Source organism: Undibacterium sp. Rencai35W, from assembly GCF_049340185.1.
In the GTDB taxonomy this organism is placed as follows: domain Bacteria; phylum Pseudomonadota; class Gammaproteobacteria; order Burkholderiales; family Burkholderiaceae_D; genus Undibacterium.
In genome coordinates this window covers 461,372-692,057 of sequence record NZ_JBMPPC010000001.1, presented here as the reverse complement: position 1 = coordinate 692,057, position 230,686 = coordinate 461,372, and the positions used below count along the sequence as shown (strand labels likewise).

204 protein-coding genes and 3 pseudogenes (1 of these 207 only partly in view) are annotated in these 230,686 nt (G+C 46.5%); 82 read left to right on the top strand and 125 right to left on the bottom strand.

Annotation, left to right across the window (positions count from 1 at the left end):
• The 4 genes in view from ACO0K3_RS03115 to fumC are tightly spaced (at most 43 nt apart) and all read left to right on the top strand, a layout consistent with a single transcriptional unit that may run on beyond the window.
• Nucleotides 1–697, top strand: the 3' portion of a protein-coding gene (locus ACO0K3_RS03115; RefSeq protein ID WP_422981787.1) for a DUF2855 family protein. It extends 428 nt beyond the left edge of the window; 697 of the gene's 1,125 nt are visible here — the last part of the coding sequence; the start codon falls outside the window, past its left edge; its stop codon occupies nucleotides 695–697.
• Between the two features lie 2 nt (nucleotides 698–699).
• Nucleotides 700–960, top strand: coding sequence for a GIY-YIG nuclease family protein (locus ACO0K3_RS03110; RefSeq protein ID WP_422981785.1), 261 nt, complete (start codon nucleotides 700–702; stop codon nucleotides 958–960).
• Nucleotides 957–1,550, top strand: coding sequence for a DUF938 domain-containing protein (locus ACO0K3_RS03105; RefSeq protein ID WP_422981783.1), 594 nt, complete (start codon nucleotides 957–959; stop codon nucleotides 1,548–1,550). Before ACO0K3_RS03110 ends, ACO0K3_RS03105 begins: the two co-directional genes overlap by 4 nt.
• A gap of 43 nt (nucleotides 1,551–1,593) precedes the next feature.
• A complete protein-coding gene (gene fumC, locus ACO0K3_RS03100) occupies nucleotides 1,594–2,979 on the top strand; it encodes a class II fumarate hydratase (protein ID WP_422981781.1) in 1,386 nt (461 codons plus the stop codon).
• 32 nt (nucleotides 2,980–3,011) lie between these two features.
• On the opposite strand, the gene ACO0K3_RS03095 is transcribed toward fumC, so the two are convergent.
• The 3 genes from ACO0K3_RS03095 to ACO0K3_RS03085 form a co-directional block, all read right to left on the bottom strand.
• Nucleotides 3,012–3,203: a hypothetical protein gene (locus tag ACO0K3_RS03095; protein ID WP_422981779.1), complete on the bottom strand. Its 192-nt coding sequence runs from the start codon at nucleotides 3,201–3,203 to the stop codon at nucleotides 3,012–3,014.
• 90 nt (nucleotides 3,204–3,293) lie between these two features.
• On the bottom strand, nucleotides 3,294–3,836 hold the full coding sequence (locus ACO0K3_RS03090; protein WP_422981777.1) for a sterol desaturase family protein: 543 nt from the start codon (nucleotides 3,834–3,836) through the stop codon (nucleotides 3,294–3,296).
• 294 nt (nucleotides 3,837–4,130) lie between these two features.
• On the bottom strand, nucleotides 4,131–5,255 hold the full coding sequence (locus ACO0K3_RS03085) for an ABC transporter substrate-binding protein (RefSeq protein WP_422981775.1): 1,125 nt from the start codon (nucleotides 5,253–5,255) through the stop codon (nucleotides 4,131–4,133).
• 553 nt (nucleotides 5,256–5,808) lie between these two features.
• Here ACO0K3_RS03085 and ACO0K3_RS03080 point away from each other — a divergent pair.
• Entirely contained in the window at nucleotides 5,809–7,890 is a 2,082-nt protein-coding gene (locus ACO0K3_RS03080; protein ID WP_422981773.1) for a bifunctional 2',3'-cyclic-nucleotide 2'-phosphodiesterase/3'-nucleotidase, read from the top strand.
• An 85-nt stretch (nucleotides 7,891–7,975) separates the two neighbouring features.
• On the top strand, nucleotides 7,976–8,716 hold the full coding sequence (locus tag ACO0K3_RS03075) for a tetratricopeptide repeat protein (RefSeq protein WP_422981771.1): 741 nt from the start codon (nucleotides 7,976–7,978) through the stop codon (nucleotides 8,714–8,716).
• Between the two features lie 82 nt (nucleotides 8,717–8,798).
• Here the strand turns inward: ACO0K3_RS03075 and ACO0K3_RS03070 are convergent, their stop codons facing one another.
• From ACO0K3_RS03070 to ACO0K3_RS03060, 3 genes are all read right to left on the bottom strand, one after another.
• A complete protein-coding gene (locus tag ACO0K3_RS03070) occupies nucleotides 8,799–10,805 on the bottom strand; it encodes a methyl-accepting chemotaxis protein (RefSeq protein WP_422981769.1) in 2,007 nt (668 codons plus the stop codon).
• Nucleotides 10,806–10,956: 151 nt separating this feature from the next.
• Nucleotides 10,957–11,172 (bottom strand): hypothetical protein, encoded by a 216-nt coding sequence (locus ACO0K3_RS03065; protein ID WP_422981767.1) that lies wholly within the window; start codon nucleotides 11,170–11,172, stop codon nucleotides 10,957–10,959.
• 970 nt (nucleotides 11,173–12,142) lie between these two features.
• Entirely contained in the window at nucleotides 12,143–13,189 is a 1,047-nt protein-coding gene (locus ACO0K3_RS03060; protein ID WP_422981765.1) for a DNA-binding protein, read from the bottom strand.
• Nucleotides 13,190–13,330: 141 nt separating this feature from the next.
• Between ACO0K3_RS03060 and ACO0K3_RS03055 the strand changes: the two genes are divergently transcribed.
• Both ACO0K3_RS03055 and ACO0K3_RS03050 read left to right on the top strand, forming a co-directional pair.
• Complete coding sequence (locus ACO0K3_RS03055; RefSeq protein ID WP_422981763.1) at nucleotides 13,331–14,527, top strand: tyrosine-type recombinase/integrase; 1,197 nt, start codon at nucleotides 13,331–13,333, stop codon at nucleotides 14,525–14,527.
• A 346-nt stretch (nucleotides 14,528–14,873) separates the two neighbouring features.
• Nucleotides 14,874–15,200 (top strand): hypothetical protein, encoded by a 327-nt coding sequence (locus ACO0K3_RS03050; RefSeq protein ID WP_422981761.1) that lies wholly within the window; start codon nucleotides 14,874–14,876, stop codon nucleotides 15,198–15,200.
• Between the two features lie 382 nt (nucleotides 15,201–15,582).
• Here the strand turns inward: ACO0K3_RS03050 and ACO0K3_RS03045 are convergent, their stop codons facing one another.
• The 10 genes from ACO0K3_RS03045 to ACO0K3_RS03000 all read right to left on the bottom strand — a co-directional run bounded on the left by ACO0K3_RS03045 (nucleotide 15,583) and on the right by ACO0K3_RS03000 (nucleotide 30,271).
• A complete protein-coding gene (locus ACO0K3_RS03045) occupies nucleotides 15,583–18,726 on the bottom strand; it encodes an efflux RND transporter permease subunit (RefSeq protein ID WP_422981759.1) in 3,144 nt (1,047 codons plus the stop codon).
• On the bottom strand, nucleotides 18,723–20,264 hold the full coding sequence (locus ACO0K3_RS03040; RefSeq protein ID WP_422981757.1) for an efflux RND transporter periplasmic adaptor subunit: 1,542 nt from the start codon (nucleotides 20,262–20,264) through the stop codon (nucleotides 18,723–18,725). Before ACO0K3_RS03040 ends, ACO0K3_RS03045 begins: the two co-directional genes overlap by 4 nt.
• Nucleotides 20,261–21,589 (bottom strand): TolC family protein, encoded by a 1,329-nt coding sequence (locus ACO0K3_RS03035; protein ID WP_422981755.1) that lies wholly within the window; start codon nucleotides 21,587–21,589, stop codon nucleotides 20,261–20,263. Before ACO0K3_RS03035 ends, ACO0K3_RS03040 begins: the two co-directional genes overlap by 4 nt.
• 74 nt (nucleotides 21,590–21,663) lie before the next feature.
• The gene (locus tag ACO0K3_RS03030) at nucleotides 21,664–22,119 is read right to left on the bottom strand and encodes a hypothetical protein (protein ID WP_422981753.1); all 456 of its coding nucleotides are present in this window, start codon (nucleotides 22,117–22,119) and stop codon (nucleotides 21,664–21,666) included.
• Between the two features lie 77 nt (nucleotides 22,120–22,196).
• Nucleotides 22,197–25,346 carry an efflux RND transporter permease subunit gene (locus ACO0K3_RS03025; protein ID WP_422981751.1) on the bottom strand — a complete coding sequence of 1,050 codons (3,150 nt, stop codon included), beginning with the start codon at nucleotides 25,344–25,346 and terminating at the stop codon, nucleotides 22,197–22,199.
• Nucleotides 25,347–25,356: 10 nt separating this feature from the next.
• Nucleotides 25,357–26,901, bottom strand: coding sequence for an efflux RND transporter periplasmic adaptor subunit (locus tag ACO0K3_RS03020; RefSeq protein ID WP_422981749.1), 1,545 nt, complete (start codon nucleotides 26,899–26,901; stop codon nucleotides 25,357–25,359).
• Between the two features lie 9 nt (nucleotides 26,902–26,910).
• Nucleotides 26,911–28,206 (bottom strand): TolC family protein, encoded by a 1,296-nt coding sequence (locus tag ACO0K3_RS03015; RefSeq protein WP_422981747.1) that lies wholly within the window; start codon nucleotides 28,204–28,206, stop codon nucleotides 26,911–26,913.
• 157 nt (nucleotides 28,207–28,363) lie between these two features.
• Nucleotides 28,364–28,720, bottom strand: a complete 357-nt coding sequence (locus tag ACO0K3_RS03010; protein WP_422981745.1) for a hypothetical protein — start codon at nucleotides 28,718–28,720, stop codon at nucleotides 28,364–28,366.
• A gap of 191 nt (nucleotides 28,721–28,911) precedes the next feature.
• A complete protein-coding gene (locus tag ACO0K3_RS03005; RefSeq protein ID WP_422981743.1) occupies nucleotides 28,912–29,277 on the bottom strand; it encodes a hypothetical protein in 366 nt (121 codons plus the stop codon).
• An 88-nt stretch (nucleotides 29,278–29,365) separates the two neighbouring features.
• Nucleotides 29,366–30,271: a hypothetical protein gene (locus ACO0K3_RS03000; RefSeq protein ID WP_422981741.1), complete on the bottom strand. Its 906-nt coding sequence runs from the start codon at nucleotides 30,269–30,271 to the stop codon at nucleotides 29,366–29,368.
• A 177-nt stretch (nucleotides 30,272–30,448) separates the two neighbouring features.
• On the opposite strand from ACO0K3_RS03000, the gene ACO0K3_RS02995 reads away from it, so the two are divergent.
• From ACO0K3_RS02995 to ACO0K3_RS02985, 3 genes and pseudogenes are all read left to right on the top strand, one after another.
• A complete protein-coding gene (locus ACO0K3_RS02995; protein WP_422981739.1) occupies nucleotides 30,449–32,272 on the top strand; it encodes an ATP-binding protein in 1,824 nt (607 codons plus the stop codon).
• A gap of 469 nt (nucleotides 32,273–32,741) precedes the next feature.
• The gene (locus ACO0K3_RS02990) at nucleotides 32,742–32,864 is read left to right on the top strand and encodes a hypothetical protein (RefSeq protein WP_422981737.1); all 123 of its coding nucleotides are present in this window, start codon (nucleotides 32,742–32,744) and stop codon (nucleotides 32,862–32,864) included.
• A 72-nt stretch (nucleotides 32,865–32,936) separates the two neighbouring features.
• A pseudogene (locus ACO0K3_RS02985) lies at nucleotides 32,937–33,122 on the top strand (hypothetical protein); the annotation flags it as partial.
• A gap of 413 nt (nucleotides 33,123–33,535) precedes the next feature.
• On the opposite strand, the gene ACO0K3_RS02980 reads toward ACO0K3_RS02985, so the two are convergent.
• The 5 genes from ACO0K3_RS02980 to ACO0K3_RS02960 all read right to left on the bottom strand — a co-directional run bounded on the left by ACO0K3_RS02980 (nucleotide 33,536) and on the right by ACO0K3_RS02960 (nucleotide 38,970).
• Entirely contained in the window at nucleotides 33,536–34,654 is a 1,119-nt protein-coding gene (locus ACO0K3_RS02980) for an ABC transporter substrate-binding protein (RefSeq protein WP_422981735.1), read from the bottom strand.
• A gap of 125 nt (nucleotides 34,655–34,779) precedes the next feature.
• Nucleotides 34,780–35,649: an ABC transporter permease gene (locus ACO0K3_RS02975; RefSeq protein WP_422981733.1), complete on the bottom strand. Its 870-nt coding sequence runs from the start codon at nucleotides 35,647–35,649 to the stop codon at nucleotides 34,780–34,782.
• A gap of 16 nt (nucleotides 35,650–35,665) precedes the next feature.
• Complete coding sequence (locus ACO0K3_RS02970) at nucleotides 35,666–36,442, bottom strand: ABC transporter ATP-binding protein (protein WP_422981731.1); 777 nt, start codon at nucleotides 36,440–36,442, stop codon at nucleotides 35,666–35,668.
• Nucleotides 36,442–37,437 (bottom strand): ABC transporter substrate-binding protein, encoded by a 996-nt coding sequence (locus tag ACO0K3_RS02965; protein ID WP_422981729.1) that lies wholly within the window; start codon nucleotides 37,435–37,437, stop codon nucleotides 36,442–36,444. Before ACO0K3_RS02965 ends, ACO0K3_RS02970 begins: the two co-directional genes overlap by 1 nt.
• A 216-nt stretch (nucleotides 37,438–37,653) precedes the next feature.
• Nucleotides 37,654–38,970 carry a porin gene (locus tag ACO0K3_RS02960; RefSeq protein WP_422981727.1) on the bottom strand — a complete coding sequence of 439 codons (1,317 nt, stop codon included), beginning with the start codon at nucleotides 38,968–38,970 and terminating at the stop codon, nucleotides 37,654–37,656.
• 184 nt (nucleotides 38,971–39,154) lie between these two features.
• Between ACO0K3_RS02960 and ACO0K3_RS02955 the strand changes: the two genes are divergently transcribed.
• The 3 genes and pseudogenes from ACO0K3_RS02955 to ACO0K3_RS02945 form a co-directional block, all read left to right on the top strand.
• The gene (locus ACO0K3_RS02955; protein WP_422981725.1) at nucleotides 39,155–39,829 is read left to right on the top strand and encodes a response regulator; all 675 of its coding nucleotides are present in this window, start codon (nucleotides 39,155–39,157) and stop codon (nucleotides 39,827–39,829) included.
• Nucleotides 39,813–41,201, top strand: coding sequence for a sensor histidine kinase (locus tag ACO0K3_RS02950; RefSeq protein WP_422981723.1), 1,389 nt, complete (start codon nucleotides 39,813–39,815; stop codon nucleotides 41,199–41,201). The genes ACO0K3_RS02955 and ACO0K3_RS02950 overlap by 17 nt, the downstream gene beginning before the upstream one ends.
• A 28-nt stretch (nucleotides 41,202–41,229) precedes the next feature.
• A pseudogene (locus ACO0K3_RS02945) lies at nucleotides 41,230–41,337 on the top strand (LuxR C-terminal-related transcriptional regulator); the annotation flags it as partial.
• 158 nt (nucleotides 41,338–41,495) lie between these two features.
• Here ACO0K3_RS02945 and ACO0K3_RS02940 read toward each other — a convergent pair.
• Nucleotides 41,496–41,852 carry a hypothetical protein gene (locus tag ACO0K3_RS02940; RefSeq protein WP_422981721.1) on the bottom strand — a complete coding sequence of 119 codons (357 nt, stop codon included), beginning with the start codon at nucleotides 41,850–41,852 and terminating at the stop codon, nucleotides 41,496–41,498.
• 56 nt (nucleotides 41,853–41,908) lie between these two features.
• A complete protein-coding gene (locus ACO0K3_RS02935; protein WP_422981719.1) occupies nucleotides 41,909–42,157 on the bottom strand; it encodes a GlsB/YeaQ/YmgE family stress response membrane protein in 249 nt (82 codons plus the stop codon).
• A gap of 224 nt (nucleotides 42,158–42,381) precedes the next feature.
• On the opposite strand from ACO0K3_RS02935, the gene ACO0K3_RS02930 reads away from it, so the two are divergent.
• The 9 genes from ACO0K3_RS02930 (at nucleotide 42,382) to ACO0K3_RS02890 (ending at nucleotide 49,038) form a co-directional block, all read left to right on the top strand.
• On the top strand, nucleotides 42,382–42,552 hold the full coding sequence (locus ACO0K3_RS02930; RefSeq protein WP_422981717.1) for a hypothetical protein: 171 nt from the start codon (nucleotides 42,382–42,384) through the stop codon (nucleotides 42,550–42,552).
• A 163-nt stretch (nucleotides 42,553–42,715) separates the two neighbouring features.
• Nucleotides 42,716–43,054: a PepSY domain-containing protein gene (locus ACO0K3_RS02925; protein ID WP_422981715.1), complete on the top strand. Its 339-nt coding sequence runs from the start codon at nucleotides 42,716–42,718 to the stop codon at nucleotides 43,052–43,054.
• Nucleotides 43,055–43,107: 53 nt separating this feature from the next.
• Complete coding sequence (locus ACO0K3_RS02920) at nucleotides 43,108–43,695, top strand: undecaprenyl-diphosphatase (protein ID WP_422981713.1); 588 nt, start codon at nucleotides 43,108–43,110, stop codon at nucleotides 43,693–43,695.
• A gap of 94 nt (nucleotides 43,696–43,789) precedes the next feature.
• Nucleotides 43,790–44,572, top strand: a complete 783-nt coding sequence (locus ACO0K3_RS02915) for a hypothetical protein (protein WP_422981711.1) — start codon at nucleotides 43,790–43,792, stop codon at nucleotides 44,570–44,572.
• Nucleotides 44,573–44,602: 30 nt separating this feature from the next.
• A complete protein-coding gene (locus ACO0K3_RS02910; RefSeq protein WP_422981709.1) occupies nucleotides 44,603–45,064 on the top strand; it encodes a hypothetical protein in 462 nt (153 codons plus the stop codon).
• 172 nt (nucleotides 45,065–45,236) lie between these two features.
• Nucleotides 45,237–45,899, top strand: coding sequence for a response regulator transcription factor (locus ACO0K3_RS02905; protein ID WP_422981707.1), 663 nt, complete (start codon nucleotides 45,237–45,239; stop codon nucleotides 45,897–45,899).
• Complete coding sequence (locus ACO0K3_RS02900) at nucleotides 45,875–47,233, top strand: ATP-binding protein (protein WP_422981705.1); 1,359 nt, start codon at nucleotides 45,875–45,877, stop codon at nucleotides 47,231–47,233. Before ACO0K3_RS02905 ends, ACO0K3_RS02900 begins: the two co-directional genes overlap by 25 nt.
• A gap of 275 nt (nucleotides 47,234–47,508) precedes the next feature.
• The gene (locus ACO0K3_RS02895; protein ID WP_422981703.1) at nucleotides 47,509–47,706 is read left to right on the top strand and encodes a hypothetical protein; all 198 of its coding nucleotides are present in this window, start codon (nucleotides 47,509–47,511) and stop codon (nucleotides 47,704–47,706) included.
• Between the two features lie 129 nt (nucleotides 47,707–47,835).
• Nucleotides 47,836–49,038 (top strand): DUF2252 domain-containing protein, encoded by a 1,203-nt coding sequence (locus ACO0K3_RS02890; RefSeq protein ID WP_422981701.1) that lies wholly within the window; start codon nucleotides 47,836–47,838, stop codon nucleotides 49,036–49,038.
• 28 nt (nucleotides 49,039–49,066) lie between these two features.
• On the opposite strand, the gene ACO0K3_RS02885 is transcribed toward ACO0K3_RS02890, so the two are convergent.
• A complete protein-coding gene (locus ACO0K3_RS02885; protein WP_422981699.1) occupies nucleotides 49,067–49,369 on the bottom strand; it encodes a hypothetical protein in 303 nt (100 codons plus the stop codon).
• A gap of 3 nt (nucleotides 49,370–49,372) precedes the next feature.
• Nucleotides 49,373–51,055, bottom strand: coding sequence for a SulP family inorganic anion transporter (locus ACO0K3_RS02880; protein ID WP_422981697.1), 1,683 nt, complete (start codon nucleotides 51,053–51,055; stop codon nucleotides 49,373–49,375).
• Between the two features lie 165 nt (nucleotides 51,056–51,220).
• Here ACO0K3_RS02880 and ACO0K3_RS02875 point away from each other — a divergent pair, with 165 nt between their 5' ends.
• Nucleotides 51,221–51,628, top strand: coding sequence for a hypothetical protein (locus tag ACO0K3_RS02875; protein WP_422981695.1), 408 nt, complete (start codon nucleotides 51,221–51,223; stop codon nucleotides 51,626–51,628).
• A gap of 40 nt (nucleotides 51,629–51,668) precedes the next feature.
• On the opposite strand, the gene ACO0K3_RS02870 is transcribed toward ACO0K3_RS02875, so the two are convergent.
• The 4 genes from ACO0K3_RS02870 to ACO0K3_RS02855 all read right to left on the bottom strand — a co-directional run bounded on the left by ACO0K3_RS02870 (nucleotide 51,669) and on the right by ACO0K3_RS02855 (nucleotide 57,339).
• Nucleotides 51,669–52,985 (bottom strand): ATP-binding protein, encoded by a 1,317-nt coding sequence (locus ACO0K3_RS02870; RefSeq protein WP_422981693.1) that lies wholly within the window; start codon nucleotides 52,983–52,985, stop codon nucleotides 51,669–51,671.
• On the bottom strand, nucleotides 52,982–53,644 hold the full coding sequence (locus ACO0K3_RS02865; protein ID WP_422981691.1) for a response regulator: 663 nt from the start codon (nucleotides 53,642–53,644) through the stop codon (nucleotides 52,982–52,984). The genes ACO0K3_RS02870 and ACO0K3_RS02865 overlap by 4 nt, the downstream gene beginning before the upstream one ends.
• 86 nt (nucleotides 53,645–53,730) lie before the next feature.
• Nucleotides 53,731–54,726, bottom strand: coding sequence for a hypothetical protein (locus ACO0K3_RS02860; RefSeq protein WP_422981689.1), 996 nt, complete (start codon nucleotides 54,724–54,726; stop codon nucleotides 53,731–53,733).
• A gap of 15 nt (nucleotides 54,727–54,741) precedes the next feature.
• Complete coding sequence (locus ACO0K3_RS02855; protein ID WP_422981687.1) at nucleotides 54,742–57,339, bottom strand: TonB-dependent receptor; 2,598 nt, start codon at nucleotides 57,337–57,339, stop codon at nucleotides 54,742–54,744.
• A 697-nt stretch (nucleotides 57,340–58,036) separates the two neighbouring features.
• On the opposite strand from ACO0K3_RS02855, the pseudogene ACO0K3_RS02850 reads away from it, so the two are divergent.
• Nucleotides 58,037–58,953, top strand: a pseudogene (locus ACO0K3_RS02850) (polysaccharide deacetylase family protein).
• Between the two features lie 588 nt (nucleotides 58,954–59,541).
• Here the strand turns inward: ACO0K3_RS02850 and ACO0K3_RS02845 are convergent.
• From ACO0K3_RS02845 to ACO0K3_RS02780, 14 genes are all read right to left on the bottom strand, one after another.
• The gene (locus ACO0K3_RS02845) at nucleotides 59,542–59,919 is read right to left on the bottom strand and encodes a YXWGXW repeat-containing protein (RefSeq protein WP_422981685.1); all 378 of its coding nucleotides are present in this window, start codon (nucleotides 59,917–59,919) and stop codon (nucleotides 59,542–59,544) included.
• 85 nt (nucleotides 59,920–60,004) lie between these two features.
• On the bottom strand, nucleotides 60,005–60,343 hold the full coding sequence (locus ACO0K3_RS02840) for a hypothetical protein (RefSeq protein ID WP_422981683.1): 339 nt from the start codon (nucleotides 60,341–60,343) through the stop codon (nucleotides 60,005–60,007).
• Between the two features lie 185 nt (nucleotides 60,344–60,528).
• Nucleotides 60,529–62,331, bottom strand: a complete 1,803-nt coding sequence (locus ACO0K3_RS02835) for a GGDEF domain-containing protein (protein ID WP_422981681.1) — start codon at nucleotides 62,329–62,331, stop codon at nucleotides 60,529–60,531.
• Nucleotides 62,332–62,604: 273 nt separating this feature from the next.
• Complete coding sequence (locus ACO0K3_RS02830; RefSeq protein WP_422981679.1) at nucleotides 62,605–63,516, bottom strand: hypothetical protein; 912 nt, start codon at nucleotides 63,514–63,516, stop codon at nucleotides 62,605–62,607.
• Nucleotides 63,517–63,641: 125 nt separating this feature from the next.
• Nucleotides 63,642–64,121: a hypothetical protein gene (locus ACO0K3_RS02825; protein WP_422981677.1), complete on the bottom strand. Its 480-nt coding sequence runs from the start codon at nucleotides 64,119–64,121 to the stop codon at nucleotides 63,642–63,644.
• 323 nt (nucleotides 64,122–64,444) lie between these two features.
• On the bottom strand, nucleotides 64,445–64,873 hold the full coding sequence (locus ACO0K3_RS02820; RefSeq protein ID WP_422981675.1) for a hypothetical protein: 429 nt from the start codon (nucleotides 64,871–64,873) through the stop codon (nucleotides 64,445–64,447).
• Nucleotides 64,874–65,112: 239 nt separating this feature from the next.
• The gene (locus tag ACO0K3_RS02815; protein WP_422981673.1) at nucleotides 65,113–65,475 is read right to left on the bottom strand and encodes a hypothetical protein; all 363 of its coding nucleotides are present in this window, start codon (nucleotides 65,473–65,475) and stop codon (nucleotides 65,113–65,115) included.
• 74 nt (nucleotides 65,476–65,549) lie between these two features.
• Nucleotides 65,550–66,077 carry a DUF2846 domain-containing protein gene (locus tag ACO0K3_RS02810; RefSeq protein ID WP_422981671.1) on the bottom strand — a complete coding sequence of 176 codons (528 nt, stop codon included), beginning with the start codon at nucleotides 66,075–66,077 and terminating at the stop codon, nucleotides 65,550–65,552.
• Between the two features lies 1 nt (nucleotide 66,078).
• Nucleotides 66,079–69,162 (bottom strand): efflux RND transporter permease subunit, encoded by a 3,084-nt coding sequence (locus ACO0K3_RS02805; RefSeq protein WP_422981669.1) that lies wholly within the window; start codon nucleotides 69,160–69,162, stop codon nucleotides 66,079–66,081.
• Nucleotides 69,152–70,303 (bottom strand): efflux RND transporter periplasmic adaptor subunit, encoded by a 1,152-nt coding sequence (locus ACO0K3_RS02800; protein WP_422981667.1) that lies wholly within the window; start codon nucleotides 70,301–70,303, stop codon nucleotides 69,152–69,154. The genes ACO0K3_RS02805 and ACO0K3_RS02800 overlap by 11 nt, the downstream gene beginning before the upstream one ends.
• Before the next feature lie 7 nt (nucleotides 70,304–70,310).
• Nucleotides 70,311–71,684: a TolC family protein gene (locus ACO0K3_RS02795; RefSeq protein ID WP_422981665.1), complete on the bottom strand. Its 1,374-nt coding sequence runs from the start codon at nucleotides 71,682–71,684 to the stop codon at nucleotides 70,311–70,313.
• Between the two features lie 111 nt (nucleotides 71,685–71,795).
• Nucleotides 71,796–73,193 (bottom strand): sensor histidine kinase, encoded by a 1,398-nt coding sequence (locus ACO0K3_RS02790; RefSeq protein ID WP_422982105.1) that lies wholly within the window; start codon nucleotides 73,191–73,193, stop codon nucleotides 71,796–71,798.
• On the bottom strand, nucleotides 73,193–73,861 hold the full coding sequence (locus tag ACO0K3_RS02785; protein ID WP_422981663.1) for a response regulator transcription factor: 669 nt from the start codon (nucleotides 73,859–73,861) through the stop codon (nucleotides 73,193–73,195). The genes ACO0K3_RS02790 and ACO0K3_RS02785 overlap by 1 nt, the downstream gene beginning before the upstream one ends.
• A gap of 209 nt (nucleotides 73,862–74,070) precedes the next feature.
• Nucleotides 74,071–75,108 (bottom strand): DUF535 family protein, encoded by a 1,038-nt coding sequence (locus ACO0K3_RS02780; protein WP_422981661.1) that lies wholly within the window; start codon nucleotides 75,106–75,108, stop codon nucleotides 74,071–74,073.
• 361 nt (nucleotides 75,109–75,469) lie between these two features.
• On the opposite strand from ACO0K3_RS02780, the gene ACO0K3_RS02775 reads away from it, so the two are divergent.
• Both ACO0K3_RS02775 and ACO0K3_RS02770 read left to right on the top strand, forming a co-directional pair.
• Nucleotides 75,470–75,949 carry a hypothetical protein gene (locus ACO0K3_RS02775; protein ID WP_422981659.1) on the top strand — a complete coding sequence of 160 codons (480 nt, stop codon included), beginning with the start codon at nucleotides 75,470–75,472 and terminating at the stop codon, nucleotides 75,947–75,949.
• Between the two features lie 157 nt (nucleotides 75,950–76,106).
• Nucleotides 76,107–77,006 carry a hypothetical protein gene (locus tag ACO0K3_RS02770; protein ID WP_422981657.1) on the top strand — a complete coding sequence of 300 codons (900 nt, stop codon included), beginning with the start codon at nucleotides 76,107–76,109 and terminating at the stop codon, nucleotides 77,004–77,006.
• Between the two features lie 633 nt (nucleotides 77,007–77,639).
• On the opposite strand, the gene ACO0K3_RS02765 is transcribed toward ACO0K3_RS02770, so the two are convergent.
• From ACO0K3_RS02765 to ACO0K3_RS02755, 3 genes are all read right to left on the bottom strand, one after another.
• Nucleotides 77,640–78,080: a hypothetical protein gene (locus ACO0K3_RS02765; RefSeq protein WP_422981655.1), complete on the bottom strand. Its 441-nt coding sequence runs from the start codon at nucleotides 78,078–78,080 to the stop codon at nucleotides 77,640–77,642.
• A gap of 162 nt (nucleotides 78,081–78,242) precedes the next feature.
• A complete protein-coding gene (locus tag ACO0K3_RS02760) occupies nucleotides 78,243–78,641 on the bottom strand; it encodes a hypothetical protein (RefSeq protein ID WP_422981653.1) in 399 nt (132 codons plus the stop codon).
• 250 nt (nucleotides 78,642–78,891) lie between these two features.
• The gene (locus ACO0K3_RS02755; RefSeq protein WP_422981651.1) at nucleotides 78,892–79,146 is read right to left on the bottom strand and encodes a hypothetical protein; all 255 of its coding nucleotides are present in this window, start codon (nucleotides 79,144–79,146) and stop codon (nucleotides 78,892–78,894) included.
• Nucleotides 79,147–79,444: 298 nt separating this feature from the next.
• Between ACO0K3_RS02755 and ACO0K3_RS02750 the strand changes: the two genes are divergently transcribed.
• The 3 genes from ACO0K3_RS02750 (at nucleotide 79,445) to ACO0K3_RS02740 (ending at nucleotide 80,958) form a co-directional block, all read left to right on the top strand.
• On the top strand, nucleotides 79,445–79,786 hold the full coding sequence (locus ACO0K3_RS02750) for a helix-turn-helix domain-containing protein (RefSeq protein ID WP_422981649.1): 342 nt from the start codon (nucleotides 79,445–79,447) through the stop codon (nucleotides 79,784–79,786).
• A 28-nt stretch (nucleotides 79,787–79,814) separates the two neighbouring features.
• Nucleotides 79,815–80,198: a methyl-accepting chemotaxis protein gene (locus ACO0K3_RS02745; protein WP_422982103.1), complete on the top strand. Its 384-nt coding sequence runs from the start codon at nucleotides 79,815–79,817 to the stop codon at nucleotides 80,196–80,198.
• A gap of 526 nt (nucleotides 80,199–80,724) precedes the next feature.
• On the top strand, nucleotides 80,725–80,958 hold the full coding sequence (locus tag ACO0K3_RS02740) for a hypothetical protein (RefSeq protein WP_422981647.1): 234 nt from the start codon (nucleotides 80,725–80,727) through the stop codon (nucleotides 80,956–80,958).
• A 759-nt stretch (nucleotides 80,959–81,717) separates the two neighbouring features.
• On the opposite strand, the gene ACO0K3_RS02735 is transcribed toward ACO0K3_RS02740, so the two are convergent.
• The 13 genes from ACO0K3_RS02735 to ACO0K3_RS02675 all read right to left on the bottom strand — a co-directional run bounded on the left by ACO0K3_RS02735 (nucleotide 81,718) and on the right by ACO0K3_RS02675 (nucleotide 93,153).
• Nucleotides 81,718–83,550 (bottom strand): hypothetical protein, encoded by a 1,833-nt coding sequence (locus tag ACO0K3_RS02735; RefSeq protein WP_422981645.1) that lies wholly within the window; start codon nucleotides 83,548–83,550, stop codon nucleotides 81,718–81,720.
• A 2-nt stretch (nucleotides 83,551–83,552) separates the two neighbouring features.
• Nucleotides 83,553–84,518, bottom strand: a complete 966-nt coding sequence (locus tag ACO0K3_RS02730; RefSeq protein WP_422981643.1) for an ATP-binding protein — start codon at nucleotides 84,516–84,518, stop codon at nucleotides 83,553–83,555.
• A 9-nt stretch (nucleotides 84,519–84,527) separates the two neighbouring features.
• Entirely contained in the window at nucleotides 84,528–86,546 is a 2,019-nt protein-coding gene (locus ACO0K3_RS02725; RefSeq protein ID WP_422981641.1) for a hypothetical protein, read from the bottom strand.
• A gap of 625 nt (nucleotides 86,547–87,171) precedes the next feature.
• Nucleotides 87,172–87,636, bottom strand: a complete 465-nt coding sequence (locus ACO0K3_RS02720; RefSeq protein ID WP_422981639.1) for a hypothetical protein — start codon at nucleotides 87,634–87,636, stop codon at nucleotides 87,172–87,174.
• Nucleotides 87,633–88,757, bottom strand: coding sequence for a zonular occludens toxin domain-containing protein (locus ACO0K3_RS02715; protein ID WP_422981637.1), 1,125 nt, complete (start codon nucleotides 88,755–88,757; stop codon nucleotides 87,633–87,635). Before ACO0K3_RS02715 ends, ACO0K3_RS02720 begins: the two co-directional genes overlap by 4 nt.
• Nucleotides 88,754–89,050: a DUF2523 family protein gene (locus tag ACO0K3_RS02710; protein ID WP_422981635.1), complete on the bottom strand. Its 297-nt coding sequence runs from the start codon at nucleotides 89,048–89,050 to the stop codon at nucleotides 88,754–88,756. Before ACO0K3_RS02710 ends, ACO0K3_RS02715 begins: the two co-directional genes overlap by 4 nt.
• 3 nt (nucleotides 89,051–89,053) lie before the next feature.
• A complete protein-coding gene (locus ACO0K3_RS02705; RefSeq protein ID WP_422981633.1) occupies nucleotides 89,054–89,389 on the bottom strand; it encodes a virulence factor TspB C-terminal domain-related protein in 336 nt (111 codons plus the stop codon).
• Between the two features lie 77 nt (nucleotides 89,390–89,466).
• Complete coding sequence (locus ACO0K3_RS02700; RefSeq protein WP_422981631.1) at nucleotides 89,467–90,045, bottom strand: hypothetical protein; 579 nt, start codon at nucleotides 90,043–90,045, stop codon at nucleotides 89,467–89,469.
• A 105-nt stretch (nucleotides 90,046–90,150) separates the two neighbouring features.
• On the bottom strand, nucleotides 90,151–90,336 hold the full coding sequence (locus ACO0K3_RS02695) for a hypothetical protein (protein ID WP_422981629.1): 186 nt from the start codon (nucleotides 90,334–90,336) through the stop codon (nucleotides 90,151–90,153).
• Nucleotides 90,337–90,594: 258 nt separating this feature from the next.
• Complete coding sequence (locus tag ACO0K3_RS02690) at nucleotides 90,595–90,798, bottom strand: major capsid protein (RefSeq protein ID WP_422981627.1); 204 nt, start codon at nucleotides 90,796–90,798, stop codon at nucleotides 90,595–90,597.
• Nucleotides 90,799–91,166: 368 nt separating this feature from the next.
• Complete coding sequence (locus tag ACO0K3_RS02685) at nucleotides 91,167–91,499, bottom strand: single-stranded DNA-binding protein (protein ID WP_422981625.1); 333 nt, start codon at nucleotides 91,497–91,499, stop codon at nucleotides 91,167–91,169.
• A 9-nt stretch (nucleotides 91,500–91,508) separates the two neighbouring features.
• Nucleotides 91,509–92,699, bottom strand: coding sequence for a phage/plasmid replication protein, II/X family (locus ACO0K3_RS02680; RefSeq protein ID WP_422981623.1), 1,191 nt, complete (start codon nucleotides 92,697–92,699; stop codon nucleotides 91,509–91,511).
• A gap of 4 nt (nucleotides 92,700–92,703) precedes the next feature.
• Nucleotides 92,704–93,153, bottom strand: coding sequence for a hypothetical protein (locus ACO0K3_RS02675; RefSeq protein ID WP_422981621.1), 450 nt, complete (start codon nucleotides 93,151–93,153; stop codon nucleotides 92,704–92,706).
• A gap of 265 nt (nucleotides 93,154–93,418) precedes the next feature.
• Here ACO0K3_RS02675 and ACO0K3_RS02670 point away from each other — a divergent pair, with 265 nt between their 5' ends.
• The 5 genes from ACO0K3_RS02670 to ACO0K3_RS02650 all read left to right on the top strand — a co-directional run bounded on the left by ACO0K3_RS02670 (nucleotide 93,419) and on the right by ACO0K3_RS02650 (nucleotide 97,388).
• Nucleotides 93,419–93,802: a hypothetical protein gene (locus tag ACO0K3_RS02670; RefSeq protein WP_422981619.1), complete on the top strand. Its 384-nt coding sequence runs from the start codon at nucleotides 93,419–93,421 to the stop codon at nucleotides 93,800–93,802.
• A gap of 407 nt (nucleotides 93,803–94,209) precedes the next feature.
• Nucleotides 94,210–94,500 (top strand): FeoA family protein, encoded by a 291-nt coding sequence (locus ACO0K3_RS02665; protein WP_422961693.1) that lies wholly within the window; start codon nucleotides 94,210–94,212, stop codon nucleotides 94,498–94,500.
• Nucleotides 94,500–96,389: a ferrous iron transporter B gene (gene feoB, locus ACO0K3_RS02660; protein ID WP_422981617.1), complete on the top strand. Its 1,890-nt coding sequence runs from the start codon at nucleotides 94,500–94,502 to the stop codon at nucleotides 96,387–96,389. Before ACO0K3_RS02665 ends, feoB begins: the two co-directional genes overlap by 1 nt.
• Nucleotide 96,390: 1 nt before the next feature.
• Nucleotides 96,391–96,669, top strand: a complete 279-nt coding sequence (locus ACO0K3_RS02655; RefSeq protein WP_422981615.1) for a hypothetical protein — start codon at nucleotides 96,391–96,393, stop codon at nucleotides 96,667–96,669.
• A 137-nt stretch (nucleotides 96,670–96,806) separates the two neighbouring features.
• Nucleotides 96,807–97,388, top strand: coding sequence for a hypothetical protein (locus tag ACO0K3_RS02650; RefSeq protein WP_422981613.1), 582 nt, complete (start codon nucleotides 96,807–96,809; stop codon nucleotides 97,386–97,388).
• Nucleotides 97,389–97,523: 135 nt separating this feature from the next.
• On the opposite strand, the gene ACO0K3_RS02645 is transcribed toward ACO0K3_RS02650, so the two are convergent.
• The 14 genes from ACO0K3_RS02645 to mltG all read right to left on the bottom strand — a co-directional run bounded on the left by ACO0K3_RS02645 (nucleotide 97,524) and on the right by mltG (nucleotide 113,812).
• Nucleotides 97,524–99,125, bottom strand: coding sequence for an ABC-F family ATPase (locus tag ACO0K3_RS02645; RefSeq protein ID WP_422981611.1), 1,602 nt, complete (start codon nucleotides 99,123–99,125; stop codon nucleotides 97,524–97,526).
• A 176-nt stretch (nucleotides 99,126–99,301) separates the two neighbouring features.
• Nucleotides 99,302–101,383, bottom strand: coding sequence for a 3-hydroxyacyl-CoA dehydrogenase NAD-binding domain-containing protein (locus tag ACO0K3_RS02640; protein WP_422981609.1), 2,082 nt, complete (start codon nucleotides 101,381–101,383; stop codon nucleotides 99,302–99,304).
• 298 nt (nucleotides 101,384–101,681) lie between these two features.
• The gene (locus ACO0K3_RS02635) at nucleotides 101,682–102,383 is read right to left on the bottom strand and encodes an ABC transporter ATP-binding protein (RefSeq protein WP_422981607.1); all 702 of its coding nucleotides are present in this window, start codon (nucleotides 102,381–102,383) and stop codon (nucleotides 101,682–101,684) included.
• A complete protein-coding gene (locus tag ACO0K3_RS02630) occupies nucleotides 102,380–103,156 on the bottom strand; it encodes an ABC transporter ATP-binding protein (protein ID WP_422956795.1) in 777 nt (258 codons plus the stop codon). Before ACO0K3_RS02630 ends, ACO0K3_RS02635 begins: the two co-directional genes overlap by 4 nt.
• On the bottom strand, nucleotides 103,153–104,439 hold the full coding sequence (locus tag ACO0K3_RS02625) for a branched-chain amino acid ABC transporter permease (protein WP_422981605.1): 1,287 nt from the start codon (nucleotides 104,437–104,439) through the stop codon (nucleotides 103,153–103,155). The genes ACO0K3_RS02630 and ACO0K3_RS02625 overlap by 4 nt, the downstream gene beginning before the upstream one ends.
• 3 nt (nucleotides 104,440–104,442) lie before the next feature.
• Nucleotides 104,443–105,390: a branched-chain amino acid ABC transporter permease gene (locus ACO0K3_RS02620; RefSeq protein WP_422956797.1), complete on the bottom strand. Its 948-nt coding sequence runs from the start codon at nucleotides 105,388–105,390 to the stop codon at nucleotides 104,443–104,445.
• 95 nt (nucleotides 105,391–105,485) lie between these two features.
• A complete protein-coding gene (locus ACO0K3_RS02615) occupies nucleotides 105,486–106,721 on the bottom strand; it encodes a branched-chain amino acid ABC transporter substrate-binding protein (RefSeq protein ID WP_422961702.1) in 1,236 nt (411 codons plus the stop codon).
• Nucleotides 106,722–106,838: 117 nt separating this feature from the next.
• On the bottom strand, nucleotides 106,839–108,491 hold the full coding sequence (locus tag ACO0K3_RS02610) for a 3-(methylthio)propionyl-CoA ligase (RefSeq protein ID WP_422981603.1): 1,653 nt from the start codon (nucleotides 108,489–108,491) through the stop codon (nucleotides 106,839–106,841).
• 400 nt (nucleotides 108,492–108,891) lie between these two features.
• Nucleotides 108,892–109,806, bottom strand: a complete 915-nt coding sequence (locus tag ACO0K3_RS02605; RefSeq protein ID WP_422981601.1) for a 23S rRNA (adenine(2030)-N(6))-methyltransferase RlmJ — start codon at nucleotides 109,804–109,806, stop codon at nucleotides 108,892–108,894.
• 197 nt (nucleotides 109,807–110,003) lie between these two features.
• Nucleotides 110,004–110,510, bottom strand: a complete 507-nt coding sequence (locus ACO0K3_RS02600; protein ID WP_422981599.1) for a GNAT family N-acetyltransferase — start codon at nucleotides 110,508–110,510, stop codon at nucleotides 110,004–110,006.
• Nucleotides 110,511–110,613: 103 nt separating this feature from the next.
• On the bottom strand, nucleotides 110,614–111,003 hold the full coding sequence (locus ACO0K3_RS02595) for a PilZ domain-containing protein (RefSeq protein ID WP_422961706.1): 390 nt from the start codon (nucleotides 111,001–111,003) through the stop codon (nucleotides 110,614–110,616).
• A 10-nt stretch (nucleotides 111,004–111,013) separates the two neighbouring features.
• The gene (locus ACO0K3_RS02590) at nucleotides 111,014–112,048 is read right to left on the bottom strand and encodes a DNA polymerase III subunit delta' (RefSeq protein WP_422981597.1); all 1,035 of its coding nucleotides are present in this window, start codon (nucleotides 112,046–112,048) and stop codon (nucleotides 111,014–111,016) included.
• The gene (tmk, locus tag ACO0K3_RS02585) at nucleotides 112,045–112,680 is read right to left on the bottom strand and encodes a dTMP kinase (RefSeq protein ID WP_422982101.1); all 636 of its coding nucleotides are present in this window, start codon (nucleotides 112,678–112,680) and stop codon (nucleotides 112,045–112,047) included. Before tmk ends, ACO0K3_RS02590 begins: the two co-directional genes overlap by 4 nt.
• Before the next feature lie 145 nt (nucleotides 112,681–112,825).
• Complete coding sequence (gene mltG / locus ACO0K3_RS02580) at nucleotides 112,826–113,812, bottom strand: endolytic transglycosylase MltG (RefSeq protein WP_422981595.1); 987 nt, start codon at nucleotides 113,810–113,812, stop codon at nucleotides 112,826–112,828.
• 86 nt (nucleotides 113,813–113,898) lie between these two features.
• Between mltG and ACO0K3_RS02575 the strand changes: the two genes are divergently transcribed.
• From ACO0K3_RS02575 to ACO0K3_RS02565, 3 genes are all read left to right on the top strand, one after another.
• Nucleotides 113,899–114,954: a YgfZ/GcvT domain-containing protein gene (locus ACO0K3_RS02575; protein ID WP_422981593.1), complete on the top strand. Its 1,056-nt coding sequence runs from the start codon at nucleotides 113,899–113,901 to the stop codon at nucleotides 114,952–114,954.
• Nucleotides 114,955–115,126: 172 nt separating this feature from the next.
• Nucleotides 115,127–115,414: a DUF4936 family protein gene (locus ACO0K3_RS02570; RefSeq protein WP_422981591.1), complete on the top strand. Its 288-nt coding sequence runs from the start codon at nucleotides 115,127–115,129 to the stop codon at nucleotides 115,412–115,414.
• A complete protein-coding gene (locus ACO0K3_RS02565; protein ID WP_422981589.1) occupies nucleotides 115,405–116,190 on the top strand; it encodes an NRDE family protein in 786 nt (261 codons plus the stop codon). The genes ACO0K3_RS02570 and ACO0K3_RS02565 overlap by 10 nt, the downstream gene beginning before the upstream one ends.
• A gap of 57 nt (nucleotides 116,191–116,247) precedes the next feature.
• Here the strand turns inward: ACO0K3_RS02565 and ACO0K3_RS02560 are convergent, their stop codons facing one another.
• From ACO0K3_RS02560 to ACO0K3_RS02545, 4 genes are all read right to left on the bottom strand, one after another.
• Nucleotides 116,248–117,540 carry an MFS transporter gene (locus tag ACO0K3_RS02560; protein ID WP_422981587.1) on the bottom strand — a complete coding sequence of 431 codons (1,293 nt, stop codon included), beginning with the start codon at nucleotides 117,538–117,540 and terminating at the stop codon, nucleotides 116,248–116,250.
• 77 nt (nucleotides 117,541–117,617) lie between these two features.
• A complete protein-coding gene (locus ACO0K3_RS02555) occupies nucleotides 117,618–118,328 on the bottom strand; it encodes a queuosine precursor transporter (protein ID WP_422981585.1) in 711 nt (236 codons plus the stop codon).
• A gap of 304 nt (nucleotides 118,329–118,632) precedes the next feature.
• A complete protein-coding gene (locus ACO0K3_RS02550; protein WP_422981583.1) occupies nucleotides 118,633–119,943 on the bottom strand; it encodes a homoserine dehydrogenase in 1,311 nt (436 codons plus the stop codon).
• Nucleotides 119,944–120,086: 143 nt separating this feature from the next.
• Entirely contained in the window at nucleotides 120,087–121,316 is a 1,230-nt protein-coding gene (locus ACO0K3_RS02545) for a pyridoxal phosphate-dependent aminotransferase (protein WP_422981581.1), read from the bottom strand.
• A gap of 374 nt (nucleotides 121,317–121,690) precedes the next feature.
• On the opposite strand from ACO0K3_RS02545, the gene ACO0K3_RS02540 reads away from it, so the two are divergent.
• The 16 genes from ACO0K3_RS02540 (at nucleotide 121,691) to ACO0K3_RS02465 (ending at nucleotide 139,505) form a co-directional block, all read left to right on the top strand.
• Nucleotides 121,691–122,068, top strand: a complete 378-nt coding sequence (locus ACO0K3_RS02540) for an Mth938-like domain-containing protein (protein ID WP_422981579.1) — start codon at nucleotides 121,691–121,693, stop codon at nucleotides 122,066–122,068.
• Nucleotides 122,065–123,837 (top strand): glycosyltransferase family 39 protein, encoded by a 1,773-nt coding sequence (locus ACO0K3_RS02535; RefSeq protein ID WP_422981577.1) that lies wholly within the window; start codon nucleotides 122,065–122,067, stop codon nucleotides 123,835–123,837. The genes ACO0K3_RS02540 and ACO0K3_RS02535 overlap by 4 nt, the downstream gene beginning before the upstream one ends.
• Nucleotide 123,838: 1 nt before the next feature.
• A complete protein-coding gene (locus ACO0K3_RS02530; protein WP_422981575.1) occupies nucleotides 123,839–124,210 on the top strand; it encodes an EamA family transporter in 372 nt (123 codons plus the stop codon).
• A gap of 144 nt (nucleotides 124,211–124,354) precedes the next feature.
• On the top strand, nucleotides 124,355–125,482 hold the full coding sequence (locus ACO0K3_RS02525; RefSeq protein ID WP_422981573.1) for a DegT/DnrJ/EryC1/StrS family aminotransferase: 1,128 nt from the start codon (nucleotides 124,355–124,357) through the stop codon (nucleotides 125,480–125,482).
• Nucleotides 125,483–125,497: 15 nt separating this feature from the next.
• Nucleotides 125,498–126,463, top strand: a complete 966-nt coding sequence (locus ACO0K3_RS02520) for a glycosyltransferase (RefSeq protein ID WP_422981571.1) — start codon at nucleotides 125,498–125,500, stop codon at nucleotides 126,461–126,463.
• Between the two features lies 1 nt (nucleotide 126,464).
• Nucleotides 126,465–127,400 (top strand): formyltransferase, encoded by a 936-nt coding sequence (locus ACO0K3_RS02515; RefSeq protein ID WP_422981569.1) that lies wholly within the window; start codon nucleotides 126,465–126,467, stop codon nucleotides 127,398–127,400.
• 109 nt (nucleotides 127,401–127,509) lie between these two features.
• The gene (locus ACO0K3_RS02510; protein WP_422956817.1) at nucleotides 127,510–128,550 is read left to right on the top strand and encodes a bifunctional UDP-4-keto-pentose/UDP-xylose synthase; all 1,041 of its coding nucleotides are present in this window, start codon (nucleotides 127,510–127,512) and stop codon (nucleotides 128,548–128,550) included.
• A 9-nt stretch (nucleotides 128,551–128,559) separates the two neighbouring features.
• On the top strand, nucleotides 128,560–129,501 hold the full coding sequence (locus tag ACO0K3_RS02505) for a polysaccharide deacetylase family protein (protein ID WP_422981567.1): 942 nt from the start codon (nucleotides 128,560–128,562) through the stop codon (nucleotides 129,499–129,501).
• 69 nt (nucleotides 129,502–129,570) lie between these two features.
• Entirely contained in the window at nucleotides 129,571–130,047 is a 477-nt protein-coding gene (locus tag ACO0K3_RS02500; protein ID WP_422981565.1) for a peroxiredoxin, read from the top strand.
• 118 nt (nucleotides 130,048–130,165) lie between these two features.
• Nucleotides 130,166–131,881: a PhoH family protein gene (locus ACO0K3_RS02495; RefSeq protein ID WP_422981563.1), complete on the top strand. Its 1,716-nt coding sequence runs from the start codon at nucleotides 130,166–130,168 to the stop codon at nucleotides 131,879–131,881.
• A gap of 174 nt (nucleotides 131,882–132,055) precedes the next feature.
• Entirely contained in the window at nucleotides 132,056–132,535 is a 480-nt protein-coding gene (locus tag ACO0K3_RS02490; protein WP_422981561.1) for a MarR family winged helix-turn-helix transcriptional regulator, read from the top strand.
• A 46-nt stretch (nucleotides 132,536–132,581) separates the two neighbouring features.
• The gene (locus tag ACO0K3_RS02485; RefSeq protein ID WP_422981559.1) at nucleotides 132,582–134,105 is read left to right on the top strand and encodes an efflux transporter outer membrane subunit; all 1,524 of its coding nucleotides are present in this window, start codon (nucleotides 132,582–132,584) and stop codon (nucleotides 134,103–134,105) included.
• Entirely contained in the window at nucleotides 134,105–135,307 is a 1,203-nt protein-coding gene (locus tag ACO0K3_RS02480; protein WP_422981557.1) for an HlyD family efflux transporter periplasmic adaptor subunit, read from the top strand. Before ACO0K3_RS02485 ends, ACO0K3_RS02480 begins: the two co-directional genes overlap by 1 nt.
• Complete coding sequence (locus tag ACO0K3_RS02475; RefSeq protein WP_422981555.1) at nucleotides 135,307–136,875, top strand: DHA2 family efflux MFS transporter permease subunit; 1,569 nt, start codon at nucleotides 135,307–135,309, stop codon at nucleotides 136,873–136,875. Before ACO0K3_RS02480 ends, ACO0K3_RS02475 begins: the two co-directional genes overlap by 1 nt.
• A gap of 216 nt (nucleotides 136,876–137,091) precedes the next feature.
• Nucleotides 137,092–138,663: a sensor histidine kinase gene (locus ACO0K3_RS02470; protein WP_422981553.1), complete on the top strand. Its 1,572-nt coding sequence runs from the start codon at nucleotides 137,092–137,094 to the stop codon at nucleotides 138,661–138,663.
• A gap of 71 nt (nucleotides 138,664–138,734) precedes the next feature.
• Nucleotides 138,735–139,505: a substrate-binding periplasmic protein gene (locus tag ACO0K3_RS02465; RefSeq protein ID WP_422981551.1), complete on the top strand. Its 771-nt coding sequence runs from the start codon at nucleotides 138,735–138,737 to the stop codon at nucleotides 139,503–139,505.
• A gap of 62 nt (nucleotides 139,506–139,567) precedes the next feature.
• Here ACO0K3_RS02465 and pbpC read toward each other — a convergent pair whose 3' ends face one another.
• The 7 genes from pbpC to ACO0K3_RS02430 form a co-directional block, all read right to left on the bottom strand.
• Nucleotides 139,568–141,784: a penicillin-binding protein 1C gene (pbpC, locus tag ACO0K3_RS02460; RefSeq protein WP_422981549.1), complete on the bottom strand. Its 2,217-nt coding sequence runs from the start codon at nucleotides 141,782–141,784 to the stop codon at nucleotides 139,568–139,570.
• Nucleotides 141,784–147,678, bottom strand: coding sequence for an alpha-2-macroglobulin family protein (locus ACO0K3_RS02455; RefSeq protein ID WP_422981547.1), 5,895 nt, complete (start codon nucleotides 147,676–147,678; stop codon nucleotides 141,784–141,786). Before ACO0K3_RS02455 ends, pbpC begins: the two co-directional genes overlap by 1 nt.
• Entirely contained in the window at nucleotides 147,678–149,588 is a 1,911-nt protein-coding gene (locus ACO0K3_RS02450) for an MFS transporter (RefSeq protein ID WP_422981545.1), read from the bottom strand. Before ACO0K3_RS02450 ends, ACO0K3_RS02455 begins: the two co-directional genes overlap by 1 nt.
• Nucleotides 149,589–149,761: 173 nt before the next feature.
• Nucleotides 149,762–150,493 (bottom strand): polysaccharide deacetylase family protein, encoded by a 732-nt coding sequence (locus tag ACO0K3_RS02445; protein WP_422981543.1) that lies wholly within the window; start codon nucleotides 150,491–150,493, stop codon nucleotides 149,762–149,764.
• 25 nt (nucleotides 150,494–150,518) lie between these two features.
• Nucleotides 150,519–151,826, bottom strand: coding sequence for a hypothetical protein (locus ACO0K3_RS02440; RefSeq protein ID WP_422981541.1), 1,308 nt, complete (start codon nucleotides 151,824–151,826; stop codon nucleotides 150,519–150,521).
• 135 nt (nucleotides 151,827–151,961) lie between these two features.
• Nucleotides 151,962–152,690, bottom strand: a complete 729-nt coding sequence (lolD, locus tag ACO0K3_RS02435) for a lipoprotein-releasing ABC transporter ATP-binding protein LolD (protein ID WP_422981539.1) — start codon at nucleotides 152,688–152,690, stop codon at nucleotides 151,962–151,964.
• Nucleotides 152,683–153,939, bottom strand: coding sequence for a lipoprotein-releasing ABC transporter permease subunit (locus tag ACO0K3_RS02430; protein WP_422981537.1), 1,257 nt, complete (start codon nucleotides 153,937–153,939; stop codon nucleotides 152,683–152,685). The genes lolD and ACO0K3_RS02430 overlap by 8 nt, the downstream gene beginning before the upstream one ends.
• A gap of 172 nt (nucleotides 153,940–154,111) precedes the next feature.
• Between ACO0K3_RS02430 and ACO0K3_RS02425 the strand changes: the two genes are divergently transcribed.
• Together ACO0K3_RS02425 and recJ are read left to right on the top strand one after the other, a co-directional pair.
• Nucleotides 154,112–155,179, top strand: coding sequence for a hypothetical protein (locus ACO0K3_RS02425; protein WP_422981535.1), 1,068 nt, complete (start codon nucleotides 154,112–154,114; stop codon nucleotides 155,177–155,179).
• The gene (recJ, locus tag ACO0K3_RS02420; protein WP_422981533.1) at nucleotides 155,176–156,864 is read left to right on the top strand and encodes a single-stranded-DNA-specific exonuclease RecJ; all 1,689 of its coding nucleotides are present in this window, start codon (nucleotides 155,176–155,178) and stop codon (nucleotides 156,862–156,864) included. The genes ACO0K3_RS02425 and recJ overlap by 4 nt, the downstream gene beginning before the upstream one ends.
• Before the next feature lie 25 nt (nucleotides 156,865–156,889).
• Here recJ and ACO0K3_RS02415 read toward each other — a convergent pair whose 3' ends face one another.
• Nucleotides 156,890–157,795: a LysR family transcriptional regulator gene (locus tag ACO0K3_RS02415; protein ID WP_422981531.1), complete on the bottom strand. Its 906-nt coding sequence runs from the start codon at nucleotides 157,793–157,795 to the stop codon at nucleotides 156,890–156,892.
• A 136-nt stretch (nucleotides 157,796–157,931) separates the two neighbouring features.
• Between ACO0K3_RS02415 and ACO0K3_RS02410 the strand changes: the two genes are divergently transcribed.
• From ACO0K3_RS02410 to ACO0K3_RS02395, 4 genes are all read left to right on the top strand, one after another.
• Entirely contained in the window at nucleotides 157,932–158,474 is a 543-nt protein-coding gene (locus ACO0K3_RS02410; protein ID WP_422981529.1) for a carboxymuconolactone decarboxylase family protein, read from the top strand.
• A gap of 98 nt (nucleotides 158,475–158,572) precedes the next feature.
• The gene (locus tag ACO0K3_RS02405; protein ID WP_422981527.1) at nucleotides 158,573–159,037 is read left to right on the top strand and encodes a DUF1348 family protein; all 465 of its coding nucleotides are present in this window, start codon (nucleotides 158,573–158,575) and stop codon (nucleotides 159,035–159,037) included.
• 2 nt (nucleotides 159,038–159,039) lie between these two features.
• Nucleotides 159,040–159,654, top strand: a complete 615-nt coding sequence (locus tag ACO0K3_RS02400) for a pyridoxamine 5'-phosphate oxidase family protein (RefSeq protein WP_422981525.1) — start codon at nucleotides 159,040–159,042, stop codon at nucleotides 159,652–159,654.
• Between the two features lie 383 nt (nucleotides 159,655–160,037).
• Complete coding sequence (locus tag ACO0K3_RS02395; protein WP_422982099.1) at nucleotides 160,038–162,257, top strand: YgiQ family radical SAM protein; 2,220 nt, start codon at nucleotides 160,038–160,040, stop codon at nucleotides 162,255–162,257.
• A gap of 51 nt (nucleotides 162,258–162,308) precedes the next feature.
• Here ACO0K3_RS02395 and ACO0K3_RS02390 read toward each other — a convergent pair whose 3' ends face one another.
• Nucleotides 162,309–162,944 (bottom strand): DUF4124 domain-containing protein, encoded by a 636-nt coding sequence (locus tag ACO0K3_RS02390; RefSeq protein ID WP_422981523.1) that lies wholly within the window; start codon nucleotides 162,942–162,944, stop codon nucleotides 162,309–162,311.
• 280 nt (nucleotides 162,945–163,224) lie between these two features.
• Here ACO0K3_RS02390 and ACO0K3_RS02385 point away from each other — a divergent pair, with 280 nt between their 5' ends.
• The 5 genes from ACO0K3_RS02385 to ACO0K3_RS02365 all read left to right on the top strand — a co-directional run bounded on the left by ACO0K3_RS02385 (nucleotide 163,225) and on the right by ACO0K3_RS02365 (nucleotide 168,922).
• Nucleotides 163,225–163,515, top strand: coding sequence for a hypothetical protein (locus tag ACO0K3_RS02385; protein ID WP_422961811.1), 291 nt, complete (start codon nucleotides 163,225–163,227; stop codon nucleotides 163,513–163,515).
• Nucleotides 163,516–163,677: 162 nt separating this feature from the next.
• A protein-coding gene (prfB, locus tag ACO0K3_RS02380) for a peptide chain release factor 2 (protein WP_422981521.1) occupies nucleotides 163,678–164,782 on the top strand; the annotation gives its coding sequence in 2 pieces (ribosomal slippage) (nucleotides 163,678–163,758 and nucleotides 163,760–164,782; 1,104 coding nt in all).
• A gap of 92 nt (nucleotides 164,783–164,874) precedes the next feature.
• A complete protein-coding gene (lysS, locus tag ACO0K3_RS02375) occupies nucleotides 164,875–166,410 on the top strand; it encodes a lysine--tRNA ligase (protein ID WP_422981519.1) in 1,536 nt (511 codons plus the stop codon).
• Between the two features lie 158 nt (nucleotides 166,411–166,568).
• Nucleotides 166,569–168,362, top strand: a complete 1,794-nt coding sequence (locus ACO0K3_RS02370; RefSeq protein ID WP_422981517.1) for an ABC transporter ATP-binding protein — start codon at nucleotides 166,569–166,571, stop codon at nucleotides 168,360–168,362.
• A gap of 83 nt (nucleotides 168,363–168,445) precedes the next feature.
• Nucleotides 168,446–168,922 (top strand): cupin domain-containing protein, encoded by a 477-nt coding sequence (locus tag ACO0K3_RS02365; protein ID WP_422981515.1) that lies wholly within the window; start codon nucleotides 168,446–168,448, stop codon nucleotides 168,920–168,922.
• A gap of 164 nt (nucleotides 168,923–169,086) precedes the next feature.
• Here the strand turns inward: ACO0K3_RS02365 and ACO0K3_RS02360 are convergent, their stop codons facing one another.
• Entirely contained in the window at nucleotides 169,087–170,091 is a 1,005-nt protein-coding gene (locus tag ACO0K3_RS02360) for an NAD(P)/FAD-dependent oxidoreductase (protein WP_422981513.1), read from the bottom strand.
• Between the two features lie 248 nt (nucleotides 170,092–170,339).
• The gene (locus ACO0K3_RS02355) at nucleotides 170,340–170,789 is read right to left on the bottom strand and encodes a CBS domain-containing protein (protein WP_422956842.1); all 450 of its coding nucleotides are present in this window, start codon (nucleotides 170,787–170,789) and stop codon (nucleotides 170,340–170,342) included.
• A 368-nt stretch (nucleotides 170,790–171,157) separates the two neighbouring features.
• Between ACO0K3_RS02355 and ACO0K3_RS02350 the strand changes: the two genes are divergently transcribed.
• The 5 genes from ACO0K3_RS02350 to ACO0K3_RS02330 all read left to right on the top strand — a co-directional run bounded on the left by ACO0K3_RS02350 (nucleotide 171,158) and on the right by ACO0K3_RS02330 (nucleotide 175,051).
• Nucleotides 171,158–172,468: an O-acetylhomoserine aminocarboxypropyltransferase gene (locus tag ACO0K3_RS02350; protein ID WP_422981511.1), complete on the top strand. Its 1,311-nt coding sequence runs from the start codon at nucleotides 171,158–171,160 to the stop codon at nucleotides 172,466–172,468.
• A 1-nt stretch (nucleotide 172,469) separates the two neighbouring features.
• Nucleotides 172,470–173,276 (top strand): alpha/beta fold hydrolase, encoded by an 807-nt coding sequence (locus tag ACO0K3_RS02345; protein WP_422981509.1) that lies wholly within the window; start codon nucleotides 172,470–172,472, stop codon nucleotides 173,274–173,276.
• 307 nt (nucleotides 173,277–173,583) lie between these two features.
• Nucleotides 173,584–174,195 (top strand): LysE family translocator, encoded by a 612-nt coding sequence (locus tag ACO0K3_RS02340; RefSeq protein WP_422981507.1) that lies wholly within the window; start codon nucleotides 173,584–173,586, stop codon nucleotides 174,193–174,195.
• A 65-nt stretch (nucleotides 174,196–174,260) separates the two neighbouring features.
• Nucleotides 174,261–174,584, top strand: a complete 324-nt coding sequence (locus ACO0K3_RS02335; protein WP_422981505.1) for an Mpo1-like protein — start codon at nucleotides 174,261–174,263, stop codon at nucleotides 174,582–174,584.
• Between the two features lie 101 nt (nucleotides 174,585–174,685).
• Nucleotides 174,686–175,051, top strand: a complete 366-nt coding sequence (locus ACO0K3_RS02330; protein WP_422981503.1) for a VOC family protein — start codon at nucleotides 174,686–174,688, stop codon at nucleotides 175,049–175,051.
• Between the two features lie 33 nt (nucleotides 175,052–175,084).
• On the opposite strand, the gene ACO0K3_RS02325 is transcribed toward ACO0K3_RS02330, so the two are convergent.
• The 11 genes from ACO0K3_RS02325 to ACO0K3_RS02275 form a co-directional block, all read right to left on the bottom strand.
• Complete coding sequence (locus ACO0K3_RS02325; RefSeq protein WP_422981501.1) at nucleotides 175,085–175,564, bottom strand: GNAT family N-acetyltransferase; 480 nt, start codon at nucleotides 175,562–175,564, stop codon at nucleotides 175,085–175,087.
• Nucleotides 175,565–175,571: 7 nt separating this feature from the next.
• Nucleotides 175,572–176,006, bottom strand: coding sequence for an acyl-CoA thioesterase (locus ACO0K3_RS02320; RefSeq protein ID WP_422981499.1), 435 nt, complete (start codon nucleotides 176,004–176,006; stop codon nucleotides 175,572–175,574).
• A gap of 1 nt (nucleotide 176,007) precedes the next feature.
• Nucleotides 176,008–176,904 carry an alpha/beta fold hydrolase gene (locus tag ACO0K3_RS02315; RefSeq protein ID WP_422981497.1) on the bottom strand — a complete coding sequence of 299 codons (897 nt, stop codon included), beginning with the start codon at nucleotides 176,902–176,904 and terminating at the stop codon, nucleotides 176,008–176,010.
• A gap of 305 nt (nucleotides 176,905–177,209) precedes the next feature.
• Nucleotides 177,210–178,112, bottom strand: a complete 903-nt coding sequence (locus ACO0K3_RS02310; RefSeq protein ID WP_422981495.1) for an SDR family oxidoreductase — start codon at nucleotides 178,110–178,112, stop codon at nucleotides 177,210–177,212.
• 98 nt (nucleotides 178,113–178,210) lie between these two features.
• Nucleotides 178,211–179,140: a glutathione S-transferase family protein gene (locus ACO0K3_RS02305; RefSeq protein ID WP_422981493.1), complete on the bottom strand. Its 930-nt coding sequence runs from the start codon at nucleotides 179,138–179,140 to the stop codon at nucleotides 178,211–178,213.
• A gap of 100 nt (nucleotides 179,141–179,240) precedes the next feature.
• Nucleotides 179,241–180,251 carry an NADP-dependent oxidoreductase gene (locus ACO0K3_RS02300; protein WP_422981491.1) on the bottom strand — a complete coding sequence of 337 codons (1,011 nt, stop codon included), beginning with the start codon at nucleotides 180,249–180,251 and terminating at the stop codon, nucleotides 179,241–179,243.
• Between the two features lie 7 nt (nucleotides 180,252–180,258).
• Entirely contained in the window at nucleotides 180,259–181,521 is a 1,263-nt protein-coding gene (locus ACO0K3_RS02295; protein ID WP_422982097.1) for a serine hydrolase domain-containing protein, read from the bottom strand.
• 154 nt (nucleotides 181,522–181,675) lie between these two features.
• On the bottom strand, nucleotides 181,676–182,122 hold the full coding sequence (locus tag ACO0K3_RS02290) for a PaaI family thioesterase (RefSeq protein ID WP_422958392.1): 447 nt from the start codon (nucleotides 182,120–182,122) through the stop codon (nucleotides 181,676–181,678).
• Between the two features lie 151 nt (nucleotides 182,123–182,273).
• A complete protein-coding gene (locus ACO0K3_RS02285; RefSeq protein WP_422981489.1) occupies nucleotides 182,274–183,068 on the bottom strand; it encodes an SDR family oxidoreductase in 795 nt (264 codons plus the stop codon).
• Between the two features lie 69 nt (nucleotides 183,069–183,137).
• Nucleotides 183,138–184,955 carry an acyl-CoA dehydrogenase gene (locus tag ACO0K3_RS02280; protein ID WP_422981487.1) on the bottom strand — a complete coding sequence of 606 codons (1,818 nt, stop codon included), beginning with the start codon at nucleotides 184,953–184,955 and terminating at the stop codon, nucleotides 183,138–183,140.
• Between the two features lie 150 nt (nucleotides 184,956–185,105).
• Entirely contained in the window at nucleotides 185,106–186,284 is a 1,179-nt protein-coding gene (locus ACO0K3_RS02275; RefSeq protein ID WP_422981485.1) for an acetyl-CoA C-acyltransferase, read from the bottom strand.
• A 357-nt stretch (nucleotides 186,285–186,641) separates the two neighbouring features.
• Between ACO0K3_RS02275 and ACO0K3_RS02270 the strand changes: the two genes are divergently transcribed.
• Entirely contained in the window at nucleotides 186,642–188,303 is a 1,662-nt protein-coding gene (locus ACO0K3_RS02270) for an MFS transporter (protein WP_422958396.1), read from the top strand.
• 77 nt (nucleotides 188,304–188,380) lie between these two features.
• Here ACO0K3_RS02270 and ACO0K3_RS02265 read toward each other — a convergent pair whose 3' ends face one another.
• The 7 genes from ACO0K3_RS02265 to guaB form a co-directional block, all read right to left on the bottom strand.
• Nucleotides 188,381–189,310 carry an LD-carboxypeptidase gene (locus ACO0K3_RS02265; RefSeq protein ID WP_422981483.1) on the bottom strand — a complete coding sequence of 310 codons (930 nt, stop codon included), beginning with the start codon at nucleotides 189,308–189,310 and terminating at the stop codon, nucleotides 188,381–188,383.
• Nucleotides 189,311–189,393: 83 nt separating this feature from the next.
• Nucleotides 189,394–189,876, bottom strand: coding sequence for a tRNA adenosine(34) deaminase TadA (tadA, locus tag ACO0K3_RS02260; RefSeq protein ID WP_422981481.1), 483 nt, complete (start codon nucleotides 189,874–189,876; stop codon nucleotides 189,394–189,396).
• Nucleotides 189,877–189,931: 55 nt separating this feature from the next.
• Nucleotides 189,932–190,375 (bottom strand): 6-carboxytetrahydropterin synthase QueD, encoded by a 444-nt coding sequence (gene queD, locus ACO0K3_RS02255; protein WP_422956861.1) that lies wholly within the window; start codon nucleotides 190,373–190,375, stop codon nucleotides 189,932–189,934.
• A gap of 27 nt (nucleotides 190,376–190,402) precedes the next feature.
• Complete coding sequence (queE, locus tag ACO0K3_RS02250; RefSeq protein WP_422981479.1) at nucleotides 190,403–191,038, bottom strand: 7-carboxy-7-deazaguanine synthase; 636 nt, start codon at nucleotides 191,036–191,038, stop codon at nucleotides 190,403–190,405.
• A 26-nt stretch (nucleotides 191,039–191,064) separates the two neighbouring features.
• Nucleotides 191,065–192,660, bottom strand: a complete 1,596-nt coding sequence (guaA, locus tag ACO0K3_RS02245; protein WP_422981477.1) for a glutamine-hydrolyzing GMP synthase — start codon at nucleotides 192,658–192,660, stop codon at nucleotides 191,065–191,067.
• Between the two features lie 17 nt (nucleotides 192,661–192,677).
• Entirely contained in the window at nucleotides 192,678–193,727 is a 1,050-nt protein-coding gene (locus ACO0K3_RS02240) for a GGDEF domain-containing protein (RefSeq protein WP_422981475.1), read from the bottom strand.
• A gap of 67 nt (nucleotides 193,728–193,794) precedes the next feature.
• Nucleotides 193,795–195,255: an IMP dehydrogenase gene (guaB, locus tag ACO0K3_RS02235; protein ID WP_422958402.1), complete on the bottom strand. Its 1,461-nt coding sequence runs from the start codon at nucleotides 195,253–195,255 to the stop codon at nucleotides 193,795–193,797.
• A gap of 158 nt (nucleotides 195,256–195,413) precedes the next feature.
• On the opposite strand from guaB, the gene ACO0K3_RS02230 reads away from it, so the two are divergent.
• Entirely contained in the window at nucleotides 195,414–195,890 is a 477-nt protein-coding gene (locus tag ACO0K3_RS02230; protein ID WP_422981473.1) for a DUF4124 domain-containing protein, read from the top strand.
• Between the two features lie 13 nt (nucleotides 195,891–195,903).
• On the opposite strand, the gene ACO0K3_RS02225 is transcribed toward ACO0K3_RS02230, so the two are convergent.
• Together ACO0K3_RS02225 and ACO0K3_RS02220 are read right to left on the bottom strand one after the other, a co-directional pair.
• A complete protein-coding gene (locus tag ACO0K3_RS02225; RefSeq protein WP_422981471.1) occupies nucleotides 195,904–196,197 on the bottom strand; it encodes an RnfH family protein in 294 nt (97 codons plus the stop codon).
• Entirely contained in the window at nucleotides 196,190–196,621 is a 432-nt protein-coding gene (locus tag ACO0K3_RS02220) for a type II toxin-antitoxin system RatA family toxin (RefSeq protein WP_422958405.1), read from the bottom strand. Before ACO0K3_RS02220 ends, ACO0K3_RS02225 begins: the two co-directional genes overlap by 8 nt.
• Before the next feature lie 125 nt (nucleotides 196,622–196,746).
• Between ACO0K3_RS02220 and smpB the strand changes: the two genes are divergently transcribed.
• Nucleotides 196,747–197,196 (top strand): SsrA-binding protein SmpB, encoded by a 450-nt coding sequence (gene smpB, locus ACO0K3_RS02215; RefSeq protein WP_422956869.1) that lies wholly within the window; start codon nucleotides 196,747–196,749, stop codon nucleotides 197,194–197,196.
• Between the two features lie 80 nt (nucleotides 197,197–197,276).
• On the opposite strand, the gene ACO0K3_RS02210 is transcribed toward smpB, so the two are convergent.
• Complete coding sequence (locus ACO0K3_RS02210; protein WP_422981469.1) at nucleotides 197,277–197,633, bottom strand: hypothetical protein; 357 nt, start codon at nucleotides 197,631–197,633, stop codon at nucleotides 197,277–197,279.
• Nucleotides 197,634–197,878: 245 nt separating this feature from the next.
• Here ACO0K3_RS02210 and ompR point away from each other — a divergent pair, with 245 nt between their 5' ends.
• Together ompR and ACO0K3_RS02200 are read left to right on the top strand one after the other, a co-directional pair.
• A complete protein-coding gene (ompR, locus tag ACO0K3_RS02205) occupies nucleotides 197,879–198,640 on the top strand; it encodes a two-component system response regulator OmpR (RefSeq protein WP_422956871.1) in 762 nt (253 codons plus the stop codon).
• Between the two features lie 116 nt (nucleotides 198,641–198,756).
• Nucleotides 198,757–200,109 (top strand): ATP-binding protein, encoded by a 1,353-nt coding sequence (locus tag ACO0K3_RS02200; RefSeq protein WP_422981467.1) that lies wholly within the window; start codon nucleotides 198,757–198,759, stop codon nucleotides 200,107–200,109.
• 198 nt (nucleotides 200,110–200,307) lie between these two features.
• Here ACO0K3_RS02200 and ACO0K3_RS02195 read toward each other — a convergent pair whose 3' ends face one another.
• Nucleotides 200,308–205,644: a hypothetical protein gene (locus tag ACO0K3_RS02195; protein WP_422981465.1), complete on the bottom strand. Its 5,337-nt coding sequence runs from the start codon at nucleotides 205,642–205,644 to the stop codon at nucleotides 200,308–200,310.
• Nucleotides 205,645–205,953: 309 nt separating this feature from the next.
• Between ACO0K3_RS02195 and upp the strand changes: the two genes are divergently transcribed.
• Together upp and ACO0K3_RS02185 are read left to right on the top strand one after the other, a co-directional pair.
• Nucleotides 205,954–206,589: a uracil phosphoribosyltransferase gene (gene upp / locus ACO0K3_RS02190; RefSeq protein ID WP_422982095.1), complete on the top strand. Its 636-nt coding sequence runs from the start codon at nucleotides 205,954–205,956 to the stop codon at nucleotides 206,587–206,589.
• 75 nt (nucleotides 206,590–206,664) lie between these two features.
• Entirely contained in the window at nucleotides 206,665–207,846 is a 1,182-nt protein-coding gene (locus ACO0K3_RS02185) for a pyridoxal phosphate-dependent aminotransferase (RefSeq protein ID WP_422981463.1), read from the top strand.
• 86 nt (nucleotides 207,847–207,932) lie between these two features.
• Here the strand turns inward: ACO0K3_RS02185 and ACO0K3_RS02180 are convergent, their stop codons facing one another.
• From ACO0K3_RS02180 to ACO0K3_RS02120, 13 genes are all read right to left on the bottom strand, one after another.
• On the bottom strand, nucleotides 207,933–208,397 hold the full coding sequence (locus ACO0K3_RS02180) for a hypothetical protein (protein ID WP_422981461.1): 465 nt from the start codon (nucleotides 208,395–208,397) through the stop codon (nucleotides 207,933–207,935).
• A 52-nt stretch (nucleotides 208,398–208,449) separates the two neighbouring features.
• Entirely contained in the window at nucleotides 208,450–209,547 is a 1,098-nt protein-coding gene (zapE, locus tag ACO0K3_RS02175; RefSeq protein ID WP_422981459.1) for a cell division protein ZapE, read from the bottom strand.
• A gap of 135 nt (nucleotides 209,548–209,682) precedes the next feature.
• Nucleotides 209,683–211,110: a dihydrolipoyl dehydrogenase gene (gene lpdA / locus ACO0K3_RS02170; RefSeq protein WP_422981457.1), complete on the bottom strand. Its 1,428-nt coding sequence runs from the start codon at nucleotides 211,108–211,110 to the stop codon at nucleotides 209,683–209,685.
• A gap of 79 nt (nucleotides 211,111–211,189) precedes the next feature.
• Nucleotides 211,190–211,564 (bottom strand): PspC domain-containing protein, encoded by a 375-nt coding sequence (locus ACO0K3_RS02165; protein ID WP_422981455.1) that lies wholly within the window; start codon nucleotides 211,562–211,564, stop codon nucleotides 211,190–211,192.
• Between the two features lies 1 nt (nucleotide 211,565).
• A complete protein-coding gene (gene odhB, locus ACO0K3_RS02160) occupies nucleotides 211,566–212,828 on the bottom strand; it encodes a 2-oxoglutarate dehydrogenase complex dihydrolipoyllysine-residue succinyltransferase (protein ID WP_422981453.1) in 1,263 nt (420 codons plus the stop codon).
• Between the two features lie 68 nt (nucleotides 212,829–212,896).
• Entirely contained in the window at nucleotides 212,897–215,752 is a 2,856-nt protein-coding gene (locus ACO0K3_RS02155) for a 2-oxoglutarate dehydrogenase E1 component (protein WP_422981451.1), read from the bottom strand.
• A gap of 285 nt (nucleotides 215,753–216,037) precedes the next feature.
• Nucleotides 216,038–217,345 (bottom strand): citrate synthase, encoded by a 1,308-nt coding sequence (gene gltA, locus ACO0K3_RS02150; protein WP_422981449.1) that lies wholly within the window; start codon nucleotides 217,343–217,345, stop codon nucleotides 216,038–216,040.
• A gap of 67 nt (nucleotides 217,346–217,412) precedes the next feature.
• A complete protein-coding gene (locus ACO0K3_RS02145) occupies nucleotides 217,413–217,694 on the bottom strand; it encodes a succinate dehydrogenase assembly factor 2 (RefSeq protein WP_422981447.1) in 282 nt (93 codons plus the stop codon).
• 131 nt (nucleotides 217,695–217,825) lie between these two features.
• Nucleotides 217,826–218,536 (bottom strand): succinate dehydrogenase iron-sulfur subunit, encoded by a 711-nt coding sequence (locus ACO0K3_RS02140; RefSeq protein ID WP_422958417.1) that lies wholly within the window; start codon nucleotides 218,534–218,536, stop codon nucleotides 217,826–217,828.
• Between the two features lie 12 nt (nucleotides 218,537–218,548).
• Nucleotides 218,549–220,324, bottom strand: a complete 1,776-nt coding sequence (gene sdhA / locus ACO0K3_RS02135; RefSeq protein ID WP_422981445.1) for a succinate dehydrogenase flavoprotein subunit — start codon at nucleotides 220,322–220,324, stop codon at nucleotides 218,549–218,551.
• Between the two features lie 2 nt (nucleotides 220,325–220,326).
• Nucleotides 220,327–220,695 (bottom strand): succinate dehydrogenase, hydrophobic membrane anchor protein, encoded by a 369-nt coding sequence (sdhD, locus tag ACO0K3_RS02130; RefSeq protein WP_422981443.1) that lies wholly within the window; start codon nucleotides 220,693–220,695, stop codon nucleotides 220,327–220,329.
• Nucleotides 220,696–221,103 (bottom strand): succinate dehydrogenase, cytochrome b556 subunit, encoded by a 408-nt coding sequence (gene sdhC / locus ACO0K3_RS02125; protein ID WP_422981441.1) that lies wholly within the window; start codon nucleotides 221,101–221,103, stop codon nucleotides 220,696–220,698. It abuts the gene before it with no gap.
• Nucleotides 221,104–221,280: 177 nt separating this feature from the next.
• Nucleotides 221,281–222,084: a GntR family transcriptional regulator gene (locus tag ACO0K3_RS02120; RefSeq protein WP_422981439.1), complete on the bottom strand. Its 804-nt coding sequence runs from the start codon at nucleotides 222,082–222,084 to the stop codon at nucleotides 221,281–221,283.
• Nucleotides 222,085–222,559: 475 nt separating this feature from the next.
• Here ACO0K3_RS02120 and ACO0K3_RS02115 point away from each other — a divergent pair, with 475 nt between their 5' ends.
• From ACO0K3_RS02115 to ACO0K3_RS02095, 5 genes are all read left to right on the top strand, one after another.
• Nucleotides 222,560–223,549, top strand: coding sequence for a malate dehydrogenase (locus tag ACO0K3_RS02115; protein ID WP_422981437.1), 990 nt, complete (start codon nucleotides 222,560–222,562; stop codon nucleotides 223,547–223,549).
• A 64-nt stretch (nucleotides 223,550–223,613) separates the two neighbouring features.
• On the top strand, nucleotides 223,614–224,585 hold the full coding sequence (locus ACO0K3_RS02110; protein ID WP_422981435.1) for an HpcH/HpaI aldolase/citrate lyase family protein: 972 nt from the start codon (nucleotides 223,614–223,616) through the stop codon (nucleotides 224,583–224,585).
• A gap of 37 nt (nucleotides 224,586–224,622) precedes the next feature.
• A complete protein-coding gene (locus ACO0K3_RS02105) occupies nucleotides 224,623–225,114 on the top strand; it encodes a hypothetical protein (RefSeq protein WP_422981433.1) in 492 nt (163 codons plus the stop codon).
• Between the two features lie 99 nt (nucleotides 225,115–225,213).
• Nucleotides 225,214–227,949 (top strand): aconitate hydratase AcnA, encoded by a 2,736-nt coding sequence (gene acnA, locus ACO0K3_RS02100; protein WP_422981431.1) that lies wholly within the window; start codon nucleotides 225,214–225,216, stop codon nucleotides 227,947–227,949.
• Nucleotides 227,950–228,233: 284 nt separating this feature from the next.
• The gene (locus tag ACO0K3_RS02095; protein ID WP_422981429.1) at nucleotides 228,234–228,488 is read left to right on the top strand and encodes a hypothetical protein; all 255 of its coding nucleotides are present in this window, start codon (nucleotides 228,234–228,236) and stop codon (nucleotides 228,486–228,488) included.
• A 289-nt stretch (nucleotides 228,489–228,777) separates the two neighbouring features.
• On the opposite strand, the gene ACO0K3_RS02090 is transcribed toward ACO0K3_RS02095, so the two are convergent.
• Nucleotides 228,778–229,269 (bottom strand): energy transducer TonB, encoded by a 492-nt coding sequence (locus tag ACO0K3_RS02090; RefSeq protein WP_422981427.1) that lies wholly within the window; start codon nucleotides 229,267–229,269, stop codon nucleotides 228,778–228,780.
• 55 nt (nucleotides 229,270–229,324) lie between these two features.
• Nucleotides 229,325–230,503 (bottom strand): cystathionine beta-lyase, encoded by a 1,179-nt coding sequence (locus tag ACO0K3_RS02085; protein ID WP_422981425.1) that lies wholly within the window; start codon nucleotides 230,501–230,503, stop codon nucleotides 229,325–229,327.
• Nucleotides 230,504–230,686 lie beyond the last annotated feature (183 nt).

Here is a 230,686-nt window from a genome sequence, read left to right as displayed (position 1 = left end):
TCTGGCCACTGCGCATGATCCCGGCTATGTAGCCGCACGCGAACACGAGATTGCACTGTTACGACCATTGTTCATGACCTCTTTTATGATTGACGATTTTTTAGAGGACAATCAATTCTTCGGCGCCCGTACGGTTATTTTATCAAGCGCTTCTAGTAAAACTGCCTATGGATTAGCTTTTTTATTGGCTCAGCGGAGAGCGGAACAATGCGAAGTCATTGGTTTAACATCCCCTGGCAATATCAAGTTTACTGAAAGTCTGGGCTGTTATCACCGTGTGATTTCTTACGATCAGATTGACTCCTTATCAGCAGTGCTACCTGTGGTCTACGTCGATATGTCTGGCAATGCCAAAGTGCGTAGTACATTGCATCATCATTTCCAAGATAATTTAACGTACTCTTGTGCCGTAGGCGGTACTCACTGGGATCAGCGTGAAGGCGAGGGTAGATTGCCAGGTGCCAGACCGACATTGTTCTTTGCTCCTGCACAGATCAAGAAGCGTGCGGCGGAATGGGGAATGGCCGGAGTCATGTCGCGCTACACCGCTGCCTGGACAAAATTCCTTACTCCGTTGGCTGGCTGGATGAACATTACCCACCGTCGTGGACATCGTGCAGTTAAGCAGGTCTATCTTGATATGCTGGAGGGGCGCAGCCGTCCGGATCAAGGACATATCTTATCGGTATCGGAATAAAGATGTCATGGTTTGTCTATTTGCTGGAATGCAATGACGGTAGTATTTATACTGGTATTGCCACTGATGTAGAAAAACGCTATGCAGCGCACTGCATGGGTAAAGGCGCCCGCTATACAAAATCACATCCGCCAACACAGATACTGGCGGTGTTCGAACACGAGAATCGTTCTGCTGCATCCAAGGCAGAGTACGCGATCAAGCAACTCACGGCTCAGAAAAAACGTGCATTGTGTCAACAGGAAATGACAGAACAGCTATGACGAAATTGTTTTCACCGGCATGTGAGCGGAATGCGGCGCCCATCTTGAATGTATTGAAACCCTTGCTGACGCAAAGTAAAAACCTGCTTGAGATCGGCAGTGGAACGGGGCAGCATGCCGTGTACTTCGGTGCGCAAATGCCGCATCTCATATGGCAGTGTAGCGATCGTGTTGACTATCACCCTAGTATCCTGGCCTGGCAGGCTGAGACTGAGTTAGGTAATGTGAAACCTCCTTACACTCTCGATGTCGCAACGTCGAAATGGCCGGAACAGACCTTTGATGCCGTGTTTACCGCAAACACTTGCCATATTATGGCTTGGCAAGAAGTCGAGATGATGTTTGCCGGCGTATCCCAGTTATTGAACCCGGGTGGCTTGTTTTGTATCTACGGTCCGTTCAATTATGAGGGACGCTTTACCAGCGAGAGTAATCAACAATTTGATGCTTCTCTCAGATCACAAGCCGACCATATGGGAATACGCGACAGTGAAAAAATTGACGCTCTGGCGAATCAATATGGATTAGATCGTCGGCATGATTATGTGATGCCTGCGAATAACCGTTTATTGGTTTTCGAGTTACAGTGAAGTCATCCATTTCTGACACCGATTATCAAAAAAAGGACCTGCCATGACTGATCTTTACAGAATTGAGCATGATTCTTTTGGTGATATTCAGGTTCCGGAAAAAGCATTGTGGGGCGCGCAAACTCAACGATCCTTATTGTATTTTGCGATTTCAACTGAGCGCATGCCACATCCCTTGTTAATGGCACTGGCGCTAGTCAAGCGCTCCTGTGCTTTAGCTAATCATGATTTAGGTTTCCTCAATGTCGACATGATGAAGGCGATAGTGCAAGCTGCGGACGAGATAATAAGTGGAGCCTATCCCGAGGCCTTTCCTTTGTCTGTGTGGCAGACCGGTTCCGGCACCCAGACTAATATGAACATGAATGAAGTGCTGGCGAACCGTGCTTCCGAGTTGTTAGGTGGAGTCAGAGGGATTAAGCGTTTAGTGCATCCGAACGATCATGTGAATCTGGGCCAGTCATCGAACGATATTTTTCCCACAGCGATGCATGTTGCTGCCTGTAGTCAAATTGTGGCGTTACTGTTGCCATCTCTTCGTCGATTGCGTGCGACCCTTGATATCAAAGCAAAAGCCTTTGCCGATATTATCAAGATCGGACGCACCCATTTGCAAGATGCAACGCCGCTAAGTCTGGGACAGGAAATTTCTGGTTGGTGTGCTCAACTGCAGCAGGCAGAAGCTATGATTCAATCAAGTTTGTCGGCACTTTGCGAGCTGGCAGTAGGTGGTACAGCGGTTGGAACTGGACTCAATACTCATCCAGAGTTCGGAGCGCGTGTTGCTGCCGAATTAAAACGGGTAACACAACTAGATTTTGTTGTAGCAAAAAATAGGTTTGCTGCACTGGCATCGCATGACGCCCTGGTCAACACACATGGCACATTAAAAACCTTAGCAGTTGCGTTAATGAAAATTGCAAATGATGTACGCTGGCTGGCATCCGGGCCGCGTAGCGGGTTAGGAGAGTTGAGTATTCCCGAGAATGAGCCAGGTAGTTCTATCATGCCAGGCAAAGTTAATCCGACGCAATGTGAAGCGATGACAATGGTATGTTGTCAGGTGATGGGTAATGATGTGGCATTGAGCATCGGCGGTTCAATGGGGAATTTTGAGCTGAATGTGTTTAAGCCGCTGATCATCCATAATGCCTTGCAAAGCGTTCGCCTGCTGACCGATATCATGACAAGTTTTGACCTGCACTGCGCTCAGGGTATCGAACCTAATACGGCGCGCATCAAAAGTTTATTAACAGATTCCTTGATGCTGGTGACAGCGTTGAATCCACATATTGGCTATGATCGCTCAGCAGAGATCGCTAAATATGCACATCACCACGGCACAACACTGAAAGTAGCAGCAGTTGCTCTTGGATATGTCAGTGCAGAGCAATTTGATGAATGGGTACGTCCTGAAGACATGATTTAATAAGTTATCTAGTTGCAAGTAAGTTTATCAATTCAGATGATCACTCGTGGTGGACGGATCATTAGCTCACTATATTCAATGATGGTATAAATCCGGTTCAGTGTTGTGCCATCGGCTAGTTCAAACCGAACTTCAACATCATCGGCTGACATTTTTTCGAGTACATAAATGCGATTTACAGCGACTAATTCAAAATGTTCGAGATAAGGTTTTTTATAGAACATGGGTGAGTACTCCGAATTAATTTTTAAAGATGTAATCGCGTTAAGTTATTCATATAAATTTCAAAAGCAAATAATGGCTGTCTGGACTATCTATTTGGTACGAAAAACCTGATCCCAAAAAGAGCTGGTAACGCCAAAATTGCCACGATGTGTTTGTCGGCTGTGATGTATCGCATGGAAATAAATTCGATATTCAAGCCATGAGCCACGGACATGCCAGTGATGAATAGCATGATGGGTAATGGTATAGACAAGGTAACCGGTGAGCAGGCCAAATGTTAGTGCACAAGCGCTCCATATGTCGCTTAAAACGAGCATCGGTAAAAAAACTAATCCAATAATAAGTGCTGCGCTAATGATCGTTGGCGTACAGATCAATGCATCTGGATGTCGATGATGTTCTGCATGCCATTGGCTAAACGGCTTGAGGCCATGTAATACAAAGCGATGTAATACATACTCAATTAAAGTCCAGCTGACGATCCCCGATAGCACATAGCATGTCATTGATAACGTTTGGTCTTGTGGCCCAAACGTTATAAGACAAATTGCCAGAATCGCTGACGCGATCAGGTAAAGCGCAAAATCAGCGCGATAGGCTATCTTGCTGTGCTCGAAACTAAAAATCCGCATGAGTATCCTTGTGGTAATCACTCGCCTGCCGGAGTGATCTTATTCATACCGATCAGAATAAGCAGTCGCCAAATTTGCGTCTGTACGATAGCGAACACTATATTAATTCAAGGCTACGTAACGACAGGAACGTTCATCAAATTGATGAAAATGATGCGGAATTACCTGAGGTAAATGCTGGTCTCTTCATCAAGTTGTCATAAATCAACGCTACCATTTGCCCAGACATGTGAACGTCTCCTTAGTAAATTTTCAGCAGCCTTCGGGCTGCTTTTTTTTGCACTCAATTCAGCCCTAAAAAGTTAGTCCCCCACCTTTTTTGAATAAAGCCATATCGACAAAACTGGACATATGGTGGGACGCATCAGAGGGTGTGATATTGATTCCGCCTAAATCGATATTGCCCTTCTGGCTGCTTAATATCTGTAATCCGTCGCGATTAGTTTTGGATACCTGGATCGCTTTAGCCAAGGTCTTTGCGACGATGAATCCTTCGAGAGTTAATGCAGACAGATCCTCGTCGCGGAATTTTTTCATCATTTTGCTATGGTCGATTTGAATGATCGACTTGTTGCCCGTCGGACTTGGCACGACCTGAGAAAATACACTCCATTCCAAGGCTTTTTGTCCAGCCAGTTCAGAGAGCGTTTCCAGATTAGTCAGCGACATACCGGCAACGAAGGTTTTCGGTGAGATTTTGCGGAATTCTCTTAAAAATAAGCCCGTGCTTAAGGTGTCAGCAATAGCGATTACGATATGCGGTGAATTTTTACTCATAGCGATCGCATCTTTTTCTATATCAGTAGAAGAGCCTGTGATTTTCACGACGCCAGATAATTTCATATTTCTCTTACGGACTTCCTCGACAACATATTGGTACATATTTTGATTTAAAGGAGCATCCTGATACGCGATACCGATATTTTTAATTCCTAACTTATCAAAGTAAGAAAAAATATATTGCATCTCTTGTTCTGGACTAGGACGCCAGGACAATACGCGGGGACCGTAATTCTTTACCGCGCCAATTAATGGGGCAAAGAGAATTTGACCGCTATCTTTAAAGCTAGGATTCGCGACTACCGCATCGGTGACATCAACACCGATCCCGCCCAGTAAATATTGCACTTTATCTTTGTCGAGAAGTTCGGCTACGGCTTTTGCCGATGCGGATGGATTGCCTTGGTCATCGCGGGCAATATATTTGATGCGGCGACCATTAATGCCTCCGGCGACATTCAGGCTGTCAAAATACGTCGTAATGCCAGCGACATAGTCGCGACCTATACTGCCGTTGGGGCCGGACAAATCAATCGCCTGGCCTATCACGATGGCACTCTCTCCGGCAAAAACCTGTGCTGAGAACATTACTGTTGTTACTGCGATGATGACGGAAATCTTTTTGAAAAATGAAAACATACTTGCTTGCCTTTGATTATTGCGATGTGGCAAGTTTGGCATGGGATTATGACGTTGCAGTGACGCAATGCAGATACTTATCAGGCTATTTTTTTGCCTTTGGTGCAGGTCATCTTGTTGTCACGAAGAAGCTTTACTATGAACACATCTGCTATACATACAACCGATATGTGTGATGGCAGAGAGGTATGCGCTAGTCGTCCATGAGATCGAAAAGCGCATACCGACCAACCCACTCAATACATCTTTATCTTCAGTGCCATCAGACACTACGATGGCAGCTTTTCAGATAAGCCCACGGTACTCCATGCGATGTGATTAATATCCGGCGACAAACTAGGTTGTTTGCAGACAGTTGATTTAAATAAGCTAGTTTTTTATTCGACGTAATGAGCTTATGTTCATGCCAGAGTCTGCATCAACGTCATTGTCCCGACATAATTCATGATGATACTTGCATCGCACTCAAGTTTTCCTTAAATAAGCAATCGATTGCGCAGGACGATTTGATACTAAAAATAGTCTCCATCCATTTTCACCGACGAAAGAATGTATGCATAAACTCCTTTGTTTAACGCCATTGGTCGCGATTGCGATTGCCGGATGTGGCGATAGTACGCCAGGCCTTGATCCTAACGCCGTTCCGGAAGGCACCGTACTCAAAGTGGCTCTGTTAGAGACCACAGATATCCATCAAAATATTTTGAGCTATGACTATTACGGACTGAAGGCAGATACCAGTCTTGGACTGGAAAGAACAGCATCCTTGATCAATGCAGCCCGCACAGAAAATCCGAATAATGTCTTGCTCGATGATGGTGACGTGATCCAGGGAACGCTACTCGGCGACTATCAGGCAGTTGCATCACCTGTTCCTTGCAGTGGTACTTTGGCGGTCCACAAGGTGATGAACGCATTGAAATATGATGGTGCCGGTATTGGCAACCATGAATTTAATTACGGGCTGAATTTTCTGAGCCAGATTATGAATACGGATTTTGCGGTGCCGGATGTCCAGAAGGGGGCTAATTGTGGTGCGCCAGGCTTCCCGATTGTCTTGTCGAATGTTGTCGGTGTTAGTAGCCAGAAGCCGATTTTTAATCCTTATTCGATTATTCCGAAACAATTTACAGCGACCAAGCCGGATGGCACGACAATGAGCGTCAAGTTAAATGTCGGTATTATGGGATTCGTACCTCCTCAGATCATGGACTGGGATCAAAAATACCTTGCAGGTAAAGTCATGGTCAACGGTGTGCAAGAATCTGCGAATAAATATGTTCCGGAGTTGCGCAGTAAGGGCGCAGATCTGGTGGTCGCCTTGTCACACGGCGGTCTGGATGCCTCACCTTATAGTCCAAAAATGGAAAATGGTAGTTTGCATTTATCGACTACGGGAATTGATGCGCTGATGCTCGGACATTCCCATCTGATTTTTCCTAAAGCAAAAGAAGTCGGCGCGCCAGCAATCGATGCATCACTAGCTGCTTTACCCGCAACACAAGTCGATACGGTCAAGGGAACCATCAATGGTGTTCCGGCTGTGATGGCTCAAAGCTGGGGACGTCGTCTCGGCATCATTCAGATGGTACTGAAATATCAGAGCGGCAAGTGGGTCGTTCAAAAAGATCTGACGAATGTCGAGGCTCGCGGATTTAAGTACAAAGATGGCACTACGATTGTCGATGCCGATCCATCAATTGCACCACTAGTCGATACGGAACATAAAGCGACACTGAGCTATGCGACTCAACCGTTAGGTACGACGACGGATTTTGAAATGTCGGCATATTTCTCCCTGGTTGGTGACGTGACAGCGATTCAGATTGTCAATCAAGCCCAGATTGATTATGTAAAAACCTTCATCACCAATTCAACCGATGCGACGATCGCCAGTTATAAATCGATTCCCGTGATTTCATGCAGCGCGCCATTTAAAGCAGGGCGTAATGGTCCGACTGATTTTACTGATGTTGCTCCATCCGCGACTGCTACTGCGCCTTTTGGCCTGCAAGTACGCAATCCCGGTGATCTGTATTTATACGGCAATAATAATTTGCAAGCCGTAAAAATTAAAGGATCGGATCTGAAAAATTGGCTGGAAACAGCGGCAAAACAATTTGCCAAAATTGATCCTTCCAATGCTGCAGAACAGGATCTGGTGCCATCATATTCAACGATCTATAACTATGATGTGTTCTACGCAGACAACAATGCCTTGAAATACCAGATTGATGTGACACAGACTGCCGGTAGTCGTATCGTTAATTTAACTTATGCTGGCAAACCGGTTGCTGATAGTGATGATTTTATTGTCGCTACGAATGATTATCGCGCTGGTGGTGGCGGGAATTTTCCTGGTATTGATGGCAGTAAAACGATTATCAAATCGCCGGATGCAAACCAGGCCGTCGTGAGTAATTATCTGAAAAAGCAAGGCAAAATTACTTCCGCTGCAAACGGTCTCGGACAAAGCTGGAGTTTCGTAAAAGTCACAACACAAGGTCCGGTTATTTTGAGATCAGCACCTGGAAAATTCGCAGTTGCACAGACATTGGGACTCAGCCGGGTGAAATCAGAAGGGACCTTAGATGCTAGTGGATTCGCAAAGTATGCGATCGATTTGAGTAAGTAATTTTGGCATGACCTGACGTAGTTGGAATCATCGTAGTTACGACAATCACTCCCGGATGCGGGAGTGATTTCTACAAGGTATAAAAATGCAAATGACGAAGCTGGCTGCTTTCATCGTAACGGCGCTTATCGTGCTGCCATCCTGCAGCCAAAAAATAGCGATCACACCCACCATTGCGGAGATTGAATCTGTAGGACTCACTGCTTTGCACGGGCAAGATACCGCCTCTGTCCAACAGTTATTGAAATGGGCAGAGCACGGGAATAGCGTTGCTGAGCGCGAACTGGGGCTTGTATATGCAACGGTTCCCCAAAAGCAGGCTGAAGCAGCGTATTGGCTGGAGCAGGGGGCAAAAGCCGGAGATAACGAGGCTGAATTCGCTTTTGCTGAGGTCTTATATAAGGGGCGTCTATCTCTGAAGGCTGACCCTCAGCGAGCCTGGTATTGGTATGAGCTATCGGCAAATAAAGGACATGCTAAAGCAAGCTTTATGCTGGCGAGGATGGCAAAGTATGGCGAAGGCGTGCCTAAGAATCTTTCACTGTCTGTTGAATGGCTACAAAAAGCAAGCGATCAAGGAAGTGCTCAGGCGATGTTCTTATTATCCAATGCCTATGCGTCTGGCGAAGGTGTCGGTGCCGATCAAATAAAATCTCACGAGTGGTTAGAACGTGCGGCTGAGGCCGATTATCCAGTGGCAATTCAGGCACTCGCCATGGAGTTAGATCAAGGTGGACAGCATCATGGCGATGACGCACTGCGATCAAGACATCTGATTAAAGAGGCCTCCGACGAACGGCTTTTGCGGTGGAATAAATACCAGTAAATGAGAGTAAATGCCAGTCGCACAAATAATTATCAGCATTAGTAATCAGTATTATAAAAAATGAAAAAACCGCATGATTTACTTATGCGGCTTCCAATAATGTCTGATCATGCATTGAATTGATGGGCCTTACCTGTTGCAGCGAACTGTCAATGGCCGCAATTTTGAATACGGCAACCGCTTGTGCCAGCCTCAACGCTTGTCCATGCATGCTCTCTGCTGCTGCAGCAGCCTGTTCTACCAAGGCAGCATTTTGTTGCGTCATCGTATCCATCTGAGTTAGGGCCGTATTGACTTGACCTATGCCTTGCCTTTGCTGAGCACTTGCTTCAGTAATCTCACGCATCGTATCGGTCACGGCTTGAATTGAACTGACGATTTCTTGCATGGTTTCACCTGCGGCATGTACTTGTTTGCTGCCAGTGCCTACTTGCTCAACTGAGGCGGTGATCAGGGTTTTAATTTCTTTCGCAGCACTCGCTGAGCGTTGCGCGAGATTCCTTACTTCTGTAGCAACGACAGCAAAGCCCCGTCCTTGCTCACCGGCACGTGCAGCTTCGACTGCCGCGTTCAGGGCCAGAATATTTGTTTGAAATGCGATGCCATCAATCACGCCAATAATGTCGTTGATTTTTTTTGACGAATGCTGAATCGCCCCCATCGTTGCGATGACAGCAGCTACTGCTGTACCGCCGTTTCTTGCAATTGATGTGGCTACCAGCGCATTGTTATTGGCATTCAGTGCACTGTCCGCATTTTGTTTGACAGTACTGATCAATTCCTCCATCGAGGCAGAAGTTTCTTCTAGTGAACTTGCCTGTTGCTCTGTACGCGAAGACAGATCTGTATTGCCGTGAGCAATGTCTCTGGAGGCATGGGCAATAGACTCTGTTCCTGAGCGGATATCGACGACTAGTCTAGCAAGACCCGCTCTCATTTTATCAAAGGAGTTGAGTAGTAAAGCGATTTCATCTGATCCATGCGAGATTACTGACAGACTCAGATCGCCGGCAGTAATACGGCATACGGCATCGTCCAGTTTTTTGAGTTCGGCTGAGAACGACAGATAAAATCCCGCCAGTAAATAAGCAGCAAAAATCAGGATTGAGCAGATTATGAGGATCATTAGGTTTCTGTGAAACAGATCTATGTTTAAGCGCTCCGCTAACGTCGTATCAAGTAAATCACTTGCCGATCTGGCATAGGAAAATAAAGCGTCAGCAACTACATTTCCAGTATTTAAAAACTCCGTTCCGCTAGTTTGATTCACGGTATTCAATACTTCATTTTTTGCGCGCTCTAAAAATTCGAGATTTTTTGTAATCACACCTTGTTTAGAAAGTAGTTTATTTTTGAATCCAGGGTTTGCTCGATACATTGCCTCAAGTTGTGCTGGAATACGTCCAAGATCACGCTTAGCTAGCATCACGTCAGCACTGATTAGCAGATCTTCATTGGCTTCCAATAAAGCTGTATCAATGTAGGCAGCGCCACGACCGGATATATCGGAAATGCCCTCCGCAATTTCTGGCAGTGTTTTTGCAAACATGCTGATCAGATAATAGGTATCCACTTTGGGATCAAGTGTAAGATTAGAGCGATCAGCAATTTGTGCGTTGAGCTGGTAGATCTGGTTAATTAGCGCAGTATGTTCTGCATAATTTTCTTTTGCTTTGTTAATGACCAATCGTTGAGTTAACGCAAACCAGCGCTGCTTGATCGTTTCTACCGTACTCGTTATGCCAAGTTCTGGTTGACGCTCTAGTGCTTTGGTGAAGCTATCGAGTTTCCTTGAAATTTCTTGCTGCTTTTTCTGTGCTGCGTCTTTTGACGGTAAATTACCTGCCGAAGCAAAATGATAGATGGCTCTATGCTGCTGAACTAGCTGCAATAAATCTTGAGATTCGCGCATCTGCTGTACACCAATGCGCTCAAGCTGAGTGATCGAGATGGATTTATTCAGTTCATTGACGAGCAAGGATGCAAGCAGCAGGGCGGGTATTGAAAATAAAGCCGCAACGATGAGGAATTTTGGAACCAGTTGCAGGCGCTGCATCGCATAAATAGCTGGTGAGAAAATGGCTTTCATTTGAGCTCCCATGAGGAATGTTTTGCATGACAGCAGAAACATGTTATTGCGTCGCAGCAATAATGCTCTTTTTAGATGACAGCTTAATGAATTCTCTTACTGGAAATTGCTCGTTGCCAAAATGCTAAAGAAATTAGTGAGATACAGGTAACTACGTTCGGCGTTGATTCGCATCCGACAGAACGCGCTTACTGACTGTCGGCGATACACCTTCCGCTTGCAAATATTCCAGCGCACAAAGTGTACCGAACGTGGTTTGCAGAGAGATCCCCTGATTGACGATACCCTCAGTGACCCTATCTTTGCGTAAAATGCCAAATCTTAGTTCAGTGCGGTTTTGCTGGTGAGGATATTGCATCATGGACATGAAATCTCTCCTTGTAAAACAGGGCTAGAAAATCTGATTTGGATGCCATTATGGCGCATTACCAGATTTTTTTCTTTTTTAAAAATGAGTGTATTGTTTCTACATCCTCGACTCAAAGAGCTAATAACAGACTGGAAGCCTGCAAGGAAATCTTGAGACAGTCACGCAAAGTCGAGATTCTAGTCATGAGGAACTAGAGACCTTGCAAATAAGAATCAAGGAGCTCTAGGTATAGTTGATTTTTGTGAAATTGGAATCCGACTGACGGTTGCAGCAATTATCTGAATCGCTCGTTAGATTTAGATCAAAAGTTATTACCAAAGATATTGCGAAGGAAAGCATCAAAAATCAATTTACGCATCAATAAGTTATTGATCCAAAGTTGGTTTTTTGACTCATCGAATGCATGAATAGGTAAATATTGAACTTAGTTTTAGGTAAAAGCGCTAAGGCATGTGGCTAGCAGGCGTTCCAAAAAGAGAGATTTTAGATTTCTTATCTTGTTGTCGATTGAAGTGCGGCAGGACCAAAGAGTGTCAATTTTGCGCCGGATATTATCGCCCGATATTTCGATCTTATACGCTTTAAAATTGACATCATCAATTTCGCATAATTTATATTATGTCAAATCGTGTTAGCTAAGTAAAACTACTGAACCGTCGATATTACTAAAGTTGTTCCCATCCTTTTACTATAGTTGTTCTTATACTTAATTACGTTTTATCACTTACAAAATAGCATAAAAATTTTGGAAAACTAGTTATTTAACATTGCTCTAGCGCTATTACCTAAAACTAAGTTCAATATTTACCAATTTATGCGATTGATGAGTCAAACAACCACCTCTGGCTCGATCAGCGTATTGATACGTAAACTTACTTTTGATATTTTCCTTCGCAATACCTATAGGCAGGAACTATTGATCTAAATTTAACGATCAAGTCAATCTCTACCGGTCATTCAACTTTGTCTAACTAGCCAGGTCTGATTTTCTATTTTTCCGAGTTGGCTTTGTAGCGACCGTTTTTTCACTGTTACGTATTTCAGATAATTGCTGAAGCCGTCCGTCGGATTCCGATTTAACAAAAGCCAAGGATGCCTGAAGCTCCTCCATTCTTATGCGCAAGGCCTCTAGTTCCTTGTAACTAGAATCTCTACTTTGCGTGATTGCCTCAAGACTTCCTTGCAGGCTTCCAATCTGTTGCCGATATTCGCCCATACTTAACTGTAAGCGACGCAACTCGTCCTGGTGTCGGTTATTTGACTCGGATGATGACAACCTTGCTTGTTCGATTTCTTTTTGCAATTTGGCTGACTGGACGCGCTCTCGGTCAATTTCCAATAAGGCACGCGTTTCTGATATCCGGAACCGTTCCTCAGCCAATTGCAATGCATGACGCTGTTTTTCCAATTCCTGGGTAAAGTCTTGTGTTAGCTCTTTGAGTCGCACTTGTTGTGAACTAGCGTTAACCTTTACATCGAGAATTTGCAACTCTAAGCCGGACTTTATAGTATTTGCAGCCGTCAATTGTTGTTGCAGGTTGAGATTGAGTTCCAGCGCACGGCTTAACTCTTCAGATAAATGTTGCTTATCTAACTCAGCAATTTCTAACGATTTAACTACACTATCTTGGGCTGTTTGTGCGGCTAAAACGGCTTCGTCGGACACGACTCGGTACGACGCTAGTGAGCCGTGCGCTTCTTCTTGGGCTGTGTTCCATATTGTTGCTACCAAGTCTGCCGTTGCAATTTTTAAGGGTTCAGGAAGATCAGGATGCTCAATGCGCACTCTACTTTTGTCTCTTAAATTACTCCAGAACTTAGAAAGTGCATCGGCTGGCGCCGACATACTTCCCTTACGAACTAGCTGATACAGCTTATTAGCTGTCGGTGTAATGCCGTAGCGGAAAAATAATAGCGTACAGACTTCACGATATAAATCCTGCGTCTCGGGGAACTGAGTGCGCAACTGATCAATTTCAGCGATAAGTTTGTTTTCGTTTATAAAATCTTCCATGAAACCTCCTAAAGCAATAATATCAATCAGTAATATAACGTATTACGTTGTATATCGTGTTTTAATTCTATAAAATATGACATTAGCTTTATAATGTCGATTAAAATAAGACATCCCTATGCTTTGCGCGTGGCTCCCAAAATGAACGACCAAAACGCTCTACAGTCGGCATCTGGCCGACCCGCTCCACTGGAAAATGTGGCGTTATCTTTGGATTTGGATGGCAGCCTCGGATCTAACCGCGCGTCCGGCAACCATCCTCAAATCGCCGCTAATAACGACATCGACGCCATCAAGGCCTGGCTCGCGCGCTTTCATGATACGAAAACGACCTTTGATAACTATCGTAAGGAAGCCGAGCGTCTGCTGTTATGGTCGACGCTCCAATTAGGCAAAGCACTATCGTCCCTGACTCACGAAGATTTGTTGATGTACCAAATTTTCCTAGAAAACCCGCAGCCGGCGGTCCGCTGGATCATGCGAGACGGCCGGAAATTCGCGCGTGCGCATCCCGAGTGGCGACCATTCGCAGGACCGCTCTCCCCCGCCAGCCGGCGTCAGGCGTTCATCATTTTGAATACTTTATTCTCTTGGCTGGTCAATGCCGGCTATTTGGCAGGTAACCCACTATCGCTCTCGCGCCAGAGAAGCAAAAAGAGTAAACATCGTGTCACCAGGTTTCTCGAAGACAGATTGTGGAGTGAGGTAAAGCTGACCATTGAACAAATGCCTAAAGATACGGATAGACACCGTGAACACTATTTTCGTTTGCGCTGGTTGTTTTCGCTGATGTATCTCTGTGGCTTACGTATCAGTGAGATCGTTGAGAACTCGATGGGAAGCTTTTTGCGGCGCCGAGGCAAGGACGGGGATGATCAGTGGTGGCTAGAAGTTCTGGGTAAAGGTGACGTGCTCAGGATTGTGCCGGCGACTAGCGAATTGTTAGTCGAACTCGCGCGCTATCGGCGCGAAAAGGGTTTGAGTGCAGTGCCAGTTCCAGGCGAGAACATCCCTCTTCTGCTCCCGATTGGCGATCAGCGGCGCCATCTCACCCGTGGCGGGCTGCATGCAATTATCAAAAAAGCGTTTGAGCAAACGGCGGCACGGCTGCGCACGAAGGGAGAGGATTTTGAGGCGGATGCCGAACGGATTATGGCTGCCTCGGCGCATTGGTTGCGGCATACAGCGGCGACCGCTATGGCCAATGGTGATGTTGATCTGCTGTTCGTTCGCGATAATTTGGGTCATTCATCAATAAGCACCACTGACATTTATTTGCATGCTCTAGACGATGAACGTCATGCAGCCACAGAGAAAAATCACAAGGTTAACTGGTGAAATTGGCGACATTAATCTACGGAACCGTTTTCTCCATCCAAGCGCTTCGGCGCAATGCGGCAAGCCGGTAATTTAAATCGAACTGCTTATAAAGGCTGCCAAAAGTGCGCCCCCTCTTTCGAGATCAAGTACACAATACCTGTTGTTGCAATGGAGGTTTTTGAGAGCCGTACTGGTGAACGACAATTAAAACCTGTTGTGACTTTTTCAGACATTAAAAGGTGTTGCAATGAAGTTCTTTGAGAGCAGTAGTCAAAATTGCTGACGTACTGCCTCACTCAATGTATGACTACGAATGATGTCGGGTTTAACATCGCTACTCGCCGTGTCTTTCGGAGCACTTCGTTTGACATTCAATAACAAACGCAAAGGCAGGCATAGCACTAGTTGTACAACGCCGTATAAAATATACGTGTTACGCCAGCCGATCATCATCAACACCATTTTATCCAGTTATGCCAAGAAGGTCGGCTTGGGTTGTGTGCCAGAATTAAGCAGTCATAGTCTGTGCCGTGACATAGCCACCAGCACCTATCGTGCGGCGCCGATTTCAAAGACATTAAACGGCAAGGTGGCTGGCGTCATGATGGCACTATTCAAGTGCTATATCGAAGAGGCTGGGCAGTTTGAAGAAAATGCTGAGGGGACGCTATTACGACGCAAACAATCCTGATGTTGTCGCTTAGATTTGGCGCTTCAGTTTCTGTTGATGGAATATCGTTTTATATCAATGTGTTAAGTGATTTTTTGGCGAAAATTTCCAGATTCCCGGCCAACACTCTATTCCGGCATTCTAAGGATGAAGGATTTGGCCCGATCAATCCTTTCACAAAGTTGCCACTACTACCTGGTGGCACCAAATAAACGCCAGCAGGAAGTAATGGCACAGATCAGTCACCCCGCCTTTCGCGGTGATGCGGTCGATCTGTATTTGGGTTACTTACCGTTTGATATTCTTAGACAACATTGCGATGCACTATACATGTTGGGTGAGAATCATTCTGTCCTCAAAAAGATTGCCCAATTCAGCGCGCAAATAACACCAGGAAGTGTGATTAACTTTCCACTCCTTCGCGACGCAATTGTCTTCGGTGCAACAGCAAATACACGACTGGCACCACAAACATCGACAACAATGGTGCAGTGATCATGCCGCCTACCATCGGTGCAGCGATGCGCTTCATGACTTCCGAACCGGTACCAGTACCAAGCATGATAGGAACCAGACCTGCGATGATGACAGCGACCGTCATTGCCTTTGGCCGGACACGCAGCACGGCGCCCTCACGAATAGCATCCAGTAAATCTTGCTCACTGGCTTTTCCCGTCTTCAGCCTGGCGTCCCAGGCATGCTTCAGGTACAACAGCATGATCACGCCAAATTCGGCCGAAACACCCGCTAGAGCAATGAACCCAACCCCACTGGCGACCGACAGATTATGCCCTAGTGCCCACAGTATCCAGATGCCACCAGCCAAGGCAAATGGCAAAGTCGCCATGATCAGCGCCGCCTCATCAACACGCTTGAAGGTCATGTACAAAAGCAAAAAGATGATCAATAAGGTCGCTGGTACGACGATTTTAAGCTTGGCGGTAGCGCGTTCGAGATATTCAAACTGGCCGGACCAGGTAATCGAATAACCAGCAGGTAATTTCACTTCCCTGGTAACGACCTCTTGCATTTCATGTACCGCTGAACTTAGGTCGCGATCACGGATATCGACATACACCCAACCAGACAAGCGTGCATTCTCGCTTTTCAACATGGGTGGCCCATCATTGATGCGAATCTCTGCTACATCTCCCAGGTGGATTTGTGCACCACGTTCGGTCAGCACCGGCAATTGCCGCAGTTTTTCAACTGAGTCGCGTATTTCTCGCGGATATCGCACATTGATAGGGAAGCGTTGTAAGCCCTCAATGGTTTCGCCGATATTGTCACCACCAATCGCTGCAGATACGATGCTCTGCACATCCGAAATATTAAGACCGTAACGTGCGGCGGCATCCCTATTGATATCAACATCGATATAGCGCCCGCCGTTCAGTCTTTCTGCCAAGGCCGACGATACCCCAGGGACGTTTTTGATGACACGCTCAATATCGCCTGTAATCCGGTCTATTTCTTTGAGATCGATTCCTGCCACCTTCACCCCCACTGGGCTCTTGATACCGGTCGCCAGCATATCGATACGATTTCGGATAGGTGGTACCCAGATATTGGATAGTCCAGGGACTTTGACTATGCGATCCAACTCTCCTACCAGTTTATCGGTAGTCATGCCGGGACGCCATTGATCTCGCGGCTTGAATTGTATAGTCGTTTCGAACATCTCCAAGGGGGCTGGATCAGTCGCGCTTTCAGCCCGTCCAGCTTTGCCAAACACACTTTCCACCTCAGGGACGGTCTTGATCATTCGATCTGTCTGCTGGAGTAATTCTGAAACTTTACCCGCGCCTATGCCCGGGAGTGCAGATGGCATATATAGCAAGTCGCCTTCATCCAGCGGCGGCATGAACTCACCACCGAGACGGGCCAAAGGCCAGATTGTGAGGGTTGCTACTATCGCAGCAAGCACTAAGGTCAGTTTCGGAAAGCGCAATACGACATCAAGCAAGGGTCGATACAAGGCAATCAAAAGACGATTCAGCGGATTCTTTTGTTCATCTGGTATCTTGCCGCGGATCAGGTAACCCATGAGTACTGGGATTAATGTCACTGCCAATCCTGCGGCGGCGGCCATGGCATAGGTCTTGGTAAACGCAAGTGGAGAAAACAAGCGTCCTTCCTGTGCTTCTAGGGTAAAGACCGGGACAAAGGACAAGACAATGATCAGCAATGAGAAGAACAATGCTGGCCCGACTTCTGCTGCTGCGTCACCTATTACCTGCCAGTGGGTTTCTCCAGTCAGCTTTTCTCCCGGATGGGCATGGTTCCATGCTTCGATGTGCTTGTGAGCATTCTCTATCATCACCACTGCGGCATCGACCATCGCCCCCACTGCGATGGCAATCCCGCCAAGCGACATGATATTGGCGTTCACTCCTTGGTAAAACATGACAGTAAAGGCAATCAAAATACCAACCGGTAAGGTGATAATGGCAACCAAGGCCGAGCGCAAATGGAATAGGAAGGCCGCACAGACAATAGCGACGACAATGAATTCCTCAATTAATTTCTCTTGCAGGTTTGTGACGGCACGCTTAATCAAGTGAGAGCGATCATAGGTTGTCACGATCTCCACACCGGGAGGAAGACTAGCTTTTAGTTGATCGAGTTTTGCTTTGACTGCGTCAATGGTTGCCAAGGCGTTTTTTCCAGAGCGCATGATGATCACACCTCCGGCGACTTCGCCCTCACCGTTGAGGTCAGCAATGCCACGCCTCATTTCCGGTCCGATCTGGATACGTGCGACATCACCTAGTTTGACCGACACACCTCCTTCTGTCGTCGTCAAAGGAATTTTTCGAAAATCGTCAAGAGAGGATAGATAGCCCGAAGCACGTACCATGTATTCAGCCTCGCCGAGTTCCAATACCGAGCCACCGGTTTCCTGATTTGCTTTCTGAACTGCATCAATCACTTTGCCATGCGTGATGTTGTAGGCGCGCAGCTTGTCAGGATCAAGTTGAATCTGGTATTGGCGCACCATGCCACCAATACTTGCTACCTCAGAGACGTTTGCTACCGATTTCAATTCATATTTTAGGAACCAGTCCTGGAAGGCACGCAGTTGCGACAAATCCATCTTGCCGCTGCGATCGACTAATGCATATTCATAAACCCAACCCACACCCGTGGCGTCGGGACCGAGTGAGGTTTTCGCCTGAGGCGGCAAGCGTGACTGCACCTGATTGAGGTACTCTAAAACACGTGAACGTGCCCAGTACAGATCCGTCCCATCTTCAAACAGGACATACACAAATGAATCACCGAAAAAAGAATATCCCCTTACGGTTTTAGCTCCCGGTACCGAGAGCATGGTGGTCGTCAGCGGATAAGTAATCTGATTTTCAACAATCTGCGGCGCTTGTCCGGGATAGCTAGTACGGATGATGACTTGTGTATCGGATAAATCAGGAATCGCATCAAGTGGTGTGCGTGACAACGACCAGATACCCCATAGCGTCATCATCAAGGTGGCCAGCAGTACTAAAAACCGGTTGCTGATCGACCAGCGAATGAATTTGGCGATCATTTTTTCATCCCTGATGATGGCATCGTATCTTTGGCCTCTGGCGCCATAGGTGAGATCGTAACGATCTGATAAGCGCCCAACTTGGCCGCACGAATATCGAAATTCACGCTATCTCCCACGTCGATATTACGCGGTAAGCCAGCAGCGGGCAGCAGAAAATCCATCGTCATGGCACTCCACTGTAAGCTCAAGATGGGACCGTGCGACAGTGTAATCACATCTTTGCTGATTTTTTCTACCTTGCCATTGCCATGATGGATGGTCGCTGGTACTTTCGTCTCCATGGCAGGTATCGCGTTTGACGGTACGTCCTCCATGCGCGTTACTACTCCCTTCAGACTGGCTTCTGAGTCAATCAGGAATTGACCGGAGACCACTATCTTTTGACCAAGCTCCAATCCATTGCGAATTTCGGTCTGACCATGAGCTTCTTGTCCCGCTTCAATCGTAACAGGCAGATAGTGGCCTTCACTTTGCATCACCATAACGACAGAGCGTGTCCCTGTCTGGATAATCGCCTCGGTCGGTACCTGCAGAACCTCTTTGCCAGAGCCAGTACTGAAGCTTATCGTGGCAAACATCCCCGGCACTAATTGACCGCCAGGATTCGTCAATTCAACCCGGGCTTTGAATGTCCGTGTAGTCATATCTACCTGAGGCAGGATGGCGCTGAGTTTGCCTTTAAAGACCGTACCCGGTAAAGACGGCGTGCGCGCCTCGACGGCAACACCTGTGTGCACCTGGGCGCTGAGGCTTTCCGGGATATCGGCATTGACCCAGATACTGCTCAGACCATTGATGCGAAACAGCGGTGCGCCCGTCATTACCGTCGAGCCTTCGCGTGCAGAAAGTTCTGCGATGACACCACTGATCGGTGCGGTGATAGCGATACGCGGGTGCAGCTTGCCACTGGCTTCTATGAGTTGGATCTGCTCGTCACTCATACCAGCAAGACGCATGCGTTGTTTTGCGCCATCTAGCAATCCATTGATGACGGCGGATGGCATTCGCTTCACGGTGAGAAATTCTTCTTGGGCAGCAACCCAGTCTGGTACATAAAGCTCAGCCAGAACCTGTCCCTTTTTGACCGGGTCCAGTGGCGCACGGACATACAGTTTTTCGATAAAGCCATTGCTACGAGCCTGCACCAGAGCGATGTCGCGTTCGTTGTAGGCCACGCTACCTACTGCCGCTATCGCTGAGGACAAAGAGCCTTGGGTGACGACAGCGGTGCGAACACCTAAATTCTGTTGAATACGGGGACTGATAGTAACCGCGCTGTCATCGTCTCCACTGGTATAGACAGGCACTAATTGCATGTCCATAAAAGGTGATTTGCCTGGCTTATCGAATTTTTGCCCTGGTACCATAGGGTCATGCCAGTACAACACTTTTTTGTCGCCAGTGCCGCTGCTGGTACCGGCGGGCGCAGAGGAAGCTTGCATTCCCTGCCTCGTTCCAAGCCGATAGAGTCCATAACCGCTGCTGGCCAACACACCTGCAGCAATGAGAACCAGGAGGATATGCTTGTGCTTCATGGTTGTTCCTTGTTCACGGATGAGGGTATATCGTTGGTTTGCACGCCCACAGGAAAGAGAAAATTAAGTTGTGCCCACAAGCGTGCCGTATCCGCCTGTAGTTGCAGAAGTTGAAGCCGGATATCGACTTCAGCGCGGCGGGCAGCCAGTAGTTCCGTTAAGCTGGATTTGCCGCCACGATAGGCGGCAACAAGTGCTTGCGTGCGCTCTTGTGCTAAGGGAATCAATTCTTTTTCATAGCGGATTGCACGTTCACGATTGGTTTCCCATTCATCGAGCATCGCTCTAGTTTCTGCAACGTGGGCGCGTAGCTGTTCATCGTGCTCAGCTTTAGTTTGCTCGGCCATGGCAAGTTTGGCGGATAACTCCCGGTCTTGGCGGTTCTTCTGATCCCATTGAAAAGGGAGTGATAAGCCAATAGAGATCATGTTCGAATACGCAGAACCACGCTGCTGGAATGCGACTTCGACAGACCAATCAGACTTCTTATTGGCTTCAGCGAGTTTCACCTCAGCGTCGGCGATATCGATTTGCTTGCTCAGCATAGCGATCTGAGGATGGTGCGCTAACGTTGTCTCCAGTGACGCCAAATCAAGACGGATAGTGTCGATGGCTGGTATGCCATCTAAGACAACATCAGAGGGCAACCCGACCCAGCGAGATAACATCGTCTTCGCATTACGTAGCTTGCGCTGGATTTCGCTGGCGCGATCGTCCAATAGACTTAATGTACTACGGGCGACAAAGATATCCGCCTGACTGCCGTGACCTGCGCGATAGCTGCCTTCAGCCGCCTCGACTTCAATCCTGGCTTGCACGCCTTGTTCGGCGACCAGATCCATGATGCGTTCCGTATAGTATCTGTCGAGCCAGGCAATGGCGGTATCGCGCTGAATAGCCGCAATGAGGGTATTTTTTTCTGCGATAGATTTATCGGCAGCTCGCTCGAAACGCGCGGCGCGCAATTGTCGTTTATCACTGCCAGTGAGCTCTTGCATGACCCCAACACGGCGCATCGTCATGAAGTCACTGGTCAGACTGCCACGATCAGGGCCGTTAACAGGCAGATTGTCGATGCCGACCTTGAGCACCGGATCGGCAAGTTGTCCTGCCGCTACCGCCATCTCACGTGAAGCGATAATTGCCTGATTTTGCGCCACGATTTGTCGGGAACGGGCAACAGCGAGTTGCTGTGCTTGGCTTAAACCTAATGGAGGCTCTGTTGCCAGGACAGAGAACGACGATAGAACGAGCAGTCCTGTCACCACAGCTCTACGAACAAGGAAAGGCCGCACACCATGCGGTGCGGCGAGGGGAACTAACATGAAACCTCCAGACAACAGTCAATAACAGCATGCGTCAACGTAATGTGACGGCGGTAGATGAGCGGGTCTGGAAATTAAATACGGAAACAGCAGTGACGAATCGTGATGGGCGGCGCCGTGCTACGGCAGAGAAAACCAAGAGAGGTCGAAGCGTTGAGCGAGCTGGAAGGCACGATTGCCTCATCCGCAAAATTTACCAATATGATGATGCCGCTGCTGAAGAAAGACGGAACATCTGGCAACTGCGGTTGATCGAGAGATTGCTTACTCAAGGGATCCTGAGCATGGGTATGACACAGAGCTGGCTGGTCCTTATCCATCCCCGTGCAACCCGTCATCTCAATACTGTTCATCGCCGCTGATCCAGGACATGTATAAGCGGCTAAAGACAGCTGCATAAACAGCAGGCTCCATAGCATGATACATGCAGCAATGATCCGGGATGGACGAGACATTTTCATAAAATGGAAATAGTTGTTCAGTTCAATCGTAACGACTTCTTGTTTAGTATAGTCGTAGTTATTGATCAATCATTACATTGGATGCGATATTTAATGCTGATTAGGTGAATTTTATTTCATCTGATCAGCGTTAGATTCACTTTAGATTAGTGCCCCGCTAGGGTGATCCCTTCCTCATCGCCTCCATGTATGACACGATAGAGCAATGGTAATACTAACAAGGTGAGTAGCGTAGACGATAAAATACCGCCAATCACGACCGTTGCTAATGGGCGCTGTACTTCAGCGCCAGTCCCTATTGCAATCGCCATTGGAATAAAGCCTAGCGAAGCGACTAATGCAGTCATTAAGACAGGTCTTAAACGAGTTAAGGCACCCTCCTGAATTGCCGCGTCCAAATGCATGCCGTTGTCCCGCAAACTACGAATAAAGGCAATCATCACCAAACCGTTGAGGACGGCTACTCCAGACAAAGCAATGAAACCCACGCCTGCGGAGATCGAGAATGGAATGTCACGCAGCCAAAGTGCAGCTATGCCCCCAGTTAATGCGAATGGTACGCCGGTAAATACCAGCAAACCATCTTTAACATTATTGAACATAGTAAATAGCAATATAAAAACCAGCAATAGGGAAACGGGCACCACAATTTGTAGGCGTTTCGACGCAGATTGTAATTGCTCAAAAGTACCACCCCATGTGGTCCAATAGCCGGCTGGCATGGTTACTTTATCCTGAAGCTGTTGCTGAGCGTCTCCAATGAAGGAGCCAATATCCCGCCCACGTATATTGGCGGTCACAACGACATTGCGCTTACCATTTTCTCGGCTGACCTGATTAGGGCCGGGTGCTAAATCAAAGCTGGCAATATCCGCCAACTGTAGATATGCAGGTCGATTTTCCTTCTCTGGCGTTGGTAAGCGAATTGGCAGGCGCTTCATTGCATCGATATTACTGCGCATTTGTTCAGGCAAGCGTACTACTAGATCAAAACGTCGGTCACCTTGAAATATCGTCCCAGCCTCTTTACCTCCGATTGCTGTTCTGATGATTTCCTGTACATCGGCTATGTTGACCCCCATTCTCGCCGTCTTTTCACGATCAATCTGAATCGTCAGCACAGGTAATCCAGTAGTCTGTTCAACTTTGACATCCTCCGCTCCAGGGATTTTTCTCAACACACTAGCAATGCTGTTAGCCGTGCTATTCATGATGTTCATGTCGTCACCAAATACTTTGACTGCCACATCACTACGCACACCGGAAATCAATTCATTAAAGCGCATCTGAATCGGCTGGGTGAACTCATAGTTATTCCCAGGTACTTGCTCCACTGCGACCTGCATTGCTTTAATCAAATCGTCTTTACTGCGACCTGGATCGGGCCATGCCGACAGAGGTTTCAAGATGATGAAGGTGTCGGCCACACTGGGTGGCATAGGGTCTGTGGCAATTTCTGCTGTTCCTAATTTGCCAAATACTTTGTCTACCTCGGGAAACTGTTTGATTGTACGTTCCAATTCCATTTGCATCGCAATGGCTTGCGACAGGCTGGTGCCCGGAATTCTTAGCGCATGCAATGCAATGTCGCCTTCATTCAAGCTCGGGACAAATTCACTCCCCATGCGGCTTGCAAGTAAACCGCTGAGTAAAATCACAGTACCCGCAATTGTCAGAACTAATGTTTTGTTCATCATGGTAAATATCAGCATAGGCTGATAACCGCGTTTAGCCCAGGTCATTATTTTGCTTTCTTTCTCGCTGACCTTATCACCGATCAATAAAGCAACTGCAGCCGGAATAAACGTAATAGATAGAACCATCGCACCAATTAATGCCGTTACGACAGTAAAGGCCATGGGGTGGAACATTTTGCCTTCCACGCCAGTCAGTGCAAAAATGGGTAAATACACTACCATAATGATTAACTGACCGAAGAGTAACGGCCTGCGCGCTTCTTTGGCTGCAGCAAAGACTTCATGGTAACGCTCATTTAGAGTGAGTGAGCGTCCATTCACTGTTTGAGCATGAGCCAGCCGACGCACACAATTCTCTACAATCACGACAGCACCATCAATGATGATGCCGAAATCCAGGGCACCTAAGCTCATCAAATTAGCGCTTACCTTGTTACCAACCATACCGGTAAAGGTAAATAGCATAGCCAGAGGGATTACCAATGCTGTGATCAATGCAGCTCGGATATTCCCTAAAAATAAAAACAAAATTGCGACGACCAGTAACGCACCTTCAAGTAAATTTTTCTTTACTGTATCAATGGCTTTATCAACTAATACCGTCCGGTCATAGACTGTTTTGGCGACCACACCTTTCGGCAAACTACGATTGATCTCGTCGAGTTTTTTATCTACAGCTCGGGATACGGTACGACTGTTTTCACCGATCAGCATGAATACCGTACCAAGTACAACTTCATGTCCGTTCTCGGTTGCCGCTCCGGTACGTAACTCTTGACCTATACCCACGTCAGCGACGTCTTTGATACGAACCATACCAAATTGCTGATTTCCCAAGATAATATTACCGATATCGTTAAGCGAACTTACTTGACCAGGGGCACGTATCAAATACTGTTCACCACGCTTTTCAATATAGCCTGCACCGACATTGGCATTGTTGCGCTCTAACGCCGTGATGACGTCATCTAATGTCAATCCATGTGCCACGAGTTTTTCAGGATAAGGCGCTACTTGAAATTCTTTCGCGTAGCCACCAATCGTATTAATCTCCGTAACACCAGGTACATTGCGCAATTGCGGTTTGATGATCCAGTCTTGAATCTCACGTAAATCACTTGGTGTATATGGCGTACCATCAACCTTGACCGCGCCGTCAATGGTTTCAACCGTCCACATATATATTTCACCCAACCCGGTAGAAATCGGCCCCATACCAGGCGCTATACCGGTAGGTAATTGCCCTTTGGCTTCTTGTATGCGCTCATTCACTAATTGCCTGGCAAAATAAATGTCCGTACCTTCTTTGAAAATGATAGTGACCTGCGATAAACCATAACGAGATAATGATCTGGTTTGCTCAAGACGCGGTAAACCTGCCATCGCTGTCTCGATCGGAAACGTAATACGCTGTTCAGTCTCTAGCGGCGAGTATCCTGGTGCCGCGGTATTGACTTGTACCTGCACGTTGGTGATATCAGGAACAGCGTCAATCGGCAATTTTTGATAACTGAATATTCCCAACAGAGCCATTGCCAGTGTCAACATGAGTACTATCCAGCGCTGTACAATGGAGAACTGTATGATTTTTTCAAACATGCTGTTCTCCTTAATGGTCGTGGCTTGCGCCGGATTTGCCAATGTCAGCTTTAATTAAAAAACTGTTTTTAGAGGCATAGCGTTCACCTGCATGTAATCCCTTTATGATTTCTACGAATTTGCCGTCACTGCGTCCAAGTTTTACCGGACGCGCCTCAAAATTTTCCCCGTAGCGCCCGAAAACAGTACTGCTATCTTTCAGGCTTTGGATTGCCTCTACCGTCACAGCGACGGGCACTTCGGTTTCTTCTGATACCAAGTTGACACTCACTGGTAAACCAGGACGCCATAGTCCTTTGGTATTTACGAGGACGATATGGCCTATGGCTGCACGAGATTGGTCGCCAACTAACGATCCCACGTAAGACAGACTGCCGCTGGCCTCGATGTCCAATGCGGTTGCCATGATCTTGGCCTGTTGTCCGGTTTTAACGAGATTCAGATCTTTAGCAGGTATCTTTATCTCAACCCAGACACTGCTTAAATCAGCAACGATAAAAATCGGCGTATCGTCTTTCAGTGACTGCCCCATCGCAATGTGTTTCTCAGTCACCGTACCGGTGATCGGGGAACGAATTTCATAGCGGGTCAAATTACCATTGATATTTGCAGTAGCGCCTAACGAGCTAAGTTTTTGCTGAGCGCCTTGCAATATGATTTCTGTCTCTTGCATAGCATTGCGTGCTTGCAAATAATCTTGTTCTGCGGAGATTTTTTCTTCCCATAATTTTTTCTCACGCTCAAAAGTAGCGCGTGCCAAGCTGTAGCGCTTTTGCGCTGCGAGCAAATCGCTACGCTGATCTGCGAGTGTCTGGCTAGAAATTACGGCAAGTACCTGACCCTTTTGTACTTTGTCACCAGCATTCACTAAAACTGTTTCTACCAACCCGGTAAGCCGTGGCACGATTTGTACAATACGATCCTCATTAAAACGAACTTCTCCGACCAAACTAAGTGTGCTCTGTATTTTTTTAGGCCCCGCAACTGCCAGATCAACACCATTTTGTTTAAGCTGCATATCCGTCATATTGACCCTCGCCTCAACTTGCTCATAACCGAAGTGATAAGACTTACCGTCATATTGGGATGCAATACTGACCTTGAATGAATGGGGTTCCTCTACAACCGCATTACCCTTTATATAGTCTTTTTCGGGAGTGAAGCTGAACACTTGTGGCGTGCGTCCTAAACGCTCCAAGGTGAGCGTGACTGTACTGATGGCAGGTGGTAGTGCCTTCTCATTTTTATAGGCATAAAGCCGAAACTCAGGCTCTACGTTAGTTTCAAAAATAGCGACTTCAAGGCCGTATTCTCCTTGAGTAAATAATTTGCCGCCATGCGGTCCTTTTGCAATATTTTTTTGTTCTTCAGTAGTAGAGCGATTTTCTTTATCTGCATGTTCTTTACCTTCTGGGTGTTGCTGAGCGCCATGTTCAGCAATACTGCCGCTAGTTTTGTTTTTCATCAGAATCAAGCCGGCAAGAAGGACGCCGATTGCCAATACTATGGCAATCGCTATACGCTGTTTTTTGTTAAGTTGTATCGTCGGGTTCATGTGAGTTGCCTAGAATTTGGTTGAAGGACTTGCTTGCGATGTAGGGAGAGACATGCTTTGTGACACTGGTCGATTTGAAGTCAACGTAATATCACCTGTGAGACGCACAATCTCGGCTGCGGCACGATGTGTTTCGGACAAAGCTCTCAGATATTGAGATTTCGTTTGAAGTAAAGTGCGTTGAGCGTCTAAGACATCAAGGAAACTGAACTTGCCGAACTCATACCCTTTTAATACAGCTTCGTATGTACTCTGTGTACCCGGTATTAGCTCATTTTTTATTAATATGGTTTCTTCACGTGCAACACTTAAGCGCTGATATGCTTGCAACACCTCGCTATTGACTCTCCCTTCGGTAAGCGTCAATTCGTCACGGGCTTTGTCGGTTCTGCTCAATGCTTCTTGCAGATTGCCTTGGTTGCGGTCAAATAAAGGAATAGGTATTGCGATACCCAAAATCGCTTGATGGCGACCGAGTTGTTCATCACGTTTCGTACCAACACTCAGGGTCAGGTCGGGTAAACGACGCGTTCTTTCGATCTGAGATAACGCAAGGCGCCGCTCTATTTCCAGGCGAGCGCGCAACAAAACCGGGGCACGCCCTATGCTTGCTAATAATTCGGGCATTTCCGGTAGTGCTGGCAACTCAGATAGTTGACCGTTTATATACTCAACATCAGATAAGGATCCACCTAGGAGCGTGGCTAACCTCTGGCGCGCGTTGATCAGCTCGCTACTCGCTTGTACATATTCAAGTTGGATAGTAGATTCGGCTATGCGTGCCTTGGTCTCCTCCAAAGCAGCAACTTTTCCGAGAGTGACTTTTTTGACTACCGCTTGGGTCGCGGTTTGAGCCAGAACGGTAGAGCTGAATGCCAAACGCTGTCGTTCTTGTGTGATGACAACATCATAAAAATTAACCAATACTGCGGCAGATATTTCACTACGTTTGATGCTCAACTCAATTACTGAGGCGTCATGTTGCAGTTCTGCAGCAATCATGCGGGCAACGCGTTTCCCCCCTAGCTCTATTGGCTGATTTAGTTGCAAAGTAGTCGTTCTAGTCGCCTTTTTCGTATCCTCAACTAATGCTACGAGTTCTGGATTGACTAAGATGCCAGCTTGCCTTACAGCACCCACTTGAGCTTGCACCTCACGCATAGCCATGGCGATATCTGGATTGTTTTTTGTAGCTTTATCAAGCGCGGCGGCTAAACTGAGGCCACTAATTGGCTGATTCGTCTGTGAAAATGCAGGCGACAACACGCTACCCGCTAAAGCTAGCGATAAAAAAATATTTTGCATAGGATGATCCTGATAAGCAGAAAGAATCTGGAAAATTCCAGAAATTTTCAAATAATCGATAGGAAAAATCCAGCGCAGTCCTGTCTGGACTGTGCACCTAGCATGAACTAAGCGGCATAACTACTGAGAAGATAAAAAAGACAGGCTATCGCTGGAACTAAGCAGCGATCATCCATTTGGGGCGCAATGGTTTACCTAGATAAGGCGTATTTAGTTCTGAGGTCGTAGAGGGATGTTGATGGCTTACGAGCAAAGGATTAACCAGTTCGTTTTGCCAAGTGTAAGCCGCCAATGGACTATGAGTACAAGAAGCACAATCTGGGTGCGACGCTACTTTTTTTGTATCTGTATTTTTTTGATCATCTGTATTGTGGCTTGCCTCATGCTGATGGGGATGGTGACCAAAATGCTGTGATGTTTTGCCTGTCTCATGCATGCAATAAGCACTCGCCACCGTCCAGCTAAGCTGGAGAGTGAACGCAACAATGAGCATGAGAACAAATTTTTTAACCATACTCATTATTATAAACGAACTTTGATCTCACTCTATTTTGTAATAACAGTAGAGGCATTGCTGTGAGGTTCCAAATGGCGTTTGATATAGTTCAATGGTATTTTTTAACAGTTTAAATCTTGTTCCGAATTGTTCATGTAAAACATCTACATTCATACGGACTCTTCCGTCGACTAAAACACTTGTTAATTCTAATGACGATGCCCATGATGCAGATCAGGTGTATGAGGGTGCCGGTGCACTAATGATTCGTGTCTATGTCGATGGCTATGTACCCCTTGTGGCATGACTTCATGCGTGTGCGTATGGTGGCCGTCATCATGAGTATGAGCATGTTCATGGTCTATATTGTCGTGCTCATGGTCATGCTCGTGTTCTTCCAACAGATGTAAAGCGACACCTGCGATCATCAATAGGACTCCGCCAATCAGTAACGCACTGGTTTGCCTTTCGCCTAGTCCAAATGCGATGGCTGCGCCAATGAACGGTGCGCCGATCAGGAACAGGCCTACTCCGGCGTATAATGCCTTGGTAGCACGATTTGCAGATCCGGACATTTGGAATAAGGCACTTCAAGAGGTAGGAGAGCCGCCTTTAAGCTAATTTTACTTTTTTGGCGCGTTGGGCAAAAATAGCCAATATCATTCAAAACATTAATCGCATTTCAGAATTGGACCATTGAATCATTGCCAAGCGCATCTGCTCTTGCGGCGTAGAGCCAAAGCCAATCATTATTTTTAAATTTTCCGCTGTATAAAATCTTAGCGCATTAGCCAAAACGTCTTCTACTTCCTCGAATGTGCCCTCAATTCCATTTGCCCAGTCCACCCATTCCTTGCGTATGCGCGGTGACAGCGTTTTCGCATCAATATTGTCCAGTGCATATAATTTGTCCTTGAGTGTCGTTAAGATTCGCATCGGATCATGATTAAGCAGATCCAGTCCGGTAAGGTTACCAACCTTCTCAGCAACAGATTGTAATGGTCGCGCAGATGGGTTAGCAACGCGATGTCGGTCTCGCTCTTCTTGAGAGGCCTCCCGTGTCACTTCAACGAGATTGTCTCCACGCCGCGCCTTTTCGCGTAATACCTTAAAAACGCTTTGGCCTAAGGCATCCTTGAACGAGCGCAACGTAGCTTCCGACCATTTCACTCCTGTGGGGCGATTAAGTTGCTCGGCGATACGTGCTAGCAATGTCACTTTATTATCACGCACATGCTTCAATATATCGAGCTGATGCTTCAGGTGAGCTCTCTTTTCCTGCAGATTTGCCTTGATCGTAAAAGAGTCACCAAAAATCTTACGTCCGCAAATTCCACCAACGTTTGTCTCCTTCCCATCGACTGTGACAACAAGGTATCCCGATTGGTGTGGTGTTCTGCAACTGGATAAGCCGCAGGGATAAGGTTCGCCAAAGTGATAAGGTGCCAGAACCTCGGCTAACTCGGACTGTTTGGGGTCAAGCTGAGGACAGTATTGAGGCCGCTGCCTTAAATCTTCCGACGATTTAAGGGTGACCAACTGAGAAAAATCATCGAGTAGACCAGTCATCCACAATCCCAAGAGGCTGTATGAATGCACAGTATATCGTGTTTTTAATTGCGTAACCATCTAGAAGCACGGAAACAGACAAGCACCTGAAGCCCATCATTCCTTGACTATCAGTGTTAGAATAATAACTATTGTCTGATTTGCATTGTTCGGTCAAATTAATTTGCGGGGAACTACATGAAATTAATATCAGTATCCATCAAAAATTTCCGTTGCTATCGTGAAGAAATCACGGTCTCCATGGCAGACATGACGACCTTCGTTGGAAAGAACGATATAGGAAAGTCTTCAATTCTAGAGGCGCTGGAAATCTTCTTCAATAACGATACAGTCAAGATTGAGCAGAATGACGCAAATATTTATAGCGGTGAAAATTCAGTCGCGATTACATGTGAATTTTCCGACCTTCCTTCGAAGTTAAGTCTTGATGCTGGCGCGGAAACCAGTCTTGCGGCAGAATATCTTCTTTCCCCGACAGGCACGCTGAAAATCTTAAAGCTATTTGACTGCAGCAAAAAAACGCCGACTGCTGAGGTTTTTATACTCGCCAACCATCCAACTGCCACCGGAGTGGCAGACCTTCTCGATTTAAAAGAAAAAGAGCTGCAAAAGCTTATCAAAGACCACAACCTAGATGCGGCGCTTAAGGGGAATCCGGGTATGCGGCAGGCTCTTTGGGCTGCGGCAGCTGACTTGGAACTGAAGGAGGTCGCGATCTCAGTTACAAAACCGAAGGAAGACAGTAAACGTATTTGGGATCAGCTCGAAAACTACCTGCCGATGTACGCGCTGTTTCAAAGTGACCGTAGTAGCCGTGATTCTGACGGAGAAGTGCAAAATCCGATGAAGGCTGCTGTGGCCGCCGCTATTGCAGAAGTACAGGAGGATATCAATCGCATTCAGGAAAAGGTCAAAGAGAAGGCCGAATTGATCGCCAAAAGCACGCACGAAGCTTTAAAAACAATTGACCCCAATCTTGCCAAAGAACTGACCCCGCAATTTACACCGCCGACCGCAGCTAAATGGATAGGGCTATTTTCTGTTGGCATGGATACTGATGATGGCATTCCCTTAAATAAGCGTGGCAGCGGCGTCCGCCGTCTTGTTTTAGTTAGCTTTTTCAAGGCGGAAGCGGAGCGTCGCTTGAGGATTGGAACAAAACGAAGCATCATATATGCAATCGAAGAGCCAGAAACCGCCCAGCATCCGAACAACCAACGTATTCTCATAGAGTCATTCAAGGCGCTGTCTTCGGAGCAAGGATGTCAGGTACTGCTAACGACACACAGTCCTGGTTTTGCCTCCGATCTGCCAACTGATAGCATCAGATTTGTAACGCGCAATGATACGCTTCAGCCTGTTGTCAAAGATGGGGTTGACGTCTTTGGGCAGGTGGCTGAAACACTCGGCGTTGTACCTGACAGCCGCGTCAAAGTTCTTCTTTGCGTTGAGGGACCGACTGACGTGGCAGCGTTCAAATCTCTTAGCCGAGCGCTACACGCTGCTGATCAAAGTGTGCCGAACCTAGCTACAGACGAGCGAGTCGCATTTGTGTTACTCGGCGGATCGACGCTCAAACATTGGGTTGCACAACACTATCTGCGATCGCTGAATCGCCCGGAGGTTCACATTTATGATAGAGATGTTCCAGAATATGCTCAATCTGTCGCCAAGGTGAATCTGCGGACCGATGGTTCTTGGGCCGTGCAAACTAATAAACACGAGATTGAATGTTATTTGCATGCTGACGCTATCAAAGATGCCTTTGGCGTCGATATTGTGATTATTGACCGGCCTGGCGCCGATGGAAAAGCCGTTCCGAAGTTATTTGCCGAAGCATATTCAGTACAGCAACAATTTGATGGCACTATGGGGGACAGCAAAGCAAAGCTGTGTCTTGCGGAGAAAGCATTTCCGTTAATGACAGCTGAACGGTTGGCGGCAAGAGATGCTGAAGGTGAAGTGGAAGGTTGGTTCCGGAGGATTGGGCGAATGCTTTAATCAGCCGTCAGCAAGTTTATACAAGGGTTAGCACAATAAAATTAAGTACTCATCTAACTTTTTGGCGAAAATTTCTTGAGTCTCCCACCTTTGGAACAAATTTATGCAAACCAACAAAGCAAAAAAATTTCTTGATTCCTGTTTTAAATCATTGACTTAACGTCATTTTGACGAAAAAATAAGAATCCCAGCCGGACCTCAACTCGTTGACGAGTGACCTAAAGGTCTGGCCATAACCGCCTCGGCAATATCCATCGTTTCCCTGTTCGCCGTTTTGCTGATCGTCATCCCGCGTGAATCGCTCAAGCAAATTTTTGGGGGGACATGCCCGCTATGCCAAAGGTAATAGGGCGATTTCGTTCTACCGCTGCGTCGCGGAGAATTATCCCAAGGGCGAAGAGAATAGGTATATTAGTGACGTCGAGGGCATGGAAATCGTCGTGCTATGCCGGCAGAAATTGGAACAGCAATGCACGATCAGTCATTGCCTGTCGATAAAGTCACTGTGGGTCACGCGCGCGCCGGTTGGCTGCTGATGTTTGCCTCAGGCTTTACCGCTCTGGCGCTGGCCGCTAAATCTTTTTTTGACTAAAGAGAGGCGCGATGGGGCTCAAGGAATGACTTGTATGTCTACATAAAAGACATATTTGACAAAAACTGGACGCCGCCAGCACTTAGTAAAATTCGTCATTTGCATATGCCTGTAGGCGCTTCACATCTGATCAGAATGGATGAAATTAGCGCCATCAGTATTAAAGACTTACGTGCGTTGATGGGGGATCGTCGGAGTAAATTTCGAATAAGCCCTTTACACAAAATTCAGGACATCCTCGCCGAAACAAGTATCTGATAACCATATTCTCTTTGCGCTTGAATTTGCGGTGCTATACCGAACACGATACGTTCAACAATAGAGACTTCATCAAATAAGCGCCAGATAAATTATCTTAAATTCAGATTGATCACTTAGATATAGCTTTCTACACGTCACGTCTCTAGCTGGTGTTGATGAAGAAATATGAATAGACTAATCCGATAGACTCCTCCAAAAACATGCAGTTTAAAAATATCTCTGATCATGACATTGAACAGACCATGCTCAGCATGAATCATCATGCCTCAGCTTCAAATCAGCATACGAGGTAATTTCGAAGTAACTACAATCATGCCAACATCGTATTGCACTTAGAAATTGAATTCGCCGAATGAGATAAGACCTAGGAACACGAGTAGTTTTTCTACCGATACAGGATAGCGATGCACTTACCGTTGAATCACACCATTTTTTCCCACAACGGTTAACTCCACAAATTTTGATCCCTCGTGTGAACTTGGCGTATATGTCACTTTCACTCCCCCAAGATCAAAGTTACGCATGCTATTGAATGCCGCAATCAATTTTTCTTTGTTGACGGATGGCCCAGCGCGTCGCAAGCCCTCTGTCAATAATTTTGCCGCGACAAAACCCTCTAACGTCGCGTAGGAAAGCGGCGGTGGATTATCCATTCCTTTTAAGACATGCTGGAATTCTCTGACGACTAGTACACCAATATCCTTCGGATAAGGCATAACCTGCATAATGCCGACACCCCGACCATCATCGCCAAGTGACTTAAAAAAACTATCGGAACTAACGTTAGATAACATTAAAAATCTAGGATAGAAATTTCTCGTGTGAATTTGCTTCACAAAGTCCGCACATACTGATGGGGTACATGCCATTAGTACGGCTTGTGGATTCGCAGAGGCAATCAAATTCACCGCGCCGTCTATTTTTAAGTCCTTTCTGTCGTAACTTGCTTCAACTAAGGCTTTAACACGATTTAAAGCTAAACTCTGTTTGAAGCCAACCAGTCCATCTTTTCCGAACGAATCGTCCTGATACAAAATAGCAATCCGGTTTATCCCCAAAGGCATCAAAGTTTCCACCATTTTTTTAGTTTCGTCCTGATAACTGGCACGCAAATGAAAGAGGTAAGGATTGAGGGGTTGATGTAATACCTGAGCGCCAGAAAACGGTGCAATCATGGGAATTTTTTCAGATATAAGTAATGGTAGTGCAGCCTCTACCGTGGGTGTACTACGGTAACCAAACAAAGCTAATGCGTGGTCTTCTTTAATTAATTTTTCTGTATTTGCTCTTGTAAGATCTGGTTTTCGCTTGTCATCGTATGTTTTTAGTTCGATTTGACGTCCATAAACGCCTCCTTGAGAATTGATCCATTTAAAATAGGCTTGAGCACCTTCCCTATTTTCTTTTCCTGTTGCCTCTCCTGATAATTCGACAGACTGACCAATCACAATTTTTTCTAGGGTTGTTTTATCAGCGGCTTGTGCGGAGTTGAAAAAAACAGCTAAAGCAAGAACGAATATTGTTTTCATTATTATTGTCTCCTGATATTTATAGGTTAATTTTTTACTAGTTTGCATCGTCAAAATGAAACGAATGTGTACAAAAAAATGCCCGCGAAAGCGGGCAAAAGACAAGTCTATAATTTCATAAAAAATCACATACCTTGTTCGACAAATTGCGCTGGGCGCCATTTCAATAATTTATTTTCTATCGCAGTCAGCAAATATTCGGCAGCGAGTGCCACAATAGCCAGGACGATCATTGCGGCAAACACGCCCGCAGCATTAAACGTACCTTGGGCAGTTGCAATTAATAAACCAATACCATGCCTGGCGCCAAGAAATTCACCGACAACTGCACCGACTAAAGCAAAACCAAAACTAACGTGTAAGCTCGCCAAAATCCAAGTCAATGCCGACGGAAATACGACGGAGAACGTTACCTGTCTCTTACTCGCGCCAAGAATGTAAGCGTTGGCAATAAGATTTTTATCTGCTTCACGAACACCTTGAAACGCGTTACCGAAGACAACAAAAAAAACCATGACTACGGCAAGTGCCACTTTGGATCCCATTCCCAATCCAAACATAATGATAAATATTGATCCCAAGACGACCCTCGGAATTGCATTCGCGACTTTGATGTAAATACTAAATACATCGGCTGCCAGTTTGTTACGGCCAAGTGCAATACCAAAAAATATTCCGAGTAAACTTCCAATTAAAAATCCCAGAACCGTCTCTTCCATTGTCACCATTAACTCACGCCATAAAGGTCCCTGAGCCGTTCCTTCAGTAAGCCAAATTACTAATTGTTCGTAAATTGCTGATGGTTTTGAAAAGAAAAAGACATCCATTAATCCCCAATTAACTGCCAATTCCCATCCGGTCAACGTAGCAACAGCTAAAGCAATCCGCAAAAATATGACTAGCCGCTTATGATTAGTTGCTCGAGCAATAGCTTTTCTTTCCTCGTCGCCGCTGGCGGACTGATTCAAAGTTTGTTTTATAGTTGAAGTGTTCATAGTCATTAATTCCATTTTAGATTTGCACTTCATCTTTTAAATCAGACCAAATCTGCTTGGAGAGATGAATAAATTCATTGGTATAGCGAGCTTCAGAAACATCTCGCGGACGTGCTAACGGAATTTCATAACTACTCTTCACGGATCCAGGGCCCTTAGACAGAACAATCACACGATCTGCCAGTGCAATCGCCTCTTCTATATCATGAGTCACAAACACAACCGATGCTTTTTTCTCAGACCAAAGCCCAAGTAACTCCTCCTGCATCAATGCGCGCGTCTGCACATCCAATGCTGAAAAAGGCTCGTCCATCAACAATATTTTGGGTTCATTAATAAACGTTTGAGCCAGCGCAACACGCTTTCGCATACCACCGGATAGTTGATGTGGATAATGATGCTCAAATCCAGACAACCCGACTCGACGAACCCATTCTGCCGCCATACCTTGAGCCGTTTGCTTATCGACACCACGATAAATAGGGCCAATTGCTACGTTATCGATCACGTTTTTCCATGGAAACACAGCATCTGCCTGAAAAACAAATCCGATGTTTGGATCGATACCCATAACAGGTTTACCAAAGACCCTGACGCTCCCAGATGAAGGCGGGTTAAGACCAGTAATCATGCCTAGCGTCGTTGATTTTCCGCATCCGGTTGGGCCAACAATGGCGCAAAAATCTCCCTCGTTGACAGTCAAACTAAAATCTTTTAAAGCCAGCGTTACTTTTCCAGACGGACTGATAAATTTTCTACTGACATTGGTCAACTCAATTGCAACGTTTTTCATTATTTTGCAGCTTTCACAAAATCAGAAGTAAAAGTATTCGCCAGATTGATCGACTTTCCTTGCACTGCCTTATCGAAACCGTTTAGTACTTTCAAAACGGTTGCGGGGCCATTTTCTGGCATCACGCCATCAGATGTAAACATCAGTTTGCTAGCCTCTAATGCATCGATATACATTTGTTTATTGGAGGCGTAATAATCAGCGGGCATTTTTTCCGCAATTTCTTTTGCCGTATGCGTTTTGATGTACTTTAAGGTTTTAACGAACGCATTTACAATTTTCTGGACTTGGTCTTTATGCGTACTCACCCAAGCAGTTGGCATATATAAACATGCTGCAGGATAGGTTCCGCCTAACGCTGCCTCGGTTTCTTTGACCGTACGAAGATCAACCAAAATAGTTGCTGCTCCTGTCGATACCAGGCGAGATATAGTCGGTTCAGTCGTCATACCTGCGTCAATTTTGTTTTGTGCCATTGCAGCGATAAACGTAGATCCGGCACCGACAGGCAAAGTAGTGAATTCGCTGTTTTTAATACCTGCTTTAGCCGCAAGATATTGCGTCAAGAAATTTGTAGAGGATCCTAAGCCTGTAACGCCTAAGGTCTTTCCTTTAAAATCAGCAGGAGATTTAATATCCTTAGCCGCAGCTTTAGACACTAATATGACTTCGCCTGGAGCTTGACTGAACTGCACAACTGATTGCACCAATTTCCCACGTGCTTGCAAATCAATGGTGTGATCATAAAATCCGACTACCCCTTGAGCCGCACCGGATAACATTTCTGTCTCTGCATTCACTCCCGCAGGCTCGCTCAGGAGTTCGATATCAAGACCGGTTTCCTTAAGATAGCCAAGTTGCTCTGCCAGTTTGGCCGGAAGATATATTTGTTTTTCTATACCGCCTACCATTATGGTGATTTTTTCTGCGGCAATTGAGTTCAGACTGGCGGTTAGCAAAATTGCTAACGCCACAGGCTTCAATAATAATTTCATGGTTGTCTCCGTTTTTATATTTGACTGCTACTTTATTGTGGCTTATTGATTCCTTCATTTAGCTTTCACTAAATAATAATTCTGTATAGGGACGATGAATGACTTACGCTAACTCGACTTATTTTGAATATCGCTATTAGAATTTAATTAGCTAAAAATAGAGGGCGCCCTAAATAGCCCTCTACTGATGTCAATTCGATTGATTAATAAAGCAGATTAAAATTTGAACCGCATACCAACGGCATATTCATTTTGGGAATTAAATCCATTAGCTTGAGAGGCTAAATAAGTACCGTCAGTGTTCAGACGATCTAAAGCAAAGTAAAGCTCTGTGCGCTTGTCAAAATGATAGAACGCTGAACCATACCAAGTCTTACGCTTCCCTGTTGCAGTCTTCGTTGCATTGCCTGTATTCGCATAGGCATTCAGGACATAACCACTACCATTGACAGCGGCGTTCTCTGCATTCATTGTTTGCCAGCCTAATTCATAGTCGAAGTTGCCAGCAGGTGTGAATTTAGCGGACAGCGTATACGCTTTGTCGCTACGATTGCCAATAGCTAGTGGTTGATCTGCTTTATAACTGATATAGCCAGCATTGAGGCGCATCATGCCGAATTGGTAGTTTCCGCCAATGGAATAAGATGAATGCGTATAGCCATTGACGTTAGCTGAGTTATAGAATCCTGAAACATTGACGTCGCCACCGTTATAAGCCAATCCCAAAGATTTGGTTGTCCCAGTTGTTGTGTCTCCAGGAATACCGCCAACCTGATAACCCACACCGGCAACTATATTACCGAACTCTTTTTTCCAAACAATACCTTTATCGTAACGGGTACCCGTAGCACTACCGGAATAGAAAATTAATTGCTTGAAATCATTATTATTAGAATACCCGCCCTCATCTAAAGTGACTGCTGCCGTTCCATATGGATCACCATAAATTTTTGAGAATTCACGTGCGAGTGTATTCTGACGACCAAAAGTCAGCTTGCCCAGGCTATCACTTTGCACACCAAGCCAAGCATCTCGATTAAACAAAACACCAGGGGTATCCATGCTCCCGGTAGGCAACTCATACTCGCTTTCCAGTTTAAAAATAGCTTTTAACCCGTCAGTATCTTTTAAAGCATGTTCACCTTCAATGCCCCAACGATTGCCACTAAACCAAGCGACAGACATATCCTTCTGGCTATTGCCGGCTTTATCTGCGTTACTCTTACTACTGAGACTTAAATCAATCAAGCCATACAAGCGAACCGTATCGCCACCACTTTTATAAACGAGTCCCTCTCCTGCGGGCTGGCTGACGGTTGCGGACTTCTTGCTTACCTCCACTGCCTCTTTAGCAGCAACCGTAGCTTGCTGAATTTGTGCTAAGGCATCTTGCGCCTGTTGAGCTGCTTTTTGTGCATCAGCGGCCGCTTTTTGTGCTTGAGCCAATGCTTGCTGTAAATCCTGAACTGATTGCGCTTGAACTGAGCCCGCTAGTACACCTAAAATGGCCATAGCCATTAACTTTTTTTTCATTTGAATGTCTCCTGATTAATGAAGTCGTATCTCACATACCTATTAGTTGGTTGCGTGAGCCTACGGGGACCAATGTAGTTGGATGAAGCCTTCTATCAGCCTTCAATAGACATCGTGTGGATAAAATGAAACGGGGAAGAAGGTTTCATTTATTGAGACATCAAAATGATTTAGTCTAGTTACTATGAAATTACTCTTAGTCGATGACAATCGTGAGCTATCGTCGTGGCTCACACGTCTGCTAACTCAATCAGGTTATGCAGTTGAACAAGCTTTTACTGGCGAAGAAGCATTGCATTTCTTAATAACGCAAAATTTTGATGCAATTCTTTTAGATTTAACACTTCCGGGACTTAAGGGGCAGACTGTACTAAGAGATCTCAGAAATAAAAATAATGATGTTCCTGTCTTGATCATTAGTGCACTGGATTCTTTAGGTGACATCATCGAAAATTTAAACTTAGGCGCTGACGATTATCTAGCAAAACCTTTCGATATTCAGGAGTTAGAAGCGCGCCTACGATCCTTGTTGAGAAGGTCGAGTGGGAAAGCAAATCCAATAATTCAATGTGGATCTTTAACCTATAACAGCAATACTAAGATTTTCAGTAATACAGGAGAAAATATCAATTTGACGCCAAGAGAGCATGCTGTGCTGGAGGCATTAGTTCGCAAATGTGGGAAGACCGTCTCAAAAAAGGAATTGGCTGATGGTTTATTTACGTTAAATGACACGGTTTCACCGAAGGCGCTAGAGATCTACATCGTACGATTGAGAAAAAAAATAGAAAATTCTGGCGCGCAAATCATTACCTTGCGTGGTTTAGGATACATGTTGACCTATGTTGCTACCGCTTAGAAGTTTAAAAAGCAGATTGGCCTTGTGGGTATTTTTGCCCACACTACTTATCTCTACGATCGACTTATTTGTCACGTACAAAAGTACCGATAATATTGCCACTTTGGTTCAAGAGCAGTTATTAAAAGGCTCTGCGAAAATCATTTCTGAGCAACTCAATACAATCGATGGAGGATATGAAATAAGTATTCCCCCAGCGGCATTTGAACTATTCGCGAGTAAATACCAAGATCGTGTTTTCTATTCTGTGCGTAGTAAAAAAGGTCATTTGATTTCAGGAGATGAGGAGCTAAGTACTTATTCAAGCGACTTGCAGATCGAACAGGAGAAGTATTTTCTGACCCATATTCGCGGAGAACTGGTACGAGTCATTGCGTATGCTCATGCACTTCCCAGTACATCCAGCAATGACTATGCAGTCACTCAAATAGCACAGACATTGCGAAGTCATGACGCCTTCAAAAAAGAACTTTTTTTACTAACGATGAGAGAGCATTTCATTCTCTTATCCTTAGTTTTATTTGGACTTGTTATTGCATTCCGATGGACCTTAAGTCCATTAATTCTCTTTGGTGAAAAATTATTGCAGCGTCAACCAGGATCATTAGAAAAACTAGATGAAGATAATGCACCTGACGAGTTAAAACCAGTCATCTTTGCTATGAATGATTACGTTGCTCGATTAGATAAAACACTGACGTCCTATGAACAATTTGTCGCTAATACTGCACATCAATTAAGGACGTCATTTGCAATTGTCACCTCTCAAATTAATTTTGGAAATAGAAATAATGATTTAGATCAATCACAAAAAGATATTTTTAGTGCGATTCAAAAAACGATAGTGAACGGCACTAAGGTCATTAATCAATTACTCGTTCTTGCATCGATAGAGCAAAATCGTCACAACAAAAATACACAAATTGTCACCCAGTTTTCTGAAGTCGTACAATCCGTTATAGAAGAACTTGCTCCTCTGGCGCAACAAAAAAATATCGATCTAGGGATAGATACACTTGATGAAAATTGCATGGTAAATGCTTCGAAGCATTTGTTACGTGAATTAGTTTCCAATTTAGTTGAAAATGCTATCCAACACCTGCACACAGAAAGCATGGTGACGGTATCTCTTAAGAATTTAGGCCATTCGATCTTATTCAAAGTTTCTGACAACGGACCTGGTATTCCAGTTGAGCAGCGTAGTAAAGTATTCGAGCGCTTTTATCGCTTAAACGAAGACAAACCAAATAGTTCAGGATTAGGGTTATCTATCGTCAAAGAAATATGCGATATGCTAAATGCGACCATCCAGCTCACATCTCCAGATAACGAAACAGGATTAATTGTTTCAATCAATTTCAATATTTTATGAAAATGGAATTTAAAAAAATAACTATATGATTAGTATTCGTGCAGTAGAAGTGCATCGATCTCATATTTTTTATAAAATGAACGTCAAATCACTCGTTGAATTAGCGTTAATTCAAGGTCGTACTGAGATGAAATGAAATTATTTCAGTGTCTGAAAATTCGGTTAATTGCACATCAAAACAAGCCAATCCTTACCCTTATTCAAATTAATTTGCGCCATTACTTGCCGCGACTCAAATAAAAAAGGTGGAGACAGTGGAGCTGTCTCCACCTTTTTGCTTCTTTAATTTAACGCTTACTTAGTACAAGCCTTACCATGATCCGCGTGCGCGCCTTTTGTTTTTGCATCGGCCTCACTCATATATTCACCTACTTTTGTTTTGCCATAGGATTTGGTACCAAAGCAATGGTATACATTTGACTTGGTATTCAACCAAACCTTGTCTGATGCGCCACCAGCAGCAGCTACTTTTGTTTTAGCTGATGTTGTCGTTGTTGACGACGATGTCATTGCAGAAGAAGACGCAGCGACAGTGGTATTCGGTTTAGCGGCATTTGCTGTGTTAGATGCACTTTGTGCTGTTTGCGCAAAACCACCTGTAGCACTGAGTAAACCTGTTATCAATACGAATGATGTTGTGAGTGATTTCATTGCTGTACTTTCAAGATTAAATTTAAAAAATTAAACGCTCTCTATTTTAAGAGCGATTAACTATTTTTAGTTGCCAAGTGATAAATCCCTAGCAACAACATTGCGCCTACAACTGCACCAATAAAACCGGCTGATTCTCCTGCGTGGTACCAACCAATAAAATGTCCCAAATAGGTTGCGGCGACGGAGCCTGCGATACCCAACAATACCGTCATAATAAAACCGCCAGGATTTTTCCCGGGAAGAATCATTTTAGCGATAGCACCAGCAACCAAACCAATCAAGATCGTCCAAATAATGTGCACAAGGTTCTCCTATATAGACTTAGAACTTAAAAAGGATACATGATTTGTTTTTTGCCAACTGTTTAGTATTGTTAATTCATTAGGCAGTTGGTTTAACACACCTTACCAAAGGCAGCGCGTCCTATTTAGGTACTGCACAATATCTGCCACATACTATGCCTGAGCTAAGTATCTCAGAGTAGGCTCAAATAGCACAATTTTGTGCTGTCTATGAGGGAGTAAATATGAACATCAGTAATGTTGCTCATTCGCCAGTAGTTCAACAATTGGCACAACCAATAACAAAACAGAATCTGGACGTACAAAAAACAAGTCCGAGTGAAGAGGCAAAGGAGTCTCCGCAAGTACGCGCTCAGGAAGCTAACAAAGGGACCTCTATTAATACCTTCGCATGATAATTGATGACAAAGAAAGTCCAAAAAGCCAGCGTAAATCAATCGCTGGCTTTTTTATTACTGTGGACCTCCAATTTATAGAAAGTCCTCAGTGTTAGCTAAGTTTGAGACGTTATTCTTTTTAGTACGCAAATATCTGCGGATTTCTTCAAGGAGATTCATCATGTTTCGTTTCACTAAAATTGCAATCGCAGTCACGGTTTTGACGACAGTTAGTTTAGGTACGTTTGCCTATGCAAACAAAGGAATGGAGAATGACGCACTAGCAGTAGCGAATGCGAAGGTGACGATGATACAGGCTGTGACGGCTGCAGAACAGCATGCCAATGGCAAAGCATCTCGTGCTGAATACGAACAAAGTAAAGCTGGCTGGGTATATGACGTTGAGGTTGTTAGTGGAGTGAAAGTCTTTGATGTCAGGGTAGATGCTGAAAAAGGTACCATCATTTCTTCTATTGAAGACAAAGCGGATCGCGACGATGATCACGACAAACCAGACTAATCTACGATTAATAAATTGCCTCCAGATTTTGGAGGTAATTCTTCATTTAACCTATGGAACAGCTAAACCAAAACCTATTCCTTTGGCTTAATTACTCAGCACATCCAAGCCAGATTATCGTCAATTTAGCTATTTTTTTTGCCGAATATAGTATTTTTTTGATTCCGATCTTCCTGATTACTACCTGGCTGCGCGGTGATGAATCCACACGAAAATTACTATTAGAAGCCGTTTGTGCTGGACTAGTTGGATTGCTAATCAACCAGATCATCAGCGCACTTTGGCAGCATCCCAGACCATTCATGATGGGGTTAGGTCGAACCTTGATTCCTCATGTAGCAGATTCATCTTTTCCAAGCGATCATTTAACCTTGCTCTGGTGCGTATCGTTTAGCCTTTTAAGGTATCAACCTTTTCGGTCAATAGGTGCTGTATTTAGTTTACTTGGTTTACCTATGGCCTGGGCACGGATTTATCTAGGTGTTCATTTTCCATTCGACATAGTTGGTGCGATCTTGATTGCCATAGTAAGTGCTTGGTTAAGCTACGTTCAGTCAGGCTTGTATTTACCTTTCACCTACAAAATCGCTATTAACATACATCACATTCTTTTAAAAAATTCATCTAAATCAGATGAGTAGAAAAATGACAGATAGTTTGATCTCCTATGGATAGCCTAAGTTTAAAGTCTCAAACTAGTACCAAGATTAACCAATCATAGCTAAGAATCAACTCATGAATATGTCAACAACACCCGCTACGTCGCAGTGGATCAATAAGGTACCCGAAGTAACGCTCTCTTTTTGGATTATTAAAATCATGTCTACCACAGTGGGAGAGACCGGGGCCGACTTTCTGGCGGTCAACGCTGGTTTCGGCCAAGGAATAACGCGTGCAGTCATGGGGGCGCTATTAGTCATTGCTCTATTAATCCAATTACGTACGCGCCGCTATACACCTTGGATTTATTGGCTTACGGTGGTTCTTGTCAGTGTAGTAGGCACCTTGATTACTGATTTCCTCACTGATGGGTTAGGTGTGAGCCTGTATATCAGTACGTCAGTATTTGCCTTGGTATTAGGATACATTTTTTTGATCTGGTATTGGGCGGAGCGTAGCTTATCTATTCACCAAATTTTCACACGTAGCCGTGAATCATTTTATTGGTCAGCGATTCTCTGCACCTTTGCTTTGGGTACCGCAGCCGGTGATCTAGCTACAGAAGCAATCGGACTTGGTTTTATATGGGGCGCACTATTATTCGGCACGCTGATCGTTATTATTTATGTTGCATGGCGACTCGGTGGAAATGCCGTACTTACCTTCTGGATAGCCTACATCTTGACACGCCCATTTGGTGCAGCGATAGGCGATATGCTCACACAGGCCAAAACCTATGGCGGACTTGGCATAGGTGCTATGTGGACAAGTGCCCTCTTCTTATCGGTGATCATCATCCTAGTGGTCGTCGCTCAGTGCAGTGCGAACCGTCATAAGCACGCACAACTCACCAAATAACATCAAATCACCATCAATTAAGGAAATATCGTGACTCACCTAAATTCACTTATTCGCATCCTTGCTACGATTTCAATAGCAACTTCTTTGGTCTTTTTGGCTGGATGCTCAAAGCCTGAGACTGGCACCGCCGCAGCCGCCAATACATCGGCAACGAGTGGAAGCGCCCACACGGCAGCTCTATTACCCAATAAGGTCGCATCTAAATTAGGTGACTTATCAATATTTCGAATGATAGCAGCTGACGTTTCTACCATCGTGGACAAGGGTAATCTTTTAGCCGCTAAAACTAGAATCAAGGATTTAGAAATCGCATGGGACGCCGCAGAAGCAGGCTTAAAACCTCGTTCTGCCAGTGATTGGCATACATTAGACAAGGCTATTGATCATGCCCTTAATGCGCTTCTTGCAGACACAGCGAATCAAGTTAACTGTAAAGCTGCTATGTCTGAATTATTAAAAACCTTTGATACTCTTCAGGCGCCTACTTGAGAATACGATATGCCTATAAAAATTCCAATATGAATTTCAGGGTGCATTTAACATTCGAAATTTTTTGTTCTATATTCCTTGTTTCATTTAAGCGCAATTTTCGCTTGGTATTAAATCGATTATGTTCAATTACAAAGTTAATCGATATTCGTGAAACCGTTAGGGCAAAAAAATGAGAATATTTCTTATTGAAGATGATCAGATGATTGGAGATGCTATCCAAGATGCGCTAAAAGACGCTGCATTTGCCGTTGATTGGGTTCGTCACGGGCAAGATGCTCTGTCTACGCTTCAAACACAACAATATGATCTCGTATTACTAGATTTAGGCCTACCAAAAAAAGATGGTTTTGACGTTCTGAGATCGATCCGAGAAGACAATAATCCTATTCCCTTAATCGTCATTACGGCCAGAGATTCCCTAGATGACCGCCTGCGAGGCCTGGATAACGGCGCTGATGACTATTTAGTAAAACCATTTGAAATGGCAGAGTTGTTTGCACGTATGCGCGCTGTGATTCGACGAAAAGGAGGAATAGCCGCTCCGCTAATGAGTAACGGTGAGTTAACTCTAGATCCAGCCACACATGAAGCAAGTTTTGGAGACGTACGTGTTCGCCTCTCAGCAAGAGAATTTGCGCTGCTTCAAGCGCTGTTGATACGCCCTGGCGCTATTTTATCTCGCACAGACCTTGAGGATCGTATCTATGGCTGGAATCAAGAGGTAGAAAGTAATGCGGTTGAATTTTTAATTCATTCAATTCGTAAAAAATTAGGCAATACTGCAATAAAAAATGTCCGGGGGGTTGGATGGATGGTTTCAAAAGGAAATTGAAGCATTCATTACAGTTTAAATTATCTGTATGGTTGTGCGTGTCGATTATTATGGTCGCCATTGCAGCTGGCATTTTCTCATTTGCTTCTGGATTTCAAGAGGCAAATGAACTACAGGATGATCAACTAAAGCAAATAGCGTCAATGTTAAGTCGCTATCGGCTTTCTACAGCGCAAACTAACAGCCAGGACAGCCTTACCAACGTTGATCCCGACTCACGTGTAATAATCCAAGTATTATCAAATGACCCAAACGAACTATCAACCGATTTAGACCATGGACTTGTTTTATCGGACAAGCTACCTGTAGGTATACAGACGATCATCATTAACGGTGAGTCGTGGCGATTTTTTATCAAATTACTATCATCTGGTTCACGAATTGCTGTTGGTCAGCAGACTGCGGTTCGCGATGAGGTCGCTCGTGACAGTGCGTTTAGAACCTTGATGCCATTCTTAGTATTGATTCCACTTCTCTTGGTATTAATTCGAAATTTGATTCGCCAAATGTTTAGACCGTTAAAACAATTGGCGTCTGATTTACTCGTTCGCTCTGAACATGATTTAAATGAAGTCAGTGGCGATCATGTACCCCATGAAATTATTCCTTTTATTACATCAATCAATCATTTGCTATCTCGTGTCAAACACTCTATTACACTACAAAAACGGTTTGTTACCGACGCTGCGCATGAGCTTAGGTCTCCTTTAACGGCTTTATCCTTGCAAGCAGAAAGGTTGTCCAGTGCGGAGATGTCAGTTCAGGCAAGAGAGCGTCTAGTCACACTACAAAAGGGATTAAATCGTTCGCGATTATTATTAGATCAATTGCTGATGCTAGCCCGGATGCAGGAGCCCTCAAAAGGCAACCTAATAGAAATTTCCATTGGATTGGTGTTGCGCCGTCTTTTAGAAGATCTAATGCCGCTAGCAGAACAAAAAAATATTGATGTGGGCGTTGTCAGCGGAACAGATATTCACATATCAACATATGAATTTGATCTAACAATTTTACTCAAGAATATCGTAGAAAATGCAATTCGCTACACCCCAAAGGGAGGGCGTGTTGATATCTCGACTCAATCGAATGAATCCATCATAGTTATCCAAATTGATGACTCAGGTCCTGGAATTCCAGACAATGAGTTGCAAAGAGTATTTGATCCTTTCTATCGAGTGTTAGGTAGTGACGAAATTGGTTCTGGGCTTGGACTGTCTATTGTGCAATCCGTTGCTTTACGAATTGGTGCTGAGATTCAAATAGAAAATATCCGGTCAGAAGAGGAATTCGCAGGGCTAAGTGTAAAAGTGATATTTAACTTAAAAGCCCATTGATCTAGTTGATTGAGACGCATTGTCATGCTGCAAAGAAAAGCCAAAATGACTGTTTTTATGACGAAATTACTTGAGCCGGCACGTCAAAATTCAAAAAATACCCGGAAGTTGATTTAACCAATTTCAACTGCCAATGACACCTAGATTGTTTCTCTATTTTTAGTGAATTGTTAATCAAGGGAATTTTCAAAAATTACCAAATTTAATCAGAAAAAGCATTAGTATTCATGTTCGTTTCAAATCTTAAACTTATTTTTTACAAGAAGGTTCTATCAATGCGTTATCAATTAATTTGCCAAAATGAAGCACAAGAAATTACAAAAACAGTAGAAGCTGGTGATGATTTTTTGCATTCATTTAACAAAGCTGCCGTCCTTCGTCATGAGCTAAATGCTCCATATCAAATAGATGTTGTTTCTGTGAGCCATGATGGCCAAGAACATAAACTAGCTCAGCTTGGTGGATTTTCTTAATTCATTTCACGATGTAAATTTTCAGACATTACTCTCGCTGAGCATATTTTTTGAATATCTTTTTATGGGCTGATGTTTACCCATAAAAAGATTTTTCAATAATGCTATTTATTGAAAACTCAAATTGATATGACTGACGCCAACGAACTTATTAAAAATTTCAATACAGGTCGAGAACAAGAACGACTGGAGTTGAAATACAAAAAAATGCGGAGCAATGCCTTCGTATTTTTACGGGGCACATGTCATGTATTTTATGACCGTCTTCCAAAAGAAAACATCTTTATTGACGCACCTCTAGTTTGGTGTTGCGGCGATTTACACTTAGAAAATTTTGGAAGTTACAAGGGCAATAATCGCCTCACCTATTTCGATATCAACGACTTTGATGAAGCAGCACTTGCTCCCTTAACTTGGGATTTAGTGAGACTTCTTACGAGTATTTTGGTGGGCTCGATCAGTCTAGGAATTAAAAAGAAAGATGCGCAGCTATTAGGAAATGTTTTTTTAACTTCCTACCGATCAACACTCTCCATGGGGAAAAGTTATTGGATCGAGAGAGAAACTGCTGATGGGAGAATCCGCCGATTACTTGATAACCTCAGAGAACGTAAACGATCAACATTCTTAAATAAAAGAACGGATACACTAAAAGGCAAACGTCAATTAAAAATTGATGGGCAAAGAGCACTCCCAGCATCATCACACCAATTCGATGTAATTGCTGAATTCATGGAAAAGTACGCAAAAACTCAAGCGGATCCCAATTTCTTTCATCCAATTGATATTGCTAGACGGGTTGCAGGCACCGGTAGTCTAGGGTTAGACCGTTATATTATTTTGATCAATGGTAAGGGACATCTGGATGGTAACTATTTGTTAGATCTCAAAGCCTCTTCACCCTCGTCTTTGGTCTCTCATTTAAAAGTAAAGCAACCAAAATGGCAAACTGAATCACATAGAACACTTGAGTTACAGTCTCGTATGCAAGCAGTTTCTATGTCTTTTTTAGAATCCGTCAATATACAAAAAAAAGATTACCTGTTAAGGGCGCTTCAACCTGCTGAGGACAGAATTGTTTTTGATCGCTCTATTAACTCAATCGATGAGCTAGAAAATATACTTCACGCGATGGGCAAAATCGTAGCATCAGCACATATTCGCGGTACGGGAAGAGATGGCTCTGCAATCACTGACGAACTCATCAAATATTGTCAAAAAAATCAATGGCATACACAAATATTAGCCTACGCTGACAATTGTGCTAAGCAAACTAATGAAGACTGGAAATCTTATATTTGTGCATTTGATGACGGTTTTTTTAATAGTTAAATAAATCTACTGTTTGACGTTGTCGGTTCTAATCACTACTGATGTAGTAGCTACACATTGTTAATAACCCACTGAGGCTACTTGCATCGGACCTTGCCATCAATATGGCTCGAACTTCGGCTATTTGTGTCTTACTCGGAATTAGCTCAGTCGGGCTATGACACATCCAGTCCACAAGAAGCTTTTTTATAATATCAATATCTGCATTTGCAACTTGGTCACGTGTCGGAACATAACAGCAGTAATTCGCATTTTTTTGATTTTTCTTTGCTTTTTGCGCCGCATCTAAATTCTGTTTTGGGATACCAAAACGTTTGTAATTTTCTGACATTTTTCAAAAACCCGATGAACTAGAAATAAGTTCTGGATGGGCGTCTTCTAAAAGAATGTTCTCGGCCAATCTGACCATATCATCAACACTTAAATCACTGATCTTAACCCAGCTGTTTTTTTGAATTTCGGCCTCTATCAAAACTTCTTGAACTGGAAATTTCAAACGTGAGAAAAAAATATATTTACGGATAGCCGACATTTCATCGCAAAAATTGATGATCGCTTCTACACTGGAACTATCAAGATCAGGCGACTCTTCTAAACTTATAACAGTAATCTTTGCGTCTTCTTCAGCCAAAGAAATATAAGTTTTTGCCAAACTAAAAATTCTCTCAGCGTTCGCAAAAAAAAGACCTGACTCTGGCCTTAGAATCAAGATACCCGCAGTCGATTGTGCGTTTGGATATATCGCTTTGCTGACAAAGTCATGTCCATCATTTAATCGTCCTAGAATAGATAAAGTAGACTCAGATAAGCGCTTTAACAGCATTATCAGACTGACTCCAATTGCGACCAGTAACCCGTCTAATACGCCCAAGAATAGTACTGAAATCACTGCCGCGACGACGACAAATCGATCTCGTCGTAATTTAAAGTAAGGATAAAAAATTGACGGTCGCAATGTATGACTTACCGCATGAATTACTATAGCGGCCAGAACAGGCTCTGGTGTCAATGCAATGAAAGGCAGCAAAGTCAATACGATCACGAAGAGCGTCATCAAAGCACTTAGTCCAGCGATACGAGATGTTGCTCCATTCGCTTCATTAGCAGATGTTGCAGAAAATCCAGCGCCCACTGGCATTCCATGAAACAAACTAGAAACGATGTTTGAGAGACCGATAGCTACCAAGTCGCGGTTTGGTGAGACTTGATCGCCATGTTTCATTGCGAAATTCCGAATAGAACTGTAGGACTCTGCATATAAGATCATCAACATAGCAATGCTCATCTCACCTATTCGTAACCATTCCAGATAAGACATCGTTGGCAAAGAGGGCGATTCTAGGCGAAGATCGATATCTCCAACGTATCGGATATCGTAATGAGATAGATCAAACCATTTACCTAGGAGAATGCCGAGAAGAATAACGATTAAGCCCCCCGGCAGTTTAGGTACTTTAGAAAATATAAACAGTGAAATTAGTGAAAAGACTCCGACAACACCCGAAATCAAATTCCAAGAATGTATTTGCCCGAATAGATCATTAGAAATGCGAATAATATCCGTGTGATGTAAGTGAATTTGAAGGATATTCGCAGCTTGCTTAATGATGATGACGAGAGCAAGTCCGAACGCAAATCCACGCAAGACAGGTTTCGCAATAAAATCAGAAATACTTCCTAATTTACAAACTCCCGCCAAAATAAAAAAAACTCCTGTTAACAATACAAGTCCCACGGCAATATCGAGACGCATTGCACTATTTCCGTTAGACATTGCTGCGGATGCAGAAGCAAGTACTGCGGCCGATGACGAAGTTGCAGCGACAATTGCAAATCGACTATTACCTACCAGTCCATAGCAAATGAGCCCGGCAAACAATGCAACGATACCCGCCTGAGCAGGAAGATTCGCGATACTTGAATACGCAACTGCCTCCGGAAGTAATAATCCTGCGAGCGAAATGCCCGCAATAATATTAATCCCCCAACTATTATTTTTCATATTCGTATTTGACATTCAGTAGACACTATTTTTTAACAGTCCTACTATTAACCGTCACCCATTGAATGACTTACAGTTTGTTTCAACTTGGTGCAACTATTCCGTCATCGAATTTAACATGAGTATCGTTAATGTGGACAAGACATTCAACGTCTTAATCTATTTAAAAAGGGAAACATAATGAAGACGAAACTCATTTTTACTACATTGATGACAGTACTTTCTATGTCCGCATTCGCTCAATCAACGACATCTAATGTCGTAGACCAAGTCAAACAAGATAACAAAGAAATACATCAAGATAATAAAGATATTCACCAAGATAAGCGTGCCATCAGTAAAGATAAAAAGGAGTTATCTGAGGATCGTCAGAAACGCAATATGGATCAACGCGCGGAAGATAAAGATATTAAAAACGGTAATTTGGCAGATGCTGAAAAAATGGAAAAACGCCGTGAACATGAGCAACATGAAATCAATCACGAGAAGCATGATCTAAAAAAAGATAAAAAAGAACTTCATAACGACCGTAAAGAGCGAAGTGAGGATGTAAGTCAGCGGAATAAGGACGCTGCACAAATCAAGTAACTAATGCAGAACCATCATTTTTTAAAATGCTTGCGATTCATCAGCTCAGCGGTAGTAGTAGAGGAAACGATACTATTACCGTTAGTCCCTTATCATCAGACGTAGGTTGTAGCTGAATAGATGCCAGATGTCTGTCTGCAATATTTTTAGCAATAGATAGCCCCAATCCACTCCCCCAGGCTTCCGTGTGTTCGCAACGATAAAATCGACGAAAAACTCGAGAATATTCGAAAGAGGGTATCCCCGGACCATTGTCTGAAACACGAAAAATAATTCTCTTATTTGCATTGATTAATGCCAATTCGATCACTCCACTTATTGACGTATATCGAATCGCATTACTTAATAGATTAGACATTAAAACTCTTACATCGTCAGCATTTCCTAAAATATCGAAAGATACTCCTTCCCAAGAAAAGCTTAGGTCAATTTTTTTTGCTGCCGCTAACGGATAATTATCGATCACAGTTTGTTCGGCTACAGATTTCAAACTAACTGAGACTTGTGGCCTATCGTTGGATCCGGGCTCGTTACGTGCGAGTGTCAACAGTTGGTGCACTAAGTTAGTTGATCGATCGAGTCGTTCATGAACTTTTAAAAATGCTACCTCTCTTTGAGCGCTATCAGTGGCCATCTCAACTAGCTGAATCTGGAGTTTTAATGCGGTCAAAGGAGATCGTAGTTCATGTGCAGCATCTGCGATAAACTCTTTTTGCAAAGATGTAGAATAATTTAACCTTTTCAACAAATCGTTAAGCGATTCACATAGAGGTACTAATTCAGGAGATATTCCGGCAGTTGATACTGGATGTAAATCGTCTGGTGAGCGAGTTCTGACAGTGTTTGCTAGCATATTCAGCGGCATCAAGCATTTACTAACTGCCCCCCATATCAAAACGACTAACAACGGCATCAAAATAACAAACGGAATCAAGCAGCGAAAGGCCATTTCACCGACTAATATATCGCGCTCGTATACGGGTTGTGCCGTCTGCACGATATAGTCTTGAGTACATCGTATAAAAATACGCCAGGCTATTTTATTAAATTCGACTGTTTGAAATCCAGTGATTTGATGTACCGGTATTTGAACAGAATGATTAGATGTGTAAACCAATTTACCATCTAAATTCCATACCTGAAGTACGAAATTTTCATGAAATTTACTAATATCTCCAACTGCCGGTATCGACATCATTGACATGGGAATCGACTGAGCAATTTGCATAAGCTGATCGTCGTAGAGTTCGTTTGCCTCCGTACTAATTTTATTAAATAACAGCGTACCGCCGACAAGAGCATATAAAAGGGTTCCACCTAAAAGCCAAAATAATAATTTTTGACGAATTGTCTTCATAACTGCAATGGAATAACGTACCCGACACCACGAACATTTTTAATAAAGCCAATACCGAATTTCTTTCTTAAATGATGGATATAGACTTCAATCGTATTACTTTCTATCTCATCCTTCCAGCTATAAAGCTTTTCTTCAAGTTGAGATTTAGATACGACCTGACCGGCAGGATCCATTAAGGCATAAAGTAATCCGAATTCACGTGCGGACAAGCTGATCAGGTCCCCATGCAATTTCACCTCATGACTTGCGGGATCCAAGAATACGCCATGACAAGACAGAATCGGCTGTGCCCTACCTAACTTTCGACGCATGACCGCTCTTATCCTGGCAAACAATTCAATTAGATCAAAGGGTTTAACCAAATAGTCGTCTGCGCCACCATCTAGTCCCAGCACTCGATCATCTGTCGTATCTCTTGCGGTAAGAATAATGACAGGTGAGTTTCCGTCGTTGCGACGATATTCCTCGAGTACTTTTAATCCGGATTTTTTTGGTAATCCCAAGTCTAATAACACAAAATCATATACGTTAGACGATAACGCCAAGGAGGCACTAATCCCGTCCTTAACCCAATCAACAGCATAAAACTGACTTTGCAGTCCCTCCTCAATACTGTCACCGATCATCGGATCATCTTCAACAAGTAAAATTCGCATAGCAATGCACTCACAATATATTCAGGCCGCAAAAATGAAAAGAGTCGTTACAACTGCAAACGACTCTCATTTTTTAAATGACCATCCTATTTTTTTGCGAACGTCATAATCGTGAATGTATTATTCAGAATCGCGGGTAAGTATATTTTCTTTGACTTCATATCCATCGCCATGGTTTTTGCACCTTGCGCAGTTTTGATGTTTTCAACAAGTTCATAGTTATTGACATCTCGTTGATGAATCACTGATAGCGATCCTCCAGCATCACCATTTGAAGAAAAAATAGTTGATGTTTCTTGATCGAATATGACTGCATCTGGATGCTCGCCTATATCAACTGTCGCGACTTTTTTACCGGTGTTAGCGTCAGTAACAATCATTTTCTTATTTTGACATACTGAAAATAATCGCTCTCCGTTTACATCAATAGCTAATCCAGTCGGCTCCTCACACCCATCTAAGTGCCACTTTGAAATCAATTTGTTTGTGGCGATATCAATTACATGTAATTCATTTTTATCCTCAACGTTGAAATATATTTTACCGGACTGATTACTGACAGAAAATTCTGGGCGTCCTGTTGTTGCAATGGTAGATATTACTTTCAAGGTTTTTGCGTCTATTACTGTTACGTCTGCAGATTTTCCATTAAAAACAAAGAGCTTTTGACTGGCAGGCTCATAAAGCAAGGCATCAGGATTGAGTCCACTAATTTTTATTTCTTGCTTTACCATTAAAGAGTCGAGATCAAAAACAGTCACTGAATTACTTTTGCCGTTTGAAGTGAAGCCAATTTTCAAGTTCTCCGCAAATGCAACACCATGAACACCTAGGGTATTTTGAATTTCACCAATTTGCTTACCCGAGTTCACGTCAAGTACTTGGACGTGGTCGGACTTAGTTAAAAATAGACGCTGACGAACTGGGTCTATGTCTAAATAATCCCATTTTGATATTTTCCCAACAGACCACTGTTGAACTAAGTTGTATCCAGATTCCGATGCGCTTACAAAGGGGCTGACGAAAAGAGCCCCAAGAAATAAAGTTGCTATTGATGAAGATGTGATAATTGTGAGGTTCATTTTATTCTCGCGTAATTAATAATTGATATTGAGACCTACTTGATAGGTAGCACCATAAAATTCACGTTGAATCGTCCTATTTGATGCACCTTCTGAAAATTGAAGAGGTGTATTAGTCAAATTCTTAGCGTTAAAATAAATAGATGTGAAATCGTTCATCGCATATGAGCTACCAAAATCAACTGACGTACGTGCTTCAGAAAAATTATCAGTAGCACTACTACCACCAATTGCCCATAAGTTGCGTGAGACATAATATGCGCCAAGCCGTAAACTTAGACCATTTCGATCATAAGAAAGATTAGCATTTGCTGTTTGTTTTGATGTTGACGGCATTGAGGCAAATTCACCTGGTCGGATTTCGAAACGAGAATTGACGTACGTGTAGTTAGCGCCAAAACCAAGTCCGCTCCACATATCAGGAAGCGTTTTGAACTTCTGTTCATAATTGAATTCAATACCAGTAGCGCGGGATTTACCAACGTTAGTGTATGAGTACACGTGTGCGACACCAACGAACCCAGCAAATAGTCCATTATTAGGAAAAGTCTGATTGGTTAAATTGTTTGCGATATAGTTACTTATCTCTTTGTCAAAAATACCAATAGAAAGGATACCTGAGTTAGATAAATATTTTTCAACAGAGATATCAAACGAATTCGCCGTCACAGGTTTTAAATCTGGATTTCCTCTAGAAACTGTATTAGCACTTGGGTCGACATTGAGCGAAGCATTTACTTGATTAAAACCTGGTCGCGCAATAGTTGAAGAATAAGCTCCACGGAAGATAAAACCTTTTTCTAACTCATACCGAGCCTGCAAACTAGGGAAAAAATTTGTATATGACTTTCCCTGACTGACTGGCGTAATGAACGCGTTGCCGTTCATGTCAACCCCCTTTCCATTGGCATCATACGTGCCGCGTGTGCGTTCAATCCTGAGACCCGTCACAACACCAAGCTTGCCGACACTCATCTGATATTGACCATAGGTTGCATAAACATCTTCCTTATCCTTCTGGTATTGGAGAGCGGCATTTACGTTGTTATTAGTGCTAATCGTTTGGTAACCAGACAAAAGTCTCTGAAGCACATCAGGGCTTAATTGCGGACCATTTTTGTACGCTCCATCATAAAAGGTCACACTAGGTCCATAAGAGGCATCTGTCATTGAAAGTGCAGGGACTCCAGGATAAGAATAGGGTTGCCCATTAACCTCTCTTGTACGCAGTCTCGTACTAATACCAAGCTTTAAATTTTCAGAATCAAATTTACCCCAATATACTGGAAACTTAACGTTGATAGCGGTTGACCACTCTTTGTCAGAAATATTTTGAGTACTGTTTTGGAATTTAACCAAAGAATAATTTGACGGATTCAAATAGTCTGCCCCACTAGTAACGAATGCAGGGGTATTACCTGAACCAAGGTTGTTGTAGACGATAGTGGCAGTTCCACTTGGCGTGTAATTAAAATCTGAGTTGTAATCGTATTTTTTATCAAAGGATCCTTTAGTCATTCCTAACCGATAATCAATTACTTTGTCGTCAAATTGATTTTTTCCACCGATAACGAATACTTGATTGTTAATAGTCTCCTTTTCTTGACGTAATGTTTTATCAAATCCATTTGCCCCCAAGCCATCACTTAATCCACCAGCGATTGATAAAGGATTGCCGTCAGGGGTAATTGTGAGACGTTGACGCAAAACGGTTTCGGTGTAACCCGCATCGAATGCACGTATGTAGTAACTATTTTTTGTATCAGCTTGGTAGCCAAGATCAATCCCGACACCGTGACGTTTTCGATTATATTGATACCAACGCTGGTCCCAGCCAGCGTAAGCAAGTGACGAGTTAATGCCATCGTCAATAAATGCAGGTTCGACATCGTCTATACCACGCTTATCTTCATAATATGCGCCAGTAATTACAATAGAAAATGGGTTGTCGGAATAAGCTGTTGCTATCGATTTGGTAGCACCGTCCCCGCCAAAACGTCCTCCTGCAGAAAAAGAAAGATCCGTAATACTGGTACGACGAAGTTGCTCTCGCCCAGTTCCAATACGCCCCTCGAAAAAGGGTTTCCCATTAAGCGGAGCAGTTTTAGGGGTGATCTCAATTGTGCCACCTAATGCTTCCGAATCCTGCTCAGGAAGATTCGTTTTTGTAACAGTAATTGCACCAACCAATCCAGTTGGAATAGCATCCAATGCGACGGCTCGTCCACCTGAAAATGGTGTCGCATTATTCGATGGAGGGAGACGCAAACCTCCAAAGGTTGTGCTATTTAAGTCAGCATCTAGCCCCCTAATATTAATAAAGCGCCCTTCCCCTGTATCGGTTTCAAGCGAGATACCAGGAATTCGACGCACTGATTCCGCGATATTCACATCCGGCAGCTTCCTCATCTCAGTCGCCGTCAATAAATTAATCAGGTTTGGCGCCTCCTCCTGTGCCTTACGAGCAACTCCATTTGACGTTCGTTGAGCTTCAATAATTACAGTTTCGATAGCTGAATTGTTCATATCGCCTTCAACAGCAAAGGCCGATGCCATAAAAATTTGTGAAATCAACAATGAGATCAACGATTTTTTCGTATCTAATTTTCGCATGATATTTTTCAATAAAAATTAATAAGTACCACGTAAAAAATACGAGTCCGATGAAATACAAATTCAAAGTTTCGCATCATAAATACGAGGTCTACATCTGGCGACTATTTGCCAGTAGAAAATACCGCCCCCAAAAACGATGTTTCTGTCGCTACTCAGACAGGATCGAATAGTGACGGCTAGTTTTGTGAAGATATTTGTGAGCGAAGCTTAGGGAGTATTTATGACGAGAAAACTACATGTAATATATGAAAGAATAGTCGTTGTATTTACTTAAAATTAAGGAATTTTTAAGTATTAAGAGAGGATAATTTTTCTTTTTTTATTTGTAGAAGCAATTAAAAACTAATTCTATTTTTTAAGACTGATGAACTTCCAAATATTTTTGTCGCATATTTCTCAACGACAAAGGATAAAATGAAATACCGTATTTGGTTAGGCGGACCGTACCATTTTTAGTTTCAATACTCATTGCAATGTACGAAATACCTTCTTTTTAAACGGACAAAGTCCAATATCGCCGTAATGAGCTGCGAAGAAATATATTGAGGCTACCGCTGCCTGAGCTTTTACTTTCTCTTAGTTTTAACCAAGTGCCTCGGTTAATTTGCTTTTTTTTAGCAGGACATATTGAATGCGATACTCTAGCTAATCTCTCTAGATAACGAAGCAAGAATAGTTGTTTCGATCAAGCTCAATGTTTTATCACGATAGAATTTCAGAAAAATACCATATGCAATCTTTATTCAATTCAGGCTTTTTCAGTTATTTGAAATTTATTTATTTAATTTTTTTTACTCTCGTACCAATCCTTGCAAATGCAGATGAACCAACAAATACACTACAGATTCATTCTATAAGTGAAGAGACGACATCAATAAAAAAGCATCGCCTAAAAAAATTGATTGAGCATATGAATTCAGATCAAGAAATCTTAAAACGTCAATGTCGTTTTGAATCTGAAATTAGTATCTCTCCAACTCGAAAAAAAATATACCTTACTTTTGATGATGGTCCTGAACCAGGTCAAACAGAACATATTCTTGAAGTACTCAACAAGTATCATGTTCCAGCAACTTTTTTATGATCGGTGAAAAAGCAGAATTACATCCTACGTTAGTAAAATTAGTGCAGCAGTCACCGTTAGCCTCAATAGGAAACCATTCTTGGTCGCACCCAAATTTTCATGACATTCGGGAAGAAAAACAAGCACTGGAAATAGAAAAAAGTTCGACCTTGTTTTCTAACATTACAGATCAGCTTTTATTTCGGTATCCGTACGGTAACTCCTCGTGTGAATCGAATCAGTTGTTAAAATCAAGAAATTATAAAATTATCGGATGGCATATCGATTCTTGTGACTGGGCATTTGATCACAAAGGATCAGTCGATCTTAAGGAGGCTTTAAGCTGTGGTGTTTTGCCACAAAATCGAAATAATTTTTTTCAACATGTTATTTCTAGCGTCCAAATGCACAACGGTGGGATTATCCTAATGCATGAAATTCATCCAAACACATTAAGCCAATTAGAAAAATTAGTTCAAAAACTACTTGATGATGGATTCTCGTTTGGTGCTCTTGGCGAGGATGAGTCCAAAGCTTTTTTTGATTAAAAAATAGTACTGTTTTATTTAGCTAATTACTTAGCTAAATAAATATAGCACTTTGCCACAAGTAGCATGGCATTAACAAAACCCATACGAACTATGGCTTTTGCGTTCATACAGTGCTTATGTCTAGTGATAGTAAAGCCGAAAACTACGCAAATTTTTGTAGAGTTCCACACACTTGTTCGAACAAGTGTGCAAGCGTATTCCGAATGTCTATGCAGCACTTAAATTGTGTCTAGCTCAATTCGTCTACTTTCAAAGTATCCTAACAGTAGACTATTGAAATAGCGTTGACAACGCTGCGAGCGCTTTCTTAAAATGTGACTATACGTTTAAATATGAAGTACTAGCGAAATAATCGAACGCTAAAATTTATTTGCGAAGAAATGAAAAAGATCTCTTTGCTATCTTTTCCTGAAATCGCACTAGATGCGCATCCGAGACATGATTAGTCAGAGGTAGTAGAACCGATTACTACCCGATATACATCCATAAATACGAAAAATTGACTTCGATTAACGAAAAAGATATTCGAATTGAGGTAATAGTAAGTCCTGCCAGCACGGCAGATTGGTGCTGGCAGTCAAGCACTTATATATTCCAACGCCCTCTCACCCACTCCCATTCGTTACCATGCCATTTCCAGTGCCCTGGTATCCAATAATGGTTGGGACTTGGTGCTATCGTAATTTGCTCTACAAGCATCGCAGGCATAGGGCGTACGCTGCCTTGATACCAATGTCCGGCTTGCCATTCCCATTCATTGTGATGCCAGAACCAATGACCAGGAACCCACGCATAGCCAGAAGCTGGCTGAACTGTAATCACTTCCTGCACAGGTGCAGGAACTTGCCGGATCACGACTCTTGGCTGCTCCCGCACGACAACTCGCTGACTGGGAGGTGCAGCGCACCCGACTGCTGACAATACAAGGCTTGTCGCAATTATCCTTCGTATTACGTAGTTCATTTCTGTCCTTTTGACTGACTGATTTTACAAATATCTAATAAAAAACACCTGCTAACGCAGGCGTTTTAGTCTAGACCGATTTGTATTATCCATGAATCTTCTTACTGATCGCATTTTCTTGCTGATTCAATGTTTTTTGCTCTTGCCTTGTGATGTGTCCACCATTTTGGCTTGCCATATCACGTTCTTCCTGGCGCACTTGTCTGTCTTGCTGATGAAGGTGCGCCGCTTTGGCTTTACTCATGTCACCTTCTTTTACTTCATCTTTGATACGAGCATCTTGTCTCGCCAATCGAGTATTTACCTGTTCGCGACGCGGATGATTTTTTTGCCACGTAGTGTCTGCTGCAAAAGCGCTGCTCGTGGCAGAAGCAATAACACCAAGAATACCTAATAGTGCGACTGTTTGACGAATAGTGATCATATTGATTCTCCAGGTGATGTAAAAAGGGATGCAATTGTGATGCCCCTATTCAACGTGAAGATATCCGTTTGAGATTACAAAGAATTTGTATCGGAGGTAACAACATGTTTCTAAGATTCCTGAGAGCGATGTTTGCCTCTTCATGAATTGAAAAATAAATCTAAATCAGTTTAGTTTTTTTTGCATTACGCAGCCGAAGCAGTTTGAATTTGATCCGAATACATTGGTGCACATGGACCAGCTCGTCGGTCTATAAATAAACTATTTCCTGATATACGCTTAGCTTGTTTTTTCGCTTCTGCTGCTGCGGTAGCGATTTGATAATGAGATAAAAAATGACCGGGCTCTACCTTGACAACGCCGAGAGAGATTGTCAGCAAAGGGTTAAATACAGATTGACCTCGGCGGTCTTCGCTCATGTAGCCACCTTGCTCTACATCCTTTTTGCTAAACTGATGTCTGATTTCAGTTGTAAATCCATCGATCATCGCCTGGAAACGCTCCTCGTAATTTTCGCTTTGTAATAGAACTAAAAAATCATCTCCTCCAATATGTCCTACGAAATCTCTAGCAGGGTCACAATGAGCCTCCAGAATTTTTCCAGTCATCTGGATAACGTCATCACCTTTTCTATAACCATATACGTCGTTAAACGGTTTGAAAAAATCTAAATCAACGTAGCATGCACTGAATCGCCCGCCATTCTCGATGAGTCGATCAATATGTTCGTTAATAGGTACATTGCCTGGCAACAAAGTCAATGGATTGGCGTAACGCGCTGCATTGATTTGCATTTCTGTGATTTCACGCATTAAGTCATGACCCGTACCCATTCCCAGATATTGATCTTGGTCAGTAATAATGAAGCCATTAAATAAATGATGACGTTCTTTTTCTACTACCAATCTACTTAATTCAGGCAACTTGATATGTTTATCAACAATGAGAGGAGCGCGATCCATAAACATATCGCAGTGCTTTTTCCCATGTAATTCTCTGATAAATTGCACTGCAAAGCGATCAACCAAGTTACGGCGAGTGATTAGACCAACGGCGACGCCATGGTCTACTACGGGAATCACCTCAAGATCTGGGTTCCGGACAAAAATATCCAGAACTTCGTTGTTAGAGACTTGAGGCGAGACAGGTTGTACTACACGTAGTAACCGCAACGCAGTAGTTGATGTCTGAAAATGAGTGCGCTCTTGAGGATAAATTGCGATGCCTCGATTACTCAAGGATTTTGCAATTTGTGGTGAAGTAAACGTGGGCGGATCGCTTAGAGGGCGTCCAATGTGATAACCCTGGCCACATGCAATACCCAGATCACGAATCAATAGTAATTCTGCTTGCGTTTCTATCCCTTCAGCAATAACCAATGTACCTGAAGTTTCTGCTATTTGTTGAATTGACCGAACAAATTGCAATTTCACCTTATCAAGGTTAATACCTTGAATGAAATGCATATCAATTTTTACGTAAGCGGGTCTTAATTCTGACCAAAGTCTCAGACTAGAAAATCCTTCTCCTAAGTCATCAATCGCAATTTGAAATCCCATGTGGCTGTAATGAGCCAACGCATTACCTAATAATTCGTAGTCATATGTCGGCTGACTTTCCGTCAACTCAATGATAACGCGCTCTGGACTAATGCCGAATTGATGAATATAGTCGAGAGTTTCCCCATCTCTCATATTCGGGTAAAGCAAGCATTCCGGACTGACATTGAGAAAAAGTTTACCCGGCAAATTCAGTAAAGCAAATCGCTCCAGTACAACCTTACGACATAAATGTTCAACCTCAACACTTAAATTAGCAGCGGCAGCCACTTTGAACAAATTTAATGGAGAGTGTAGCGGGCTATCTGAGGGCCCTCGAATAAGCCCTTCATAACCAATAGTTTCTCCCGATTGCATGTGAATAATCGGTTGAAAAAGAGCACTAAGTTCTTGTCGGTCAATAACTTGCTGTAACCGTGCTTGCAACATGATGTACCTATAAGATTCGATGGACGTGCGATTTGCCAACTACTTGATTCACAATCATGCACTAAGACTAAGCAATTATTGAGTTCGTTTGATGGGAGTATATTGACTGATCATCTTCAAAAGATTAGAGACTATTTATTACGGTGTCATGAAGAAATCAGATTGACGTTTTTTAGCTTGTCATTGCTGTCGCGCTATGGTTGATTCGCTCTTTTTTGTGAGTTGATCCATCACAAATAACTCAATGGGTCGTTAAGAGTAAAATATTTCAAGTTATTTTTTACAACATTCTTGCGCTAATTTTTTACCCATTTGCATGGCAGCATCAAAATCCTCATCAGACATTTGTGAACCGAATTTCCGCCTTAACTGAAGTTCTGACAAAGTCGTATTTCTTACCTCAGCCTCTGCTACTTTGTAAGCAAGCGATTGTTTGGCGTCCCTTGGCACGATTTCACCCACATCATAACTTTGAGAAAGCAGCGCGAACGCAAATGGCTCCCCCATGACCGCCGCAGCTTTTAAACCAGTTACTGCTTCACTCTTCCACGTTTGTACCAACGGATCATCTCGACTCTCTTTTAAATCAATTGGACGGCCATATGGCCCCTCCATGAAATAATCAATTTGAGCATCGACTTTGCCTGCATGTGCCGCTAAACTTAAGAAACTCAAGCGCTCTTGAATTTGTGCTGGTGTTACGCCTGCACATAAAGTAATGAGGCGTTTATGCTCGGCTACAGATTGCTCTCGATCGGCTTCACGATTGAACTCGGTCAATGGTTCAGCAACATTAGAACACACTGATTCCGCTTGATAAACGTTGTACGCAGCATCAATATCCCCTGCTCTTGCTAATCCTACCCATTTAGAAATATATGCCACTACAGGAAGCCCACCAAAATCGACCGAACGTCCGTTTCGTCCATAAATAGGTGTAGGATTGCCGTCAGCGATGGCACCATCTTCAGTTGTTATAAGTGCGCGCCCAAAACTGAATGGAGAACTTGAACCATTCCAATCACGTGAAGATCGTAGTTTTGGATCAGTTTCAGAACGACCTTCTTGTGATTCGGTCGCGAATTCGTCTGCATTTCGTAACCACACAAGCAGGCCCAAGCAAAGACCCGCTGAAATAAGTACCGCTACATAACGAAATGATGATTTCACAATGATGATCTGCATCGTAGATCTCTTAGTTAGAAAAATAAATCTCGAGGAGTTCTCGGTTGAGTAATCAGCTACTTTTGACACGTATGAAGTTGATATATTGTGCATATCAACTTCATGTAACAAACATTAAATGGCCATTAATTCCACAAGTAGCAATAAGCCTGGCTGGACTCCAAATTGCCACCTTCAACATTGCCCACTAATTTTTTAATGAATCCATCAGGATGTGCACTATCTGGAGTGACATTACAATTATCGTGAACCCAGTGAATTCCATATCCACTTGAATATAACTGACCACACATCTCTACTTTATCACCTAGTTTAATCGCTGCCAGTGACTTGGGAATGGATTTGGAGTTTTTGACGTAGTCAGTCGCATATACATTGTCCATTGCAACGTCATAGATCTGTCCATCCTGATCTGTTTGAACGCGAATATGTGTATGAGAAAGTCCTACCCCTTTGAGCGTTTGGGTAGCACTGGCAAATTTAGGTGCACTCACCACCGTTCCCGTACGATAGCTGCCAGCAGCAACATTACAATCCGCTTTCCCATCTGCAAAAGCAACAATGGCATGGCTCAATAAAAAAAAAGAAATCAACAAATTTTTCAATTAAATTCTCCCTAAGGTTAAAAGTCTTAATGAACATGAGATCAATAAGATTTATCTACAAAAATAGAGGACTGAGATTTGAGAACAAATGCAATACCATCAACTACATTGCTCAGAATTGCCAAACATAATCAGTCTATTTTTGGTAAAGGGATTCAGATGTATGAGCCTAAATACCCAGAAAATTTATTGAGCAAACCAAATATATTCTTTTTGGCAAGATGTCACATTAACACTTATATATTACAAATTGGTGAATTTATATTTCTTTAAAAAATAAATATGGATGGAGAAATTTGTATTGAGCGATATGTTTTTACTATTTAGCCAAGTGCGAAAGTATCGGGATTCAACGGCACAAGCAGCACTAGATTGCGCGCCGAGTTGTACCAAGGCTCAGCTACCTTTTCGATAAAATCAACAATGCCTCTGGCACACGCCACCACCGAATTCTCATCTTCACCGTATTGAAATAAGTTAGTCTGTTCATGACCTAAAGCAGAGTGATATCGCTCGTAAGGCGCGTCGTTTAGCCCAATGGCATTCCATGAATCGTCCACAACGCGCATTCCCATCGTGATACGAAACGATGCATCAGATGTGGTGTGGCGGAGTTGAACAAATTCAAGATAAGGAAGTGATATGCGAATGAAATACATCGACTTGCCTCGGCAAAATCCTCTTGGCTGAAGAAGTCCCTCCAACCGACGTAATACTTTTTCCTTGTTATTGCGAGAAAGGTTCTTATCCATGGAGCTCTTTAATAAAGCACGTTCACGAAAAATACATCGGTATGATGCTCAATGAAGGTCGTTATATCAACAATGACTCTTAACTATCCGCTCATCACATAATTTTTATATATTGGGTTACATCTAAATATTGTTGTGTATATCAAAAGCGAAAAATCTAATTTCTCATGCGTCCATTTCCGATTAGGTGTGCAAGTGCTCCTTGATATCGTGTCTTCAGGGAAAAGAGCTTATGTCAGTCAATGCTTTGCTGAAAGCACCTTAACGACGCGTGCAAATTTTCCTGCGTCGCAATTCCCAGGAAAAACTTCAACTTCATCATCAATATTTAGTTGCATACCCTCTGGAATTTCAGCAATCGTTGTTTGCCCACGCTTCACATGCTGATAGTGAATTTTAGCGAAATGCTTATTTTCACGTTCCACCACCGGTAATTTCTCTACACATTCAGGCAATTCTTTCACTGTAGTTTTTGGATCGTAAACTTTCATTATCCAGCCACGCTTTGCGCCCGCCTCCCACGCAATATCGCTAGCAAAAGCATTATTCAGACTGAGCAAAAGTGCAAAAATGATGCTGCCGCTAAGTACTTTTTTATTCATTGTTTTCTCCTGTACACGTTGTATCAAAAATACCTATCTCATTCTTCGATTTATCTAAAAAGTCATATCGACAATTAAGGTGCTGTCGCTGTTGGCATTAACTTCACCAGGCTAGTTTTCTCCATTTTTGCACGAGCATCGAGCTCGTCGGTAAGCCGAAGATGTTCGATGTTCTTCCAAAAAAACATTTCAAGATCAAGATGAATGAAGTAGGCTTTTCCGTCTTCTACATTAAGCGTTAGTTCTGCGCTATCCAGTGTCTGTGCCAGAAGCAAATGCCTTCCGGGCCGCAAACTGATTACCAAGTAGGTATTCGGGGCCAGAGCTGCAATCTCACTAGCGTCCAAAAAAACATTGGTCTTACTTCGCTGACTAACCATCCCTGACCGGAAAAGATAAATTTTTGCGAAACCAGGCACTGGTTTTAGAAATTGTTTTTGCTCTTCGTCATGCTCTTTGGACTCCATATCAACGGCAGCACATTCACGCCATTGCCCGTGGGTCTGACATGGAACAAGTTGAGTATGACAGTACCCCAAACATGAAAAAAATAATCCAGAGCTGAGCACTATTATTCGACGTAACGATGCCAACTTAATCATGCTATTCCTCCTTTGCTTTATCTTTAAATAGCGAATAACTTAAAGGAAGCAACAGTAACGTGAAGAAGGTTGCAGAGATAATTCCACCTACGATCACAACAGCGAAGGGGCGCTGTGTTTCGGAGCCGATACCGTGTGAAAGCGCAGCTGGAAGTAAGCCCAGTCCAGCCATTAATGCTGTCATTAGAATGGGGCGAAGACGAGCTACAGCACCTTCAATCGCAATAGAAAAATCACTTGCTTGCGTTTTTTCAAAAGCTAGTATTTGTTCTAACATGATGACGCCGTTTTGTACTGAGATGCCTGCTACGGCAATGAAGCCAACAGCAGCCGATACAGAAAAATGTAACCCTGCAAGAGCAAGTCCAGCTACGCCACCTATCATGGTGAACGGCACCATGACCAAAATCAACGTCGCCATTTTTACCGAACGAAATGCCCAAAAAAGAAACGAAAATATAAGAAAAATAGTAATTGGAACGATGACCTGTAGTCGCTTCACTGCGCGCTGTTGGTTCTCAAACTGTCCGCCCCAAGTAATGTAATAACCTGCTGGCAAACGTATTTGCTCACTCACCTTCTGCTGCGCTTCAGCCACAAAACTACCTTGGTCGCGCCCGAGCAAATTGGCTTTAACCGAGGCGTTACGGCCTCCCGCCTCGCGACTGATCCGACCCGCACCTTGTTTGATTTCGATACGAGCTATATCAGCTAAATCAACAGTGCCTGCGCCATTTGGTAAATTAATCTGTAAGTTACCGATACGATCAATAGAATCACGATTGGCTGCTTTTAGCCTTAGCGTGATATCAAACCGTTGATCCCCTTCATAAAATGCAGAAACCGGATTGTCTGCTAACGCGGATTGAATCGTATTATTAACATCCATGACATTGATACCGAGTCGAGCAATTTTTTCCCGATCAATAACAATATTCAGCTCACTTTGCCCGCCGATTTTGACACTATCAACGTCGGCGGCGCCTTGAATTCCTTTTAAAATTGTCGCGATCTGTTCACTTTTTTGCGTCAGAATATCAAGGTCTGGACCAAACACTTTGACAGCTATTTCGCCCTTGACACCGGACAAAGATTCTTCAACACTGTCTTGGATAACCTGAGAAAAATTGGTTGGCACACCTGGTAATGCGTTAATTTTAGTAGTCATGCTCTCGATCAAACTCTCTTTGTCTGAGAATTTCCATTGATCACGCGATTTCAAATCTGCCAATATCTCCATACTATTTGGCCCCTTCGGATCGGTGCCGTCATCAGGTCGTCCGACATGTGACACTACGGTTTTTACTTCGGGATAACTAAGTAAAATTGCCCTGACCTGGCGCTCAATATCTTTTGTTTTTTCCAGTGCTGTTGAAGGAGGCAGGCTTATCGCAAGCCAGATATTACCTTCATCAAGTTTAGGTAAAAATTCACTGCCTAAACTTGGTGCCAATACTAAGGTAATTGCGAGCACAACAGATGAAGCAATCATCACGCCCCGTTTTTTGTGATCTGCTTTATACAATATTTGTCGATACCATTCCTGCAAACGATGCATCAAGCGACTATGTCGCTCGGCCAAACTGTGCCGCTTCATAGTCAATGTAAGCAAGGTCGGGATCAATGTCATCGTTAGAATCAACGCCCCCAACATAGCAAAACTCAGCGTCAATGCAACAGGAGAAAAAATCTTGCCCTCAACCCGCTGAAAGGTAAAGATGGGGATAAATGCCAGAATGATGATCGCTTTAGCAAACAAGATGGGGTGACCCATCTCCACCACCGTATCTTTGAGTACGTGTTTGCGCCACAAAAATAGACTTTCATGTCCTTCATGTTGTTTAACTGCCAGCCGCACCATTAAGGCTTCGACCAGAACGACCGCGCTGTCGATGATAATGCCGAAATCCACCGCACCTAAAGAAATCAAATTGGCGGGAATACCTTTAATGTCAAGCATGATGAATGCACACATCAATGACAGCGGAATTACCGTCACAACGATCAGTGCAGCACGCCAGTTTCTTAGAAAAAGGATGAGAATCGTCATCACTAATACAGCACCAACGATCAAATTTTCTACCACGGTCAGCACCGTGTGATGTAGCAGTTCTGTTCTATCGTAAATTTGACGTAATTTGACACCTTTCGGCAATTTAGCGTTGACGACATCTATTCTTTTTTTCAGTTCATCAATCACTTTCGCGGCGTTTCCGCCTTTACTCATCTGCACAATACCTAAGACATAGCTGTCACCCTGATTGTAAGAGACGATTCCGGAGCGAGGTCTATTGCTAATCTCGATATCGGCCACATCTGATATCAAAATTGTCTTACCATTTTTTGCGTTAACAACGACTCGGCCAATATCTTCTTTACTGTGAAACAGGCCAACTCCACGCACGACTAGAGCTTCGTCACCACGCCTTATCGTGCCTCCGCCGACATTTGCATTATTGTTTGCCAGCGCCTGATTGATCTGATCCAGTGTGATGCCGTAACGTTTGAGTAAATTGGGATCGACTTGTACCTGATACTCTTTAACCGTACCGCCAAAGCTAACGACGTCAGCGACTCCGGGGACAATACGCAATTCTGGTCTGACAACCCAATCCTGTAAGGCGCGAATATCGTTTTCCGACATACTCGTTGGAGCCTCGATGATGTAGCGATAGATTTCACCAACAGCCGTTGTTAGCGGTGCGATGCTCGCCTGGATACCCATCGGCAATGTTACGCCTTGTAGCTTTTCGAGTACTTGTTGACGAGCAAAATAATCGTCGGTACCGTCTTTAAAGGTAATAGTAACGACGGACAAGCCCGTAATAGAAACTGACCGGACTTGTGTTTGCCCCGGTACACCACTCATTTCACGCTCAATAGGCAAAGTAACCGCTCGCTCGACTTCCTCAGCAGCCTGACCAGGAAATTGCGTCACAATCTGTACCTGTACATCCTGCACATCGGGGAACGCCTCGATCGGCAAGTTGGTTAAAGCGCGATAGCCAAAGATCATTAAGGCCACCGTCAATACCAACACGAATACTCGCTGCGTCAATACAAAATCGACAAACTTATTGAGCATGAGCGGCAACCTCCGAGTTGAGCAATAAAGCACCCTCAGTCACGATGCGCTGACCGCTATTGACCCCAGTATCAACAAAACTATCGTCTTTACCCTTGCGTACAATATTGACTCTTTGCTTTTGAAACTCCCCGCTCTTCTTTTCAATGAATACGAAACTGTATAAGCCCTCAGAGATAAGACTGGTGTTCGGAATTTTGATGGCCTTCTTATCGCTATCTGTTAAAAACGAGACTCGTGCAAACATCTCTGGACGAAGTTTTTTATCTTTATTTATCAATACTGCTCTTACCTGAATGCGGCGCGTATTGGGATCAAGTGCCAAACCAACCCGGTCTATTTTTGCTTCAAAAAATTGATCCGGATAAGCATCAAGCTCTAGGCTAATTTTTTGCCCTGGCTGTATGGTCGCAAGATATCTTTCGGGCACATCAATCAACACCCATAACCTGCTCAAGTCAGTGATAACAAATAGAGGATTTGGGGCATCAGGGCGCACTTCCATGCCAGGGTTGATTTGCTTGTCAGCGATCATCCCGGCAATAGGCGCCTTAAGTGCGAATCTGCCATTCTCGTTGCCAATCGCATTTAAATTCCTCATACGTAAACTACTGCGTCGAGTCTCTGCCTTAGCTTGCATATAATCAGCTTCTGCTGATTCCAGATCCTTGCGCGCGACAACCTCATGTTCGAACAAAGCTTTGGCTCGATCAAATGCAAGTTTTTTCCGGAATTCATCTGCTTTAGCTTTTGCCCAATCGGCATCGGCAGCAGCCAAGTCGGGGGAGTCAAGCTCTGCAAGTGATTTATTTTGGGTAACAACATCGCCGACTTCTACTTTGGAAGAAAGTACGCGACCTAGTACCGGTGAACTGATTCGTGCCGTAACGTTCTCGTCATAGGCGAGCTTGCCATTCATTGCGTCCGCAATAGGAAGATTAACTTCTGACACAGTTGCTACTTTGATCGAAGACAATTGTGGTGCATTATTTGGATAACTTATCTTGCCAAGCTCATGATTGAGATTGGCTGCGATTTCAGATTTTTTCTCGTTGGCAGTCACTGAGCTTGCTGCATAAATAACAGATGCTGAAAGTACTGCGACGCTTATGCCAATGGTAATTTTTTGTAGTGATTTCATTGATAGTCTATTCTTGGGTACTGATACGTAACGCAGCAAGAGCCTTAGAAAACTCGGCATGGGCATTAATCGCATCTATTTCTGTCACTCGATAAGTACGTCTGGCGTCTAATACATCCATTACGCCAGTAGCACCATTTTTGAATGCGAATTCAGCAGCATCAGCGGAGTACCGTGCCGCTTTGAGTAAATCTGTTTGAAAACGCTGCAGCAGTTCTTGTGCGGTGCGCGCCGTCTCGACAATTAGCGCTATGTCGTTACTAGCAGCGTCTTTCGTTTTTTCTAACATCTCGCCTGCACTATCGACATTAGCTTCAGCTATGCGAATTTCGCCTTGAAACTCATAACGAGTAAATAAGGGAATTTGTATCGAGATCCCTAAACTATTGCCTGAGCCAAGTTGATTAGTTTGATTGACAGGATAATGTTCTACTTGCAGGCCAACAGAAACGTCACGAGATTTCGCCGCGAGTGCCAACTTACGTGCAGCAAGCGCGGCGTCGAATTTCGCCTGGGCGGACATAACATCCGGACGTTTTAAGATGATCTCCTCCATCTCTGTCGTTGAAGACAGCAAATTTATCGCCGTGGTACTTGTCCACTCATCAACCGCGATGACACGGGCAGGATCTATTCGCAAACCAAATAAGATAATTAGGTTAGCTTGTGCATGCAATAAATCTGCCGCAGCCTGACGTGAATCATTTTCAGCACGTAACGCATCAACACGAATACGCGCAGTATCAGCACCGGCAATATCACCAGATTTTTTCCGCTTCTCAGCAGCAGCAAGAGTCACCTGAAATAAATCACGGACCTCGTTGGCAATACGCAGCTTATGCTGAGAGGCCATCAAGTCAAAGTAAGCGAAACTCGTCGCTAATTTAATTTGCCTGATCTGATCCTTGTTATCGAATTTAGCTGAACGCTCCAGATGAGAGGCGTTCAGTAGACGCAATTCCCGTTTGCCGCCACGTTCAATGAGCTGATCCAGACGTAATGTCGTGTCAACCGCCTTATCACGCAGCGTGCCAGTACCAATACCTAACTTTGGATTGATTCCTATAGTCTGTAGCGTGAGCATAGGGTTAGGAGTCGCACCTGCCGCCGTTTTCACAGCAGCGGCATTGTCTATCGCAATACGACTGAGTTTAATGTCGCGATTGTTATTTAATGCGAGTTGTAGTGCTTGTGCTAAGGTCAACTGCCCAAAGGTTGGTGGGATATCAATGTTGTTAGCATTTGATGAAACAGCGCTGGAGTCGAACGGCGATGAGAGCGGCGTCCCGGCGTCCGCACAGGCAGCACTTGCAACAATAAGTGCCGCAAGACCAACGACAAAAGAGCAGCCATAGTTTGCCTGCGGTATAAAAAGCGTCATGATTTTCCTGCAAAGAGACGGAGATGGCAACGTCTGAAGTATGCAGAGGCAAGCTGTCAGTTACATGACAGATAGCTGACAAAACGCTGACAAACAGCGGTGGACAGGAGATTATTGTGGGATAGAAGGAAATAACACGGAAAAAATAGTGCCGCCGCCCTCGGCATCACTTAATTCAATGCGGGCGTCGTGATCTTTAGCGATATCAGAAACAATCGATAAGCCGAGACCATTTCCGCTATTTTTATTTTGCGTAGCAGAAGCCCCCCCCTCATTGATACGATAACGACGGTGGAAAATCAGCTCGCGCTCCGCTTTTGGAATGCCTGGACCAGTATCTTCTACAGAGAAAATGCCAACACCGTTAATGTGGCAGCATCCAACAGTGACGACACCATGTTCCGGCGTATAACTAATCGCATTATCAATAATATTTTCGATCAAATCTCGCAATAGAAATGCGTCCCCCATAATTTGTACTGGTAGCAAATCAAATCCTAAATCAATCTGCTTACGATCTGCTGCAGAGACAAATGCATGGATGCTCTCAGTAATAATTTTATCCAACTCTAATGGTTCGAGCCTCTTTCGTTCAAATTTACTAGGTTCCGCACGAGCTAAAGCCAACAATTGATTTGTTTGGCGTATCATTCTTTCTGTTGATAACATCATGAGTGACGCTGATCGCGCTGTTTCCAGATCAGCTATGTGCCGCCCCTGCAGCCATTCAATTTGCGCCTTAAGTCCTGCCAACGGTGTTCGCAATTGGTGGGCAATGTTCGCCAAGAATTCTTGCTGTGCTGAGGCACCAATTTCAATTTTTTGCAAAAGACGATTAATGGCATTCACGACTGCACCGAGTTCCAGTGCGTTTTGTCCCTCAGGAATGGGCGATAGTTCGTCATAATTACGTCGATTTAAATCTTGTTGCAATATCTTCAAAGGCTCCAGTCCGCGCGTTACCGCAGTCCAGACCACGGCAATCAAGAGCAAAGTTAAAATACTTTCAAGTGCAAGCAAGGTAAGCAAGATGTGGGATTGAATCGCATTTCGTTTGCTCAGTGTCTCTGCAGCATAAATTACGACGGGATCGCCACCAACCAAAAACTTGATGCCGACAATCCGTATTTCCTCACCACGCATTCGTCCGTCTTGCAAAACAGGATCATCAAATTTTGACGGCAACTGGATTACAGGAAAATCTTTATCGCCTGCTAGCGTGCGTCCATCTTGGTTACGGATAGCGAAATAAACGATATTAAAATGATCTACGCGTAGCACTTGCTCTACCGACAAAGGTAAATCGACACTAATTTCATTCGATACTTTTTTGAGTCGAGTGCTTAATGCCCAACAAGTATCTGCCAAGCTTTGGTCAAACGCCGTTTGAGCTGGAGCCCATGCCAGCCAATATACGAGTCCTGCACCAATCATGTTCACGATGAGTAACGGAGCGATTAACCATGTCAATAAGCTGCGCCGTACACTTAATTGTCGGTTACGGATCATCAAGCTTTCTGCTCCTCAAGCATGTAACCAAAACCTCGTATCGTGCGAATGATAATGCTGGCATCAGTTAATTTAAGGCGCAGACGGGAAACATATACTTCAATCGCGTTAATCGTAATATCTTCACCATAGGGGAGAATCGCATCAATAATCTGCTGCTTTGAGACCACCCGGGATTCATGCTGAAGTAGATACTCCAATATATTCCACTCTCTGACAGAGAGATCGACTGCGTGATCTTGTACGCTCACACGCTTAGTCTGCGGATCTAACACAAGCTTCCCGAGTCGAATTTCATCAGAGCGCGAAGAACTTCGCCTGACTAATGCCTTTAAACGCGCGACAAGTTCTAATGTCGAAAAAGGTTTGACCAGGTAGTCATCAGCACCCAGATCGAAACCACGTACCCGATCAGAAATCCCATCACGTGCAGTAAGCAGCAAAACGGGAAGTAAATTGGCACCACTACGCAGACGACGCAAAACTTCTAAACCGTCGATATCGGGTAGCCCTATATCAAGAACTAATGCGGAGAATTTTTGATGTTGAATTATATATTCTGCGTCATTACCGGTATGTGCGATATCAACGAGCATACCTTGTCCACGCAGCATTTGCGACACGCCTTCCGCCAACACTTTGTCGTCTTCTACTAACAGGATATGCATAGGGATTTATTTTGTGAGAGCACGTCAACAATCTGACGAAGATTTGCTATTTTACCCAAGGACCTGGATAAATTAGTGCACAAATGACAGCTATCATTACGCGTTTTTAAGGGAAAAAGCCGTTAGCTGTATTTTATATTGACAGAATAGCGTCACCGAATTTATTGCTACATCCAGGTGGATAACATCATTGGTGCTTATTCGCCAACTCAGTTAGCTGGCAACCGTTTAGAAATTTCATTGCGCATTGCTTGGATAATCTTGTCTCTAGCGCGGTATTCGCTACGCTTGTTTGCAGGTCTTGATGACAAAGGTTTTTCCGCGAGGGAAAGCGGCAGCATAAAATTACCGTTTACATGTTGTGTGCTGCCAGCGGCGAGCCATAACTGATCATACTCCGCCTTGATATTTTTACTGAATTTATAACGTAACGCTTGGTAGATGTGATTTTTTTTGGCAACGCACTCTATTGAAATGCAGTTAAATTCTCTTGCTAAACATCGCAAAGCTTCTATCAACAATAGCCGTGGCTGGATACCATATAAAGCTTTTGTTGATGTACGAATTAAATTCTGGGACTCTTGATTGTTAGCCTGAATACCGCCAACCTTAATGGCAATTTGATTCTTACAAAGATCAAAAGAAAATGTCAGACACTGCAATAAGGTATCTTCAAGAAACAATCCTACAGTCAGACCACCCTCTCTTTTATAGGCGCATCCCCAGAACAAAGCTAATCGAAATTGTGCGCCGTTTTTTCCGGTAATTTGAGCGATCTCTCGTGCTTTTCCCGCAAGAATCTCACTCGCAGCGACTTTTCCGAAAAACACCTCACAAAGATGGAAGTGGTTTTGCATGAGAGTCAGACGTTTATCCAGAGGAACTAGGCGATCAAAAAATGGCCTATGTATAGCATCGAGTAAAGAAGTATTTGCTTGTACTGCATTGCGCAAATAGCTCTGATGTAAGAAAGAATACCAACCCAGGCTGATTTTTGGATGGAGACAGGTGCGGATTAAAAACAGAAGCTTAGCTTTTAGGCCAATATTGTTATCTGCATAACGCGTTCGAATCGTCCAAAGATAATATTTTAGCGAACTCAACAAGCCAAATAGATTCTTATTTCCTATGTTGCCAAAATAGTGATTGGCATTACGGACTTCTTTCCAGTTCAATATATTCACAAAAACACCATTTGTTTCACAATGCGCCAGAGTGTAACTTAATGTATTAGGCAAAATTGTCATGTTTTTGTACTAGATTTGATTTTACTGAAAGTTAAACGCTGGCAACCACGCATAACTTCTTGAGTAGTTTTTCCTAAAAATATTAATTGTGTCAAAAATGCAAATTCACCAATTTGTAATAAATAAATGCTACCGTGACATCTTGCCAAAAAGAATATCTTTGGTTTGCTCAATAAATTTACGAATATTTAGGTTCTCATCCCTAATTTCTCCTGCCAAAAAATAGCCTGATTATGTTTGGCAACTTCGAGCAATGTATGTGTTGGTCTTCTATTTGTTCCCAAATCTCAGTCGTCTTTTTTGCAGATAAATCTTATTGATTGCATTTTTAGTAAGATATTTAACCTTAGGGAGAATTTAATTGAAAAATTTGTTGATTTCCTTTTTGTTGTTGAGTCATGCCGCTTTTGCTTTTGCCGATGGAAAGGCGGATTGCAAAGCAGCTGCCGGAAGTTTTCGTACAGGAACAGTTGTGAGCGCACCTAAATTTGCGAGTGCAACTCAAACGCTCAAAGGCGTAGGTCTCTCACATACGCATATTCGTGTTCAAACTGATCAAGACGGTCAGGTCTACGACGTTGCCATGGATAACGTGTATGCGAATGATTACGTCAAAAACTCTAAGTCCATTCCTAAATCACTTGCTGCTATCAAACTGGGCGACAAAGTAGAGATGTGTGGTCAATTGTATTCAAGTGGGTATGGAATCCACTGGGTTCACGATAATTGTAATGTCACCCCTGACAGCGCTCATCCTGATGGCTTTATCAAAAAGCTTGCCGGTAATGTTGAGGGCGGTAATTTGGAGTCAAGCCAAGCATATTGCTACTTATGGAATTAACGTCTCTTTAACGTTTGCCAGCTGACTCTATGGTGTTGATATGCAAAAATATCAACACCAATTGCACCCAGCTATTTGAAGTTTGTAAAACGAGAACCTACCCGCAATTTTCAATATAACAAAGATTCAACCATATCTTCTAAATCGAATATTCATTGTGAAACCATCATTTCGTTTTATAGCGCTGCTTATTACGACTGGCATTTGTGCTGGCGTTTTTGTTTCGCTGCGAAATGGAGAAGAATGGTCTATCAAATCCACTGACAATAACGCTCCATTTGACTCAAAAGAAAAATCCTCACCTGGTGGGAATGAATCAAGTTCGTCGTTCGGTTTTGGCCGTGCACTCATTGTCCCTGGAGATGGTGGCAACGCGGAAACGAATCCGCTTCCTGTCACCTATGGGCGAAATGGCCGTGCGGTCGATTTTGGTGGATTACGTGCAATTGACTACATTTCTAAATGGACGGGATTAGCCAGAGCGGGAAATATTGACGCAGCTTATAACGTCTATCAAGCGGAATCCGTTTGTGCCAACGGCGGTGCTCCCTTAGCCGACTACAATAGCGAAGCCGACCGCGAGCAATCAATCGCTGAACAAAAGAGGCTCATGTCCCTATGTGTAGGTGTAACGCCTGCACAAGTTCAAGAACGTCTAAATTTTTTAGGCTTAGCTGCACGCGCGGGCAAAGTAGCTGCTCAAATTGATTATTTCATGGAAGGCCCGTATGGCCGCCCTATCGATTTGAAAGAAAGTCAGGACGATCCTATCGTACAGAAATGGAAGGACGACGCTATCACGGGGCTAAAAGCTGCCGCTAGCCTAGGAGAGCCATTTGCGTTAGCCTTACTTGCTCAAAGTTACGATGTGGGTGAAATTGTGCCACGCGATGCAAAACTCTCGATTGCCTACAAAGCAGCGGAAGCTGAAGTCAGAAACACACCCTTATCAGAAGTCCAGTTACGTCGGAAATTTGGTTCGCAAATGTCCGACGAAGATTTTGACGCAGCTCTACAATTAGGTAAAAAATTGGTGCAAGATTGCTGTAAAAAATAGCTTCAAAACACTTTTTTCAGTCCTAGGATTTCTACAAAAAGAGTGTTGATTTATCACGATGGTATTAATGTATAAGCTAATGCATGAAGCGCTTGGCGAGCGCCACTTCTATATTTCCGAGATAATCGCCTAACGATTAGTGAAATAGGAATGCTTGACCGTTACCGCCAATTGACCTCGCCGATATGGGTCATACTTGGGAAAAATCAGTCCAAGTTTTACTACCCCTCCAGCTGGTCAATATTCGGTGTGCGTCAACAACCCTAAAAAAAAGCAAATATAGCGAATGATATTTTCTGTTAACTGCCACGTAGCGCTCAGAATCACAACGTGAAAAATTCGTACACCTGCCGTTACTTGTTTGTAGCCAAATTGCCGTAAAGCTAGGCAAACTATTTTTTAGTCGGCCCCGCCAGCACACCACCAGTCTGCTCACCATGCGACCGTTTCTCGCCTAACAACCATCTCTCTGCAAACGCTTTGTGCGTGGATTGCAAATAAGCCATAGCTCGTGCACGCCTCACACTTCGCTCAGCGTCATTCTGTATAAGTTGCACCGATTTGTCGGGACGCGTGTATGTTCGTTGCCGATATTTCCCTGCTCTGGATACTTTCAACTCAGACCTCTTGTAATCAAGCAGTAACCCTTAACAACGTGTATTCCACGTCGAAGTTCTTCAGATCTGCACGGGTTTTGTGATTAAACAATTGCTTCCCATCCGTGGTTGTAAATAAATATGAGGATTTAGCACTTGATCGCAGTTTGACTAGATCGATCTTGGCTAAATTAAACATCTGCCATCCTGAACTTCTTGACAGGCGCTCTGGGCAGATCATCGCCACTTGCCTTAGGGTGGTTAGTGGATGTTGGGCAATCTCATCACACAAGCGGATGACATCTCCCACCTCCCACATCAGTTTGGTGTATCCCGCTAGTACAGGTTCTTCTTGTGCCTCATAGCTAATTAAGAAATAAGGCACGGAGAGCGCAAAATCCACCGTTGACCAGAATGTTTGACCGGGTGCCGCGAAACTCGATTGGGAATGTCGATCAATAAGATGCGTAGCCAGCATGAATAATCAATACAGTCGTGTCAGAATGAAGTTTCATGAATGAGAGAAATCTTCAGGGTTAATCAATGTTGTTGTAGCGTCGCTATGCGACACCGTGGCTGTGACACCGTTATGTGCCTAGTTGCCATGACGGTAGGTGTTCTGAACGCCTACCGTGGTGCTTTACTCTACCTTGATCGGTGTCCAGCCAGTAGCTACCGCAACCCTCTGAAAGATCCATCGACATTCGGCTGGTGTCACCCATTTCGTTTTGAGCAGACGATCGTAGTAATGCTGGAGAATCTCGTTTTCAGTCATATGGGCGCGTTTGCCGGTCTTCGATTGCAACGACTTGTCGGTAAAGGCCTGTACCAGCTCTTCACAATAAACCCAGCGATCATACCGGGCTGGCGGTGTATCGCCGGCCACATAGTATTTCCCTTGATAGAGCTCCGCCATGAGCTTGGTTTGCGCACCGGGTACGGTACTCATCGGTGACAATCTTGGGAAATCCCCAGGAATGTTCTCAAAAGGAGGCGTCTCTTCAACGCGGGTAGTTGTCTGTTGTTCGTTAGTCGTCATTACATGGCTCTACTGATTCGTCCAAGGGAGTGTCTTGCTTTTCTTGGCATTGCGCGCTCGACGGTACGGAGTCCATCGCCCATAACCTCTCAAAGTCCGGACTGCCAAACTCTCTACCGACCGGTCGAAGAGCAAACCATTCTCTGTCTGTCTGACTGCTGCCATCCTGGCTTGATGCGACTTTGTAGCGCAAGGATCCGGTGTTTATTCTTGCGGCTATTCATTCTTATTCATTATTCAAACTGTGCAGTTATCGGAGTTTGCTGCGTACAAATCTCACGATCTTGTAGATGCCATAGCCACCGAACCATAAAATGACGGCTTTAAAAAAAGGCGTCACAAGCCCGCTGGATGCCCAATCCGCATTGGGAACCAACAACTGCAGGGCAAGCCGTCCAAGTAGATAGGCAACGAATGCCAGGAATACCCATCCTAGAATGCGTATCTGACCACCGGTCTCATACATGACAGCGCCACAAAACCGGCAGATATGTTGGGTTTTCATATACCGAAAGGTTCTCAGCATAAACGGCTGGTAATGCCAGATATTGGGCGTGCCTTGTTTGTGGCAGTGTGGGCATTCGATGTGATCCAAAAACATTCTCCTGTCAGTAAGCAGTGCATAAGGCTCGGTTAAGCGATAAACCAATGATGACGAATCTTCAAGATACCATCGACGGTAATGCGGCATCACTAGCTTATAGATAAAAATTGTCTATTTTAAAATCGACAGATTACATCCTTCTTAACGCAACGTAAAGAGAAGACCATATTTGTTGACTTAACTATCGACAAATTTAGTCGTGAATAAACGAAAACCCTCAAAACTGATTTCCCGAATCGGTAAAAACGTGGCGTCTAAACGCAAAGCATTAGGCTTGACTCAAGAGCAGTTGAGTGCGCAAGTTCAAGTGGAAGTCGAGACAATTTCCCGCATGGAACGAGGGCTTCACTCGCCTTCTCTTGCTATGCTTGAGTTGGTGTCGGATGTCTTGCACATTTCCATATCCGATCTTTTAGATGAACAAGCTCCGGCCAAATTGACGGAAACTGAAGTTGTGGCAACATATTTGAGCCAAATGAAGCCGAGGGATCGCTTGTTTATTACGGATTTTGTGAAACTGTATTTTCAGAGGACACACTAAGTTTCTAATCCATTGAAGGTGAACCAATATTCTTGCGCTTAACGCAGCGGTTGAACCTGTACGGGCAAGAGAACAAGGACGCGGCTTTGCGATAGTCGCCACTGAGGTGCGTAATGTTGCGCAGCGCAGCGCGAGTGCAGCCAAAGAAATTGACGACTTGATTCGAGATTCGATCGAGGATATAGAAACAAGCGCGCGTTACGTCAACGAGACTGGCAGTACCATGAAAAAAATTATCGAATCGGTACAAATTGTGAACACCATCATGGATGAAATTATGCGTGGTTCCAACGAGCAATCCAATGAAATTAATCAGATGACTGAGGCTTTGCGTGAGGTAGACGCAAGCACCCAGCAAAATGCTGCAATGGTGAAAGAAATTTCTGCTGCTGTCGTGTCGCTAGAAAAGTGAGCAAAATTCATTGCCAAATCTGTAAAAACTTTTAAATTGGGTGGTACTAGAACGATCAGTATCATTGGTTACTAATTACAGATTACCTTTTTGGATGTGATACTGGCGCTGCAGGACAGACGGCCATGCGATTTCAGTGAGCCCACTTCCATAGCCGCCGGCAACGCATTCGTAATCTGTAAAAGACGTGACCCACCGTGCACTACCAATTGTGGCAACTAGATTGGCAAATTTTTATCTTGTACAGTTGCCAACTGGGGCAATTTGTCTCGGATTAAGGCAATTGCTTTGTAGTAGTATCCCTCAGGTCGTGGAGCCACACTATACTCGCATGGCAATCATTGACGTATTTCCCTTTTCCGTCTGCATTCGGTAAGTCACTCAGTTGAATGCCACGATTATTTTGTGGTTAGGTGCTATTAGGATGCGCTAGGGCATACTTTTAACAACAAAGTTGCTAAAGATGCGTTTGAAAATAGTGCTCCTCACGATAGGTCGTATCAATTAAACCCAGGAAATTATCAAAATGATGGATTGGATACCTATAGTCTTAGTTACCTTCAAGGTTCTTGTTCTCGGCACGGGCATGTTCTTCGCTATCAAGTGGCATTACGATCAAGGGCCGAATGAAAAGGAGAGGCGTACGTTGCTGCACGCGGGAGCCAAGGTGGCCGCAGTCTTCGTGATATCGCTTCTGAGCCTAGGACTCTTTACTTTCGTTCTTGCTAGGAAGCTTGGTTTGGATTTGACCTTCCCATGAAGTTAAAGGATGGTTGCATGAAATCAAGTGATACGGCAACACTCCTACTTTTAATTTTCACGGCCTTAGATTAATTGCAGGCGCCACCTCAATTGCAGTTAGAAGTGTTGATGAAGTAGTCTTATCGATCTATTTCAATGCAATTATATGGCAGGTTTGCGATGCAAATTGGTGCACTTTTGGTTGAAAAGCCGAACATCTGTGAATGGAAAATCAATGGCTATTGTGATGGAAATTCTCAGTCGACCTCATCGGAAAAAAATCAATACCGCTAAGTAGAAAACTTTTGCAGAGATAAAGGAAACGAGAGATGTCCGAAATTAATGTGGCAAATAGCGAACTAAATCCAATGTTCATTGCAAGACTTCGCACGTTCTTTAATATTTCAAGCCTTTGAAAATTAACAGCGATCCAAAAGACAGTGCTACTTGGACTTCCCAATCACGAAATCCTAACCGATCTTCGTGATGCTACCTAGTCGGGTCATACCGATGAACAAACAATAAAACGTGTCAGTCATGTGTTGGAGATCTATAAACAACTCAACACCTTTTTTTCTAATTCGGCGCAGGCGGATAGATGGCTTAGGCGACCAAATTCAGAGACCATCTTTGATGGCACTAGCACTATAGAATTTCTGCTTGCAAATCCGGAAAAGCATATGCCAAAACTCACAGCTTATTTAAAGAATGTTATCTAGGTCTATTGCGAGGGATATTCATTAAATATTAATTTGTACTCAATTGTGAATACTTTGAATTACTTTATTCTTTTATAAAAAATAACGGAATCTCTAAGCTGATTGATCGCTTCTTTTGAGGACAATCCACGAGATTCAATAGGTAAATCAATACACCTTGCAACATAACCATATTGATCTGGAAAAAGAAAGTAATTAACCGTTTCAATTCCCGATGGCAAAAACAGCTTTCTTCGCTTCAGCCAACAATTTTTTAGTTCCAAAGAAGGACTTTCTCCTGGAACAGTCACCCACACACCATTAACATCTCTTGTTAAACAAGGGACGCTGAAAGTCACCATTTTCTGTGCTGATATTTTTTCCTGCAATAATTTATACCTAATACATCTTTCAAATTTTTCGACTCTAGGTTGCGGGCGTATATCAGGAAAAATAAGACGTTCAATACGAAATCTAAGTCGCTCATCAGAGCCATACCCTGCGGACCATTGAACAATTCCAATTTCATCTATTACTTGATCGCCCCACATGAGAATTTTCAATGTAGTCATCTCATAAACTTTTGAAAGGCAAGATTTCCATGTCGACCATAGTATTTCAGATATGGCGTGAGATATAACCCAGTCAACGTGGTGTCTCTCAGTAAATTTCATAGTCTTAACAAGATCCTCTCTGTCAAGCTTTAAGCGTAAGTCAAATCCGTTCAGCGATTGCTCCTTTCTGTCCCATCTAAATCCAATTCGAAGACTTACTCTTTCCTCAACGTGCATCCAAAAAAGCATTAAGGCAAAGGATTTAGCAGCAATATCATTTTTTCGGATCTTTGAGTCTATATAATCTGCATCAGCGTAACTGGAGAATAGAAAGATCCATTTTCTTACATTACCTAGAATATGCTTCAAAATATATCGGGAAATTGACTTGTAAACACTTTTGTTATTTTGAGGTCTCTTTTCAAGTAACTTTAAACCATAATTTGAAGGCAGTTTTTTAATTGAAGACAGTCTTTTTTTTTCGGTTTTAGACGGGTTCAAAGGGTGAGTTTCAATTCGAACAATTGTTGATACGTAAACTATACTTTCTGTTTTTTTAAGCAAGAAGGGTTGATGGATCAGTGGACTTAAGATCTTCGGAATAGCGATTTGTGCAATTTCTGACCAATAGCATATATTTCTCCACATGTCTGCATTAGTTTTTACACCCAAACGTGCTACTGGCTTAGCAATAAATACTCTATGCTTACATTTCGCCAGCCAATAAGATATTTGATCAAACACTTCAACTTCTTCATTTTTGATTGTTGGAGATCGTGCATTTGAAACCGCTAGTAACTGCATTTTTCCACATTCACATGCACCAGGTGAGCTAATAAATTTTCCTGCAAGTCGGTCTAAAAATGGTTTTCCACACAGGCACTTATCAACGAATTCCTCATTATGTATTGGGCATTTATCTAAAGCTTTAAGCGAATGAAAAACGGTGTGATATCCAGCATCTAAACACAACATGCAATGGCGTAATTGAGGATAAAAAAAGGGATCTTGCCAATGGCTAAAAAAGCTTAAATGACTAAACAATAATTGATTGAACTTTACCCCAAGAAGTTGTCCCATTTTCTTTTTATCTACAGAAGTAATCAACTTTCCCTTATTGTTGGTACTAAACCAGTCCAATGAAATAAAGTTTGATGCTATAGACTCATTACAAAAATCTTTGACGAAATCTTTTTTAGTTGGCCTGTTTAAAAGTATTAACTGATGCATTGTTAGCCACATAGATTGGTAGTCATGAACCGTCCAATCTCCCCACGCATAGTTCACCCGCTCATTAGGCTCTTCTATTGGGGTAGAGAGTGAAATAATACATCTTTGACCTTCATTTTTTATTGTCATTATCAACGTGACAAATTAGAACTTATCAATCTCAAATAATCAGAAATCCCGGTTTCTCTTATTGCGTCACGCCAGCTTTCTTCTGATGTACATTCACTCCACTCCGCTCCTTTTGATATTCTCTTTAAGACACTCTCAACGGCACGAGCCAAATGTAACATCGGTAACTCATATTTAAGTGGAAACTTATTTGGAAAAAATTCTAAGAATATCTTCCAAATAATCTCAGCGGAATCAGATAACCTTCGGTTTCGGCTAAAGTCAGCGTTCGCAAAAGCGGATGTGTAGGAAATCCCACTGTCAACGGGCCACTCAGAATCTTCGTCATAACCAAGAAGCACATATCTCACTTCTTCTGAATTTATTAATCCAACAAAGCGGGCACTATCAATAAAAAACCTAGCGCTCACATGGGCATTACCTGATAACGCTTGAATTTTGTGTTCATAGCCGAGTTGGTGTGAGCCTATAGATATGACTGAAAGTCTATATCCACTGCTGTCAAACAGATTTTGTAGTGATATCAACCACACCCACTCTTTAAGTGTCATTGTTTGAGCCTCATCAATAAGCAATATTGCGTAATTTATCCCTGCGTTTTTTGCCATTGCAATTAATAGCTCAAGTGCCATGTTTTGTTTTTCTATAGGGCTTTTTTTTGAGTTCCAGTATGGTTGGTTGGAGGCAAGGAGTATGTCCGAATAAAAGGGTCCTGGACTGCTATGAACCATTTTTCTGATTAGTATTACTAATGGAACATTTGCTCCAAATCTTTCAATTAACATTTCCCTCAGAAAATATTGAACGGCTCTCGATTTTCCAAATCGAGATGGTCCATATATGTAAGCACCGGTTTTTTGCTGTTCTATCCACAAGCCGATCTGTTCAATCAGTCTATTAATAGCTGGTGTGAAAATAGCGTATTGTTGTGTATGTATAGGATGGTTCTTTGGTGGAATTTCATACATAACTTGTCCCTATTTTTGGATTGCCTTGCGGCGGCTAGGTAGAGCATCTTGTACTTTGGGCGTAAATATTTTTTTTTGAGTATCTAGTGACTTTGATGTTGGGATATGTTCGTTTTTTATTTCGTCGGAAATATTAAACTGGCCGGAATCGAATTGACTGGGAATTGACTGAGCCTGGCGTTGAAAGATTGCTCTTAATTCTAAATAAGCAGGATGTATCGGAAATTTCTTATTTGATTGTGATTCCACGTAGGTACACAACTCCGCAATAACGTCTGTGTTTGCAGAGAAATGAATTAATTTTTTACTGATCAGCGAATTAATAGCGCGGCGAACTCGTAGACTATGAGGTGATTGATGCCACGGGGGGTGTGCATGCAAAATCCCAAGAATTACTCCATCCCTGTTGGAAATTCTGATTAAGCGAGCGTCGTCTTCCAAAAAATTATTTGCCCAAAGTTTTTGTCCAACTAATTGCTGTTGATTGTCGAGCCAATCTGCTGAATAAGTAGCGCCAAAAAAATTAACGTATGGCCTCCTCCCAGTTGAAAAACCGCCTTTTAGAGTAACGAGTTTTCGAGTGTTTAAGAGGTTTTGAATTTCGCCTGGATCTGCGTAGCGAATCGGTACTTTGTTATTGCTTGTTATAAAGTCCAAATATGCAAGTGGAGATCTAGAGCCAAGCATTCCGTGGGGAGCTACGTTATAGTTAGCAATTAATGTATCTATAAGATCTTCAGCATATTCAATCTGAAACTGACTTGTTAAGGCAATTTTCACCGGGTCATACCCGTTTTTATCAGATGGCTTTCCCCCTGTCGTGTTGTTCAAACGTTGCAATCCGTTTTTGCCTACAGTACGAAAAAAAGTTTCAATGAATGGTCTATCATCCTTAGTACGTCGTACTGAATAACTATTGTCCGGATCTAATATTTTTGCCTTAACAACCCGAGCTATTTGATCCGCAACCGAATTGCAAGTATTAGCTAGGGCCCCGTCGACACTGAATTCATTCCAACAAGCTCCTAGGAAACGTACATTGTGCGAAGAAGGGAAACCAGCGCCTGGGTGATAAGAACATTCGCTAAAGGTTACTTTTCTAGGCGACCATTTGGTAAGCGCGGATTTTATAGCTTTCAATACGTCCTCTTTATTGACTTCTTTTCCCATCGAGAACTGATAACCTAAAACTGCGCGTGAGACGACTTCTAAGATAACCACCACCCATAATCGGTGAACAATTTTAGGTTCATAGTCGCCATCCAATTGGGGGATCATTACGCAAAACCGCCCATCCAATTTATGGGCATCAACTTCTACGCGGTCGAAAGCAATAAGATTTGGACGGTTTGTGCCGTCTGAAGCCGCTAATTTTTTTACTAAATCCTTACCTCCGATGGCTTTTGCCGCAAGGTAAGGATTGCCCATTAAAATACTATCGATATATTTTCTAATTGACCCATAACCCAAGCGCGCGGTATTAAATGGCCACTCCCCTTTGACCTCTAATCCCTCTTCTCGAAATTTATCAATTAACCATTTCCAGTTGGCTTTTCGAGGACGACGCACTTCCGACAAAGTCGTTTCAGAGGCGGCACTGAGAACTCTTTTTTCGAACTTAACTCTCAATTCTGGAAAGTTTTCCATTGTGCTTTTTAGTGCGCCGACTGCACCTCCACCCCAATTATTAACTGTAATTTTTTTCTTTCTATGTGGAGCATTAATACGGAGATGCTTAATTAATCCTCTCCATCCATAAACTCGACCATCAGGATGGGTTTGGATACATCGCTCCCTAATGAGTCTATAAGTCTGTTTTCTTCCAATTCCCGTTTCTTCAAAAATTAGTTTGTCGCTAGCACCCTCAAGATAAAGGATTACTGCCCTTTTTCGTTTTGAAAAACACTCCGCCATTTCAGGTACTAAAGCGCCCTCGTCAACAGATGGCCAAGACGAAATATCGAAGTTGGGATCGTCTGTGAGTCCTTTTATTTGACGAGCGACTACAATTTGTATGTCAGATTGCATTATCTTTATTTGGTGGAAACACTTGAAAAGATCGGTTCAATAAAAGCACAAATATATTGGATACAACTTTAGTAAAAACTACATATTCGGCACAAATTTAGTAAAAAATGTAATCACTATAGTTGTAGTTGATAAAACAAATAAATCAAGCAAAACAATAGCTTAGGTAAATAGACGGGGGAACAAGTGTAGTGACTTGGACGGCGATCAGAGGCGCAATAAACACAGCCTTTTTTGCGACAATTCCGCGATCGTACACAAGCTAAATAATCTAAAATCTCGCGCTTCTCGATGCCTCCAATTTGGAGGCATTTTTTTATCTTAGCAACTTCGCGATAAGCTTTTCGGCGGCGTGCGCCACCGAATTTATCGCTCCGAGTATTACGAACAATCCAGTAATGAGAGCGAATTTGATCAAGAAGATTCTTCTTTTCGGAATCAGAAATGCGAATTTTGGGAAATAACTCTAACTGCGTAAAAAACAACAGAAACCTCGTTTTGCATGTGGGCGGCTATTGTAGTTTAAGCATTGCAGCAAAGCAACATTGCAGAATGCCCGCTAAAACTCCTCTGATCGCGTTGAGACGCGACAACCGCACATTTTCTGCAAACGACGCACTAGCCCTTACATATTCAAGGTCGGAGATTTTGCCCCTTCGGTGCCGCTTGTACGCTTAAAAAAGCGTGCGTATGCATGCATGAGTAAATAAGCCAGCAAAAAGATGCAGCCAGCTATAGGCATGCCAAAAACAAACCAGCCGTAGAACTTACCGACAGGTACAGGCACACTCCAAATATCCATAAATTCAGCCCTGTCTTTGGGTGCGCGTTCATTTTTTAATGAGACATCTTTCCAAACTAGGGGACCAGAAGGAGGCGCAGGGTGAGCAATGGAGGGTCGTTTTAATGAAGTGGGCTTCGCTTTTTCTTGCTGAGACAAAATAGTATCGACAGACTTTAAACCCATCTCTTCACAATCACGGTCTGTGTAACTGGTTTGCGAATATTGATTAATGCACCTATGCACAGTTCCAGCCTGAACCGATAACGATAATATAAATAATAGTATAAATAATTTAAATTGTTTCATGACTTAGCTCTTGGAATTGCGGCAGCTTGATTTTCGCCAGCGACACCTGACTGAACATTTGCCCTAGACGGTGGAGTATAAGGCATCACCGTTATTCTGTTGCTTTCCGGAACTTGTATTTTTTGGTCATTCTGAGCGACTTTAGTTTCTGGCTTAAGCTCTTTTTTCTCTTGCTTACCGTCTGGCTCAAAGTCCTGAAAATATCCGTTTTTCACTATCTCACGACAAAAATTCTCTGACATTTGAATCGGAGTAGCTTGCTGAGTCCAGCAGCCGCACTTCGTTTTAGACGCAACGCATCCAGCAGGCACAGGAGCTTTTGTAGGTTTAGTGATCTCGTCATATTTAGGCGCGGTGTGTGGCAGTCCATCGATGCGCGCTGTCTCTTGATAAACGTATTGTTTTGCATCCTCAAGTGCGTTTTTATAGCTTGCTGATTTTCCTAAATTTGAACCGCTTACAGATTTTGTGAGCGAGGACTGCTCTTCTATTTTCTCAGGTTCGCTATGCTTTTTAGTAAAGTTCCGAACATAGAGCAATGACGCGGCAATGATAAATACGATGGCTACCAGTATGTAAATTTTCTTTGGAATCTCTCGCTTTACTGTGTGAACTTCGGCGCTTTTATAGTAAGCGAAAGCGGCTTTATCAAACTTCCAAAAATGTTTTATCGCGTCCTTACGCCCAGAAATTTTGTCACAATTTTCGCGGACGGCTGGGAACTCGTAAATAGTAGAGCGCTCCGCTCCCCAAGTACGAATACAATGCAGATGCTTGCCAGCCAATCTGCGTATAGCCGTATCAACCAACATAGGGTGCTGAGTAATCAAATACACGTCATGACCCTTGTGACGATGTACCTCTAGCTTTGACACAAACTCAGGAACGTCTTTTGAAATACTACGAGGTCGAAATAAAGTCTGGCATTCATCAATGACGATAATGGAACCTGACGGAGCTTCAAACCACTTTTCAGCGTCGATCTGATGCCAAGGCAACGTGAGCTCAGGAATGCCAGCGTAATAGACCTCCCTTCCCTCCTTTTCAGCTTGCGCCTTTATGTAGCTAAGCGCGTAAAGTGTCTTGCCGTTGCCTGGCAATCCGGTGATTAGCGTAATCATTTAAGCACCAGCTTCTTGACAGCACCACCAGTTGTTTTAATAGCGAGTGCCGTTGTTGTGGCTGAAATAATCATGCTGATCGCTTTATCTACGTACAGCCACGTCAACAAGCCGCCAACTTCACCAGAAAAAGAACCATAGGAAGTTTTAATGTACTGGACTAATGTGTCAGTACCAACGTTGACTCCTTTATAAACCACGTAGCTCATTCCTAGGGCCAGCAGAACACGACCAACAAGCGAAGCCATGACGGTGGCCAAGCCGCCCATAAAAGCCGCAATAAAAAAAGGCATTTTTTAATCCCTCAGAATTGCACCAGACAAGATGCGATAAGAAACAATAGAAGCAATTAGCATAATTGCGTAACGAAGCCATTCAAGGTACTGACACATATTTGACAGCGGCAGCGTAATCGAATGACCCATAACAACAAATGACTTATCAGTAAAACATGCACCACCGCCACCGAAGCCGGAAGCATCTATATTGCCAACCTCAATTTCCTGCGGGTGATCTTTATCGGGTAACTCTGATTTTTTTGGGTCATTACCATCAAGAAGCGACTTACCATATTTATATAGTTCGTTATTTTCATCATGATCCTCGCAATCCCTCGTCTGCTGAGTGCGCATAATTTGACAAGTTATGGCGTCACCATTACACGTCATGTTGCCGCAGGAGCCGCTTACCTCTGAATTTCTGCAAACGTTCAAATCTGGATGTTTCTTGCAGAAATCGTCATCGGCTTTGTCGCCAGTTCCTGTAGTTGTGCCTGTTCCGTTATTTCCATTGCTGCCGCTTGAGCCATTGCCGCCATTAGTACCTGTGCCTGTATTAGCACCAGCGGAACCATTATTAGCACCAGACCCACTGGATGAACCTGAGCCGTTGTTACCAGAACCCGAACCACTGCTGGAACTTCCTGAACCTGAACCAGAACTTCCCGAACCAGTACCAGATCCACTGGAGCCAGAACCCGACCCAGAACCGTTACCGCCGTTAGTATCGCCGGAACCTGAGCCGCTAGTACCAGAGCCTGTTCCGGAACTACCAGAACCGCTTCCAGAGCTTCCAGAACCAGTGCCACTACCGCTACTGCCCGACCCGCTCCCGCTAGTACCTGAACCCGTACCAGTGCCTGAACCACTATCTCCAGAACCGTTGCCGGAACCACTTGAACCTGAACCACTAGAACTACCGGAACCAGTCCCACTAGAACCGCTGCCGCTTGAGCCCGTACCAGTGCCTGAACCACCAGAATTACCCGTCCCCTGCTGTCCTGTATCAACGCATGAACCAGTTTGAGGATTCACAACCTGCGGAGATGGACAAGTCTTAGGAATGCAAGAATTTGTTGCAGACTGATACACCTCAGTATTAGTACACGTGGGCTTTACCTCACAAGAATCTGAGTCAGCAGGAAAATTAAACGCTGGAGAATCGCAGGTTTTTCGACATTGATTTCCATATGCTGAATACCCGTCAAAACACTCGCCCATTCGATAGGCTTCGAAATATTTTTGGTAACCGCCAGAAGCTTTTTCCTTTCCGCACGAATAACCCCAGATTGCAGTTGCATCAGAAAATGCAGCCTGTCCCTCCGAGGCACAAGCGGAAATAGGACTGTCATATACACCATTGTTAGGTGCAACTACCCACTTAAAACCCTTTATGCCTACCGCGTTCGCATCATCAGCAAAAAACGTTAAGGCGCAAAGACAATATAAAAAGCTACGCAAACAACGATTAAACAAAACAGTCCCATTTTTCATAACTCCATCCCGAAAGTAAAAAGGGGAGCCCCACGGACTCCCCACACAACAACCCCTTAAAGCTATTAGGCGATTGCGCGACGAATCCAGCTAAACACTTTGATGCCAACATGCACAGCCAAAGACGCAGCACCTACAACCGCAACGGCTGCACTTGCATCAGACATTGCACCAGTGACCGCGGATGTATCGATAGAACCAGCAGCATTTGCAGCAGATACAGAACCAGCAGCAATCAAACCCAAAACGATTTTGTTAGTCAATTTCATGATTTTCTCTTTCAGATAAAACTCTCGCTATTTGTCGGAATGTCCAAGCTATCGCCCATAAACCGCCCACATAAACGGATATTTGCATAGCTTGATCGACGCTTAAATCAGTTAGCGAATTACTGACCTCCGCGCCGCTTTGAACCACATAACTGCACTGGCTCAAACTCGGTTGCGAATCAGGAACGAGCTTTAAAGACCCGTCCTGTTCTTGTATTAGTTGTACGCACTGAGCCATAATTTACCGGCTGCCTCTTTCTCAATTTCACTACGCAAAGTAGCAATTGGCGTTTCTGCTTTGTTGGCGATTTTTGCCAAGACAAACAAGGACGCGACTAGACAACAAAAAAGAATTAGGCTCACTGCGATCATGATTGTTCTACCGCTTCCAAAGTGTGATCAACAGGAACCAACGTCACTCGTTCGCCAGTCTCTTTATCGGTCACTTGATAAGGTTTACGCTGATAACCACCCAAGGCGCATACAACAGCGATTTCGTCGCCCTTCTCACCCAAACGCTGCTTACTCTTTATTTCAATCACTTGCGGACGCGAATACGCATCCGGTGCTGGTGTAATGATTCGCGTAAAGCGGCTACCGTCAAAAAGACGTGATTGCTCGATGCGACCTTTTACATAGACGCGCATCGGGGTCGGCTCTTTGCGATCGGCAGGTTTGTTTAATTGTTCAGGCGTTGACATAGTTTTTTCCTAGGCGGCTAAGCGCATTTGTTCCCTGCTGATGGAATATTCTGGACGATTGCGAGCAGGTAAAAAACACAAGCGTCGATCCGATCTAATCGGAGAAAAATCATGAGGAAGAATGGCGTCATTGGCGATGACAACAACATCAGAATTGCGCCAAGAAACACCCGCATCTTCAAGTAATTTGCGATTACGATAAAAGACTGTTTTTGCGAATTGTTGACGTGTGACTTCATCACCGAGCGTGACCATCGATGACCAAAATCCGTACAGGCGTGTACCAGGTGAATTTCCGTATAAATTTTGCAGCCGACACAGAACGGCTCTTGATTCTCTGACCGTATTCATGGCTTGTTTTCCTTCGCGCAGTAGCTTCTCTATCTCTTTGTCATACACACCCTGTAAATACGCGTCAGAGACCTCATCTACGCGCGGGTTCTTTTCAAAGTCGTATTGCAATTTATCGCTATGTATTTCGACCTCAGCACGTAAGCGGCTATCTGCCAACCGTTGCAGAGCATCGATTTTTCTTTGCACTCTTTGACGATTTTGAGGATCGTCCGCACCGTGCAGATGCGTCATTAAATTAGTGAAATAGCCGCGCAAACGACTACGCTCATGGACTTGGAATTCAGTACCCTTGTGATAGAACTTCACTGTCGTTGTCTTGCCAGCGAAGTACACCGCCATATCGTATTTAGCTGATCCCTTCTTTCTACGTGGGAAGCTAAGTAATTGAATTCCATCGAAAAATTCTTTGCACGCCGGCTTTGATAGTCGGTAGACCAAGGCCACGTCGACACGATGGACAGTCCAAATATCCGCGTGTGGCAAATCGGTATCAAGCAACTCAGAAACAAACGCGACGAAGTCACGGCAGACCTGAAGAAAATTAGTTGAGCCACCATAAACGTTATGGCCGTGAAAAATTTTGTGGACTGACGCTTCAATCAAGAGATAAGGCTCAGTAGGCACCAGCTCAGGGCGACCGTTTTTATTGACGATCCAGTCTTCATACTTTGGAATGACCGAAATGCGAGCATCCCAAGAACCAAGCAATTCACCGGCAAACAATTCATACAGAACTTCACCACTAGCCATGTCTTCACCGGAACGCAAAATGCATTGCTCTTCAACACGACGAATCAGAGATCGATCGAGGGCTGGTGACTTTAATTTGATGGTGTCGTATGCCATGTTTTTAACAAATCACTTCTGTCATCATGGATTTATTCAAATTCCCTAAATCGGGACTGTCAGGCGGTGCTACCACGCTCGCCTGACAAAAATCGCGCTCGGCGCTGACGCTAAAAAATGCGTTTTGAGCGCTTGGGCTTGGGCGAACAAGTCGCCCCGCGCCCATGCACTCAGAACGCAACTGAGACGCTAAATTTGCCCTTGCGGCGACAGTATTTGAGAGGTTTTTATCTGCTAAGGCACGAAGTGCCGCTTTGATGTCATGTAAGGAGACACGATCACCAGATGGATAGTAAAAAGCGGTGCGAATGGAGCGATTAGGGAAAACCTTTGACCAGGAGTCACGTGATGCTTTAACGCGAATGAACAGCGCAAGAAAATCGCTCGTCGTGCCATAGGAGAGAACCCCTGCACGACAGACAACTTGCCAAGTAAATACGCTGGAAGGTTTCATGAATTTATGTGACGCGTCACGGAAATTAGTCGTTATTCAAAAAGTTAAATTTCTTGGCTTTTTGTCTTGCGCGGTACTCTTGCGCTCTCTGCGCAGGTGTTTTTGCATTGAGTTTTGGAGGACGGCCTACGCGAGGTGTCTCAAATGCGTCACGGGTAAACTTGTCTTGCGCCTGTTTCATGATAAAGTTCGCCTTGTTCTCTCAATTGAGTGCACTCAAGCGAGAGCATGCACTCATGTGAGAGCAACCGTCAAGAGGATATTTATGAAAAGCGTGAAATATTTGGAAGAAGTAAAAGCAAAACACGGCTTGATGAACGATAGGCAGCTAGCCTTACATCTGAAAAAATCGACAGGAACGATTAGCCAATACATGAGCGGAAGCCGAGTAATGGACGATGAAATGTGCTTAGCTGTTGCGCTTGATTTAGGTGTAGACCCACTACCAGTAATTGGCGCGGCTTGCATTGACCGCGCAGAAAAGACGGGTCAAAAAAGCCTGTTTGAAGTTTTTATGATGAGGGCAACACAGAGTGCTAGTGCTGCCCTAGGAATTCTTTTGGCTGTCAATTTATTTTTGACACCATCGAGCGGAGAAGCGCACCCCGCTTACGTTTCGGCTGAAAGCACTTTATATTATGTCAAATAAGAAAACCATAAATTAAAGCCCGTCCGGCCTTTCCCTCAAGATAAAGAATTACTGCCCTTTTTCGATCCGAAAAGTTCTTAGCTAGGGCGGGCGAAAGAGTACCTTCATCAATTGATGGACAAGTCGAAGTATCAAAGTTTGGATCGTCTGTCAGCCCCTTCACTTGTCGCGCTGAAACAATTTTTTATTCTGATTGCATAGGCTGTCAGGGACTCTTTCATAATATATGTAGTGTTAAATACGGAGATGCTTAATTAAACCTCTCCATAAGAAAACTCGACCATCATTTACTCTTGCTCAAGTAATCCTCAGATTGCCAGCCCCAAACTTGCTTATCGCTTGAATGCTAATTCATATTGATATATATTCTCATTATCATTTAGCTTTAGCCTGCAAGGAAATTCACTATGAGCAGTTTTTCCGCAAAAACTGACACTGTTACCCTCGATAGCCTCAAGGTTGGGGATTTTGCTGTTGTTACTGATGTTGTCGGATCGCAAGCTGATCAGTCAAAAACAAGCTTTGATGTGATTCGCCGCTTGAAAGAACTGGGCTTTGTAAAAGGTGAATCGGTCAAAATCTTGCACAAAGGTTACTTTGGTGGTGAGCCGCTTGCTGTGCGGATTGGTCAGTCTACTTTTGCTTTGCGTCGATTTGAGGCCGCCTTTATCGGTGTTGCTAAAGCTGGAATTGTTTAATGAGTCATGCTGAATTAGTAGTGCCACGTATCGCTTTAGTTGGTAATCCGAATTGTGGGAAAACAGCTTTATTTAATCGACTGACAGGTGCGCGCCAAAAAGTAGCGAACTATGCTGGTGTCACGATTGAGCGTAAAGAAGGAAAGTTTCGCTCCCCTGCCGGCCGATTCTGGAATGTGCTGGATTTGCCCGGCACGTACAGTCTGAATGCAATTACTCCTGACGAAAAAATCACTCAAGATGTAATCACCGGGCAGCGTTCTGATGAGCCTGTTCCCGATGTTGTGGTTTGCGTGGTGGATGCGACAAATCTGAAGCGTGGCCTGAGAGTCGCGCTGGAATTAAAAAATATCGGCATGCCAATGATCTTGGCCGTCAATATGATGGACGTCGCGAAGAAGCGTCACATTGCTATTGATATTGATTTGCTTCAGGAGTCATTAGGAATTCCAGTCGTTGAAACAATCGCGGTGGACCATAAAGGGATCGACCTTTTGCTAGATAAGCTGGAGGTATTCGCCCAGCATCTTAAACAGCCATCCACCACTGGCGCAAATACAGCGCATGATTTCAGTCAGATATCTCCCGAAATAATTCAAGCCGAGGCGAATGCCATTCTGGACCGTTGTGTCTCTTATGCTGCCAGTACGGATCATCATTTCAGTTATAAAATAGATAGCTTTGTCTTGCATCCTGTAGTCGGCCCACTCATTTTTGCGGTGCTGATGTTCCTGGTTTTTCAGGCTGTCTTTGCATGGGCTCAGATGCCTATGGACTTGATCAAGTCCGCTGTGGATGCTACGGGGGCGTTTGTTGAAGCCAATATGCAAGAAGGAATGCTGCAGGGCTTGCTCGTTAAGGGTGTCATCGGCGGTGCTGGTAGTGTGTTGGTGTTTTTACCTCAGATTGTCATTTTATTCTTCTTTATTCTGGTGATGGAAGATTCGGGTTATTTGCCAAGAGCCGCGTTTTTACTGGATCGGGTGATGGGTAAAGTGGGCTTGTCTGGCCGTGCTTTTATCCCTTTATTGTCAAGTTTTGCTTGCGCTATTCCCGGCATTATGGCGACACGGACAATACAGAATCAGCGAGATCGTCTGGTCACAATCATGATTGCGCCATTAATGACCTGCTCTGCCCGGTTGCCGGTTTATGCCTTGATCATTGCTGCGTTTATACCTCCTAAGATGATTGGGGGCTGGTTAAGTTTGCAGGGCTTAGTTTTATTTTTACTCTACCTTGCGGGCATTGTGTCAGCCATGGCGGTAGCGTTTGTGCTGAAGAAAAAATGGGGTACTAGCGAGCCGCAGGCTTTAATGCTGGAATTGCCGGATTACCGCTTTCCTAACTCACGTAACTTGGTGTTGGGTTTGTGGGAGCGAATCAAGATTTTTACTACCCGGGTTGGGACAATTATTCTGGCATTGATGATATTGCTGTGGTTTTTGAGTAGTTTTCCCGGGGCACCAGAAAATGCGAACCATCCAGCGATTTATTACAGCATTGCAGGCATATTGGGCCGCGGATTGGAGTTGATATTCGCACCTATCGGTTTTAACTGGCAAATTTGTATTGCGCTGGTTCCTGGCTTGGCGGCACGCGAGGTTGCGGTTGCGGCACTGGGTACCGTGTACGCTTTATCTCAGTCCGGAGAGGAATTGGCCAGTAGTCTGGAACCATTAATTGCGCACTCCTGGTCATTGCCCACTGCCCTGTCTTTATTGGCCTGGTATGTATTTGCCCCGCAGTGTATTGCGACGCTTAGTGTGGTGAGGCGTGAGACGAATACTCTGCGCTACCCGCTACTGATGGCGGGATATTTATTTGGTCTGGCGTATTTTGCCTCCTTCGTCACTTATAACGTCTCACGCTTTTTCCTCGGAAGCTGATATGCAAACTGTGGTCACGATGTTGATTTTAGTTGCTGCATCCATCTATCTTATTATTAAGTGGATGCCCTCGACTATCAAGCAAGGTCTGATGGTCTGGATTTCACCATACTCGCCTAAATTGGCTTCCGTTCTCGGCGCGCGTGCTGGGGGCTGTGGAAGCGGTTGTTCTTCCTGCGGCTCTTGCGACTCATCGGCACAAACAGGCGAGGCAAAAAATCAATTGGCTGACAATGTAAATAAGATTGTTGAAAAGCCAGTCAGATTTGTAAGAAGGTGACATTATGCTCATTTGTTAACATGGAAAGTCACTGTTAATTGATGTATCCTGTTGGCAATTATAAGCATCACTGGTTGCAATAAATTTTCCTGCCAGCGACTATCGGTGCGTATCCGAGACACAATTACAAATCCACTATGCGCAACACTATCTACGATAAAAGCGACAAAGGTCGCGAAGAGATTGCGACACGCAAGTATCAGCTCGCGTCCCGAATGAGAAGTTTGCTCGTGATGATTGACGGTAAGCAAACCGAAGAAGAGTTGCTGAAAAAAGTCAGTGCCTTGGGGTTGACCGGGCAGCATATTCAAGAGTTGCTGGATCAGGAGTTCATCACTGCGCCTTTGTTTGCAGACCCTCCTGTTGAAGTCGACGTTATTGATGCAGTCCCTGTCGCCCCTATAAGTTCGGTAGCTGACATAGATATCCCGATTAATCCAGCCGACCTGCTCGATGAATCGAAACGCATTCAAGCCTTGCACACATTTTTCAATGAAACGATAAAAAGTACGCTTGGGCTGCGAGGTTTTACACTTCAACTCAAAGTGGAGCGCGCTGCGACAATTGACGATTTTCGTGCATTAAGAAACACGTATATCGAGGCAATCCTGAAGGCAAAAGGTAAAGAAATGGCACGCAGTCTGCGCGATCGTCTCGATCAGTTGTTGTTCACGGGTGATCCGGCCTTTGTCGATAAAATAGTGCCGGACGATGAATGAGTAATCGATGACTTGTACTATGACTCGCCTTATAGCGAAAAAAAGCCAGGAAATTCCTGGCTTTTTTGCATCTCAATCAAACTGTAATCAACCGTCGAATAAAAAACCGGTTGAATTTACTCATTTCCCACTCATTTATTCAATACCTTGGCTGGTCAGATATTCTTCATACGAACCACGGAAATCAATAATTTCATTCTCTTTAATTTCCAAGACCCGCGTCGCCAGTGACGATACAAACTCACGGTCATGTGACACGAATACTAATGTTCCTGCATATTTTTCCAGCGCGATATTCAGAGATTCGATCGATTCCATATCCATGTGATTGGTCGGTTCATCCATGAGTAATACATTGTGACGGCCCAGCATCAGCTTGCCGTACATCATGCGCCCTTTTTCACCACCGGACAGCACTTTGACTGATTTTTTCACGTCGTCGCCACCAAATAACAAGCGCCCCAAAATGGAACGTACCGCCTGATCGTCGTCACCCTCTTGCGTCCATTGGCCGATCCAGTCGGTCAAGTTTTTATCTGAAGCAAATTCTTCGGTAGGATCTTGCGGCATATAACCAACATTGGCGTTTTCTGCCCATTTCACTAGGCCGCGATCCGCATGCAAGCCTGCGATATCATCGCCGCCAATGCAGCGCAACAAGGTTGTTTTACCAATGCCATTAGCGCCGATAATTGCTATGCGCTCGCCGGCCTCAATCATCAGATCGACATTTTTAAATAAGGTGCGGTCATAGGCTTTGGTCAAGCCCTGAACCTCTACTGCCAGGCGATGCAGTTTCTTTTCTCCGTCAAAACGAACAAAAGGATTCTGGCGGCTGGACGGCTTAAATTCTTCGATCTTGATTTTATCGATTTGCTTGGCACGAGAAGTCGCCTGACGTGCCTTGGATTTGTTCGCAGAAAAGCGCCGAACGAAATCTTGCAATTCCGCGACCTTTTCTTTGGCCTTTGCATTATTCGCCATTTGCTGTGCACGTGCCTGTGAGGACGCCAGCATGTAATCATCGTAGTTGCCTGGATAGACTTTTAAGGTACCATAATCCATATCGGCCATATGCGTACAGACCTGATTCAGAAAGTGACGGTCATGGGAAATGATAATCATGGTCGAGTTACGGTCATTCAGCGTATCTTCAAGCCAGCGAATCGTGTTGATATCCAAATTGTTGGTTGGTTCGTCAAGCAGCAAGATGTCAGGATTGGAGAACAAGGCTTGTGCCAGCAAGACACGTAATTTCCAGCCCGGAGCGACCGCGCTCATCAGCCCCTGATGCTGATCAATAGGAATACCTGCGCCGAGCAGTAGTTCCCCTGCCCTTGGCTCTGCGGTATAGCCGTCATATTCGGCAAACTTTGCCTCAAGATCCGCAGCCTTCATGTAATCGTCATCAGTCGCCTCAGGATTGGCGTAGATCGCGTCGCGCTCAGACATGGCGGCCCACATCTCGGTGTGTCCCATCATGACGACATCCAGAACACGCATATCTTCAAACGCAAACTGATCCTGACGCAACTTACCTAGGCGTTCATTCTGATCCAGCATGACTGTTCCCGAAGATTGATCGAGATCGCCACCCAAAATTTTCATGAAAGTGGACTTGCCACAGCCATTGGCGCCGATCAAACCATAGCGATTGCCATCACCAAATTTGACAGAGATGTTTTCGAACAGTGGCTTTGGGCCAAACTGCATCGTAATATTTGCGGTAGAGAGCACGGAAAAACCTTTTGCAATAGAGTTATAACTAACCTTCCATTATAACATCGCCACTGCTGCCTCCTCTAATTCTGCGGCGTCAAAAACAAAGAGCGCAGTGTTTAAGCTGCGCTCTTTGTTGAGTTGCTGAGTGTTCAGGCAAGCGAATCGCTGACTTGAACGCTCATTGATGCTAATTAGCCATTAAAGCTTTTGCCTTCTGCAGCAAGTTTTGCCAGCAATGGTGCCGGTTTCCAGGCGTCACCATGACGACCTTTGGCATAGCGTTCCATTGCCATCACGACATTTGGTAAACCGATGGTATCGGCATAAAACATCGGGCCACCGCGATGTAACGGGAAACCGTAACCAGTCAGATAGACCATATCAATGTCAGACGCACGGGTTGCGATACCTTCTTCCAGAATATAAGCGGCTTCATTGACCAGTGCGTAAATCAGGCGTTCTATAATTTCCTGATCGGTGATTTTACGACGTTCAATGCCCAGATCCGCAGAGTGTTTGACGATCATGTCATTCACTACCTGCGATGGATATGCCTTGCGATCCCCCGCCTTGTAGTCGTACCAGCCTGCGCCGGTTTTTTGACCAAAACGGCCCATCTCACACAACAGATCAGCTGTTTTTGAATAAGTGATTTGTGGCTTCTCAACATAGCGACGTTTGCGGATATACCAGCCGATATCATTGCCTGCCAGATCGCCCATGCGGAACGGCCCCATCGCAAAGCCCATTTTCTCAACTGCCTTATCGACTTGCTCCGGCGTACAACCTTCTTCGATTAGGAAGCCCGCTTGACGGCTATATTGCTCGATCATACGGTTGCCGATGAATCCGTCGCACACACCGGATACGACGCCAGTTTTCTTAATTTTTTTAGATAAGGCCAGGGTCGTAGCGAGCACGTCTTTGGCCGTTTTTTTGCCGCGTACAATTTCCAGCAACTTCATCACATTGGCCGGGCTGAAGAAATGCGTGCCCACAACGTCTTCTGGGCGCTTGGTAAAGCTGGCGATCTGGTCGACGTCCAGTGTCGAGGTATTAGAGGCTAGGATTGCGCCTGGCTTCATCACTTCATCCAGCTTTTTGAATACTTGCTCTTTTACGCCCATATCTTCAAATACTGCCTCGACAACGATGTCAGCTTGGCCAATCGCTTCGTAAGATAAGGTGCCGGTAATCAGACCAACGCGTTGTTCGAATTTCTCAGGCGATAACTTGCCTTTTTTCATTGTGTTTTCGTAATTTTTACGAATAGTTGCCAGACCTTTGTCCAAAGCCTCCTGTTTCATCTCCAGAATCTGTACTGGGATGCCCGCATTCGCAAAATTCATGGCAATACCACCACCCATCGTGCCTGCGCCAATGACCGCTGCCGATTTGATCGGACGGGTTGGCGTATCTTCTGGCACATCAGGCAGTTTGCTCGCTGCACGCTCGCCGAAGAAGGCGTGACGCAATGCTTTGGATTCTGTGGTTTGTACTAATTCGAGAAACAGATCGCGTTCTACGTTAATACCATCATCGAATTTTTTGGTGACAGAGGCAGCAACGGCTTCGACGCATTTCAATGGCGCGGGGAACGGGCCGGACATTGCGCGAACGGTATTGCGTGAGAACTGCAGGAAGGCTTCGTAATTCGGATAATCGATCTTGATGTCGCGCACGCGTGGCAGCGGACGGACGTCGGCGACTTTGGCGGCAAAAGCCAATGCACCTTGCATCAGGTCACCTTCGATCAGTTCGTTAAATAAAGCGGTTTTGGCGAGTTTTTCTGATGGTATCGCAGTACCAGATACGATCATATTCAGCGCCATTTCCAAGCCAAGTACGCGAGGCAGGCGTTGTGTGCCGCCGGCGCCTGGCAAAATGCCGAGCTTGACTTCAGGCAGGGCAATTTGCGCACCTGGCGTCACTACTCGGTAGTTACAGCCCAATGCCAGCTCTAGTCCGCCACCCATGCACACGCTGTGTATCGCAGCGATAACTGGCTTGGTAGAACCCTCAACAATATTGATTACGGTATGCAGCGACGGTTCTGCTGATGCTTTTGGTGAGTTGAATTCTTTAATATCGGCGCCGCCCGAAAACGCTTTGCCAGCGCCGGTAATGATGATGGATTTAATTGCATCGTCATTCAGCGCCTGCTTCATGCCTTCGACAATCGCGCTGCGTGTCGAGTGACCTAAACCGTTAACAGGGGGATTGTTGAGGGTAATGACGGCAACATTGCCGTTGACTTGATATTCCGCGCTCATGTCTCTTCCTAAGGGTTGAAATACGTTTTTTGATTGTACAAACAGCTAATTGACACCTTACTACTATAGGTAAATTGAATGCCGCTTGCTGACCAGAATGCTGTCTGCGAGTTTTTACGTCATCTCTACTATACCGCAAAAAAGTACGGTCGTATTATTTTAGGAGAAAATTTTTTACTTAGTCAAAAAAGGCATACTCCCCATCATTTCATGAGAAATATGCCTATGCCGCTTGTATTGCCTAGTGTCCTAAAATATACAGGTGAGTAGTATATTAAACCTTAGACTAAACTAATGCTTATACCTCTAGCCATTCTTTGCGAATCGCTTCGTTGGCACGCAAATCGGCGGGACTTCCTTCGAACACGATACTGCCGTGTCCCATGACGTAGACCCTTTGCGAGATTTCTAGTGCGATCGCGAGTTTTTGCTCAACCAGCAATACGGATATTCCACGATTTTTAAGTTCTTTGAGATATTCAGCAACTAATTCGACGATCTTTGGTGCCAGCCCTTCTGTCGGCTCATCAATCATGATCAGGTCAGGATCTCCCATCAGCGTACGACATAGCGTCAGCATTTGTTGTTCACCGCCAGACAGAACGCCCGCCGCAGTATGTTGACGCTCCTTCAGGCGCGGGAACATTTTGTACATATCGTCGAGCGACCAGCGCGATTTTTTACCTGACTTTTCTCCCAGAATCAGGTTCTGTTCCACTGTTAAGGTCGGAAAAATATCGCGATTCTCCGGCACATAACCTAATCCTTTGTGGGCGATCTGGAAAGCTTTCAGGCCGATAATCTCTTCACCCTTGAACTTGATCGACCCGGTTGAGTCAACCTGCCCCATTGCGGCTTTGACGGTAGTTGAGCGGCCAACACCGTTACGCCCCAATAAGCTGACGATCTCGCCCTGATTGACGACAAGATCAACACCATGAAGGACATGGCTTTTGCCGTAGAAAGCATTCAGGCCTTTGATTTCTAATAATGTACTCATGCTGCGGCCTCCACCGGGGCATGACCACCCAGATATGCGTCTTTAACTTTTTGGTTATTCCGGATATTGACAGGTGTATCGCAGGCAATGACTTCGCCATACACGACAACGGCGATTTTATCTGCAAGACCAAACACTACACTCATATCATGCTCGACCATTAACAGCGTCTTGCCGACGGTAACTTTGCGGATCAGCTCAACGGCAGCATCAGACTCCGACCGGCTCATACCGGCAGTTGGTTCATCGAGCAAGATGACGTCAGCACCGCCAGCAATGGTGATACCAATTTCCAATGCACGTTGTTCCGCATAAGTCAGTAGGCCAGCTGTGATGTCACGCCGGCGTTTTAGGCCGATTTGCTCTAATACGGCTTCGGCTCGCTCATGCGCATCTTTCAAGCCGTTAAGCCGATGCCAGAATGAATATTTATAGCCGAGCGACCACAGCACCGCACAGCGTAAATTTTCGTACACCGATAAGCGATGAAAAATATTGGTGATCTGAAAACTGCGTGACAAGCCACGACGGTTAATCTCAAACGGACGTAATGTGGAGATACTCTCGCCATTCAATAAAATATCACCTGAGCTGATGGGAAAACGGCCAGAGATCAGATTAAATAAGGTCGATTTTCCCGCACCGTTTGGCCCGATGATTGCAAACCGTTCGCCCTTTGGCACTTGCAAATTGGCCCCCCGGATGATTTCAGATTTGCCAAAACTCTTTCTGACATCTTTTAACTCAAGAGAGAACAATGAAGTCACACTCATGATTGCACCCTCCTCATTTGATCTTCAATTTCGGTGCTGACTTCGCCCCATTTTTGTGTAAAGCTGGATTTGGTAATGACGAATCCCACGACACCGATGGCAATCAACGCCCCGGCAGTCAGCCATGCAGCAGGTTGTGCCGTATCGACCATTACACCGAATAAGTTGACGGTAGAATTTTGCGATGCTTCCAAAGTGCGCTGATACAGCATTTCGATTCCGATCACTGTACCGAACGCAGCAATTGTGGTTGCGAGAACAAGTTTCCACATGGATGGCCAGACCCGTTTGAACAAACCAAATTTGGCAACTCGCAGGTTCAGCATCAATATACTGGCGATACCGCCCGGCGCATACATCACGATGATGATGAAGAAAATACCGAGATAGAGTTGCCAGGCTTTGGTGAAGTCAGACAGCATCACCGTCAACACAACGCCGATCACCGCGCCGATCATCGGACCAAAGAAAAAGCCGATACCTCCGATAAACGTGAACAACAGCACAGCGCCAGAGCGAATGGCGCTAACGTTTTCAGCACTCACAATTTCAAAATTAATAGCTGACAGTCCGCCTGCAATGCCGGCAAAAAAAGCAGACAAAATCAAGGTCAGATAGCGGACCCATTGCGTGTTGTAACCGACAAACTCAACGCGTTCAGGATTATCCCTGACCGCATTAGCGAGCCGACCAAGCGGCGTTTGTGTGAAGGCATACATGCCAATCGTGCTGATAAACAGCCACGCTGCAATCAGGTAATACACCTGGATCTGCGGTCCGTAGGTAATGCCCAGAAAAGCTTTGCCAATCACGCGATTAGTAGAAATGCCGCCTTCACCGCCAAAGAAACTTGGGAACATTAATGAACTGGCGAATACCAGTTCGACCATGCCCAGAGTGATCATCGAAAAAGTCGTGCCGGATTTTTTCGTCGTAACATAACCAAACAGGATGCCGAAAAACATACCAGCAACACCGCCGATGAATGGGATGAGTGTAATCGGAAACATAAGTGTTCCATCAGTCACCAGATTCATCGCGTGGATCGCAAAGAAAGCGCCAAGTCCCGAATAAACGGCATGACCGAACGACAGCATGCCGCCCTGCCCTAACAACATATTAAAGGACAGGCCAAAAATCATCAGCGTGCCAATTTGGGACAATAGTGAAAGCGACCCGCCTGATTTAAAAATCAGCGGCGCAATGATCAGCATGGTTGCGAATCCAAGCCAGATGATCCAGCGCGCCAGATTTAGCGGTTTATATGTCAATGTTGTTGTCATTTTTTATCCTTCGCGAGTACCCAGCAAACCTTTTGGCCGGAAAATAAGGATAAGCACCAATAGCAGGTAAGGCATGATCGGTGCTACCTGAGCAATCGTCAGGCTGAGCATCGAATAGCCCGGTGCAGTAGCGGAAATCTGTGTACCTAATTTCGCAAATACCGTGACGAAAGAATAATCAAGCGCCACGGCAAAGGTTTGCAGTACGCCAATCAGGATAGAGGCGACAAATGCACCGGCAAGCGACCCCATGCCACCGACCACCACGACCACAAAAATAATGCTGCCCAGTGTTGCCGCCATACCAGGCTCGGTGACGAAGGCGTTGCCACCGACCACACCTGCCAGTCCGGCTAAGGCGCAACCGCCGCCAAACACCAGCATAAACACGCGAGGGACATTGTGCCCCAGAGCTTCTACCGTATCCGGATGTGTCAATGCCGCCTGAATCACAAGGCCTATCCTTGTTCTGGTTAGCAATAAATAGATCGCAACCAGCATCAGCAAAGCAACAAACATCATGAAGCCGCGATACATAGGGAAGGTCGTGGTGTACAAAGTAAACAAGGGACCATCGAGCTCAGCCGGAATAGGATATGGCACGGTTGAGCGCCCCCAGATCAACTGCACCAGTTCCACAATCACGTAAGACAAACCAAAAGTGAATAGCAGTTCTGGGATATGTCCGTATTTGTGCACTGAACGCAGTCCGTAGCGCTCCACCATCGCACCGAGAAAACCGACTATCAGCGGCGCCAGAAACAGCGCTGGCCAGAAACCTAATTTGACACTGATGCCGTAAGCAAAATAGGCACCCAACATGTAAAAACTGGCGTGGGCAAAATTAAGCACGCCCATCATACTGAAAATCAGCGTCAAACCAGAGGAAAGCATAAACAACAGCAATCCGTAGCTGACGCCGTTCAGCAGGGTGATCAATGTGAATTCCACAGCAAAGATCCTTTTTAAAATCTTGAACGATCGTACTATTTTTATGAAAAAAAAGAGAGCGCATCGAAATGCAACTCCCTCTCAGATTTTGCCGATTAACCAGGACGTTTCATCTGACAAGACGAAGGTTGAGTAGCAACGAAGGCATCAATTTTTTGATTCGTCTTCCAGCCCAGACCTGTATTTTCCTGGTCAAATTTCACATCTTTGCCATTAGTTTTTACCCATGTGGCAATATACAGTGGTTGTTGAATCTGGTGATCCAATTTACGCATAACGGTGTCACCGTTCAGGCTTTTTACTTTGGAGTTTTCCAGGGCAATTGCCACTGCTGCCGGCTCAATGGATTTGGCGTCTTTGACAGCCTTACCCATATAGGCGAGAACAGAATAGGTCGCCATCGAATAATAGTCGTCTTTGTACTTGGCTTTGAATCCTTCAACGATATCCTTACCTGCAAAAGTTTCGTTGTTAGCATTCCAGTAGCCCACGTACTTCACATGATCGACACCAGCAGGACCCATCGCTGTTGGAACACCTGTGGTCGATGCGTAGTAAGTAAAGAAATTTGCTTTTAAGTCAGCATCTTTCGCTGATTTAATCAACAAAGCCAGATCCGCACCCCAGTTGCCTGTAATTACCGTGTCAGCGCCAGACGCTTTAATCTTGGCGATGTAAGGAGAAAAATCCTTGACCTGCCCGATAGGGTGCAAGTCGTCGCCAACAATTTGAATATCAGGACGTTTGCGTGCCAGATACTCTTTAGCGGCACGAGTAACCTGATGACCAAAAGAATAGTTTTGGCCGATGATATAGACCTTCTTAATACTCTTGTCCTGCGCCATGTAGGTGGTCAGCGATTCCATCTTCATGTCAGAGTTGGAATCAAAACGGAAATGCCAGAAGCTGCATTTACCATTGGTCATATCCGGATCAACCGCAGCATGATTCAGGTAAATGATTTCTTTGCCCGGATTGCGCTCATTATGTTTGTTGACAGCGTCAAGCAACGCCAGGCCAACACCGGATCCGTTGCCTTGGGTGATGTAACGGAAGCCTTTGTCGATCACAGTTTTCAGTACGCTCAAAGATTCTTGCGGACTACCTTTATTATCGAAGCCGACGACTTCAAATTTATGCGGACCAGCCCAGCCTTCGGCATTGGCTTTTTCAGCAATGTACTGATAAGAATTCAAGATGTTTTGGCCAACAGGGGCAAACGGGCCGGACAGTGGATCGATATAGGCGATCTTGATGGTATCAGCCATCGCAAGCGGTGCTGACAATGCCAGGGCAATTGCTAAAACAGATGTACGTAATTGAAATTTCATTTGTCTCACTCCAGTATTTTTGTGGATGTTTATGGAAATTACTTTTTTACTTTTTTTACGTGCTTTTTTGTTGGAGAGTGTTGATCTGACGTACCACTCTCCTTTCTTTGATCACAATCAGGCGGTTGGCAATTTGTAGTCTTTAAATTGATCCCTTAGTTTGTTTTTCAAAATTTTCCCCGTTGCTCCCAGTGGCAGTGCGTCGATGAAAACGACGTCATCTGGTGTCCACCATTTTGCTATTTTCCCGTCATAAAATTTTAGCAATTCTTCTTTTTCTATTTCTGCTCCTGGTTTTTTTACTACCAGTAATAAGGGCCGTTCATCCCACTTCGGATGGAATACGCCGATACATGCTGCCTGCAACACGGCTGGGTGCGATACCGCGACATTTTCCAGATCAATCGTGCCTATCCATTCACCGCCGGACTTAATCACGTCCTTGCTGCGATCTGTGATCTGCATATAGCCATCAGCATCAATTGTTGCTACGTCACCCGTTGGGAACCAGCCGTTTTCGAGAATATCGCCACCCTCGTTTTTAAAATAACTACTGATAATCCATGGACCTTTGACAAGCAAGTTACCATAAGTCTTACCGTCCCACGGCAACTCTTTACCTGCGTCATCGACAATTTTCATGTCCACACCAAAAATGGCATGACCTTGTTTTTCAAGGATGGCTTGCTGTGCATCGTCGGACAATGCCATGTGCTTGGCCTGAAGCGTGCCGGTGGTACCTAATGGCGACATTTCTGTCATACCCCAGGCATGCACGACTTCAACGCCGTAGGTGTGGCGTAATGTTTTCATCATGGCAGGCGGGCAGGCCGAGCCGCCGATAACCGTGCGTTTGAAGGTCGAGAATTTGAGATTATTTTGTGCGACATAGGTCAGCAAACCTAGCCATACGGTAGGAACTCCTGCCGAGAAAGTGACTTTCTCCTGTTCAAATAATTCATACAAAGACTTACCATCCAGCGCCGGGCCAGGAAATACTAATTTTGCTCCGGTTAGCGGTGCCGAATATGGCAGGCCCCAGGCATTGACGTGGAACATGGGTACCACAGGCAAGACAGAGTCCCGTGCTGATACATTCAGACCATCTGGCATGGCAGACGCATAAGAGTGCAGAACCGTCGAGCGGTGTGAATATAGTGCCCCCTTAGGGTGACCGGTAGTGCCAGAGGTATAGCAAAGACTGGACGCAGAGTTTTCGTCAAACTCGGGCCAGACAAAATTATCGGCATTTGCGTCAATCAAGTCCTCATAGCAAAGCAAATTCGGAACCGATCCATCAGCAGGCAAATGTTCACGATCACACATCATGATAAAACCTTTGATGGTGGGGCAATGGCTGGCGACCGCTTTCACGATAGGCAGGAACGTGATATCGAACAGCAGATACTGATCCTCTGCATGATTCACGATGTAGGCAATTTGCTCCGGATGCAGGCGAGGATTGATCGTGTGCAACACGGCACCGGAACCTGATACTGCGTAATAAGCTTCCATATGGCGGTAGCCATTCCACGCTAGCGTAGCAATACGGTCACCGATTTTGATGCCCATTTTTTTAAAGGCATTCGCTAGTTTTTTAGAGCGACGATGACATTCGCGATAGTTGTAGCGATGGATGTCACCTTCTGCGCGGCGGGAAACAATTTCATTGCTGCCAAAATACCGGTCTGCGTGTTCGATAATGCTGGAAATGAGCAAAGGTTTGCTCATCATCTGGCCCATCACCGGGCTTTGTTGATACTCCGACATCTGCTCTCCTGAATTATGTTGCCATCTGAACTAGTTCAACAATTACATCGTTTTTATCTGCTTTTTATCAAATTAAATTTTCTTGTAACGATTTTTGTACGACCGTACTAATTCGTCAATCCTTATTTATGCTGCATGGCACCATCTTTTTGACGTAAATAGTTGTTCATTTAAATTTTGTTTAGAGGAATCACTCGATTTTTCGTCCATGCTGAATTTGCAGTGCAACATAGAGCAAAAATAATTCAACAATTTGAGACATTTTTTGGTCTTTTTCTGACAGTTTTTTTAGACAAAAAAATTGCCGGTAACATTTCTGTTCCGGCAATTTGTATTCGATGTGTACTTGATGAGTATTTAATGAGTACTGACAATCGGATAAATTCGGCTTTTATACGTTTTATTTTTTACGTGCGCGCCCTATTGTCTGCGTTTCGCCAGAATCAATGCTAAAACTTGCTCCCGCATCGCGACCCAATACCTTGACTAAATATGGCATCACTTCGCGCAAGCTTGCCTCCAGAGTCCAGGGGGGATTGATGATGAACATGCCACTGCTATGCAGACCGAATCCGTCGGGAGACGGACCGCTGACGGACAATGTTACGTTCAGCCAGCCGTTGGCTTGCAAGCGCTTTAGCCGCTCGGGCAACTGTTTTGAGTCTGGCCGATTCAATACCGGGTACCAGACAGCAAATACGCCCGTTGGGAACCGTTTCAAGCCATCTTCCACCGTATCTTTGACACGTCGGTAATCGTCTTTGACCTCGTAAGGCGGATCAATCAAGACTAGGCCGCGCCGCGATGGCGGTGGCAATAAAGCCTTTAATCCCTCAAAACCATCTCCTGCCGTAATAATGACGCGCTTGCCACGAGTGGTGGGACGATGTCCCTGGGCTGCGGAATGCGCATCAAGTTTGCGGAAATTTTCAGCGAGAATTTTAATTTCACTAGGATGTAATTCAAATAAACGCAAACGGTCTTGCTCGCGCAAAATCTTCTCGGCACAATAAGGTGACCCCGGGTAATAGCGCATTTTGCCGCTGGGATTGAGTTCTTTGACCAGATCGACATATTCGGCAAGTGGCGCTGGCAAGTCTTTACGATCCCAAAGAGGACCGATGCCAGTTTCAAATTCCGCGTTTTTAGTCGCATAACCGCCATCAAGCGCATACAAACCTGCGCCAGCATGGGTGTCAATATACGTGTAGGCAGTATCTTTTTGACCTAAATAGTTGAGTAGTTGAATCGTGACGAAATGCTTGAGAACGTCTGCGTGATTACCGGCATGGAAGCCGTGGCGATAGCTCAGCATGGTGGAATTCCTATAAAAATCGATGGCTTGCTTCTGAAAAGAAAGCAAGCCATGTAAGTAAGATGCGTAATGTGCGTAATAAGATGCCGGATTTTACTCTTTTTACGCTTATACAGGCTTAAAAGAGCTTCAGACTATGTTTTTACACGTGTTAGCCGTGGAAACATTGATATCGATATCTAACAAGCCTGCCAGGATCAGGCAATCCGTTTGCCCATAATAATCAAGTCACGTTCAACCCCATCCAGAGTGGCGACTTTAGGCATGTTGGCCCAGATTTCAAAATTGAAGCTTGCAAACAAATTCATGCTAGGCGTGTTGTGTCCAAAAATAAAACCCAGCAAGGTATGCACGTTGATTTGCGGAGCGAAAGCGATTGCTTCCGTCAAAAGGTAGCGCCCTAATCCTTTGCCACGGGCATCTTCATGCAAATAAATCGACAATTCCGCTGTGCCCGAATACGCAGGACGACCATAAAAATTAGAGAACGACAGCCAGCCAAGAATCTGACCGTTTTGCTCAATCACCCATAAAGGCCGCTTATCCGGGGTGTGTTCGTTGAACCACGCATGGCGCGACGCAACTGTGACGGGCTCTGTGTCTGCGGTTACCTGACGCGATGCAACGGTTGAGTTGTAAATCGCGACGATAGCAGGTAAATCGTCAAAGGTCGCGATGCGATGTGATGGGACAAATCCGGTCATGGAGAAATATGGGGAATAAGTAGCAAAAATGATGAAACTAAAGAGAGAATAAATTTAGCAATGACATAAGCGCGTGACCTGCGAAGCGTTGGTCAGCATTGGATTACAAAGTATGCGTTGCCCTAGATGAGCGTATCGCCGCCCCCAGTAATTCTTCTACACGCAATTTAATACGCGTGCCGCTTTCATCATCAGGAAAATGAACACCAATTCCCTGTGACTTATTATTGCCCGCACCTGCCGGCGTGATCCAGGCGACTTTGCCAGCGATCGGATATTTATTCGGATCATCCAGTAAAGTCAGAATCAAGTAAATTTCTTCGCCTAAACGGTAACTTTTGTTCGTCGGAACAAAAATGCCACCGTTCTTTAGAAATGGCATATAAGCAGAATACAACGCCGCTTTTTCTTTAATCGCCAGCGATAAAACAGACGGACGTGCCGGTGTCGGCATGTTCAGAGGAGCACTAAGATCGGCTGGTAAGTCGGCCATAAACAAGCTTTCAGTGAAATAGTGAAGAGTAATCCAGCAGCATGTCTTCGATAAAGAGTTTAGCTGACAAAGGATGGCTGGCTATCGCTTGCCGCTCGTTCGTGTTTTTAATCACCTGCAATAAGGCCGGTGTGCCTACCCGTGTTGCCAGTGCCGCTAACTCTTTTTGATAGCGTGGATGATACCGGATTCTGCCCGTTTGTTTACAAGAAAAAATGTCGTACAACCAACGCTGTAGCCACGCCACCGTATTAGGTACATTTAATTTTTGCATTTTTTCTGCAATTTTCAAACTCGACTCCACACCGGGTTTGCATAACTGTCGTAAAAAATCATCAAATTCAGCACGGTCTTCTGATTGTGCCATTTGCAACGCCGAGAGCGGTGCCCCGCCCTGCTGCGCCAGCCAGGTTTCGGCATCAGCGAGCTGTTGTGTTTTCAGCCAGGCCAGAGCTTGTGCGGTATCTGGCATCCCCATTGCGAATTTATGACAACGCGACAAAATTGTCGGCAGTAATTTATCGAGGCTATTGGATACCAAAATAAAGACCGTATTCGGATTAGGTTCCTCCAGCGACTTGAGCAAGGCATTCGCGGCCGGAATATTCAAGGCCTCGGCCGGATACAATACGATCACACGTCGTCCCTGGCGATGCGTAGAAATATTCATAAAATCCGACAAGGCCCGGATTTGATTGATAACGATTTCTTTGGACGGCGCTTTACTCGCTTTAGCTTTTTTTTCTGGCTCTGGCGCATCCGCTTCGCTGGCGATATGATCTTCCTCATCCAGCAATTCTGGGCGGACGCGGCGATAGTCGGGATGACTGTATTGCCCAAACCAACCACAAGAAGCACACTTGCCACAAGCGTGGCCATCCGGTGTTGGTGATTCACATAACAGGGATTGCGCCAGATGTTCGGCAAATACGGTTTTTCCTATGCCCTCGGGTCCATACAAGAGTACGGCATGCGGCATGCGCTGACGCAGCAAATTCAGTTGCTGCCATGCGTCTGTTTGCCAGTGAAACAAAGGATGCGTCATGAGTAAGTCGCATCCTTACATAATTGGGCAATTAAGATATCGAGTTGTACTCTGATTTCGGGAATAGACAAGCTTGAATCGATGATACGGAAACGCTCGGGGAATTCTGCCGCCCGGCGTAAGTATTCTGCCCGCGTCCCGGCAAAAAAATCGGTTTTTTCCTGTTCGAATTTATCCAGATCGCGAGTCGCATCAAGACGTGCACGGGCAACCTCTAGCGGCACATCAAACAATAAGGTCAGATCCGGTTGCAGATGTGGATGCACCCACTGCTCTAATGCAGTCAGTTTATCGAGCGACAACTTACGTCCGCCGCCCTGATAGGCGAAACTTGCATCGGAAAATCGGTCAGAAATAACCCAATCACCTCTGGCCAGTGCTGGCTCAATGACTTGGGCAATGTGTTCTCTGCGCACGGCAAACATGAGCAATGCCTCAGTTTCTAAATGCATTTTTTCTTGCAATAGTAATTCGCGTAATTTTTCACCCAAGACGGTTCCGCCCGGTTCGCGTGAGGAAATAACTTGTTTGCCATGCTGGGTCAATACTTCGGCAACATAAGTAATATGGGTCGATTTACCGGCACCGTCGATTCCTTCAAAGGTAATAAATTTACCTTTACTTTTACCCATGCTTTTACCTTTGACCGGGTCTTGTGGGGTGCCGTTTTCCATGTGATCTGTTTTTATTTTTGTGTTCATACTACTTATTCAATTCACTCAATTCGTTATTTAATTCATTGCATACGCGTTGCATGCGGTTAAAGCATCGTCGGCATCAGCGCTGGTATTTATTTACGGCGCGATTGTGTTCAGTCAGATTATCTGAAAAATGACTGGTGCCATCTCCCTTTGCTACAAAATACAGCGCATCGCTTTTTGCTGGATTAAATGCAGCCGTCAGCGAAGCGATACCGGGTAAGGCAATCGGCGTGGGCGGCAAACCAGCGCGAGTGTAGGTGTTGTAAGGTGTATCGGTTAGTAAATCATGTTTTCTGATTTTACCTTTGTATTGTTCTCCCATGCCGTAAATCACCGTGGGGTCTGTCTGTAACAACATTCCTGTTCGCAAGCGGTTGATAAAAACAGATGCAATCAAGGTACGCTCAGCTTTTTGACCCGTCTCTTTTTCAATGATGGATGCCATCGTCAGTGCTTCGTATGCAGTCTTGTACGGCAATAGGGTATTTCTGTTCGCCCAGGCTTCATTCAATTTTTTGAGCATAGAGGCATGGGCTTGCTGATAAATCTCCAGATCGTTGCTCCCCTTGGCGAATAAATAGGTGTCGGGGAAAAATAAGCCTTCGGGCTGTGCAAAATCAGCATCGACCTTACGCATCAACTCGCGATCGGACATGCTCGCTGTGCTATGTTTGATCGATGGATGGCTATTAATGACTTTACGCATTTGCTGAAACGTCCATCCTTCAATGATCGACAGAGACGCGAATGCGAAGTCCCCGTTGACCAGCTTGTCCAGCAGATCCATGGGCGTTTTGCCTGCTTCAATATCGTAGGAACCTGCTTTGAGTTTGTTGGCTTTGCCAGTGATTCGCGCGAGAATTTCAAACAGCCAGGGGTTCAGCGGTACGCCTGCCTCTTGCATTTGTTTGCCAGCACTACGTACACTACTGCCACTTTTGACGTTGAAGTCAATCGCTTCCGGTTCACCGTGAATCGGCTGGCCAGTCCAGTAGATCATGCCACCTGCCGCCGCACTGCCAAGTAGAATCGCCAGTAGAAAAAGTTTTTTTATGAATGCCATGCTAAAGAGGAGACGTGGTTGGCAAACGCATTTTGCCGGAGCGCACTATAATCGAAATTGTGACCCGTATTTTAAACCGAGACTTCATGAACACAGAAACAATGACGAGCTGGCAGGATTTTTTAGTGCAACAGAACAAGACGAATGGCCTTCCGGTATGGCAAAACTCTACTGCACAAGCATTGCAAACGGGCTTTGTTGCGGCCCTGACGGATCAGGCATTGTTGCTGGCAACGGGTGAAGATGCCGCCACTTTTTTGCATAATCAATTGACCAATGATGTCGAGCATTTAAAAGATGATCAGGCTAAGCTTGCCTGCTATTGCTCACCGAAAGGTCGGATGATTGCCAGTTTTCTGTATTGGAAAACCAGTGAAGGTATCGCGCTGCAACTGCATCAATCGATCAAACCAGCGATTCATAAGCGTTTGCAGATGTTTATCTTGCGGGCAAAAGCAAAATTGCAAGATATCAGTGCAGACCAGATTGTGCTGGGCCTTGGCGGTACTGCCGCAGCAAGTGTTTTGTTACGCTGGTTTCCGGAATTGCCTTACGAAGCATATGCAAAAACAGAGACGCCATTCGGCACCTTGATTCGTATCAGCGATGCCAATCACATCGCTCGCTACCAATGGAGTACCAGCAATGCGATCGCGCAAGAGATATGGCCCCTGCTGCAAAAAGAACTGGCGATTGTCGATGCAAGCGCATGGCGACTGACCAATATTCAAGCCGGAATCCCACAGATCATCGATAAAACACAAGAACAGTTCGTGCCGCAAATGGTGAATTTTGAGCTAATTGGCGGTGTGAATTTTAAAAAAGGCTGCTATCCCGGCCAGGAAATCGTCGCCCGTAGCCAGTATCTTGGCAAGTTAAAGCGCCGCATGGCGCTGGCGCGCATCGCTTATGACGGTGATCAGCCGATTATGCCAGGCACCGAAGTATTCACAAGTGAAGAGGCGGCGCAAGCTTGCGGGATGATTGTGAATGCCGAATGGGTAAGTGAGGGTGAGTGCCTGTGCCTGGTCGAGATCAAAGTCGCCGATCAGGAGGCAGGCTCTATTCACCTCGCATCCAGCACCGGAGCCACGCTAACCTTCCTTGCTTTGCCATATCCGGTGATTGACGTTACAGCCTGATGTTAATAAAGACAAATAAATATATACTCATCCCTAGTATGGTAAATAATTGACCCAATACGCACCTAGAATAAGCGGATAAGGCTGATAAATACCTATACTCCCTATAAAGTGGTCATAAAAAATGGATTGCTGTCAGGGAAATTGTCGGGACTGATGAAGGATGACAAGTATGGATTGCTATATTTATTACAAAGTACCGGTAGAGTTTCAGGATCAGGTGTTAGGGCAAGTACGTGGCATGCAAGCTGCACTGCGTGCTCAGACTGGTGTCAGCGGTGGGTTGCAACGACGTCCGGAGATCAGTAATGGCTTGCATACCTGGATGGAAATTTATCGCCATGTTCCCGACAACTTCATCGCCAGCCTGACAGTGGCGGTACAGCAGACGCGCTTATTACCACTGATAGATGGTGAGCGTCATCCTGAGTTTTTTATGGAGGTGATTCCATGTGTCTGATCGTTTTTGCCTGGAAGCTGCTTCCGCATACTCCTCTGATCGTGGCCAGTAACCGTGACGAATTCTATGACCGGCCTGCCGCACCGGCAATCTGGTGGGAAAACTCGCCGCATGTTTTTGGCGGACGTGATTTGCAGTCAGGTGGAACGTGGATGGGCGTTGCTGAACTGGGCAGCCCCGATAGCAATAGTGGTGGCGAGAGTCATGCAGGTGAACAGTCAACTGCCATGAAGAAATTTGCTGCCATCACGAATGTCCGTGCACCATCTGAGAAAAGAACAGATGCGCCGTCACGTGGCAAACTCGTCTCAGACTACCTGACTGGCAGTTTGTCCGCACAAGATTATATTGCCAGCATCAAAGATAAAGTCGATGACTACAATGGATTCAATCTGCTGGTTGGCGACGACAATGATCTGATCTGGTTTTCAAATCGCAAACGGGACGATCCGCGCAACGGTCAGGCACTGCCACCCGGTATTTATGGGATTTCTAACGCTGCGCTGGATACGCCTTGGCCCAAGGTTGTCAAGACCAAGGCAGAGTTCGCCAGCCTGCTCTGCCAGCGCGCACCTGAGGAGGCTTACTTTGAAATGCTGTCGAATACGACGCCAGCGCCAGACTGCCGCCTGCCCGATACCGGAGTGAGTTTTGAGATGGAGCGATTGTTATCTGCGGCATGCATAGAGTCCCCCGATTATGGAACGCGTGTATCGAGTCTGGTAAAAATTCACAGCCATCATCCGGCTGAATTTCACGAAAAACTACTGCGTTAGACCTGCTCAGTATTTCACGAAAATTTTTTCGCATATCTTCGCATCAAGCAATTTCATTCACACATCGCGTAAAGGCGCACGCCACAGCAACACCGCAGCAATCAGCTTGAGCAGGCACGGCAAAATCGCATAAGCGATACCGAGAGCAAATATGCCCTGAGTATCGGAAGTCCCGGGCGTATAGCCCAGATAATCCAATAGCGGCAATGACACTCCTGCAGCCAGCGCCAGATTCATCTTGGTTGCCCAATTCCATGCGCCAAAATAGGCGCCCTCTCTTTGTCCGCTATGGCCACCACGCCGGATGACTGCGGCCAGTAACGCGGGCGGCAAAGCCAGATCCGCTCCGAGGGCAAATCCTGATAAGACGCAGACCAGACCAAATGATGTCGCTGCGCCCGCGCCCAAGCCAAATACCCACATAAACGTGACAATCGATAACACCATGCCGCACAGCCAGGCTCTCGCCTCGCCCAACCGGCCTGCCACCATTACCCACAATGGCATAGACAAGGCTGCAGCGACGAAATACACGATCAAAAATACGCCGGATAAATGTTCAAGCTGCAAACGGTCTTTAGCAAAAAACAAGAATAAAGTCGCCGGAATCGATGCCGCAATACCATTGACGACAAATACAGTAAATAAATGCCGGAAATAGTGGTTTTGGAATGGTAATGTCAGTGAGGCAAATATCTGCGCAACGTCAGAGCGCCCCCCATCTTGATTGCCAAACTCCGGCTCCGCTGCATCCGGCCGATTACTGGCAGCGGGTCTGGGTGCGTAGCTGATCAGTAAGCTACTCGCCAGTAAGAGTGTGAAGACGAAACTCGTCGACAACCAGGCAATGCTCGCTAATTGTGATAATGCTGCGGCTGAAATGACGCCGAGCAAGCCGCAAGCCTCGCGCACTGCCGTCAGCCGCGTCCGTTCTAATGGCGCCTGAGTCAGCGCGGCGCCCCAGCTTTGGTGCGCAATTGTTGCCAAACTAAAGCCCGCATACACCACCATCAATGAGCTGAGAAACCAATAAAACGGCGCAAAATTAGCGACTGGCAATGGATGAAATAAAGCAAGAAAACCAAAAATCAGCGCAGGCAAAGCGAATGTAATATACCGAGCATGCGATCGGCGGTGCCGGTTCTGGTCTATCCACCAGCCGATTGCCGGGTCAATGAACGCATCGAGCAAGCGCGCCAGCAAAAGTGCGGTGCCGATCAAGGTTAACGATAGCCCGAAACGTGCAGAATAAAACTGCGGTACATACACATAAATAGGCAATGCGACTAGAGCTAGTGGCAAGCCAAAAAGGCCATAATTCAGTAATCCGGCAAACGACATTCGGCTCATCTTATCCGTCACTGTTTGTGATGTTTTTGAATTGAAAGCATAGGATCAAGAGCGTTCAGCCGACATCGTTCATCAACCTAGGCTTTGAGTTTGAAAGGATTGAAATCGGTATCTTTATCGTAATAATCTTCGTTCTCTTTTCGCTTTAAGAATGCGACTACTTTATAGGTGAACGGCGTCATTACCACCTCCCAGCTCGTCTTCAACACGTACTGCGCAATGATGACAGTGACCAACTGCTGGTTTGACCAGATGCCGTAAAACGCGATCACATAAAATAGGCTCGAATCGACAAACTCACCGCAAATCGTCGAACCTATGGTTCGCATCCAGAGTTGACGGCCAGCCATTGCCACTTTCATTTTGGCCATGACATAGCTGTTCACAAAACTACCGCACCAGAACGCAATCATCGATCCCAGTACAATGCGCGGTGTATTCCCGAATACGGCATCCAGATGCGTCTGATAATCGCGATTGAAGGGATCCGCTGCAGGCTTCAGAGACAACACCACGGCCGACATGACGCCGGCAAAAATCAAAGCACCAAAACCGGCCCAGATCACGCGCCGGTCTCGTCCGTAGCCATAGACTTCTGTCAGTACGTCACCGAAGATATACGAAATCGGAAAGAACAACACACCGGCACCAAAAGTCACGGTCCCAACTAGAGGCAAGGTCACCTCTGCAGCCTTGGCCGCCCCGATGAGATTCGAACAAAGTAATACCGTCACAAAAGCCGCCATGACGAAATCGTAGTATTTGTATTGAGCGACGGGACGTGTCATTGGTCAGTATTCCGTGTTGATGTTAAGTACCAGCTTGTCGAAATTTCGGATTAGGTCGGTTATTCGTCAACTTATCCAAGATCATCATTGGATACGCTTGATGATACGAACAATTTTCATTTTTGGATGTGCTAAATAGTAACGTAGATACAAAAACAGCGTGACCACTTAACGAGGTTCACGCTGTTTTGCTATGTTTTGTGGCACTCCTGCTTTATCCGCCCTGGCTACATCGTAGCCAATTACGTGCCGACAGTATTTTCATACACTTTGAGTGGCGCATTTATGCCAGCTTTATGATCGTTTAGCTCAACTCTTCCAGCCGCAACTTCGTTACTGAGCCAAACACGGTAGACAGGCCTTCAATCTTTGCAATCGCAGACAGGATATTTTTTTCCTGTGTCTGATGTGTAAGGATGATGATGTCGGTCTTCTTCTCCCCTTCGCCCGGTTCTTTTTGCAGCATCGCATCGATAGAGATCGAGAAGTCAGCGAGAATTTTAGTGACGTCGGCCAGAACGCCAGCCTGATCTGCAACATGCATACGCAAGTAGTAACTGGTGACGATCTCAGACATAGGCAGAATCGGCAGGCTGCTCATGGCATTCGGCTGAAAAGCCAGATGTGGTACACGATGTTCAGGATCGGCAGTTGCCAGGCGTGTAATGTCGACCAGGTCAGCAATCACGGCAGAGGCAGTCGGCTCGGCACCGGCCCCTTTACCGTAGTACAGCGTCGCACCGACGGCATCACCCTGCACTAATACGGCATTCATTGCTCCTTCGACGTTAGCGATCAGGCGTTTTTCTGGAATTAGTGTTGGATGGACACGCAGTTCTATACCTTGCTCGGTACGCTTGGTGATGCCAAGCAGTTTGATGCGGTAACCCAGTTGTTCTGCATAGCGTATATCTGTCGCTTCGAGCTTGGTGATACCTTCGACATGAGCCTTGTCGAATTGCATAGGAATACCGTAAGCAATCGACGCCATGATGGTCGCCTTATGTGCTGCATCGACACCCTCAATATCAAAGGTCGGATCGGCTTCGGCATAACCCAGCGCTTGCGCTTCTTTCAGCACGGTGTCGAAATCCAAGCCCTTATCACGCATCTCGGACAAGATGAAATTGGTGGTGCCGTTAATGATGCCTGCAATCCATTGGATGCGGTTGGCCGTCAAACCTTCACGCAAGGCTTTGATGATGGGAATACCACCTGCGACGGCAGCCTCGAACGCGACCATCACGCCTTTCGCCTGTGCCGCAGCAAAAATTTCATTCCCGTGCGTGGCGAGCAAGGCCTTATTGGCGGTCACCACGTGCTTGCCATTGGCGATCGCCTTCAATACCAAATCCTTGGCGATGCCGTAGCCGCCAATGAGTTCGATGACAATATCAATCTCTGGATTGGTGACAACAAGATTGGCATCAGTCACGACTTCGACTTCACCATGAGTCAGTTCACGCGCCCGCTCAACGTTCAGATCTGCCACCATGGCAATCTCAATCGAACGACCAGCGCGACGCGTAATCTCTTCCTGATTGCGCTTCAAAACATTAAATGTGCCGGAGCCGACGGTGCCTATGCCTAACAGGCCTACTTTGATGGGTTTCATAATATTCAACTAGTAAGAATGGGTTTTATTTTAGTTCGCAGAAGCAAGGAGAACAAGCGTACGTGCCGCCCGCAGTGAAGGACAACAGCAAGGCTCGGCGATACAGCAATGCAGCGATTGCACTCGTGCTCTGCGAACTAAAATTAATTGGTGCCGTGACGTTTTCGATATCCTTCAAGGAAATGCGAAATACGTCCGAATGCTTCAGTCAAATCATCCGTGTTCGGTAGGAACACAACACGGAAATGGTCGGGATTGATCCAGTTGAATCCCGTTCCCTGTACTAACAACACGCGCTGCTCGGTCAGCAGTTCGTGAATAAATTCCTGGTCGTCCTTGATCGGGTACATCAAAGGATCCAGTTTCGGAAACATATACAGCGCAGCTTTAGGCTTGACGCAGGTCACGCCCGGTATATCGGTTAACAGCTTATGCGCCAAATCGCGCTGCTTTAGCAAACGTCCGCCGGGGCCGACCAGATCATTGATGCTCTGGTAACCACCCAGCGCCGTCTGGATCGCAAACTGTCCGGGCGCATTCGCACACAGACGCATGGAGGCTAGCATATTCAAGCCCTCAATATAGTCTTTGGCATGACGTTTTTCACCGGAGACCACCATCCAGCCAGCGCGATAGCCGCAGGAGCGATAATTTTTTGATAGACCATTCAAGGTCAAAAACAAGACATCGTCAGCTAATGAAGCGATCGACGTATGCGTCGCCTCGTCATACAAAGTTTTATCGTAAATTTCGTCCGCAAAAACGATGAGCTGATGCTGCCGTGCGACGTCAACAATCTGCTGCAAAATTTCGACCGGGTATAAAGCACCAGTCGGATTATTCGGATTAATGACCACAATCGCTTTGGTATTGGGTGTGATTTTGCTCTTGATATCGTCAATATCCGGCATCCAGTCAGCGCTCTCGTCGCAGACGTAATGAACGGGTTTGCCGCCAGACAGGCTGACTGCGGCGGTCCACAAGGGATAATCCGGTGCTGGCACCAGGACCTCATCGCCGCTATTGAGCAAGGCATTCATGCCCATCACAATTAATTCGGATGCGCCGTTACCGATATAAATATCTTCAATTGTGACACCGCGAATATGTTTTTCCTGGGTGTAGTGCATGATGGATTTGCGCGGAGCAAACATGCCTTTGGAGTCGGTATAACCGGCTGCATTGTGCATATTGCGGATCATATCCTGCACGATCTCATCCGGCGGATCAAAATTAAACACCGCCAGATTGCCGATATTCAGCTTGATTATCTTGTGGCCTTCTTCTTCCATCTGTTTGGCTTTTTCCATGACAGGGCCACGGATGTCATAACAGACGTCTGCTAATTTTTGTGATTTTTGTATGGGTCGCACTGCGGCAATCCTTGCTAATATTGGGGCTGCAGTGCAGAAAAATGCTGCACTGCCGAACGTTCCATTCTGCCCAATGCGCACGTTTTTATCAATGCGTTTCGTCGAATAATCTAATTTTATTCGCTGCTGACTGGCATTCGTCTTGATTTTACGACTGTTTTGCATGATTGCAGGAAATCTCAGTCGAATTGGAATATGCCTTGAGAAATCGAGTCCACTGATTAATTTTTGTAAAGACACTAGTTGAATTGGTGGCGGATCAAAATGATCTTAAATTGGCGTAAATCATCAGGCCGCAGCAGAATGCAGACTGAGTCCGGTAAAAAAGTTACAATGCCGCACTCATCAGTTACCCACTTAATCGAGCACGATAGATGAAGCTGCATTCCACTGCCACCCAGCAATACCAAACTATCACTGCCTACGATAAGGACAGTGTTGAAATCAACGCGATTACCTACAAACACAGTCTGATTGTTTTGCCTGAAACAAAACCTGCGCAATGGTCGGCAAATAGCTTTGAAGACTTAAATATGACTGACTTTGCGCAGATCGAAGCGACGATGCCGGATGTCGTCATTCTGGGCACCGGCTTGAAGCAGCGGTTCGTTCATCCCAAACTCACCGCCTCACTGGCAGCCAGGCGTATCGGTGTCGAATGTATGGATAATCAGGCAGCCTGCCGTACTTACAATATTCTGATGGCTGAGGGACGCAAAGTCGCTTTGGCTCTGATCATGGACGCTGCATGAAACAACACCGGTCTCCTTATGATTCTCCGGCGACACTCTGGTCGATCGCGTTAGTTTTTTTACTGATCTGGTTTTATATGCTGGGTGCCCGCACGCTGGTGCCAACGGATGAAGGTCGTTATGCAGAAATGGCACGCGAGATGGTCGCGACCGGTGACTGGATCACCTTGCGATTGAATGGCATTAAATATTTTGAAAAGCCACCGCTGCAAAACTGGATGAACGCGATCAGTTTTGAGTTGTTTGGTCTTGGTGACTGGCAGGCGCGTCTTTGGACAGGATTGACTGGCTTACTCGGTGTCGCTCTGGTCGGTATTACCGGAAATAAGATGTTTAGCCGCCGGGTTGGCATCAGTGCTGCTCTGGTGTTGGGCTCCAGCTTTTACTGGGCTGGTATGGGACATGTAAATTCGCTAGATATGGGCTTATCTGGCATGTTCACAATTGCTTTGTGCGGGTTATTGCTGGCACAAAGAAATGGTGTAAGTGCTGTGGAACAACGCAATTATATGTTGCTGTGCTGGATTGGCATGGCCTTAGCTACCTTGTCGAAAGGATTGATCGGCTTCGTTCTTCCCGGTGGTGTACTGGTGATTTATAGCCTGCTGACAATGGACTGGCGATTGTGGACGCGCTTGCATATGGGTAAGGGATTGCTGGTGTTTTTTGCGATTACTGCACCCTGGTTTATTTTAATTGCCATGAAAAATCCTGAACATCCGCAGTTCTTTTTTATTCATGAGCATTTTGATCGTTTTACCAGCAACGTGCATAAGCGTGGCGGCGCCTGGTATTACTTTTTTCCATTTCTGATATTAGGGATTGTTCCTTGGATTGGCCCGCTAATACAGGGGTTGTGGGCCGGCACTCGAGATCGCAGCGGCCTTGAAAAAGGTTTTCAAGCCAAAAAAATGCTTCTTATCTGGGCAATCTTTTTCTTTTTCTTTTTTAGTATTTCCGGCTCAAAATTACCTGGATATATCTTGCCGATCTTCCCGGCAATTGCGCTGTTGATTGCCTGCTATCTTGAGCACGCGTCATCCAGGTCAATGATGATTGCCAGCCTCTCCTTTGCAGCAATTGGCGTTGCAGGTCTGGCGTTTGTCAGCAAGGCGTCTGGCATGGGCAAGCTGGCGTATGAGATCCCTTTATATCAAGCCTATGCCCCATGGCTGGCGGCTGCGGCGGTGTTAACGCTGGTCGGCGGCATTCTGGCATGCTTCATGGCGCGCCGATCATCTGCAGGCAAAGACTGGGCGGTAGTTATTTTGGCAGTAAGCGGATATGTTGCCGGGCAAATCGCCTTTTTGGGTCATGATCCCTGGGGCAAATATATCGCGGGTACAGAGCATATTCCCGCTATCCGTGCCGCATTGGTTAAGGCCGATACGCCGCTGTATGCAGTCGGACGTTATGAACAGGCACTTCCTTTTTACCTCCGACACACCTTGATTCTGGTTGAGTTTCCGGATGAGATGGAGTTTGGACTAAAGCAGCAACCCGAGCTCTGGATTCCCAAACTAGAAGACTTTGTTGCTCAATGGCGGGCTGATAGCGCCAGTGGGAAAGCTGCGGTAGCGATTGTCCGTACCGATATTTATGAAAAATTCGTCGAGGACAAAGTACCGATGCGCGTGATCGGACAAGATCCAAGACGAGTGATTGTGTCCAGTATTTTAACGACTAGTGCGACAGATACTGCTGCTCCCGCAGGCGATCAGGCTACATCTCAATCAATCCAGCAACCAACTACTCAATTGGCAAAATAAGATGAATATAGGCACCTTTGGCTTTATCCTAACTGGCATTTTTCTCAATGCATTTGCGCAACTACTACTTAAGCAAGGCACAAAGGCGGTGGGCGCAATTCATCTGACGGCAGAAAATTGGTTTTCTATTGCTCTTCAGCTCGCTACGCAGTTGCCAATTATTGGTGGACTAACTTGCTATGTGGTGTCGGTTGTGGTCTGGATCATCGGACTGTCACGTGTTGATGTGACGATTGCTTACCCGCTGCTGTCGATTGGCTATGTGGTGAATGCGATCGGTGCCTGGTACTTCCTCGGCGAAGTAATGTCCTTGCAGCGTATGTTGGCGATTTTGGTGATTATTGTCGGCGTTGCTCTGCTGGTGAAAAGCTGAATCCACGAGCTAGCATGTTAAATATGAGGGAGTATAGGCAATAATAGCCCTTAATCCGCTTGTTTTATAACGTGCTTTAAAAATACTCTACCTGAGTATAAAAAATGAATAACTAAGTAAGTAAATTAATAGAAGGAATTTGTAATGACTACAGCCCTGCCCTTTCTGCCTTTCACTAAACCGACCATGGATGAGGAAACGATTGCCGCTGTCGGTAACGTTTTACGTTCTGGCTGGCTGACCAGCGGCCCGAATGTGCAGGCGCTGGAAGCGCAGTTATCCGAGTACTTCGGCGGACGTCCGGTGCGCACCTACAATTCCGGCACTTGCACGATGGAAATCGCCTTGCGGATTGCCGGCATCGGTGCAGGTGACGAGGTGATTACCACGCCAAACTCTTGGGTAGCCACCGCTAATGTGATTATCGAAGTCGGTGCGACGCCGGTATTTGTCGATATCGATGCACGTAGTCATAATATTGATCTCGACAAGGTCGAAGCCGCCATTACGCCGCGTACCAAGGCAATTATCCCTGTCCATATGTGTGGCTTACCTTGTGATATGGACAAACTGTACGCGATTGCCAAGAAGCACAATCTGCGTGTAGTCGAAGATGCCGCGCAAGCCATCGGTTCCACCTGGAAAGGCCAGCGCATCGGCGCTTTCGGCGACTTTGCCTCATTTAGCTTTCAGGTTAACAAAAACATCATGACTGGTGAAGGTGGTTGTCTAGTCTTAAATACCGCGGAAGAAGCTCGTCTGGCAGAAAAATATCGCCTGCAAGGCGTCACCCGCAGTGGTCTGGACGGCATCGATGTTGATGTCCTCGGCGGCAAATACAATATGACCGATATCGCCGCGGCGATTGGTCTGGGACAGATGAAACATCTGGCAGAATTTAATGCCAAGCGCAAAGCATTGGCACACCACTATTTCGCGATGTTTGGCAGCGAGTTTGAGGCACAGACAGGCGCAGAACTGCCAATTGCCGATTTTGACAACAGTAACTGGCATATGTTTCACATCGTTTTGCCCGATCGTATTAATCGCGGTGAATTCATGCAGCAGATGATGGATGTCGGTATCGGCCTTGGCTATCATTACCGCGCAATTCACTTGTTCAGCTACTATCGTGCACGTGGCTTTACCGATGGGATGTTCCCGATTGCAGAGCGTGTCGGCAAACAGATCATCACCTTGCCGCTTTTCCCAAGCATGACCGAAGCCGATGTCGAAAGAGTCGTGACTGCGGTAAAATCTCGCCTTTCCTAATTCGGACCACGCTTGATGAAACCTGAACTCTCCGTCGTCATCCCCGTTTATAACGAAGAATCCGGCCTCGCGCAGCTATATGCACGCCTGTATCCGGCGCTGGATGCCCTGGCAGCACGCGGCGTCCCTTATGAAATCGTATTCGTCAATGACGGTAGCCGAGATAACACCGCCGCAATGCTGGCAGATCAGTTTCGTCTGCGTCCTGACGTGACTCGTGTCGTACTGTTCAATGGCAATTATGGTCAGCATATGGCGATATTGGCAGGGTTTCAGGCAACACGCGGCGACATCGTGGTGACGCTGGATGCTGATTTGCAAAACCCACCGGAAGAAATCGGTGCGCTGGTCGATAAAATGCGCGAGGGTTTTGATTATGTCGGCTCTATCCGCCGCAAGCGTCAGGACTCCGCATGGCGCACCTACGCCTCCAAAGCGATGAACCGCATCCGCGAAAAAATTACCCGTATCAAGATCACAGATCAGGGGAATATGCTGCGCGCCTACGGCCGCAATGTGATTAATCTAATTAATCAGTGCAGCGAAGTAAATACCTTTGTTCCTGCGCTAGCCTATACGTTTGCCCGCAAGCCGACTGAAATCACGGTGGAGCATGAAGAACGTGCGGCCGGTGAATCGAAGTATTCCTTATACAGCCTGATCCGTCTGAATTTTGATTTGATGACCGGCTTTTCTATCATGCCTTTACAGTTGTTCTCGATGCTGGGCATGGTGTTATCGGTGGCATCTGCTTTATTGGTGTTCTTGCTGTTGATACGCCGCTTTGTTCTGGGCGCTGAGGCAGAAGGTCTGTTCACTTTGTTTGCGATTGCCTTCTTCATGATGGGTGTGATTTTGTTCGGTATCGGCCTCTTGGGTGAATACGTTGGCCGGATTTATCAGCAAGTTCGCGGTCGTCCACGTTATGTCGTACAGACAATTCTCGAGCAAACCAACAGTGACGCGACGGAAACGAATTAAGATGCCTTCATCCCATACCACTGCGGTTGTATTCGCCTACCACAGCGTCGGCGTCCGCTGTATTAAAACCCTGCTGGCGCGTGGCATAACGATTGAACTGGTCGTTACCCATGAAGATAATCCGGCTGAAACCATCTGGTTTGAATCGGTAGCCGCGCTATGTAAAGAGCACGGCATACCGACGATTACGCCAGCAGACCCGAAATCTACTGAGTTGCATGCGCAAGTCGCTGCCATTGCGCCAGATTTTATCTTCAGCTTTTACTACCGGAACATGTTGCCGCTCGAATTGCTTGCTCTGGCAAAACGCGGCGCGTATAACTTGCACGGCTCCTTACTTCCCAAATATCGTGGTCGTGTGCCTGTCAATTGGGCGGTACTCCATGGCGAAACCGAGACCGGCGCGACCCTACATGAAATGGCGCTGAAACCGGATGCGGGTGCCATCATTGCGCAGACCATGGTACCTATTTTGCCTGATGACACCGCATTTGACGTGTTTGGCAAATTGACTGTCGCTTCGGAGCAAACCTTGTGGTCTGCCTTGCCCGGCCTGATCGCCGGAACAGCGCCAAATTTAAGCAATGATCTGGCTAAAGGCAGTTATTTTGGCGGACGTAAACCAGAGGATGGTCGCATCAACTGGGAGCAGACTGCCCAGCAAGTCTATAACCTGCATCGCGCGGTTGCCCCGCCCTATCCTGGGGCTTTTACCGAATTGCATGGCAAAACTTATGTTATCGGAAAAGCACGACTAAACACGATATCAACAGCAAAAAACACCATAGATTTGCCGACAGGCTTATGTGTAGTGGATAATGCTATTCTTGGCGTTTGCGGCGATGGCCGTGCGCTCACAATTATGGAATTATTGTTGAATGGTGAAGTAGTCACTGCCAAGGCACTTGATGCGGCACTCAAGTCTGGCTACGTTTAACGTTGCCCAGTTATGTATCAGCGGCTTTTGACAGGCAGCGGCGGAAAAAACAGCGCTTTAATATTCATCAAGACACCAATTAATTTTTAAAAATTATAAAGAAATCATCATGAAAAAAGTCCTCATTCTCGGCGTCAACGGCTTTATCGGTCATCACTTGTCTAAACGCATCCTGGAAACGACAGACTGGGAAGTCTATGGCATGGATATGCAAACCGAGCGTCTGGGCGACATGATCAATCATCCACGCATGCACTTCTTTGAGGGTGACATCACCATCAATAAAGAATGGGTTGAGTACCATGTTAAAAAATGCGACGTCATTCTGCCTCTGGTCGCGATCGCCACACCATCGACTTATGTCAAACAACCTCTGCGCGTTTTTGAGCTGGATTTCGAAGCTAATCTGCCTATCGTCCGCTCGGCGGCCAAGTACGGCAAGCACTTGGTGTTCCCGTCGACATCCGAAGTGTATGGCATGTGCCATGACGAGGAATTCGATCCTGAGCAATCCGAACTGATTTGCGGCCCGATCAATAAACCACGCTGGATCTATTCTTGCGCCAAGCAATTGATGGATCGTGTGATCTGGGGCTATGGCATGGAAGGCCTGAATTTCACGCTGTTCCGCCCGTTTAACTGGATCGGCGCTGGTCTGGACAATATTCATACACCAAAAGAAGGCAGCTCCCGCGTTGTCACACAGTTCTTCGGTCATATTGTACGTGGTGAAAACATCTCTCTGGTTGACGGCGGCGCACAGAAGCGCGCTTTCACATATATCGACGATGGCATTGATGCGCTGATGCGTATCATCGATAACAAGAATGGCATTGCCAGCGGCAAGATCTATAACATCGGCAATCCGACCAATAACTATTCGATTCGTGAACTCGCTCACATGATGTTGACTCTGGCTGCTGAATATCCGGAATATGCAGATACTGCGAAAAACGTACAACTGACAGAAACGACATCTGGCGCCTATTACGGCGCAGGTTATCAAGACGTTCAAAATCGCGTGCCAAAAATCACCAATACCTGCGAAGAACTGGGCTGGGCACCAACAACGGATATGAAAGACACCATGCGCAATATTTTCGATGCTTACCGCAGCCAGGTAGCCGAAGCCCGTGCATTGATGGACTAATCAGCACCAATGCCAAGCATCGTCCTAAAAATTGACGTCGATACGTTTCGCGGCACCAAAGAAGGCGTACCGAATCTGGTGCGCCTGTTGAAGCAGCATCAGGCTGGTGCTACTTTTCTATTCTCTCTGGGCAAAGACCATACCGGATGGGCGTTACGACGTGCTTTCCGTCCTGGTTTTTTCCAAAAAGTCTCGCGCACCTCGGTCGTTGAGCACTATGGTGTCAAAACCTTGATGTATGGCGTTTTTTTGCCAGCACCGGATATCGGCAAAGGCTGTGCAAATGAAATGCGTGCAGTGCAGGATGCTGGCTTTGAATGCGGCATTCACACCTGGGATCATGTCGTCTGGCAAGATAATGTGCGTCAACGTGACGCGGGGTGGACACAGCGCCAGATGCAACAGGCATATTCGCGGTTCAAAGAAATTTTTGGCGCAGCACCAAAAACCCATGGCGCCGCAGGATGGCAGATGAATGCCCATGCGTTTGAGCAGCTCGATCAGTTCGGTATGTCATATGCGTCTGACGGACGTGCCCTGCTCAACGACAATGGCAGCCTGGCGAATATCACGGCGGGTCCTTATCGCTTGCAAGTTAATGGCAAATCCTTGTCCTGCATTCAGATGCCGACCACGCTGCCAACGCTGGATGAAATGCTGGGCCGTGACATTGATGGCATCGTCATTAACGGGTCAAATATTGCCGCTACAATCCTTAAATTAACGGCAGCACCAAGAAATCACGTATTTACTCTGCATGCAGAACTTGAAGGGCAAAAACTCGCCCCCATCTTCGAGGAATTGCTGAAAGGTTGGCGCAAACAAGGTTACGATTGTGTTTCGATGGCAGATTTTTATGAGACCATCAAAAACGAGAAATTACCAGCTCACGCGATCAATTGGGTTGAATTGCCTGGTAGATCTGGTGAATTGTTTGCATTAGCCGCCTGAGCTGTAGCTGACCCGGATGGATGGCGGACAGCTTGAATGCTTCTCCATCCACCTACTCAGGAGACTACTGTGGCCGATAGCCCATCCGCACTGCAATGCCAGGTTCCAGAATTTTCTGCTGCGATGACCAGCGAACAAACGTTTCAGCTTAGTCACTATGCTGGAAAAACTATCGTCATCTATTTTTACCCTAAAGACAACACCCCAGGCTGTACGACGGAGAGCCTGGCGTTTCGTGATGCCCATGCCTCATTTGAAAAAAACAATGCCGTCGTATTCGGCGTGAGTCGTGACAGCTTGCGTTCGCATGAGGGTTTTAAAGCCAAGTTGGGCTTGCCGTTTGAGCTGATATCAGACCCTGAAGAAGCCGTCTGCAATTTGTTTGACGTGATGAAGATGAAAAATATGTACGGCAAACAACATCGCGGCGTTGAGCGCAGTACGTTTGTGATTGACGGCAGCGGCAAATTAGTGAAAGAATGGCGTGGAGTAAAAGTAGCTGGACATGTTGATGAAGTGTTGGAATTTGTGAGCGCAAACCAGTAATTGAAATCTAAAATTTTCTTCGAGAAAAAGCCGCAGATGGAAGTGTCCCGGATTAATCCGGTGTCCTTCTTAGCGGCTTTTTGACTTTTAAGCTCTCACACTTTTAGAAGAGGTCCTAATGCCCCTGCCGAAAATGCCGACTAAACCAGCGGCCCTGCTGTCCCCTAAGGATTATCCTAAAGCAGATAAATCAAAACCTTTAAAACAAGGTGGGACTGAAGTTAAAGCTGCACCAGCAAGAAAAATTGAAGCGATAACACCTTCAAAACCTTCTCAGTTACCCAATATCGTTGCGCCTGCCGCTAAGATTGCGCCTGTGGCAAAGCTTGCCTCATCAGTAGTCGCGGCAAAACCGACAGCAAAACCAGTCGCCGTGAAACATGACAACCGCGTCAAGTCAGGAACCAGTCGTGCTGCCGATAAATCAGGCGTAACAAAATTATTCGTTCTCGACACCAACGTCCTGATGCATGATCCGACATCGCTGTTCCGCTTTGAAGAGCATGATGTTTATCTGCCGATGATCACGCTTGAAGAACTCGATGATCACAAAAAAGGTATGTCAGAGGTCGCCCGCAATGCACGCCAGGTATCGCGCTCACTGGATGCGCTGGTAGGCGATATTGATCATCACGAAATTGAAAAAGGGATTCCTTTAGCGAAGCTTGGCAATAAAGACGCAAAAGGTCATCTGTATTTTCAGACAAAATTGCAAGGCGGTGCCCTGCCTCAGGGACTGCCTCAGGGTAAAGCTGATAACCAGATTTTGGCAGTAGTTCGTGCTCTGGAGGCAGAATCTCCGGGGCGCCCTGTTGTGTTGGTATCAAAAGATATCAATATGCGTATTAAAGCCCGTGCATTGGGCTTGCCTGCCGAAGATTATTTCAACGATCATGTTCTGGAAGATTCGGATCTGCTCTACACGGGCATCGTGCAGTTACCAGATGATTTCTGGAATAAGCATGGTAAAGGCATAGAAACCTGGCAAGAAAATCGTAATGGTCTGAGTACCACGTTTTACCGGATTACAGGCCCAATCATCCCTAGTCTGCTGGTCAACCAATTTGTCTATTTGGAACCAAAGAACGGTGAAGCTTCGTTCTATGGTCACGTACGTCAGATCAATGGCAAAACGGCAGTGCTGCAAACTTTGCGCGACTACGGACATGCCAAGCATAGTGTGTGGGGTGTGACTTCACGCAATCGGGAACAGAATTTTGCCCTGAACCTGCTGATGGATCCTGAGTGTGATTTTGTGACCTTGCTGGGGCAAGCTGGTACCGGCAAAACGCTGCTTGCACTGGCAGCTGGTCTGGCTCAGGTATTGGAAACCAAAACCTATAACGAGATCATCGTGACGCGTGTGACAGTCCCGGTTGGTGAAGACATCGGCTTCTTACCTGGCACGGAAGAAGAAAAAATGTCACCGTGGATGGGCGCATTTGACGACAATCTTGAAGTCCTGAATAAGTCGGATAACGACGCCGGTGATTGGGGGCGTGCAGCAACACAAGACTTAATACGCTCAAAAATCAAGATCAAATCACTGAACTTTATGCGCGGCCGTACTTTCGTCAACAAATTCCTGATCATCGATGAAGCGCAGAATCTGACGCCAAAACAAGTCAAAACTCTGGTCACACGTGCCGGCCCTGGCACGAAGATTATCTGTCTTGGCAATATCGCACAGATCGACACGCCTTATCTGACCGAAGGATCCAGTGGCCTGACTTATGTCGTGGATAGATTCAAAGGCTGGGCACATAGCGGTCATGTCACGCTGGCACGGGGTGAGCGCTCTCGCCTGGCAGATCACGCTAGCGAAATTTTATAAAGTAACATCAGCCTCTCTACGAACGGCACCTCAGGGTGCCGTTTTTCTTTGTGCGATTGCTTTTTAGATTATGTTTTATAGCGCGCTATCTTGATAAAAATCCGTTTTAGCACCATCAGCAATGTTTTTTGATTTGATATATTATATTGCCTAGGCAATTAAAATTTAATAATCATGGAACAACAAGTTAAGCCATTTTCTTTTTCCAGCTACCAGGTCGAAGATAGCGTTGGTTACCTTCTCTCCAGAACGAAAACGATGCTATCCAAAGCCGTAGACGATTCGCTGGTTGATCTCGGGATTACACATGCTCAGGCTAGCGTGATCATGATGCTGGCGATTGGGCGATGCAGTACCGCCGCCGAGTTAGCACGTGATTTATTTATTGATGCTGGCGCCATGAAACGCATGCTAGACAGGCTGGTAGCCAAAGAAATTCTGGCGCGTACGCCTGATGCGAATGACAAACGCTTGCTAAAGCTCGTACTCACAGAACAGGGGCGTGCATTGGCAGAATGCCTGCCCCCCATCTATCACCACAATCTTGATATTGCATTTACTGGATTTAGCCCTGAAGAAATTGGTTTTTTAAGAAGTTTATTAAAAAAATTATTAGCGAACCGATGCCTATTTGAACCAATCGAATCTACATAGCAATCATTGCCTCGACATCTATTATTTTTCTTTTTTGATAAAAATTATGAAGCTCATACCTAAACGGCATACTGGCTTGCAATTGGCGATAGCAAGTAGTCTGGTGCTCACGCTCTCAGGCTGTGCAAATTTTACGGGCATACAAAGTAGTGCCCAGTTACGCTCACTCCCGTCACAAACAACTGAGGTGAATTCTCCTTCAGCGTACTGGCAAGATGCCAATTGGGCGCAGCAGATCGGCGGTAAGGATTTACAAAACCTGATTGATGTTGCAATTGCCGATAACCCCGGACTACAGGTCGCTGCCGCTCGCATCGCCAGCGCCAAAGCATTGATAGAAGCTACCGGCGCCAACGATAAAGTGAATATCAACGCGAGTCTGGATAGCACTTACCAGCGCTTCACGGAGCATGGCATGATTCCGCCCCCGCTGGCAGGATCAACAAAAAGTAATAATCAAATTGCTCTGAATGTCGGATATGAACTCGATTTCTGGGGCAAACATTCGGCTGAGATGCGCTCCGCCCTTTCCCAGGAAAAAGTTGCGCTTGCAGAACAGCAAAGTGCCAAGCTGATGCTGAGTACGGCAATCGCACACGCCTGGGTGCAACTGGCACGACAATATGAGCAACTGGATTTAAGCACCCGTCAACTGGCGGTGCGCAATAAACTCGACGAACTCACGAAACAGCGGGTAAAAGCAGGATTAGATACCAGTACAGAAATACAGCAAAGCCTGATCCAAAGCTCAACTCTGCAAGCAGAGATCAACCAATGGCAAGAAGCCATCGTACTAAGCCGTAATCAACTAGCTGCGTTATTGGGGCAATCACCTGAGCGCGGGCAGTTAATCGCTAAGCCTATGTTCAACGCATCAAATAGTCAGACTCTGCCAGAACAGTTGCCATTGGCATTACTAGGACGCAGGCCAGATGTTGTGGCAGCTCGCTGGCGCGTTGAAGCTCTTCAAGGTGAGATTGACGTGGCAAAAACTCAGTTTTATCCAAACATTAATTTAATTGGATTCGCTGGCGTATCGAGTCTGGGTGTTTCCAACTTATTTCAGAGTGGCAGTACGATTATTGGCGCAGGTCCGGCGATTCGTCTGCCAATCTTTGAAGGCGGCCGTTTGCGTGCACAGCTCAAGGGAAAAGTGGCGTCATACGATGCCGCAGTTGCTACCTACAATCAAAGTCTGACTGACGCATTGCGTGAAGTCGCCGATCAGGTGCAGTCACTAAAAACTACAGATGCGCAGGACAAAAATCAACGAATTGCTGATGCGGCGGCGGCTAGAACTATTGATCTGGCACAGCAACGACAAAAGGCTGGCACCGCCAATATGTTACCGGTGCTCGCAGCAGAAAATGGCCGGATAAGCCAACAAAAATTATTGCTGGATATTCAGATTCGCCGCATTGATCTGCAAATCAATCTGATCAAAGCTTTGGGTGGTGGATATGACTTGCCTGCTGCAATACAGGCGCCGGCAGACTCACAAGCAAGCAATCCGTTACGAAATCAATCTCAATCATCAACTCAATTATTAATTAAAGCGGAGGCCGCATAATGAACGCGCCTGATACAAATAAAAACTCCAACACAACTCCCGTGCAAGCTCCCGTTGAAAACAGCTCTAAACGCCGCGGCCTGCTGATCATCGCAACGATCATTTTTGTGATAGCTGGTCTTGTTTATGCATTCTGGTGGTTCACTGTCGGCAGCCATTTCGAACATACCGAGGATGCTTATGCCGCAGGTAACGTTGTGCAGGTGACGCCACAGGTATCTGGAACCGTCCTCGCGATCCATGCTGACGACACTGAGATGATACAGGTAGGTAAGCCATTGATCGAACTTGACAGAGCCGATGCTAAAGTCGCTTTAGAACAGGCAGAGGCACAACTTGCACAAAGCGTACGCGAAGTCCGTGTGTTATTCGCGAATAACGCCCCCTTACAAGCGAACGTCACTGCACGTGGTACAGAAGTTGATCGCGCAAAGGCCGATCTCGCACGTCGCCAGCAACTGATCAGCACTGGCGCTGTCTCAACAGAGGAAGTAGAGCATGCTCGCTCTGCCCTGCAAAGTGCCGAATCTGCTTTATTAGCAGCACGTGAACAACTCGCGTCAAACAAAGTTCTGACAGATCGCACCAGCGTAGAACAACATCCGAACGTTCAGCGTGCGGCAGCTCGCGTGCGTGAAACTTATCTGGCATTTGCCCGTACGAGCTTAGTTGCGCCAATCTCAGGATATATCGCAAAGCGCTCGGTTCAGGTAGGTCAGCGTGTCGCAGCGGGCGCACCTTTATTGTCGATTGTTCCGCTGAATGCATTGTGGGTTGATGCAAACTTTAAGGAAGTGCAATTAGCACATATGCGCATTGGTCAAGATGTGACTTTGCATTCTGATTTATATGGATCGGATGTTGAATATCACGGCAAGGTTGCCGGAATGTCTGCCGGAACTGGTTCCGCCTTCGCATTATTGCCCTCACAAAATGCCAGCGGCAACTGGATCAAAGTGGTTCAGCGCGTTCCTGTCCGCATCGCCTTGGATGAAAAAGAGTTAATCGCTCACCCGTTGCGTATCGGACTATCAATGCAAGTCAAGGTCGATATCTCACAACAGCAAGGTAGCGCACTGACTGCAGCAGCACCTGTCCGTAACACCAGTGCTTTCAAGACCAATGTATTCGAGCAGGCGGGTAAAGAAGCGGATCAGCGTATCACTCAAATCATTAGCAATAATATCGCCAAGAATCCGTAATGAGCTCCCCATCTAAACCAGCGGCAGGAGCAGCTCCCCTGCCGCCGCTCAAAGGTTCTCAGCTCGCAATGGGAACCCTGGCACTGTCTTTGGCAGTGTTTATGAATGTGCTCGACTCATCGATTGCGAATGTCTCGATCCCTGCTATTTCCGGCAATATGGGTGTCTCACCTCAGCAAGGTACCTGGGTGATTACCTCGTTTGCAGTAGCGAATGCGATTTCAGTCCCTTTAACAGGGTGGCTGACAAATCACTTTGGACAAGTGCGCTTGTTTATGTCGTCCATCTTGCTATTTGTACTGTCCTCCATGTTATGCGGCATGGCACCCAATATCGAAATATTGATTGCCGCGCGTGTACTGCAAGGTGCGGTTGCCGGACCGATGATTCCGCTCTCTCAATCCTTGCTTCTCGGTAGCTACCCGCCTTCAAAGAGTGGGATGGCTTTAGCCCTTTGGGGGATGACGACGCTGGTCGCGCCAATTATGGGGCCGCTTCTCGGTGGCTGGATATCGGATAATTATTCTTGGCCATGGATTTTTTACATCAATATTCCTGTCGGTTTATTTACTGCATGGGCGACCTGGTCAATCTATCGCAAACGAGAATCACAAATTAAACGACTGCCAATCGACACTGTCGGCTTGGCATTGCTGGTCATCTGGGTTGGTGCATTACAATTGACCCTCGATAAGGGTAAAGAGCTCGATTGGTTTAATTCAGGTGAGATTATTCTGTTGAGTGTGATTGCGGTCGTTGGATTAATTTACTTCGTCATCTGGGAACTGGGTCACGACCATCCAGTGGTCGACTTATCCCTGTTCAAGGGCCGTAATTTTACTGGGGGAGTTATTGCGATTTCTATCGGTTACGGTTTGTTCTTCGGCAGCCTGGTGATTATGCCTTTGTGGCTGCAAACGCAATTAAGTTACACCGCTACAGAGGCCGGCAAGGTAATGGCACCTGTTGGCGTATTTGCGATCTTGTTGTCACCGATCATCGGAAAAATTTTACCAAAAGTAGATACGCGTAAAGTAGCAACGATGGCGTTTATTTTGTTCGCGCTGGTTTTTTATATGCGTGCACAATTTACGACGGACGTTGACACGGTCACTCTGCTGATCCCGACCTTGATCCAGGGAGCAGCAATGTCGATGTTCTTCATTCCTTTGTCGTCAATTATTCTGTCTGGTCAGCCTATGGAAAAAATTCCGGCAGCATCTGGATTGTCTAACTTTGTACGCATCATGTGTGGCGGCATGGGCGCATCAATCACGACAACCTTATGGGATAGTCGCAGCAGTCTTCATCACGCTCAGCTAACTGAGAGCACCGGTAGTGCCTACCCTGCTTTTGTGCAGAGCGTGCAATCTCTGATGCAACAGGGAATGCCTGAGCAAGGAGCATGGGCCGTAATAGACAGAGCAATTTCGGTACAGGCGAGCACGATGGCTGCGACGGATATTTTCTGGCTATCGTCGTTTATGTTTCTAGGCCTGATCGGATTAGTCTGGGTAACAAAGCCGAAAAAATCAGCTGCACCTGTTGATGCCGGCGGAGCACATTAGATTTATTAAATTTACTGATTCTGCCTGCACCATCCAGCCCGCCGCTCATCTGTCGCTGAAGATCATATGTTTATGAACCTCCGGTGACAAATGAGTGGCATTTTTTTGCTCCGATAAAAGTAAGTTTTTTAACATTAATTGCTCATAGAATTGGTATGATGCAATCTACGCTTCTGATTTATCCTTTTGATTGACCTACATCAAAGTAATTTTCAGATGAAAAAAACTCGCTTGAGTATTCAGATAGCTATTTTGCTGGGAATCCTTGCCGGACTCATCTTGCCGGCGCTGCTCAGTGGCTGGATTGTGATCTGGGGTAAAGAAAGACATCTCGCCGTAGAACAGCAAAAACTCGACCTCCAGAGAATTACCAATACTCTCGCACTCAATTTACGCGATCCTGTCTGGAATAAAAATCCATCTGCAATTAAGGACCTGGTTGAAGCCGCCTTTACTTCGCCAGACATCAATAAAATCGAAATTTTCGAAGGAAATAAATCGATTTTCCTTAAAGACCTGTCTAGTCGAAAAATAGGCAGCGTCGTCACCACAGCGCAACCGATTCTGTATCAAGGTGAATTACTTGGGCGCGTCGAAGTCGCGCTGGACAGCGGTTATCTGGACGCTGATTTTTTGAGGCGGATTAAAAACTATAGCGGCAGCATTGCCCTGCAAGTGATTTTCTCGCTCATCATTATTTTAATTTTGCTCTACTATCGTTTCGTCAAACCTTTACATCAATTAGCAATCGATGCAGACAGACTGGCTTTGGGCAATTTTTCCACACCGATCAGATGGGCAAGAGATGATGAGCTAGGTTATCTCGCAGAACGCCTGGAAATCACCCGCAATACGCTGAATCAATTACTGGCAGAACTTGCCGAAAAAAATACACAGCTACATCACGAACTATTGGAGCGAAAAAAAACAGAGCAACTGATACTGGATCTGAATGAATCGCTGGAGCGTAAAGTCGAGGTCAGAACCCAGGAATTAAATCAATCGCAAAGTGAATTAGTCCGCTCTGAAAAATTGGCTGCTCTGGGATCATTGGTGGCGGGTATCGCTCACGAACTCAACACACCTATAGGTAATGCCTTGTTGGTATCGACATCATTCCTGGACCGAAGCCAAAAATTCTCAGAGATGTATCAGGCGGGTTTAATAAAACGTTCTAGCCTGGAAGACTATTCGGCTAACTCGATTGAAGCAGGGCAACTGATCATTCAAAATTTAAATAATGCGGCCGAACTGATCAGTAGCTTTAAACAAGTCGCAGTTGACCAGTCTAGCGACAAACGCCGCAGATTTGACACCAAGTCGTTTATCAACGAAGTACTAGCGACATTGCATCATCTGATCAAAAAAACACCACATAAAATTGAGGTAGAACTAGAGGCTGACATCATCATGGATAGTTACCCCGGTGCATTGGGACAAGTGATTACCAATTTTTTTACGAATGCACTGTCGCATGGTTTCGAATCGGATGCTGCCGGCCTGATCCGTATTCAGGTGCGCAACTTATCGGATAAGGAACTTGAACTCAGTTTTAGTGATAACGGCAGCGGTATTGCGCCAGAAAATATCAATCGTATTTTTGATCCATTTTTTACGACTAAATTTGGCCAGGGAGGCAGCGGTTTAGGGCTTAACATCGTCTACAACATTGTGCACGATATTCTTGGAGGGACAATCGAAGTCGAGAGCCAAAACCATACTGACACCTACACCAGATTTATGGTACGCCTCCCTAAAGTAGCGCCGTATGCCAATGAGCAAAAATAATCATCTATAAAATAAATATCCTATATTCCATATTCCATATTTAATCTCAAGTTTGAATCAAGGAGGTGACAATGAAACGCCAACTGCTATGCATCATGATCGCACTTTGCAGTGCCACAGCTTTTGCGGGAGAAAAAGTCGTCTTATTGGGTGACGATGACTATGCACCCTATTCTTATGTTGAGAATGGCCAATTCAAAGGCATGTATGTAGAACTGCTAAATAAAGCCTCAGAATTATTAAAGCCAGCCTATGAGGTAGAGCTCAAACCGCGTCCCTGGAAGCGCAGTCTGGCAGATCTGGAAAACGGGACTGCATTTGCCTTATTTCCACCGGGGATGAAAAAAGAGAGACCTTATATTGCGCCGTATTCGGTCGTGCTTTACACCGAAACCGTCGTGTTGTTTTGCAATTCCGACGTCATGAAAACTTCCCGAAAAAAGTTTCCTGAGGATTTTAATGGTCTGACTATTGGCGTCAACGCAGGTTTTTTACTATCAGGACGTTTAATCAGCGCTGCCAATGCAGGAAAAATCAGCTTGTCCGAAGCAAAAGGAAACGAGGCGAATTTAAAAAAATTAGCACTGAAGAGAATTGCCTGCTACGCCACAGACAGAGGTGCTGCTTTTTATACGGCGAGAAAACTTCAGTCGGATCCCGATCTGACGAATTTCAAGTTGCAAGAGGCGCTTGAATTATCTGGTGAAGATACTTTTATTGGCTATAGCATCCATAGCAACCCGCCGTATAAAACAGATTTTATTGAGAAAATGAATGCAGCAATAGAGACCATTAAGCGTAACGGTACGCTGGCAAAAATCGAAAGTGCTTATTTAAAGTAGTGCGAGAAAAATATTGAGAATGGATGATTCCCAATTAACTTTGCTAACTTAGATAAGCGGATCTATCTCGTTTTATTTTTCTGTCCGGTCTGGGGGTTCACGGTTGATTTGACAGGAGTAAGTTGTGCTCCACGGACTTCAAAAACAGTCTGATCGACCACTCGCCCCTGACGGTCCAGTAATTGCAATAAGTGCTTACCTGGCCATGGCATCCAGTCATATGACATTGACTTATTTCCCGGAAGAGTTAATTTCTTCCCGTCTAGTTGCCAGCTACCGTTCACCAGACCGTTTGCATTAAAGCGAAGTCGCTGCCGTTCGGGCGGAATATCCGGATCGATGGCAACCAGCATGCCTTTTGTCGGATAACTGATGGTCGCATTGATCTCATTCGATGTGGCGACGGCGATTTGCGTCTGCTGCGTTCCCTGAATAAAGTATTCTTTGCGAGATGCTTCCAGTTGCCCGTCATATTGGATCGTTTGTGCAATGACATTCTTGGGCAGCGTCATTCGCTCATTTTGTTTTTGTAAAAAACGCGGCGAGTGTAAATACTGCATGAGCTCTTGCCATACCGGAGCAGCACCAGTAACGCCAGAGACGTCCCACATCGGTGCACCAGATGCATTGCCAACCCAGACACCCACGGTATAGCGCGCAGAATAACCGATGCACCAGTTGTCTCGCATATCTTTCGATGTGCCTGTTTTAACTGCAGTCCAATTTCTGGTGGACAGCGCATTCTCCAGACCAAAAGTAGGAGCACGGGCACTACGATCCGACAAAATATCGCTAATGATAAAACTGGCTGCCGGGTCTAATTTTGGAATGAAATTCGTTTTCTCGTCCGACATTGCCGTTCGTATGTTGCTGTATTCTCCCAAGTTCGCCAGCGTTCTGTAGGCGTTCGTCAAGGCCATTAGGCTCACGTCTGCGCTACCTAAAGCCAGACTATATCCATAATAATCACCCGACTCGCGCAAACCAAAACCAAGGTTTTGCAAACGTTCAAAAAATAATCCGGGTGTCACCGTCACCAAGGTGCGAACAGCCGGAATGTTTAATGACGAACCTAGTGCAGTTCGCATGCTGACCAGTCCTTTAAAATGCTTATCGTAATTTTGTGGGATATAGAGACCGGATGCGGTAGGCAAATTGACCGCAGAATCGTCCAGAATAGATGCCGCGGTAAGCCAGCGTTTTTCTAATGCAAGCTCATATAAAAAAGGTTTCAAGGTTGATCCTGCCTGACGCAATGCGAGTACGCCATCGACCTGGCTTGCATCCGATAAACTACCGCTGGAGCCGACCCATGCCAGCACATCACCGGTGGCATTATCGAGAATCAGAACGGCGCCGTCTTCAATATTACGGTCAACCAGAGCGGATAACTGACGCACTAGTGAATCTTTGGCTAGTTGTTGTAGTCTTGCATCCAGCGTTGACTTGACTACGTGAATTCCCGGCTTCAACAGTTTGCGCGCCAAATGTGGTGCTAGTTGCGGGGCATTGCTTGCAATCGCACTCTCTGATTTCATACCGAGACGTGAAAAATAAAGCTCGGCTTGTCCTGCCAGATTTGTGCAGTATTCTGGTAATTTCTGGTCTTTCAAAATACTACAGGCACGCTCGGCGACTTTCGCGGGACTGGCATTGGGCGCCCTGAGTAAGGCGACGGCAATTGCTGCCTCTACTTGATCAAGTCCGCTCGGATGCTTGTCAAACATAACTCTTGATAGTGCATGTACACCGACGATCTCACCCCGGAACGGCACCAGATTTAAGTAGGCTTCCAGCAGTTGGTCTTTACGCCAGTCACGCTCCAGCCATTGAGCCACAATCGCTTGGTTGATCTTTTGAACGCCTGTTCTTGGATTCGATTTACGACGCAAATCCTCTTCTAGCAATCCGGCTAATTGCATGGTAATTGTTGAGGCACCACGTGTTTTTGTGTTCCAGAGGTTGCCCCATGCCGCAGCTGCTACCGCATTCCAATCAACACCACTATGCTGATAAAACCGCTTATCTTCCGACGCGATCAGCGCGTTCCTCATTGCAGGTGAAATGTCCTCCAGTTTTATCCAGGTTAATTTGCGCTCTTTCGGATTAACCCGGAGCTGATGAACAACCACTCCATTTCTATCGAGGAGCAGGCTGTCGGATGCCACGAAGTCGCGCTGCACTTCTTTGAAGCTGGCAATTGCACAAGCTGGTGCAGCAATACAGGAAAGCGTCAACGCAAGAAAGAATCCTTTAAAAAAACTTCTCTTAAAAAACATTACTTCACGATCAGTACAGGATTTGGATATTCGCCAAACATCTCAGGCGCGTACATTGCCTCGACTCTGGTTTGGGGCATCTTGAATTCACCCTCATTATTCAAACGCATCGTATAACTCAGCGTAAATTTGCCTTTGGGTACGAATTCATAATAGCCACGGAAATCCTCAAAACTACGCTCCTCATACGTCAACCATGCCATATTCCAGGAAGGTGTTATTGAATTGTCCGCTTTGGCTGTAGCACTAATCAGTGAATCGCGACCCAAGCCTGAACCCAGCAAACTGGCTCCCGCTGGCACGGGATCAGATACGACCACCCAGGTCATATCGGTCTGTGCATCGATCTCCAGATTAACGCGGATAATATCGCCACGGCTGTATTTACCCTTTTCTTTTTGCTCAACCGGAATCATCGTTTTGCTAATCCGATAGCCACTGCTGAATGGCACTTTTAACGGGATCGCGGCAAGGCTTTGCATGAGTATCCAAGGCTTCCCCTTGCCTTCATGTATCAGCTTCAATCCATCAGTGGCTTTGGTCGCGGCAGACCCGGTCACTGGCCAGGCTAATTGCAAGTTGCCGCCACCAGTCGCAGGCCAGCTGAAATTCTGGCCTTGAGAAGCAATCGTTGTTGGCATGGCTTGTTGCCAGCTGGCTTTAGTGACGCCTGCCACTTTTTCGCTTTCGAATTTCTTCGCAAATTTTTCTAATGCGAGGGAGCCCCATACGTTTGCCGTCGTTGTTCCCCAGTGCCCGCGTATTTGCCGTTGAATTGCGCCAGTCATCAATTTCGGCATATCATCGCGCCACTCGGCGTTATCTAGCATCACCAGTATCAAACGCGCAGCATTGCTGTCGGCGCTGCTCATCAGCCACCACCAGTAATCATCGGCTTCTGTAGAAAAGCCAAGGCGGGTACCCTGATAATTGAGTCTCGATCTTAAGATCTGATCGGCCTCCCTGATATACGAGTCACGCTTAGGGATGGCGACAGTTCTTTGTAAGACGGCTAGCCAGTCAATTACCGCGGAGGTAGGCCACAAGTTAGGTGCAATCTGTATCGAGCCTAATAAGCGTGGTTGTATGGTCGTATAGCGTGACATGGCTTCGAGCGCCGCTAATTTTCTGGCATCCAGATCTTTTTTAGGTGACCAGTAATTGCGCGTGATTTTACCTTCAACAAACGCACTCAGGCCTTGCAACATCTTGTCCCGGCTCGCGTCAGGCAGCGCAAATCCTGCCTCGCTGGTGGCGGACAAAAGATAGGCTGTTAAGCTGTCACTGCCCCTGGCTTCTACTTGTTCGCTGGGCGGATAATAATAGGCAAGACCATCTTTATCCAGATACGTCGGCAAATCAGCCGTGATACGTTGCCACGTTGCCATGTCTCTTAAACCGATAGCTTTCGATGTTTTTTGCTCCAGACAGGCATAAGGATATTCAGCAAAATACCGCCGTATGCCCTGATTTTCAACTGCCAGATTCGGAATCAAAGAAATCGCCAGCCCACCTCTTCCAGGCAAACTGTCTGCCGGCTGAACAACTGCCATCGTGACAGGTTTGTCTAACTGAAATAAGCTCGCCTGCTGCACCGTAACCGGTACTGCGGTAATAACACGCTGTGTTATTTTTACGGCGTCTTTCACTCCCGCCGTAGCACCAGAAGTTGTCTCCTGAGCTTTAATATTCCACACCAATACCTGAGTATCGGCACTGCTAAATGCGGTCGCCACGTTGATATTAGATGCGGGTACTACGACTCGCCAGTTAAGCTCACGCGCTTCCCCTGCGGGAATATTCAGGTTTTGTTTCGGCAATTCTGTCAGCGATCCTGTGACTGTAGCGCTGACATCCACCTGCATTGCTCTCGTCGTCGTATTTCTGACTGTTACCATTGCGCTGAACTGATCGCCCTCACGCACGAGTGGCGGCAATCCCGAAATTATTTGCAAATCCTGCGTTGAACGTATGCTGGTTGAACCAGTGCCGAACAGTGAGGTGCCGCTTTGCGCAATCGCTACGATTTTAAAGCTGGTCAGCGCATCATTGAGAGGCACATCGAGTCGCGCCATACCGTTGGCATCCAGAATTACCGTCGATTTCCACAGTAATAATGTATCAAACAATTCACGTGTCGATGACTTGCCACCACCGCCTCCGGCAGCAACCGCCTTACGGCCATAATGTCGTTTTCCTATGACTTGCATTTGCGCTGTCGCGGTCTCGATGCCATAGCTACGGCGTTGTAGTAAAGCGCCAAGTAAATCCCAGCTGGTGTTCGGTTGTAGCTCAAGCAAAGCCTCATCAACGGCGGCTACCGCGATCTCGGCACCGGCTGCTGGCTTGCCGTCAGGGCGTGTTACCTGGATGGTGATTTTCGAGGTACTTCTGATGGGGTACGTTGTTTTGTCGCTGCTGACATTGACCTTTAGTTGATTGCCTGACGTACCTACGGCAATTTCGGCAATACCGTATTTATAGGCGGGTTTCGCCAGATCGACCAAGGCACTTGGTGCCTGATATTCCCTGAATTCGCTCCACCAATTCAAAGGTTCTTTCCAGCCCCAGGTAAAAAATGAATACCAGGGAACTTCGCGCATACGCCCCCTCACCGCAAGCACTGAAACAAAGACATTGGGGCCATAGCTTGCCTTGATTGGCACGCTGATACTGGGATCACGCCCGTTCAACTGCACCACCATTGTATCGATGACACCTTCACGTTCAATCGCCACCAATGCCGTCGCGTAACGGAACGGCATACGTACCTGGAATTTGGCAGTTTCTCCTGCCTGATATTGCTTTTTCTCTGGCAAAATATCCATGCGGTCCTGATTCTCTCCTTCGAACCAGGTCTCGTTCTGATCAGATGCCCAAACCGAGGTTTTAGCACTGGAGATTTTTCCAATACTATCTTTGGCCTTGACGGTAATTTCTATATTGCCGGATGCTTTCAGATCGGCGTCACAAAAGAACATGCCATGTTCATCCGACTTACCAGAACACAGTTCGCCGAGATCTTTATTTGTTTCTGCATTTTCATAGGCATAGAAGCCGCCTACCATACGTTTGCGATGAGAGTTGTTTTGCTTATTTATCCCGAATAAAGAAACGGCGACACCTGCCTGGGGCTTGCCGCTGGTATCGAGAGTGACGGCAACCAGACTCATTTTCTTTTTGACAGAGATCCAGGAACCGGTCTTAATACCGACAATGACTGCAGACGACCAGACTGGCGTAATAGCAGAGATAGTCTGAATTTCACCATTCGGATCCGCGTACGTCATCTCAGACAATAATTCTTGTGGCTTACTGATATCTGGCAAATTTTTGATGACTGTTTTGCCGCTACCGTTTTTATCTAGCGTCACGGGCAATTTGTTGGCGACGATTTTTTGTTCATCGTCGTTGTCAGCACCGCTGTAAAATGAAAATCCGTCAAAGTTAGGGAAGCTGATCGCTTTACTGCGCAACAAACTAGTAATCTGTACGGCTAAGCCAGATGCACCGCCGCCATTCAGATAATTGAGCTGCACATCCAAAGGAAGTTCTTTCGGTGCAATTTGTATTTGCTTGGGAGGTGTGATCCGACCTTGCAGCAAAGGCAGGCGAAATTCTTCTACCCGAAAACTGCCGCTCAAGATGGAATTTTGCGCATAACGCCCATCCTCATCCATCTCAGTATTACGCTCATTTCCCTGATTGGCTTGAATTTCAGTAGCAGATTTGATGCTTCCTTTATCCAGCAAAATGTCATAGCGCCCGAGCTTTGCTTGCTTGGGAATCGCAAAAACTGTCTCAGCGGCATTCTGATTACGCCATGTCAGGGGGAACTGAAACTCCTGATTGCTACCTTGATGAATAATCCGCACACGATCTGGCAGCAAATCAGTTTTTTGCAATGCAAAGCCCTGCATGTTCTCTACACGAATCACATGTTTCATCGAGACTGTTTCACCAGCACGCAACAAACTGCGATCCAAGATCGTATGCGCTCTGACATTGGCGGCCTTACTAACGTCAGTTGGCAAATTAAATCGATACGATTCAATGCCGTTGTTCCAGGAAGACAAGGCAAAGGCGATGTCTTTGCGGCCTTTGTCGTCCGTTTTGCGTGCGCTAACAAAGAAACCATTTAACTGATCAGAACTCCGGCTTCCATTACCAACCTCTCCCATTTCATTGTCGATGCAGGGATCGGGAAAGCTCTCCGGTATCAATGCAACGCCGTTCGCACCGGTAGTGCCACGCCAAAGCTCCTTGCCCAAGCAATTAGACAGCCGGACATCAGCACCAGCGACGGGCTTTGCATTATCTAGCGTTGTCACCCAGACTGCGCCGTTCTCACGACCCAGTTTGATATGCACAGCAAGATTGGTGACCAAGGCACTGGTGCGCACATACATAGGAACTGGCTTGCCAAGTAAGGCACTGCCTAGTTTTTGAGACTCCAGTTCAAGCACATAGAATCCGGGATCTTTTAAAGGAATACCGATGACTTCAAATGGTCTGGCAGGCGCTGCGTCTTTCACATCCTGAAAAGTCGGTAACTCTATTTTGCGCGCACCCGCTTCACGCGACAACAAGCCGAGACTGCGGGACTCGATATCCTTTCCATTCAATCTGACCGTAGACTCATGATATTTGTTGAGTTTGTTGATCCAGCGGATGATACCGGCATCATCGTCCAGCTTCAGATTAGCAAGAGTGCCTGGTGACTGCCTGCCATCAGCATTACGCAGTATCAAATTCTTTTCTACATTACGTAAAGTAACTGGCAAAGTCGCATCGGCATTGAGTTCAACAATACCAAACGGCGCTGCAGAAAACTTAGCCAGTGGCGGGTAATCGGCAGTAGAAAAACGAACCGGAAATTGACTGGCATTGCTCAGTGGCCTGCCTGTTTCGTCTTTGAAATCGGATGGCAGGACAATGCTGTACTCGGTCTTTTCCGCAAATGGTGCAGCGAAATCGACTCTTTGTACCATGGGATTTTTTTCGTCACGACTAAAAACCGGCTTAACTGTTCCTTTTGCTGTTTTCAGACTGATTTGTTCTGCCAGTTTGCGGCTGACCGGTGTATTGAAATACAAACCTAATGACTGGATCGGCGTACAAGCCGCATTGGCATTCTCGCGCTGGCAACTAAACGTCGCGCTGAATGCCGGACGCACCTGGAATTTATAGGCCTGCTTTTGTGAATTGGGAATACCGTTTGGCGTCAGAATACCTTTATCCCACACCACACGGACTGCGGCATCATTTGGAAAACGTTGCTGACACTGGACAACGCTGATGTGCTCAGGAGTGAAGTCTCCGGCAAATTGTTTGAGCAGATCTGCTCTTATTGTGGCATCGACAAAACGTACTGGCACCCGCTCATGTACACCTTCTATTTCGCAGTACACATGCTTGAGCAAAGTATCGCTGGTTGCCGGACCATTTTGATACAAGATAAAAGCCTGTTCTTCATCAATCCGATCGTATTCATAAGGTTGCGCACGCAATACAGCGGGACCACCGGTTGAAAATTGGAATACGGTTTTGCCTGTAATCGCGCTACCGGACGGGGTTTTAAAATCAATTTTGACCTGAAAATTGCATTGTGTGCCTGGCGGCAGATCCTTAGCAAAATCATAGACCCAGTTTTTATCATCAGCCCAGCGACCAGAACCTGACTGGCTGCATTTAACATCGAACGGTGTCGCCGCTTTAGGGTCACCAAAAGCAATCACCGCTTCAGAAAACGTGACCCGGACCTGGCGAACCTGCGCCACCTCACCTTGCGGGGTAAAGCGGCTGATACTTGCTGCATCGGCATTACCGTTATAAATAAAAGAAGCAATCAGTAATGCGCTAAAACCTTTCAGGCTATGCAGCAGATTCATCATTATCTCCAGTCGCCGCGCAACACTTGGACTTTTTCTTGCAAAACAATTGGCGATACTTGATCTGCCTGGAGAGATTCGCCGACCGCCAGTTCAAGTTTTGAAAACGGGCCGCGGCGGAAGGACCGTTCAAACGGATTGCCTTTACCTCGGGTCAGGAAGCTCCCCCACAAACCGCGCAACGCCATCGGAAAGACGGGGACAGGAGAACGCTCAAGTATCTTCATAATGCCACCTTTGAATTCGTTCATATCTCCGGTCGTTGTCAGCTTACCTTCGGGGAAAATGCAGACCAGCTCACCTTCATGCAGTGCCTGAGCGATATCAACATAGGCTTTTTCCATGGTCCATGGATCTTCTTTAGCTGGCGCGATCGGGATCGCTTTTGCTGTTTTAAATACCCAGGACAAAAATGGAATTTTGAAAATACGATGATCCATTACAAAGCGGATCGGCCTTGGGCTAGATCCCATGATCACAATCGCATCCATATAACTCACATGATTGCAAACCAAGATGGCTGCACCTTCGGCAGGAATACGATCTGTATTCACGCCCTTTACCCGATGGATAGTATGAATCAGCAGCCACGCAATAAAGCGCATCAAAAATTCAGGTACCAGACTGAAGATATAAATCGCAACGATGGCATTCAGAATGGCGGTCGCCATAAATATTTCGGGAATCGTAAAGCCTTGTTTCAGCATCAGCATCGCCGCGAGTGAGGCAACCACCATGAACAGTGCATTCATGATGTTCATCCCCGCGATCGTGCGTGACAGATGTTTCGGGTCGCAACGTGTCTGTATCAGTGCAAATAAAGGCACGATATACAAGCCACCAAAAATACCGATCATGACAATGTCAAATAAAATCCGGTGACTGCCTGTTTGATGAAAAAAACCTGCTGCATCAAGAGTCTGCGCAGCACTTGCCACGGCTTCCAGCGCATGGGTATAGGCAACGCTGGATAAGTACAGATCGAAGCCGAACACGGACAAACCTATCGCACCAAAAGGTACCAGACCGATCTCAACCTTATGCCCCGAGAGCCGCTCACACAATAGAGAACCTGCGCCAATCCCGAAAGAAAAAATCGTTAGTAAGAGTACGAAGACGCTATGATCTCCATGCAGGTAATTTTTGGCATATAAGGGAAACTGGGCGAGGACAATAGCGCCATAAAACCAGAACCACGAGTTACCCAGCAAGGATAAAAAAACCGGACGATTCTGCTTGCTGAAGCTAATATTGCGGACTGTTTCGGTTGCTGGATTCCAGTTGATTTTCAGCTCTGGCTCTGGTGCAGGTGAATACGGAATACGCAAACTCGTGAGCCAGCCAATGATCGCAATCACAATCGTGCCTCCGGCGACAAGTTCGATTCCCCACGGCTTGTGAACGACCAGCATGGCTCCCAGAATCTCTCCTAGCAAGATACCGACGAACGTCCCCATCTCGATCACACCGTTACCGCCGACGAGTTCATCGGTTTTTAGATGCTGTGGCAAATACGCATATTTCACCGGACCGAACAAAGTCGAATGAATGCCCATACCTGCTACGGCAGCAATCAGCAGCCACAGGCTATGCGTCATCCAGCCAGTGGCTGCTATGATCATGATGACGATTTCTAGTAGTTTGACTTTGCGCGCAACTGTGCCTTTTTCAAACTTGTCGGCCAACTGTCCCGATGTCGCAGAGAACAACACGAACGGCAAAATGAACAGGCCTGGTATCAGATTATTCAACAAACCAACATCCAGATTAGTCCATTGCAAGGCATCGTAAGTCAGAATGGTCAGTAGTGCGGTCTTAAAGACATTGTCATTAAATGCGCCGAGAAATTGCGTCCAGAAAAAAGGCGCAAAACGACGTTGCTTTAATAGTGAGAACTGACTTTGTTGGCTCATGGGCGGAAATCATCCAGGTAAGTTATGTATTGGTCAGCGACCTCAATGCTTCGCCTTCCATTGAAACAATTATAATTTAGACACGGGTAACCAATGTGGAAAATCTTACATTGAGGCGTAAGTATTGCTGCGCGCTTAGTTGACGCACTGTGCCGATGATTGACGCGAATTGACTATCGCTGAAAGAACAGGATGGCATCCCGTACTGGCAGAACCTCACAACCAGCGTTTTTTGCCTCTGACAAGGCGTAGCGTAATTGTGCCGGTGTTGTACCCCAAGGTCCCGGTATTTCATCAACCTCGTGGGAGTAAAAAATTAACCAGCCACCTTCTCGTGCCGTTTGATCGACTAATTGCTTTATTTTTTCCTGGCTAGTCTTGTCCGCATATAAAGCCTGCGCACGTAAAGCGGCCAAATCTGCCTTACCAATCTGCGTCCCACCACCAGTAATGCGGTTGTAAGCAAAGCGTTGTGAGGCAGCCAGTTTGCTGCCGAGATCGTAGGCGCCAAACGGAAAAGCAAAGCCGCTGTTAGGAATGCTATTTTGAGTAAAAAAATCCTGATTTTTTTCCCAGTCCAGCTTTAAGTCTTTGACGGCATGTGTCGCACAATTAGTATGTAAAAATGTATGGCAGCCAATCTCATGGCCATCTTCGGCCAAAGTTTGTAAGTCCTCGACGCTGTGACATTGATGCCCCTGCTCCAGACCGTCTGTCAGTCCGCCACAGACAAAAAAAGTCCCACGCGCACCAAACTCCTCCAACAAGTCTTTCCCGACAATGCAGGCACTGGCCGGTACATCATCAAACGTAAAGCTGACCACCCCTCGACCTTGCTTCAAAGGCAGCCAGGCGCAACCTAAATGCCTGGAAAGACGGCGACTGATTTTTTTCAGTAAAGTCATAGTTCACCTATCATCATAAAATCGATCAACGCAGTGCATCGGAGTTACTCAGAGAATGCTGATAACGTTTTAAGCCCATCTTGGCAGCACTGCCAGGTAGATTTTCGTAGGTATATTCCAGGCCAATCTTAATAATCCCTTGTCGCAATCCTGGCAGACTTCCTTCTCGTGTCAGTCGTTCTGCGACGCTATCGATATTGAATTTCAAGCCGCGGTCTATTTCATAACTCATACCGAAACCCACCCTGAGCTCGCGTTCTTTTCGGGATATTTCATTTTGAAATTCAGCCAGTCTGGGTACCAGTTTCTGATCACTGTCTTGCAACATGCCGGAAAAATTCAATTGCGTCTTATCCGACACTTTCCATTGCGCATCAAGTCGCGCTGCTTTGGCGATAACATAAAGGATAGACGGGTCCACAATCGTGAACGGCCGATTCCACAACTGCATATCCAGTCTTAACTTAGGCGAATAAAAATACGTTGCTCTGACCAGAGTAGAAAAAAGGGTCGTATCCAGTTCATGCAGGTTTTCGTAGCGTCGGCGTATAAGTCCTAGATGAGCGCTGGCAACAGTCTTGACACTATATTTCCATTCCGCTTCTAAAAACGTCTCCGTCTCACGATAATGTTTATCAAGATCGGCAAGCTGCTGTTGGTCACGGTTAGGATAATCCGTTTCAGACATGCGCAGACCCGCTTCTATATTCGATCCTGTCGGAGAATAATAACGAACGCTAGCCTGCTGACCTTGCTGATGAAAGTTATAGAGTTGATTCACGCCAAGCTCATAGCGCAACGAGGAGCGGTCTGCTTTGACTGGTATCGTTAACTCATCAGTGATCTTGAGTGTGAGCTCTGCACCTTGCTGGCCGTAATGCGAGATATCTTTATCGGTAAGCGAGCCGTTGATATATTGAAATAAGCGATCTTCTTTGCCCGCATTAATACGCCCGCTCACCACGTCGCCGATCGCATATTCAAACGTCGCGTCTCCCGCTTTGGTTTGATGATTCAGATCCTGATAATGCTGGTAACTTCGCTTACCCAGATCACCGGTAAGAATCAAGCGAGTACGATCCGATAATACCGGGATAATCGCCCCTGCACGAACATCAATTCCGCGGACTTTATCTGAGGTATCGACATTGCCATTTTGCACCGTCGCCGCATTGCCGTCATAAAAACGTAAGGGATTGCTGTCGCTGGTTAAGGACGTCTCTAATTGCAATGCCAGCTCAGAGCTTACCCACGCCGACGCCGAGCCTGCACTCGCCAATAGACCCAAGAACATCATTGCTTTCACTCGCACAGATACAAGGGGCAGTGACACATGCGTCATCGCCATTGACGGAGGCAATGAACAAGGATATTTGACTGCAACAGAAGTAAGCTTTCTCATCAGACAGATTAGACAGACATAATGCAATCAACAATAAGGTAAAGATGAAACTACACTAAGAAAACATTAAGACGATGAAGCGGCTTGTAAACCATGTTCAGATAAACGTAAGACACGGTCGCAACGTTGCGCCAATTCAGCATCATGCGTCACAATCACAAATGCTGTCCCCAGAGTGTGCGACAATTCCAGCATCAATTCAAAAATCTGCTGGGCAGTAGCTCGGTCCAGATTGCCCGTAGGTTCGTCCGCCAATACACAAGCTGGCTGCGTGACGAGGGCTCTGGCTAAAGCAACACGCTGCCGCTCACCGCCAGATAATTCACCTGGCACATGGGTAATTCTATGCTCCAGCCCTACTCGTGCCAGGACCGCTTTGGCAGCGGCATGAGCGTCAGTGCGGCTCACACGACGTATCAGCAAAGGCATTGCAACGTTTTCGAGTGCAGAAAATTCAGGCAGTAAATGATGGAACTGATACACAAAACCTAGCGAGGCATTACGTACATCACCACGCATTTTTTCGCTCATGCTGGCAAAATTTTGCCCCAGCAATGTGACATCACCCGTGGTCGGCGTATCCAGCCCGCCCAGCAGGTGTAGCAGCGTTGATTTACCCGACCCCGAAGCGCCGATAATCGCAACCCGCTCGCCTTTGTTCACGCTGAAATTCACATTACTCAGTACTTTGACCGAGTAATCTCCCTGGGTAAAAGTTTTACTCAGATTACTACACGACAGTATCATGCTGGATGCCTGGGAATTAGTAGCAGTGTGGGAAGTCTGATTACTCATAACGCAAGGCCTCCGCGGGTTTGACGCGGGCACCACGCCAGCTAGGATAGATTGTCGCGACAAACGCCAGGACTACGGCAACACCACCGATCGTCCACACATCTGACCACTGTAAATCCGAAGGCAAGGTACTGATGACATACACCTCTTTAGACAAAAATTGTATACCCAGTACATGCTCAATAAAAGGCACGATGATGTCGATGTTGTGAGCAATCAAAATACCTGAACCGACACCAATTGCGGTACCGAGCAAGCCAACCAATGCGCCTTGTATCATAAAAATTTTCATGATCGACCACGGAGAAGCACCAAGCGTACGCAAAATGGCAATGTCGGCCTGCTTGTCCGTCACCGTCATCACCAGCGTAGAGACCAGATTGAATGCGGCAACAGCGATGATCAGGGTCAAAATAATGAACATCATGGTTTTTTCGGTTTTGACAGCCGCAAAATAATTGCGATTCTGTTGTGACCAGTCTCGTATCAGCAAATTACCCGTCAGCGTACGGGACAAGTCTAATGCGACTTGCGGTGCTTTTAGCATATCGGCGATACGGAGTCGGAGCCCCGATGGCGCAGATAATCTGAAAAATTTCTCAGCGTCGTTCATCTGGATAAATGCCATGCCAGAATCGTACTCAAAATGCCCTGCTTCAAAAATGCCGACCACAGTAAATGCTTTCAGACGGGGCACCATGCCTGCTGGGGTTAATTGCCCTTCCGGTGCCGCCAGACTCACCTTGTCGCCCAGACTCGCATGCAAAGCCCGCGCCAATTCTGAGCCTAGTACGATACCGAATTCGCCCGGTTTTAAATCGCTCAGTTTACCGGCTTTGATTTTTGTCGCTACTTCAGAAACCTTGGGCTCTTCTTCCGGCAAGATACCGCGCAAAATGACACCCCGCATGACGTCATCGCGAATGATCATGGCCTGTGCATCGACGTAAGGTGCAGTGCCTTTAATCGCCTTGTTTCGCAGCACCTCTTGTGCAGTGGCTTGCCAATCCGGTAAAGCGCCAGTCGCGTCGAACACCTCGATATGAGCAAGGACCGACAGCATACGGTCACGAACTTCTTTTTGGAACCCGTTCATCACGGACAGGACAACGATCAGGGCAGCAACGCCGAGTGCGATTCCCGCCATCGAGATCATCGAAATAAAAGAAATAAAACTATTACGCCCGCTGCGTTTCCCGGCGCGGGTATAACGCAAACCGACTAGCCATTCAAAAGGTATGTTTTTCACTAGTTAATTTTATTTGGTCAGACAAATTGAGAAAAATGAGCACCAATCCCGATAAATTCAGGCTGAGTCTGAGCTAACAGTCCGCCTGAAGTGAGACCAACGATAGACCAGGCTCAGACCAACATTCACACGAAGATTCAGAACAGCGTGCATCTTGCCATACAATGATGCTATGAGCTATTTAGAAATTATTTTACCCTTCGCGATTCCGCCTGCCCCCTTAGCCAAGGATTTGCAACGAGAATTAACCGTCCCTGGCTACAGTAGCTTGATAGGAAAAGCAACACTCGGCACAACCAAGGTATTTGAAGACTTTTCCAGGCGGCTCCCGCATGAGACGGCGCTCGCAGGGCATTTTGCCATGGAAAGCCGCACAGATACTGCGGGAGACCTTTTGAATTTGCAAGAGATTGTAAGCAATCAACCGGATAATCAACGCAGCAGTCCCAAAGACACGCATAACAAAATGCGCGCTCTGGGTTTGACGGTAGATCAGGGACTCTGGTTCACGCTGCATCCGGTACATATCCATATCGCACGTGATCATCTGGTATTAACCGATCGCCGGCGCTTGGTGTTATCGGAGTCAGATGCCCGCCTTCTTTTCAGGGATGCCGAACTGATTTGCGCTGAGTTGGGTAAAACACTGATATACGGTGATGCGCAACATTGGTTTTTGCGCGCAGACGACTGGCAGGACATGTGCACGGCTACTCCTGATGCCGCCTGCGGTCACAATGTCGACATCTGGATGCCAAAGGGAACGCAAGAACGCGCCTGGCGTAAGTTGCAAAATGAAATCCAGATGCAATGGCATAGCCATCCGGTCAATGAAGAACGTGAGAGCCAGGGGCATAAGTCAGTTAATTCCGTCTGGCTGTCAGGTGGCAGCACGCAAGCAATGACGCTACCGACCATAACAGACGGACCCGCTCATTTTAAAGAAACTGCAACAGACAAGAATCAACGGATTATTCTCGATCATTTACTCGAACCAGCTCTCAATAGTGACTGGGCAGAATGGCTGACGCAGATGCGCATATTGGAACAGGACTGGTTTGCCCCTGCTGCTGCCGCTTTGCGCTCCAGGGAGCTGGATCGACTGGTTTTGACAGTCAGCGATGCCAGCTTATTGACCCAATTCTCTGTGACACCATGGTCACTGAAAAAATTCTGGCGCAAAAATTCTCTACAGCCCCTATTCGCACTCCCGATCAGCTCCACAGCAAAGACAGCATGACACGCATCAGCACCCGCCCCTATTCATTCCGCGATTCCGAAATGCTGCGCCAGAGTGGCATTCACCCTGTGCTGGCTCGCCTGTATGCCGCGCGCGGCGTCAAGGACGTCTCAGAACTACGTAGTGAATTGCCGCAATTGATTACACCGGATCAGTTACTGCATGTCCGGCAAGCCGCCATTTATCTCGCTGATGCCATCGCCGCTGGTAAAAAAATGTGTATCGTCGCCGACTATGACTGCGATGGCGCTACCGCGTGCGCAGTCGGTCTGCGTGGTCTGCGCATGATGGGAGCTCATGTGGATTACATCGTGCCTGACAGACAAATCCACGGCTATGGTTTAACGCCAGAAATCGTCACCCTGACCCGCCAGGAAAAATCTCCGGATATCATCGTCACGGTCGATAACGGCATTGCCAGCATTGACGGCGTTGCAGCGGCGAATGCGCTAGGGATTGCCGTCGTTGTCACAGATCATCACTTACCCGCCGACACATTGCCTGACGCGGCGGTGATCGTTAATCCGAATCAGCCAGGATGTGGATTTCCCAGTAAAAATCTGGCTGGCGTTGGCGTGATGTTTTATACCTTATTGGCACTTCGCGCCGAGTTACGTCAGCGTGGCGTATTTGATCAGCAAAACCAGCCTAAACTCGACGCTCTGCTGGATCTGGTCGCACTCGGTACCGTCGCCGATGTGGTCAAACTCGATGCAAATAACAGAATTCTGGTTGCTCAAGGCATTAAGCGCATGCGTGCAGGCCGCATGCATCCCGGTATTGCCGCGTTATTCCGTGTGGCGGGACGCGAGCCGCAGCAGGCAAGTCCGTTCGATCTCGGTTTTGCCTTAGGACCCAGGATTAATGCCGCCGGTCGCTTGTCCGATATGTCCTTAGGAATTGAATGTCTGACCACGGATGACGAGGGCCGCGCCTGGCATATTGCCCAAGAACTCAATAGCATCAACGCGGACCGTAAAGATATCGAGCGCGAGATGCAGGATGTCGCCCTACTCCACCTTGATGATTTTCAACCTGCTGCCAGCAATACGATTACCGTTTTTGACGAGAGCTGGCATCAGGGCGTCATCGGCATTGTCGCCTCACGCCTTAAAGATAAATTTTATCGTCCCACCATTACATTTGCTCCCGGCGACGATGGCATTATTAAAGGTTCAGGCAGGTCGATCCCGGGCTTTCATCTGCGCGATGCACTAGATCTGGTGTCCAAACATGCGCCAAATCTGATCATGAAATTTGGCGGTCATGCAATGGCTGCCGGTTTGACGCTGCGAGCCGAGAATTTTGATGCGTTTCAAAAAGCTTTTGAGGCCGTTGCGCAGAGCTGGCTTCAGGCAGATCAGCTAGAGCGCATCGTGGAGACCGACGGTCCGCTGGAGGATGCGTATTTTAGTACCGATTTCATTAGCCTGATGGATGCGCAAGTCTGGGGGCAAGGATTCGCACCGCCGATTTTTTGCGATGACTTTAAATTGATTTCCCAGCGAATTTTAAAAGAACGTCATCTAAAAATGGAACTGGAGAAGAATGGCAAACGTTATGATGCCATCTGGTTTGGCCATACAGATAGCCTACCAGAGCGCATCAGCGTTGCATTTCGATTGGATGCGAATACCTACAACGGGGTTACCCGTGTGCAGCTCCTGGTCGAGCATATTGAGTGAGTTATTTGCGCTATCTGCTGTGAAGTTATGAGCTTGTCAGCAATCGCTGTTGTAAGGCTGGTTTTGCATAATCGATAAAAGCTCGTAGCTTAAGTGGCAGCATTCCCTGTCCGGCATGAACCAGATTTACTGGCCATGTTGTTGTATCAAAATCATCCAACACAACCTGCAAGCGCCCTTGGCGCTTCGCCTCCTCAATTTGATACGACAGTACCCGCGTTAAGCCAACGCCGGCTATTGCCGCATCGATAGCCGCCTCTGCTGTATTCACTGTCAATCGAGAGTGAATACCAATACTTATCTCAGATTTGTTCTTTGAGAAAACCCAGTTACGGCCAGACATCAAGGAGTCAAAAGTAATACAGTCGTGGTTACGCAATTGCTCTGGCATCAACGGACTACCATGTTGAGCTAAATAAACAGGACTTGCACAAACCTCTAGCCGAATTTCGCCAACGTTATATGCTATCCAATCACTGTCAGGAAGATTTCCTATTCTCAATGCCAGATCAACATGATCCTCGAGTAAATGGATTGTGCGATCTGCCAATATCAGTCGAATATCGATTTCCGGATAACGTTGCAGGAAGTCGGCAATCACAGGCAAAACGTGCAGGCGACCAAATACGACTGGCGCTGTAATGACCAGTTCACCTTTTGGCATAATAAACTCCCCCGCAGCCAAACGTTCAGCAGCACCAATCTCCTCTAAAATTCGACGACAAGCGACGAGATAAATTTGCCCGGCCTCGGTCAATGTGAGCTTGCGGGTGGAGCGTAAAAGCAGACGCGCATTCAAATGCGACTCCAGGTCGCTGACCTTGCGACTGACAGTTGCCAAAGGCATTCCTAAATTTCGCGCAGCACCAGAAAAACTACCTGCATCGACAACTGCAATCAAAACTGCCATCGCGTCTAGCCTGTCACTCATACAGCACCTCATTTCTCGATATAGTTGATTTCATTTTTTGAGATTAATATTCTCAAAATACACCAATTATCTTATTAAATGATAGTTGCTAAAGTATGCACTGTCATCCCGACGCTCACTTTTGAAAGAAATTATCATGTCCTTGCTACCCATCCCTTCATCCATTGAAACCGCTCCTGCAGCATCGCAAATGATGTTGCAAACAGTTCAGGAACAATTAGGTGTTGTTCCAAATTTATTTCGTCTGGTTTCGACTAGTCCAGCGGCATTAGAAGGCTACCTTGGATTATCTGGTGCATTAAGCAAAGGCAATTTGCCAGCAAGAACCAGAGAGCGGATTGCTTTGGCTGTCGCTGAAGTAAATCAATGCAATTATTGCTTATCGGTGCACAGCTATTTGGCAAAAAATATGTCTAAATTGGAAGATGCTGAAATCATTGCCAATCGTCGTGGATATTCACTTGATAACAAAGCCGATGCGGCAGTCAAATTTGCTGTTCAAGTCACATTGCAACGAGGCCATCTCAATGAAGCTGCACTAAAAACTGTCAAAGATGCTGGTTATGACGACGCGCAAATAATCGAAATAGTTTTACACGTTGCGCTCAATACCTGGACTAATTACATCAATTCAGTTGCTAAAACCGATATTGATTTCCCTCTTGTACCAGCACTTTAATTGTTTGCGCTCTTGCAAATGTTTAATCCGTCATTGTGGCAACACCTTGCAACAATGGCGGAGACACTTATCCACCCCACTTTCGCACGGAGTTTGCAATGAATCGTCCCGTATTGTCACCCTTTACTTTAGAAACCGCAACACAGAAAGTCAGAATGGCTGAGGATGCCTGGAATTCTCGTGATCCATCAAAGGTTGCACAAACTTATAGCGTAGATACCCGGTGGCGCAACCGCACAGAGTTTATAAATGGCAGAGCCCAGATAGAAGCGTTCTTGACACGTAAATGGCTGCATGAACGTGAGTATCGGCTGACTAAAGAGCTGTGGGCGTATGGCGAATTCCGAATCGCGGTACGGTTTGCCTATGAATGGCTTGATCCAGACGGTCAATGGATGCGCAGTTACGGTAATGAGAACTGGGAATTTGATCATGACGGTTTGATGAAATTACGTATCGCAAGCATCAACGACTTGAAAATTAATAGCTCACAACGCTTATTCCATTGGACGCCAGGACGCAGGCCAGACGATACCTCCTCTCTAACTGCGTTAGGACTATAAACATGCACAGTGAAAACCAGCCCATTAGTAACATTGCGTTCACATCAACAGTAAAAGCAATACAACAACGTAATGGCTCACGCCAAGCTTATGCTCGCATGGAGAGTGGCAGCGGGTGGTCATCCAACATTACCGATGAAATCAAGTCATTCATAGAGGCTCAGACTAGTATTTTTCTTGCCACGAATAATGCCGATGGGCAGCCGTATATACAACATCGTGGTGGACCAGAAGGCTTTCTACAGGTATTGGACGAACACACTATCGGTTTTGCCGATTTTGCTGGAAACAGGCAATACATAACGCAAGGGAATTTATCCGACAACCAAAAAGCTTTCATATTTCTAATCGATTATCGCCAACAACAAAGAATTAAACTATGGGGTGAAGCGCGCATGATCGAAGATGATCCGGCGCTTCTTGCAAGCTTGACTCCTACTGGATATAAGGCACGTGCAGAACGTGTATTTTTATTTTCAGTGAAAGCATGGGACGCCAATTGCCATCAGCATATTCCAATGCGTTTTGACGCCGCCGATGTTCATGAGGCGCTAAAGGAACGTGATCAACGGATAAAAATGCTAGAACTGGAAATTCATCGATTAAAAAACATTTAATAAATTAGAGATACGACTCACTGCATTTGGCTGGCAAACCTTATTTGGCGAGAATCAAGCTATTTGCTAGCCCAAGACGGGGCATGACGCCGAAATATACTCATTGCCTCATTGCCGCGACGGGCATCCTGAATGTAAGAACGCAGGACGAGGATGCCAGTTGGGTTCCCAGCTTTGGCATTCCCAGCAAAAACGTTCAACACAAAAAAATAAATTATAAAACTATCGAATTCCAAGAAATACCCAGAAAATTCAAGGTGTTAGCACATAAAACCGCCATTTCAGGTACAATCGCGCCCATGAAAACCGTGCCAAAAAATCTCTTCTCCTTTCCCCGTTTCCGCCCTGATGTTGGCGGTGCGAAGGCCGCTCCTTTTTTACCGATGTCGCGTGCGGAAATGGATGCCTTGGGCTGGGATAGCTGTGACGTGATTTTAGTGACTGGTGACGCCTATATCGACCATCCAAGTTTTGGCATGGCGCTGGTTGGACGTTTGCTGGAGCAACAAGGTTTTCGCGTGGGGATTATTAGCCAGCCAGACTGGCAATCTGCTGATGCATTCCGCGTCTTGGGTAAGCCAAATCTGTACTTTGGCATTACTGCCGGCAATATGGATTCGATGGTAAATCGCTATACGGCAGATCGTAAAATCCGCTCAGAGGATGCATACACCCCTGATGGCGATCCAAACAAGCGTCCCGACCGTGCAGTCGTCGTGTATTCACAGCGCGTGCGCGAAGCCTTCCCTGGCGTGAGTGTCGTGATTGGCAGTATCGAGGCAAGTTTGCGCCGGATTGCGCATTACGATTATTGGTCGGACAAAGTAAAACGCTCAGTATTGCCAGACTCAAAAGCCGATATTCTCTTATTCGGCAATGCCGAGCGCGCTTTGGTTGATCTGACGCATCGCCTTGCAGCAGGCGAATCGATCAAAGAAATCCGAGATCTGCGCGGCACTGCATTCATGGTGCCTCGCGGCTGGATGCCCTCCCCGGATTGGACAGAAATCAATTCAACCCGCGTAGATACGCCGGGCAAAATCGAAGCCCATCTGGATCCGTATTACATGGCACCGGAAAATGCCTCGTCTTGCGAAACCAAAATTGCTGACAAAACATCCGGACAGGTAACAGAAACAGCACCACCTCAAGACGTCGTGCAAGCACAAGCCATACGCATCATGAGTCGCGAAGAGCGGCAAGCCATGCTGCAAGAAAAGCTGCACAAGACAGCGATTCGCCTGCCTTCCTATGAATCGGTATCAGAAGATCCGGTCATGTACGCTCATGCCTCCCGCGTTTTCCATCTAGAAGCTAATCCCGGAAATGCAAAATCGCTGATACAAGCACACGGCGACCGCGATGTATGGTTGAATCCGCCACCGCTGCCTCTGGCAATGGATGAGATGGACGGCGTATTTGATCGCGCTTACGCACGAGCACCACATCCTAGCTATGGCAAAGCACGTATCCCCGCTTGGGAAATGATCCGTTTTTCCATCAACATCATGCGCGGCTGCTTCGGCGGTTGTACCTTCTGCTCAATCACAGAACATGAGGGCAGGATTATCCAGAGTCGTTCTGAGCCTTCCATCTTGCGCGAAATTGAAGAAATTCGCGATAAGACGAAAGGCTTTACTGGCACGATTTCCGACATGGGTGGCCCGACTGCCAACATGTATCGTCTGGCTTGCAAAGATAAAAAAATCGAAGAATCCTGCCGCCGCTTGTCCTGCGTCTACCCTGGTATTTGCAGCAATCTCGGGACGGACCATAGCAAACTAATTTCGCTTTACCGTAAGGCACGTGCAGTTCCTGGGGTGAAAAAAATATTAATCAGCTCTGGCCTGCGGTATGACCTTGCTGTACGATCGCCAGAGTATGTGAAAGAACTGGTCACCCATCACGTTGGTGGCTTGCTAAAGATCGCACCTGAACATACTGAAGCCAATACTTTGTCGAAAATGATGAAGCCCGGCATCGGTGCCTACGATGAATTCAAGGCGATGTTCCAGAAATATTCAAAAGAAGCAGGTAAAGAACAATACTTGATTCCTTATTTCATCGCGGCTCATCCAGGTACCACAGATGAGGATATGGTCAATCTGGCGCTATGGTTGAAGAAAAACGATTTCAAATTGGATCAGGTACAGACCTTTATGCCGACACCTATGGCGCTGGCAACCACGATGTACCATACGCGCAAAAATCCTTTGAAAAAGATCGACGAAAATTCAGAGATAGTAGAAACCGCACGCTCCGGAAAAATTCGTAAATTCCATAAAGCGCTATTACGTTATCAGGCACCGGAAAATTGGGAGATCGTTAAAGAGGGCTTGTTGCGCATGGGGCGCGGAGACTTGATTGGCAGTAGCGAACGTCATTTAATTCCACCTCGCGCACCGGTCGTTCCCGTCGTCGACAAAGGCATTAACAATGGTCGTCGCGTAGCGGCACCTAAAATGAATACCTTTGGCAAAAATGCCGTTGGACGTGCCACGCCGGGAAAACCTGTTGCCAGCTCGCCAGCAAGCGCACGTCCTGCACTGGCATTCCGCTCAGCCAAGGCAAAACCGGCAACTAGCAAGGCCGGTCGCAAGTAAATTACGGCTAGCACAACGAACATCGAATAAGTCGCCCAAATCAGGGTGACTTCATCTTTTGCGTTTTTGAACTACTTCACGATACCGTTTCAGTATCTCATCGTATTGCGTATTAATATGCGCTTGCTCGGCCTCATATTTTTCGTTACTCAATTTGGCGCTTTTAATCGCCGATGCCAATTGACTTGCACGTCTTTGTAAGTCGGCATTCTCTTCTGCCGATTTTTTGCCTCCGCGTTGTTGCACATTTTGAAGATCAGCCTGTATCAGGCCAATATCTTTCAGTTGCTCATTATTGACGCGGATTTTTTCTTTCACACTGGCGATGGCGCGCTGGCGGGCAGCCTCAATATCTGCTTCTGTCCTGAAGTTTGCTAAAAGATAGAGTTCTTCTTTTTTTCTCTGCTCTTCAAGTTGCGCTTCCTTCTTTTGAGCTTCCTCTTCGGCATCTGCTTTGCGACGTTCTTCGGCCGATAAGGGACGCGGCACTTCTTTGAGAGGCTGCGTCACCGTCTTTCGTACAAACATAGAGCGATTTGCACACTCGGGAATGGGACTATCGGAAGTTAACGTGCGGCCCGCAGCATCTTTACAAGTATAAATCTCTGCTTGTGCGTGTAAAAAAACAACTCCCCCAGCCATACACAAGATAGCTGTAAAAGTTGTTTTGATATTTTTGGCCGACATAGTAATCCATCACCTCAAACGCACAGTAAGACACCGCAAAGATAAAACAAAAAAGAAACTGCTTTTTTAAGCAGGAATCACACTAAAATAGTTAATAACCATAAAGTTTAATAGTCAAACCGTCAATAAAATCTTATCTCAATCACGTCCTGAATGTCTGATTTTAAAAACTATGGCACATCACAAATTAATTGGTGTAAAACATTAAGGTCTGCTACCAGAGACTGTCGAGTATATCAACATCACTTGCGCTTCCAGCGCCCACCACCAGGAGACACGTATGAAACATATGAAAACGGTTTTGATACTTGAGCATACAGAAGAGGTGTTTGACAAGCTGACCTGCGATGTCTGTGGCGCAGAGTCCCGCTGGGATGAAAACTGGAGCACCAAGGAGAGCGAAAAAATCACAACCACTGTGCAATTGTATGAAGAAGAATCCCTCCCGAGCGGAGGACAATCACAGCAAATGCAATACCATATCTGCCCGACGTGCTTCAAAGAACACCTGGCAAAATGGTTTGAAAGTCACCGCAAGAGCAAATCAACCAACGTTAGCTCGGTCTGGTAATCTGCAACAAGACCTCTCAACATTCTCCCAACGCTGTATTTCCGATGAAATACAGCGTCGTTCCTCGGCAAATCTACCCCGCTTTCAGTTGAATCCAAATCCAGAACCGCCCCAGGCTCGGGTATAATCGAAGGTTTGATTTAAATACGATAGAAGAAAAATATGGAAGCCGAACGCCTTAATAGCCTGTCCGCCCTGCTCGCCGATCTGACGACGCGCGAAGCCGAACTTCGGAGGTATCTTTGACTTCGATGTCAAGTCAGAGAAACTAGAGCAAGTCAACGCCGAACTCGAAGATCCCAAAATCTGGGAAGAACCGAAACGTGCGCAAGAATTAGGCAAAGAGAAAAAATCGCTCGAAGCCATCGTCCATACGCTGACGAAAATCGATACCGACCTTAAAGACGCGAATGAAATTTTTGCGATGGCGCGTGAAGAGGACGATGAAAACACGCTGGAAGCCATTGAGGTCGATGCACAGATATTAAAAGGTCTGGTCGAAGGCATGGAATTCCGCCGGATGTTCAACAATCCCATGGATCCCAACAACTGCTTCATCGACATCCAGGCCGGTGCCGGCGGCACAGAAGCCCAGGATTGGGCGTCCATGTTATTGCGTCAATACCTGCGCTATTGCGAACGCAAAGGCTTCAAGGTCGAAATCCTGGAACAATCTGATGGCGAGGTAGCGGGCATCAAAACCGCAACACTCAAAGTGGAAGGCGAATATGCGTATGGCTTCCTGCGTACCGAAACCGGCGTGCATCGTCTGGTGCGCAAGTCGCCGTTTGATTCTGCGAATGGCCGCCACACTTCGTTTTCCAGCTTATTCGTGTATCCGGAAGTCGATGAATCCTTCGAGATTGATATCAATCCGGCGGATGTTCGGGTCGACACTTACCGCGCATCCGGTGCCGGTGGTCAGCATATTAATAAAACAGATTCCGCCGTCCGTTTGACGCATGGCCCATCAGGTATCGTAGTTCAATGTCAAAACGATCGCAGTCAGCATCGCAATCGCGCTGAAGCCTGGGAAATGTTAAAAGCGAAATTATTTGAACTCGAATTACGCAAGCGCATGAGCGAAAAACAAAATCTGGAAGACACCAAAACCGACGTCGGCTGGGGCCATCAGATTCGCTCCTATGTACTGGATCAATCCCGTATTAAAGATTTGCGCACCAACTTCGAAATGGGAAATACCAAAGCGGTACTCGACGGTGACCTGGATGACTTTATCGCCGCCTCATTGAAGCAAGGCGTTTAAATAATTACGAGCCGGATTCGGCATCAAACGAACGACGACTCAAAAGAACCGATCTTATTATCCGAAGTAATTACTACATCGAGAGAAATTTCATGTCAGACCAAATAAATAACGCAGCAGCAGAACCCGTGGTGGATGAAAACTCCATCATCACCGAACGTCGCGCTAAACTCGATGCGATTCGCGCACAAGGTATCGCTTTTCCGAATGATTTCCGCCCGCAGCATAAAGCTGCAGCCTTGCAGGCACAATATGGCGAAACTACCCGTGAACAGTTAGAAGAACTGAATATTACCGTCAGTGTAGCTGGCCGTATGATGCTCAAGCGCGAAGCCGGTAAAAAAGCCGCATTCGCCACCTTGCAAGATGCCTCAGGTATCAAGGCTGATGGCCGCATTCAGCTGTACATCACAACGGACAAAACCGGTGAAGCCGAAATGGAAGCCTTCCGTCATTATGATCTGGGCGACATTCTTGGTATTGAAGGTGTTTTGTTCAAGACAAAAACTGACGAACTGACGGTCAAAGTAACGACATTGCGCCTGCTGACGAAATCGCTGCGCCCTCTGCCGGATAAATTTCATGGCCTGGCAAATCAAGAGACAAAATACCGTCAGCGCTATGTTGATCTGATCATGAGCGAAGACACGCGTCGTACCTTTAAAGCACGTACTGCGGCGATGACCTCGATCCGCAACTTCATGAATAGCAATGAGTTCATGGAAGTCGAAACACCGATGCTGCACGTAATTCCAGGCGGTGCAGCAGCCAAGCCCTTCATCACTCATCACAATGCGCTAGATATGCAAATGTATTTGCGTATCGCGCCTGAACTGTATCTGAAGCGCCTTGTTGTTGGCGGATTTGACCGCGTATTTGAAGTCAACCGTAACTTCCGTAATGAAGGAGTATCACCACGTCATAATCCAGAATTCACGATGATGGAATTTTACGCAGCCTATGTCGATTACAAATGGCTGATGGACTTTACGGAACAAGTGATACGCAAAGCGGCAGAAGACGCGCATGGTACAGCCGTTCTGACTTACCAGGGCAAAGAACTCGATCTGAGCAAGCCATTTCAGCGTTTGACCATCGTCGGTGCCATTAACAAATACGCGCCACACTACACGCAGGAACAATTGCATGACGCCGGCTTTATCAAAGCTGAATTATTGAAATTTGGTGTAAAACCGTTTGCGACAGCGGGTCTGGGCGCCTTGCAGCTAGCCTTATTTGAAGAAACGGCAGAGGCGCAGTTATGGGAGCCAACTTACATCATTGACTATCCAGTCGAAGTCTCTCCATTGGCGCGTGCGTCAGACACCGTTGCAGGCATCACGGAACGTTTTGAGTTATTCATGACCGGTCGTGAAATCGCTAATGGTTTCTCCGAGCTGAACGATGCAGAAGATCAGGCAGCACGCTTCCAGGCGCAGGTTGCCGCCAAAGATGCAGGCGACGAGGAAGCGATGTACTACGATGCGGATTATATTCGTGCGCTGGAGTACGGTCTGCCTCCGACAGGCGGCTGTGGCATTGGCATTGATCGTCTGATGATGCTGATCACCGACTCACCGAATATCCGTGACGTGATCTTATTCCCGCATTTACGTCGTGAAGATTAATTCGCTCGGCCCATCAACGTAAATCCCATAGGGACTGTAAAATTTACAGTCCCTTTTTTATTTGTACTTGTTTGTGCTTATTCGTGTTCGTTTGCACTCCAATCTGACCAACGCTCATAACAAGTTCGCCTCCATACTCACATCACCGACCCAATTACATGCAAGCTACCCATCCCCTGAAAAAACTACTGAGTTATGCACAATCGTATCGCCGTGATTTTCGACTGGCGACGCTTTACTCGATTCTGAATAAATTTTTCGATGTACTACCAGAGGTGTTAATTGGTGTCGCCGTTGATATTGTCGTCAATGGGGATAAAAGTTTTCTGGCGAAAAAAGTGCTCGGTGGCTTTGGCATTACCGATACCTGGCATCAGTTACTGTTACTTGGTGTGTTAAACGTTGTGATCTGGGGCGGCGAATCCTGGTTTGAATATTTGCTCTCCCTGAAATGGCGTAAGCTCGCGCAAAATCTTCAGCATGATTTGCGCCTCGATACTTACAGCCACGTGCAAAAACTCGAAATGGCCTATTTTGAAAATCAACGCACAGGCAACCTGATGTCGATCCTGAACGAGGATATCAATCAGATGGAGCGCTTCTTAAACGGCGGTGCCAATCAAATTATCCAGGTCATCTGCTCATCCATCATGGTTAGCGCGGTGTTCTTTGCTCTACAACCTTCCCTGGCAATTATTTCCTTGCTACCCGTACCGGCAATCCTGATCGGGGCTTTTTGGTTTCAGAAACGTCTCGCACCACGCTACGCAGAAGTACGTGAAGCTGCCGGTGATGTTAGCGCACGATTGAATAATAATTTACTCGGTCTCGCAACGATCAAGGCTTTTGCAACTGAACATTTTGAAAGCAAACACATCGCACAAGCCAGCGACGCCTATCGCAGCGCCAATGGACGCGCAATCGCCATCAGCTCCGCGATTACACCGGTCATCCGGATGGCGATTCTGGCTGGCTTCACCGCAACACTGGTCTACGGTGGCTGGCTGACCCTACATGGCGAACTCGCTGTCGGTGCTTATTCTGTGCTGGTGTTTTTGACCCAGCGATTATTGTGGCCGCTCACGGGATTGGCGGAAGTCGCCGATATGTATCAACGTTCGATGTCCGCGATTGACCGGGCGATGAACTTATTGAATACACCGATCAAGATCGCATATGAGGGGACGCACCTGTCACCGCAGCAGGTTAAGGGAGAGCTGCACTTTAACCATGTAGGATTTTCTTATGCGGAGACGGCAACATTAAGCGATATCAATCTGACGATCCCTGCCGGAAAAACCGTCGCCTTTGTCGGCTCCACCGGCTCGGGCAAATCAACACTGGTCAAGCTCTTGCTGCGCTTTTACGAATCACAATCAGGCAGCATCAGTCTCGATGGACAGGCAATTAACGACATCAACTTACAAGATCTGCGTCGCGCTATTGGCTATGTTGCGCAAGATAGTTTTTTAACCGATGGCACGATTGCAGAGAATATCGCTTACGGTCTGAGCGACGTCTCTGAGCAAGCTATTGCTGATGCAGCCCAAGCCGCCGAAGCAACGGAATTCATTCAGAAACTCCCCCTGGGTTTTGCTACCCGTATTGGCGAACGCGGGCAAAAACTCTCCGGAGGTCAGCGTCAGCGACTCGCTCTGGCGCGCGCAATTTTAAAAAATCCGCCTATCCTGATTCTCGATGAAGCAACCAGCGCCGTAGATAATGAGACCGAAGCGGCAATACAGCGCAGCCTCGACGTCGTCAGCCGTAACCGCACAACGATTGTGATTGCACATCGTCTCTCAACTGTCAGACAAGCCGACTGCATCTATCTTCTCGAGTCGGGACAAATCGTCGAAAGTGGCACGCATGAACAACTGCTGGCACTCAATGGCGGTTACGCGTCTCTGTGGCGACTGCAAACTGGTGAACGCCTCATCGCTAATCAATAAAACGATCAGCCAATGATGTTGCACTGCCAGACAAATGCGAATGCTAAAATCGATGTCAATTTTTTATAACGGGTTTTGACAGTATGACTACATCAATCAAATACGGCATTGCAGGCATTCTCGCCGGCCTTATTGGCGTCATGATCTACGGCGCAGCGACCTATGTGCTACACGTAGCTCCGGCGAGCAGCAGCACCGTCAGCTTGCCGGTACAGCCGTTCGAGGTCGATGCCAGTTGGGTCAAGTCAGGTCAGCCTAATTTTAAAGCAGTGGAATTTTCAAAGGCGGCGGATGGTAGCTCAAGCTCTGGGATCTTTGAAGCAGACGGTCCATCGACGTTTGAATGGCATTATCAACTCGATGAGTCGATATATGTACTGAGTGGCGGCGTTGACATCGACTATCTGGGTAAACGCTTTACCCTCAGAGCAGGTGACACCGCATTTTTTCGTGCGGGCACAACGGCTTTATGGCATGTGCCTCAAGGGGGAATACGCAAAACCTGGACGCTTTACAACCCTGGACGACTGGCACGCTGGTTTGCGCGTTTAAGCAACTAACAACTAGCAAGCCACAACGCCACGCCGGCACAGCGGGCATCAGCACAATCAATGCCCTCTTTCACAATTTATCGCAATTAACGATACTCCACCCCACTATTTTCAAACCCCTACGAAAACAGTGCGGATGGAGTATTGTTTTTACCTATACTCCCCTATTTTTCTTATTTTTTAGCTTTACTGACCTGTGCGGCTAAAGCCAGAGCGCTCAGAAACGCATTTTCTACCCTGCCACTGCCGTCCAGACCGGCAGCGAACCAGTCTCCGCAGACGCCTATTCCTTGTTTGGCGTTCCACAGGCAATCTTCTGCCAGTGGCTTGGTCGCTTGCGAATAACGCCAGCGGTGGGCTACTGCGTGGATGGCCTGAATTGGTGAGCCGGTAGACTCATGAAAAGCTTTGGACAGTTTTTCTTTGACACGTTCCGCATCATCTTCCAGATGTTCAACACTCCATTCCGGAGTTGCATGACAGACCCAGCGCTCACCGGCACGGTGGGATGGTTTGGCGGTATCGCGTGCAATCCAGCCAAGGCGGGAGTTGTTGACCCAGGCGCCGTCATAACCGAGATTGAGCTCGGTCTGAAAGCCAAGCATCAGGGTCCAGCATGGCGCAAGTTTTTGCCCGGCGGCTTGTTTTGCCATCGCAGGTACGACTTCGAGTAAAGGTGTTGCCTGCTCAGGGGGAATTGCCAGGATGACGATATCGAAAGGGCCGGCCGATGCCGGGATGGCGACTTCATCTGATTTCACTGAGAGCAGCCATTGTTGGTCAAAGGCCTGAATGGCGACGACTTGCTGTTCGGTGCGAACATCTAATCCGTGCGCGAGTTGCTTACCTAGCGAGCTCATGCCTGGCACTGGCACAAAGCGCTTGCCCGTGCTGCCAGCGGCTTTCGTGATTCCGTGATCGAGCGTCACGAGCTTGCTTTCCCATGGCACGACCCAGCCGAGCTTGCGCCAGTCGGCGACTTCTTTTTTAAAACGATCTGAATTGGTCGTGAAGTATTGTGCGCCATGATCAAAACCACCAAGTTCGGTCACGCGGGTGCTCATACGACCGCTGACTCCTCGGCTTTTTTCGTAGACGGTGACATGGTGCCCCTGGGACTGCAACTGACGTGCGACAGTGAGTCCTGCTAATCCTGCTCCAACAACGGCGATTTGCATAGGTAATTCCTTTTCAGTTGTTATTGGTGACGTCGATGATTGATTATGATTGTCAACTACAGCTAGTTGATTACTCGTCAGGGCGTGGCGATGTCCGATGTGCCGAAGGTAAGTCATGCCGCGCTCTGAATATCTGCCAGCCCAAAACAAAAACGCCTGCAGAAATATGCCTGCAGGCGTCGTCTCAGACCGGATTGCCGATCTTTTTTTTCTTGATCAAGTCTGGTACTGCCATAGGCAAGGACATTTTATTCTTCCTGCTCTTCAACCGGCCAGTCACGGATATAGGCTTTGAGCATCTTATTCTCGAAACTTTGCGCTTCCAGAACGGCTCTGGCGACATCGTAGAAGGAAATCACGCCTAGTAAGGTTTTTGCGTCCATGACAGGCAGATAGCGAGAATGTTTCTCCAGCATCATGCGGCGTACTTCATTAACTTCGGTCTCTGGTGTGACGGTCAGCGGATGATCATCCATGTACTTGCGTACGGTGCCAGCGCCAAGCGAGCCCTTATTATTGTGTATCGCACGGATCACTTCGCGAAAGGTCAGAATGCCGGACAGATCGCCGTATTCCATCACAACCAGGGAACCGATATCTTTTTCTTCCATGACACCAACGGCATCAATGATCGACGTATCCGGGGTGATGGTATATAGGATGTTGCCTTTTACTTGAAGAATTTCCGAGACTTTCATATTGCTCTCCTCTTTGTCACTACCTGATTTCGCTAGGTGCCAGCCTCATCAATTTGTTTGGCCTGCTTTCAGTTTCGTTGCTTTCCTGATGGCACATTTGATGTTATGTGTTCAATGTATCGCAAGCCTTGCAAAAAATCCAGCAAAGCGATGAACTAAATCACATGAAAATATCGCTACGCTGCATACGCACCCGATTTGCATGACATTCACACGCGGCACGTCTATCGGATTACCCGCGGTCATATCATCTGTGATGGTCGCGACAGAGAAGTCATGCTATTTGATGGAATTACACTCTAGCCCCTTATTTAGCGCTATGAAGAATGGTAGCATTACCCTATTGAAATTAAGAGAATAACATCACAATGAGCGGCCCTAAATACCTCGGTTTTGATACCCTTTCGCTGCATGCCGGTGCAGCACCTGATCCGACAACCGGCGCGCGCGCCACCCCGATTTATCTGACTTCTTCGTTTGTTTTTAAAGACTCTGACCACGCAGCCTCTCTGTTCAATATGGAGCGGGCGGGCCATGTATATTCACGCATCTCTAATCCGACCAATGCCGTACTGGAAGAGCGCATCGCCGCGCTAGAAGGCGGTGTCGCGGGGATTGCCGTTGCCAGCGGTCAGGCTGCAATGCATTTGGGACTGGCAACAATCGCCGGGGCAGGCTCGCATGTGGTCGCCTCACGAGCATTGTATGGCGGTTCGCAAAACTTGCTGGCTTACACCATGAAACGCTTTGGCATTGAGACCACGTTTGTCGATCCACGTGATCTGAATGCCTGGAAAGCGGCAATCCGCCCGAATACCAAGGTACTGTTTGCCGAAACGCTGGGCAATCCGAGTCTGGATGTTTTGAATATTTCCGCAGTTGCTGAGATTGCTCATGATAATTATCTCCCGCTGATGCTGGACTCTACCTTCACCACGCCGTATCTGTTGCGCCCGTTTGATCATGGTGCCGATCTGGTGTTTCATTCCGCGACCAAGTTCCTGTGCGGGCACGGCACCGCGATCGGTGGCTTGCTGGTCGATGGCGGCACCTTTGACTGGCAAGAAGCGTATGAAAAAACCGGACGCTTCGGCGAACTGTGCGAACCCTATGACGGCTTCCATGGCATGGTGTTTTCAGAAGAATCGACGATTGCTCCGTTTTCGCTGCGCGCACGGCGTGAAGGTTTACGCGACTTTGGCGCCGTAATGAGTCCGCATAATGCCTTCGCGATTTTGCAAGGTATAGAAACACTAGGCCTGCGCATGGACCGGCATGTCGCAAATACACGTAAAGTCGTCGAATATCTGGTCGCTCATCCAGCGGTCGAATCGGTATCGTATCCCGAGCTGGAGTCACATCCGGATTACGAACTCGCCAAGACCTTATTGCCAAAAGGTTGCGGTGCCGTATTCTCGTTCAGCATCAAAGGCAATCGCGCTGCGGGCCAGCGCTTTGTTGAATCACTGACGCTGTTCTCGCATCTGGCGAATGTCGGCGATGCCAAATCGCTGGTGATTCACCCTGCCTCCACAACCCATTTTCGCGTTCCGGCAGAGCAATTGGCGGCATCCGGCATCACCGAGGGCACTATGCGTTTATCGATAGGACTGGAGAATGTCGACGACCTGATCGACGATCTGGCCCGTGGTCTCAAAGCTGCGCAGAAAGGAGCCTGAGATGCTGTTAAACGTTCATGGACATCCTGCGTATTGCTACACCGGCGGTAAAAACTTCAATCCTGCGTTGCTCACTGCCGTATTTATTCACGGTGCACAGAACGATCATTCGGTCTGGATATTGCAGACCCGCTATTTTGCCCATCATGGTTTTAATGTACTTGCCGTTGACTTGCCCGGACACGGCCGCAGCAAAGGTGATGCACTGAGCAGTATTGAACAGATGGCGGACTGGCTGATCGCCTTGCTGGATGCGGCAGGTGTACAGCAAGCCTGCCTGATCGGTCACAGCATGGGCTCACTGATCGCATTAGAAACCAGCGCACGTGCGCCAGCCCGTGTCAGCAAATTAGCGCTAGTCGGCACTGCTTATCCGATGAAAGTATCGGATACCTTACTCAACGCCGCGCGCGACGAAGAGCAAACTGCGATTGATATGGTCAACATCTGGTCGCACAGCACGATTGCGCACAAGCCGTCTTGCCCTGGACCCGGATTTTATGTCATGGGCGGCAGCCAGCGTCTGATGCAGCGCATTTCTAAAATCAATCCTGCCAAAGTGTTTTATACCGATTTTTCTGCATGTAATGCGTACACCAATGGTGAGCAGGCAGCGCAGGCAGCCACATGTCCGACGCTGTTTTTACTAGGCAAAAAAGACATGATGACGCCACCGAAAACGACCAGCACTTTGCGCACAGCCATTGCTCATAGCAAGACAACGCTGATCGATAATTGCGGACATTCACTGATGGCAGAGCAAAGCGATACCGTATTACAAGCGCTGTTTGACTTCGCAACATCCTGATTACTCGCTGGCGACTGATGAACCGCTCTCCCGCACGCGGGAGCGGACTTTGGTTGGAGTGAGTGAAGGACTGCGCGAATAGAATGCGTCAATTAATTTCTAAAAATTAGCGGAATCAAATTTTGTGTTTTGATTTTGGCTTGAGGTCGCTGCGTACCAATTATAAAAGCGTTCACCCTGCCCCCATTTGTGCGAAAAAGCATTCAAGGAAGTGTCAAAACAGAAGGGCGCAAACACGCTGATAGCAATGCGTTTTAAAAATAAGTTTTGAAGACAAACTTAAAAAATAATAGATCTGAATAAATAAATGGAAAACTGGTTACTCTTCACCGCAACTGAGGCGGCGCTTTCTCTGTCACCTGGCCCTGCTGTCATGATGGTCGTAGCCTGCGGTATCGCACGCGGCTGGCGCATGTCCTTATTTGTCACGCTCGGCATCCTGACTGGCAATGCACTATTTTTCCTCATTTCAGCGACCGGAATAGGCTCGGTTATTTTGGCGTCGCCCAAGCTGTTTATGGCGATTAAATATCTCGGAGCGGCATATCTGGTGTATCTCGGTTTATCTGCGATATTTGGCAAACCTTCGCCAATCACGCTGAGCAGCATGGATGGCACCTCACAAAGTGGCCAACGGATTTTTACAGGCGCCCTGATGCTACAGATGACGAATCCCAAGGCGATGCTCGGCTTTGTTGCGATCCTGCCGCAGTTCATTGATCCGCAGAAGCCGATCGCCTTGCAAATGATCGTACTCGCGGCCTGCTCGATGATTCCTGAATTTTTTATTTTGCTTGGCTATGGCATGCTGGCAAACAAAGCCAGCCATTGGGCCACGCAGCCTAAATACAGCGTCATTACTGAGCGCATTGCAGGCAGCTTTGTATTGATCGCTGGGGTATTAGTGGCGATAGTTTGATTCGGGCGCCGGTCAGAGTTGGATCACCATTTAAGCATGTATATCATTCACAGTAGGAGACAAGGATGAATATCAAACACACAAAGTACAATAGCTTTGCCGAGTTTTATCCGTTCTACCTGACCGAACATCGCCATCCTACATGTCGCCGGTTACACTTCATTGGCTCGACGCTGGTTCTGGTTTGTCTGGCGTCATTTTTTATTACGAGCGCTGGAATATGGCTGGTCACCGCACCGGTCTGCGGTTATGGTTTCGCCTGGATAGGTCATTTTGGTTTTGAAAAAAATAAGCCGGCTTCATTCAAACAACCGCTGTATTCACTCATGGGCGATTGGGTGATGTATTGGCAGTTACTGACAGGGAAGATTGGTTTTCAGGCGAACTGAGGCGATTAATCTGATTACAAAATAAACTTCCTCAGAGAGATCGGTGCAGTAATCATGTTGAGAGTAATTTGATCAATGTCATTTATTAGAAAGGAATCTCTATGCTATTAGGTCTGCGCACTGCTATTTATCCCGTTAGCGATCTTACTCAAGCTAAGCACTGGTATGAGCAAGTCTTGGGTGTCAAACCATATTTCGATGAAGTTTTTTATGTGGGATTTTCTGTCGGTGGTTTTGAGCTGGGCCTCATACCGGATGGTGTACCGGGAACCAGTGGCCCACAAGCCTTGTGGGGTGTCGCAGATGCAGTTGATGCGATGGCGCAGCTACTGAGTCATGGTGCAATTGTGCTCGACCAGGTCACCGATGTTGGCGGCGGGATTAAAGTCGGTGCCGTACAGGACCCGTTTGGCAACCGCCTTGGAATTATTGAAAATCCACATTTTATCGCCGCTAATGTCAGATAAGCTGAGCACAATCTGCATACCAGCCTGGCACGATCAAAAAAACTGATGCGTCATACTGATATGCGGAATGCCCGCTTCCTCAAATATCTCACCGTCGCGGCTATAGCCGTTGGCGCTGTAGAATGACTCCGCTGAAATTTGCGCATTTAGCTTGACGGCCTGATCGCCGCGCTGGCGTGCCTGCTGCATCAGGCTTTGCAAAATTGCTGCCCCGACGCCCAGACCACGTGCGGATTTGCGTACTGCCATACGACCGATATGGCCATCCGGCAGCAAGCGTCCTGTGCCTAGCGCTGCGCCAGCCGCATCATAGGCAACGGCGTGCAGGCATTGCGCATCCATGTCATCCCACTCCAACTCAGCAGGAATATTTTGCTCGATCACAAAGACGTCGTAGCGTATCGCTTGCGCGTCCTTTTGCAGATCGGCCCAGGAGCCAAGTGTGATCTTCAGGGTATTCGTGCCGACATTGTTGCTGTGTGCATCGGTGGTGCTCGTCGTAGTGCTTGTCATGATGGCGTTAAAGCGCAGGCTTATGGGTTTCGAGATCTGAAATTATCGCACGCCATTGAGCCGGAACGGCAACTCCTTTACGTACCTTGGTATCCGCATAGACATAGCACAATTCGCCCGAAATCAAATGGTCATCACCAATAAAAATCTCGACGATAAATCGCATCGAAGAGTTGCCAATTGCAGCACAACGTACGCCAATATCCAGCACATCATCAAACCGCGCTGGCGCCATGTATTCGATAGTCGCTTTGCGGGCAAATAATTCTCTCCCTTCGCTTGCCTGCAATAAGGCGTTCGGCAAACCAGTAGCGCGCCAGTATTCGGTGAACGCAACATCGAAATAGGTCAGGTAATGACCGTTAAAAACGATACCCTGCATATCAACCTCTGCCCAGCGCACCCGCAGAGAATGGAAGAAGGCAAAATTCTGTCGTGCCATATCAATTATCCAGGAAGCCGCGTATCAGTTGGTTGATGCGAGCAGGTTGTTCATGAATGATCCAGTGACTGCCTTCCGGGATACGGATCACTTGCAGATCGGGGATGAAATTTTCTAGGCCATCGAGCAAGGTTTTTGGCAGCGCTTTATCGTTCTCACCCCAGATCACCCGGACTGGCACCTTGACATGAAAATCCTCAGGCTTCAGTTGCAGCTTTAATGGTCCTTGATTGGTGTCTGTCGGTGGATGTAAAGGTGAAGCACGGTAATAATTAACGCCACCTCGCAAACCGCGTGACCAGCACTCATGGTATCTGGCCCGCGTTGCGGTGTCGAACCACGCAGCTGGTGGCTGCCCCATGCCATTAAAAAATCCTTCGATCAAAGCAAAATTATCTTTAGCCAGAGCAGTCTCGGAACCCTCGGCGCGCAGCCAATTCATGTATTCGCTCGCTGATTTTTGGGACGTATTGCTACTGAGTGCCTGCATAAACAAGTACGGATGCGGCGAGTTGATGATGATGAGTTTTTCCAGCATCTGCGGTAAGGCAATCGCAAAATTCCAGCAGATCGCACCACCCCAGTCATGCGCCACGATAGTCGCTTTTTCATAGCCTAAATGCTCTATCAATAGCCGCAGATCATCGACGATGTGTTTGGCCTTGTAGGCAGCCAGATCAGTCGGCATATCAGATAAATTAAAGCCGCGCAGGTCTGGTGCAACAGCAAAATAATCTCGCCCGAACTCCTCCAGCTGCGCCGCCCATTCATACCAAAACTCAGGAAAGCCATGAACAAATAACAGTAGCGGCTTACCCACATTGCCCGCACTTGCATAATGCAGACGTGTTCCGTTACTGAGCGCGGCAAATTGATTCGACTGAATAAGTGAATGCATAGGACTCTGCTTTATGACGTTGTTGTTGAACGATATTGTGGCGTTAATTCAGGCTACAGCGTGATGCGCTCCCTGTTTATTCAGACGGATTTTTCAAGTGCTCTGTCTTGTCTTGAGCGCACACCTGATCACATTTACTGAGGCCTAGCCACGCTTTTTCGGACAAACCTGAATTACCTTACCCTCCAAGGAAACCATATACTCCCTCACCAATTATTAAATAATGTGCCTTTACCGCATATTTTTATTGGCAGTGATAAAAATACTAGATAGGAGTATATAAATTTTCTAAGGATGGCAACGTATTATTCCGCTTTAAGTCGGGCACGCAGCATATCGCGGATATGAGGCGCAGCTTTATACGGGTCACCAGGATTACGTTGCGTGATGATGTCCTCCATGCGTTCTTGCACATTACCTAAAGCGGCGGGATGCGAGTAGATATAGAACTGTCCATCGCTGATCGCTTTAAATGTTTTTTCCGCGACTTCTGCTGCAGTGACTTTGCCTGATGACACAGCTTTATCGGACATCGCTTGTGATGCGCGCTGGCTGGCCGTTGGCGCGGAAGCCTGCACGTCATCAGGACGATTACGCTGCGATTGACTGATGCCTGTCGGTACAAAATACGGGCAAAGGACCGATGCACCAATCGGTGCCTCGACCAGACTCAGATCCTGAAACAAAGTTTCCGACAGCGAGACAACGGCGTGTTTAGAGACATTGTAGACGCCCATCGTTGGCGCATTTAATAAGCCTGCCATTGATGCGGTATTCACGATATGCCCTTCATAATCCGGATCCGTTTTGGCACATGCCAGCATCAGGGGTGTAAAGATGCGTACACCATGAATCACACCCCACAGATTAACGCCCAATACCCATTCCCAGTCAGCCTGAGTATTCTCCCAAATCAAACCGCCAGAGCCGACACCGGCATTATTGAAGACCAGATGCACGGCACCAAATTTTTCCATCGTTGCGTCGGCTAGTGCCTGTACCTCGGCGGCATGACGCACATCACAACGCTGAATTAAGACTTGGGCGCCAAGCGCTTCGACTTCTGCCTTCACTTTGTCGAGCGCGTCTTGCTGAACATCGGCGAGCACCAGTTTCATACCGAGTTTGGCACCGATCAAAGCGAATTCGCGACCAAAACCACTGCCACCACCGGTAATTACTGCAACTTTGTTTTGAAAATTTTTCATAGAGATCTCTCGTTGATCAATTACTTTATTGCGTGTTTTAAAAGAAATCGGCTTTTGCTTCTTTCTTTATTCGTGAATGCGTTGATTACCTTGATTGCTTACTCTGCACGCTTCATCTGAAAACCGACCCGTGGAAAATGCACAACCACGGTCCCAGCACGCTCATCAATGCGTCTGACCGCAAATTCATTGGCACTTGCGCACACTAGCTCACCGGCAACCGGATCCAGTGCGTAGTCCGTCGGCATGACGGTAACCATCTCACCCAAGGCAATTCCATGCGTATCCAGCAGTGAGGCGTCGGATAGCAATGGCGTTGCGCTATGAGCAAACTCGATTGCCTCTGTGCTGCGCATTTTTTCTGGATTCCCCTGACCAAATGCAGCGACTTTATCCATCCAGGCCAATGTCAGCGGGTAGGCATCCAAGATACCTGCAACTGCAGGAACCCGACGGATAAACCATAGCGCGTGATAAGTAGAAAAATCCGCGATGCTAGCATCAGCTCCGAGCAAGAATGCCGAACCCTGATTCAACATATCTTCGATACGACGCAGGTATTCCAGCAATTGCCCTGTCGCTTCTGGCAAGGACATGCGGGGTGCACCGGCACGCATTGCTGCACGATCGGCACCGAAAGCTTTCATTTGCTCGGGAGTGATGTCACCGAGAATGCCAGACATCGCAGCGGGCTGAAATGTGTACGCGATCGCCGTCCAGAATAAGCTTGTATCAGCCCATTGCGCCACTGTTCTTGACAGTCCGGCGATCGCTGGCGGATACAAGCTCGGTGCCGGAGCGATACGCTCTAGTACATCGGCAATCAAAGCAGTATCGCAATAAATATCCGCACCGATCTGCATGACAGGGGTACGGCGATATCCGCCAGTCAGTGTCGTGACATCGGGCTTTGGCATGATTGACGGAATCATGACGGATTTCCATGCCAGGTTCTTGAAGCCAAAAATCAGGCGGATTTTTTCCGAAAATGGAGAAACCGGATAGTGGTGAAAAATAATTTCTGACATGTGTAGTCCTTACGTCGATGCCGCACCTTTTTACCCCCTCCTTTATTAATCTAGCATTCGCAGTATTAGTAAAGGAAAGGAATTTGATTAAAGACTTGTGCTAATTGAGCTTGACCAATTGCTTACCGAAGTTTTTCCCTTTTAACAAACCAAGGAATGCATCCGGTGCCGCCGCCAGATTGGGAGCAACCGATTCGCGGAATTTCAATTTACCAGTGGCGACCAGCGTGCCTAATTCCTTGAGTCCTTGTGGCCATAAATCCATATGTTCGGATACGATGAAACCACGCATGGTCAAGCGCATCGTCAATAACATACGGGTATTTTTGATTGGCAAAGGTTCACCGTCATAGCCTGCAATCATGCCGCACAAAGCGATGCGACCAAAGGCATTCATACGTGCCAGGCAAGCGTCGAAAATTTCGCCGCCAACGTTTTCAAATACAGCGTCAATACCGTTCGGTGTCGCGGCAGCCAGATCAGCTTGCAGATTACCGGCTTTGTAATCGATGCAGGCATCAAAACCAAGCTCATTGACAACATACGCACACTTCTCGGCGCCACCAGCGATACCGACTGCGCGGCAACCGCGTAATTTAGCCAGCTGACCGACGACACTGCCCACCGCACCACTGGCGGCAGAGACAACAATGGTGTCGCCTTCTTTGGCTTGCATGATTTGCGTTAAGCCGTACCAGGCTGTCATACCAGGCATACCGACTGATCCGAGATAAGCGGACAAAGGGATGTGTGTCGTATCGACTTTGCGCAATAAGACACCGTCGGACACACCCATTTCTGACCAACCTAGCATACCAACGACTTGATCGCCAACCGCAAATTTAGGATTATTCGTCGCCACAATTTCACCGACCGTACCACCGATCATGGTCTCGCCAATTACCTGTGGTGCGGCATAACTTTTTGTATCTTCCATACGCATGCGCATGTAAGGATCGAGCGACAAAAAATGATTGCGCACTAATACTTCGCCATCTTTAATGTCAGGAACGGGTACCGACTCTAGTCGAAAATTATCGACCTTGACTTCACCATCAGGACGGGACGCCAGAACGATGCGCTGAAAATTACCAGTGATTACCTTACTCATATTGATCTCATTTCATCAAGTGGTTAGCCAATGCCTGAAACGCACGATAGGTGATGGGATCACTCGCGCCGTTAGCCGCAATGGGGTGGGAAGAAAATTTAACGATGACCATTTCGGCCACCGGGTCGATGTAAATACGCTGACCATGAATACCGCGCGCTTCAAATGTGTTGTGATTGTTATGGCCTATCCACCACATATTACGGTAGGAATAACCGGGTATGGTGGCGTAACCAGCCTTGGCAAATTTAGTCTTGTCACCACCCTTACGAATATCGTCGATAGCTGCTTTTGGCAGAATCTGCTGTCCGTTGAATTTGCCGTCAAGACGCATCATTTCTCCAAAACGTGCCATGTCGCGCAAAGTGAGATTCAGTCCGCCGCCACCCTGCTCTGTGCCTATGCTATCAACAGCAAAATAGGCGTCGTTATCGACACCGAGTTTTTGCCAGATACGTTCAGACAACAAATCTGACAGGGACTTGCCGCTGGCGCGCTTAATGATCCAGGCGAGCACTTCGGCATTGACGGTTTTATACGCGAAAGCCTCATCATGGTTACCTTCTTTTTTTAATTTCATCAAAAAGTCGTAAAACGTTTTTGGGCCATCATATGTTGGTGCAGTCGGGAGCAAACCGCCGGAGCGGGCATAGTCCCAGATTTCTGCTTTCGGGTCGGCATAATTTTCTGAATACTGAACACCGATTGTCATGTCCATGACCTGACGAACGGTCGCATCACCATACGCAGTTCCCTTCAACTCAGGCAGATAGGTAGTCACTTGAGCAGAGGGATCAAGCGTGCCTTCAACTGCCATTGTCGCGGCCAGTGTACCGACAAAAGATTTGGTCACCGACATCGCAATATGCGGCAATTGGGGTTTACTAATACCGAAGTATTTTTCGTACACGACTTTACCTTTGTGCATTACCAATACACTATCGGTATAAGTCAGATTCAGCATATCTGCCCAGGTCGCCGCCACACCTTTATCATCAGTAAAACTGATGCCATCCAGATTGGCAGGCGCCTGCGGCAACACTGAGGCTGGCAAATGACCATGCCAGACATTCGATGTCGGACCTAGCTCTCGTCCATGCGAAAATGACCAGCGAGTACGTGGAAATTGATAGTTGCTGCCATTACTGAATTTAATGACTTTGTCTGGGGCAGGAGGAAAACCTTGCATCCATCCCAGCGATTTTGGATCGGTGCTTGCCGGATCCGGCAAGGCAGTTTGTGCAGTCGCGCTACCGAATGTGGCGGCCATCAATCCCCCTAGGATGATCTTCAAGCTCATATTAAAACGTGATGAGAAATACCTTGGATGATTCTGTTCGGGCATGTTGTCTCCTCTTTCCATTCATGTGGATTTATCAGGACTTGCTTCTACTTTGTAATCAACTACTCGTCGTGCACTTACACTAATCACTACCGTAAAGTTTTTTCATGTTCTCGCCCGACTTCAGGCGACGCAGATATTTAAACGTACCCATGGATTTGGCGATGAGTTTGTCTCCGTTCCATATTTCCCCTTCGCAAAAACACATGGTAGTGGAGCGATGAAAGGCAAAGCCGCGCGCTTCGATACGACCACCGGGGACGCCGCCTGGCTGTAGAAAAGTCGTTTTCATTTCGACCGTGACAACGCCCTTTAGATCATCGCTCAATGAACGCCCCGCCATCGCCATGACGACGTCAAGCATGGTCATCATGACCCCGCCATGCGTGATTTGCCAGCTATTCATGTGACGCTCTGACAGGTCGAGCGCGATCTTGGCACGACCATTTGCCATTTCTAAAAACTCGACACCCATATCGTGTAAAAACGGATTGAGTGCCGGGCTAGGCTGCGCGATTGGTAAGCTCATAAAGTATCCGTAGTCTGTGCTGCAATGAGAATGCGTGTATTACTGGTTTAGCTCAGTGTGCTTACAGTGAGAGCCGAGAGTGCTAATCGCGCCCCGTCTGCGCATACACGCAGCTAACCCAGTCAGGCATGCTTGGTTGTTACACAGCGCATTACACGGCGGAGACACCGCCATCGACCGCGAGAGTCTGGCCAGTAATATGTTTGCCGGCGTCGGAGGCGAACAGCAGGGCAACACCTTTCAGATCCTCATCATCGCCGATACGTTGTAGCGGCGCTTCTTTGGCGAGTTTTTCTTCACCCAGATGTTCGAGTATGCCCTTGGTCATTTTGGACGGGAAGAACCCTGGTGCTATCGCATTGACCGTAATGCCATATACCCCCCACTCACCTGCCAGAGCACGAGTGAAATTGATGACAGCGGCTTTAGACGTATTGTAGGCAATGGTTTGCATGGTGCCAGGAGCATTGCCCGAGAGACCCGCAATGGATGCGATGTTGATGATGCGGCCGTGTTTACGCGGAATCATCGAACGCTTACCCACTTCTTGCGACAACAAAAAGATGCTACGGATATTTAGGTTCATGACCTTGTCCCAGGCCTCAGCCGGGTGATCTTCCGCAGGCGAACCCCAAGTTGCGCCCGCATTGTTGATCAGGATATCGATGTGACCCAGGCGCGCCAATGCTTCATCGACCAACGGTTTGACACTGCCGTCCCTACCCAGATCGGCGGCAATGGCAGTAGCATCAATTCCACGGGCCTTAAGATGAGCAACCGCCTCGTCGAGGTCGGACTGCTTGCGCGAGGACACAATGACTTTAGCACCTTGTTCACCAAGGGCCTCAGCCATTTGCAGGCCAAGACCACGGGAGCCGCCAGTGATCAGTGCGGTCTTGCCTTTAAGATCGAATAATTGTTGTGTCGTGCGTGCAGCTGTACTCATATTTGTCTCCGATTATTTTTTATAAAGTGTGTGATGTACAAAAAATGCAACTCAATAGATCGCTCAATATCAGAACCAATCGTCCTGCATATCCAGGGTGGTCGTATCCAGACTCGCCAGTAAATCTAGCTGCTGATGTACCTTCGGCAGTTCCCATTGAAAGAAATACTTGCACGCCTGTAGTTTGCCAGCATAAAAATTCGCGTCATGATGGGCCTCTTTGCCGGTGGATAATAAGGCTTGCTCCAGCCAGATCCAGGCAACAACGCTATGACCAAAAGCTTCTAGATAAAGAGACGCGTTTGCCAGTGTTTTGTTAAGGTCGCCGGCGCCATACAATTGTTGCGTCACCATCGCAATCCGGCGCAAAGCCAGCGATAAGGCCTGCGCATAATCAGACAAAGCCGGTTGTCCGGCAGCACGGCTGATTGTGACTTGTATTTCAGCACCTAAAGCCTTAAACGCGGCACCATCCTGCATAATAACTTTACGTCCCAGCAGATCAAGCCCCTGAATACCATGTGTCCCCTCGTGAATCGGATTCAGGCGATTGTCACGATAGAATTGCTCAACATTATATTCACGGGTATAGCCATAGCCACCATGGATCTGGATCGCCAGGCTATTCGCTTCGAGGCACCATTGAGATGGCCAGGATTTAGCAATCGGGGTAAGTATGTCGAGCAGTAATAAGGCATGCGCTCTTGCTTCCGGGGCCGGGGCGCTACGCTCTTCGTCGACCAGTCGCGCGCAATATAAATTCAGTGCCAGACCACCTTCGACATAAGCTTTTTGCGCAAGCAGCATGCGTTTAACGTCGGTGTGCTGAATAATTGGTAATTGCGCTGTCGCTGGATCTTTGGCTTGCGGATTACGGCCTTGCGGGCGATTTCGGGCGTAGTCCAGTGAATGCAAATAACCGGTGTAGCCGAGCATGACGGCGCCCAGACCAACACCAATACGTGCCTCATTCATCATGTGGAACATACTCGTCAGTCCTTTGTGCAAAGTACCGACCAGATAGCCGATTGCCCCAGCTTTGCCTTGCGGTTTGAACTTGCCCTCGCCGAAATTCAGCAGGCAATTAGTCGTGCCGCGATAGCCCATTTTATGGTTGAGCCCCGCCAGCACAACATCATTACGTTCGCCGAGAGAACCATCTTTGTTCACCAGTTTTTTCGGTACGATGAACAATGAAATACCTTTGACACCCGGAATCAGTTTACCATTTTCATCCGGGACTTTTGCGAGCACCAGATGCACGATGTTCTCTGACAATTCGTGTTCGCCGGCGGAGATCCACATCTTATTACCGGTCAGCCTGTAGCTACCATCTTCTTGAGGCTCGGCGCGTGTCACGATATCAGACAGGCTAGAACCCGCTTGCGGCTCAGACAGGCACATGGTGCCAAAGTAGCGCCCTTCCAGCATTGGCTTGGCGAAGAGTTCTATCTGTTCCGGCGTGCCACATTTCATCAGTGTATTGGCATTGCCGATCGTCAGAAACGGGTAAGAAGAGGTACCGACGTTTGCGCCTTTAAAATACGCAAATCCCGCTTTTTCGACTACGCATGGCAACTGCATACCGCCCAGCTCAAAGTCCTGCCCGGCAGCCATCAAGCCGGCATCACAAAAGGCATTTAATGCCGTCTTTACTTCAGGAATAATATGCACGACCTCGCCATCAAAATGCGGCTCGTTCTGGTCATTTTTTTTGTTATGCGGTGCAAATAATTCAGTGGCGATCTGTTCGCAGGTATCAAGCGCAGCGTTGAAAGTTTCACGATTGTGATCAGCAAAACGTTCACGCTGATTTAAAGATTCGACATTCAGCCATTCATACAGCAAAAAATCGAGGTCACGACGGGGGATGATTTTTGATTGCATAGCGGGTCAGATGTTGGGCGTTGGCAGGACGATAAATCGTTCTTGCCTTTAAAAAAAGCAAGACAGGCGTTTCCCGTCTTGCTCGTCTTTATTTCTATCTCATGGTGTCGCAGTGAAGTTAATCACTAAAGCTAATCAGTCGCTTAACGATTACACCACTTCAAACAAGCCAGCCGCACCTTGACCGCCGCCGATACACATAGTGACGACTACAAATTTTGCACCGCGACGTTTACCTTCAATTAAGGCATGACCAGTCAGACGCGCGCCTGATACGCCATAAGGATGGCCCACTGCAATCGCACCGCCATTGACATTTAACTTATCCATCGGGATGCCAAGCTTGTCTGCGCAATATAGTACCTGTACAGCAAACGCTTCATTCAATTCCCACAGGCCGATATCTTCTACCTTAAGACCGGCTTTTTTCAGTAATTTTGGAATCGCATAGACTGGACCGATGCCCATTTCATCTGGCTCACAACCGGCAATCGCAAAGCCACGGAAAATACCGAGTGGTTGCAAACCTTTCGCTTCAGCGACTTTACTATTCATTAAAATTGCAACAGATGCACCGTCAGAGAATTGACTTGCGTTACCAGCAGAGATTACGCCACCAGGTACAGCGGAGCGGATTTTCGATACGGCTTCTAATGTTGTGTCCGGACGAATGCCTTCATCTGCGGAAATAGTAACTTCTTTACTGATCAGCATGCCTGTCGCCTTATCGGCAACACCCATGATTGTCGTCATCGGGACGATTTCAGCATTAAACAAACCTGCTGCCTGGGCGGCAGCGGCGCGCAACTGGCTTTGCACACCATATTCGTCCTGGCGATCGCGAGCGATGTTATAACGCTTGGCGACAGTTTCGGCAGTTTGTAGCATAGGCCAGTACACTTCTGGCTTATGTTGCTTTAACCATGGATCAATGATCATGTGCGTATTTGCTTCATTCTGTACGCAAGAGATGGACTCAACACCACCAGCGGCGTAGATATCGCCTTCGCCAGCAATAATACGTTGTGCTGCCAGAGCAATAGTTTGCAAGCCGGAAGAACAGAAACGATTCACCGTCATCCCAGCCGTTGTCACCGGACATCCGCCACGTAAGGCGATCTGGCGTGCAATATTGCTACCCGTAGCACCTTCAGGCGTTGCGCACCCCATGATCACATCTTCTACTTCTGCCGCATCAATCTTCGCGCGCTCTATCGCTGCGCTCAATACATGACCTCCCATGGTGGCGCCATGGGTCATATTGAATGCGCCTTTCCAGGATTTTGCGAGGCCGGTACGTGCGGTGGATACGATGACAGCATCAGACATGTGAGTCTCCTAATAGATTTAGTTTAATAATTTTGAATGAAGTGACGATTACAACGAGCTTGGCAATACTGAAGCAACGGCGTTTTTAGGCAAGTAAAAAAGACGGCTGACCACGCTTTTAAAATAGCTGAATATGAGAATAGCATATTTTTAGTACGACCGTTCGCAAAAAAATAAAGTAATTTTTATGATGTTTTTGGGCAAATAAACCGCAAACAACAGCAAACGTAAGTTTCTGTAAGTTTCAAGAAAGCATGCCGTAAGTTTCAGCTTGCACACTCAACTTGCGCAAAAACTAAGTCTGGCTATTTCGGACTCAAGTTTGCCTACAACTTTAAAACATAATAGGAGACAAGCATGGCGACAGCACAAGCAGCGTCAGGCGGTATGACGGCTGAAGAGCGCAAAGTTATTTTCGCATCTTCACTGGGTACTGTATTTGAATGGTACGACTTTTATCTGTATGGCTCACTCGCAGCCATCATTGCAAAACAGTTTTTCGCAGGTACCGATCCAAATACGGCATTTATTTTTGCTTTATTGGCTTTTGCAGCGGGCTTTATTGTTCGTCCTTTTGGCGCATTGGTGTTTGGGCGTCTGGGTGACATGATTGGCCGTAAATATACCTTCCTAGTCACGATCCTGATCATGGGTGGTTCGACTTTCTGTGTCGGCTTATTACCAAACTATGCCTCCATTGGTATTGCCGCACCGATTATTCTTGTGTCATTACGTATATTGCAGGGTCTGGCACTCGGCGGTGAATATGGTGGTGCTGCAACTTATGTTGCTGAGCACGCGCCTCACGGCAAACGCGGTGCGTTCACTGCATGGATTCAGACAACGGCGACATTGGGTTTATTCCTGTCACTGATGGTGATTCTGGGTACACGTACAGCAATTGGCGAAGAGGAATTTTCGGCTTGGGGCTGGCGCGTTCCTTTCCTGGTATCCGTATTCCTGCTGGCAATTTCAGTATGGATACGCTTGTCCATGAATGAATCCCCAGCTTTTGCAAAAATGAAAGCAGAAGGCAAAACATCTAAAGCACCTTTGACAGAATCTTTCGGTCAATGGAAAAACCTGAAAATCGTTATTCTGGCTCTGGTCGGTTTAACAGCAGGTCAGGCAGTTGTCTGGTACACAGGTCAGTTCTATGCGCTGTTCTTCCTGCAACAAACATTGAAAGTAGATGGCGCTACTGCCAATATTCTTATCGCTGCTTCTCTTGTTATTGGCACGCCATTCTTCCTTGTCTTTGGCTCTTTGTCTGACAAAATTGGTCGTAAGCCTATCATCTTGGCAGGTTGCCTGATCGCTGCATTGACTTACTTTCCGATATTTAGTGCATTGACGCACTATGCAAATCCAGCGCTGGAAAATGCGCTGAAAAACGCACCGGTGGTAGTCACAGCAGATCCTGCCGATTGCCAGTTCCAGTTCAACCCGACTGGTACGAAGAAATTTACTTCTTCCTGCGATATCGTCAAAGCGAAACTGGCATCGGCTTCTGTCAACTACTCGAATGAAATCGCCGCTCCTGGCACGGCAGCCTCTGTCAAGGTCGGAGATAAGGTGATTCAGTCGTATAGCTCTACAGGCTTGCCAAAAGAAGAAGCCGCAGCAAAAGATAAAGCATTCTCTAAAGAATTTGCTGATGCGATTAAAGCTGCTGGCTACCCTGCTAAAGCCGATCCGACGCAAATCGACAAACCTATGGTCTTGTTACTGCTGACGATTTTGGTTTTGTATGTAACCATGGTGTACGGTCCTATTGCTGCAATGCTGGTAGAAATGTTCCCAACACGCATTCGCTACACATCAATGTCTCTGCCATATCACATCGGCAACGGCTGGTTTGGTGGTTTGTTACCGACAACGGCATTTGCACTGGTTGCGTTCAAAGGTGATATTTACTACGGTCTGTGGTATCCAATCATCATCGCTCTGGCAACTTTTGTGATCGGCACCTTGTTCATTAAAGAAACCAAAGACAACGATATTTATGCGGCAGATTAAGCGCTGCAAACTGTAAAGCAAAAAGCCGTCAAATTTGACGGCTTTTTTTATAGTTATTCGTTGAACCCGAAGCTCTTTTAAAACTGATAATCCATGACCAGTTCAACTACTCCCCGCTCCGAAATCAATGTAGTCTGACTACCGACAACGAGCGATACCTTATCTTTGATATGCCCAAAAGGCAGTCCGGTAATGATAGGAACAGAAATAACAGACCGTAGATAGCGGATCATTTCATCAAAATTATAGCCATTGTCATGCGGCGCTAATTTATACGCAGAGAAGTTTCCAAAAATGATCGCTTTTTGCCTCGCCAAAACTCCGGCAAAATGTAGTTGTAACATCATGCGCTCTACGCGGTACGGATGCTCAGCAATATCCTCTACAAACAAAATACCTTGTTCAATTTGCGGGAAATAAGGAGTTCCCGTCAGATGCGTCAGCATAGCAAGATTGCCCCCCCAAAGTACTCCGCTGACGAGGATATCATCGGCATCTGCAGAATCAAATCTCACCGTATGTCGCTGCTGCCGGACACAATCGAAAAAACTTGTTAAGGTGAACTCACTCAGGTCTTCTCTGGTGAAGTCATCACAAAGCATGGGGCCTGCAACACTCGACTTATTCTCATAAGCTAGCAAGGCCATTTGCAAGGCTGTAAAGTCACTGTGACCCACAAAACATTTGCCACTGTTCGCTAATTTTTTGTAATTTAAAAGTGGCAATAAACGCGAAAGTCCATAACTGCCACGCAATGCCATCACGATGTCGACGTCTGGATGATCTGCTGCCGCATGAATCTGAGCAACCCGTCCGGCATCTGCCGCGGCGAAGCGCTGAAATTTTTGATCTGGCTGATAAAAATTATATACACGCAACCCTGATTTTTTCAGAGCCTGTACTCCTCGCTCTACGGCTACATCATCAATCGCACCGCCGCTGACACCGACAATCGCAATGCCTGGCTCGCGTCTTGATGAATCTGGGATAGGAAAATCAATCGTCATGAATAATCCTGAATGAAATGATTAGCGATGATGCCATCCGCTTACCCTACCTAAGCAGAATAACTCTTCTAAGATTGAGACAGCTATCGATTGATCGCCATGGGCTTTTTTTGCGCCGCTCGTCTACTGGCAAAAAAGTCTTTTAATAAAGTGCTGCACTCCTCTGACATCACGCCACCGATTACCGCAGTATGATGATTGAGTTTGCTTTGCTCAAACAAATTCAGGACAGAGCCACAGACACCTGTTTTCGGGTCACTGGCACCATATACGACTTTAGCCAGGCGCGCATGCATCATTGCTCCGGCACACATCATGCATGGTTCCAGGGTCACATATAACTCGCAACCGGGAAGCCGGTAATTTCCTAGAATTTCGGCACCAGCCCGCAACGCCATAATCTCTGCATGAGCGGTTGGATCATGTTTATCTATCGGCTGATTATAACCATAAGCAATAACTTCGCCGTCCTTGACCAGAACAGCTCCAACCGGCACCTCGCCCAGATCCCAGGCAAGCTGTGCTTGCTGGAGAGCGATTTGCATGAAATCAACATCGGTTTTCATTAATTAGTCTTGGGAGTAGACGAGGTCAGAACTCATTCTTTGCGCAACTAAAAAATTAGCCGTCAATCTCTGCCCAGCAATTAGGTGTCTCATACAAAGTCACCTTGGTCAGCGATAACGCCCGACCATAGCGGTCATGGTAAACATCTTTCAGCATATCAAACGCAATCTTGGCTAGGTTCTCGACTGTCGGTACACGATCAATCACAACCGTCTTGTGGTTTGGCATACTTTCCAAAAAATTTCTGACGGCGGTATCTTTTTCGTAAACGATAAAAGCATGATCCCACAGATCGACCAGATACTGATTTGCCAAGGCTTTGATGTCACCGAAATCCATGATCATTCCATTATCGGACTCGCCATCTTTTTCTACCACATCACCAGTCAAGGTAATCAGCAAGGTATAGCGATGCCCATGCAAATTACGGCATTGACTGTTGTGATCTGGAATACGATGACCAGTATCGAATTCCACTTTTCTTGTGATGGTAAGCATGTAAAACCTAAACGAAAATGACGAAAATTACGGTATTTGAAGAAGCTTATGGGTTTGCAGGCTCAGCTTCCAGTGCGGATGCTGCTTGCAAAAATCTACGGCGATTTGCAGGTTCTTTGCTTGTTGCGGACCATCCATCGCTTGCACAAAATAGTGCTGAAAATCCAGCGCAGCATAGGCTTGCATATTTTGACCTAGTTGTGGAATCACGACTTTGAGTTCATTGCCCTTGCGAACAACAAGCTCAGAACCCATTTTAGGGCTGACGCAGATCCAGTCAACGCCGTCAGGCACGGGCAAGGTACCATTGGTTTCAATCGCAATTTCAAAACCCGCTGCATGCATAGCAACAATCAGCTCAGCATCCAATTGCAGTAAAGGTTCACCGCCAGTGAACACAACATATTTACTTGCTGCATAATCTTGCGGCCACAAGCGGTTGATTGTCTCCGCTAACTCAGTAGCCTGCCTGAACTTGCCGCCACGTTCGCCGTCAGTGCCAACAAAATCGGTATCGCAAAACTGACAAATCGCAGTAGCACGATCCTCTTCCCTGCCCGTCCATAAATTACAGCCGGCAAAGCGACAAAATACTGCAGGGCGACCAGCATGATTGCCTTCGCCCTGCAGGGTATAGAAAATTTCTTTAACGCTGTATGTCACAAAATTACTCGTTCATTCTTAATGATTTATTCCCACTCGATGGTGGCTGGCGGTTTACCGGAGATATCATAGACCACACGGTTAATGCCACGCACTTCATTAATAATGCGGTTAGATACCTTACCCAGCAATTCGTGCGGTAAATGCGCCCAGTGCGCCGTCATGAAATCTTGTGTCTGGACAGCACGCAGCGCGACCACATATTCATAAGTGCGACCATCACCCATGACGCCGACCGACTTGACCGGTAAAAATACAGCGAAGGCCTGACTGGTTGCATCGTACCAAGACATTGCTTTGTCACCCGTCAATCCGGCAACTTGTGAATTGCGTAGCTCTTCGATAAAAATCGCATCAGCCCGACGCAGCAAATCTGCAAATTCTTTCTTAACTTCACCCAAAATCCTGACACCCAGACCAGGACCAGGGAATGGATGGCGATACACCATACTATGCGGCAAACCTAGCGCGACACCTAATTTACGAACTTCATCCTTAAACAGCTCACGCAGAGGTTCAAGCAATTTTAAATTTAATGTATCTGGCAAACCACCGACGTTGTGATGGCTCTTAATCGTATGCGATCCTTTTTTACCTTTGCCAGCACTTTCAATAACGTCTGGGTATATCGTGCCCTGTGCCAGCCATTTGGCATTTTTTAGCTTGGCAGATTCGACCTGAAAGACCTCAACAAACTCACGTCCGATAATTTTACGTTTAGCTTCCGGGTCAGTTACACCGGTGAGGTGTCCCATGAACTGGGCAGTTGCATCGACATGAATGACTTTAACACCGAGGTTATTGGCGAACATTTCCATCACCATTTTGCCTTCATCAAGACGCAGCAGGCCATGATCGACGAAGACACACGTCAATTGATCGCCGATGGCACGATGAATCAGCGCAGCAGCAACACTACTGTCAACACCGCCAGACAAACCCAGAATTACCTCATCTGTACCAACTTGTTGACGAACCGATTCAACTGCTTCCGAGATGTAATCCGGCATATTCCAGTCGGATTTGCAACCGCAAATTTCATGAACAAAGCGAGAAATAATAGCCTCACCTTGCAGGGTATGCGTAACTTCTGGATGGAACTGCACTGCATAATAGCGACGTTCTTCATCAGCCATTGCCGCGATCGGGCAATTATCCGTTGATGCCATTAATTTAAAGCCCGCCGGCATTTCATTTACTTTATCGCCATGGCTCATCCATACCTTGAGCATGCCATGACCTTCCGGTGTGACGAAATCATTGATGCCATTCAGTAATGCGGTATGGCTGCGGGCACGGACTTCGGCATAGCCAAACTCACGTACCAGACCATTTTCTACCTTGCCACCTAACTGCTCAGCCATCGTCTGCATACCGTAACAGATCCCAAAAACAGGAACACCAACATCAAACACGGCCATTGGTGCGCGTGGCGTATCCCCTTCAGTCACACTATTCGGGCCACCTGACAAAATAATCCCGGCTGCACCGTAGTTTCGAATAAATTCGTCACTGACATCGTAAGGATGAACTTCAGAAAAAACGCCAGAGTCACGCACACGACGTGCAATCAATTGCGTCACCTGGGAACCGAAATCAAGAATGAGAATTTTTGAGTGCATGAGAGTAAATTTTTCAGTCAAATAATAATGTCGGGCTGGGCAAAACTTGCTTGCGCGACGTGATTGTTACCAGCGGTTTTCGCTGACAGTAGTGCTTTCTCAGCAAGACTGATTAATATTTCTGGCTCTGCGTTGGGATACATATCCGTTGATACGATTCCCGCACTGATTGTGAGTTGAACCAGCTCGCCCTCAATCTGATCAGGATGCGACATCACACCAATACGTATGCGCTCTGCGACAGCGGTGGCAACCAACAAGGATGCTCCAGGCAAAACGATCAGAAAAATGTCATTACCAAAACGCCCTAAAGCGTCAAATGGCCTGACGCAGGAACGAATGCGACTGACTACCCTGACCATCGCTATATCACTAAAGGCAATGCCATGCAGATCGCGAATCTGTGCAATCTGATCCAGTGTGGCAAAAATCAGTGCGAGCGGTTTTTCTGACTTGCTACATCGATCCATTTCGATTTGAAGAGAACGGCTGATTGCGGCTTTATTCCAAGTACCTAATATCGGATCAATCAGAGACTCACGCTTGAGGCTACGATGTTGCCTGATTAATTCCTGATGCGCCTGATACAAAATACCTGAGGCAATTTCACGCTCAATCAATACCGCCAGATCCGCTAACAACAAGCGGGATTCATCTTCGAACGGATGCGCGTCGTAATCGAGTAGCGCAATATTTCCAACTACGTCTCCGGCCTGATCAGTGATGGGATAGGCCACATAAAATCGGATATAAGGTGCGCCAGTGACTAAAGGATGCGTTGCAATTTCGTGGTGTTTTGTCGTATCGTCAACGACAAAGAGGTCTTCTGCCAATACTAGACTAGAACAAAACATTGCCTCTATTGCTGCCATAGAGCGCTCACCAGGCTCAAATCTGGTCGCCAAGTCACCCAAATAAATCAGGCAGTTTGAAACACCAAACAATTTGCTGGCCAACCGCTCAAACCGGGCAATCTTTACCTGATTAGTCTCAGCACGCAAATCGCCGGTGTTGCCACCCAATGGAATAAAGGTTGCAGGATTAGAACGATCTAGCTGACTTGCCATACCGCACTCCTTGCAATGACCTGAAACACGCTATTAAGAACCTTATTAAGCACCCTTGTCACGCCAATCAGTCCGCGCGGTAGTTAGGTGCTTCCTTCGTGATCTGGACATCATGTACATGCGACTCCCTCATGCCGGCTGAAGTAATTTCAACAAATTCAGCTTTGGTATGCAGATCATCAATTGATGCGCAACCACAATACCCCATAGAGGAGCGCACACCACCGACCAGTTGATACAGAATTGCCAGAACGCTACCTTTATAAGCAACGCGTCCTTCAATACCCTCTGGTACCAACTTATCTGCATTATTAGAAGCATCCTGGAAATAACGGTCGGCAGATCCATCAGCCATTGCCCCTAGACTTCCCATACCGCGATACGACTTGTAGCTACGACCCTGGAATAAAATAACTTCGCCAGGCGCTTCTTCTGTACCTGCAAACATACTTCCCATCATGACTGTCGATGCACCGGCAGCCAAAGCTTTAGATACATCGCCAGAGAAACGTACGCCACCATCAGCGATACAAGGCACGCCCGTACCTTTTAAGGCATTGGCGACATTGGCAATAGCTGTGATCTGCGGAACGCCTACACCGGCAACAATACGGGTTGTACATATGGAACCGGGACCAATGCCTACTTTGACTGCATCAGCACCGTGTTCAACCAAGGCCAAGGCTGCAGCAGCGGTAGCGATATTGCCGCCAATAACTTCGATATGCGGGTACTTTGTTTTTACCCAGCGAACGCGATCTAATACGCCCTTTGAATGGCCGTGCGCAGTATCCACTACGATCACATCAACCCCAGCTTTGGCCAGTAAATCAATTCTTTCATCATTATCAGGACCAACGCCAACGGCAGCACCTACACGCAATTTACCTTGTTCGTCTTTAGACGCAAACGGATGTTCTGTCGATTTCTGAATATCTTTTACGGTAATCAAGCCGCGCAATTCAAACGCATCATCAACGACCAGCACACGCTCAAGACGGTGCTTGTTCATGAGGCGTTTAGCCTCAGCCAGATCGGCACCTTCTTTGACGAATACGAGTTTTTCGCGCGGCGTCATTTTGGCGCGAGCCTCAGCATCAAGCTCTTCTTCAAACCGCAAATCACGGTTGGTAATAATCCCCACAACTGACTTACCCTCTACGACAGGAAAGCCGCTAATGCCATGCTGCTGAGACAAGGCGATGACATCACGTATTTTCATATCCGGTGGAATCGTGATCGGATCGCGCAATACACCGGACTCAAACCGTTTAACCTTAGCTACTTCTCTCGCCTGCTCTTTTGCAGTGAGATTTTTATGAATGATACCAATACCGCCTTCCTGAGCCATGGCAATTGCCAATCTGGCTTCAGTCACTGTATCCATGGCAGCCGACACCAAAGGAATGTTCAGTTTGATATTGCGAGTCAAATTGGTCGCAAGAGAGGTATCTTTAGGGAGGATGTTCGAGTATGCCGGAACGAGCAGCACGTCATCAAAAGTGAGTGCTTTTTGGAGTAAACGCATAGTATTTCCTATAGGCGCAAAACCGAATTATACAGAAAACTTGCCGAGACGTCTCCTGCCGTGTAAAACTCTGGAAAATCGTAATTAGATTTAGTGTTGATTTTCTTTGAAAGCTAAGTATGCCTAAATATCAAACATCATTTTTCCTCGGTGCGGTTATGGCGCTGATAATAGCGACACCGGCACATGCCCAGTACGTATGGCTGGATGACAAAGGGAATAAGCAATTCTCCGATATGCCGCCACCTTTAAGTATTCCCAAAAACAGAATTATCAAATCCCCAAATAAGACAGCGGAAACCAATGCTCCGGTCACAGAAAAATCTTCAGCATCAGGCTCTGCCAGTACAGAGCAAAACAAGCTGGAAAAACCCGTTACAACAGCCAGTAAGAATGAAGACTTCATGAAGCGCCGGGCGGAGCAAGCAGAAAAAGACAAAAAATCTGCGGAAGAAGCGCAAAATAACGCGGACAAAGCCAAGAACTGCGAGCGCGCAAAATCGTATCAAAAAGCACTGGAATCTGGTGTTCGTATCGCCACTACAGGTAAAGATGGTGAGAAAAATTATATGGATGACAGCAAAAGAGCGCAGGAATTAGCTGATGCCAAACGTGCTACGAGTGGCTGCCAGTAAACCAAATAATTAATTACCTGCCCTGTTTTCTGGCGCGACGTCGACGAGCCTCCATCGGGTCAGCGACTAGCGCCCGATAAATCTCTACCCTATCGCCATCGCGCAACAAGGCATCAGGGGATTTGAGTTTGCCGAAAATTCCGAATTTGCACATTGCAAAATTAATATCCGGATGTTGAAGACCAATCTGGCTCTGAGTTACTGCCTCCAGCAAACGAATGCCAGGTGATACAAATATTTCAGTAACGCTGACAACATCCGGCGTCGCAAAACAAACCTGCACTTTGAGTGCCTGTAGATTATCCATACAGTTTTTCAGCCCGCGCGCAAAACGAATCGACGAAGCTATTGGCAATTTTGCTGAACACAGGTCCAATAAGATGTTCAAGCAATTTACTGGAAAATTCATAGCTCAAATCAAATTCGATTTTGCACGCATCCTCGCGCAATTCCGTGAACTTCCAGCGTCCCAGCAATTGCTTAAAAGGGCCGTCAACCAAGCTCATCTCCATTAGATTGGGCGGGAGGTTCTTATTTTTTGTGGTAAATCTCTGCTTGATTCCGTGATAATTGATGGATAATGTCGCAATCAGGTCTTGTTCAGTCCGCTGCGCCACATCAACCTCGCCGCACCATGGTAAAAATTGTGGGTAATCCTCCACCCGTTCAACCAAGGCAAACATTTGCGCTGCGCTATAGGCGATAAAAACTGTTTTATGTACGACTGCCATCAATAAGACCCGTTTACTAGAATCACATTTGAAATTTTAACCGACCTGTTTCCGTTTCCATCATTAGCCACCAGATAATTAAGGCGATGTTGCGAAGAAGAGAATGTCATTTATTTTTATATTGCATGAGTATTGCTGATAACAAAAAAGCCTTCCATGATTATTTCATCGAAGAACAATTCGAAGCCGGTATTGTATTGCAAGGATGGGAAGTTAAGTCCATACGCGCAGGACGCGTTCAATTAAAAGAAGCGTATGTGATTGTACGTAATGGTGAAATTTTCTTATTCGGCGCACATATCGGCGCACTGCCTACGGCATCAACGCATATCCATCCGGATTCTGTACGCACGCGCAAACTGCTATTGAATGCAGTTGAGATTAACAAGCTGATAGGCAAAGTAGAGCGTGCAGGCTATACCCTGGTGCCATTGAACATGCACTACACCAATGGGCGGGTGAAATGCCAGATCGGTCTGGCAAAAGGCAAGAAACAACACGACAAGCGGGATACCGAGAAAGAGCGTGACTGGCAGCGAGAGCAGCAAAAAATCATGAAGCAACATCGCCGATAAAAATTGCTCTAAATAATTACCTTAGACAATAAATAATGAGCGACGCAGGTTAATAATTCTAATTTGTGCTTCTTTGGTGCTTATTTCGAAGGGACATAAATATCATGCCCGGCATCTTGAATCTGACGCCGGAGCGCGCGGCGTTCATCCAAGGTCATGCGACTACGCTTTTGAGCCGTGTCTGATTTATCTGCAGAGCGTTCAGCGCTTTTCTTTACCTCAACGCCCTCATGCTCGGCGCCATCCTTATCGAACTGACGGTTCATTTTTCGCTCTTGCTGCAGCATTTTTTGCTCTTTGCGCTCTGCCTGGCGAGCGCTCACCTGTGCTTTTCCAAAACCAAAAAAATTACTGATTCGTCCCGGCTCCGCGCAAGCCGACCCAGCGGACAGCAGCGTCAGCACGAGTACGGAGTAACGTAAGTACGATATAGTCATCAGATTTATAAAAACAAGGTAGTCAAAAAAATTGGGGCCACTCTTTCAGGCGATTCATTTAGTAAGTTATGATTCAAGCGAAATTCTAAGCCTAAATTTATCGATGAGCAGCTAATTAATTACTTGAATTGAGTTTATGCGGTGTTATATCCACACTACGCAGCAATTCAGTAAAGTCTGTAACAGTTTGTAATCCATTAACAATTTTTACCAATCAACCCCATTTCTGACGGTAACATACGAGCATGAATACTATAAATTCCTCTTCTGATTCCCTCAATAGCAATGGCAACAAGGCGAAAATTTTAGTCGTCGATGACGATGTGCGATTACGGGATTTGTTACGCCGCTACCTAACCGAACAGGGATTCAATGTTGTTAGTGCCGAAAATGCACAGGCGATGAACAAACTCTGGATAAGAGAACGCTATGACTTATTAGTGCTCGATCTGATGCTGCCCGGGGAGGATGGACTGGCAATTTGTCGTCGTCTGCGCGGCGCCGGAGATCAGACGCCGATCATTATGCTCACGGCGAAAGGTGAAGAGGTTGATCGTATCATTGGACTGGAAATGGGTGCGGATGATTACTTACCAAAACCATTCAGCCCTCGTGAATTAGTTGCCCGTATCAATGCCGTATTACGTCGCAAAGCCCCGGATGAACTACCAGGAGCGCCATCAGAAGGCCCGCAGACATTCGAGTTCGGCGACTTCGTCCTGGATCTTGCAACCCGTACTTTGAAGAAAAATCAAGAAAACATCGGACTTACTACTGGAGAATTTTCTGTCTTAAAAGTATTTGCGCGCCATGCTAGACAACCTCTATCTCGTGAAAAATTGATGGAACTCGCCCGTGGCCGTGAATATGAAGTCTTTGACCGTAGCTTAGACGTACAAATCTCGCGTTTGCGCAAACTGATTGAACCAGATCCGTCAAATCCTTTGTACATTCAAACGGTCTGGGGACTGGGTTATGTCTTTATTCCAGATGGGCAATCCCGCTAAATCAAACGCTGTCATATGGGTCTGCAACCGATATATCTAATTTGACCATGCAGGCTGCCACGATGTAGTTTTTTCTCTCTACTACTATTACTATATTTTCACTACCTCAACATTCAATGCGCTCTTATCTGAACAATTTTGAATGGTTGAGAAGTGGCCTTTTCTGGCGCACATTTTTCCTCCTTGCTATCCTGGTGATGGGTAGCATGGCCACCTGGTTCGCCAGCTTTCGTATGGTTGAACGTGCGCCCCGCACACAGCAGATTGCCGCACAAGTCGTTTCTATTGTCACGATCACTCGTGCTGCCCTAACCCATTCCGCACCAGATAAACGACGCGAGTTATTATTTGATCTTGCGAGCAATGACGGTATCCGTGTGTATTTACTAGAAGACACTGACGATATTGAAGAGCAGGACGCGACGCCGGCATTTGAAGAATTACGCGTGGCGATTCAGCGAAAATTAGGTAAAGCAACACGTTTTGCAAAAAACATGAATGACGTTGATGGCTTCTGGATCAGTTTCGATATCGACGAAGATCAATACTGGCTGCGCCTTGATCAGGAGCGGATTGAACAAACGACGGGAATACAAGTACTAGGATGGGCGGCAGTCACCTTATTCCTTACGCTCATCGGCGCAGCGGTTATCTCAAAATTGATTAACGATCCACTTGCACGTATCAGCAATGCGGCGCGCATGCTCGCAAAAGGTAAAATCCCCCAGCCTCTCCCTGAAAAAGGTCCAAAGGAAATCAAGGAGACAAATAACAGTTTCAATCGGATGGTCGAGGATCTGGAGCGTATCGAGTCTGACCGTGCCATCATTCTGGCTGGTATCTCGCATGACCTCAGAACCCCATTAGCCCGTATGCAGCTTGAAGTAGAAATGGCTTCTTTATCTGATGATTCCCGCCAAGGCATGCAAAGTGACCTTGGCCAGATGGATGACATTATTGGTCAATTCCTGGATTACGCGAAACCCTTGGCTACCGTAACTTTTGACACGATCAATCTGAGTGAGCTGCTGGGACGTGTCGTAGAAGAATCCTCGCGGCTACACGACGTACAGATCCGCTCGGCGATTACCGCTGATATCCATATATCGGGCAACGCTGTCGAGCTGAAGCGAGTATTCCACAATCTGATTGAAAACGCCCGTCGTTATGGCAAAACACCTGGTACAGATATTGTCAAAATAGACCTTCAGTGCACCTACAAAAATAAAGAAAAAAAACAAGGCCTTTACATCAACTTGCGTGACTATGGAGTAGGTGTAGAGAATGAGGACATCTCACGCTTAATGCGGCCCTTCACCCGAGCGGATACGTCGCGCAGCCAGGCCAATGGTTCTGGTTTGGGTCTTGCGATTGTTGAGAAGATCATTAAACGTCATGGCGGCCGCCTGCGCATCTCGAATCACGCCAAGGGTGGCTTCGTCATCCTGATCGCCCTCCCCTCAAACTAAGACAATTTCAAAGATATATATAAAAATATATATCTTTGAAATGTTTCAGCTATGTCAGATATTCAACACAGCTGAGCATGCAAAAAAATGGTGCTGAAGCTTTCGCTTTAGCACCATCATGATCTAATTAAATAGATTCGGTTAAATAAATAATCTGTTTAAATAAGTTTATTTATCTTTGGGTTCACGCCTCTGATTTTATTTTTTGTTGGCCTCACTCGAGGTACCCAACTCATAAGATAAGTGTAATTGACCATCTGCCTTAGCAGAACTTACCTGAGGCGGATAAACGCTGAGGGATGTCGTTACAGGCTTATTGATCTCTAATCCTGCTGCATGCGAAGTCTGTTGAAAACTTAAACTACCCCAAGCTGCAGCAGTTGCGACACCGGCAAAAGCCAAGACCCCGGCAAGAACCGATGTACGCAAACGAAAACCTGGCAATGCAGCCTGTTGAAACTCATTAAAATTCACAGGAATCTCTATTGCGACGGGTGCCTGCGCCAACATCTCCTGTGCACGTTCACGCCAGACCGCACTTTGCGCCTGATTTTTTGACAGACGATGAATTAATTCATTGGCGACCGTGGCTGCATGCACATGTTCTTGCTCTAACTGCAAACGTAAATCTTCGGCTTTTTGCTGTTTAGCGATCTGATCGTTCTGCATTTGTATTAAGGATATTTCGTACTGATGCTGCACCAATTCCAAAGCTTCTTCTGCCTCCACTTTGGCAGCTTCTGCCATCGCGGCTGCTTTAGTCTCAGCCATCAATTTCTCTTGCAATAATTCATGCACTCGTTGCTCATGAGCGATACGTTGCAAGACTTGTTGATGCAATTCTTCATCAACGGCTTTCTGATTTTCTAATGTGTCGTTAATCGCTTGCTGCGCTTGCAGGCGTTCTTGCTCAGCAGCGAGCAGTTCGGCTTGCAGTTGCTCTTGCTTACTCAGTTCTTGCTCAACTAGCGCGCGCGCCTGCATCACTTGTTCCGCAGCTTGAGTCAATTGAGCTTCCAGTAAGAGTTTTTCTTGCGCAGCAAGGATGGCGGCTTGTTCTGCCTCCATACGACGCTGACTTTGTAGACATAACTCTTGCTCTGCCTGCATACGCTGCTCCGATTCACTGTGCAACTGTTTTTCAAACGCCATTTTTTGTTCGATCGCTTCCAGAGCCAGCTCGTTAGTCCGGATTGCTTCAGCATGTAATTGATTCTGTTCTTGCACTGCAATGAGATTTTTCTGAGCCAGTTCAGCGGCCTGTAACTCATTATGTTGCAAGGTCAGAAGTTCATCAGCATGCGCCTGTGCCAATGCCGCATGCTGGGCCTGCGTCTGTGCAAACTGTTGTGCCAGGACCAGCGCTTCTTGTTCTGCCACATATTTTGCCTGCGCAGATTCACGTGCATCCTGCTCAGCCTGTGCCTTGCGCTGGCACACGGCAAGATAGTCATGTTCAGCTTGCAAGCGCTGTGCTGCCTGATCCGCAATTAATTGTTCCGCGACACGTTTTTGCTGAAGAACGCTAGCGAGCTGTAGTTCTGATGCCGCTTTTTCATTCTCTAAGCGAGCCAGTTCGCTTGCTTCACGAGCTTTATTCTCGGTAGCGACAAGTGCTGCCTGTCTTGCCTCGGCATGCTGAGTTGAGGCTACGAACAAAGCATTTTCTGCGCTTAGCAATTCTTGGGCATAAAGATTTGCCATCGTCTCTTGCTCAGCACGTTGCTGAGCAACTTGAGCAAGTTCCTGCTCCGCGTGCAAACGCCCCATCACTTGCTGCTGTGCAATTGTCTCCGCATCGAGTTTTGCCTGTAATTGCACTGACAATTCTTGCTCTGCATTGAGACGCTCGCGCTCTGCTGCAGCAGAGGTCAATAACAACTGGCTTCTTTCTTGTAAAGCAGCGGCAGCCTGACGTTTAATCAGAGACTCTTCTATGGAATTTTCCAGCCAATTTTTTTCCTCGATATTAAACGCTTCAATGCTGGCGATAGCTTCTTGCTCGGCTTGCAAGCGCGACTGCGCCAACGTTTGTTTTTCTTGCTCTGTTTGCTGCCGTGTTTCCGCTACAGCCAGGGCACGAGTTTCGGTATCTACCCGTTCCTGTATTGCTGACTGCAAAGCGATCTCTGTCGCATTGCGTTCTGCGATTAAGTCAGACAAAGCTTGTTGTTCGACCAGATTTTTTTCCGCCAGTTGATGCAGTAATACTTCAGCATCAGCTTGCGCAGAAAGCTCCTGATACAGTAATTCACTAGTCCGCAAAGTCGCAACAGCAGCTTCTCTTGCCGTTGTTTCCATTTGTAAGTGCGCCTCTGCAAATTGTGCCAATGCTTGCTCTGCGAGCAATCTGGTCTTGGTTTGTTCCGCCGCATTCTGCTCCGCAAGCAATTTCGCCTCAGTAGCGGCTAATAACGCTTCCTCAGTGTCAACTCGCTGACGAGCAGCCAGAGCGAGGTCAGCTAATTTATGCGTTTTTTCGACAGTTAGCTGATGGGCCTTATGCTTCGTATCAGCATAGATTTTTACTTGCTCATGCAATTCTTTTTGCGCTTTTACATCCGCTTCGGCTGCGGCATTGGCTTGCTGTTCAAGTGCGGCACGAGCCTGAGCAAGGATGTTGGCTTGCTTCTCAGCATCAGCTCTGGAGATTGCTGCATCGGACGCTAATTTTTCGGCGGCCAAACGTTCTTGCTGTGACTGATTTTCTTCTTTCAGTGCAAACGCTTTTTTCTCTTCGAGAGCAAGTTTATCTTGCAATGCCGCCAACGCACTTTGTTGCGATTGCGTTTTTTCTTTTTCCAACCGTGTCAATTGAATTGCCGCCATCGCACGTGCCTCAGCGGCAATGGCAGCCTCTTGCTCTGCTGCGGCTGTTGCCTGTGCTTGCATCAGTGCTTCTTGTTCGGCCTTAGACTTGATTTCTACCGACAAGCGAACTTGTTTTTCGATATCTAAACGCGCCAGATGCGCTGCTTCTTGTTCGCGCTCCAGCTCAATTTTTGCGTCTATTTCTGCCAATAATTGCTTTTCCGCGAGCAGTTTTTGCTGAACCGCATCGAGCGCTTTTTGTTCGGATTCGGCACGTTGCTTTAAGGTTTTTTGCAACTCCAGCAGTTCACTGACTTTGAGCTGTGCAGCGGCAGCAGTTTGTTTTTGTAATTCGGCATGTTCAGTGATTTTCTCAAGGCGTACCTGCTCCGCCTGAATCAGACGCTGACGTGCCTCGCGCGCCTCAACTTCTTGCTGATGACGCGCTTCTAGCAAGGTGGTGTGTTCACGGTCTGCCTGAGCCCTTGCCAGCGCGGCTTCGGCGACTTGCTTTTCAGCCTCAAGCTTGTCTTGCGCTGCCAACGCAGCATCACGCTCTGCTTCAAAGCGTACTTGCTCAAGCTTGGTCATTTCAACTACTTGACGGGTTTTTACTAATGCCATTTTCGCTGCTTTGCGTTGCATTTCGGTTTGCACGCGGGTTTGCTCCAAGGCGTGCTTTTCTGCCGTAGCTGCCGCCTCCAGCGCCAATCGCTGCTCACGCTCAGATTGTTCTTTGGCCTGAGCGATTTCTTTTGCTTCTTGCTCAGCACGCAAGCGTGACTCGGTTTCTATTTGCGCGACTTGTTCAATCACCAGTTTTTCTTGCGTCAGCTTTAATACTTCTTGCACAGCAGTCGCACGCTTGCGCTCAACCAGAAGCTTTTCCTGTACCACATCAAGCGCTTTGATTTCGTCTTGTGTACGCTGTTGCTGCACAACCAGAAGCTCACTAGCTTTTTGTTCTTTCTGAACATGGGCGGCAGCCAGTTGCTGTTGCAATTCGACTTGTTCCATGGTTTTCTCCAAGGTCAATTTCTCTGCCTGACAACTGGTTTCATGTGCGATCCGTGCGACCTGCTCTGCCTGTTTTTGCATGCGTAAAATTTCTGCATGCGTTTGTTCGGCCTTTGCCCGGGCATGTGCCTCATCTATTTTTTGTTGTTCGAGAATCAGCTTTTCCTGCAAGGCCTGAGCCGCTTTTTCTTCTGCGTCTGCACGCATTTTTTCTGCTTTTGCCAACTCCATTGCGCTGCGTGCTTTGATGGCAGAGGCAATATTGGCTTTCTTCAACTCGACGGCTTTATATGTCGATGCCTTCAAAGCCTCTTGTTCTGAATCGGCCTGCTCTCTGGCGATTTGTTCTGCCTGTTGATCGATCAGACTGCGCTCTTTAGCCAGCATCATGGCACGCTGCTCTTCCTGAGCGCGCTGCTGGGCGACTTTGGCTGCATGTTGTTCCGCAATGCGTCGTTGCTTGGCCTGCTCCGCTGCACCGGCTTCTGCCTCTAGCCTGGCGCGGGTTTCGGCATCGGCTTGTTGCTCGACTTCAATACGAATCAGCGCCTGGGTTTGTAGTTCTTTTTCGGTCTGGATACGTTGTTCGGTAACGTGCTGTATGCGCTCCTCTGCATCGCGACGCGCTTGTGCAGTAGCAGCGGCGACGACTTCAGATTGTTCGCGCCTGACAGAGGCATTGCGTAATTCCAGCTCCGATTGCATACGGAGTTGAATTGCGGACGCAGCGCGGCGATCGGATTCGGCACGCGCCTGAGCGATGGCTTCATGTTCTTGCTCAACCGCGACACGCGCTAAGGCGTCTTCGCGGGCACGAACTTCAGCCGGGGCGCGATTGATCGCAAACTCCAATGCCATTGCTTCTGCCTGATCACGTTCTTTGCTAACTTTGAGCGCTTCGCTGCGCACCTTAGCCAGCATTTCAGTCGTTTCACGCGCATCTTTATCACGACGCTCACGCTCTCTGGCTAGCTCAGTAATACGAGCATCTGCACGGGCGCGCTCTTCGGCTTCGTTTTTGGCCGACTGGGATGCCGCAAAACGTTCTGCGGCCCAATTACGTGCGTTTTGGGTTTCTTTCGCTAGTCTCTCTGCCGCAGTTTTTGCTTTGGCATTGATCTCGGTATCGGCCTGGAGTTGCTCAGCTGCCCTTTGTTTAGCTTCGAGCTCAAGTTTAGAGCGCTTTTCTGCCTGCTCACGTGCCAATGTTTCTAATCTGGCGCGTTCTTGCAAATCCTGTGTTTCCTGACTGACGGCGGCGATTCTGGCTTGACTGGCGGCGCGCGCCTGACGCTCAGCCATCAGACGTGCATGGCTACCGGCTATGGCGTGTTCTTCTAGCTGGACTTTTTGCTGCGCAAGATTGGCGGCCTCTGCTTCAGCTTCTGCACGCGCTTCTGCCAACTCACGGGCGCGGGCTTCTGCCTGCAGCCGGGTTTCGGCAGCGACCGTTGCACGAGCTTCCGCCTCAACACGGGCAATCGCCTGTCGGATACCTTTGATGTCGATGCGGGAATTCGATTCCAGCGCCTCATCAGAAGCGTGAAAATCATCCCGTTGACCAGCGTCCATAGGCACTAAGCCCAGGGATAATCTGTTTAACAATGTTTGATTCGCATCCATATCCTGCTCCTGATTTGATAACCGTTCCTGATGGCCGACTGCGAACTGCGCTGAGTGCGGCGGCTCGCCGGAACTTCTTAACATGGATTATCACTGAATCATTTGCAAACAATTGAGGGAGCAGAACTGGAAAACTAGTCTAATTCCATTATTAGCGGATCATCAGGTCACCGAAAAATGGCACACATTGGCCCAAATTTATATTGGCAAGATTTGCTCAAGCAGTCTGTACTTCGCATATCAGCAATGCTGTGAATACGATCCCGGCTATTTTTTTTGGTTCTATCTGCCTGAAAAAGAATTGCCAGCTTGGCTCACATAACTGGCTCGTGGACGTAAAATAGCGGCTGGTTCATTTTGAACACAGACTGAACACCCAATTTACGGAGAATTATCTTGTCAGACTACGTGACCGAAATCAGACACCCTCTGATGCAACACAAACTTACACTTATGCGCAGCAAAGACACGACGACGGACAATTTCCGCCGCTTGTTGCGCGAAATCAGCCAGATGCTGGCATATGAAGTTACTCGCGACCTACCACTGGAGAGCGTGACGATTGAAACGCCGATGGCGACGATTGAAGCGCCGACAATCAGTGGTAAGAAGCTGTGCGTCATCTCAGTATTGCGCGCTGGCAATGGCATTCTGGACGGCATGCTGGACCTTTTACCTGCTGCGCGTGTAGGTCATATCGGTCTTTACCGCGATCCGGCTACACTGGAACCAGTCGAGTATTACTTTAAAGTACCGGAAGACATCGCAGACCGTCTGGTCATCGTTGTCGACCCTATGCTGGCAACAGGTAACTCCGCAGTTGCTGCCATCGACCGCATCAAAAAAAGCGGCGCGACGACTATTAAGTTCGTCTGCCTGCTGGCAGCTCCGGAAGGTATCAAAGTCATGCAGGCAGCCCACCCAGATGTACCTATCGTCACGGCATCGGTTGATCAATGCCTGAACGATCATGGCTATATCGTGCCGGGGCTGGGTGATGCTGGTGATCGTTTATTTGGTACAAAGTAAGCTTCCAGTTAAGTTTTCGCTATATAAACGCATACATAGCAACACATACGACGATTACCTCTTTTAATCCTCCAGATGACTTCATCCCTCACTGCATCTTCTGCTGCTTTTGTGCCTGTATCGAAATTACCAGAGGTTGGTACGACGATTTTTTCTGTCATGTCAGCTCTGGCAGCTGAGAAGAAAGCGGTCAATCTCGGTCAGGGGTTTCCTGACTTTGATTGTGATCCTTCTCTGGTTGACGCTGTCAGTAAGGCGATGCTGGATGGGCATAATCAATATCCACCCATGGCAGGTGTCCCTGTCTTGCGGGCTGAAATCGCTCGCAAGATCAAGGCTCTGTATGGCCGCGCATATGATACTGAGAGTGAAATCACGGTAACAGCGGGGGCAACGCAGGGGATTTTGACGATATTACTGGCTTGCGTACATCCGGGTGATGAAGTCATCGTGATTGAACCTGCTTATGACAGCTATGTGGCTTCAATACGCCTGGCAGGCGGCGTGCCAGTGCTGGTATCGATGGAGCTGGGACCTGAGGGTTATCAGATTCCGTGGGATAAAGTGAAAACCAGCATGACAGCGAAAACTCGCTTGCTCATGCTGAACTCACCGCACAATCCTACAGGGTCCGTGTTGAGTTTGGCGGATATCCAGGCATTGAGCGCGATCGTCCGCGATACCAAAGTCCTGATCGCCTCGGATGAAGTGTATGAACATATGGTGTTTGATGGCGTACGCCATGAGTCTTTATGCCGCCATGAAGAACTTGCCGAACGCAGTTTCATTATCTCCAGTTTTGGCAAGACCTATCATGTGACAGGCTGGAAAGTCGGTTATGTTGCCGCGCCAGCAGCCTTGATGCGCGAGTTTCGCAAAGTGCATCAATTCAATGTTTTTACCGTCAACACGCCAATGCAAGTCGGGTTGGCACATTTTCTGGCGAATCCCTCACCCTATGTGGAATTGCCCGCGTTTTACCAGCAAAAACGGGATTTGTTCAGAGATGGTTTAATGAATTCGCGTTTCAAACTCTTGCCCGCGCAGGGCACTTACTTTCAATGCGTTGATTACTCCGCTATATCGGAGCAATCAGAGCTGCATTTCGCGCGCTGGCTGACGAGTGAAGTGGGTGTTGCTGCGATCCCGGTGTCGGCGTTTTACCAGCACGGCAAAGAATCAAGGATCGTTCGCTTTTGCTTTGCGAAGCAAGAAAACACCTTGCATGCCGCATTGAAACGTTTACAGACAATATAAGATACTCAGGCGGAGTATATTTAGAGCGCCTTATGAATAGTGCGGCATTGGCACTATATTTGCCTATACTCCCCTATTCAGAGTAATTATTGAGTGTTTTTGAGTTTTAACTCATTGTCCAGATGCTCAATATGATCTTTACGCAAGAACGCTTTTGCCTCAATCGACACCCGCTGCAAAATCACATTGTGCTTACGTCGCATCAGCTTTGCCTCGTCCAGACAGGCATTCACAAAAAACCGTTCGTAACATGCTCGTTCAGCGATCAGAAACCAGCTTTGCAATTGTTTCTGCAAAGGCTGCACCTCGTCTAGCGCCGTCTCAGCGAGAAACAGACTTTGTATTGTGGTCGGCGCATAACGCAAATCCATCTTAGTAATCTGAGCGGATAAATCCTCAAGTGATATACCGATAGACTGTGGCGCAGAATGTACCGGAGACTGCGCTTGTGCGTTAATACTTAACAAAGTTGCCAGGATCATCAGGCAAGACAACGCCGACCTGCGCATATAGCTGAAAAAAAACATAACCGGCATAGAAAACACTTTCATGATTAGATAAACAGCTTTAGCAAGTTCAGTCCGTAGGACACTTAAGCGGCGATCAGGCAATCGCGTCAGCAGTATGTCGCTGATCGGCATCCATATATTCTTTGGACTGCATTTCGATAATGCGTGAAACAGTGCGATGAAATTCATTCGACAAAGTACCCTGAGTATATAGCTCCTCAGGCGCAACTTCAGCGGACATGATTAACTTCACTTTATTGTCATAAAATACGTCAATCAGCCAGGTAAAACGACGCGCTTCAGACGACATCGCTGCAGACATCCGTGGAATCGACGAGAGAATGACGGTATGAAAGCGACTGGCGATTTCGAGATAATCATTTTGCGAGCGCGGACCGCCGCACAAAGTAGTAAAGTCAAACCAGACCGCACTGCCAGCACGACGCAATGCTTTAATATCACGCCCTTCGATATTCACCCGCACATCCTCATCAACCGCTTCAGCGATTTTGGCGAATGCGGTACGCAGTGCCTGATCAGTCGCTGCGTTGAGCGGTGTCAGGTAAGCCTGAACCTGTTCCAGCGCTCTCTTGCGATAATCGTTACCCGAATCGACATTCAACACATCCAGACGCTCTTTGAGCAGAGCGATAGTAGGCAGCATGCGGTCACGGTGCAATCCGTCAGGATATAAGGTATCAGGCTGGTAATTTGAGGTCATGACGAATGACACGCCATTATCGAACAAGGCTTTAAGCAGGTTATACAAGAGCATGGCGTCCGCTACGTCAGACACATGGAACTCATCGAAACAGATCAGACGATATTTCTTGGAAATCCTGCGAGCAACTTCATCCAGCGGATCCGCAACGCCTTTCAGCTCATCAAGTTGCCGATGAACGGCACGCATGAATTCATGAAAATGTAACCGGGTCTTACGCACGACAGGCACAACGGAATAGAAACTATCCATCAAAAACGATTTACCCCGCCCCACACCACCCCACATGTATACGCCACGCGGCACATCCGGGCGTGTGATCAGCCTGGTCAACTTATTGGCACGCTTGGATTTATATTCCACCCATTCATCGTAGGCTTGCTGCAAACGATCTACTGCACGCTGCTGCGCCTCATCGGATTGAAATCCCCGGCGATTCAGTGCATCTTGATAAAACTCTAGAACATTCATTCTCTACCGTCGCTGTAACCAATATGAACACGCCGCTGACAGGATGGTCCCGTCAGCGGCGCTTGAATCGCAGAATAATACAAACTAACTGCGGAAGTAAGGCACGAAAAGCGCGTTACAACACGTTAAAAAACATTAAAAATTTAACGAGCGCTTATCTACGGCTAACGCTGCTTCTTTCGTCGCTTCCGACAAGGATGGATGAGCGTGGCAAATACGCGCAATATCTTCTGCCGATGCACGGAATTCCATCGCAACAACCGCCTCAGCAATGAGTTCTGACGCCATAGGTCCAACGATATGAACACCAAGAATTTCGTCTGTCGTTGCATCCGCCAGGAACTTCACCATACCGGACGTATCACCCAATGCACGGGCACGGCCATTCGCCATGAACGGGAAAGTGCCTGCCTTGTAGGCAACACCATCTGCCTTCAATTGCTGTTCAGTGCGGCCAACCCAGGCGATTTCCGGAGAGGTATAAATAACCCAAGGAATCGTATTGAAGTTGACGTGGCCATGCTGACCAGCGATACGTTCAGCAACAGCAACACCCTCTTCTTCGGCCTTGTGCGCCAGCATAGGACCGCGTACGACGTCACCGACCGCCCAAACATTAGGCAAGTTAGTTTTGCAATCACCATCAACAGCGATAAAACCACGCTCATCCAGCTTCAGGCCAACGCCGTCTGCATTCAAGCCATTGGTGTTCGGTGTGCGTCCAATCGAAATAATCAGTTTGTCGAAGACGGCTTTGTGCTCAACGCCTTTGTCATCGGCATAATTGACTGTCACTTCATTACCTGCGTTGACGATCTCGCCGATTTTGACGCCCAGATTGATCGACAAACCTTGCTTAACAAACAGTTTGTGCGCTTCTTTTGCGATTTGCTCATCTACCGCACCGAGGAAGGTCGGCAAAGCTTCGAGCACCGTGACTTCGGCACCAAGACGACGCCAGACGCTACCCATTTCGAGACCAATCACACCGGCGCCGATGACGCCAAGTTTCTTCGGCACGTCAGCGATATTCAATGCACCTTCGTTTGACAAAATACTGGCTTCATCAAAAGCAGCACCTTGCAAAGCACGCGCATTCGAGCCTGTCGCAATAACGATATGCTTGCCGACAATAGTTTCTTCTGTTTTGCCTGCGACTTTAATTTCGTAACCGGCGGCATCCGCCTTCACGAAAGAGCCATGACCATGGAAGAAAGTCACTTTGTTCTTTTTAAACAAAAACAAGATGCCGTCATTGTTTTGCTTCACGATGGTATTTTTGCGACCTAACATCTTCGCCACATCCAGACCCAGGCCTTTAACTTCAATGCCGTGGTCTGCAAAAGAGTGACCTGCATGCTCGTAATGCTCGGACGATTGGAGCAGTGCTTTAGATGGAATACAGCCGACGTTAGTGCAGGTGCCGCCCGGTGCCGGGCCACCTTTTTCATTGGTCCAGGCATCGATACAAGCTGTGGAAAAACCCAGTTGCGCCGCACGGATTGCCGCAATATAACCGCCAGGACCGCCGCCGATCACGACGACATCAAATTGTTTACTCATGAATATTTCCTAATGTGATCTGCTCTGTTTTTGTTCTGTTCTTATTCTGTTACTACCTTGCTGCATTGCTTCTTTCAATTCACTCTTCTTCCGGCACGAAAATCCACGCAAGCAGATAAGCGACCAGGCCAGAGCCGAAATAAAAAGAAAACAAGACGAATACCAAACGCCAGATCCAGGATTCCAAACCTGTAAATTTACCTAAGCCGCCGCAGATACCCCCCAGCCATTGATCCGATTTTGAGCGTCGGAACTGATTGAGGGGGATATAGGCTTTGTCCGTATCAGTAAAAAAATTATTGCCGGAGGAACCTGCACCAGCCGATGCATTAGTGCCATTTGCTGCATTGAGGTTTTCCAACAACTTGGCTTTGGCTTGCGAGAATTCTGCATCAGTCAGTGCGCCCGACTGATGCAGTTCATGCAGACGTTTGATTTCGTCAGCGAGGTTCATGTTACAGATCCAATAACAGGCGAGCTGGGTCTTCCAGTGCTTCCTTCATAGCTACCAGGCCTAATACTGCTTCGCGACCATCGATGATACGGTGATCGTAGGACATCGCCAGGTAGTTCATCGGACGCACAACAACCTGACCGTTTTCAACGACAGCACGGTCTTTCGTTGCATGCACACCCAAAATCGCAGATTGCGGCGGATTGATAATAGGCGTAGACAGCATAGAGCCAAAAGTACCACCGTTAGAAATCGAGAACGTACCGCCAGTCAAATCATCCAGTGTCAATTTACCGTCTTTGGCTTTAGCGCCGAACTCACCGATTTTCTTCTCAATATCGGCAATCGACATCTGGTCAGCATTACGCAAAATAGGCACTACCAGACCACGCGGAGAACCAACGGCGATACCGATATCGAAGTAACCGTGATACACAATATCGTTACCATCTACGGATGCGTTGATGATAGGGTATTTTTTCAATGCGGCAACAGCTGCCTTCACGAAGAAAGACATGAAGCCGAGTTTGACGCCGTGTTCTTTTTCGAACTTATCTTTGTACTTGTTACGCAGGTCAATCACTGGCTGCATATTGACTTCGTTGAAAGTTGTCAAAATGGCGTTAGTCGATTGTGATTGCACCAGACGTTCGGCAATACGCGCGCGCAGACGGCTCATCGGCACACGTTCTTCAGGGCGGTCACCGAGATTCATCACAGCGGGTGCAGCAACTTGCTGCAATGCTGGTTTGCTTGCGGCAGGCGCTGCAAGCGGAGCAACTGCTGGTGCTGCGGGCTTAGCGACTGCTGCCAGTGCATCACCTTTCGTGACACGACCGTCTTTACCGGTACCATCTACAGCGCTGGCGGATAAATTATTTTCTGCCAAAATTTTCGCTGCTGCTGGCATCGCAACACCTGCTGCAGATTTTGCGGCGAGATTATTGATCGCTGCTGCAACCGGATCGGCTGCTACCGTTGCAGCAGCGGCTGGAGCCGCAGGAGCAACCGCGCCTGCGGATGCTTCGGTATCAAGAATCGCTATTACTTCACCAGCGACGACAGTACTGCCGTCACCTTTGAGGATTTGCGTAATAACACCGGCTTCTGGACAAGGTAACTCCAGAACGACTTTGTCAGTTTCAACGTCGATCAGATTCTCGTCGCGACCAACCGGCTCCCCTACTTTTTTATGCCAGGTCAGCAAAGTTGCTTCAGCGACTGATTCAGATAATTGCGGTACTTTTACTTCGATAATTGCCATGTTTTTCTCCGTTTCGGATAGTCATCGGGCGCAACAGCTTCTGCTGCGCCGCGTTTCACTATTGAGTGTTATTTGGTCAGGACGTAGCCCTTGAGCTTGGAAAATGCCGTATCCAGCAATGCTTTTTGTTGTGCATAGTGCTTGTCGTAGTAACCGACAGCAGGCGATGCACTGGCTGGACGACCAGCGTATGCCAGTTTTTGACCTTCATCCAGACTCTCAAAAATATTATGCTGTATCTGGAACCAAGGCCCCTGATTTTGCGGCTCATCCTGCGCCCAGATCAATTCAGCCAGATTAGGGAATTTTTTCAACTCTGCTGAGAAGCTCTTATGCGGGAACGGATACAACTGTTCCACCCGAATAATCGCGGTATCCGTCTGACCACGTTCTTTACGAGCGTTGACCAGATCGTAATAAACCTTGCCTGAGCAGGCGATTACGCGCTTGACCTTCTTGGCATCAATCTTTTCGTCAACTTCACCGATGACCGTATGGAAGCTGCCTTTTGCCAGTTCGGACAAAGGAGAACCTGCATCTTTGTTACGCAACAAAGACTTCGGTGTCATGATGACCAGTGGCTTACGGAACTGACGAATCATCTGACGACGCAACAGATGGAAAATTTGTGCGGCATTGGTCGGCTGAACCACTTGCATATTATTGTCAGCACACAATTGCAAGAAACGCTCAGGACGCGCGGATGAATGCTCTGGCCCCTGACCTTCGTAACCGTGTGGCAGCATCAATACCAGACCGGAAGCACGACCCCACTTCACTTCGCCGGAGCTGATGAACTGATCGATCACCACTTGAGCACCATTGGCGAAATCGCCGAACTGAGCTTCCCAGATTGTCAACGTATTTGGTTCTGCCGTTGAGTAACCATATTCAAAACCAAGCACGGCTTCTTCCGACAGTACCGAGTCAATGACGGTGAACGGCGCTTGTTTGTCAGAGATGTTTTGCAAAGGAATATAGGTGCCAGCATCCCAGCGCTCACGATTTTGATCATGCAAAACAGCGTGACGATGCACAAATGTACCGCGACCTGCATCTTGACCAGTCAGACGAATCGCATAGCCAGACGCAACCAGAGATGCGTAAGCCAGATGCTCACCCATACCCCAGTCCAGATTCATCTCACCGCGCCCCATTGTTGCGCGGTCGCCCAGTACTTTTTCTACCAGACTATGTGGCTTGAAGCCTTCGGGAACTGTCGTAATACGCTCAGCCAGACGCTTCAGCTCAGAAGCAGGCACTGCGGTATCAGCAGCATCCGTCCATTTGCGGTTCAGGAATGGGATCCAGTCAACCGCATACTTGTTTTTGAAGTTGGAAATAACTGGGTCAACGGTATGTTTACCAGCATCCATAGCATCACGGAAAGCTTTCACCATCTGATCGCCGCCATCGGCTGCAATCGTACCTTGTGCCGCCAGTTTGTCTGCGTACATTTTGCGCGTACCAGGATGCTGCGCAATTTTTTTATACATCAGAGGCTGCGTCAATGCTGGTGTGTCTTGTTCGTTATGACCCAATTTACGGTAGCAAATGATATCGACGACGATGTCCTTCTTGAATTCCATACGGTAATCCAAGGCAATCTGCGTTGCCAATACGACGGCTTCCGGATCATCTGCGTTCACGTGCAGTACCGGTGCCTCGATCATTTTCACCACGTCGGAGCAATATAAGGTCGAACGTGAATCACGCGGATCTGATGTAGTAAAACCGATCTGATTATTGATCACGAGATGGATCGTACCACCAGTACCATAGCCACGTGTTTGCGCCAGATTCAGGGTTTCCATTACGACGCCCTGCCCTGCAAACGCAGCATCACCATGCACGAGAATAGGCAGAACTTGTGAGCCATCTTTGTCGCCACGGCGTTCCATACGCGCTTTGACAGAGCCTTCAACCACCGGATTAACTATTTCCAGATGCGATGGATTGAACGCCAGAGACAAGTGAACCGGACCGCCCGGTGTAGAAATATCGGAGGAGAAACCTTGGTGATACTTGACGTCACCGGCGGGTAAATCATCACCATGTTTGCCTTCAAATTCAGCAAACAAGTCTTGTGGCATTTTGCCTAAGGTATTGACCAAGACATTAAGCCGGCCGCGATGTGCCATACCGATGACGATTTCTTCTACGCCACGTTCGCCAGCGCGTTGAATAGTTTCATCCATCGACGCAATGAAACTCTCACCACCTTCGAGCGAGAAGCGTTTTTGTCCTACATATTTAGTATGCAGATAACGTTCCAGACCTTCAGCGGCAGTCAGGCGATCAAGAATATGTTTTTTCTTTTCAGCTGAAAATGCTGGTGTAGAGCGAATGGATTCGAGCTTTTGTTGCAACCAGCGCTTCTCCGTCGGATCACTGATGTACATGAATTCTGCGCCGATAGAACGGCAATATGTATCACGCAAAGAATTCAGGAGGTCACGCAGCGACGCTGTTTCCGGTCCAAAATAGGTATTACTGATATTGAACTGAATGTCCATATCAGCATCGGTGAAACCATAAAAACTTGGCTCCAGCTCTGGAATACTTGGACGTTCCTGACGTTGCAGAGGATCCAGATTAGCCCAGTGACTGCCAAGGAAACGATAAGCGGCGATTAATTGCTGAGCAGCAACGCGCTTGCGTCCCATTTCAGCATCAGCAGTTGCGCTGACTGTACGAATCGGGCCTTGTTTCGCACGTTCGGCGAACGAAGCAATGACGGGTGCATGAGCAACGTCGGGCTTGCTTGAACCGTCGACAGCAGGAACATGCTGCATCGCGTCGAAATACGCACGCCAGTTATCAGGGACTGAACCGGGATTATTGAGATACGCTTCGTAAAGTTCTTCTACGTACGGCGCATTGCCGCCGAACAAATACGAGTTGGCGTTATATTGTTGCATCATCTTGCTCACCTTTCTTCGCGTTTCGCGAGATTAGCGGGTTAATCTAACCTTCCGCGACACGGCCTGACCGGTTAGCGGATTGCACATCAAGTTGTGGGGAAGGGCTGGTTTCAAACTATCTCACTTCCAAGTCAAAATCGTCATTTGCATTTATAAAAATATAACGCTTTTGAATTAAAAGTGAAATTACATCTAAAATTTCACATTCGATGCGAAGCATAGCATATTTATTGTACGAAAAAAAAGCGAGTCTTGAAGACTCGCTTTTTTTCATGTTTTTTACAATTAACCGCGCTGATCAATCGGCGGGACATCACGCTTCGGTGAGCCCACAAATAATTGACGTGGACGACCAATTTTTTGCTCTGGATCAGAAATCATTTCTTTCCACTGAGCGATCCAGCCTACAGTACGCGCCAGGGCAAAAATACCTGTGAACAAAGAAGTTGGAATGCCTAATGCGCGCTGAACAATACCTGAGTAGAAATCAACGTTTGGATACAATTTACGGGAAACAAAGTATTCATCTTCCAGCGCAATTTTTTCCAACGCCATAGCGAGTTTGAACAATGGATCATCTTGCAAACCAAGCTCATTCAATACTTCATAACAAGTTTCACGCATCAGTTTGGCACGTGGGTCGTAGTTTTTATAAACACGATGACCAAAGCCCATTAATTTAACACCAGAGTTTTTATCTTTAACTTGCGCGATAAATTCAGGGATGTTGTCAACGCTACCGATTTCTTCCAGCATGCTCAATGCAGCTTCATTCGCACCGCCATGAGCAGGACCCCATAAGCAGGCGATACCAGCGGCAATACAAGCGAATGGATTTGCGCCTGAGGAGCCAGCCAGACGCACTGTTGATGTGGACGCGTTTTGCTCGTGATCTGCATGCAAAATCAAAATACGATCCAACGCACGGACCAGTACTTCATTGACTTTATATGGCTCACATGGTGTCGAGAACATCATGTGCATAAAGTTAGCGCTATATGACAAATCATTGCGCGGATAAACAAACGGCTGGCCGATTGAATATTTGTACGCCATGGCGACCAGCGTTGGCATTTTAGCGATCAGACGAATCGCAGATACTTCGCGATGATGCGGATCATTAATATCAAGAGAATCGTGATAAAACGATGCCAATGCACCTACTGTACCGACTAGTACCGACATTGGATGCGCGTCGCGACGGAAGCCACGGAAGAAAAATTGCATCTGTTCGTGAACCATGGTGTGCTTTGTCACCGTGTCAACGAATTCAGTTTTTTGCGCCGCGTTTGGCAATTCACCGTTTAACAACAAATAGCAGGTTTCCAGGAAGTCGCCGCCGTTGACTGCCAGTTGTTCGATCGGGTAACCGCGATACAGCAATTCGCCTTTATCACCATCGATATAGGTGATCGAAGAGTTACAAGCAGCAGTAGACATAAAGCCAGGATCATAGGTGAACATACCTGTTGCACCATATAACTTTCGAATGTCGATGACATCTGGACCAACTGAGCCTTTGTAAATCGGCATTTCCAACGATGCGGAACCATCGGAAAAAGAGAGTGTTGCTTTTGTTTCAGAGTTAGTCATGGCTCTTCCTTCAATGTAGAGGTGAGTCGTTAATCAAAAAAACGCGAGAGAAAAATCGTTTTCTGTTTCAGGCTATTTGCAAGCGAGCCAATAAGGCATGCACATGTGGCAGGTCAACCTCGGCTTCTGGTTGTTTTTTCGCCAGAATCAGATCCATCAAAGTATTGTCCGGCAACTCCATCAACCTGCTGAAGGCGTCGACCTCATCATCGCTCAAGGACGTTTCATGGGCATCCAGAAAACGAGTCAGTATCAGATCGTTTTCCAGCAATCCACGTCTTGCTCGCCACCGGAGTCGCGCTCGCTTGACCGGATCGCTTTGGTGGGTATCAACTTTTGACTCAGACATAAATACTTTCAATACTTATTTTCATATTTCATGCCATTCTCATGAATACATTTTTTGGCATTCAAAAAAATGGCATGAAATAAGAGCGGTCGGTTAGATCAGCTTGCGCTGCAAACAGACCGCACTCTTCACTAGACTGCGCGGCGAACCATTAATTCCTTGATTTTGCCGATAGCTCTAGTTGGATTCAGACCTTTTGGACAAACATCCACACAATTCATGATCGTATGGCAGCGGAATAAGCGATATGGATCTTCCAGATTGTCCAGGCGCTCGCTAGTTGCCTCATCACGCGAATCCGCGATAAAACGATAAGCTTGCAGTAGACCTGCCGGGCCTACAAACTTGTCCGGATTCCACCAGAACGAAGGACAAGATGTCGAGCAGCATGCACAGAGAATACATTCGTACAAACCGTCCAGCTCTTCACGCTCTGCCGGTGTTTGCAGACGTTCTTTTTCTGGAGGAATAGACTCATTCATCAGGTAAGGCTTGATGGAATTGTATTGCTTGAAGAATTGCGTCATGTCCACGATGAGATCACGAATGACCGGCAAACCTGGCAAAGGACGCAAAACGATAGGCTCACTCAACTCATTTAAGTTTGTGGTGCAAGCCAAACCGTTTTTGCCATTGATATTCATCGCATCTGAGCCGCAGACACCTTCACGGCACGAGCGACGCAACGCCAGAGAGTCATCCACATCCGCCTTAATGCGCTGGAGAGCATCCAACAACATCTTGTCAGTATCTTGTAACTCTACTGTCAAATCTTGCATGTAAGGCTTGGCATCCTTGTCCGGATCATAGCGATAGATTTTAAATTTTAATGTACGTGCCATAGTGATATCTCTTTAGAATGTACGAGCTTTTGGCTTGAAGGTTTCAACAGTCAGCGGCTTTGTATTGACAGGCTTGTAGTCAAGGCGATTGCCTTCTGAGTACCACAAAGTATGCTTCATCCAATTGTCGTCATCACGTTTTTCGTAGTCACGATGCGCATGCGCACCACGAGATTCTTTACGGGCAGCGGCGGATGTAATCGTTGCTTTTGCGGTTTCGATCAGGTTATCCAGTTCCAAGGCTTCTACACGTGCTGTGTTAAAAACTTTGGATTTATCTTTGAACGAAACATGCTTGCGACGCTCATCCAGCTCCATAATTTCTTTGACGCCTTCTTGCAGCAATTCATCAGTGCGGAATACGCCGCAGTGATATTGCATCGTCTTACGGATCGCATTTGCAACGTCTTGTACACGTTCAGTGCCTGTGCTGGTTTCCAGCTTAGCCAAACGAGACAACGCCAGATCTGCTGCATCCGCTGGCAAATCCTTGTTACTACGAGCCTTCAAATTACTTGCAACGATGTGATTACCCGCCGCACGACCAAACACCAACAAATCTAACAGCGAATTTGTACCGAGACGGTTTGCACCATGAACGGAAACGCAAGCGCATTCACCGATCGCATACAAGCCGTTAACAATTTCGCTGCTACCGTTTTTAGGTGCAATTACTTGACCGTAAATATTGGTCGGGATACCACCCATCTGATAATGAATTGTCGGCACAACGGGGATCGGCTCTTTAGTCGCATCGACGTTAGCAAATTTGTGCGCGATTTCCAGAATTGACGGCAAACGTTTTTGAATCGTGTCAGCACCGATGTGGCGCAGATCGAGCATGACGTGATCCTTATTCGGGCCGCAACCGCGACCTTCTTTAATTTCCTGATCCATAGAGCGCGAAACGAAGTCACGTGGCGCCAGATCTTTCAGTGTAGGTGCATAACGTTCCATGAAACGTTCCCCCTGGCTATTCACCAGAATACCGCCCTCGCCTCGCACGCCCTCAGTAATCAAGACACCCGCACCAGCTACGCCGGTTGGATGGAATTGCCAGAATTCCATATCTTCGAGCGGCAAACCTGCACGCGCCGCCATACCCATACCGTCACCGGTATTGATAAAGGCGTTGGTAGATGCAGCCCAGATACGACCAGCACCACCCGTAGCGAAGATTGTTTGCTTCGCTTCTAGCATCATGACTTCGCCAGTTTCCATTTCAAGAGCGACGACACCCAACACATCACCATCCGCATCGCGAATCAGGTCGATCGCCATCCACTCAACGAAAAAGTGCGTACGGGCACGAACATTACGCTGATACAGCGTATGCAGAAGCGCATGACCAGTACGATCTGCCGCAGCACATGCACGCTGGACTGGTTTTTCACCAAAATTCGCAGTATGACCACCGAAAGGACGCTGATAAATCGTACCATCTGCATTACGGTCAAATGGCATGCCAAAATGCTCTAATTCATAGACCACTTTTGGGGCTTCACGGCACATGAATTCAATCGCGTCCTGATCACCCAGGTAATCAGAGCCTTTGACCGTATCAAACATATGCCAGTACCAGTTATCCTCTGACATATTACCCAGCGAAGCGCCGATACCACCTTGCGCAGCTACGGTATGCGAACGGGTAGGAAATACTTTAGACAAAACAGCGACGTTCAGGCCGGCCTCTGCCAGTTGCAGAGAAGCACGCATGCCTGAGCCACCTGCGCCAACGATCACCGCATCAAAGCGACGGGATGGGATTGCGGGTTTAATTGCTGCCACGTTTATACTCTCCACAAAATCTGTGCCGTATATCCGACACAAGCAACTAGCCACAGAATAGTGGCAACTTGAAACACCAGACGCAAAGCAACACTATGCGTTACATAATCCATCCATACATCGCGCATACCAACCCATGCGTGATAGAACAAAGCGATGAATACAGTAAATGTTGCCAGCTTAAACCATTGATGAGCAAAAATTCCCGCCCATCCTTCGTAACTAAAATCATTACCCGTCAAAAACAGAACTAACAAAATGACGGTATAGGCGGCCATTACAATTGCAGTAACACGTTGCGCCAGCCAGTCGCGCAAACCATAATGCGCACCTACTACGAGCCGATTAGGGCCAATATTGTTGTTTGCCATTTAAAATACTCCAAATAATTTCAGGGCAACCAATGCAGTCAAAGGCAAGCTGATCGCGAGTACGCCGACGGCAGATTTGCGAGCCGAGTCCTTATTCAGTCCGATGTGAAGATCCATAAACAAGTGACGGATGCCCGCACAAAAATGATGCAAATAAGCCCAAGAAATCGCCAAAATAATCAGCTTAACAAAAACACCTGAAGTGAAATTTTTCAACACGGCAAATGACAGCTCCGACGTCAGACTCTTATCAAGCAAGTACAAAATGAAAGGCATTAATAAGAACATCAACATCCCGCTGGCACGATGTAGAATCGAGACAAAACCGGCAAGTGGCAGCCGGTATCCGGTCGCATCAATTAGCCGCATTACCCCAAAGCGAGGTTTGGCTTTTACTACTTCAGACATGAATAATCTCCCCATTAACTAGTCTGTACATGAACTTTATAATTTTCGCCTATTTTGGTGCATTGCACCAACAAAAAAGACATCCGTCTACAAAATAGTTATATCTTACTGCGATTTTCGGCGACACATGCTGACATGCAATGTGTCAACATGACCATGCACTCGTGAAAACTTTACTTAACTCAACTCATTTTTATAATGATGCTGAGCGGTCAAATACAAACCGCGACGCAATTCAACTGGCTTATCGCCGTACGTATAAGAAACGCGCTCCACCTTGAGCAAAGGGACGCCAGACGGCACTGCCAGCAACTCAGCAGCAATGTCATCAGCACAAACAGCACGAATTTCCTCTGACGCTCTGATCATATGCGTGCCGAATTCAGTCTCAAATAACCCGTACATAGGCCCCTTGTACTCATTCAGCCGCTCCGCAGTCAGCCCTTTAAAAATAACGCCAGGCAACCACAGGTCATCCAAAATAGTCGGAACGCCGGAGAAGTACTGAACCCTGCGTATAAATACGACTGAGTCACCGGACTTAATATCAAGCGCCCTCGCTACATCGGCAGGTGCGCGCAGACGCTTAACTTCGACAATTTTATTTTCAGGGTAATGTGGCTTCCCCTCATCTGGCACCAGACGCAGAAAACGGAACTGCGCGCGCGCTTCATGATGAGTCGCGACAAATGTCCCCTTCCCCTGCCTGCGCACAACCAGATTCTCCGCAGACAATTCGTCAATTGCTTTACGAACCGTACCCTGACTTACCTTAAAGCGACTAGCCAGTTCGATCTCACTGGGAATCAACTCGCCCGGCTTCCACTCGCCAGATTGCAGGCTTTGCGTAATTAATGCCTTAATTTGCTGATACAGGGGACTAAAAGTAGGTGAAGCGCCAGGCGCAGAATGAGCATTACCTGCAATATTGGAGGTCGCATTGCTATTCTGGTTATTTGAGGTTGGCACATTAGAATTCATAGTCTGCAATTTCACCACAAAAAGGCTCGGTAAGTCCAGAACAAACTATCAATTAATATGTCTTATATAAGACATAAGATATTCATTGACACTTAGCACGAGTCCACCTAAACTCCCGTACGAAAGTGCTGAATAGAACTCCAAGACGCTTCGGTAAAAATTTTCAGCTTGCCTAAAAAGATTTTTGTGATCCGCCAAACTGACAGACCGACATCGCAGCATCAGAAAGACAACTAACAAGCACTATAGTTCTAACGCAATCAAAGTAAAGCCCAAAACCTCAATGATCCCCAAATGAGTGAGTCTGAGCGATCGGAACCAAACTCAAAAAAACAGAAGTCTGCCGTGAATTTGGCTGACTCACTGCGTTTTCAACGGTATCATTATGTGTTGACCTGCTTGGCAAGCACATCAAAATGATGGCTGGCAAAAGCTAGATTTGAACATTGTTTTTACACCACCTCGGAGATGCATCATGGCAAAATCCCCTATGCGCGTTGCTGTTACAGGCGCTGCTGGCCAAATCGGCTATTCCCTTTTATTCCGTATCGCTAACGGCGACATGCTGGGCAAAGACCAGCCAGTCATTTTGCAATTGTTAGAAATCCCTGACGAAAAAGCACAAAAAGCGCTCAAAGGCGTCATGATGGAGATTGACGATTGCGCATTCCCATTACTGAGCGGCATGACAGCTCACAGTGATCCAATGACCGCATTCAAAGATATCGACGTAGCATTGTTAGTCGGTGCTCGTCCACGCGGCCCTGGCATGGAACGTAAAGACCTGCTGGAAGCGAATGCACAGATTTTCACCGTACAAGGTAAAGCTCTGGACGCTGTTGCTTCCCGCAATGTCAAAGTGCTGGTTGTTGGCAATCCAGCCAACACCAACGCATACATCGCTATGAAATCCGCGCCAAGTCTGCCATCCAAGAACTTCACGGCAATGCTGCGACTGGACCACAACCGCGCTCTGTCTCAGGTAGCCGCCAAAATCGGCAAGCCAGTCGCAGCGATTGAAAAACTCTGCGTGTGGGGCAATCACTCTCCTACAATGTACGCCGACTATCGCTTCGCAACTGCAGATGGCGCATCCGTCAAAGATCTGATCAACGACCAGGTCTGGAATAAAGACGTATTTTTGCCAACCGTCGGCAAACGTGGCGCAGCCATTATTGAAGCACGCGGCCTGTCCTCTGCAGCGTCCGCAGCCAACGCGGCGATTGATCACGTACGTGACTGGGTTCTGGGAACAAACGGCAAATGGACAACCATGGGCATCCCTTCCGATGGCTCTTATGGCATCCCTGAAGGCACAATGTTTGGCTTTCCTGTCACAACAGAAAATGGTGAATACACCATCGTTCAAGGCTTGGAGATTGATGAGTTTTCGCGTGAACGCATCAACGTAACGCTCAAAGAATTGCAAGAAGAGCGTGACGGTGTCAAACACCTGGTAGGCTAAACCATCAGGAGCTGGTTTGATGTATTTGCGTCAAACCAGCTAATTATTTTCTTATAGCGTGACAATGCATCCTTCCCAAGTCTTATTTCAGGATCAGCAACAACCGGTCTTATTGCCGGTATGTGATCACTATGCTGGATCTGAAAAATTGATGCATAAATCCATCAGCTTACAAAACGATCTCGGTCCGGTATTTGACATCACGTTTGACTGTGAGGACGGCGCTGCGGCAGGCAATGAATCAGCTCACGCCAGACTAGTAGCCAATCTGATTGCATCAGAACAAAATCAATTTCAACGCATTGGTGTGCGCGTGCACGATGTGGGCAGCCCCTATTTTGAACTAGACATCGCCACCATTGCCCCGATTGCTGCGAGCAAACTTGCCTATCTGGTTCTGCCGAAGATCAACAGTGCTCAGCAAGTCATACAAGCAATTGACAAAGTAAATCAACACTTCTCCCCGCATCGCGCAACGCCTTTACCTGTACATGTATTGATAGAGACGCACGGTGCGCTTGCCGAAGTGCAACAGATTGCAGCCATTCCGCAAATCGCCTGCCTGTCATTCGGCATCATGGATTTCGTTTCAGCACATTGCGGCGTAATCCCCGCAAATGCCATGCGTTCTCCCGGACAGTTCACGCATCCTCTTGTTGTGCGCGCGAAGCTGGAAATAGCTGCCGCCTGCCATCGGTTTGGAAAAATCGCGTCACACAATGTAACCACAGAAATCGAAGACACTGCTATTGTCGCGGGTGACGCTACGCGCGCGATGATGGAGTGTGGCTATACCAGAATGTGGAGCATACATCCCGACCAGATCAAGCCAATAATCAAGGCGTTGTCACCAAGGAGTGCTGAGATTAACGAGGCAATCAGCATTCTGGGAGCAGCTCAGCAAAAAGAATGGGGACCAATCCAACTTAACGGACGGCTTCATGACAGAGCAAGTTACCGTTACTATTGGACTTTATTAAAAAGAGCACAGCAAAGTCAGATTCAGTTACCAGAACAAGGCTACGCTTTCATGTAATTTAGTAGTAACGACCATAAGATAGACGGAGATACAGATGAAGAAAATTTTACAGATTATTAGCTGCATGACCCTGAGCCTTGGGCTATCACAAGTATCGGCTAATGCACAGACAACGCCAGCACCAAAAACCAAGGTGGCGACAAAAACTGCCAAGGCAGCAGCAAAACCAGCAGCGCCCGTGGCGCTTGACGACGACGACGGCGAACCCGATGTCAAGGAAAGCAAAACCTTTGAGTACAAATGTGAGCTCGGCAACGTACTGACGATGTACACCAACGCTGATGACGACAAACACATGGCAATGCGCTGGAAAAAACGCCTGTATCGTCTGACCCGTATGGAAACGACTACCGGCGCACATCGCTTTGAAAATCGCAAAGCAGGCTTCCTCTGGATCGGCATCCCCGCAAAAGGCTTGCTACTGGATTCACATCGTGGTCAGCAATTAGCGAATGAATGCAAAACGACCGACCAGGTGATTGCCGAAGCCGAGTTAAAAACCGAGGCTGCTACACAAGCAAAATAAGTAGTCGCATCAAGTAAAAAAACGCAGTAAAAATTGTAAGCAGTAATAAGTAAGACGATTAGTTTTGATGATTGATTTTCGTAAAAATAAGGAACAGCCATGAGCCAAAATGCGTATAAAGATGCATTCAAAACCCTGAAAGATTTTAAGATTTCAGATTCCAAAAAAGGTAAATTTTATTCCCTGCCCGCTCTGGAAAAAAATCTGGGGGCGAAAATCTCACGCTTGCCAGTCTCCATCCGCGTGGTACTCGAATCCGTTTTGCGTAACTGCGACGGCAAAAAGGTCACTGAAGAGCATGTCAAACAGCTCGCCAACTGGAGCGCTAAAGCTGATCGTACTGATGAGATCCCGTTTGTGGTTTCCCGTGTTGTTTTGCAAGATTTCACAGGCGTTCCACTGCTGGCTGACTTAGCTGCAATGCGCAACGTCGCTGCCAAACAAGGCAAAAATCCTAAAAATATCGAACCACTGGTGCCGGTTGATCTGGTCGTAGATCACTCGGTACAAATCGATCATTTCCGTGAAAAGAAAGCGCTCGACCTGAACATGAAACTGGAATTCTCTCGTAACAACGAGCGCTATCAGTTCATGAAGTGGGGTATGCAAGCGTTTGATACATTCGGCGTTGTTCCTCCAGGTTTTGGTATCGTCCACCAGGTCAATCTGGAATACCTGGCACGCGGCGTACACAAAATTAAAGATGCGAAGAAAAATGACATCTACTACCCTGACACTCTGGTAGGTACTGACTCCCACACTACCATGATCAATGGTATCGGCGTAGTTGGCTGGGGTGTGGGCGGTATCGAAGCAGAAGCTGGCATGCTCGGTCAGCCAGTCTACTTCCTGACACCTGACGTGGTCGGCGTCAACCTGACAGGCGCACTGCGCGAAGGTTGCACTGCAACGGATCTGGTACTGACTATTACTGAACTGCTGCGCAAAGCAAAAGTCGTTGGTAAATTCGTTGAATTCTTCGGGGAAGGTACACGTACTTTATCCCTGACAGATCGTGCAACCATCGCCAACATGGCGCCGGAATACGGTGCAACGATGGGCTTCTTCCCTGTTGATGAAGCCACTATCGACTATTTCAAAGGTACAGGCCGTACCAAAGCAGAAATCGACGCATTCGAAGGCTATTTCAAAGCTCAGAAGATGTTCGGCATCCCTAAAGCTGGCGACATTGACTACACGACAGAAATCTCTCTCGATCTGTCCACTGTCGCACCGTCATTAGCCGGCCCTAAACGCCCGCAAGACCGTATCGAAATCGGCAATGTAAAATCCACTTTTGCGGATTTGTTCGCTAAGCCAACATCTGAAAACGGCTTTAACAAAAAAGCAGAAGACCTGGATGCGGTCTACACCAATTCGGACAACGTAAAAGTCAAGAACGGTGACGTCCTGATCGCCGCGATTACCTCTTGCACCAACACATCCAACCCTAGCGTCTTGCTGGCAGCTGGCTTGCTGGCGAAAAAAGCGGTTGAAGCCGGTTTGAAAGTTGCACCACATATCAAAACTTCGCTGGCGCCTGGCTCCCGCGTCGTCACTAAATATCTGGAAGCAGCAGGCTTGTTGCCTTACCTGGAAAAACTCGGTTTCGGCGTCACTGCTTACGGCTGTACAACCTGTATCGGTAATGCAGGCGATCTGACACCGGCGATGAACGAAGCCATCGTCGCGAACGATATCGTGGCATCCGCTATTTTGTCCGGCAACCGCAACTTCGAAGCACGTATTCACCCGAACATCCGCTCCAATTTCTTAGCATCACCTCCATTGGTTGTTGCTTACGCGATCGCTGGCAATATGACGAAGGACCTGATGACAGAACCAGTTGGTCGCGTCAAAGGTAAAGATATTTTCCTGGGTGACATCTGGCCAACCAGTGCAGAAATCAACAAGTTGATGAAGTTTGCGATGAATTCTAAAACGTTCAAAGACAACTACGCAGACGTTAAAGGTGCGCCAGGCAAACTGTGGGAAAACATCAAAGGCGTGGCGGAAGGTGAAGTCTACAACTGGCCAACATCTACCTACATCGCTGAACCACCGTTCTTCGCTGACTTCACGATGGAACCAAAAGCGGCTGCGACAGGCATCACCGGTGCACGCGCACTCGGCGTGTTCGGCGACTCCATCACAACGGATCACATATCCCCTGCGGGCTCCATCAAAGAATCTAGCCCTGCTGGCAAATGGTTGAAAGAAAACGGCGTACTGAAAGCTGATTTCAATTCCTACGGTTCACGCCGTGGCAATCACGAAATCATGATGCGCGGCACGTTTGCCAACGTACGTATCAAAAACTTGATGATCCCAGCGAAGGAAGACGGCTCCCGTGTAGAAGGCGGCGAAACCTTATTCCAACCAACTGGCGAACCTATGGCGATCTACGATGCAGCGATGAAGTATGTTGCAGAAGGCACGCCAACCATGATCTTCGGCGGCGAAGAATATGGTACTGGCTCTTCCCGCGACTGGGCAGCCAAGGGTACGCAATTGCTCGGTGTAAAAGCCGTGATTGCCCGTTCTTTTGAGCGTATCCACCGTTCCAACCTGGTTGGCATGGGTGTCTTGCCTCTGCAATTTATCGGCACTGACAGCGTTGATTCCTTAGGTATCACAGGTACAGAATCCTACGACCTGAAAGGGATCGAAGATGACATCAAGCCACAACAGCAAGTAACGTTGGTGATCAATCGTGCCAACGGCGACAAGCAAGAAGTCAAAGTTCTGTTGCGCATCGATACACCGATCGAAGTGGATTACTACAAACACGGCGGTATCTTGCCGTTCGTATTGCGTCAGTTGTTGGCTGCCTGAGTTTTTACTTAAGCTAGCGGCTGTCAATGCACTAGCATCAATGACGGCCTCGATTAATCAATCACGGATACAGTCTTCATGCCGTGACTGATTCATTGATCTGATGTACAGCGACAGCAAAATGAAAAAACACCCAAAAAGACCGGAAATTTTCCGGTCTTTTTTATTGCTTGTTCCTGAAAGAATCCTGTAAGTCTCGGAGCGTACTCTTCGATACGTTTGATTGATTCGCGTACAGACTCGCGTGATCCATCCAAAGATTATCTTAAAACCAAGGAGACATTATGTGGAAAATTGCCGTAGCCTTTATCGTATTTGCCGGAGCTGCTTTATTCTTTATTTTTAAAGCTGGCGACAAAGTGGACATGCAAGGCGAGGCAACTGGTCACGATATGACAGAAGTTTACTCAGCCAGTGCTACAGCATCGGCACCAGCAGCTCCTATGCCTGCCGACACTGCTGCATCGTCAGCCTCAGCATCAGCTGCAACACCAACCACTCCAGCGAGTGCTTCGTCAGAATCTGCGTCCGCCAAATAGGCTGTGTACACTCAACTAAGTTAAAGTAACTTGAAGTAATTTGCAGTAAATTGAAGTAGCTCGATATAGCTACGTAAAGATGCGGCACAAAAAATCCGGTGATGTACACCGGATTTTTATTTTTCTGATTTCATTAGCTTTATTAAGCAAAATGTAAACGTAGCGGACAGGTGAATATGAACAACAGAAAATCATATACTCCCCATAAAAGACAATCAAATATACCTCAATCCACAATAATATAGGGGGCGTTTAAAATATACTACCCCTTAGTATACAGAAAACAATCTCAATCCGATTCTTGAGGTAGTGCAATCGTTCGCAACTGAAACCGGCCATCATCATTAAACAACCAGGTTTCGATTAACTCCAATCGTCCATTTTTTACCAGATATGACGCCGGCTTAGGGTAAGGCGCACTGCCACGCAAACTTGCCAAGGCAGTTTTTTCTGCTGCCTGATCATGATTGGTACGCATTAATTCGCTACTCAGCAACTTACCATCAGCATTGATGGCAAACTTAACGACAATCACCGCCCGCAACAGCGCCTGCGGCCGGTCAGAATAAGTCGAGCTCGCGTTCTCACGACTGATATGCTGCGCCAGATCCTTTTTATAACCATTCAGAGTAAACGCCGATGAGTTAGTCGATTTTGTCGGTGCGGGCATTTTTTTCGTCTCTTGCGGTACACCTGGCTTGCTCGGCTGGTCTAACGGACGGCTTGCGCATCCGGCAAGCAAGCAAAAAAGAAAAAGGCTTAGTTTTGAACGTTGCATCATGAATTTCCCTTACTGTGCGGCATATTTCCACACCAGATTATCTGCACCAGACATCTCATGCATCTAGACTTTCAAGCGCCTGGGTGATGTCATTAATCAGATCCTCTGTATCCTCCAGCCCAATATTAAAACGCACCAGAATTCCGTCGTGCGACCAATGCTGACGCATCTGTTTAATCCGGTAAGGTACGCACAAACTATGCGCCCCACCCCAACTAAAACCGATTTTAAATAATTGCAGTGCATCGACAAAACGATCGGTCTGCTCTTCGGTGTAACGCGCATCAAACAAGACCGAGAATAAACCACCTGCGCCGGTAAAATCGCGCTTCCAGATTTCGTGCCCCGGACACTCCGCAAGAGCAGGATGCAAAACTTTGCTGATCTCCGGTCGGGTCTGTAACCACGCAGCGACTTTGCGTGCGCTCGCATCGTGTGCGTCAAAACGCAATTTCAGTGTCGGCAAATTACGCAAAACCAAATACGCGTCATCCATACCGACGCCAAAACCTAAACGCATATGCGCGGCCTGCAAGCGGGCATTCAACGTCTGATCACGCGTGATCACCGCCCCCATTAACACGTCAGAGCCGCCGCTTTGATATTTGGTCAGTGCCTGCATGATGATATCTACACCACAGTCAAACGCGGGAAAAGCAACACCAGCGGACCAGGTATTATCCAATGCGACCAAAACGCCTTTGGCATGTGCAGCATCACAGATTGCAGGAATATCAGGCACCTCCATCGTGACAGACCCCGGCGCCTCAGTCCAAATCAGCCTCGTGTTATCCCGTATCAGATCCGAAATACCCGCACCAATCAATGGGTCGTAATAGCGCGCACTGATGCCAAAACTGCGTGCGAGCCAGTCACCTAATTCACGGTTCGGGTTATAGACGTTGTCAGGAATAAGAACATCGTCACCACTTTGCAGAAATGCCATATCAACCAGCGTAATCGCCGCCAAGCCACTGGGGGCGAGCAAACAATGCTCACCCTGCTCTATTTCGGCCAGTCTGGCTTCCAAAGTAAAACTCGTCGGTGTTCCATGTAAACCATAGGTATAGGCCGATTTATTTTGCCAGCTACGCTCGCGCATCGCTGCTACGTTTTTAAACAAGACAGTCGAGGCATGGTGTATCCCTACAGGAAATGCAGCGAAACCCTCGGGTGCCTGATAGTCAGAATGGATTAAGGCAGTATTGCCACCGTGCTTTTTAGATGTAGTCATAATCGATGTCTAAGGAATGCATTTCAATCACAATGCGACGACATGATTTTACGATGTTTAATCTGAGGCTGAGCACACTGTGCTGTAACAAGACATTACGGCTACGCGGTGAAATGCCGGGGGAATAGTGTGGCTGAGAAAATTAATGATAAAAATTAAATGCGGATACCATTCGATTGCTGA

What these genes read in the sequence shown, in the direction of transcription:
- ACO0K3_RS03110 (WP_422981785.1), top strand. Translation starts at nt 700, where the DNA reads ATGTCATGGTTTGTCTATTTGCTGGAATGCAATGACGGTAGTATTTAT.
- ACO0K3_RS03105 (WP_422981783.1), top strand. Translation starts at nt 957, where the DNA reads ATGACGAAATTGTTTTCACCGGCATGTGAGCGGAATGCGGCGCCCATC.
- fumC (WP_422981781.1), top strand. Translation starts at nt 1,594, where the DNA reads ATGACTGATCTTTACAGAATTGAGCATGATTCTTTTGGTGATATTCAG.
- ACO0K3_RS03095 (WP_422981779.1), bottom strand. Translation starts at nt 3,203, where the DNA reads ATGTTCTATAAAAAACCTTATCTCGAACATTTTGAATTAGTCGCTGTA.
- ACO0K3_RS03090 (WP_422981777.1), bottom strand. Translation starts at nt 3,836, where the DNA reads ATGCGGATTTTTAGTTTCGAGCACAGCAAGATAGCCTATCGCGCTGAT.
- ACO0K3_RS03085 (WP_422981775.1), bottom strand. Translation starts at nt 5,255, where the DNA reads ATGTTTTCATTTTTCAAAAAGATTTCCGTCATCATCGCAGTAACAACA.
- ACO0K3_RS03080 (WP_422981773.1), top strand. Translation starts at nt 5,809, where the DNA reads ATGCATAAACTCCTTTGTTTAACGCCATTGGTCGCGATTGCGATTGCC.
- ACO0K3_RS03075 (WP_422981771.1), top strand. Translation starts at nt 7,976, where the DNA reads ATGCAAATGACGAAGCTGGCTGCTTTCATCGTAACGGCGCTTATCGTG.
- ACO0K3_RS03070 (WP_422981769.1), bottom strand. Translation starts at nt 10,805, where the DNA reads ATGAAAGCCATTTTCTCACCAGCTATTTATGCGATGCAGCGCCTGCAA.
- ACO0K3_RS03065 (WP_422981767.1), bottom strand. Translation starts at nt 11,172, where the DNA reads ATGTCCATGATGCAATATCCTCACCAGCAAAACCGCACTGAACTAAGA.
- ACO0K3_RS03060 (WP_422981765.1), bottom strand. Translation starts at nt 13,189, where the DNA reads ATGGAAGATTTTATAAACGAAAACAAACTTATCGCTGAAATTGATCAG.
- ACO0K3_RS03055 (WP_422981763.1), top strand. Translation starts at nt 13,331, where the DNA reads ATGAACGACCAAAACGCTCTACAGTCGGCATCTGGCCGACCCGCTCCA.
- ACO0K3_RS03045 (WP_422981759.1), bottom strand. Translation starts at nt 18,726, where the DNA reads ATGATCGCCAAATTCATTCGCTGGTCGATCAGCAACCGGTTTTTAGTA.
- ACO0K3_RS03040 (WP_422981757.1), bottom strand. Translation starts at nt 20,264, where the DNA reads ATGAAGCACAAGCATATCCTCCTGGTTCTCATTGCTGCAGGTGTGTTG.
- ACO0K3_RS03035 (WP_422981755.1), bottom strand. Translation starts at nt 21,589, where the DNA reads ATGTTAGTTCCCCTCGCCGCACCGCATGGTGTGCGGCCTTTCCTTGTT.
- ACO0K3_RS03025 (WP_422981751.1), bottom strand. Translation starts at nt 25,346, where the DNA reads ATGTTTGAAAAAATCATACAGTTCTCCATTGTACAGCGCTGGATAGTA.
- ACO0K3_RS03020 (WP_422981749.1), bottom strand. Translation starts at nt 26,901, where the DNA reads ATGAACCCGACGATACAACTTAACAAAAAACAGCGTATAGCGATTGCC.
- ACO0K3_RS03015 (WP_422981747.1), bottom strand. Translation starts at nt 28,206, where the DNA reads ATGCAAAATATTTTTTTATCGCTAGCTTTAGCGGGTAGCGTGTTGTCG.
- ACO0K3_RS03010 (WP_422981745.1), bottom strand. Translation starts at nt 28,720, where the DNA reads ATGGTTAAAAAATTTGTTCTCATGCTCATTGTTGCGTTCACTCTCCAG.
- ACO0K3_RS03005 (WP_422981743.1), bottom strand. Translation starts at nt 29,277, where the DNA reads ATGTCCGGATCTGCAAATCGTGCTACCAAGGCATTATACGCCGGAGTA.
- ACO0K3_RS03000 (WP_422981741.1), bottom strand. Translation starts at nt 30,271, where the DNA reads ATGACTGGTCTACTCGATGATTTTTCTCAGTTGGTCACCCTTAAATCG.
- ACO0K3_RS02995 (WP_422981739.1), top strand. Translation starts at nt 30,449, where the DNA reads ATGAAATTAATATCAGTATCCATCAAAAATTTCCGTTGCTATCGTGAA.
- ACO0K3_RS02990 (WP_422981737.1), top strand. Translation starts at nt 32,742, where the DNA reads ATGCACGATCAGTCATTGCCTGTCGATAAAGTCACTGTGGGTCACGCG.
- ACO0K3_RS02980 (WP_422981735.1), bottom strand. Translation starts at nt 34,654, where the DNA reads ATGAAAACAATATTCGTTCTTGCTTTAGCTGTTTTTTTCAACTCCGCA.
- ACO0K3_RS02975 (WP_422981733.1), bottom strand. Translation starts at nt 35,649, where the DNA reads ATGAACACTTCAACTATAAAACAAACTTTGAATCAGTCCGCCAGCGGC.
- ACO0K3_RS02970 (WP_422981731.1), bottom strand. Translation starts at nt 36,442, where the DNA reads ATGAAAAACGTTGCAATTGAGTTGACCAATGTCAGTAGAAAATTTATC.
- ACO0K3_RS02965 (WP_422981729.1), bottom strand. Translation starts at nt 37,437, where the DNA reads ATGAAATTATTATTGAAGCCTGTGGCGTTAGCAATTTTGCTAACCGCC.
- ACO0K3_RS02960 (WP_422981727.1), bottom strand. Translation starts at nt 38,970, where the DNA reads ATGAAAAAAAAGTTAATGGCTATGGCCATTTTAGGTGTACTAGCGGGC.
- ACO0K3_RS02955 (WP_422981725.1), top strand. Translation starts at nt 39,155, where the DNA reads ATGAAATTACTCTTAGTCGATGACAATCGTGAGCTATCGTCGTGGCTC.
- ACO0K3_RS02950 (WP_422981723.1), top strand. Translation starts at nt 39,813, where the DNA reads ATGTTGCTACCGCTTAGAAGTTTAAAAAGCAGATTGGCCTTGTGGGTA.
- ACO0K3_RS02940 (WP_422981721.1), bottom strand. Translation starts at nt 41,852, where the DNA reads ATGAAATCACTCACAACATCATTCGTATTGATAACAGGTTTACTCAGT.
- ACO0K3_RS02930 (WP_422981717.1), top strand. Translation starts at nt 42,382, where the DNA reads ATGAACATCAGTAATGTTGCTCATTCGCCAGTAGTTCAACAATTGGCA.
- ACO0K3_RS02925 (WP_422981715.1), top strand. Translation starts at nt 42,716, where the DNA reads ATGTTTCGTTTCACTAAAATTGCAATCGCAGTCACGGTTTTGACGACA.
- ACO0K3_RS02920 (WP_422981713.1), top strand. Translation starts at nt 43,108, where the DNA reads ATGGAACAGCTAAACCAAAACCTATTCCTTTGGCTTAATTACTCAGCA.
- ACO0K3_RS02915 (WP_422981711.1), top strand. Translation starts at nt 43,790, where the DNA reads ATGAATATGTCAACAACACCCGCTACGTCGCAGTGGATCAATAAGGTA.
- ACO0K3_RS02905 (WP_422981707.1), top strand. Translation starts at nt 45,237, where the DNA reads ATGAGAATATTTCTTATTGAAGATGATCAGATGATTGGAGATGCTATC.
- ACO0K3_RS02900 (WP_422981705.1), top strand. Translation starts at nt 45,875, where the DNA reads ATGGATGGTTTCAAAAGGAAATTGAAGCATTCATTACAGTTTAAATTA.
- ACO0K3_RS02895 (WP_422981703.1), top strand. Translation starts at nt 47,509, where the DNA reads ATGCGTTATCAATTAATTTGCCAAAATGAAGCACAAGAAATTACAAAA.
- ACO0K3_RS02890 (WP_422981701.1), top strand. Translation starts at nt 47,836, where the DNA reads ATGACTGACGCCAACGAACTTATTAAAAATTTCAATACAGGTCGAGAA.
- ACO0K3_RS02885 (WP_422981699.1), bottom strand. Translation starts at nt 49,369, where the DNA reads ATGTCAGAAAATTACAAACGTTTTGGTATCCCAAAACAGAATTTAGAT.
- ACO0K3_RS02880 (WP_422981697.1), bottom strand. Translation starts at nt 51,055, where the DNA reads ATGTCAAATACGAATATGAAAAATAATAGTTGGGGGATTAATATTATT.
- ACO0K3_RS02875 (WP_422981695.1), top strand. Translation starts at nt 51,221, where the DNA reads ATGAAGACGAAACTCATTTTTACTACATTGATGACAGTACTTTCTATG.
- ACO0K3_RS02870 (WP_422981693.1), bottom strand. Translation starts at nt 52,985, where the DNA reads ATGAAGACAATTCGTCAAAAATTATTATTTTGGCTTTTAGGTGGAACC.
- ACO0K3_RS02865 (WP_422981691.1), bottom strand. Translation starts at nt 53,644, where the DNA reads ATGCGAATTTTACTTGTTGAAGATGATCCGATGATCGGTGACAGTATT.
- ACO0K3_RS02860 (WP_422981689.1), bottom strand. Translation starts at nt 54,726, where the DNA reads ATGAACCTCACAATTATCACATCTTCATCAATAGCAACTTTATTTCTT.
- ACO0K3_RS02855 (WP_422981687.1), bottom strand. Translation starts at nt 57,339, where the DNA reads ATGCGAAAATTAGATACGAAAAAATCGTTGATCTCATTGTTGATTTCA.
- ACO0K3_RS02845 (WP_422981685.1), bottom strand. Translation starts at nt 59,919, where the DNA reads ATGAACTACGTAATACGAAGGATAATTGCGACAAGCCTTGTATTGTCA.
- ACO0K3_RS02840 (WP_422981683.1), bottom strand. Translation starts at nt 60,343, where the DNA reads ATGATCACTATTCGTCAAACAGTCGCACTATTAGGTATTCTTGGTGTT.
- ACO0K3_RS02835 (WP_422981681.1), bottom strand. Translation starts at nt 62,331, where the DNA reads ATGTTGCAAGCACGGTTACAGCAAGTTATTGACCGACAAGAACTTAGT.
- ACO0K3_RS02830 (WP_422981679.1), bottom strand. Translation starts at nt 63,516, where the DNA reads ATGCAGATCATCATTGTGAAATCATCATTTCGTTATGTAGCGGTACTT.
- ACO0K3_RS02820 (WP_422981675.1), bottom strand. Translation starts at nt 64,873, where the DNA reads ATGGATAAGAACCTTTCTCGCAATAACAAGGAAAAAGTATTACGTCGG.
- ACO0K3_RS02815 (WP_422981673.1), bottom strand. Translation starts at nt 65,475, where the DNA reads ATGAATAAAAAAGTACTTAGCGGCAGCATCATTTTTGCACTTTTGCTC.
- ACO0K3_RS02810 (WP_422981671.1), bottom strand. Translation starts at nt 66,077, where the DNA reads ATGATTAAGTTGGCATCGTTACGTCGAATAATAGTGCTCAGCTCTGGA.
- ACO0K3_RS02805 (WP_422981669.1), bottom strand. Translation starts at nt 69,162, where the DNA reads ATGCTCAATAAGTTTGTCGATTTTGTATTGACGCAGCGAGTATTCGTG.
- ACO0K3_RS02800 (WP_422981667.1), bottom strand. Translation starts at nt 70,303, where the DNA reads ATGAAATCACTACAAAAAATTACCATTGGCATAAGCGTCGCAGTACTT.
- ACO0K3_RS02795 (WP_422981665.1), bottom strand. Translation starts at nt 71,684, where the DNA reads ATGACGCTTTTTATACCGCAGGCAAACTATGGCTGCTCTTTTGTCGTT.
- ACO0K3_RS02790 (WP_422982105.1), bottom strand. Translation starts at nt 73,193, where the DNA reads ATGATCCGTAACCGACAATTAAGTGTACGGCGCAGCTTATTGACATGG.
- ACO0K3_RS02785 (WP_422981663.1), bottom strand. Translation starts at nt 73,861, where the DNA reads ATGCATATCCTGTTAGTAGAAGACGACAAAGTGTTGGCGGAAGGCGTG.
- ACO0K3_RS02780 (WP_422981661.1), bottom strand. Translation starts at nt 75,108, where the DNA reads ATGACAATTTTGCCTAATACATTAAGTTACACTCTGGCGCATTGTGAA.
- ACO0K3_RS02765 (WP_422981655.1), bottom strand. Translation starts at nt 78,080, where the DNA reads ATGCTGGCTACGCATCTTATTGATCGACATTCCCAATCGAGTTTCGCG.
- ACO0K3_RS02760 (WP_422981653.1), bottom strand. Translation starts at nt 78,641, where the DNA reads ATGACGACTAACGAACAACAGACAACTACCCGCGTTGAAGAGACGCCT.
- ACO0K3_RS02755 (WP_422981651.1), bottom strand. Translation starts at nt 79,146, where the DNA reads ATGAAAACCCAACATATCTGCCGGTTTTGTGGCGCTGTCATGTATGAG.
- ACO0K3_RS02740 (WP_422981647.1), top strand. Translation starts at nt 80,725, where the DNA reads ATGATGGATTGGATACCTATAGTCTTAGTTACCTTCAAGGTTCTTGTT.
- ACO0K3_RS02735 (WP_422981645.1), bottom strand. Translation starts at nt 83,550, where the DNA reads ATGACAATAAAAAATGAAGGTCAAAGATGTATTATTTCACTCTCTACC.
- ACO0K3_RS02730 (WP_422981643.1), bottom strand. Translation starts at nt 84,518, where the DNA reads ATGTATGAAATTCCACCAAAGAACCATCCTATACATACACAACAATAC.
- ACO0K3_RS02725 (WP_422981641.1), bottom strand. Translation starts at nt 86,546, where the DNA reads ATGCAATCTGACATACAAATTGTAGTCGCTCGTCAAATAAAAGGACTC.
- ACO0K3_RS02720 (WP_422981639.1), bottom strand. Translation starts at nt 87,636, where the DNA reads ATGAAACAATTTAAATTATTTATACTATTATTTATATTATCGTTATCG.
- ACO0K3_RS02715 (WP_422981637.1), bottom strand. Translation starts at nt 88,757, where the DNA reads ATGATTACGCTAATCACCGGATTGCCAGGCAACGGCAAGACACTTTAC.
- ACO0K3_RS02710 (WP_422981635.1), bottom strand. Translation starts at nt 89,050, where the DNA reads ATGCCTTTTTTTATTGCGGCTTTTATGGGCGGCTTGGCCACCGTCATG.
- ACO0K3_RS02705 (WP_422981633.1), bottom strand. Translation starts at nt 89,389, where the DNA reads ATGCGCACTCAGCAGACGAGGGATTGCGAGGATCATGATGAAAATAAC.
- ACO0K3_RS02695 (WP_422981629.1), bottom strand. Translation starts at nt 90,336, where the DNA reads ATGCAACTGCAATCTGGGGTTATTCGTGCGGAAAGGAAAAAGCTTCTG.
- ACO0K3_RS02690 (WP_422981627.1), bottom strand. Translation starts at nt 90,798, where the DNA reads ATGAAATTGACTAACAAAATCGTTTTGGGTTTGATTGCTGCTGGTTCT.
- ACO0K3_RS02685 (WP_422981625.1), bottom strand. Translation starts at nt 91,499, where the DNA reads ATGTCAACGCCTGAACAATTAAACAAACCTGCCGATCGCAAAGAGCCG.
- ACO0K3_RS02680 (WP_422981623.1), bottom strand. Translation starts at nt 92,699, where the DNA reads ATGGCATACGACACCATCAAATTAAAGTCACCAGCCCTCGATCGATCT.
- ACO0K3_RS02675 (WP_422981621.1), bottom strand. Translation starts at nt 93,153, where the DNA reads ATGAAACCTTCCAGCGTATTTACTTGGCAAGTTGTCTGTCGTGCAGGG.
- ACO0K3_RS02670 (WP_422981619.1), top strand. Translation starts at nt 93,419, where the DNA reads ATGAAAAGCGTGAAATATTTGGAAGAAGTAAAAGCAAAACACGGCTTG.
- ACO0K3_RS02665 (WP_422961693.1), top strand. Translation starts at nt 94,210, where the DNA reads ATGAGCAGTTTTTCCGCAAAAACTGACACTGTTACCCTCGATAGCCTC.
- feoB (WP_422981617.1), top strand. Translation starts at nt 94,500, where the DNA reads ATGAGTCATGCTGAATTAGTAGTGCCACGTATCGCTTTAGTTGGTAAT.
- ACO0K3_RS02655 (WP_422981615.1), top strand. Translation starts at nt 96,391, where the DNA reads ATGCAAACTGTGGTCACGATGTTGATTTTAGTTGCTGCATCCATCTAT.
- ACO0K3_RS02650 (WP_422981613.1), top strand. Translation starts at nt 96,807, where the DNA reads ATGCGCAACACTATCTACGATAAAAGCGACAAAGGTCGCGAAGAGATT.
- ACO0K3_RS02640 (WP_422981609.1), bottom strand. Translation starts at nt 101,383, where the DNA reads ATGAGCGCGGAATATCAAGTCAACGGCAATGTTGCCGTCATTACCCTC.
- ACO0K3_RS02635 (WP_422981607.1), bottom strand. Translation starts at nt 102,383, where the DNA reads ATGAGTACATTATTAGAAATCAAAGGCCTGAATGCTTTCTACGGCAAA.
- ACO0K3_RS02630 (WP_422956795.1), bottom strand. Translation starts at nt 103,156, where the DNA reads ATGAGTGTGACTTCATTGTTCTCTCTTGAGTTAAAAGATGTCAGAAAG.
- ACO0K3_RS02625 (WP_422981605.1), bottom strand. Translation starts at nt 104,439, where the DNA reads ATGACAACAACATTGACATATAAACCGCTAAATCTGGCGCGCTGGATC.
- ACO0K3_RS02615 (WP_422961702.1), bottom strand. Translation starts at nt 106,721, where the DNA reads ATGAAATTTCAATTACGTACATCTGTTTTAGCAATTGCCCTGGCATTG.
- ACO0K3_RS02610 (WP_422981603.1), bottom strand. Translation starts at nt 108,491, where the DNA reads ATGTCGGAGTATCAACAAAGCCCGGTGATGGGCCAGATGATGAGCAAA.
- ACO0K3_RS02605 (WP_422981601.1), bottom strand. Translation starts at nt 109,806, where the DNA reads ATGCTGAGCTATCGCCACGGCTTCCATGCCGGTAATCACGCAGACGTT.
- ACO0K3_RS02600 (WP_422981599.1), bottom strand. Translation starts at nt 110,510, where the DNA reads ATGACCGGATTTGTCCCATCACATCGCATCGCGACCTTTGACGATTTA.
- ACO0K3_RS02595 (WP_422961706.1), bottom strand. Translation starts at nt 111,003, where the DNA reads ATGGCCGACTTACCAGCCGATCTTAGTGCTCCTCTGAACATGCCGACA.
- ACO0K3_RS02590 (WP_422981597.1), bottom strand. Translation starts at nt 112,048, where the DNA reads ATGACGCATCCTTTGTTTCACTGGCAAACAGACGCATGGCAGCAACTG.
- tmk (WP_422982101.1), bottom strand. Translation starts at nt 112,680, where the DNA reads ATGGGTAAAAGTAAAGGTAAATTTATTACCTTTGAAGGAATCGACGGT.
- mltG (WP_422981595.1), bottom strand. Translation starts at nt 113,812, where the DNA reads ATGGCATTCATAAAAAAACTTTTTCTACTGGCGATTCTACTTGGCAGT.
- ACO0K3_RS02575 (WP_422981593.1), top strand. Translation starts at nt 113,899, where the DNA reads ATGAACACAGAAACAATGACGAGCTGGCAGGATTTTTTAGTGCAACAG.
- ACO0K3_RS02570 (WP_422981591.1), top strand. Translation starts at nt 115,127, where the DNA reads ATGGATTGCTATATTTATTACAAAGTACCGGTAGAGTTTCAGGATCAG.
- ACO0K3_RS02565 (WP_422981589.1), top strand. Translation starts at nt 115,405, where the DNA reads ATGTGTCTGATCGTTTTTGCCTGGAAGCTGCTTCCGCATACTCCTCTG.
- ACO0K3_RS02560 (WP_422981587.1), bottom strand. Translation starts at nt 117,540, where the DNA reads ATGAGCCGAATGTCGTTTGCCGGATTACTGAATTATGGCCTTTTTGGC.
- ACO0K3_RS02555 (WP_422981585.1), bottom strand. Translation starts at nt 118,328, where the DNA reads ATGACACGTCCCGTCGCTCAATACAAATACTACGATTTCGTCATGGCG.
- ACO0K3_RS02550 (WP_422981583.1), bottom strand. Translation starts at nt 119,943, where the DNA reads ATGAAACCCATCAAAGTAGGCCTGTTAGGCATAGGCACCGTCGGCTCC.
- ACO0K3_RS02540 (WP_422981579.1), top strand. Translation starts at nt 121,691, where the DNA reads ATGAAGCTGCATTCCACTGCCACCCAGCAATACCAAACTATCACTGCC.
- ACO0K3_RS02535 (WP_422981577.1), top strand. Translation starts at nt 122,065, where the DNA reads ATGAAACAACACCGGTCTCCTTATGATTCTCCGGCGACACTCTGGTCG.
- ACO0K3_RS02530 (WP_422981575.1), top strand. Translation starts at nt 123,839, where the DNA reads ATGAATATAGGCACCTTTGGCTTTATCCTAACTGGCATTTTTCTCAAT.
- ACO0K3_RS02525 (WP_422981573.1), top strand. Translation starts at nt 124,355, where the DNA reads ATGACTACAGCCCTGCCCTTTCTGCCTTTCACTAAACCGACCATGGAT.
- ACO0K3_RS02520 (WP_422981571.1), top strand. Translation starts at nt 125,498, where the DNA reads ATGAAACCTGAACTCTCCGTCGTCATCCCCGTTTATAACGAAGAATCC.
- ACO0K3_RS02515 (WP_422981569.1), top strand. Translation starts at nt 126,465, where the DNA reads ATGCCTTCATCCCATACCACTGCGGTTGTATTCGCCTACCACAGCGTC.
- ACO0K3_RS02510 (WP_422956817.1), top strand. Translation starts at nt 127,510, where the DNA reads ATGAAAAAAGTCCTCATTCTCGGCGTCAACGGCTTTATCGGTCATCAC.
- ACO0K3_RS02505 (WP_422981567.1), top strand. Translation starts at nt 128,560, where the DNA reads ATGCCAAGCATCGTCCTAAAAATTGACGTCGATACGTTTCGCGGCACC.
- ACO0K3_RS02495 (WP_422981563.1), top strand. Translation starts at nt 130,166, where the DNA reads ATGCCCCTGCCGAAAATGCCGACTAAACCAGCGGCCCTGCTGTCCCCT.
- ACO0K3_RS02490 (WP_422981561.1), top strand. Translation starts at nt 132,056, where the DNA reads ATGGAACAACAAGTTAAGCCATTTTCTTTTTCCAGCTACCAGGTCGAA.
- ACO0K3_RS02485 (WP_422981559.1), top strand. Translation starts at nt 132,582, where the DNA reads ATGAAGCTCATACCTAAACGGCATACTGGCTTGCAATTGGCGATAGCA.
- ACO0K3_RS02480 (WP_422981557.1), top strand. Translation starts at nt 134,105, where the DNA reads ATGAACGCGCCTGATACAAATAAAAACTCCAACACAACTCCCGTGCAA.
- ACO0K3_RS02475 (WP_422981555.1), top strand. Translation starts at nt 135,307, where the DNA reads ATGAGCTCCCCATCTAAACCAGCGGCAGGAGCAGCTCCCCTGCCGCCG.
- ACO0K3_RS02470 (WP_422981553.1), top strand. Translation starts at nt 137,092, where the DNA reads ATGAAAAAAACTCGCTTGAGTATTCAGATAGCTATTTTGCTGGGAATC.
- ACO0K3_RS02465 (WP_422981551.1), top strand. Translation starts at nt 138,735, where the DNA reads ATGAAACGCCAACTGCTATGCATCATGATCGCACTTTGCAGTGCCACA.
- pbpC (WP_422981549.1), bottom strand. Translation starts at nt 141,784, where the DNA reads ATGTTTTTTAAGAGAAGTTTTTTTAAAGGATTCTTTCTTGCGTTGACG.
- ACO0K3_RS02455 (WP_422981547.1), bottom strand. Translation starts at nt 147,678, where the DNA reads ATGATGAATCTGCTGCATAGCCTGAAAGGTTTTAGCGCATTACTGATT.
- ACO0K3_RS02450 (WP_422981545.1), bottom strand. Translation starts at nt 149,588, where the DNA reads ATGAGCCAACAAAGTCAGTTCTCACTATTAAAGCAACGTCGTTTTGCG.
- ACO0K3_RS02445 (WP_422981543.1), bottom strand. Translation starts at nt 150,493, where the DNA reads ATGACTTTACTGAAAAAAATCAGTCGCCGTCTTTCCAGGCATTTAGGT.
- lolD (WP_422981539.1), bottom strand. Translation starts at nt 152,690, where the DNA reads ATGAGTAATCAGACTTCCCACACTGCTACTAATTCCCAGGCATCCAGC.
- ACO0K3_RS02425 (WP_422981535.1), top strand. Translation starts at nt 154,112, where the DNA reads ATGAGCTATTTAGAAATTATTTTACCCTTCGCGATTCCGCCTGCCCCC.
- recJ (WP_422981533.1), top strand. Translation starts at nt 155,176, where the DNA reads ATGACACGCATCAGCACCCGCCCCTATTCATTCCGCGATTCCGAAATG.
- ACO0K3_RS02415 (WP_422981531.1), bottom strand. Translation starts at nt 157,795, where the DNA reads ATGAGTGACAGGCTAGACGCGATGGCAGTTTTGATTGCAGTTGTCGAT.
- ACO0K3_RS02410 (WP_422981529.1), top strand. Translation starts at nt 157,932, where the DNA reads ATGTCCTTGCTACCCATCCCTTCATCCATTGAAACCGCTCCTGCAGCA.
- ACO0K3_RS02405 (WP_422981527.1), top strand. Translation starts at nt 158,573, where the DNA reads ATGAATCGTCCCGTATTGTCACCCTTTACTTTAGAAACCGCAACACAG.
- ACO0K3_RS02400 (WP_422981525.1), top strand. Translation starts at nt 159,040, where the DNA reads ATGCACAGTGAAAACCAGCCCATTAGTAACATTGCGTTCACATCAACA.
- ACO0K3_RS02395 (WP_422982099.1), top strand. Translation starts at nt 160,038, where the DNA reads ATGTCGCGTGCGGAAATGGATGCCTTGGGCTGGGATAGCTGTGACGTG.
- ACO0K3_RS02390 (WP_422981523.1), bottom strand. Translation starts at nt 162,944, where the DNA reads ATGTCGGCCAAAAATATCAAAACAACTTTTACAGCTATCTTGTGTATG.
- ACO0K3_RS02385 (WP_422961811.1), top strand. Translation starts at nt 163,225, where the DNA reads ATGAAACATATGAAAACGGTTTTGATACTTGAGCATACAGAAGAGGTG.
- lysS (WP_422981519.1), top strand. Translation starts at nt 164,875, where the DNA reads ATGTCAGACCAAATAAATAACGCAGCAGCAGAACCCGTGGTGGATGAA.
- ACO0K3_RS02370 (WP_422981517.1), top strand. Translation starts at nt 166,569, where the DNA reads ATGCAAGCTACCCATCCCCTGAAAAAACTACTGAGTTATGCACAATCG.
- ACO0K3_RS02365 (WP_422981515.1), top strand. Translation starts at nt 168,446, where the DNA reads ATGACTACATCAATCAAATACGGCATTGCAGGCATTCTCGCCGGCCTT.
- ACO0K3_RS02360 (WP_422981513.1), bottom strand. Translation starts at nt 170,091, where the DNA reads ATGCAAATCGCCGTTGTTGGAGCAGGATTAGCAGGACTCACTGTCGCA.
- ACO0K3_RS02355 (WP_422956842.1), bottom strand. Translation starts at nt 170,789, where the DNA reads ATGAAAGTCTCGGAAATTCTTCAAGTAAAAGGCAACATCCTATATACC.
- ACO0K3_RS02350 (WP_422981511.1), top strand. Translation starts at nt 171,158, where the DNA reads ATGAGCGGCCCTAAATACCTCGGTTTTGATACCCTTTCGCTGCATGCC.
- ACO0K3_RS02345 (WP_422981509.1), top strand. Translation starts at nt 172,470, where the DNA reads ATGCTGTTAAACGTTCATGGACATCCTGCGTATTGCTACACCGGCGGT.
- ACO0K3_RS02340 (WP_422981507.1), top strand. Translation starts at nt 173,584, where the DNA reads ATGGAAAACTGGTTACTCTTCACCGCAACTGAGGCGGCGCTTTCTCTG.
- ACO0K3_RS02335 (WP_422981505.1), top strand. Translation starts at nt 174,261, where the DNA reads ATGAATATCAAACACACAAAGTACAATAGCTTTGCCGAGTTTTATCCG.
- ACO0K3_RS02330 (WP_422981503.1), top strand. Translation starts at nt 174,686, where the DNA reads ATGCTATTAGGTCTGCGCACTGCTATTTATCCCGTTAGCGATCTTACT.
- ACO0K3_RS02325 (WP_422981501.1), bottom strand. Translation starts at nt 175,564, where the DNA reads ATGACAAGCACTACGACGAGCACCACCGATGCACACAGCAACAATGTC.
- ACO0K3_RS02320 (WP_422981499.1), bottom strand. Translation starts at nt 176,006, where the DNA reads ATGGCACGACAGAATTTTGCCTTCTTCCATTCTCTGCGGGTGCGCTGG.
- ACO0K3_RS02315 (WP_422981497.1), bottom strand. Translation starts at nt 176,904, where the DNA reads ATGCATTCACTTATTCAGTCGAATCAATTTGCCGCGCTCAGTAACGGA.
- ACO0K3_RS02310 (WP_422981495.1), bottom strand. Translation starts at nt 178,112, where the DNA reads ATGAAAAATTTTCAAAACAAAGTTGCAGTAATTACCGGTGGTGGCAGT.
- ACO0K3_RS02305 (WP_422981493.1), bottom strand. Translation starts at nt 179,140, where the DNA reads ATGTCAGAAATTATTTTTCACCACTATCCGGTTTCTCCATTTTCGGAA.
- ACO0K3_RS02300 (WP_422981491.1), bottom strand. Translation starts at nt 180,251, where the DNA reads ATGAGTAAGGTAATCACTGGTAATTTTCAGCGCATCGTTCTGGCGTCC.
- ACO0K3_RS02295 (WP_422982097.1), bottom strand. Translation starts at nt 181,521, where the DNA reads ATGGCCGCCACATTCGGTAGCGCGACTGCACAAACTGCCTTGCCGGAT.
- ACO0K3_RS02290 (WP_422958392.1), bottom strand. Translation starts at nt 182,122, where the DNA reads ATGAGCTTACCAATCGCGCAGCCTAGCCCGGCACTCAATCCGTTTTTA.
- ACO0K3_RS02285 (WP_422981489.1), bottom strand. Translation starts at nt 183,068, where the DNA reads ATGAGTACAGCTGCACGCACGACACAACAATTATTCGATCTTAAAGGC.
- ACO0K3_RS02280 (WP_422981487.1), bottom strand. Translation starts at nt 184,955, where the DNA reads ATGCAATCAAAAATCATCCCCCGTCGTGACCTCGATTTTTTGCTGTAT.
- ACO0K3_RS02275 (WP_422981485.1), bottom strand. Translation starts at nt 186,284, where the DNA reads ATGTCTGATGCTGTCATCGTATCCACCGCACGTACCGGCCTCGCAAAA.
- ACO0K3_RS02270 (WP_422958396.1), top strand. Translation starts at nt 186,642, where the DNA reads ATGGCGACAGCACAAGCAGCGTCAGGCGGTATGACGGCTGAAGAGCGC.
- ACO0K3_RS02265 (WP_422981483.1), bottom strand. Translation starts at nt 189,310, where the DNA reads ATGACGATTGATTTTCCTATCCCAGATTCATCAAGACGCGAGCCAGGC.
- tadA (WP_422981481.1), bottom strand. Translation starts at nt 189,876, where the DNA reads ATGAAAACCGATGTTGATTTCATGCAAATCGCTCTCCAGCAAGCACAG.
- queD (WP_422956861.1), bottom strand. Translation starts at nt 190,375, where the DNA reads ATGCTTACCATCACAAGAAAAGTGGAATTCGATACTGGTCATCGTATT.
- guaA (WP_422981477.1), bottom strand. Translation starts at nt 192,660, where the DNA reads ATGCACTCAAAAATTCTCATTCTTGATTTCGGTTCCCAGGTGACGCAA.
- ACO0K3_RS02240 (WP_422981475.1), bottom strand. Translation starts at nt 193,727, where the DNA reads ATGGCAAGTCAGCTAGATCGTTCTAATCCTGCAACCTTTATTCCATTG.
- guaB (WP_422958402.1), bottom strand. Translation starts at nt 195,255, where the DNA reads ATGCGTTTACTCCAAAAAGCACTCACTTTTGATGACGTGCTGCTCGTT.
- ACO0K3_RS02230 (WP_422981473.1), top strand. Translation starts at nt 195,414, where the DNA reads ATGGCGCTGATAATAGCGACACCGGCACATGCCCAGTACGTATGGCTG.
- ACO0K3_RS02225 (WP_422981471.1), bottom strand. Translation starts at nt 196,197, where the DNA reads ATGGATAATCTACAGGCACTCAAAGTGCAGGTTTGTTTTGCGACGCCG.
- ACO0K3_RS02220 (WP_422958405.1), bottom strand. Translation starts at nt 196,621, where the DNA reads ATGGCAGTCGTACATAAAACAGTTTTTATCGCCTATAGCGCAGCGCAA.
- smpB (WP_422956869.1), top strand. Translation starts at nt 196,747, where the DNA reads ATGAGTATTGCTGATAACAAAAAAGCCTTCCATGATTATTTCATCGAA.
- ACO0K3_RS02210 (WP_422981469.1), bottom strand. Translation starts at nt 197,633, where the DNA reads ATGACTATATCGTACTTACGTTACTCCGTACTCGTGCTGACGCTGCTG.
- ompR (WP_422956871.1), top strand. Translation starts at nt 197,879, where the DNA reads ATGAATACTATAAATTCCTCTTCTGATTCCCTCAATAGCAATGGCAAC.
- ACO0K3_RS02200 (WP_422981467.1), top strand. Translation starts at nt 198,757, where the DNA reads ATGCGCTCTTATCTGAACAATTTTGAATGGTTGAGAAGTGGCCTTTTC.
- ACO0K3_RS02195 (WP_422981465.1), bottom strand. Translation starts at nt 205,644, where the DNA reads ATGTTAAGAAGTTCCGGCGAGCCGCCGCACTCAGCGCAGTTCGCAGTC.
- ACO0K3_RS02185 (WP_422981463.1), top strand. Translation starts at nt 206,665, where the DNA reads ATGACTTCATCCCTCACTGCATCTTCTGCTGCTTTTGTGCCTGTATCG.
- ACO0K3_RS02180 (WP_422981461.1), bottom strand. Translation starts at nt 208,397, where the DNA reads ATGAAAGTGTTTTCTATGCCGGTTATGTTTTTTTTCAGCTATATGCGC.
- zapE (WP_422981459.1), bottom strand. Translation starts at nt 209,547, where the DNA reads ATGAATGTTCTAGAGTTTTATCAAGATGCACTGAATCGCCGGGGATTT.
- lpdA (WP_422981457.1), bottom strand. Translation starts at nt 211,110, where the DNA reads ATGAGTAAACAATTTGATGTCGTCGTGATCGGCGGCGGTCCTGGCGGT.
- ACO0K3_RS02165 (WP_422981455.1), bottom strand. Translation starts at nt 211,564, where the DNA reads ATGAACCTCGCTGACGAAATCAAACGTCTGCATGAACTGCATCAGTCG.
- odhB (WP_422981453.1), bottom strand. Translation starts at nt 212,828, where the DNA reads ATGGCAATTATCGAAGTAAAAGTACCGCAATTATCTGAATCAGTCGCT.
- ACO0K3_RS02155 (WP_422981451.1), bottom strand. Translation starts at nt 215,752, where the DNA reads ATGATGCAACAATATAACGCCAACTCGTATTTGTTCGGCGGCAATGCG.
- gltA (WP_422981449.1), bottom strand. Translation starts at nt 217,345, where the DNA reads ATGACTAACTCTGAAACAAAAGCAACACTCTCTTTTTCCGATGGTTCC.
- ACO0K3_RS02145 (WP_422981447.1), bottom strand. Translation starts at nt 217,694, where the DNA reads ATGTCTGAGTCAAAAGTTGATACCCACCAAAGCGATCCGGTCAAGCGA.
- ACO0K3_RS02140 (WP_422958417.1), bottom strand. Translation starts at nt 218,536, where the DNA reads ATGGCACGTACATTAAAATTTAAAATCTATCGCTATGATCCGGACAAG.
- sdhD (WP_422981443.1), bottom strand. Translation starts at nt 220,695, where the DNA reads ATGGCAAACAACAATATTGGCCCTAATCGGCTCGTAGTAGGTGCGCAT.
- sdhC (WP_422981441.1), bottom strand. Translation starts at nt 221,103, where the DNA reads ATGTCTGAAGTAGTAAAAGCCAAACCTCGCTTTGGGGTAATGCGGCTA.
- ACO0K3_RS02120 (WP_422981439.1), bottom strand. Translation starts at nt 222,084, where the DNA reads ATGAATTCTAATGTGCCAACCTCAAATAACCAGAATAGCAATGCGACC.
- ACO0K3_RS02115 (WP_422981437.1), top strand. Translation starts at nt 222,560, where the DNA reads ATGGCAAAATCCCCTATGCGCGTTGCTGTTACAGGCGCTGCTGGCCAA.
- ACO0K3_RS02110 (WP_422981435.1), top strand. Translation starts at nt 223,614, where the DNA reads ATGCATCCTTCCCAAGTCTTATTTCAGGATCAGCAACAACCGGTCTTA.
- ACO0K3_RS02105 (WP_422981433.1), top strand. Translation starts at nt 224,623, where the DNA reads ATGAAGAAAATTTTACAGATTATTAGCTGCATGACCCTGAGCCTTGGG.
- acnA (WP_422981431.1), top strand. Translation starts at nt 225,214, where the DNA reads ATGAGCCAAAATGCGTATAAAGATGCATTCAAAACCCTGAAAGATTTT.
- ACO0K3_RS02095 (WP_422981429.1), top strand. Translation starts at nt 228,234, where the DNA reads ATGTGGAAAATTGCCGTAGCCTTTATCGTATTTGCCGGAGCTGCTTTA.
- ACO0K3_RS02090 (WP_422981427.1), bottom strand. Translation starts at nt 229,269, where the DNA reads ATGATGCAACGTTCAAAACTAAGCCTTTTTCTTTTTTGCTTGCTTGCC.
- ACO0K3_RS02085 (WP_422981425.1), bottom strand. Translation starts at nt 230,503, where the DNA reads ATGACTACATCTAAAAAGCACGGTGGCAATACTGCCTTAATCCATTCT.